Origin of the sequence: Arthrobacter antibioticus (genome assembly GCF_030063205.1) — a bacterium.
Lineage (GTDB): Bacteria > Actinomycetota > Actinomycetes > Actinomycetales > Micrococcaceae > Specibacter.
The window spans coordinates 926,840-1,101,844 of the sequence record NZ_JASISQ010000001.1 but is presented as its reverse complement, the minus strand read 5'-3'; the positions used below and the strand labels follow the sequence as shown (position 1 = coordinate 1,101,844).

Below are 175,005 nucleotides of genomic sequence, written 5' to 3'. Positions count from 1 at the left end.
CACCACAACGGGGGTGGTTCTTGGGAACTGTCACCATACATGCTTTCAAAGCATGTACAAGGCCCTGCATCCCATATGATTACTGGTCAAAAGCCACTTTGCATACACACATTATGGCCGCTAACCCAGAAATGCCGTATGCCAAAGTGGGTCAACCTGCCGGCGAAGATTTCCAGCGGCCGTCCTTAGAGAGGTCCATCTCGGGAGCCGAATTTTTACGTTGGTGCTGGCTCAAAACCGAACTTGCCGTCTTTGCGCGCAGCCATGGACTCTCAACAACAGGTGGGAAGGAGCAACTGAGCGAGGCGTTGAGCGCTGCAACGGTTGTGCCAGAAGGTCAGCGCTGGCGCCAAATCCTGCGGGCCTGGTTCACGCGCACGTGGTTTGCTGAACACCCCGATGGCACCCGCAACGAACTGCAGAAAGCGTGGCAGCTGCACCGGTCACTGCCGGTGGATCAGAGACCGTGAGAGGCGATTGCGTCCATGGCGGCCGGGTACAGCAACCCTAGGCCGGGTACAGCACCACTTCGGCAGCTTTGACAACAAAGTAAACCTCGGTTCCCGGCGCCAAACCCAGATCAACCGTGGCGGCGGGTGAGATGTCCGCAGAGAGATTCCCGGCCCTGACCCGGATCAGGGCTCCCTGCGGTTCCAGCTCGTCCACGCGGACGCTAAAACAATTGCGTGGGCTTCCCTGCGGTGGTGTTAAAAATACGGAAACAGCCGACGGCGGGAAGGCGCCAATGCCTGCCTGGTGGGGCTGATCTGTGGGCGCTGGTGCCAAACCAGCGATAGGAACGCCCGTGACCTGGTTGCCATCGGAGGTGCAAAGACTGGAACCGCTCATGGTGCCGGGCAGGACATTGAGTCCCGCGAGGGAGGCAGCGAAGGAACTGCGTGGCCGTGCAAGAATAGCGGCTGTGGGGCCAGCTTCCACGATGCGTCCTGCGTCCATGATGATAATCCTGTCCGCGAGCATGAGCGCGTCCAAGACGCTGTGGGTGACGATGATGGCGCGACGTCCGCACAAAACACGTTTCAGCAGACTGCGCAGGAACGGAGCGTTATTCACGTCCAGGGCGGACATGGGCTCATCGAGCAGCAACAGTTGGGGATCTGTTGCCAAAGCACGGGCGAGTGCCACCCGCTGAGCCTGACCACCGGAAAGTTTCGTGGGTAGCCGCTTGGCCAGAACAGAGGCATCAACTTCAGCTAACCAGTGATGGGCAGCAGCACGGCTATCTGCTTTAGATTCTCCCCGGCTCCGCGGACCAAACGCCACGTTCTCAAGGACACTCAAGTGTGGAAAGAGCAACGATTCCTGTGCCAAAAGACCGATTCCGCGTTCATGCGGTGGACGCCATGTGGTGCCGGGGGAGATCCGGAACAGATCCTCCCCATTGAGGCTGGCCTGGCCAGAATCGGGTTTCAGCAGTCCGGCAAGGATCTGGATAATAGATGACTTCCCCGCGCCATTGGGCCCCATGATAGCGACGGTCTCTGTGGCTCCCACAGACAAGGAAATATCCAGATTTCGTAGGGCGAGGATGGCATTGAGCTCAAGAGTCATGGCGAAGACACCGGATGATCTGCCCTGCGGTGCCCAGATAGTGCCCGCAACGGGGCTTTTGGCGCTCGGTAGGTCAGGGCAACAACTATGACGGCGACGGCAATCAGCAGGAAAGACAGGGCCACGGCGGCATCCGGGTCGCTCTCACGCTGGAGATATATCTCCAAAGGAAGCGTCCGGGTGACACCCTGTAAGCTGCCCGCGAAAGTCAGTGTCGCACCGAACTCACCCAAGCTGCGTGCAAAGGAGAGCACGCCCCCGGAGATAAGACCAGGGAGAACCAGCGGCAGAGTGATTCGGCGCAACACTGTGGAAGGTCGTGCGCCTAGAGTGGCGGCTACAGCCTCATACTTCTGACCAGCCGTTCGCAGCGTGCCTTCCAAGCTAAGCACTAGAAATGGCAGAGCTACAAAAGTCTGCGCCATGACGACGGCAGTGGTGGAAAAGGCCACGTTAATGCCTACTATGTTCAGGGATTTGCCAATCAAACCCTGCCGGCCAAAGGTGTACAGCAGTGCCAACCCGCCCACTACCGGTGGCACCACTAGGGGTAACAAAATAAGTGCACGCAGGATTCGTTGGCCAACGAACTGAGCCCGGGCCAGGAGCAAAGCTAGCGGAACACCGAATGTAATGCACAAGGCAGTGCTGGCCGTGGCCGTTTTTAAGCTCAGGCCCAACGCTGCAAGTGATGATTCAGAGGTAATCAACGTCAGGAACTGGCCCCAATTTACCTGGGCCACCATGCCGATCAATGGCAACAAAATAAAGGCGGCACCAAGTGCGCCCACGAAATAAATCCATCGTGGAATAGCCCTGTACTCCCACACAGTCTGGCGTTTTGCTGACATGTTAGGGTGCGCCAAACCCTGCATCCCTGAGTACTTTTTGACCGTCGTCACTTGTAACAAGGGAAATAAAAGCCTGCGCTAGCTGCGCATTCTTGGAGTCTTTAACGGAGGCAATCGGGTAGTGATTGACAGTTTGCTTCGCTAGTTCCAGCGGGATACTGCGTACTTTATCGCCAGCTTTTTTCGCATCGGTGACGTAGACCAGCCCGGCATCAGCTTCTCCGGAAATGACTTTGCCCAGAACACTAGTCACTGAGAGTTCCTCACTCACTGGAGTCAGGGATAGCCCAGCGCTGGCGGCATCTGAGACCGTGGCACTTCCACACGGCACCTGTGGAGCACAAACCACAAGTTTCACGCCGGGCTTGCTGACATCAGAAAAACTGGAAATATTTGCCGGATTGTTCGGCGGAACTACTAGTGTCAGGACATTGCTGGCAAAATCGGTAGGGGATCCACCAGTGAGGCCAGCCTCGCTAAGTTTAGTCATATTGGCGGTATCGGCTGATGCAAAAACGTCGGCCGGAGCTCCTTGAATGATCTGTGTGACCAAGGTAGAGGAGCCATCAAAGCTGACAGAAACTTTTACGTGTGGGTGCGCGGACTCAAATTCCGAGGCCAACGTCGTGAAAGTAGTTTTCAAAGAAGCGGCAGCGTAAACGTTGAGTGATCCGGAGAGCTCGTTTGGGGTAACCTCCAAAGAGCTGGGGGCAGAACCGGTCCCGGAAGCTGTATCTGCCGGTGGTGCGCAAGCGCTAACTCCCAAAGTCAAGATGGCAACGGTAGCTCCGACCCACAAGCGGTAACCCCTGACGCGGTTAGCAGTGAATAGCCTCATGATTCGCTCCTGGTGTGTGGCACTTCGATGATGACGTTAGTGGATTTAACCACAGCGGTGGCCACGGAACCTGGCGCAAGGCCCAGGTCCCGAACGGCTTCACTGCTCATGAGTGAGACAACGCGGAACGGACCACACTGCAGGTCAACCTGTGCCATAACCGTGTCCATCACAATATTGGTCACCAGCCCCACAAAGCGGTTGCGGGCTGAACTGCCAATCCCAGTTGGATCCTGCGGCAGCTGGGCTTGCTTCTGGGCAAGGGCCGCCAACTCCACACCAGGAATAACCAGGCGACCTTGCCGGTCTTTACTGCCGTGCAGCGTGCCGTTATCCAACCAGCGGCGCACAGTGTCATCACTCACACCCAAAAATCTGGCGGCTTCAGAAACTCGAATAAGGGTCATAATGGTGACTATATCCGCATATGAGGCTATTCGTTGATTTACCTGATGCAAATGCTGAAACGATCGCCAATACATACGTGGTATTTGCAGCCGTGTTTATACGTGCCGGCAGACTCTACACCCATGGCGTACAACGCCAGCGTGGCAGTGTTAGTTCGGAGGAATTTTGGCGACTTTCAATGTGCGTCAATGCTGTGATGAGCCTAGGCTAGGGGAAACCGCCCTCAACGGCGGAGCGAATGAAAGGAACCAATTTTCATGACCGAGTCCAAAACCTCACCAGCGGCAGTTCCAGAGCTGACATTGAACAATGGCGTGACCATTCCGCAGCTTGGGTTTGGCGTTTTCCAGATTCCGCCCGAAGAAACGCGTGTGGCAGTTGGGCAGGCATTGGCTGCCGGCTACCGCCATATCGACACAGCAGCTGCATATGGCAATGAATCCGGGGTGGGTGCCGCCATTGCCGAATCGGGACTGGCGCGCGAAGAAATCTTCATCACCACCAAGCTCCGTAACGGGGATCAAGGCAGCCCGCGTGCTGCCTTCGAAGCCAGCCGCAAGGCCCTCGGCGTGGACTGGATTGATTTATACTTGATCCACTGGCCGGTGCCCTCACAGGGTTTGTTCACGCAAGCGTGGAAGGAAATGGAATCGCTCTACGCACAAGGGGTGATCCGCGCGATTGGTGTTTCAAATTTCCTGCCGGAGCACTTGGATGAGCTACTGGCTAACTCCACGGTAATCCCCGCGGTGAATCAAATTGAAGCGCACCCAACATTCCACCAGAGTGAACTGGCACAAAAGTGCAGGCACCTGGACATTGCTGTGGAAGCGTATAGTCCCCTTGGCCAAGGCAAGGACCTAGAGAACCCGGTGGTGAGCGAGCTAGCGGCCACATACGGTGCCACACCCGCCCAGGTTGTGCTTGCCTGGCATTTGGGACTGGGAAATATTGTGATTCCGAAAACTGTCACGCCAGAACGCATGAGCGAGAACTTGGCGGCCACCGGAATTCAACTCAGTGCCGAAGATCTAGGCCGGATTTCTGCTCTCGAGAGCGGTGAACGCATCGGTGCCGACCCTGCCGTGGCAGCGTTCACACAGATGTAAAAACAGAACAGATGTAAGAACGAACGGGTGCGCTGCCTTCAGTAAAGGCAGTGCACCCGTTCGTTGTGGATCTTCTCTTACAAGTTCTCGAATTCGTCTTCATCCACTGTGGATGGAGCGGTAATTGCTGATTGTGATGGAGCTCCGCCTGACTTCAGGGCCGCAAGCCGGGCCTCCACCTCAGTTTGTTCGCCTAAATCCTCCAAAGAGTTGAACTGGGCGTCCAGACTAGAAGCAGCGAGCTCGTTCTGTCCGCGCACCTTGGCTTCTTCGCGACGGATCTTTTCTTCGAAGCGGCTCACCTCGCTGGTGGAGTCCATGATGTCAATGCTCTTGAGCGCATCATGGACCTGGGTCTGGGCAGCGGCAGTCTTGGAACGGGCAATGAGCTCGTTGCGCTTGCTAGCGAGCTCATTGAGCTTGACGTCCATCTGCGCAAGTCCAGTCTTGAGCTTTTCCACAACATCATTCTGGGCGGCAATGTTGGGTTCAGCGGAGCGGGCTTCATTTTCTGCTGAGATCTGACGCTGCAGGGCAACTTTGGCCAAATTGTCAAACTTCTGCGCGTCGCTTGCGTCACCGGCGTTACGGAATTCATCTGCTTTTCGGCTGGCCGCAAGAGCTTTTGAGCCCCAGTCCGAAGCTGCCTTGATGTCCTCGTTGTAGTCGTCTTCAAGCATGCGCAGGTTGCCAATGGTCTGGGCAACCGCTGATTGAGCCTCGTTGATGTTGGCTTTGTAATCCCGCACCATCTGGTCAAGCATCTTCTGCGGGTCCTCGGCCTGGTCCAATAGCGCATTGATATTGGCCTTCGCCAGCTGCGCCATCCGACCGAAAATTGATTGCTTTGCCATTCTTTACCCCTTATGTTTGCTGGTTGTATCAAATGAAAACTCAATAGCTGCTACCAAGGTGGTCCTCGTCAGGCGAGTCTAGAGCACCTGTTCCGATTCTTCCCTTTAGGCACCTCTCAGTGCAATTTGCTGTGCAATGACCTGTGCAATGACCAGTGCAATGACTAGTGCAATCTCATGACCTGCACTCCATCCTTACCGTCGGGGGCGGGTTAGAAGTTTCCGCCGCTTCCGCCGAAGCCACCGCCACCGCCGCCACCTCCACCGAAGCCACCGCCGCCACCTCCGCCAAAGCCGCCCCCGCCGAAGCCGCCTCCACCCCCGCCGCCGGAGAGCAGGCCACCGATGATGCCACCGAGGATGGCACCGCCCATGCCGCCGCCCATGGAACCGCGGCCGCCACCCATAGGACCGCCTGTGCCCCCGAAGCTATCGACATCATCTTGTGCGTAATTGATGGCTTGCTGTGCCAACTGTTGTGCCTGCTGTGCATAGTTCAGGGCATTGCTCGGATCAGTTTCGGCAATGGAAACTGCGTAGTCAAAGTTCCGCTCGGCTTCAGATAAGCGGGTTCTGGCGGCCGATCGTACCCCGCCACGACGGGCTGCGATAAAGTCCTTTGCAGTGGAAATGGTGGCCTGCGCACCAGCAATAGCTTGTTGCAATGATGCCTGGGCCCGTAGTGCCTGCTGTTGTTGGTCACGAATGCCTGTCAGTAGTTCATCCAGCTGTCCATGCGCTTGTTGCACGGCAGCTAATTCAGCGACAGGATCAGGTTTCTTTGCTGCTGCACTCATACGCACGTCATCGAGCTGCGCTTCGGCGCCTTGGACGGTTGGTGCGTAGCGGGCAAACCGATCTGAGGCCACCATGGATTTTGCCTGCGCCAAGTCAGCCAACGCGTCCGGGAGGGCCGTTGTCAACGTTGTTGCAGCCTCGCCAATGGCACTTTCAGTCTTAGTAACGGCCTCCACCAGCACCGTGCACTGCAGCAGGCTCTCCTGCGCCGCCTTCACTGACAGGGCCGCTCCTGCGGTGTCAGAAGCCGCTAGCTTGGAGTCGGCATCAGCGGCCGCGGTCTCCACAAAGTCAAGGCGCTCCTTGGCCTCAGCCACATTCTCACGGACGGGTCTCAACGCAGCATCCGAGTATTGCGAAGTCAGTGTCAGTAGCTTGTGCTCAGTTTCAGCCACGGCATTTTGTGCCGTGGCAACTTGAGCGCGGATAGCGGCCAAGACTTCCGGGGCAGTGCGCTCCAGTTCACGCAACTCATCAAAGGCAGCCTTTTCGGCTTCGAGGGCGGCGTTGGCATCTTCACTTCGCTTAATGATTTCACCAAGCCACGTGCGTTGCTCTTCGATACTGTCAGGAATTTCATCATCTAGTTGTTGTTGGAGTTTGAAGGATTCGGAGAGATGTTTTTTGGCGTCATCCAGTGCGGCTTGGAAAGGCTTGATGGCTGCAATCCCGTACGACGCCTGGGCAAAACCAATCTCATGTTCACTGGTGTTGATGGCGTCATCAGCGGCGATCAACAATGATCCGGCCTTGGAGCGTAGCTCCGAAATGCTCATGCCGGCGTTGGGATCAAGCGGGGAACCGTCAGCTCCATAACCCTTGGCTGTGGCCTCTGCCGCAGATTTCTTGCGTTTGTTGCGCAAATACAGGGCTGTTCCGGCGCCACCGGCCACAATGACTCCACCAACACCCAGAGCGATGAAACCTCCCGTCGGGTCAGGAACGTTGCCTTTTCCGCCGCCCGCTGCATCGCCCAATGCGGCCGCAGCGTCGATAGCTGCCGCGGCCCAGTTGCCTTCGGCAAGCTGGGGTTTGATCACTTTGGTTTGGATATTTTGGTTTTTGCTATCCGGGATGACTGACTTATCAGCTAGAAGTGCGTATGCCTTGTCCTGGGTGGCAACCACCAGCAGTGCATCATTGGTACCCAAGTGTTTACTCTGGGCAACCTGGGTTCCCCAATCCACACCGCTGAGGCCATCAAAGGAGTCGACATAGACCACAAAGAACGTCAACCCGTGGTCTTTGCCCAACGTGTCGATGGCTGCTTGAACATCCGCCTTTTGGCCGCCAAGAACATTGGAGTTATCAACAATGTAGGTGCCCCCGGCAATGCTCACCGGTGGTTCCGCTTGTGCAAACCCGACCGGGCCCAGCATGAGGGCCATGAGGGCCAGCACGGCCAGAATGGGGGACAACAGCTTTATTTTTGCAAACATCGCTCACCTTTGATGTGGGGCCCTGGGGAGTTCGAGCTTAATACTCCAAACGATACTATGGCCCATGCTATTGCCAAGCTTGGAGGTAGGGTCCTGAATTTTGCATTCAGCGAACAACGCCACTAGCGCCAGGTGTAGGAGATAATGGAAGCTGAGGAACCTTCACAGCTGCCTTCCAGCCAACGTTCGTCAAGGCACCAGCCACAGCCGAGATGATGAAACTCAAGAAACAATTCATCACATGAGATTTCAATGAAGGGAAAGCTGATGTCACAGAACAACGGTGAAGACACCACCCCCAGCGAGGAACAGGCCAAGCACGCGGATCACGGTCTTGGCATGTCTGCTGCCCCGGACGCTCCCCAGACATCGCATGAGTCCCAAACGGCCACGCCTCCCCTCGGACCCGCAGCTCCTTACGGAGCCACTCCCGCATTGTCGAACCCTGCAGAGACGGCGCCGATCCCCAACGATTTTACCTACCAGCACCAGCCGTATGCTGGCCAACAGGGCCAACCCGGCTATCCCAGCTATTCGGAGCAGCCGCGATATCCCGGCCAAGCCAACCACCCTGAGCAGCCCACCCAGCATCAGCAACCCGGTGGACAGGCAGGACCGGGGTACCCGGCGTCGAACGCATACCCACACACCCTGGCCCCAGCCGTCACAGCCCATCCCAAAGAACGAAAAAAAGTTGGCATGGGAATGTTTGCCGGCGGAGTCCTGGCGGCAGCCCTGATCGGCGGTCTTGTGGGTGGCGGCTCGGTGCTCTTGGTGGACCAGCAGAACAACACCACCGTGGCTGGTTCGAGCCAGCAGAGTTCACCTTTGGTGATCAATAACCCCACATCGGTGAATGAAGTTTCCGCGGCAGCGGCTAAAGCGATGCCTTCAGTGGTAACCATTTCTGCCACGAGCGGTTCCTCGGGCGGCACAGGTTCGGGCATCATTTTGGACACGGAGGGTCATATCCTCACCAACACCCACGTTGTAACCCTTGACGGGGCAGCCGCGCACGCAACTATTGAAGTTCAAATGAGCGACAACAAAGTTTATCCGGCCACCATTGTGGGCACCGACCCGCTGTCTGATCTTGCCGTGGTGAAGATTGATGCACCGAACCTTGTGCCTGCCACGCTGGGCAAGTCGAGCAAGATCAACGTTGGTGACACAGTGATCGCTATCGGTTCTCCGCTGGGCTTGAACGGCACTGTTACCGACGGTATTGTTTCTACGCTGAACCGCACCATCCAGGTGGCCTCCTCGGCTGTGCCGAAAACACCCAGCGATACCTCTAAGGACCCCTCCGACGGCGGCAATGGGTTCCGGTTCTCCCCTCCAGGGGGTGGGCAGGAGCCCGCAGCAGGCCAAGGCACAGTGAATTTGAATGTGATTCAAACGGATGCGGCCATCAACCCGGGTAACTCCGGTGGGGCCTTAGTCAACGCGCAAGGCCAGGTTGTTGGTGTGAATGTGGCTATTGCCTCAACCTCTAGCTCATCAGGATCCAGCGGCCAAAGCGGCAACATTGGGGTGGGCTTTTCCATCCCGATTGATCATGCCCAGCGGGTTGCTCAGGACATAATCAAAACGGGCGCAGCCACTCACGGCCAGCTTGGAGTTTCGGTGGGCGGGACCTCCTCTACCGGAGCAAAGAGCGCGTTCTCTACCGGCGCCACAGTGGCGGATGTGACGGCCGGAAGCGCAGCCGCCAAGGCCGGGTTGAACAAGGGCGATGTCATTACTCAATTGGGTAACCGTGCCATCAGCGACCCAGCGGACCTGACGGCCGCTGTTCGCGAACAAGCCGGTGGGGCCACAGTGAAAATGGACTTCATCCGCAACGGCAAGGCGCAGTCAGTGGACATTACCCTTGACACAATGCCGGCTAGCTAAATGCCGGCCAGCTAACGGGCCCACCGGTACTAAAGGAGCCCTCTGCACAAGGCCTAACGCTGGGTCTTGTGCAGAGGGCTCCTTAGTTGCCACCTGCGGCTAAGCCTGCCGCAGAACCTTGGTCAACACCGGTGCGGACGCTGCCAGACTCAACCACACCAACCCAATGCCAGAGGCCAGCACGGCAGCGATGATCAGCAGCGACAAGGGTGCGATGATCGCGGCCATGCCCGTCAATGGAAACAACAGCACGGCCGCCAAGACTGCCGAGCCAACAGTGACAATTCGTACAGGGGAGAGCACCGCTCGTTTACGAGCCACGTCCATGACAGTTCGGGGCATGCCAAGCCGGTCAAGGCTGACATAGAGATCGGCCCTGTCCAAGATGGCTGCCGCCTGGTTTACCCCGGCACTGCAGGCAACCAGCAAGAATGAGGCCACTACGGTAATTAACACTCCTGTGCGCATGTCATTGACCAGGTTCAGATCTGATGCGTTGCCTTCGGTATTCGCGGAGCTGAGAAGAGCCACTACCGTGCCCGCCACCACTGCTATGAAACTTGCCATCGACAGCGAGCTGACCTGCCGCCACGCGGCTTTGGGGGACTCAAGAATGATTCGGGCCGCCAAAAGTCTTGCAGGGGTAGCTGCTTTACGCAGGCTCCATCCCGCCAGCCACCTGAGCACAATGGGACCCATCAGGTTCAGCAACGCCAACCCACCGGCAAAGCTGGCGCAGATGATCAGGACCATCACGGCAACCGATCCGCTGGCTGTCATGGTGGCCATCCCCATATACAGTACGACGGCGGCGCCGGCACCCAGAGCGAATCTCACCCAGTGCACTGTGGGCGCCTTCGCCCTGGTGCGTACCCCCAGCGGAGAAATAACAACTTGGCGTAAGCCGATGGCAGCGCTGATGGCGGCAAGCCCCACCAAAGCCGCTCCCGTGGAGAGAATCACAACGGGGCTCAGCCAGAGTTGAGCAAGACCAAGGCCCTGACCGTGGAAAGGGATGAGAGCAACAGCGGGCACAACAGCGACATAAACGATGACTCCGGCACAGATACCTAGTGTGGCCACTGCCGTGGATTCAACAAGGGCCATGGCACCGACCAGTGACGGCGTTCCGCCGAGCAGGCGCAAAGTTGAGAGCCGCTCATCGCGGCGCCGGGCCGACAGGCGTGCTGCTGACCCGCCCAGGGTTAACAGCGGCAACACCAAAAGGGCCAAAGCCACCAGCGCCAATATCTGGTAGATGCCGGCTGTGTCCGCGCTGTCGCCAACTGCAGGGAATGTGAAAAAGCTCAACGCCCCGGCCAGCACTATCAACGACAGCGCCGTGACAAGAGCAAAGGCCACTGCCGGCAGGGCTACCACAGCCTTGTTTCCAGGAGCGGGTCGGGAGAGCATCCACAGAATTGAGAACGTTGTACGGATCTTTTTCACGCCTGATTCGCTGCCAGCACAGGGGTTGGGTGAGATAACGGTGTGAGGGAGAGGACGCCGTCGCGCATAAACAAGGTGCGGGCACATCGCGAGGCAACGGTGGAATCGTGGGTGACAAGAATAAGTGTGTTGCCGCGGCCGGTCGTGGCGGTCAAAAGAGCTGACATGACATCCGCGGAGGTGTGGGAGTCAAGGGCGCCGGTGGGCTCGTCAGCAAAGACAACGCGTGCCCCTGTCACCTGTGCCCGGGCGATGGCAACACGCTGGGCTTGCCCGCCTGAGAGCTCGCCAATACGCCGGGTTTCCATGCCTGCCAGACCAAGCGCAGCCAGCCATCCGGCCGCCTGCGCTTCTGCCTCGCGGCGGGAGATCCCGTTGAGCATGAGCGCCAAAGCCACATTTTCAACGGCTGTCAGTTCGGGAATGAGCAGCCCTGATTGGAAAACGAAACCAAAGGCTTCCCGGCGCAGCTGTGAGCGTTCTCTCTCACTGAGTGCTGTGACGTTTGTTCCCGCGTAGGTCACGGTGCCGGCATCGGGGGTGGTGATGCCGGCAAGGGCGTGCAGAAGAGTCGTCTTGCCGGAACCTGAGGCACCCATGATGGCCACCGACTCGCCTAAAACAATGTCAAGGTCCACATTGTTCAAGGCGATCCCGCCGCCATAGCGTTTGGATAGTGAGCGTGCGCTCAGAATGGGTGAAGAAAGTGTTGAAGTCATGTTTTAAGTTTGCGCTTAGACGCTGGCTGCTGCATCGGGCCAGGGGTGGGAAGTGTTGGCGGCTTTCTCAACCCGAGGGAGGAGGCAGGACGCCTCGAAGCCAAGTGTTAAGGGCTACTGCGGGTGAAGAATTATGCCCAAGGATTCTGGCTCTGGGCCTGTTCGAACTAAGCTGGTCAGGTAGGCCAAGGACGAACCCGCTGCATCCAACCCCGCCAAGGGGAAGAGTGCAGGGTAACCAATCGTCCATGACACAAAGGACAGCAGTGGAAAATTCAGCACTGAACATTGTCGTACTGGTCAAATATGTGCCAGATGCACAGTTTGATCGACACCTCACAGGTGAGGACCACAGCATCGACCGTGGTGAGAGCATCCTGTCAGAATTGGATGAATACGCACTTGAAGCGGCATTGGCTTTGACCGATGCCCGGGGCGGCGCCAAAGGCGGGAACACTGTCACGGCTCTGACACTTGGCCCGGCCTCTGCCGCCGTAGCCGTTAAGAAGTCGTTGCAGATTGGTGCAACGGAGGGTTTGCATGTCAGCGACGAAGCGCTCGCAGGCTCCGATGCCTCAGCCACCTCACTGGCTTTGGCTGCGGCCATCAAATCTCTTGGCCCGGTAGACCTCGTGATCACGGGTATGGCCTCAACCGACGGGGAAACCTCCATCATCCCGGCTCAGCTGGCAGCCCGTCTGGGCCTGGCCCAGATCACCTTCGCCTCGGCACTGGATGTTACGGGCAATACCGTCACAGCCCGCCGTGACGGCGATGACTTCTCAGAAGAGATCCAGGCCGTGTTGCCTGCGCTGGTTTCGGTGACCGATCAAGCCAACGAGCCGCGTTACCCCAACTTCAAGGGCATCATCGCTGCGAAGAAAAAGAAGGTGACAACAGTGTCCCTGGCTGACCTGGGGTTGGCACCATCCGCCGTCGGACATGCCGGGTCATTGACCCAGGTCACCTCGGCAGCAGAACGCCCCGCCCGCACGGCCGGCACTATCATCACTGACTCAGGCGATGCCGGTATCCAATTGGTTGACTTCCTGGCCGCTGCGAAACTGATCTAAGGAACCATTCATGACTGCAATTGTTGTTTACATTGATCAGCTCGATGTCCCGGGCAAGCTTTCAAACACTGTCGCGCAGCTTCTGACCTTGGCTCGTGGCGCCGGTGAACCAGTGGCTGTTGTGGCCGGTCCGGTTGGAGCCGAGGTGTTGGCGGAGCTGGGCGCCTATGGAGTACAGCGGGTGCTGCACTCGGAGCAAGCCGAGCTGGGCGAGTTCCTGGTTGCCCCCAAAGCAGATCTTCTAGCGCAGGCCACCGCTGCTGTCAGCGCCAGCGCCGTACTCCTTGATAACAGTGCTGCCGGAAAGGAAATCGCCGCCCGCACCGGTGTCACACTGAACGCCGGTGTCATTACCGACGCCGTGTCCCTGATGTACGACGGCGAAGCCTTCGTTGCGCACAAGTCTGTCCTTGCCGGGTCCTATAGTGTGCAGGCGCGGGCTACTTCAGCGCTCGGTGTCTTCACTGTCAAGGCGCACGCGGTTGAAGCGAACCCGGCCCCAGAGGCGAGCGTGCCCGCCGTTGAGGTGGTAGACGTGGCTTTTGCCCCGGCCAGTCTGAGTGCCCGAGTGACAGCACGGACACCGCGACCGGCTTCGGGACGGCCCGAACTTGAAGATGCCCGCATTATTGTGGCAGGTGGCCGCGGCGTTGATGGTGACTTCACCCCGATTGAAGAGCTGGCAGATGTTCTTGGAGCTGCTGTGGGTGCCTCACGTGCAGCCACTGATGCAGGCTGGATCTCACACGCCTCCCAGGTTGGTCAGACAGGCAAGAAGGTTGCTCCTGCGCTGTACATTTCTGTTGGTATTTCAGGGGCCATCCAGCAAAAGGCCGGAATGCAGACGTCCAAGCTCATCGTGGCTATTAATAAGGACTCGGAATCTCCGATTTTTGAGATTGCGGATTTCGGCATTGTGGGCGATTTGTTCCAGGTCCTGCCACAAGCCGTTGCAGAGATTAAAAAGCGCAGGGCATGAACGGTGAAGTGCGCAGTGTGTAGCTAGGTTAACTAGCCAACACCAAAACTGCCGTGGTTAGACGCTAAAACGTTTGACCACGGCAGTTTTCTTATGTGTCCAAGATTTCTTGTGTGTCCAAGATTTCTTAGCGGGGGACCGATGCCGTGGCGATCATGGCGTCGGAGTTCATTTCAATGCGCGGGCCCACTGACTGGATGAACTCGCGGCGAACCCTGGCGATCGCCTCAGGATCTCGGGGCAGGAAAGTCCGCCAGCCGCTGCCCATGACAAGGTTCCAGGCCATGGCGTCATCAACTGTCAGTGTGAGGGGATGTGTGGATACTGACACGTCTTCGAAGCCGCGCGCTCCAAGCCACGCGGTTAGTGATTCCACGGTGGCCACGCGTGCCATGTTTTGGTTTGCCAGTGGAACCACGTTGGCCAGGCGTGGACGTTCCTTGATGGCAGCTTCAAAGATGCGTGTGGCGAACGGTTCCAAGGCGCCCTCAATCCACGTGCTTGTCACGAGGCGCCCGCCGGGACGCAACATTGAAGCCAAATGCTCCACTCCTGCCTCCATGTCGGCAAAGAAGAACATGCTGTAGGAGCACAGGACAGCGTCAAAGGTGCGGTGTCCGCGCCATGCTGTGACGTCTGCTTCCGTCAAGGTTGTGTTCAGGATGCCATTCTCGGCCAGGTTGGCAGCGGCAATGCGCAGCAGACCGGTAGAAAGGTCAACGCCGTCCACACTACCTTCGGGGCCCACGGCCAACGCGGCAGGAATGGTGGCCGCACCTGTGCCGCAGCAAGCGTCCAAAACTTTCTCACCCGGCTGCAACATGGCTTCAGTAACCACGCCCCGGCCCATCGGATCCCAGAGTTTCTCTGACCACGCCTCAAATTGCAGTGCACCGTCGGTGAACGCCAAGCCAGGATCGCGAGCGGACATGCATGCCTCCAATTGATGAAATAAATTCTAATGAGCCTTGAGTTATGGCCCGAAAGCTATAGTTGCGGGCCGCCAACAAATTTCGGCTTAGCGCTGTGCGCCGGCGAAGTTGTTTTGGCGCCACGCCTCAAAAACTGCGATCGAGGCTGCATTGGCCAGGTTCAGGGAACGTAATGAGGGAAGCATGGGCAGCCGTACTCTGGCGGTGACGTGCGGATCCTGTTTCACTTCAGCTGGCAGCCCCTCGGATTCGCGGCCAAACATCAGCACATCTCCGGGCTGGTAGGCAATCTCTGTGTAGCTTCTCTCGCCATCGGCAGTGAACGCAAAGACCCGTTCGGGAGCCAGCGCGGCCCACGCCGCTTCGAGACTGGGGTGAACTCTCATCACCGCAAGATCGTGATAATCAAGTCCGGCTCTTCGCAATTTAGCGTCAGAGAAGTCAAAGCCCAAGGGTTCGACAAGGTGCAGCTCGGCACCAGTGATGGCGGCCAACCGGATGGCATTTCCGGTGTTGCCAGGGATCTCAGGGGTCAGGAAAAGGATGCGAAACACTGTTTTATCCTACCGCCAGGCACTAGCCGGTTGTAACCAGAAGGACGCGAAGGGGCTCATTTGAATTTTGGCCCGTTGCGCAGAGGCGGGCTCAGGATGCCTGCTCTAGTACATGCCGCCCAGGAGCCTGTCCAGAACGTGTAAATCAACCACGTTGGGAGAAGGCCCTGAGGCTAAGAAATGCTTGACCTCACGCACAAAACGGGCAGCGTTAGCCACATTGAGCATATTTGAACCATCGGGGTCAGTGCCCTTGGCGTAATCAATAACCGGTTCGAACAGGTTTCCCGTCTTGCTGTGCACACAGACCCAGGCTGTGACATTGCATTCGGGGAAGAGTTCTTGCATCTTGCGTGTGGCGGGGATCAGTTGTGGCGGTGCTGCAACCTTGCCGCCATGGACCAGCATGCTCCCGTCCCAGCGGAAGGCGCCGTCGGGCACCAGCATTGAACCAATGATCGCGATTCGGTACCCCGAAACCAAAACATGATCCAGATAGCCACTGCCCATGGGAGCACTGAGACCGTTGATGAGCCTTGCGGCCGGGATGCCCGGCAGGACCTGCTGCATTATGAGCTGGGCAGTGCGCGCTTCCCGGGCCAGTCGCGACGCCGCACCAAAGACGCCACGTTTTCGCGGTGCACCGTGGACAGGTTGCGCCGCAGTCATCCGTGGCATCAGCGGAGTTTGCTGCTGTGCTGAATTCTCTACTGAACCGCTTGAGGGCTTCTCGTAGGCGGGGATATAAACGGCAGGGTCACCGGCCGTGCGTCGTGTTTCAGGGGCGCGGCGGGTATTGAAAGCCCCAAAACCGTTAGCCGCACCGGCAGCAGTTCCGGCACGCGCGGAAGAGCCCTCCGTTCCTCGAGCGCCGTATGAGCCGGTTCGCGTGCTGGCACCTGCCGAAGTACCCGGGCGGCTTGGCGAACCGTAGGACCTGTCATACGCCTGTCTGCGGACAGGGTCAGAGAGAACCTCGTAGGCTTCTGCAATTTTATGAAAAAGTTCAGGGGCACCGCCCCTGTCGGGGTGGGCAGTCTTGGCTGCTTTGCGGTACGCGATCTTGATCTCTTGCTCCGTGGCAGAACGTGCAAGACCGAGAACTTGATAGTGCGTAAGGAACGTCTCGCCCACGGGTGGCCTTTCGATAGCCCTGTTTTGCCAAGAGTTCAGTCTAGCCGCCGAAGCGCTTTGTCCCCCTCCATGGTGCTGTCTCCCCGGGCCGCTATTCTGGTATCGCTGCTCTTGTGTCGCTGCTCTGGGGCGGCGGTGACTTCAGATGTGGCTGAGGACGGGGCGGGATCTGTACAGTGGATCCTGTGGATCAACCAAAGGGGCCGAAGAAGCAAACACTTGCGGCTACAGGAGTAGCCTTTCTGATGATTGCGGCGCTGACCGGGTGCAGTATTTCGGTTCCTTCCCAGTCCCCTCCCAGCATTGCGCCCTCAGCTGCACCTACCAGCTACGCTCCGCCAACTATTGTTCCCGGGCATGACGCTGCCGCTGTGGCTGGCGCGCCAATGACTTTCGAAGCAGGCAAAACGCTTGTCCCCGGCGTGCCAGTTGGTTTTAGTGACGTGCTGGGCCAGCCACCCCAGGAGTATTCGCAGACACCGGGGCCGCCTGAGTGGAATCTGGTGAAGAACAACGTGGCCGGCCAGACCCAATATACCAACGCTGCGGGCTGCCAAGTAGCGTATTGGATCGCTACCAACCAGGGCCCTCTGATCACTCACGGTGATGACAAATCATCCACACTTGAGTTAATGAAGTACCTCATTCCATCGGTGATGGGAGAATCCTTGCCGGAGGCGCAGCTGCCCTGGGTGGCCGAGGCAGGAAAAGCAGGACCGCCGATTTCCTTCTTGTCCTTCAGCACCAAAGCTGGCAAAGATGCTATGGCAAGCACTGTATGGGGGCGCATGCTCGGAAGTGCTGATACCTCTTTGTTGGTGAGCTTGGCCTGTCCAACAGATGAATTGTTGGCAGCCACCACACCCAAGGTGATGGCAAAATTATCGGTTGCCCCGCCGTCGAACTAGCCGGCGCGCCGGGGAGTTCACTGGCGGCTAAAGCTGGTTCGCCGCAGCTTGATGCTAAGAAGCCGGGGGCTGCTGCGAGTCGTGGCTTACGTAGCGCAGGAACAGCATTGAGTCAGCTTTGAGAACCCTTGTCAACGTCATATCAGCGCTTGCCACGGGTTGACTTTTAGGCACACCGCCTTCGCCGCTAGTATCAGAATCCCGGTCGGCCCCGTGCGCGATTCGCCCGGCTGACCCGCCCACCAGGAGCGGAGAGACAGTCAAGGAAAGCTCATCCACTTTTCCGGCTTTAGCGAAGGTATTGAGCAGAGTCGGTCCGCCCTCGGAGTGGATTTTTTTAAATCCTCGCTCGGCAAGTGCAGAAATGATCAGTTCCACCTCGAGGGCATCCTTGCCCACCATGACCAGATCGGCCACCTTGGACAGGGCGTTTTTGCTTTCTTGCGGGGCAGACTCAAGTGTCAAAACTAACGGGCGAACGGGTGCCCTGGTGAACACTTCAAGACCGGGATTCAAATTTAGAGAACCAGAAACAATCGCCAAGGGTGGGTGCTCCGAGAGCCAGTTCTCCGCACGCCACTTTTGTGCCGACTCGCTCAGCAATTGACCGCCATAACCTTCTACCCTGATGGTTTGAGCACCCACCAAAATAACATCCGCGGTTTGCCGTAACAATGAAAAAATACGTTGGTCCCACGCATTTCCCAGTTTCCCTGAGACGCCATCCATGGAAGCGGCACCATCAATACTGGCAATAAAGTTAAAGCTCACCCATGGTTTGCCACGCAGGCGTCCTTCCGGAGGTGGCGCTAGCAGTTCCTGCTCCAGATCTGCTCCGGAGAGAATCGAGGGGGTGGGGAAGATCCGCTCAATCATGAAAATCTCCTTAGTGACTTGGCTACTTTGCTATTTGGCTACTTGGCTACTGGGCGATCGGGCGGGCCGGCTGATTGGCCTCGCCCATATTGTGCAGAAGATACGCCGGTTCCCGCCAACCCAAAATTGTTTCGGTCATGCCGATGGCTGAGCTGGCCGCAGCAACATTGTGCATTCGCAGAATCCTTGCGCCACCTAAAATGCAAATGACGCCAGCCGCCAAGGAGCCTTCAAGGCGCTCCGTCTTTGCTTGGTTGAGACTTTCGCCGATAAAATCTTTGTTGGACACGGCGGCCAGAGCCGGAAATCCTAAAGCGGCGATTTCGTTGAAGCGGCGCGTAATCTCAAGGGTGTGCAGGGTGTTCTTATTGAGGTCATGGCCGGGGTCAATGATGATCTTCTCGGCAGGGACACCCAACGAAAGGGCAAGCTCAACCCGCTCGGCTAAGAACGCCGCAACCTCACTAACAACGTCGTTGTAGTAGGGCCGCGGGTACACGGTACGCGGCTTGGCCAGTGAATGGGTGATGACTAAATGTGCGCCAGATTCTGCCACCACCGATGCCAGCTCCGGGTTGGAGAGACCGGTGGTGTCGTTAATGACGTTGGCGCCTGCCGCAATACTGCGGGCAGCCACTTCAGGCAAAAACGTGTCAACTGAAATGATCACATCACTTGCCGCCGCCACGGCAGCAATCACCGGAACCACCCGCTCACTTTCTTCCTCAGCACTCAAAGCAGGCCCGGGAGCAAAGGGAACGCCGCCAATATCAACCCAATCGGCTCCGTCTCGCACCGCCGCAAGCGAAGCGTTAACCGCGGCATCCAACGCAAACGTGGTCCCGCCGTCGTAGAAGGAATCAGGGGTGCGGTTGATGATGGCCATCAGGGCCACCTGCCGACTGAAATCGATGGTGCGTGGTCCAAAATGATGGATGGGATGCAAGAGCTCCGGGGTATAAAACGGCGCTGCTGTTGCGGGGGCTTCCGGCGTTGCGGAGGTCCTCGTAGTTGCCATCAAATGTCCTCAATAGCAGTGTGTTCATCAGCCAGCTGGACTTTGTTCACCGTGCGCGCTGAGATGATGAGGTCCTTGATGGCATCCTGGACATCCCAAACGTTTACGTTCATGCCGGCAACAACGCGGCCTTCAAGTAGCCAGAAAGCAACAAACTCGCGCTTTTCCAAGCTCCCGCGGATGACGAGTTCGGCATCCTTGGTCAGGGCTCCAAAGCCGGAATACTCCATGCCCAAATCAAACTGATCAGTATAGAAGTAGGGGATGTCGTCAAGGACGGCGTTCTGACCCAGCATTGATTTAGCCGCAACTTTGCCACTGGCAATGGCGTTGGCCCAGTGCTCGGAGCGGGCGTAGGCTCCGGTGACCGGGTGCAGGGAGTTGGCCACATCGCCTGCGGCAAATACATCCGCTGCGGAAGTTTGCAGGCTGGCTGTGACCTCGATCCCGTTGTTGATTGTTAATCCGGCGTCCTTGGCCAACCCTGTGTTGGGGACCACGCCCACAGCCACAATGACAATGTCAGCTGGCAGCGTCACACCTGTGTTGGTCAGAACTGAGGTCACGGCACCGTCACTGCCTTGAATTTTCTCCGCGGTGGCAGGCAGTTCAAAGCGCACGCCGGCTTCCTTTTGCCTGTTGGTGAAGACAGCACCCAACGTGGAGCCAATGGCAGTTGATAGTGGAACATCTTCCAGACCAAGCAATGCCACATGGTTGCCGAGTTCTGTTGCTGTGGCGGCAATTTCCATGCCAATCCAGCCTGAGCCAATCATTACTACATTCTTGTTTCCGGCAGTGAACAGCTCCTTCATGGCAACGCTGTCTGCCTTGGTTCTGAACGTGTAAACACCCTTGAGGTCAACGCCAGGGAAGGGGATATGACGCGGTGCGGCCCCTGTTGCCAGAAGCACCTTGTCATAGGCAAGCGTGGTTCCATCGGCGAGGGTGACGGTGTGGGCTTGGGGATCCAGTGCAGTTGCTGCAGTTCCTTTCAGAAGCGTGACATTGTGTTCGGGATACCAGCTGGCGGGAAGCGGCAGCAACGAGTCAGCGTCCTCTTTGCCGGCCAGGAAACCCTTGGAAAGCGGCGGACGCTGGTAGGGGGTTTCCGGTTCGTCCGCCACGATTGTCACAGCACCGGCATAGCCTTCTTTGCGCAGCGTTTCCGCAGCGGTGGCCGCTGTGAGGCCACCGCCGATGATCACCATACCCGCATTCGGGGTGGGGGAATCGGTGGCTGAATCGGTGGGGGATGAGGTGCTGGGTGAGGTGGTCATGATCGAAACTCTTTCCGGTGGAAATTTATGTCTCTTAGATAAAACTTGGTGAAAACTAATGCTCTTAAATCAGCCCCGCATCTGCCAGTGGCCAGAAGAGCATTACTGCGGGAACTGCCCGCGCAATGGCCCGTCCTGGGATAACAAGCCAGTGAAAACCGATGTGCGGGTGGTGGTGCCGGAGGTTTGCACCCCGCGCAACGACATGCACATGTGCTCCGCCTCCATGACTACGCCTACTCCGCGGGGCGCCAAGGTGTCCTCGAGCCAGTCTGCCACCTGCTGGGTGAGTCGTTCTTGGACCTGCAGATCCCGGGAGAAGAGCTCAACACCGCGGGCCATCTTGGACAGGCCAAAAAGACGATCCCCTGGCAGGTAGCCCACGTGAGCCACACCCCGGAACGGCAGCAAGTGGTGCTGGCACAATGAATGGAAGGGAATGTCCTTCACCAGCACTAGACCTTGGTATCCGTCGTCATTGGGAAATGTGGTCCATGTTGTTTCGCGAGGGGTCAGCATTTCTGCGTAGGCGGCTGCCACCCGGCGGGGAGTGTCCAAGAGGTGAGGATCGGTTTCATCACGGCCCAGTGCCCGCAGGAATTCGGCAATGGCGGCCTGAGCACGCGGCAGATCAATGGAAGATGGGCCCACTAACGACTCGGCATCGTCGTAAGTGAGCAGATCTGGGAGGGAAGCACTGGAGATGGACATTTCCAAACCTTTCTAAAGCTTGTATTATTGACTTTAGAAGCGCAGACTCAAAGCGTCAAGTAAGTCCAAACAATACTTAACCTGCCATGCAGCGGAGCATGCACTGGCAAGAGAGCACAAGGCCAGCGGTCATGAACAACGCGGAGCAAACCCCCTCCACTCTCCTCACAGCCAAGCATCTTGGCGCCAACACCACAAGCGCCAACACCACAAGGGCCAAGCTTGACGACGCGCAGCGCCTGCAAGCCGTGGCATCACTGGGGGACCCTATTCGCAGAACAGTGTTTGAGCTGGTGCGCGATTCCGGAGAAGCTCTTAGCCGCGATGACTGCGCGGAGCAGCTGGAACTACCCAAGAGCACCATCCGTGCGCACCTTGACCGGTTGGTGGATGAGCACTTGCTACTCGTAGAGTTTCGCAAAGTGGGCGCTAAGACCGGGCCAGGTTCGGGACGGCCCACCAAGCTGTACACAGTGGCGCAGAGCGAGGTTAGCGCCTCCGTTCCACCGCGGCACTATGATCTTGCCGCAGGCGTGCTTGCTGCAGCTGTCCAGCACTGCATTGATACAGGGATCGGTATTGCTGCAGCCCTGGTAGAAGTTGCCTTCGAGGAGGGTCGCCGTTTAGGGGCTGAATCCGGGAATATCCATCAATTACTGGCCGCCACGGGATACAGCCCCGAGCCAGACGGTGCCGGCGGCACCATTATGGCCAACTGCCCGTTTCATAGCCTGTCCAAAGCTCATACCAACGTTGTCTGCTCACTCAACGGCTCGCTGCTCAGCGGCGCTCTAGAGGGATGCGCGGACACCTGTCACGACCTGGCGCCAGATGCAGAAATCTCTCACTGCTGTGCCCGGCTCGTTCCCAGGGCTTAGAGTGCGGCGGCTTAGAGTGCGGCGCCCACCACCGAGGTAATGGATGCGCTCTGGAACCATGGAATCGCCAGGGTTAGTTGAGTCCACGGGCGCCTGTAGGGTGAGCCCATGGAACAGGTTGATGGAAGCACCGGCCAGTGGATCGCTGACGCTTTGGAGCGGTACCTGAACAAGGAACGCTATGAACAGTGGATTGGCACCGTCGCGGCAACCCTTCCCGAGCATTTCCAGGCTTATGCCCGGATCCTGCACAGAGTCAACGTGGGCCAAATACCGGTTCTGCGGTGGGCTGATGTTGCTGCGGAAAAGAAAACGCTTGTTCATCCCGAGGTGCAGTTCCACTCAATGGCACGGACCGGCCTTTACAAATCGATGGTGATCAATGGGGTGGATTTGACCCTGGTGTCACCGAAGGAGTTCCTTGTGCCAAAGCTGGGAAGCTCAATGTAGCTCACGGACTGCGGCAGTATTTTGTGTTTCACGGCACGAGCGTTGATTTGGCCAACCCGCCGTGGTTCGATACGTGGCTTGACGGCGATGGTGGCTCTAACTTTCAAACCGCCAACCTGGCTTGGCCAGCGGATAGGTCCTGGTGCACGGCCACGGAGATCGACTTTGACTCCACCCTGGTGGGCGGCACAGCAGAGCTCATCGCGGCGATCATCACGTCACCGGATTTGGAGGCACTAGAGGTGGGGGCCGCTACGAGCCTGGGGTTCAAAGCAGACACCATCAACGGTTCACAGCAATAAAAGTCCACATGATTGCCCTTCGAGGAACAAAGGGTAAGGGTACAACGCCGCGGAAACTGGCATCGGCCTCGTGGCGTAGAATTGTTCTGTGCCCGTGTACCTTGATCACGCGGCGACCACGCCTATCTCGGCCCCTGCCCTCGCCGCACTCACCTCCGTTATTGCCCGTAGCGGCAATCCGTCATCACTGCATGGCTCCGGCCGCCGCGCCCGTGCAACCGTCGAAGCCGCCCGGGAAACCATCGCCAAGGCTGCCGGCGCCCACCCCACGGAGGTGATCTTCACCTCCGGTGGCACCGAGGCTGACAACCTTGCTGTCAAGGGTTTGTATTGGGCACGTAACGGCGCCGAACCGCAGCGCACTCGTATTCTTGTCTCAAGCGTGGAACATGCAGCCGTCCAGGACACCGTGGAGTGGCTAGCTGCGCATGAGGGTGCTCACGCCGTCTGGCTACCCGTGGATAGCAATGGCAGGATCCTGATGGATGCCTTGGAAAAGGAGCTGGACCGCGGCGGTGCGGACTCGGTTGCGCTGCTTACCTGCATGTGGGCCAACAATGAGGTTGGCACTGTTCAGCCGATTGCCGAGATTGTGGCGCTCGCAAAGAAATATGGCATCCCCGTTCATTCGGACGCCGTCCAGGCTTTCGGCTCCATCGCTGTGAACTTCAAGGACTCCGGCCTGGCCGCCATGTCCATCAGTGGCCACAAAATTGGTGGCCCTGTTGGTGTTGGTGCGTTGCTGCTGGGCCGTGCCGTGAAACTGACAGCTGTCCAGCACGGCGGGGGACAGGAACGCTCGGTTCGCTCCGGCACGCTGGATACGGCCGGTATAGCGGCCTTCGCGGCAGCAGCCCAGGACGTCACCAGCAACTTGGAAACAGAAAACGCGCGCATTGGCGGACTTCGCAACCGAATCATATCCGCTGTCCGTGCAGCCGTTCCGGAGGCGGTGCTCCGCGGCCCTGACCCGATGGATGACCCGGCTCAGCGGCTCCCGGGAAACGCGCATTTCACTTTCCCTGGCTGCGAGGGAGATTCGCTACTGTTCCTACTCGATATGGCTGGGATAGAATCCTCCACCGGCTCGGCCTGCACAGCCGGGGTGCCTCGACCCTCGCACGTACTCCTGGCCATGGGTTTGGATGAGAATACGGCCCGTGGGGCACAACGCTTTAGTTTGGGGCATACATCGTGCCCGGGAGACGTTGACGCCTTTGTGGCGGCTCTGCCAGACGCCCATGCGCGAGCAAAAACGGCCGGGATGGCTGGGCATCAATCCTCCATCCAAACCGCCAGCACACAGTAATTAAAACCGGTAATCACACCTGCTGCACCAACAACGGCAGCTGTACCAAATTGATTTGATTTTTTTGCGCCAATGGAAAGGTATGTAATGCGAGTATTGGCAGCCATGAGTGGCGGGGTTGACTCCGCCGTAGCCGCAGCCCGGGCCGTAGATGCCGGGCATGACGTGGTTGGCGTCCACCTGGCCCTCTCACGGATGCCGGGCACCTTGCGGACCGGCAGTCGAGGTTGTTGCACTGTGGAGGACTCCAATGATGCGTGGCGTGCCTGCGACCTGTTGGGCATTCCCTATTACGTCTGGGACTTCTCCGAGCGCTTCAAGGAGGATGTGGTTCAGGACTTCATCGACGAGTACGCCGCCGGGCGTACCCCTAATCCCTGCATGCGCTGCAATGAACGGATCAAGTTCGCTGCTCTGCTGGAAAAGGCCATAGCGCTGGGCTTCGACGCCGTTTGCACCGGCCACTATGCCAAGGTCATCACCAACGCCGACGGGAGTCCGGAACTCCACCGCGCCGCAGATTGGGCTAAGGACCAGAGCTATGTGCTCGGTGTGCTGACCCATGAGCAACTTAAACACTCCATGTTCCCGCTTGCCGATACCCCCTCCAAGGCAGAGGTGCGCGCCGAAGCCGAGGCCCGTGGTTTGTCAGTGGCGAAGAAGCCTGACAGCCATGACATTTGCTTCATTCCAGATGGGGACACCGCCGGATGGTTGGCTGAAAAAATTGAAATGAGCGACGGTGATGTTGTTGATGAAAGTGGTGCCAAGGTTGGCGGCCACACCGGCTCCAACCAGTTCACCGTAGGCCAGCGTCGCGGGCTTAAACTCGGCACCCCCGCCGCTGATGGCAAGCCTCGCTTTGTGCTTGAAATCCGGCCCAAGGAAAATAAAGTTATTGTGGGCCCGCATGCGTTGCTGGCCATTGAGGCGATCCAAGGAATCAAGGTTTCTTGGGCCGGGCTGCCCATTGCCGAGGTCGCCACTGGCGCCGAATTCGATTGTTACGCCCAGGTCCGTGCGCATGGCGACCCCGTGCCTGCCCGCGCTTTTGTCACTGAAGTGATGGACGACGGCGTGTCCCGCCAGGTCCTGGATGTCACCTTGGTCGAGCCGTTACGCGGTGTGGCGCCGGGTCAGACGATCGTGCTGTACCAGGGAACACGGGTGTTGGGGCAGGCAACTATCGACACGGCGAGGTCATTGGCACGGCCGCAATTGCCGTAGCGCTCCGGGCGCTTGTGGTGCTGGCGTAAGCTTCCCTTAAAAGGTGACTTGCCACACGGAAGGTTTACACAATGCCCCCGCATACAATTCCCAACCCGCTGCAATTTTTGGAAAGTGCGCTTAATCAGTGCGCCGAAACCATCAGCGCCATCTCCTCAAACCAGGCAGACTGGCCTACTCCATGCGTTGATTGGAGTGTTCAGGATCTCCTGCACCACCTTGTGGTGCAGGACCTGCACAAATTCACCATCATGGCTCGCGGGCACAACGTTGACCCACCAAACCCCGAAGCAATGTTCGGCGCCGATTGGTCCACGCGTTTTAGCGATGGAGCCACACTGCTAATGCGGGCTTGGTCTAGCGCCGACCTCAGCGCCCAAGTGGCTTTGCCGGGTGGCGGAGAAGCACCCTTGCGCAGCCGTATCGGCCTGCAAATATCCGAATTTACCGTCCATGCCTGGGACCTGGTGAAAGCTACAGGTGTGCCCATCATTTTAGACCCTGTCCTTGCCGATCAGTCGCTCGCGTGGGCCCAGCGGATGCTCAAACCAGAGTACCGAGACGTTGAGAGAGGAATTGGGCCGGAGGTTCGAGTCCCCGTCGCAGCCGACCCTTATGCAAGGCTCGCAGGCTGGTTTGGTCGCAGTCCGTACTTTAAAGCCGGACCGCGTGCAGCCTCGCTTAGGTAACCTTCTGGTTGCAACTTTGGATTTGATGCAATCTGGCGTAACAAAGTCTGGTAAATGTTGACTATCAAAGATATGAGCCGGGTCACACAATGACGTGTGGCCTGTTCCATGTTTGGCACAAGAGAAAGTTTGTTGATGGTTAAGAATAAATTTGGATTCAAATCGGTCATTGCCGTCGCCGGTGTTTCCGTCTTGGCGATGACGGCATGCACCGGACCCGCTGCCAATGATGGCGGCTCCGAAAGTGGGGGCTCCTCAACCGGCGCTCCGGTAGTTGTTGGTACCACCGACAAAACCACCTTCCTGGACCCGGCCGCTTCCTACGACAATGGTTCGTTTATGGTCATGAACCAGATCTACCCCTTCGTGCTGAACTCAGCCGCGGGAAGCGCGGACCCCAAGCCTGACTTGGCGGAATCGGCGTCGTTCACGTCTCCTACCGAATACACAGTGAAGCTCAAGACCGGCCTGAAGTGGGCCAACGGCTCCGAACTTGATTCCAAAGATGTGAAGTTCTCCTTCGATCGCCAGTTGAAGATCAATGACGTCAACGGGCCCGCAACGCTGCTTGCAAACCTGGACAGCGTTGAAGCCCCGGATGCCACCACAGTGGTGTTCAAGCTCAAGCTCGGCAACGATCAGACTTTCCCGCAGGTGCTGACCAGCCCGGCCGGACCCATTGTGGATGATTCTGTGTTCAGTGCTGACGCTGTCACCACGGATGAAGACATCATCAAGGGCAAGGCGTTTGGTGGCCAGTTCACCATTGACACGTTCAAGAAGAACGAGCTCATCTCCTTCAAAAAGAACCCGGACTACAAGGGTTTGCTGGGTGCAGCCAAGTCCGATTCAGTCATCATGAAGTACTTTGCCGATTCCAATAACCTCAAACTTGAAGTTGAGAAAGGTGGCATCGATGTTGCGTGGCGCTCCCTGACAGCAACGGACATCGACAGCCTCAAGACCAAGAAAAATGTCAAGGTTGATATTGGCCCCGGTGGCGAAATCCGCTACATCGTCTTTAACTTTGACACCATGCCGTTTGGTGCCAAGACGGCCAACGCCGATCCGGCCAAATCACTGGCAGTGCGCCAGGCCATGGCAGACTCGGTTGACCGTGCAGCGATCGCTGACCAGGTTTACAAGGGCACTTACCTGCCGTTGTACTCCTACGTACCGGCAGGTTTCACCGGGGCCATTGAGCCGTTGAAGGAAGTCTACGGAGACGGCAATGGCGGCCCCGATGTGGACAAGGCTACAAAGGCTCTCGCCGATGCTGGCGTGGAAACTCCTGTGACTTTGGACCTGCAGTACAACCCTGACCACTACGGTTCTTCTTCAGGAGATGAGTACGCTGCCATCAAGGCACAGCTCGAGGCAACCAAGTTGTTCAAGGTAAATCTGCAGTCCACGGAGTGGGTTTCCTATTCCAAGCAGCGTACAGCTGACGCCTATCCCATGTACCAGTTGGGTTGGTTCCCGGACTATTCCGACGCTGATAACTACTTGACGCCGTTCTTCAGCACGGATAACTTCTTGAAGAACCATTACAGCAATACCGCTGTCCAGGACATGATCACCGAACAGCTGACCACTAATGATGAAGCAAAGCGCACCAAGCTGATTGAGGATATTCAGACCGCCGAGGCCAAGGACCTTTCCACACTGCCTCTGTTGCAGGGTGCTCAGGTTGCCGTCTCCGGTGTTGATGTCAAGGGCACCAAGGACACCTTGGATGCATCGTTCAAGTTCCGTTTGGGCGTTCTGTCTAAATAATGCCAGCCATGCATTCATAGGCACTTGGCGCAAGGGCGGGGCTTTCTGCAAAGGATGCCCCGCCTTTTTCACGAACCGTTCCTGCACGGAACTACATGGAAGCCCTGGCTCTGTGCATAAAAAGAAATAGGCGTACATGACCGCAATGATTGACCTGCCGGCGGAAGAACCCGCCGCGTTGGTACCCAGAAGCAAGAAGTCAGGCGGTGGCCTGGGCAAATACCTTGCCGTCCGCTTTGTCCTGATTTTCCCCACCATTTTTATTCTCGTCACCATGGTCTTTTTCCTGATGCGGCTCACAGGTGATCCCATCACGGCCGCATTGGGTGGACGCTTACCACCTGATCAGCTGGAAGCCCGCATTCATGAGGCCGGTTATGACCGGCCACTTTTTGTGCAGTATTTCGAATACTTGGGACAAATCGCCACAGGCAACTTTGGCCGCACTATCTCTGATAATCAGGAGATCAGCCAGATGCTGGCCACTTACGGCTCGGCAACTCTTGAACTCGCCTTCAACTCTTTGATCGTGGCCCTAGCCATCGGTATCCCGTTGGGCATGCTGGCAGCGTACAAGCGTGACAAGTGGCACGACGCTATTTTGCGTGTCCTGGCTATTTCCTTCTACGCCACCCCGGTCTTCTTCGCCGGGCTGTTGCTGAAACTGCTCTTCTCCGTCTGGTTGGACTGGTTCCCTGTGGCCGGTAGAGCTAACATCTCCACCGAAATTTATATGACCCAACTTCAATCTCCTACGGGAATCTATTGGATAGATGCCCTGCGCAGCGGAAATATGGACGCTTTTTGGGATGTGGCACAGCATTCAGTACTGCCCGCTGTTGCATTGGGTTTCCTGACAGCCGGAATTTTCTTGCGCCTGGTTCGTACCAACGTCATCGGCACGCTCAGCAAGGATTACGTTGAGGCCGGACGCTCCCGCGGCGTCAGCGAATACCGTTTGCTGACCAAGCATGCTTACAAGCCGGCGTTGATCCCCATCATCACCGTCATGGGCTTGCAGATTGCACTCCTGTTGGGAGGGGCGGTGCTGACAGAAACCACTTTCGAGTGGAAGGGGCTGGGGTTCCAGCTGGCCCACTACCTCACGGCGCGTGACTTCGTGGCAGTCCAGGGCATCGTGGCCCTGCTCGCCGTCATCGTGGCCCTGACCAACTTCATTGTGGATGTCATCGCCGCGCTCATTGACCCGAGGGTGAGGTACTAAATTATGGAACGCAAACAGTCTCTTTTCTCTCGTCTGCCCATCATTTCCCAACTAAAAAAGAGTGTTGGGCTCCAACGCGGCATGCTTGTGGCGGGCATCATCATGACATTGATGTTCCTGCTCACCGCCGCTCTGGCGCCGTTGATCTCTCCCTACGGCCCCACTCAACGCTTTAATGAAGCCCAGTCTCCGCCGTCGTCCGTTCACCTTTGGGGGACAACGGCGGGAGGCTACGATGTCCTTTCCCGCACCCTGTGGGGGGCACAAACAGCCGTTTTGGTGATTGTGGTGGCGGTTTCGCTGTCCATTTTCCTGGGTGTGATTCTTGGCTTGCTCTCCGGCTACATTGGCGGCTGGCTGGACCGAATCCTGGTGGTGGTCGCGGATGCGATCTACGCTTTCCCCACACTGCTGCTGGCCATGGTCATGTCCATTGCTTTGAGCCAGGGCCGTTCGGATATGTGGTCCGGGATCTTCTCTGCGGCGATCTCCATCACTGTGGTGTTTATTCCGCAGTACTTCCGTGTGATCCGGGCGGAGACCATTCGCCTGAAAGCCGAACCCTTCGTGGAATCGGCTGTGGTTGTGGGTGCCTCAAGTGTGCGCATTATGGCCCGGCATATTTACAAAAATGCCACCCGGACGCTGCCGTTGATCTTCACACTGAATGCCTCCGAAGCCATTTTGACGTTGGCAGCCCTTGGCTTCCTGGGCTTCGGCATTGAACCCTCCACCGCTGCGGAATGGGGTTATGACCTTAACCATGCTCAGTCAGATGCCACCTCCGGTATTTGGTGGACAGGGGTGTTCCCCGGTGCTGCGATTGTGCTGACGGTACTTGGTCTGACCCTGTTGGGCGAGTCCATGAATGACTTGAACGATCCACGCCTGCGCGGGCGTAAACGGGCTGCGAAAAAGGCCCGGAGAAGCAAGCTTGCAGATCAAAAGGAGTTGGTACAGGCATGAGCGGCTCCACACAGAACAGCCCAGCGGTGGTGCCCGCAGTGGCGCCCGTACTGGAGATCTCCGATCTAAAAATCAACTTCGCCACCGATCAAGGGGACGTACACGCCGTTAAGGATGTTTCCTTCAGCGTGGCACCCGGTGAGATCGTGGCTATTGTGGGCGAATCCGGCTCGGGTAAAACTGTTACGGCCAAGGCTATTCTTGGTCTTCTACCGGAAACCGCCCACAGCAGCGGGGCGGTGATCATCAGCGGCAACGATGTCATCACGGTCAGCCCCCACCAACTGCGTCAGATCCGCGGACGTGATGTGGCCATGGTGTTCCAGGAACCATCCACAGCTCTCAACCCCGTCTATACGGTGGGGTGGCAGATCGCGGAGGGACTGCGGGCACACAGGCCACAGGGCAAACGGGTAGGGAAGAAGGAAGCCCGCAAGCTAGCCATTGAGGCTCTGGGAAAGGTGGGCATCCCGGAACCGGAAAAACGTGTTGACTATTATCCGCACCAGTTCTCTGGCGGGCAGAAACAGCGAGTCGTCATTGCTGCAGCCTTGGCCTTGAACCCGGGCCTGATTGTGGCCGATGAACCTACTACGGCACTTGATGTCACTGTTCAGGCTGAAATCCTTGAACTCCTGCGTGATTTGCGTGATAAATACGGTACTTCCATTGTGCTGATTACCCACAACATGGGCGTTGTGGCAGATTTGGCGGACCGGGTGGTGGTGATGTTTGAGGGCGACGTTGTGGAAGAAGCCAGCGCTGAGGTGCTTTTTGCCGCCCCGAAGCAGGAATACACCCAAAAGTTGCTGGCCGCCGTGCCCCATTTGGGGCGAAACTCCGCCTCAGCAGGCTTCACCGAACGTGCATTTCAGGACAACGAAGTGCTTGTGGAAGCTCGCGAGCTGGAGATTGAGTACCCGGGGCGCCTGGGTAGTCCAGCCTTCAAAGCGGTGGATAAGGTTTCCTTCACCATCAGAGCCGGCGAAGTCTTTGGGTTGGTGGGGGAGTCCGGTTCGGGGAAAACAACCATCGGCCGTGCCATTGCCGGGCTGAACCGGACAACCGGAGGCTCACTGAAGGTCCTGGGCTATGAGATGCGGAACTACAAAGAGCGCACGTTCCGTCCGCTGCGTAAGGATATTGGGTTTGTGTTCCAAGATCCGGCCGCATCCTTCAACCCACACCTGACCATTGGCGAATGTGTGGCCGAGCCACTGATCATCCATACCGATCTGTCAGGTCCGGCCATCACCAAAAAAGTCCAGGAACTGCTTGAATCGGTGCAACTACCGGCTGTTTACGCCAAACGATTCCCGCATGAACTCTCAGGTGGCCAGCGTCAGCGTGCATCCCTTGCACGCGGGCTGGCGCTTAAGCCCAAGCTGTTGGTCGCCGATGAGCCTACCTCGGCACTGGATGTTTCAGTGCAAGCCAAGGTGCTTGAACTGTTCCGGGAAATTCAAACCGAGATGGGATTCGCCGCGCTGTTTATCAGCCACGACCTCGCCGTGGTGGATATTTTGGCCGAATGGGTGGGGGTTCTTTACAAAGGCAAATTGGTGGAGCAGGGGATCGGCTCCCAGATCATGGGCAGTCCCAAGGACGACTACACAAAGCGGCTACTAGCCTCCTTGCCCGTCCCTAACCCCGCAGAGCAGGCGAGACGGCGAGTGGCACACCAGGGACTCCTGGCGGCAAAGTAGCTCGCATGTTTTTGCCCAGCGAATAACGTTTAGGCGGTGCCCTAAGTGGACAGGAGTTTTCTCCGCCCGGTGCACCGCCTAAACTGTCCCTATGACCGAACCGAGCCACACGCAGCACCTGTCCGTGGAAGATTTTGACCCAGCCGCCAGCTCACTCACGGATGCTGTGGACCCCGCCGTCATGGCAGAGCTGCTTTCTATTCGCTCGAGCATCGATAACTTTGATGCAACTCTTGTTTATCTGCTGGCTGAACGGTTCAGGGCCACCCAACGGGTGGGAATTCTCAAGGCGCGGCACCAGTTGCCCCCGGCTGACCCCAGCCGTGAGAAGGCTCAGATTCAGCGGTTGCGCGCTCTGGCGGAATCCGCCAATCTTGACCCCGCGTTCGCTGAGAAGTTCTTAAACTTCATCATCAGCGAGGTCATCCATCACCACCAGGCGATTTCGCAGAGCCACTCGGATGTGGCAGCCACCGGAGTTGTTCCCGTGGTGAGCCTTGACGGCCAAGGGTTTGTCGCCGATGCCCCCACCTCAATCACGGACGACGGCGGCGCAGCCCTTAAGTGAGTCCCTCACCTAATCAGTCCCAACAGCCTGGGATAACGCACCAGGCACCGTTCCCGGAGATCGTCACAGCTACCTCCTTGGGCCAATGGCCCGGCACGGACCCGGTGGAGGCTACTAAGGTTTCGCTGGGGCTCCTGGGCTCACCCCACCTGCCTTGCCTTGTTGACCTGCCAGCGCGCGGGGTAGGTTCTGACCCCATTGGTCGCACAGCTGCTTTGCTCGTTGAATTGGCCGTTGATATGCAACCCTACGGCTGGCGCTTCGTTGACAGGGCCGGTCATGACCACCGCCGTGCCGTTTCCGCGCTGTCCACTGATGTTAACGTGTTGGCTGACGTTGCCGGAGATAGCGGAATAACGCCTCCTGAACTTAAAGTCTGTATCAGCGGACCGGTTTCCTTGGCTGCGGCAATCCATTTGCACTATGGCGAACGGTCTCTGCGCGATTGCGGGGCAAGACGGGATATTGGTCAGTCGCTGGCCGCAGGACTAGCCATCCATGCACAGAAGGTGGGTGCCGCTGTTCCCGGGGCTGCGCTGACACTGCAAATCGACGAACCCGCTGTGGCTGCGGCTTTGGCGGGCACAATCCCCACAGCGTCCGGATACAGGACGTTGCGCTCAATCCCTGTCACGGAGCTACGGCAAAGCTGGAGTGCATTAGTAGGCGAAGCCCGCAAAGCAGGCTTCGCCAAGGTTGCCATTAACTTAGCTCCTGCCAGCGCCTCTCAGGACGGTAGCGCGGGTGTGGAGGATGCAAGTTCGGCACGAGCCGAATCAGCCAGCTGGCGCATAGCCCTTGAAACGGCTCTTGAATGCGGCATAGATGCGCTCGCTATTCCTTTGCACATTTTGGACACCGGACACTGGGAACAGCTGGCCGGGGCCATCGAATCCGGCATGGGTGTGTGGGCTGGAACTGTTCCTGGCCGATCGGGCCAAGCACCGCCGTCGTACGCTGCTTTAGTGGAGACGGTCATGCGGCCCTGGCGCGGATTGGGATTGAACAAATCGGCCTTGAATCAGCTACGTATAACCCCTGAAATCGGCCTGGGAACCATCACTGCGCCGGAGGCTCGGGCAGTGCTAAACCGGGCACTTGAGGTAGCGGAGGAATTGAGCGTAATTCGTTACCAGTAGTTGGATGAATGTTAACTTCTGTTGCATATGCTTGCCTTTCTACAGCTCGGTCAGGAAGGTTCATTCCCATGGTTCACGGCAGGTTCGCACGCGGTGCGGTTCTTCTTTTGACACTGGCCGTGTCGCTGGCGCTCAGTAGTCCAAGCTCAGCGGTGCAGGGACAAGCCCAAGCAGAGTTGCCAGTGTTGGATGCTGTAGCGGTTGAAGGTGCGGCACCGCGGGCCAAGGCTCCGGCACTTCCCGAACACAACGCCGTTGACGATGGTGGCAGGGCTACCACACCGATCATCAAGGAAGAGCAGATCACGGTGTGGGACCTGCCGCCCGGTTCCCCAGTTTTCAACCCGGTGTCGGGCCGCACTGAAGTCATAGATCCGTCGATTGCCAGAACAGCTTTACTTTTTGGAGATTCTCAGGCCGGCGGAGCCTCAGGCGTGACCGGGGCTGAGACCTGGGTGCAGAAAGGTCTGCGGAATTCCGGCTACAAGGTCCGTTTTGTGGGTGCCGGCGGGATTGGGTTTGTGGCTAAAACATCAGCCTCAGCTAATTATCCTGATTCCGTGGAGAGCGGAGCTGTGGTGCTCCCGTATGGGAATCCGGCCCTGGTCGTTGTGCAAGGCGGGGGCAACGATGCGGCGGCCAAGGTTCCTGACGCGCAGGTGCTGGCCAATGCGGAGCGTCTTCTGCGGGACTTAAAGTCCAGCTATCCGGTGTCCGAATTCTTGATCGTGGGCACGTTGGCCAAGGGAGAAGCAGGCTCCCGACGCAGTCACGTCGATGCGCTGTTGGCCAGCTTTGCCAAGCGTAACGGGGTGTTGTTTCTCAGCGCCGGGGACTGGGTGACCCGCTATGCCGTCACGAACAAAATGGCTGATGCCGTGCATCTGAACGCAAAGGGGCATGAGGTCCTGAGTAAAGTGCTTGTTTCCAAACTAGGAGCGTTGCAACTCCAGATCCCCCAACAAAGCACACAAAAACAAGGGTAGTCATTTCCACGACCTAATCTTGTGCAACGGCGGTTTTGACTGCTTAGAGTCGTCCTGCGGCTTTGAGCCTGATATACATGTCTGCCAGCTGGGGCGGAAGCTCCTGCGGAGGAGCATCAACTACTTCCACCCCGGCTTGCTTGAGGACGGCAGTGATGGCTGCTCTGCGGTTCAGCGCATGTTCGGCGGCGGCAGCACGGTAGGTTGTTGTGGTGCTGGAGCGGTCAAGCCGTGCCTGATCTACCGCAGGATCGCGAACAGCGGCAACCACCACCACATGCTTTTGAGCCAGGGCCGAGGCGAGGGGGATCAGGTTGTCCTCTGCCGCGCCGGCGTCCAAGGATGTCACCAGTACCACTAGGGCCCGGTGGGCTGTCACGTCGCGGATCTGTCCGGTGATTGCTGAGGCGTTTAGTTCAATCAGTTCAGGTTCCAGCGGGGCAAGGCTCTGCACCATGGCATTGAGCATATTGCCCTTGCCAGTGGAGGAAACCTTGGCCCGTACTCTGCGGTCGTACGCCACCAGGCTGACTCGGTCACCGCCGCGTTCAGCCAAAACCGCCAAAAGCAGTGACGCTTCGATGCCTGTGTCCAGGGCAGTCTCGTCTTCAATGCGGGTGGCTGAGGTCCGTGAGGTGTCAAGGACTATCACTACACGGCGGTCTCTTTCAGGACGCCAGGTGCGTACTACCACCTCTTGGCGTCTTGCGGTGGCGCGCCAGTCGATTGAACGCACATCATCGCCACGCACATAGTCACGCAACGAATCAAATTCAGTTCCGGCACCACGAAGCTGTACTGCGGCTTTCCCGTCGAGTTCGCGCAATTTGCGTAACTTGGAGGGCAGGTGGCGCTTTGAATTAAACGGTGGCAGCACCCGCAACCTACCCGGTGCGCTAATGGTGCTTTGCCGTGCAGCCATCCCCAAGGGGCCAAAGGAACGGATGGAAACATGGTGTGTGAGTAAGTCTCCGCGCCGAGAAGGGGATAACAATACGCTCACCGTTGCACGTTCCCCCGGCTGGATCCGGATTGAGGACAACGCGTTGGAAGCTCCAGCTGATGGTTGCCACCCGTCCTTGACCCAAGCGCGCAAAACCTTCTTTGATTCGTTGGCAAGGCGCAGCACAGAAACACTTTGATCCCCCAACCGGACCCCGGCCGGAAGGCTTCGGCGAAGAGCCACCAGACGAGGGGATGCGCTAAAAATCAGGTCAAAGAGCAAAACGAGTATCAGCACAGCCAACGACAGCAGCCAGGTGACTACCCCGGGCCACATAATGATCGGCACCAGGGCTGCCAACGCCAAGAAAAAGAACCTGCCCGAAATGGCCATTGTGTTCTTATTCCGCCGTCAGCGCGGCACTGGCACAGTGGCCAAAATCGAGAGAAGGATGTCATCCACCGCAACGCCGTCCATCTCTGCTTCAGGGCGCAAGGCAACCCTATGGCGCAGCGTGGGAAGTGCCAGGGCTTTAATGTCATCGGGGGTGATGAACCCTCGGCCCGAAAGCCAGGCGTAGGCGCGGGCTGATTTGAGAATGGCTGTTGCCCCGCGAGGGGAGACTCCCAGTTGGAAGGACGGGGCGGTGCGGGTGGCTCTGACCAGGTCAACCACGTACGCCAGCAGCTCTCTGTCAACACCCACCTGGGCTACTTCCTTGCGTGCCTGGGCCAGTTCGGCGGCGCCAGCCACGGCACGTACACCTGCGCCCTGCAAATCCTGCGGATCGAAGCCGAGACTGTGCCGGCGGATCACCTCAATTTCATCCTCACGTCCCGGCAGGTCCATGGTGAGCTTGAGCAGAAAACGGTCCAATTGAGCTTCGGGCAGCGGGTAGGTGCCCTCGTATTCAATAGGGTTTTGGGTGGCGGCAACCATGAACGGTGAAGGTAAACGCCGTGAAATACCGTCAACGGAAACTTGGTGTTCCTCCATGGCTTCCAACAGGGATGCCTGGGTTTTAGGTGGTGTCCTATTGATCTCATCGGCAAGCAGGATATTGGTAAAAACCGGACCCTCCCGGAAGGTGAAAGCAGAGGTGCTGGCGTCGTAAATCAAAGATCCCGTGACATCGCCGGGCATCAGGTCAGGAGTGAACTGAACGCGTTTGGTGTCAAGGCTCAGCGCCGCTGACAATGCCCTGACAAGCAAAGTTTTGGCCACACCCGGCACCCCCTCCAAGAGCACGTGCCCACCGGCAAGGAGGGCAATGAGCAACCCCGTGACAGTGGCATCTTGGCCTACTACGGCTTTGGCCACTTCACTGCGCACGGCCAGCAGGGACCGCGCCGCAGGGCTCATAACAAACGAACCCTGGGCGGGGGCGGCGTAGGCTTCCGGGTTTTGCTGGTGCTGGACTTCGTGGACTTCTTGGATTTCCTGGGCTGCGTGAATGGGTGCCGGAGTTGCGGACTCCTGATTGGGAAGGCTCATCTCTGTGCCACTTCTTCCTCTAATGCCGTGAGTTGCACGGCCATGGACAACATGTCTTTTTCAGTGGTTGGTGCTTCGCCTAGCAGCAGCGCATGCACTTGTTGGTGCTTGCGCCCGGTAGCGGTGGCCACCGCTTCCACCACGGCTGTTGGGTCAGCAGAAATACCGAGTCGGAGCTGGCGAGCCAACCGGGTTAGCGTGCCGTGCTGGAATGTGCGCGCGGCCGTATCGGTAGCCCTTGCGTTCTGGTAGAGCCGGGCCCTGCCGGAGAGGGTTTCGGAGGCCTTGACAATGACGGGAAGAGGCTCGCTCACCAGTGGCCCATACCTTCGCCCACGCCAGAGCATCCCAAGTGTGGCAACCAGTAGCAGCCAGGCTGACGCTGGAAAGATCCACTCGGGAGTAAATTCGGAAAGCGAAGGCTGCTGCTTCGCCACGGGAATGTCCTGCACGGAGGCTGTGTACCAGAGCAGGTTTGGTGTACTTCCCAGCAGTGTGAAAGTCAGTGCAGCGTTGCCACGATTAGCAAGATTTTGGTTAATAACGACGCCGGGATTACCCAACACGGCGATCTCACCTGAGCTGTTGGTCGCCAGGTAGCCGCCTGCAGCACTGTGTTCATCGGAACTAAAACACGTCTCGGTGCCTGTGTAGAGGCGGTGCGGAACGTTCGCTGTACTAGCTGGAGATCCAGTGGCCAAAGATCCAGTGGCAGGGGAACCTCCGTCAATGGTTCCTGCAGCCAGCGCAGCCGGGTTGGTGCAATGGGCGGCAACTGATGGCGTGCCAGCCGTTGTGCCTGTGCTGGAAAGCTCGGAACTTAACTTCTTCACGGCTAGCGGGCCCGGTGTAATTGCTACCAATTTTCCGCCCCAACTCTGCACCGATTCTGAGAGTTCGGCTGTTTTTTCGGGGGTGAGGAGATTATTCGGATCGTAGAAGAGCACTGTGCTGTTGCCATTCCCATTGGCGGCCAGTGCCAGGTTGGTTTCTGTGAGGGAAGCAGTAGAGGTGACATTGACGCCTTGGTTGCGCAGCACCGAGGCCGCGGCCTGCGCTCCTGCTGGGGCGGGATTGGTGATTGAAAGCGTTCCCAAGGAACGCTCGCCAGTGCCGGCAAGAATGACTCCAAGCAGTGAAAGGACAATGAAAACAACAGCGCAGAGCAACCAGAATTTATACTTCTTCCACCATTGGCCTGCTCGTTGAGCTGTGCTGAGACTCTCTGCACGAAACACGCTCGGATCGCTGTGGGCGGAGTCCAGCGGTGTGTCCGTTCGGTAGGTTCCTTTGGTGGCGCTCATAGCTGCGCCTCCTGGAATCCCCGGGAATATAAGGGTTTTGTCCGAGCGACGGCATGGTCAGTGCCTACTAATTCCTCATACATTTCTCGCGTGGGCGGCACATGACCGTAGCGCACGGCGTTGAACAGTTCGGCGCTGTGGCCCAGTAGGCCGCCCTGTTGTGGGAACGCCAGAATTAGTTCAGCCATGATTTCCACGGCTGTGCGGCCTGGGGCGGTGATGCTCACGTCCCGCTCCTCGGCAGCACGAACAATGGCCCGAAACTGTTCGGTGACGGCGGTGTTGAAGTCCGCTTCACGTGCCGCATGCTGTGCCAGTGTCCGGTGCTGCTCGGCGGTCAGTAAGAGCACATCGGCAAAGACAGGCTCCTGGGCAGCATTTCTTCTATTGAGCCGGGGCCTGATGATAACAATGATGGCAATAATGGCCACTATTATCAGGCCGGCCACAATGGCCAGGCCCGTGTGACCGCTGGCAACACCGACGTTGTTCAGTAGTTCCTTTAGTGCTTTGGTGATGAGCGCCGCGAGCTGTTCTGCCCACCCTGGCTTGGCATCCTGATAAACCTTTTGAGCCAGTTCATCCTGCGCCCACCGCCGAGCCTCCTCGGCATCAGGGGTCACCGGAATCTCGGCCACGCACATGGCGGTTCCAAGCAGTGTCAAGACCATAGGGGAAGCTGCCTACGATCCGTAGTTTCCGGGCTGGTATGGCGTTTCTACACCAGTAGTGCCGTTTGAATTGCCGTACGTTGTATTTCCGTAGGGGGCAGAGTTTTCGCTCACTAAAGCGCCAGGAACAGGCGAACCGGGGATTCCGCCGTCGTCCTTGCCTGTTTCCGATTCCTTGAGCAAAGCAATGTCAAAACCATCTCGGCGCATGCGCAAGTCCACGTAAATCAGCGCCATGACACCGGTTTGGAAGGCCAGGGTCACCGCTCCAACCACCGCGCTGACAATACTTGTTAGGGCCTGGGAAATGAGCAGCACCGTGATGGTTTGATCGGTGGTGGGCTCACTACCGAGCATCAGTGGCATGACAAAGCTGACCAGCATGCTCACAGGTGTGGTGATAACCCCGCCAATGATGCCGGCGATGAGAGCGGCCAGAAACGAGGTGCCAAAGGTCCGCCACCAATTTCGCTTCGTCAGCTGCCAGGAACGCTTGATGCCGGCGATGGCACCCACATTTTCAACAACAATGGCGGCCGGGGCAAGCAGGACCTTGGTGCCAATCCATACGGCCAGCACCACGAACGGCAAGCTCAGCAGTAAGGACAAGGCAATGACACCTAAAATTGCTGAACCCGAATCCTGGGGGTCCAATGCCACAATCAGTCCCACAACGATTGCTGCGTAGGCCGCAACGGCCACAACGGTGGCAACCGCATAAAGGACGGCCAGCAGAAGTAGGCTGCCCACTCGTGGTTTAGTCAGGCGCCACATTTGCCCGAAGCTGGTTTTACGGTTCAACACCGAGCGCAGCACCGGTACCACCAACGCACCCTGTAGAACCATCTGGATCAGCACGGCAAGGAAACCGGTGAGCAGCATAGAGAGCGAGAGCGTGAGCAATCCACCGCCCAGAGCTTCCATAGCCGCGGGATCGTTGCTCTGTAGGCTGGATTCCATATCGAAAATATCGGTCATGAAACGGCCGAAGATGATGAACATGACGGCCATCGTCACAGCAACCGTGGCAAGTTGGAAAATTAATGCTGAGCCAAACATGGCTTTTCCATTGCGGCGAGCGGCTTGAAACGCGCCATCCAAAATTTCGCCCAGGCCCAAGGGTCGCAAAGGAATCACACCAGGTTTTGGCGGTGGCAGATAATTGTTGAAACCGGGAGCCATACCGGGCTGGCCGTACTGGGGCTGGCCGTATTGGGGTTGGCCATACTGCGGCTGGCCCCATTGGGGTTGCTGAGGCTGAGAGTATTGGCCCCATTGAGGTTGCTGGGGTTGCTGGGGCTGTTGCCCAGGGTGCGGCGGTTGCTGACCCTGCTGGCCCCATTGGGGTTGCTGAGGCTGAGAGTATTGGCCCCATTGAGGTTGCTGGGGTTGCTGGGGCTGTTGCCCAGGGTGCGGCGGTTGCTGACCCTGCTGGCCGTATTGGGGTTGCTGGGGCTGAGAGTATTGGCCCCATTGAGGCTGCTGAGACTGCTGCGGCTGCTGCGGCGGCAGCGGGGGAGGCGGCGGTGACTGTCCCGGCTGGGGGCTCTGGCCCTCTGGCCCGCTCTCTGGCTGCTGTGGTTCCTGTGGCATCATGTTCCCCTCAAAGATTCCCCCGTTAAAACTCCGGTGGCGCGAATAACTGCTGATCTTTACCGCTTGATTGCGTGTGTCACCGCGATCACCGGCCAAGAAGCCCGTTGTTCTGCCCCGTCCATCATCAAACCCTATCGGGAACAGCCAAATATGTTCTGTGAATACCCTAGGTATTGGAAAAAATTTAGCCGTTTGGGTACTGGAGCCGAGCCGATCTGCCCTTTCAGGACCCGTTCACGGCTCAGCGCAACCGGGCCAAATCCGAAGCTGCGGCAAAGGCCTAAAAGAACATGGGCCCCACGTCTCATTGTGCTGGCAGACGTGGGTGAAAAGTTAGTGGACAGCAAGGATACGCAAGCGCTGCCAAAACCAGGAAATATGGACCCAAAAATCGAGAAGTGACACCCCCGGTGGAGCGCCGATGGGGACATTGCGAAGGTAATAGGCAAATATAGAGGTATGAAGGCACGCATTTTAGTTGTTGACGATGACGAGGCGCTATCCGAAATGATCGGGATAGTGCTCCGCAATGACGGGTTCGACCCCGTTTTTTGCGCTAACGGAACAAAAGCACTTGAGGTATTCCAAGCAAGCAACCCAGACTTGGTCTTGCTTGATTTGATGCTGCCCGGAATGGACGGCATAGAAGTGTGTCGGCTTATTCGTGCCGAATCGGATGTGCCTATAGTGATGCTGACGGCCAAATCTGACACTTCTGATGTTGTCCGCGGTCTTGAATCAGGTGCCGATGACTACGTCGCCAAACCCTTCAAGCCCGCTGAGCTGGTTGCTCGTGTCCGTGCACGGCTGCGCCCGGGGGACGTCAAGGCTCCTGAAACGCTGGTAATCGGTGAGATCACCATTGATGTGGCAGGGCACTCGATTCACCGGGCAGGTGAAAAGGTTTCGCTGACCCCTCTTGAGTTTGACCTCTTAGTTGCGCTTGCCCGCAAGCCCTGGCAGGTTTTCTCCCGTGAGCTGTTGTTGGAACAGGTGTGGGGCTACCGGCATGCAGCGGACACTCGGCTGGTCAACGTCCATGTGCAGCGTCTGCGCTCCAAGATCGAGCGTGATCCGGAAGCCCCCGAGGTAGTTCTTACCGTTCGTGGTGTGGGCTACAAGGCCGGGAATTAAGCGCTGACGCTCATGCGCCGTCGGTGAGCTAACTATGAGTCAAGACCAGGGCAGGAACGACGCCGTTATGCAGCCTCCTGTGGAAGCCCCACCCAGTGCTGAAACTGGTAGGCAAAACGATGGCACCGCAGCGCCCAAAAACTCTTCTGGAACACCCCTTGAGAATCAGCTGCACATGATTATGAGCAAAATTGGGCTTGGCCTGCGTACGGCAGGAGGGGTCCTGTGGTCCTTGGCAAAGAAGTTTCGTCGTGCCTGGTCAAAGCGTTGGCGCACATCGCTTCAGTTCCGCACAGTGATTACCACGTTGCTCATTGCCTCGGTGGCGGTGGTTGGAGTGGGAGGTTATCTTGCCGGGCAGATCTCCAATGGACTTTTCAAAGAACGCCTCACGCAGGCTCAACATGAATCCGCCCGGGGTGTCACCCAGGTGCAGCAGGAATTTTCCAATGCAAGTGTGAGCGACCAGCCCGGAGTTGCCACACTGGTCAAGGACACGTTGAAGCTGCTCGAAGTGGGTGGCGCGGATGACAACCGCAAGTACTTATTGGCTAAAATCCCTGGCCAAAACAGTAAGTTGGCTGTGGTGTCATCTGACTCCGGCGGGGTGACCACGGCCATCATTCCCAACGAGTTGCGAGCGTCGGTCCAAGCTGATCCAGATGGCCAATATTGGCAATCGATAGCACTGCCCACTGGCAGCTCCGGGGTGCATTCAGCCGTGGTTGTAGGCGGCCAGGTTGAGCTGTTAAAAACCAACTACGAGTTGTACATGATCTATGACCTGAACAGCGCACAAGTGACATTGGATTACATCCAGTCCGTGTTGTGGTTGGCAGGCGGCATCCTGCTGATACTTATTGGTGTGATCATTTGGTATGTGACTCGTACGGTGGTGAACCCGGTCAGCCAGGCCGCGGCCGTTTCTGAGAAATTGGCTGCCGGCGAGCTGGAAGAACGCCTCGTCGTCAAGGGTGAAGACGAGATGGCCAGACTGGCAACCTCTTTTAATAAGATGGCCACATCCCTACAGGATCAGATCGTGGCATTGGCAACACTCTCGGAGATGCAGCAGCGTTTTGTCTCGGATGTTTCTCATGAGTTGCGGACCCCTTTGACAACTGTCCGCATGGCGGCACAGGTGCTCTTTGATGCTCGTGATGAGTTTGAGCCCATCTACAAACGCTCGTCCGAGCTACTTTTCCATCAGGTTGAGCGCTTTGAGTTGCTCTTGGCTGACTTGCTGGAGATATCCCGCTTTGACGCCGGCGTGGCAGATCTAGACGTGGAGTCGCTGGATATTTTCTCGGTTATCCATTCTGTCATTGACGGTGCAACACCGGTGGCAGAGGCTAATTCAACGGAACTTTCCGTTGTGACTCGTCTGCGAAACCACAAGTGTGTGGTTGAAATGGACTCTCGCCGAATTGATAGGATTTTGCGGAACTTGGTGCTGAACGCCGTGGAGCATAGCGAAGGTAAACCGGTGAAGATCTTTGTTTCTGCGGATGAGAGCGCCGTCGCAATCGCCGTGCGGGACTACGGCATTGGCATGTCGCCGTCCTCACTTGAACACGTATTTTTTAGGTTCTGGCGTGCCGACGCTGCGAGAGCTCGCACCACCGGAGGGAGCGGGTTGGGTCTCTCGATCGCCATGGAGGATGCGAAATTGCATGATGGTTGGCTTGACGCGTGGGGCATACCGGGTGAAGGTTCGTGCTTCCGGCTGACGCTTCCGCGACGCAGAGGCTACGTACTGGACCATTCTCCTGTCCCCTTGCCCCCTGACGGTGGACGAGCCGGTTATTCGGTATCACTGGCCACCGGGCCGGTACTCACCGAAACCGGGGCCATGCGTGTTGTTGGAGCACTGGGTGCCTTGAAGCCGCCTTCCGGGCATGTATCCATTGGTAGTTCACAGGCACACAAGACTGAGCTGGGCCATTCTGAACGGACCGGTTCAGGGAGCTCCAACTCGGAGGCAGAAGAGCTGTGATGACCCGTTTTTTGAACTCATTCCAACCGGACCCCCGGCTAAAATCGCGCCGATACGGAGCCGTACCGAGGCGGCACTGGCTGGCTGCGGGGTGGGTGATGGCCGTCGTCGTGCTCCTGGCCATGGCGGGCTGCGCAACCATTCCCACCCACGGCCCGGTGGGCAAGAGCGATCCGTTGACGCCGCGCAATAACTCCGTTTACATTGATTTTGAACAATTTGCCCCCGGGGATGGCGCTTCCCAAGAGAGCATAGTTAGAGGCTTCATTGAATCCGGTACCGGTATCACCGATGATTTCCAGGTGGCGCGGCAGTATTTGGCACCGAAGCTTGCACAGTCCTGGGCGCCTGATAAGAGCACCCTTGTCTACAAGGACACATTCTCGGTATCCCCGGGGGCGGAGAAAGACACTTTTGTCCTAACATTTGATGTAGTTTCAACTGTGGATGCCACGGGTGTGCTGACCCCGGCTAAAGAGGGTGCCACAGAGAGTTTGAATATGAAGCTGGTGCAGGTTGATGGCCAGTGGCGCATTTCCGAGGCCCCCGACGGCGTGGGTCTGACTCAAGCGAACTTTGAAACACTTTTCAGCCCGCTGGCACTTTATTTCTACGACCCCACCTTCACTTATGGAGTGCCGGATATTCGGTGGCTGGTCAGCAGGTCTTCACGGACCACAACCACCATCGTGAAGGCCATGCTTAGCGGCCCGGCACCCTATTTGCGTGGCGCGGTTGTTAGTGCTTTTCCGAACGGAATCTCCCTTGAGCGGGATTCTGTGCCCGTGAACAACGGTCTGGCCAAGGTGGGGCTGAGCGCAAAGGCGCTACTGGACACCAGCGTGAAGCAGCGCCAACAAATGCACGAACAGCTTTTGGTGACACTGCAAAAGAGTCTGAACACAGTCACTGAGGTGCAATTCTTGGCCGATGACAGACAAGTGGACATGGGCGGTGCTACCGATGATCTCAGCGCCATGGTCATCGATAGTTCGGTATCAACCACTCAGGTGGCACTGGCCAAAAATGAGCTTGTCACTTTCAACGGCACCAAGGCAGCACCGATTCCAGGGATGGTCTCGGTGGCTGCGTTGGCGCCTGCAACGCCGGCAATTTCCTATTCGGGTAAGGAATTTGCTTTCAAGTCCAGCGCCGGAAACCAGATTTACTCGGTGGTGCCAGGTCAACAGCCCGTTGTTGCCGTTGCGGGGGTGGCGCTGACACCGCCATCCTTTGCTCCCAACGGCTGGCTTTGGTCAGCTGCCGGGGACGGCTCCGGCGATGTGATTGCCATTAACCCGAACGACGACGGGAAAATGGGTCCCCCTGTCCTACTGCGCGTTCCTTGGTTGGTTGGTCAGGAAGTGAGCACCCTGCGGATTTCACGGGACGGTACAAGAGCGCTGGTGATCTCCCAGTCGAACGGTGTAAGCCGGGTCAGTATCACGGGGATTTTCAAATCTGGAGATGTCCCGAAGGAACTAACTCCACCCCTGAACCTGCCGCACACCGGGACACCAAGCCTGGGTGTGTGGACGGGAGAGTCCAGCGTGGCTGTGATGGCGCCGTCGGCCGCTGATCCGGTGACCATCGAGATCCTCGATCTAGCCCGGGGCCCGCAAAAACTGGACGAACTGGTGGGCCTTGAATGGCTCACCGCCGGTTCAGGGTTGCGGAACATCCATGCACAATCGGCCGCCGGATACTTCGCAAATGTCTCCAGCAGCTGGGATCTGATAGCGAAGGACCTCAGGCAGGCGTCGTTTGCCGGGTAGCTGAGTAACTGAGTCGCTGAGTCGCTGAGTCGCTGAGTCGCTGAGTAGGTGGGCGGCTCTGCAGCTCGGCGGCTCGGCGGCTCGGAAGTGCAGGAATTGGAGGAGGTGACCCTGCATGCGAAGAACGCATCAGCCACCAATTCCCCCACAGCCGTGCGTGGGGAGTGAGTGGTCCACAAAGGATAGCGGGTAGCTTTCCTGAAGGCTCTGGCAGGGCCACGATGTTGTTATGGATAGTAACTACCAAGGTGCGCAAGAACTGGGCTTGGCGCCGCTTCCGGTGACACATAAGGGGCGCGCTACCTCGCGTTGGCTACGGTGCTTATTGTGGTGCGGGGTGGCATGGAGAGATTTTCTCTATCTGATTTTGCCCGCCGAGTGTGTTGTCTGTGAGCGTGAAGATCACTCCCTGTGCCCCGCCTGCGCAAGTGCGCTGCGTCGCCAAACGGCCTCACCATTCAGGGCCGAGGACGCCGCTGACGCACTTGTGAGCGTGTTGGGTGATTGCCAACTCCCCGTGGTTGCTGCCGGTGAGTACAGGGACACATTGGCGGCGGCGATCCTGGCCTACAAAAATCATGGCCGAACGGAATTGCGCGCACCATTGAGCCGGTGTCTGGCACGAGGACTCTGGTATGCGTTGGGGAACATTGCCCCGTGCCAGCCAATACTTGCCAAGGGGAATTCTCCGGGGCAGCTGTGGCTGGTTCCGATCCCCAGCACGGGAAGTGGTTGGCGGCGCCGAGGCTATAACCCTGTAGCCCTGCTACTGCAATCGATGGTGCGAGAGGGCAGAGTGCCGCCGGCAGTGGTCATTGCCCCGGTATTGGGTATTAGGGCAAAACTCCCGTGGCACCGACGGCACCAGAAAGGGCTAGGGCGGGCGGCGCGTCGGCGCAACGTCCGTAACACGATGAAAATTCGCCGCGGAGGTGGCCGCAAATTTCGGCTATCAGCGAATCCGTGGAGCCAGGGGGTGGTGCTTGTTGACGATGTGCTCACTACTGGTTCAACTCTTCGTGAAGCGGCTAGAACACTAGAACAAGCGGGCTTGAAGGTGCGTATGGCGGTAGTTTTGGCAGCGGCCCGGGCTCCGGATTACGGCTCCAAAAACGTGGGAGCGAAAGGACTCGCCGAAAATAGTTTGGTCGTAAAAGATGAATAAAACCGGACGGTGAACTAACGTAAGTAAACGGGTACCTCTTCAAGAGGAAACCGCCCGTCGGAGGTCGGTTTGCAGCACCGATTGCTAGCCGGCCGCCGTGTCACCGAAGATGTTTGGAGGGCACCATGGAGTTCATGATCACCGGCCGCAACTTGAGTGTTTCGGATCGTTTCCGCGAATACGCTAGCGAGAAGCTCGGGAAGATCGAACAGCTGGCCGACAAGGTTCAGCGCGTCGATGTGAAGGTTTCCAAGGAAAACAAAGCTGCAGATGCTCCACTCACTGTTGAAGTCACGGTTCTTGGCCGTGGCCCCGTGATCCGGGCTGAAGCCGACGCATCGGATAAGTTTGCAGCGTTTGATCTGGCCTACGGAAAATTGTTTGAGCGGCTCCGTAAGGCCAAAGACAAGAAGACGGACCACCACAGCAAGCACGGAGTTAGGTCAGTCAGCGAGGCTACTGCATCACTAGTTCCCGTGAGCAGTTCCGAACCGATCTACGCCCAAACACCTGCGGAGCCAGTCGCAGAAAAGTCGCCCTACGATATCGAAAATGATATCCCTGCAGGCGATTCACCCGTCTTGATCCGGCGCAAGGTATTCCCAGCAACGGCACTATCCCTTGATGACGCGGTGGACAACATGGAAATGGTGGGTCACGATTTCTACCTCTTCGTTGACTCCGCAACGGGCATTCCCTCTGTGGTTTACCGCCGTAAAGGCTGGACCTACGGTGTCATTTCCCTCGATGACAACGCCAAGGGTGCCGAGGAAATCTCCGCGTACCGTTCACCCGATGAGCCAGCCCGCGTCTAAGTAATTTGGTTGAAGATTTTTTGAAGAAGTGAAGCACTAAAATACAACGCCGGCACTAAAGGCGGGGTTCCACTCCCACCTTTAGTGCCGGCGTCGTACTTGCTAAGGCAGAAAACTAAACCAACTGTGGTGCGCTCAGATGCCCGCCGGTTCGTGAGCGATGAGATATTTGCGTCCTGCCACAATGACCACAGCACTGACAATCACCATGGCGGCAGCCGTGTAGAACGTGATTGAAGAGTTGGTGTATTCGGCGATCTTGGTGGACAGGAACGGTGCCAGCGCCCCACCCATCCAACGCACAAAGTTATAACCGGCGCTAGCCACAGGGCGTGGGGAGTCGGAAACGGACATGGCCATTTCTGTGAACAGGGTGTTGTTGATTCCAAGGAGGGCACCGGAAACAACTGTGAGAACTACTACTGTGTTCACCGAGTGTCCGGCTGCAAGAGCCAGGCCAAGCAAAATGATTGCCAGAGCAATCAGCGAACCCGTCAATGCGCCCACGGCCCCGAAGCGACGCTGCACAATCGGTGCTACGAAAACTGAGAACACGGCCACGGCCACGCCCCACCCAAAGAACACCGCACCAATCCCGTAGGCGTCAAAGCCTAGGATGAAGGGCACGAACGCCAGGATTGTGAAAAATCCGTAGTTGTAGAACAAGGCACTGCCGGCTGTTGTCCGTAGGCCCTTGTGGCCCAAGGCAATAAGCGGGTCGCGCAGCCTGGTTTTCAGGGCTGGTGTTGGGGTTTTGGGAAGCAGGATCATGATGAGAATGAAAGCCACGGCCATGGCCGCAGCCGTGCCAAAGAACGGTGCTCGCCACTGCCAGCCACCTAGCATGGCTCCCATCAGCGGGCCAAGTGACAGGCCCAGACCCAAGGCGGCTTCATACAAGATGATGGCGGTTGCCGCTCCGCCGGAAGCCACACCCACCATGACTGCCAGGGCTGTTGCTACGAAGAGCGCGTTTCCTAAACCCCAGCCGGCGCGGAAGCCAACCAGTGCATCGACGGTGTCAGATAACCCTGAGAGACCAGCGAAGATGACAATAATTCCCAAACCCAGTAGGAGGGTACGTTTGCCGCCTAGCCGTGAGGACACAAAGCCTGTGACCAGCATGGCGATGGCAGTAACAAGGAAGTAGCTGGTGAACAATAGCGAAACTTCGCTGGCGGTGGCCTGCAGATTTTCTGCAATGGCGGGCAGAATGGGATCAACGAGGCCAATGCCCATGAACGCGAACACCGATGCTCCGGCAACTGCCCACACCGCTTTGGGCTGATGAAGCATGGACTGCTTTTCTTTCGTGAGCGTTAATTCCTTCTCGCTGGCAGTTGTATCTGCCGTGTTCGCTTGCACTTCTACTCCTAGTTTGTTGAGGGCAATGGTGGTTTGTTAGTACTTGTTAGTACTTGTTGCTGCGGATTCGTTGTTCGCCGGTCAAGCTCCGCGGGGAGGCCACTTGCTCAGGGGGATAAAGCCTCGTTGAGTTTGGCAATGGCAGGGATAGCCCTGTCGATCGCTTGACGTTCACTGGGGAGCAGGAACGCAAATGCTGCGGCAACTTCCTTATTGCGCCGCAGGTTTGCGGCCTCTAATTTGTGCCTGCCCAAAGTGGTGAGCCGAACTTCCACTACACGGGCATCATGATCATTGGGAGTCCGCTCCACAAGACCGTTCGTGGCGAGTTTGGTGATTTGCTCCGTTGCGCTGGGAACGCGAATGCCAGCGTTCCGGGCAATATCGCTGACCCGCAGTGGCTGACCGGCAAGCATATTCAGTGTGCTGACCTGGCTTGTGCTTAAGTCCCCGTCAGCTTCTATGGCGCGCACTACGTAAACTGCCTGACGCAGTATTTCCCGGTAGCGGGCAGCTAAATCCAAAGCTTCACTATTACTCATACTTAGGTAGCCTAATAGTTAGGCTACCTAAGAGTCAAGTTTTGTGTCGCGAAACAAGCACTATCGAGTGTTGCTCGAGTTCCCGGCTTGGTGAGAAAGATGCCCAAGTTGCACGGCTGAAGGTTCCGCTGGGGGAGAAATTAGCGCCGTGCAGGATTACAAATCCACTAATTCCAGCCAACTCTGAGAGTATTGCCGAGTGCCACACAGCAAAAACTGGCAGATTAGCCTGCATCTTCTCACGTAGACTGAACACGCTACTTTTAGGCAGCAATAGATTGGGAGCAATTTCGTGCCATCACTTCTTGAGCGGGTCCTTCGCACAGGCGATCGCAAGACGCTTAAACGGCTCAATGTCCTTGCGGACGCCATTGATTCGCTGGAGGACTCTTTCCAGACCTTCACCGATGCGGAACTTCGCGAGGAAACTGACAAGCTCAAGCTCCGGCACGCAGATGGCGAGTCGTTGGATGATCTGCTTCCGGAGGCTTTCGCCACCGTGCGTGAAGCATCCTCCCGCACACTGGGCTTGCGCCATTTTCGTGTCCAGCTCATGGGTGGCGCCGCCCTGCACTTGGGGAACATTGCCGAGATGAAGACCGGTGAGGGTAAGACCCTGGTTGCAACAGCACCGGCGTATCTAAACGCGCTCACGGGCAAAGGCGTTCACGTGATTACCGTCAACGACTACCTTGCGCAGTACCAGTCAGACCTGATGGGACGAGTTTTCCGGTTCCTGGGTCAGACCAGCGGCTGTATTGTCTCCAACCAGGACCCCACCGTGCGCCGTGCCCAGTACGCTGCCGACATCACCTATGGCACCAACAATGAGTTTGGCTTTGACTACCTGCGCGACAATATGGCTTGGAGCAAGGATGAGCTGGTTCAGCGCGGGCATAACTTTGCGATCGTTGATGAAGTGGACTCCATCCTCATCGATGAGGCCCGTACACCGTTGATCATCTCCGGCCCGGCGTCCGGAGACGCCAACCGTTGGTACGGCGAGTTTGCCAAAGTTGTACTGCGCCTCAATGACGAAGAGGACTACGAGGTTGACGAGAAAAAGCGCACCGTCGGTGTTCTCGAAGACGGCATTGAAAAAGTTGAGGATTACCTTGGCATCAGCAACCTTTACGAGTCCGCCAACACCCCGTTGATTGGTTTCCTGAACAACGCCATTAAGGCTAAAGAGCTGTTCAAGCGCGACAAGGACTACGTCATCATGGATGGCGAAGTCCTCATCGTTGATGAGCACACTGGCCGTATTCTCTCTGGTCGGCGGTACAACGAAGGCATGCACCAGGCCATTGAGGCCAAAGAAGGTGTGGAGATCAAAGCTGAGAACCAGACTTTGGCCACAGTGACACTGCAGAACTACTTCCGTCTGTATGAGAAACTCGCCGGCATGACTGGCACCGCCGAGACCGAAGCCTCCGAGTTCATGGGCACGTACTCGTTGGGGGTTGTTGCAATCCCCACGAACAAGCCCATGTCGCGTGTGGACCAGGCGGATCTGGTGTACAAGAACGAGGTTGTGAAATTTGACGCGGTTGTCGCTGACATCGCTGAACGTCACGAGTTGGGCCAGCCTGTTTTGGTGGGCACCACTAGCGTTGAGAAGAGCGAGTACCTGTCCAAGAAATTGGCAGAGGCTGGCGTCAAGCACGAGGTGTTGAACGCAAAGAACCACGCCCGTGAAGCCGCAATCGTAGCGCAGGCCGGACGCCGTGGAGCTGTCACCGTCGCCACGAACATGGCGGGCCGTGGAACGGACATCATGCTCGGCGGAAACGCCGAGTTCAACGCTATTGCTGAGCTGGCTGCTCGCGGACTGGACCCGGAAGAAACTCCGGAAGAGTACGAGGCAGCCTGGCTGGACGTTTTCGAGGAAGCAAAGCTAGCCGTCAAGGACGAGCATGAGGCCGTTCTTGAGGCCGGTGGGCTGTACGTTCTGGGTACCGAACGTCACGAGTCCCGTCGTATTGATAACCAGCTTCGCGGCCGTTCCGGACGTCAGGGAGACCCTGGAGAGTCGCGATTCTACCTTTCATTGACCGATGACCTCATGCGTTTGTTCAACTCCGGTGCTGCCGAACGCCTCATGTCGCGATCGTCCATGCCCGATGATGTTGCGCTGGAGTCCAAGCTGGTATCGAAGGCGATTGCCTCCGCGCAAGGCCAGGTTGAGGGCCGCAACGCTGAGCAGCGCAAGAATGTTTTGAAGTACGACGACGTCCTGAACCGTCAGCGTGAAGCCATCTACAGTGACCGCCGCCGGATTCTGGAAGGCGGGGACCTGCATGAGAAGGTTCAACACTTCCTTGAGGACACCGTCAATGAGATTATCGACGCGGCGCTGAGCAATGGCCATCCCGGTGATTGGGACTTCTCAACTCTCTGGAGCAACCTTCGAACCGTTTACCCGGTGAGCGTGTCAGTGGATGAGATCGCTGAAGAGGTCGGTGGCGAGGGCAGGATCACAGCTGAAACTCTCAAAACTGAGCTGCTCAGTGATGCCAAGGTTGCCTACCAGGAGCGCGAAGCCGCCCTGGGCTCATCGACCATGCGTGAACTTGAACGCCGCGTAGTGCTTTCTGTGGTGGGTCGTAAATGGCAGGAACACCTCTACGAGATGGATTACCTCAAAGAAGGTATCGGGTTGCGGGCCATGGCTCAGCGTGACCCGCTTGTTGAGTACCAGCGCGAAGGGTACGAGATGTTCCTGTCCATGATGGCCGGCATCCGCGAGGAAAGCGTTGGTTTCCTGTTCAACCTTGAAGTTCAGGTGGAGAACGCTCCGGAAGCAAGCGTTGGTCTTGTTCAAGAGGCACCCTCGGCATTGATGGGTCGGGTGGGCTCCGCAGGCTCAGGCACTGCCAGTGACTCATCCGAGGCCGCTGAGGAGAGTTCGCCCCGGATCACCGCTCCTGGGCTTCAAGCACCTGAGAAGCCTGCGCAGCTGCAGTTCAGTGGCCCGGATGCGGAAGGTGAAGCCGAAACGCATATTGAGCGCCGTGGTAGCGGCTTGCCGCCGTCGGCCACGCGTCCGGCGAACAAAAACAACAACAAGAAGAAGAAAAAGCGCTAGTCCCCATCGCTTTGCCAAGAGCCAGACGCCAACGCGTCTGGCTCTTGTTTTAGGCAGGTGGTTGATGTGGGGATCTTTCCCTAGCCAATCTGCAAAGCAGTCACTTTCCACAGCCCACCCAAGAGTTCGAACCGCATGGCGATGGCTCGGAAATGCGTCTTGTCGGCGATCACCACTGTAGTTTCAAAGATCCCAGGCGAGACGGCACTGCAATGCACCGAATGGACTTGGGGCTGGTGATGGAGCATATGAACGTTCTCTGGTGCGTGGCTCTGGCGACGGCATTCAGCTTTTTGGGCTTCGGCATGCAGCCGTGCACGGGTTGCCAAGGCGTTAAGGCACAGGGCATCTAGCCACCGGGCCAGTTGCTGTACGGAGCGGGCACCGCTGAGAACTTCAAGGGCGGCTTGAGCTACCTTGCATGACATTGAGGCCACAACGGCCCGCTCTGCCCCTCCTGGATCCAGTATCCCAAGGGCGCCTGAGGTGTCACTGTCTGGGACTGCCCGTGCTCGTCTTAGACGTTCCTCCCGTCCAGGGAGTTTTATCACCTCTCCTTCGTTGAGAGCGTCGGTGCCAGGAGTGATGGTGTTGACGGGCTTAACCACTAAAAGCGTGGGGTTGGACGGTGATGAGGTTGCGGTGGTACTCACGTGGTGCTCCTTTGCGGTGGTGAGGACACTTGTGTTCAGAGGTTGGGGCTTTTCGGGATCGGCGGGATTATGGTGCGTGGAGTATTTGGCCCGGATGGATGATGTTGGGGTTTGGCCCAATAGTTGCCTCATTGGCCCTGTACCAAGCAGGCCAGGCGAGTGCCACATCGACATCATTTGAATACGGTCCCAGTGCCTTGGAAACAATGCTCCACAGGCTGTCACCACTTTTTACAACCACATCGCTGCTGTTGCTGGCCTCGTGACCTGCGCCAGGTGGTGCTTCTGACCCGGTTTCGTTGCTGTCTATCGGTGGTGATACGGGAGTTTGCCGGGTTGTTGGTCTCATGAGCAGGTCAGCACCAATCGCTGGTGCCTGGGGAGTCCACTGGGGTGCCACGGGTGGAGCGGGCGCACTCGGGGGCTGTGCAGTACTAAGTGACGGCGAGGTGGCTACAGTTTGAGCATGCCAGAGAGGATCAACTCCTGGGCCCTCGGCAGCCCCAGCCAGGGGTGCAGCCAACAAATTTAATCCCATGATGGCAATAATGAGCCGCCGCATGAAGGCTGGCGAACAGGCCGCCGTGAATGCGGCGAGTCTGGCGGCGCCCAGAACATGGGCGGCACCGCAGATGCACGCGCAGACGAAGCCAAACAACCAGCAGCAAAGTAGGAGTATCCCTGAGCCTGCACCAGCCAAACCCAACAACTCGGAGAAGTTAAGCGGGGAGGCTACCCCGCCACTGTTCCCATGCAGCCGTAAAAGCGAATGGCCACTGAAGACCAACGAGGCGCCCAGAAAGAGGGTTGCGGCGGCCATGGTTAGGTCTGCGACAGTTTCTCTTCTCATGATGCATCTCTTTAATCTACTTTGAACTCATTTGATGGTGTTTAACACTATTTGAGGGTGTGTAAGTCATTTTGACTTATTTAGAGCTCAAATGTCTATAGCTTGGGCAGGGTTTGTGGAAAGTTGCTTGCAAGCCCGCTGTCGAAGGGTTGACTGATTGGGTAGCCGCGCCTAACGTGGCGCCATGCGATGGGATTTACTCTTTGGTGATTTCGAAACCCAGATGCACGCGGCCACGGCGCAGGAAATGGAACGGCACATCAATGAACTGGCGAGAGTTGAGGCTTCACAGCTAACTTTGGCTGAGGCGTTGCGTGGTGGCATAGGCGTTCAACTGACGGTTCTGATGTGTCATGGCATAACGGTTCACGGAGTTGTGCGCAGGGTGGAGCCGCAGTGGACCCTGCTCACGGAAGGCAACCGTTCCCTTCTGGTGCCCTTGGCTAAGATTCTGCGCGTGCAGGGTGTAGGTGCCCAACGCGGTAAGGCTTCATCCAAGGTTCCGTTTACCTTGGCAGCTGCACTGCGTATTCTTGCCAGAAACCGTTCATCAGTTGTTCTTGATGTGGACAGCAGACGCCCGGTGAACTTACGCGGTGTCTTGGACCAAGTGGGTGCGGATTATGTACAGCTGATGCAATTGACCGACGGCGTGAGTCGGGAACGTGGGAACAAGCAGGGGAGTGTGGTTGTGCCCCTGGCGGCGCTGGTGACTGTGACGTCCTCAACGGAGGATCAGTTTTGAGTTCCCACTCAATGCACTCACCGGCCATGTCGTGTGGCTTGTCGTGTGGCCTGTGATACCACCGGAGAGCGCCTGACCTCGCTCGAAGAGCACACTAGCTGTGGGATTTAGCTGGTTCGTGGCGGACTATCAGCCGCCAGCATGTCACGGGCGGCGGCATGGCGATCGTCAATAAACTGCTCAAATTTTGCTTCATCCACGCGCCATTGTCCGCGGCCACCTATCTGGAAGGCCGGTAGTTCACCGCTGTGCACGAGTGCGTAGCATGCAGCGGCCGAGATTTGCAGCTGTTCGGCAACGTCGGCCAGTGTTAGGAATCGGGGCATGGAACCATTGTCCACCTTTTGACCTTATTTGACGAGGTTCGACGCTAATAGACATCAAATCAGTCGTTATGTACTTGGGGGAGGTACGGAAAAACTAGCTCCATGCCACTGCTTTATCCACAGAAGCAGAACATTTCAGCACAGGGGCTATCTACGCGAGCTGATCGGCGGTACAAATAGTAAACGGCAGTAGTGCTCACGTGGCTGCCCACATTTGATGTGAAAATGGCGGTCCTGAAATGGCGGTCTTGAACCGTCGGTCTTGAACCGGCCGGGTAGGCACAACGTGACGACGGGTTCCTCAAGTGGAGAGTCGATGGCTATGGAGACGCAGAGCTCGTCCGCTCGATTGACCAAGCCGTCCTGGAAAGATCCGCGACTGATGATCGGTATCCTGCTGGTCCTGGCCTCCGTGGTGTCAGTGGTGGCGTTGGTCACGAGCGCAGGAAAGACAGTGCCGGCTTACGTGGCCACAGACGTCCTGGTTGTGGGACAAAAAGTCACGGCAGAGTCGCTGACCATTGTGCAGGTTCAGCTCGGTGACGCAGATGGTAAGTATCTTGACCCCAACGAAGTACTTGACCAGGGCGCCGTAGCCATCCGCATGGTGCCCAAGGGCGAACTTGTTTCCCGCTCCAGCATTGGGAACACAGACGCACTTGACCGCAAGCCCGCCTCAGTCACAATCGATGAGCCATTGCCCAAGGAAGTGGTTGTTGGTTCCCGCGTGGACGTTTGGGTTGCTTTACCGGATGAAAGAAACGGCTACCAGCCGCCGGTGCTCATGCTGCCCGGTGCGGAGGTTGCCGCCCTAAACGTTTCATCTTCCTCGTTGGGATCCGGTAAGAACATGCAACTGATGGTGCTCGTCACGGATGTGCAGATGCCTAAATTTCTGGGGGCGGTAGCCAATAAAGCCAAAGTTGCAGTGGTATGGAATCCTGGGGCTGCCCCATGAGCGTGATCACCGTGGTTGCGGTGGGGGACACAGCCGGTGGCGTCATTGATGAACTGATGAAACAGCACCATGAGCTGCGGATAGTGCGGCGTTGTCCAGAGTTGGTGGAGCTTCTTGCCGCCTGCCAAAGTGGCCTGGCGCAAGTAGCGGTTGTAGCCGCGTTCTCCAGCGAACTTTCGGCAACACTTGTTGACCGGCTCACGGCAGTGGGGGTCAGTATTGTCGCTGTGGCCCTCTCATCGGAAGAGGCTCAACGCTTGCGTAGCATAGGGGCCACGGTCGTCACCGAACAGGTCACGGCCCAGGAACTGCTGACGGTTGTTCACAGTGCCCTTGAGGGACGTAAGCATCCCGGGTACTCGGGATTTTCTGTTCCGGCACAGGTAACCGCACTGGCTCCCCAACAGGATTTAGGCTCTCAGCTACCGTTCCCCACGGCCCCACCCGGAGCCGTACTTGACGCTGAACCTGCCAGCGGCGCTGTTCACCACGCCGGCGAGGTCCCAAGCGGCAGCCCGGAAAATGCCGCGGCAGAAACAAGAAAAGTAGAGAAAAAGTCTTCGGCGGCCAAGCGCCTGCGTCCTGGACATGGCGGTGCGGAGCCGCGCGGTGGAGCCACACGCGGTGGAGCCATTGTGGAGCAAGTCAGAGACGCCACCGAAGTAAAGCAACGCAAATTGAGGCGGCGGAAAGCAACAATTGTGCAAGGACCGCCGGAGCAGGGTTCCGGCCCTGGGACACTGGTGGCCGTGTGGGGTCCCATTGGATCTCCCGGCCGGACAACTATCTCCATCAACCTTGCAGCCGAACAGGCTGCTTCGGGACGGCAAGTGATGCTGATTGATGCGGACAGCTACGGGGCGAGCGTTGCAGCGGCCCTGGGACTGCTGGATGAGGCCGCGTCCTTCGCCCACGCCTGCCGCGCGGCTGACCAAGGGAGCCTGACCCTGGCAGACTTGGCTAAAACGGCAACACAGGTGGTGTTTCACGGAGGTACCTTCTCACTGCTGACGGGGCTGACCCGGGCTGATAGGTGGCCGGAATTGCGGGCAGCAGCGGTGGCTCGTGTTCTGAGGTTGGCCTGCGAACTCTGGGACCTGGTCATTGTAGATTGTGGTTTCTCGCTGGAAAATGACGAGGAGCTTAGCTATGACACTGTGGCTCCGAGGCGTAATGCGGCCACTTTGACGGTCTTGGGGCAGGCGGATCTGGTCTATGCGGTGGGCAACAGCGATCCCATTGGAATTCCGCGGCTCATCCGCGGGCTGAGCGAACTAGCGCAAAATTATCCGGCCGTTGAGGTGCGTGTTGTGGCTAATAAGGTGCGGCGCAAAGCGGTGGGTGGGAATCCAGAGAAGTCGTTGGCTCAAGCGTGGGAACGTTTTGGTCCAGCCCAGAGCATCAAGCATTTTCTGCCATGGGATCCTGAACTCACGGACAAAGCACTTCTTGAGGGCCGTCTTTTACAAGAGATCGCCGCAGAAGCGCCCTTGCGTCTCGCCATTGCCGACATGGATTGTGCAGCTGACCAACGAATGTTGAAAATTGCTGTAGCAAAAGCCACAGCAAGGGTTGAATATCAGGGCTAGGCTCAGTGGGAGGATCGCAAAGAGGCGGTCTTAACTCTTTCACGGAGGCGTTAATTCATGTCATTGCACTCACCCAGCCATCAACCTGTACGGGACCAGAGCCGTTATGGTGGCCAGTCGTTCCTGAATGACTACTTTGTGCAACTATCCGATGAGGATGCTGCTCGCTACGATCCCGAACTCCTCAGCGCACGGGCGTTTGCCCACCAGGAGCTCGCAGCCAAGCGCACGTCAGGCCAGGCTAAGGTCCTCATCCACGATGAACCGGATGCCAGCGTTGTTTATATCATCACCGATGACATGCCGTTCCTTGTTGACTCCGTCAGCGCAGAACTCTTGCGACAGAAACTTGCCATCCACCTCGTGACTCACCCTGTCTTTGTCGTTGCCCGCGATAAGGGAAGCAATGAGCTTACCTCTGTAACAAAAGTTCCTTCCCACGCGGGAGTTGCCAGCGGCGATACCTCTGCGATGCCAAACATCTCCCACCTCCTTGGAGACGGTGACAATAGTGCTTTCCTAGAATCTTGGATTGCCGTTGAAATTTCCAAGATCAGCGAGCCCGCCAAGGAGGAACTTCTTGCCGGACTCGAGAAGGTACTAGCAAACGTCCGCGCCGCCGTTGAAGACTGGCCGGCCATGCGAGAGAAGGCTCTGAGCCGAGCCGAAATTTTGGCCACCGCCTTGGCCGGAGAGTCCCTGGTGGACCTCCGTGAAGCCGAAGATCTCCTGCATTGGATGGAGGCAGATAACTTCACCTTTCTTGGTTACCGTGAATACGACCTGGATAAGCGAGACGGCGAAGACGTGTTGGTCAACCGTGAAGGAAGCGGCCTAGGGCTCCTGCGCGACGGTTCGAGTCACCCCACAGTCCAGCACCTAACAACCACTGGTCGACGCAAGGCGCGTGAGAAGCGCGTGCTGGTTATCACCAAGGCCAACTCTCGCTCCACAGTGCATCGCGGTGCCTACCTTGATTACATTGGAGTTAAGTCCTTTGACTCCCAAGGCAATGTCAATGGCGAGCAACGCTTTATTGGGCTCTTCTCCTCAGCCGTTTACACCGGTTCGGTACGCAACATCCCTGTTGTGCGAGAAAAAGTCGACGCCGTTTTGCGTCACTTTGGGTTCCCGCCCAACTCACACTCGGGCAAGGACCTGTTTGCAGTTCTTGAGACCTACCCGCGCGATGAGCTGTTCCAAATTGAGGTTGCTGACCTGATCGAGATTGCCAACGGCATCCTGCGGCTGGCCGAACGCCGTCGCACAAGGTTGTTCCTGCGTCCCGATATCTACGGGCGCTTTATGTCCGCTTTGGTGTACATTCCTCGTGACCGCTACACAACAGCTGTGCGCCACCGGATTGAGGAGGAGCTCACCCGCACCTTCAACGCCAGTTCGATCGACTTTGAAGCTCGTATGAGTGAATCGGCACTAGCCCGCTTGTTCTTCCGTATCCGTCTGTCCAAGGACTACAGGGTTCCGGCCGATCTTCACGTAGCCGAGCTGGAACAGCGCCTGGTTCGTGCAGCCCGGTCATGGCCCGAAGGCATTGCCAAGGTACTGCGTGATTCCGAGCATCTCGAGGTCGCCGAACGCTTGGTCGAGAAGTGGTCCGAAGCATTTCCGCCAAGCTACAGGGTCGATTTTGAGGTCGAGGATGCATTAGTTGACATCACTCGCTTTGAGAACTTTGACGCCCAGTACAAGAGCGCCATTGAAGCCGGCCTAGCCCCGGAAAAGTGCGCACCGGGCATGCATGTTTACCTGCCTGCCGGGACTGGTCTGGACGAGGACGCTCGAGTCAAGTTATATATGGCTCATCCGAAAAGTCTCAGCAAAATCCTGCCGTTCTTCCACAACCTTGGCATTGAAGTCCTTGAAGAGCGGCCCTTCGAAGTTGAAACCGCGGATAAACGCGATTTCTTCCTCTACGACCTGGGCCTGAAATACCCTGCCGGTGTTGATCCAATAGCCACGGCAGGACTGCTCACGCAGGCCTTCGCCGCAGCCATCACAGGACTGAGCGAGTCGGATAACTTTGACCGCCTGGTTCTCACGGAGGGGATGCACTGGCGCCAAGTCGTCATCCTGCGCGCATACGCCAAGTACCTGCGCCAAATGGGCAATACCAACTCCTATGGATTCATTGCTGACACCTTATTGCACAACGTGGCCGTCACTCGTGCGCTCGTTGAACTATTTGAGGCACGTTTCGACCCCGCTGTTGAGGACGCTGATCGCTCCGCGTTGCAGGCCGAAGTTCATGGCCGCCTGGACGAAGCGCTGGAAAGCGTTCCTACCCTGGATGCGGACAGGGTTCTGCGGACCTTTGCCAACCTTGTTGATTCAACGCTGCGGACCAACTACTACCGCGACCGCGACTACCTGAGCATCAAATTTGACCCGTCAGCCATCGAAGGACTGCCGGCACCACGGCCCATGTTTGAAATCTGGGTTTACTCACCTCGCGTGGAAGGTACACACTTGCGCTTTGGCAAGGTTGCCCGTGGCGGGCTGCGCTGGTCAGATCGTCGGGAAGACTTCCGCACGGAAGTACTGGGGCTAGTGAAAGCACAGACAGTGAAGAATGCTGTCATTGTTCCCACCGGAGCTAAGGGAGGCTTCTTTGCCAAGGCGCTCCCCAACCCAGCTGTTGATCGTGGGGCCTGGATAACAGAGGGCAAGGAAAGCTACAAGACATTCATCCGCGGGTTACTTGACGTCACCGATAACTTGGTTGTCACCGCCGAGGGCGAAGTGGTTGTTCCCCCGGAAAACGTGGTCCGCCACGACGAGGATGACATCTACATGGTGGTAGCGGCAGATAAGGGAACGGCCTCGTTCTCCGATACTGCGAACGCCATCTCTGCAGATTACAACTTCTGGCTTGGCGACGCGTTCGCCTCGGGCGGCTCCGTTGGTTATGACCATAAGGCCATGGGCATCACCGCTCGCGGTGCGTGGGAATCGGTGAAACGCCACTTTAGCGAGTTCGATCTGGACACCCAAACTCAGGAGTTCACGGCAGTTGGCGTGGGGGACATGTCAGGAGACGTGTTTGGCAACGGTCTGCTTCGCACCCGTCACGTACGCTTGGTTGCGGCCTTTGACCACAGAGACATTTTCCTTGACCCCACCCCTGCAGCGGGTGCTTCCTTTGACGAGCGTCAGCGGTTGTATAACTTGCCGCGTTCATCGTGGCAGGACTACAACAAGGACCTCATCAGTGCAGGTGGCGGCGTTTACTCACGCACGCTCAAGTCAATCCCCATTTCCCCTGAAGTGTGCGCCTCTCTTGGACTACCCGAGGGAACTGTGAAACTCAGCCCACCAGAGTTGCTTCGCGCAGTGCTCCTGGCACCCACTGATCTGCTGTACAACGGCGGCATCGGCACCTACATCAAGGCAAGCACTGAAAGCCATGTGTCAGTGGGAGATAAAACCAATGACGCTATCCGTGTTGACGGCGCCGACCTGCGTGTGAAGATCATCGGTGAAGGTGGAAACCTTGGCATGACCCAGCACGGCCGCGTAGAGGCAGCCCTTCACGGGGTCATCCTAAACACTGATGCCATCGATAACTCGGCCGGGGTTGACTGTTCAGACCATGAAGTGAACATCAAGATCTTTGTTGACCGGATGGTAGCGGCAGGAAAGCTGGATCCCGCTGAGCGCACCGAGTTCCTCATGTCCATGACCGATGAAATTGGACATCTGGTTCTGGAAGATAACATCGCGCAGAATATTTTGTTGCTCAACGACCGCCAGCGTGTTGTTGAATGGAGCCCCAGCTACGAACGATTCATGGACTGGTTGGAAGAACATGCCGACTTGAACCGTGAACTTGAGGCGCTACCAAGCAACGCAGAGTTGCAGGAGCGCTTGAGCGCCGGGCAGGGACTAACCTCCCCTGAGCTGGCAGTCCTGCTCGCCTACGCCAAGATGGAACTGGCAACGGCTCTTAGTGATAGTGACCTCGCCAATGACCCTTGGTTCAAATCAACGCTGCGTCGTTATTTCCCAGCAGCAGTAGCCGAGCGCTTTGACGCGGAGCTGGACACCCATCCGCTGCGCAAGGAGATTATTGCAACGGTAGTGGCAAACGACATGGTCAATGTTGGTGGCATCACTTTTGCCTTCCGTGTCATGGAGGAGTCCTCAGCCAATGAGCTTGTAGTAGCCAAGGCCTTTGTTGCGCTGCATGAAATCTTTGACTTCGCCTCGATGAATGCAGCGTTGCGTGAACTGCCGCCGGCCTTCCCGACTGAGCAGTGGTGCACAGTTCATCTGGATATGCGCCGCTTACTTGACCGCTCCGTGCGGTGGCTGGTGAACGAAGGCATTGGGCAGCAGAGCGTTGAAGACCTGGTCAACCGTTTCAAGCCGGTTGTGGGTGCCTTGGGCACGCACATGGGCGACTTCTTCCAAGGCGTTGACGTGGAACGGGTTGCAACGTGGACTAGCCGGGCTGCATCCTTTGAGATGCCGGATGCGTTGGGTAGCCGCTGGGCTGAACTGTTCGAGACGTACCCGCTGCTGGATGTGGCAAAGGTGAGTGAGGCGCTATCCGAACCGCAGGAAAACGTGGCCAGTGTCTACTACGCCCTGTACAACCGCTACGGAGTGGATGCCTTGCTTGAACGCATCACGGCGCTTCCGCGCAATGATAGGTGGCAAGCGCTGGCTCGTGCGGCACTGCGTGATGATCTATATGCGACAACTGCAGACATGACACGCAATGTCATGGAAAGCACCGAAAAGGGTATGTCCACGTCGGAGCGAATTGAGGTGTGGGAGAAAGCCAATGAGGAACAGTTGGCCCGTGCCGTTCGGATGTTTGCGGAGGTAAACGAGCTTGAACAAGATGATATGGCTTCTTTGTCTGTAGCATTGAGGCTCTTGCGTTCAATAGTGCGGCGCTAGAGAAGCCCTCGTTGTGGGCGGGTGCAATTGCATGGTTGCAACCGCTTGTGCGGTGCCTGTTGTCTGCAGCGGGCACCGCCACCCATCTTTAAGGAGCCAGCATGGCAGTCTTTGCCGACATGATCAGAGATAGCTCAGGGCTGGGCCCGGGTGATGCCGAATGGCTGCATTTACTGGTCGGTGATTGGCAGATGATCGCTGATTTATCCTTCGCGGACCTGGTCTTATGGTTCCCATCAAACAACCACGAAGGCTATGTGGCCTTGGCCCATGTACGCCCCTCTACCTCCCACACCATGTTTCATGCGGACTTCGTGGGGGAGCGGATCCAACCGCTGCTTGAGCCGCTGGTTCAGCTGGCATGGAAAAGCCAGAACATTGAACGCTCACATGAAACGAAGGTCTGGCACGCGGACATGGCTATGCGCGTTGAGGCCATCCCTATGGTCCGCAACGGGCGCACACTGGCTGTGATCACCACACACATGGACCTGTCCAGTTCACGTATGCCCTCAAGACTTGAATTGACCTACCGCCAATGTGCCTACGATCTACTGAAGATGGGCACTTTGGGACTGTGGCCAGATTTTGCCTCGCCCACGGGTTCCAGGCGCGGTGCTCCTCGTGTGGGTGACGGGTTGCTGCGTCTTGACGTTGATGGGATTGTTCAGTACGCAAGCCCCAATGGTGTCTCAGCCTTCCGTCGGCTAGGTGACGGGGAATCATTGGAAGGTCGTTCACTGGCGGAGGTGACCACCGGCCTGCTTAAGGACCGGCGAATGGTGGATGAAACGTTGCCGCTGGTTGTCACAGGACGAATGCCGTGGCGTACCGAGATTGAGTCGCGAGGAGTAAGTCTTTCTCTGCGCGCCATTCCGTTGCGAGATGCTACCGAGCGGTTTGGCGCCTTGGTTTTGTGCCGCGACGTTTCTGAACTTCGCCGCAGGGAACAGGAGCTGGTGTCAAAGGACGCCACCATCCGCGAAATCCACCACAGAGTCAAAAATAATCTTCAGACCGTGTCAGCTCTTTTGCGTATGCAGTCCCGGCGCATGCAAAGCGAAGAAGGCAAACAGGGCCTGGAGCAGGCCATGCGTCGAGTCTCAACGATTGCCTTGGTCCACGAAACCCTCTCTCAGGGCCTGGCTCAAAACGTTGACTTTGATGAGCTCATTGACAGGCAGTTCAGATTGTCAGCGGAGGTGGCTTCGCCGTCACAGCGTGTACGTACTGAAAAAGAGGGTGCATTTGAGGAGCTGCCCAGCGATTTCGCTACTCCGCTGGCGCTTGTCATCAATGAACTCGTGGCCAATGCTGTTGAACATGGCCTGCAGGACCGCGAAGGGACAGTGTGGCTCAACGCGCGTAGGTATAAGAACGAATCAAATGATGACGCATTGACCGTGACCATAGCTGACGACGGTGTGGGCCTACCTGAAGGAAACATTACCGAGGGGCTGGGGCTGCAGATTGTGCGGACACTTGTTACCAGTGAGTTGGGCGGCACTATTGAATGGTCGCCTCGGGAGGGAGGCGGCACGGTGGTTGAGCTACAGATGGCGCTGATCAGTCGGCATTAAACAAACAAACCCGCAGCGGAGAGGAAAAATTCGTGACTAGCACGGTTTTAATCTCTGCTGCGGGTTGGGTGAAGAAGTTAAGCTAGCTGGCGCGACGGGCGCGGGCTGCACGACGCTTCATGGCGCGGCGTTCATCCTCGCTCAAGCCACCCCAAACTCCTGCGTCTTGTCCTGATTCAATGGCCCACTTCAAGCAGGTGTCAATCACGGGACAGCGACGGCATACGCTCTTTGCTTCCTCGATTTGTAGCAAGGCCGGGCCAGTGTTTCCCACAGGGAAAAACAGCTCCGGGTCCTTGTCGAGGCAGGCTGCGCGACTACGCCAGTCCATGCTGATCACTCACTCCTTTTAGAACGGCGGGCAACTTGTGAAAAAATTCACTTTTGGCCACATAAGAAAAGGCCCGTCTTGGGCCTGTTTAGGTCATTGAGTTAATCGTGTCATGTTAACTCTGCGTAAACAAGAGGTAATGATGGAAATATTAGCTTATAACCGTGAGGGTTACATCACAACAACTCATTGCCTTCGGCCGGCGCCGAGAGTCGCTTCATAGCCCACGTCAAGCTATATCCGGTAGGGTGCTCTTGTGCCAAAAGATCCTGAAAACCCTGCCAAAATGCCCCATTTCCAAGAGCCTGAGCTGGTGGAACCCAGCGTCCCAAGTACCGAATTGTCTCGCCCAGTTGGCGTTTACGTGGTGGCAATCGTTGTTGGTATTGAAGCGCTGGCGATCGGGGCTATGGGCTTATACTCGATCTTCTCCGCGTTGACTCAGACACCACATTCCATGGCCAGTGCCGTGTTTTTAATCGTGCTGCTTCTAGCGTTGGCAGCAGGGCTTGGCGCCGTGGCCGTTAATGCGTTTAGAGGGTTTCGATGGACCCGCTCGGCGGCGTTCGTTTGGCAGTTGTTGATGGTGGCCATTGCGGTGCCGGCACTCGTTGCGGGCACCATTGGGCTGGGACTTTTGTTGTTGCTGCCGCCTGTGGCCACAGTGTATTTTCTGTTTACGCCAAAAGTGGTTGCTTTTTCACTGCGCACTGGGGCAGAAAACAACGTCATTTAATACTCCGGCCCTCCTGTTCTGGACCATTTTAGAACCTCACTTCCGGCACGCCCATTTCTGGAGACGGAAACTGGAACCAACGCCGGTGGCCGTGGTCAAGAAGCACACCTCGCCCAGGTGGTTCAGCACCCGCAGTGTCCAACCGAACACCAAAGAGGTCTCCATCACTGGGACGCTGCGGTCTGAGCACTACTCCCTGCTGAGCAGCCCTGAGTCCCCACTCCAACGGCAACGCTGAAACGGCAGGGCCGGGGTAGGTGAATGCGGCGACTATTGCCGCTCCGGACGCCAGGCTTCGAGTTGCTTGGAGCAGTTCTTGAGCGCTCAGAGAAGCAGCATCGTCCAGCCATAGAATGGAACCCGCACCTGTCTGGTCCATCGAAACATGTTTCATGGAACTCGGTCTTTTAGATGTGGTTGTGAAATCACAGCCTGAAGAACCATTAAGCAGCGTTAGCGCCTTAATAAGGCTTGTTTTTCCCGCCGAGGGTCCACCAATCACGGCCAAGACGCCACCCGGTGCCAGGACAACCTCCACCACCTGATGGCCGTCGCCGCCCAGTCCCAAAGTAATGCTCCGTCCAGAGGCAACAGGGGCAGTAGTTGCGTACTTATTACCGCCAGTCACTGCCGTCATCTGTGCCATGGAGAGAGTAGTGGGCAGGGGCTCGATGAGTAGCGTGCCGGTGGCACGACTTCGCTGTGCCAGAGCGGGAGCGTCACCACTTCCTGGGGCTTTGCCGAGTTGGGCTATCCGCATTGAGGTACCGCCGCCGGGTCTGCCTTGGGCGTTGATGGGTCCGGCAATGGCGGCCCTTCCTGGCATTGGATTGAAGCGCGGGAGTTTGGGCCAGAGCATGGTGGTTTCGGTAGTGGTGCCGCAGCTAAGAAATGCCCTATTGGGAACGGCTGCGAGAAATGCGGCAGTCAAGAGCTCACGGCCTCCGCTGACCACCACAACCAAATTTGGTTGGCTGAAGCGGACTAGTTCAGCAATGCGATCTTCAGCGTCTTGCCAAGGGCTGGATCTGAAAGCAGTCACCCACCGGCCCCAATCGGTAATACAAAGGACAAATAACTTGGTGCTTGTCTTGGCCGTCTCTGCCAGCCTGCCCACTAGATGCCAGGCTGTTCGCAAGTTTTCTGGTGTTATGCGGCTACCCACCCAAGGGCAATCGGCGAATGACGCTAGAGAACCATCGCCGTCAAGGAGATACAGCAGTGGGGTGACAGGGCGTCCCGTATCTTGAGTTTTGGTAGTGGCAACGGCATTATTGGCTAACAACTGGCTCACTACTAACGCTATGGCTGCCGATGTCTGCGATCCTGTGCCAAAAAATGCTAGGTGCGAGTGCAGTTGGGGTTGCCAGTGTAAGGACTCGAGCGACTGGCTTTGGGGAACATCGATCACGCCCAACTTCACGGAACACTCGGTGGTTTTTGCGCCCTGTTCGGTGGGGTGGTCACCTGCAATGTGGTCTACTGCAGTGAGGTCTACTGCAGTGAGGTCAACTACCGCTGGTAGCTCGGCAGCAACGATGGCAGGGGCCGCGAACAACTCCACCTCTGATGCGCAGAGTTGCTGCCAAGCGCGTGTCAAAAGTGCGCCAACGGCGCCTGCATCGCTTGAAGGAGTTTCTGAACCAGGTGATGAGGGCGGAACTGCGCGGAGCCGGTCCTCGGAGCACTGTACCAGTGGTAGCGTGCAGGTTCCTGTGACCGGGAGATACAAAGTGGCGCTTTGAAACTCCTCAGGGGTTGACGCAGCCCGGCTGATGTAGGCCCGGCCGGGGGTATTGACGCTGATGCTGGCGGCTACGCCGCTGCCAAGAACGTCGGAGGAATCGAAGGTAGATTGCACTCGAAGGCAAATGGAGCTGGTGATGTTCGCTCGAATGTCGGCATTGATCGCACCTTGGGGCCGTTGTGTTGCCAAGACCAAATGAACTCCTAGCGACCTTCCCAAGGCGGCAATGCGCATCAGCTCGATCATGGCGTCGGGGAACTGATCGACCAGGACTCTGAACTCATCAACAACGATCACAAGATGGGTCATGGCATGATGACCCGGTTCACCCGCAAGAACAGGTGGAATATGGTGGCGCACTATGGACCGGTACTGATCACTCTCTGAAGCCTCGACAGCGGCCAGCGCGGCTTCACGGTGGCTCAGCTCGGCACCCAAAGATGCCAATGTTCGGTCCATTCCCTGACCGCTCAAGTCAGTAATAAGTGAACTTGTGTGCGGCAGTTTCGTCAAAACACCCAAACCAGCCCCGCCCTTGAAATCGATAAAGATAAATTGCAGATCAGCGGGGGAGTGGGCTGCTGCCAAGCTGCCCACTAAAGTCCTCAGGAATTCTGACTTTCCTGAGCCAGTGGTCCCGGCGACCAGTAGGTGTGGGCCGTCGTGTTGGAAGTCAAACAGGGTGGGGCCGGTTCTGGACTGGCCCACGGCAATGGGGCGCAGTGGTGCAGCTGCCGAGAGCTTCCACTGCTGCTGCAAAGCTGCAATTGTGCTGTCCTCTGGCAGAGGCAGGGAGTTTGTGGATAGAGATTTCCGCACTCGTGACTCGCTCACACTGCAGGGGGTACAGCGACAGCGTGCATAGCTGTCAAAGACGGCTTCAGGAACTCCGTCAGGCACAAAATTCCGGCCAGCAAATGTTCCTATCATGGACGTTCCCTCAACCCGAAGCTGCACCAATGTGGAGGGGGAATACAGACCTGGATCAAGCCCGGCAAAGTGCAGGATACACAGCCCGGGGATAGAGAAGGCCAGTGGGTCAATCGTTTCATTGACAATGATTAGGACACCCAACAGATGCTCAGTGTCATGGCTGTCATGGCTGTCATCGCGGTGGAGGTCATTTTGACCCAGATCATCCAGCGCTTTGACGGTGGACTGCGCTGAGGTTGTAAGCACGGTGTTGGGCAGGAACCGTGCGGCCAAGGGAAGAGTGTGGGCGGGACCAACAAGCACTACGGAAATGGCGGCCGCATCCAATTGCATCAACGCGAAGCGCAGAAGAGCCATCAAGGGGGAGGGCGGGCCGCAGACGGTCACTAGCTGGTCCCCCAGCAACACACTGAATGGCAGCCCGGGAATTAGCGGGGCTGAAAATAACGGGTCTGTGGGTGACGGGGCTACAGCCGCGGGTTCGTTCGCCGTGCCAACACGCAGCGCAGCTGCCATGCAAGGTGGCCTGGCTCGTGGATGGCCGGAACCTGCCTGCACAGCAATGGTTAAAGTGCCGGCATCAGGGAAGATCTGAGAACGCCTGTCGGCATCTTGTCGGGCCGCTTGGAGCACGGCATCTTGAAGGGCTTTTCGGTGTTTTGTCCCGCTAAAGAGCGGGACTAGAACAGTTATTGCACCCATGGCGGAAAACGCGAGAAACATCCATGAGCCAGTCAACAGAGCCAGCACAATACCGATCACCAACGGTAGGCACCCGGCAATCAGCAGCGGCATTCTTCCTCGGGAGGCTCCTGAAGGGTTCTGCACAAAAATAGTTTCCAATGCCGCGGGATTCAACGGCCACGTGGTGCCTGTTGCACTCTTGGTTCTTGTGCGGCTTTGGGCAGGGACTGAAGCGGAACCAAAAAGACCTCCGTCCCGGAATCTGAGTTCTAGGCAGCTGTTGCCACAGAGAATGGAGTGACCCACTTGCAGAATCGTGGTGTCTTTGAGTGGCGTTCCCTCCGCTGTGGGGGAACCGGCAAGGCAACGAATCATAAATCCTGCTGACCCATGTGCCGTTGTCAGAGTGATGTTGTGGGCGCCAACAATCAAGGTGCCGTGATGCCGAGAAATGGCTGGATCTGCGATCCTGATCTGGCAGTGGCCACGGCCCAGGGTGTAGCTGCCACGGTGCAAGGCAAAGACAGCCCCTGCATTGGGCCCCGAACTCACCGCCAAGACAGCAGCCAGTCCCTGACCTGCAGTGAGCTTCTCTGGAGCGGCCGCGGAATCACCAGGCTTTTTTGCCTCAGCGTTGTCATTGGCGTCGCTGCAGCTGGAACCACCGGCGGTTACCACGCCGGGTGATTTAGTCCGAGAGGCTACGACAATGGCGCCGTTCACCAGCGGGGCAATTCCGGCCATTAAAGTACTTAGGAGTATGCCGTCGACGGTGAAGGAGTTGCCTGCCCAGCGTTTCGCCAAGGCCTGCTGCAGAGATAGCCCGGAACAGTCCCCCTCTTGTATGCCAGGAGGCCATGTGATGGTCAGCTCTGTAGGCGAAAAAAGTGCATTATCACTGAGGCGATCAGTTGTTTCAGCCGCGGGCACTCCGGCCACCAAGGTGAGCTCAAGCAACATGACATTTCCCTTCCCGCAGCGAACTAAAGCCGCGAACTCCTCCCGTAACCCATACGCAAGTGGGCCTTATTCACTTTGCTATTTTTGAGCCTAGGTGGGATGCCAGCGATGGCAAGATCCGGCGTCGTACAGTGTGAATAGGCAAGCTTCCGGCAGAGCCTGTGGAAGAATTAACGTGCTGGCATTCTTGGCTGAAGCTGTGAGTAAGACCACCTGAGCAGAAGCAATGGGTAACGTTCAGGTAACCTAGGGTGTTAGACCTTGGCATTGTTATGCCCATAATTTTCACCACGCTATACAGGAGAGTTTGTGAACGCTGACTTAGTCGTCGTTGGTTCGGGTTTCTTTGGCCTGACTATTGCAGAACGTGCCGCCACAGAGTTGGGACTGAAGGTGGTCGTTTTGGACCGCCGCCACCACATCGGCGGCAATGCCTACAGCGAGAACGAGGCCCAGACAGGCATTGAGGTGCACCGTTACGGTGCGCATCTGTTCCACACTTCCAATGAGCGTGTGTGGGAGTATGTGAACCGTTTTACCCAGTTCACCAACTACCAGCACAAGGTTTATACCTCCCATAAGGGTGAGGTTTACCAAATGCCCATTAACCTGGGCACGATTAACCAATTCTTCCGTTCCTCAATGGGCCCGGGTGAGGCGCGGGCGCTGATCCAGGAGCAGGCCGGGGAACTTGCCGGAACAGACCCGAGCAACTTGAATGACAAGGGCATCCAGCTGATCGGGCGCCCCTTGTATGAGGCGTTCATCAAGCATTACACCGGCAAGCAGTGGCAGACGGATCCCAAGGATCTGCCGGCGGAGATCATTTCCCGACTGCCTGTTCGTTACAACTATGACAACCGGTACTTCAGCGACACCCATGAGGGATTGCCGGTTGACGGCTACACCGCGTGGATTGAGCGGATGGCGGACCACCCGAACATTGAAGTTGTGCTGAATACTGACTTCTTTGACGACGGTCAGTACGGTCGTAAGGCTGTTACCGGCCAGGTCCCTGTCATTTACACGGGTGCAGTGGACCGTTACTTTGATTATGCCGAGGGTGATCTGTCTTGGCGGACCATTGATTTGGAGCAGGAAGTTCTCCCAATCGAGGACTTCCAGGGCTGTTCAGTCATGAACTACCCGGATGAGAATGTGCCTTACACGCGTATCCACGAGTTCCGTCACTTCCACCCAGAGCGTGCCTACACCAAGGACGCCACTGTCATCATGCGTGAGTTCTCGCGTTTCGCCGAGAAGGGCGACGAGCCTTATTACCCGGTCAACACAACAGATGACCGCAACAAACTGCTGGCCTACCGCGACCTTGCTCGCGGAGAGTCCAACGTGCTGTTTGGTGGCCGCCTCGGCACGTACAAGTACCTGGATATGCACATGGCCATCGGATCGGCCCTGAACATGTATGACAACAAGATCAAGCCACACTTCACCGGTGGTGCGAAGCTGCAAAGCGGAGGAGTTGACGCGTGAGCGTAACTGAAACGATGGAAGAAACGACGCCGACACCAGAGACTCAGCAGTGGCGCACACTTCAGCGCGTCATTCTGCCGAACAGCGATCAGATGGAGACTCTGCCGTTGTACATCGATGCAGGGCTCGCCATCAGTGCTGCCGCCGAGACGGAAGAAGCTTTCGGCTCACGACGCGAAGCTGTCATGGCGTCGGCCATGGTTTTGGCTGCGCAGACGCCAGCCCACGCCGATGACATCCTTTCCCGCGATTCCATGACCGTTCGCGCTGGAGAGCGTGTGTCTTTCGGGACCTACTTCAACGCATTTGCGGCGAGTTACTGGCGCCGCTGGACAACAGTCCGTGACGTTCGTCTTTCCGTCAGGACTTCTGGACAGGGGCTCGTGAGCGTTTACAAGTCCAATGCGCGCGGGTCTTTGCAGCATGTGGAGTCAATTCAAGTTTCCGGAAACAATGACGTCACCGACTTCGACCTTAGCTTGAATCCATTCGGCGACGGTGGGTGGTATTGGTTTGACGTTTCAGGTGGAGCTGAACAGTTCGAATTCCTAGGAGCCGAATGGCTGACGGAGGCGGAGCGAAGGATTGACGGCTCATTGACTGTGGAAATCACTACGATGAACAAGCAGTCATTCTGTATCAACAACTTGGAGTTGCTCGCATCCGATATTGAGTGCCTGAAGAATGTTCGGGAAGTTATTGTCGTTGACCAAGGATCGCAGAAGGTCACTGAAGCTGAGGGTTTTGATGATGTGGCATCTGCCTTGGCCGGAAAATTGCGGATGATCAATCAGGACAATCTTGGTGGATCGGGTGGTTTTGCCCGTGGCATGTATGAGGCTGTGGAGAACGGAAGTGACTACGTCCTGCTGCTGGACGACGATGTTGTTCTGGAAACGGAGAGCATCGAGCGTATGATCACGTTTGCGGACTTCTGCAAGAAGCCATCTATCGTGGGCGGTCACATGTTTGACCTGCACGATCGCAATATTCTGCACACTTTCGGCGAAACCATCGAACCATACTCGATCCGCCCAGTAGAACCCAACCCGGGTCAGCGTATGCGTCATGACTTTAGCCAGGGTAACTTGCGACAGACCGCATGGATGCACCGTCGCGTTGACGTGGATTACAACGGCTGGTGGATGTGCCTGATCCCCACTGAGGTCATCCGTGAAATTGGCTTGGCGCTCCCTGTTTTCATCAAATGGGACGACCAAGAATACGGTGTGCGCGCAAAGGCGGCAGGATTCCCCACTATTTCCTTGCCCGGCTCCGCTGTGTGGCATATTTCTTGGATTGACAAGGATGACTCTGTTGACTGGCAGGCATATTTCCATGCACGCAACAGATACATTTATGCTTTGCTGCACAGCCCTTACAAGCTGGCTGGCGGATTGTTCGAACACGCTTTTAAAACTGACGTCAAACACCTGATGTCCATGCAGTATTTTACAGTTCAGTCCAGAATGCAGGCTATGCAGGATCTGCTGCGGGGACCTGACGTTTTGCACGAGATCCTCGGCACCAAATTGGGTGAGATTCGCAAGTTGGGTACTGAGTACTCGGAAACACAGTTCCAGCCAGACTTGGATGATTTTCCGCAACTAAGGTCCAACAAGCTTCCGCGGCGAGGCAAGGGATTCCATCCGCCGAGCTATGCAACGTTGGCCCCATGGGCGGTTCGCAACGTTGTGCGCCAGTTGGTAAAGCCCGTCCAAGAAGTGAATCAGGAGCACCCTGAAGCTTTGATTGCCCACCAAGATAACAAATGGTGGCGGATTTCCCAGTTCGACAGCGCATTGGTATCCAAGGCTGATGGGACAAGTGTTTCTTGGTATAAGCGGGACCCGCAAAAGGTGCGCAAATCCATTGCTTCGAGCGGACGGGTATACGCAGATCTGATGAGAAATTGGAGTCGGCTCAGTGCCGAATACAGGGAGGCGCTGCCTAGAATTACCTCCATGGAGCAATGGGGTAAGACGTTTGCCGCACACAGTGGAAAAAGCGAGAACTAGTCGATTATGACCCATCAGAATGATGAGCTGGTCCGCCCTGGAGTGAGTGGCGGACTAGCAGATGTGGTTCGGGCTCGGTTCCTTCTGAAGTTGCTTGTGCGTAAGGAACTCAAAGTTCGATACCGGGGCTCTGTCTTGGGCATTCTGTGGTCATATGTGAAGCCAGGAGTGCAATTTCTTGTTTTCTACGTCGCACTAGGAGTTTTCCTAGGCCTTGAGCAAAGTCCCACCAACAAGAGCGGCTTGCCCAACTACGCAATTTACCTTTTCTCGGGCATTATTCTGATTAACTTCTTTACGGAAGCCTTGGGCAATGCCGCGCGATCGATCGTCGGCAATGGGGGGCTGATTAAGAAGATTTACCTGCCACGCCAGTTATTCCCGATTGCTTCGGTGTGGGTGTCTGCCGTGCATTTTGTGCCACAACTGCTGATACTTGTCGCAGCCTGCCTGTTCTCAGGGTGGAGACCAAGCGCTATTCAGGTGACGGCTGCAATTGCTGGCTTTGTCATTGTGGCACTGCTTGCGACTGGGTTAGGGCTGTTGTTTGGTGCGGCCAACGTTTATTTTCGAGATTCTGAAAATTTCGTGGACATGTTGCTTATGGTCGCAACCTGGGCATCTCCTGTCATGTATTCATGGACGATGGTGCAGAGTAAGCTTGGTGAGACGTGGTATACGATTTACCAGACAAACCCGATCTCGATTGCTGTAGAAACCTTTCACTTCGCCTTCTGGGCGCCGACCACAACAAACGGGGCAGCCGAAGTTCCTCTGCACCTGCTGACTTTGTGGGTTCCCGTAGGGTTGCTAATTTCTGCCGGTATCCTGTTGTGGGGCCAGTTGACCTTTAAACGGCTTGAGGGCCGTTTTGCACAGGAGCTCTAAGATGACAACAGCAATAGAAGTGCGGGCTATCAACAAGGAGTTCGTGCTCCGCCATTCCCGATCATTGAAGGAAGCCTTTGTTTGGCTAGTAAAGGGCCGCAAAGGAGAGCTCTCTGAGAAGTTCCACGCGCTCAAGGGGGTGGACCTGATCGTTAACCAGGGAGAGACTGTGGCCTTGCTGGGGTTCAACGGCTCTGGGAAGTCAACGCTGCTCAAGCATATTTCCGGGGTTATGCTCCCCGACTCGGGCACGGTTCGCACACGCGGACGTGTTGCTGGCTTGATCGAAGTTGGGGCAGGATTCCACCATGACCTTTCAGGACGGGATAACGTCTACCTCAACGGAGCCATTTTAGGCATGTCGGAAGACCAAATCAACGAGCGGTTCCAGTCTATAGTTGAGTTCGCCGAAATTGGGAAGTTCATTGACACCGAAGTGAAATTCTACTCGTCGGGTATGTACCTGCGGCTTGCTTTTTCCGTCGCGGTCCATACCGATCCCGAGGTTTTCCTTGTCGATGAGATTCTGGCGGTGGGAGACGAACCTTTCCAGAGGAAGTGCATTGCGAAGATTCAGGAATTGGCGGCCGAGGGCAAGACTCTGCTGGTTGTCAGTCATGACTTGAATCTTGTTTCGCGTATCTGCGACCGGGGAGTCCTATTAGACCATGGCGAAATTATTTTCGACGGACCAATTGATGCTGCAGTGACTAAGATACGCGGTGAATAGGGCAGCGGCATACAGAGGAACAATCTCCGCGGGATAGGCCGCTTCACATAGCGGCCCCTCATGAAAGGGACTCATGTAGCAGGAAGAGTCTGCCGTCTGCATAGGACAGAATTCCTGTTTGTCTCAGGAATTCTTACGTTAGTCGGCTGTCCCAGAGCATTTCTTCGCAACGGTGGCGCTTTTGGATTCCGAAATCCACCAAGAAGTCAGAATCATATGTAGTAGCGATTACAGCAAGAAGCAATCGAACTCCTATTCCCCCGTCCATGGCTACTCAAAGTCGATTGGAAGGATTCTCACCGTGGAAGTAAGCACCAACAAGATCGAACAGCCTGTTAGTTTCATGCGGTTTCAAGATTGCCACAGCTAACAAAGGTTGCGACTGTCAAGTAGCAGACAAATCCGTGCTGTGCCATAGGGCTGGTTTGATGACGCTGAGAGCATTTTAGGTGGGTGCAGTGCCGATGTAGGGGTTGACAGCAAAGACACTATTGTGGGGAACTATTACCGTTTTGCTTTTCATGAGAGCCAGCCCGCTGAGTGTATCTGCGGTTGCCTGGATTTCATGTGGTCAAGAAACAAGTGAGAGACGGCACGAACGCAAAGATGGGTCGTATCCCCCGCGGAGTGGATAGCACTTTGATGGCGACGATGAGAGTGAACCGAGATCAGCTCAAATCTATTACCTTGTTCCGGAGGTAGAGCTACGACCAATACTCACTGCAAGTGGGATCGGATAGAGTGAACGTTGTTCGTGCCGTTGTTACCTGTTTGGCGAACGTGCCTTGGATGACGAGTGTGTCACAGTTGGGGTCGCCAACGTCTGTTGTACAAGCGGCTTTTGGTTTCAACTGCCATGACTGACAGGTGCCCTGAAGCGTCGTGAATAAAAGGGGGTATTGGGTTGGATTCGATATTCTGTTAGATAAACCGTGGCATCATCCCATCAACTCGGTGTTATTAATGCCCATAGTTAAAGGCTACAACTCGTGAAAATTGCTGTCATTGCGCTCGGTAAGATCGGATTGCCATTGGCAGTCCAGTTCGCTTCCAAGGGCCACGATGTGGTCGGTGTAGACGTCAACCAGACAGTGGTTGACCTAGTCAATTCTGGAAATGAACCGTTTCCCGGAGAAGCGCACTTGCAGGAGAAACTCTCTGATTTGGTCTGGGCCGGTAAGCTGAGAGCGACCACGGATTACGCTCAGGCCGTACCGGGAGCAGACGCTGTGGTTTTGGTGGTTCCCTTGTTTGTTGATCGAGACGCCAAACCTGATTTTGGGGGGATGGATATTGCCACTGCCGAACTAGCCCAGTATCTGACTCCCAACACACTCGTAGCCTACGAGACGACACTGCCTGTTGGTACGACCCGTAACCGTTGGAAGCCTGCGTTGGAAACTGGCTCGGGCCTTGTCGAGGGTGTTGACTTCCATCTGGTGTTTTCCCCGGAGCGTGTGCTCACCGGCCGAATTTTTGAAGACCTGCGCAAGTACCCCAAACTGGTGGGAGGATTATCCGATGCCGGGGCTGCCGCAGCTGTTGGGTTTTATGAGATGATGCTGGACTTTGACGATCGCCCCGATCTGAACCGCCCCAATGGCGTCTGGAATCTCGGGTCCGCCGAGGGTGCCGAACTTGCGAAGTTGGCTGAGACCACTTACCGGGATGTCAACATCGGATTGGCGAATCAGTTCGCACGCTTCGCCGCCAGTTCAGGAATTGACATCTACCAAGTAATCGAGGCCTCCAATTCGCAGCCGTTTAGTCACATTCACCAGCCCGGTATTGCCGTTGGAGGGCACTGCATCCCCGTTTATCCGCGTCTTTACCTGTGGAATGATCCGGACGCCACCGTGGTTCGTGCCGCACGTGATGCCAATGCTGGCATGCCCGATTACACGATAGGTTTACTCGAAGGCGCCTACGGCGACTTGAACGGGGCTCGTGTTGTCGTTCTTGGTGCCGCCTATCGCGGAGGCGTAAAGGAAACTGCTTTCTCAGGCGTATTCGATGCTGTTGCAGCCATCACACGACGGGGCGGTACTGCGTTAGTCCACGACCCTATGTACACCGATGAAGAGCTGACTAAGCTTGGATTTATGCCTTACCATCTCGGGGAGATAGTCGAGGCCGCGGTCGTGCAGGCCGATCACTCCGAGTACCGCGAGATCAACAGGGAAGACCTGCCCGGGATCAAAGTCTTTGTTGACGGCCGGCGTGTCAGCTCTGCAGACAAATGGGATGGCGTCACATACCGTGTCATTGGCAAGTCGTAATACGTTCTCACCACCCACCGTCAGATGACTCAGTATCAATACCCTCGCACCCATCATCGATGCTGAGGGGCAGTTCATTTTGGGGTCTTTATGACACGGTAGTCCTCAAGGTTGAAGATCGTGGTGGCAGCATCAGGCTGCGGCAAAGTAAGCTCTGTCAAGGCCCGTAGTACTGTCATTGATGAATACGTCAGAACATCCATCACAACGCAGGCTACAGGCCACCTTCGTTCAAGGACACGAAACCAGATTTCACCACGAACCACGGAGAGCCGGGTAGGCTCTTCGTGGTTCGTGGGGATTCGGGTTCCCGGGTGAGTGTCATGCCGTCGTTCGGGCGGCACTTCTTAGGAGAATAACTGATTTGTAGTTGTTTCGGTTGCGGTAGCCACGTGCGGTGCGTTTGATGTTCTTGATGGTGGTGTTGTTGGCTTCGACTTTTCCGGTGGTCGCGCCGGTGACGATGAGGACTTCGATCTCTTTCCACCATCGGCAAATGGTGCGCCAGAGCCTGGTGGTTTCTGGTTGATTGGATTCCTTCACCAAGTATTCGAGGTGCTCCTTGGCCAGCTCTGCGTCCTCTAAAGAACCAGTGCGCAGCAGTGCCCGGACTTATTCCTTCACCTCCCAGGCTGCTCTGAGTTTCCCGGTCGGATCATCGGTACCGAAGACCTTCTCCAGCCTGTCTTTGGCGCTGTCCGAGAGGGTCTCGCCGGCACGCAGGAGTAGCATCCGGTGCGCCCACGCTGGGTCAACTGCCCGGCCGCGCCGGCCGTGAATCTGGTGAGAGAGCTGCTGGCAGACCTCGGTCACAGCCTGGTTCGCCAGGGAGACTAGGTGGAAGTGATCCACTGCAACGGCCGTGCGGGGCAGCCACATTCGTAGTGCCTTGCGAAAAGCGGCTGAGGGGTCGATCGCGACGATGTGAACTCGCCAGGCGCCAGCGCAACGGGCGCTGGATGAGCCAGGCCCCGATACCTGTGTGGTCTCGGCCGTCGACAACTCCGAGTACTTGGCCGGTATCAAGATCCACGATCGTGCTCATCCAGGGCTCGTAACGAGTCCACGTCTTCGATGCTGGGTCCTGGAAGTAGCGCACAGACCGGAAACGGTGTTCGTCAATACCAAGCATCCGCGGAGCCAGCTCATCGACGTTAGGCAAAGTGATGATGGCTGCTTCATTAACTGCAGCCCTGACCATCCACCACGAGACCGCGAACCTCGCTGCGGTCTCTGACATCGCCAGCCCGGAGCGGATCACCGCATCCACCAAGTGGTCCCGGAGTCTACCTGTGGAGCGTGCCCGGGATGGGACTTGGGTCGTGGATTCAAAGAACGACAGTCTCTCACAGAGAGGCTCATGGCAATACCAGCGGTACTTGCGCCACAGCACTTCAATCTTCCCAGCGACTGGGATGTCGCGGATCCTTTGGAAGCGGCGTTCCTTCCGCCTCGTGGCGACCACACCACAACTAGGACAGCCCGGTGGCTGCTCGCTTTCAACAATCACTTGGCGGCAACCATCAGTAGTGATGGTCGTTGAGATGACACGGTAGTCAGGCAGATTGAAAAGGGTGGTGGCAGCGTCAACTGCCATGACGGTAGGCTCGTTCAAGGCTCGTGGTCCTGTTCCAGGTTGAATGCTTAGACACACTCATCCCAACAGGGCCACGGGCCCTTTGCATAGCTAAATCAAGAACTCAAACCCCCACCAACCACCAAGAGCCCTCAAAGCCTCAAATACTCATGTAAAAGATGCAGGCGTCTGAACTCTCAGCATCGGAGGGCTACGGTCACATTCGTGCAACAACACGAAGTTAGGGTTCTTCACGAAATACTGGCGCTCCGTTTAGCAAGCAATAAGTTTGTAAAGCTTGGCTTCGCCAACCTGACTGACTAGTTCGAACGCGCTGGAGTTCTCCAAGTTGTCTAATCCGGCGAAGACATGCCTTCCACCATGAACTTCTCTGGCTCCGAAGTCAAGAACATATCGCACACGCGTGGCCTTAACAGCAAGACAAACTTCGGGATCTGTTGCTGCATCTCTCAGGTGGGCATTTATGATTTCCACGTTGTGTGAATAAGTACTCAGCGTGTGCATGGACGTTGTCCAGCGATCGCCTAAGGCGAAAGCCATAGCCGCTCCTGTCCAAGGACTCACGGCTATAACATCGTCGGCGGGCACTAGGCGGTCGAGTTTAGTTATCAGGGCAAGCTCATCAATAGACACGAGCGCTGCGTCCTCGGATTCTTCGTAGGTCATAGCTGCCGACCTGTTTGCAAACTTCATGGCCGAGCCCTGCAAGCCGATGGCTAAGAAAACCAAGACTAAGACCCCCGCTACTGTTCGCAGACCGAAATGTACCTTTGGAGAGACGCGATCAACTACATTCCCTGCGAGGGTGCTGGTCTCAGTTTTGACTTTTACTAACTGATGAATCCAATCAAATCCCAAGGCTGCTAGTGGGAGCGCAGTGACGGGGAGGATAGCAGCCAGCCTGAAACTGTCGTTGTACCAGACTCCCGTTATAGCAGACCGAAAGTCAGCCTGAGGGAAACTGCTGACGATTACAAAAAGTGCCGACGTGACCATGAAGCATCCAAGAAGCCAGCCGTTGTTACCAGCTCGAATGGCAGCATAGATTCCAACTACCATTAGGATACTGACAATCCATGCGGCGGGTCGGCCCATAGCTGAGTTAGTAAGGATTTCGCCGATTGAGCTCGCAGGCAAGTTCCTTGGTGCCCAAGTGGATGCTTCAGCAGGTGGCCGAACCGAATCCCAGACTCTAGCAAGAACTACGGAAGCTATGATCAGTGACGAAATGATCACAACAGTTTCTCCCTTGTGTGCTCGCCAAAACCTGGTCTTGAAGTATCGTCGCCAGAACGCCACCAGAATTATGGGGAGACTCAGGGCAAGTAAAGTCATGAACCCATTGGGGTGGGCTATGGCCAGAGCAATTGCGGACACAGGCGCTGCCGCATATCGGGCTGCTCGAACCCATTTGAAGTCAGTGCTAAGGCCGAAGAATATTGCGACGGTAGCTAACGCGAAAGGAAGCATGGCTATCGCTAAAAAATTCGGATATAGGACACCAAAATCGAGAAGCAGGATTGGAAATGATGAGAAACTTGCTGCCAAAACACCGGCGAAAGCCACAGCCCAAGGCTTTTGGCCCACAATGACACGCGTGAGAAACATACATCCCAATGTCCAAACCAGCGCTGCGATAGTGAGGTTGAGAACGTTTACACTAACACTCAGCGGTGATCCGGTCAGCTGGATTAAGAGGGCAGCTAGACCATGCCAAGCAGCGGGGTAGAAAGTTGGTGGCAGATCGCCGGAGTTGATGGCTGCAACAGTCATCGAAGAAGCATTGCCGGTTTCCAAAATGTAACGAACGGCATTTAGGTGGAAAATATTATCGAAGCTCTGGGAAATATTCATTGGAGCGCCAAACACGCGGGTTAATTGGCGAGCGATGGTCAGGGAGCCAATTACAAAACCTGCGCTTTGAATGGCGCCGGCATGGCTAAAGTGCATCTTATGTTTAGTGAACGTAACGCTTCGTGTTCTATTTACACACCACTTGAGGAACCAAACAACCAAAGAGGCTGCTAGGACCGTAATGACGACGGGGACGACGGACCATCGAATACCGACGGCGCCACACAGAATGGCGGTGACTGAAGTGAAAGCAACCGTAATTACTGGAGATGATGCCAATAGAGACAAACCGCGCAAGCCCAAAATAGTACCGAAAACTAGTCCAGGTGCGAACAAGAGTATGACGCACGCAACAATAGTCGGTAACGTTGCTAGCCAGGTCATTCAGATTCCATTCGGTAAACATAATAGGGCTAGAGAGAGGTTGTTGAGGAAGTGAGGTTGGCTCGTAAACTTGCAAGTCACTAGGGTGTCAAGGTGTGTGGCTATACATTCTCGGACCCAAGTAGACCAAGAAGATAGGAGCCGTATCCGCTCTTGACTAGGGGTTCCGCCCGCTCCCTCAATTCGTCATTAGTGAGGAACCCAACACGCCAAGCAACTTCTTCCGGCGACCCAATCTTGAGATCTTGTCGATTTTCAACGGTGCGAACAAAATTTGAGGCATCGTTGAGATCAGAGAACGTCCCCGTATCCAACCAGGCGGTGCCTCGGGGTAATATTTCTACCCTGAGCTTGCCGCGTTCCAAGTAGTTTTTATTGATATCTGTTATTTCCAATTCCCCGCGAGAGGAGGGTTTGAGGCTCCGAGCGATCTCAACTACCTCATTATCGTAAAAGTACAATCCTGGTACCGCGTAGTTACTCCTAGGCTTTTCCGGCTTTTCTTCCAGCGAGATGGCACGCCCATCGCCGTCAAACTCGACAACCCCGTAGGCACTTGGGTTCCGGACCCAATAGCCAAAAATCGATCCTCCGTCGATGTTGGAATGGCGTCTGAGTTGCGTGCCCATACCCGGCCCGTAGAAGATGTTGTCACCAAGCGCGAGAGCCACTGAGCCGTGACCAATGTGTTTTGAGCCCAATACGAAGGCCTGAGCGAGGCCGTCGGGTGATGGTTGTTGTTTGTAGGTCAGGTTTACACCAAATTTTGATCCATCGCCGAGGAGCCGGTGGAATTGGTCAGCATCTTGAGGTGTTGTGATGATTAAGATGTCCTGTATCCCAGCAAGAATAAGCGTAGACAGCGGGTAATAGATCATTGGTTTGTCGTAAACAGGCACCAGCTGCTTGCTGATACCAAGTGTGATTGGGTGAAGCCTTGAGCCCGTGCCACCGGCTAATATGATTCCTCGCATTCGTAAATCATCCCGCACAAGGGTATTAACAGCAAAATAAGGTTCCGGCATGGCCTCGATTCAGGCAGTTAAGTGAGTTTTGCGTAGTTGGGCTGGCTAAGTACGGCGACCTACCGATGGATTTTGGGGTCAACGAGCCGGATTGTCTGATGACTGCTACTGCTGTCCAAGGTTTGGCTACTAGTGAGCTTCACACCGCAGCTGGAAGTCAGGAGAGACTATTTGTGTTTTTTGGCAGGCCGCACTAGGTTCCAAACACATGACGAGTCAAAGCCTTCGTGGCGACCATATTGCGAGTGACGATTGCCTGGGGGAGAAGGGCAAGGGCATGAGCGCGTGATGTCAAGCGCCACTTAGAGGCGCGCACCGTGCGCGTCCAGCCCAAACGTTGGGCGAGGTCCGCTGCAAGATTAAAATACTCGCGTTCACCCGAGAATCTCGATCCATCAACAAGTTTGAGGGAAGAAGCGCTGGAGGAGTGGCGGCGGTAGCGGAAGCATACTGTTGGATCGACAAGCAGCTGAGCTCCGCCGAAGACCATGTCCATGGTCAGTGCTACATCTTGGATGATTGGGAAGGCGTCACGGAAGTCGACTTCTTGAATCTTCTGTGTACGAAAAGCTAAAGATGGCCAATAGAGCCAGACCCCGAGCATGAGATTGGAGGCAAGGCTTTCACCCGAGAGGAGCTGCCGACCGTCGCTGCGGGGGCGGATGAGACGTTGCTTTATAGTGTCCACAAGTGTATGGACTCTGTTTCCATTTTCGTCGATAACTTGGACGCCGGGCTGGATAATTGAAGCATCTGGGAAGGCTCGATGGGCGGCCAAAATAGTGGAAACATAGTTTGGCATAAGTAGATCATCACAGCCTAAAACAACAAGCAGGTCACGTTGTGCCAATGATACGCACGTTCGAAAATTTGCAGTAATTCCCTCATTCAGTTCTTTGCGAATGAAGGTAATCTGAGAGTGATTGAGGTTCTTCAGATATTCCTGAACTGTGAAATCTTGGTAGGCGTCATCTACAACGGTCAGGTGCCAATCGTTCGTGTCTTGATTCAGAACGCTCTGGATAGTGGCTTTCATGTATTCAGGTTCGCCCCAGTAAGGGATAAAGATATCGAGGGACACTTATTCACCGTGTTCTTTCTTCAGCGAGAGGGACTGCAGCTGCTGGTTTGTAGCCTCCAACTGTGTTCTGAGAATTGCAACCTCTTCAGCTAGAGTGCGTGTCTCGTCCTCAACTGAAGAAATTTCCCATGACAGGTGGAGACAGACGCCCAACAGCAGAAGGATGCTGAGCATGAATAGAAGGTTGGATGGAATTTCGATCCCTACCAAGTCTGATGCAATGCTCAGAGCGTGCGGGAACGCCGCCAAGATTATAGTGAGAGCACCTACGACCAGCCAAAGAACCGCGTACTTTTCCCGCAACTTTTTTCGCCGAAGCATCTCAAAAACTAGGACAACGATGGCGACGGCCAGGATGAACGGGGCGAGATTGATCATGGTTTATTTTCCGCCGCCTTGGCTTTGATCTGGAGTGTGGATGGCTATTGTTGATCGTTGTCGAGTAAAAGCGAATATCAAGGCAAAAGCTGAGCGCCCAAGGTATAGGGCCGCTTTCAGTGGATTGTGGCTGGGTGTGCCACCCTGCCTGGGGCGCATTTCAACGGACACTTGAGTTACCTTGCATCCAGAACGGAGAGCTACGACCAACGAATCAATCGTGTCGCCTAAGTACTCTGCCGGGTAGTGATCGAGGTACTGGTCGATAGCCCGGGAGTTGGCGGCCCGGAAGCCACTGGTTACGTCTGTAAGGCGGGTCTTTGCAAGCCTAGAAATAACCTGCGCTAGGACAACCATGGCCCATTTACGGGGCCCGCTTACTGTGTAGTCGCCTCGATCGGCGAAACGAGCTCCAATGGAAATATCAGCAGTATCGAGGCCGGAAAGCACTACTGCAATATCGTTTGGGTTATGTTGGCCATCGGCGTCAACCTGGATTACTCGAGAATAACCAGTTCGGTGTGCGTACTTGAAGCCTGCTCGCATGGCCCCGCCAACACCTAGGTTGAAAGGCAGGTTGAGCAGAGTGGCGCCAGCTGCCGTAGCCACGGAGGCTGTCGAATCACTCGAGCCATCATTTACAACCAGTACGTCGTAAGAGTCATCTGCCGCCAGAACTTCACGCACCGTGTCGCCAACGGCTTCCTCTTCATTCCATGCGGGCATGATGATTAGAACGCGTTGGGGAGACATAGGTTTCATATCCTACAAACTATAGCAAGAGGATGCGCGCTGAAGAATTGGATGAGGCGGTGCTCCTAGGGTTCAGTCGTTGTCGATGGTGAATTTTTCGTTGGATATTCTCCCTTGAGAAGTCGGATCGCTGGGGCAAACAGAGCGATGAACAGGACGAATTCGCTGGCAGCCATACTCAATGCGATCCCTTCAGTATGCCCAGTGACCCCGGCGGCAATCATACCGCTTATACCTACTGCGGCAGCGGCAACTGTGCCAGTGAGTACCAGCCTGCTCTTACCAGCAGGTATGAGTAAATTTCTCACGAGAGGTTGACTGGCGGAGATAAAGGCAAAAGCTATGCCGTAGTAGAAACAAATGACTCTGTCCGCCCGTACCTGACCCGCGAAAACGATCTCGCTGACTGCGGGACCCAGCAACGTTAAAATTACTGCCCCTAACACTCCGAGTAGAAAATGTGAGTACATTGCTAGTAATTGTCTGTGGCGGCTGTTCGGTGCGTTGCGTTCGAGGACCCAGGCTTGGAGTGCATTACCGAGCGAAATTACACTAAACAGTCCAAACCTGTAGAGAGTGTCGGCAGTTGCTAGCGACCCTGAAGCTGCAGCTGTGGTTGTTGCAGTTGCTATGGGGACAGCAGTAAAAGCGTAACTGCTGTTGGCGACGTTGATTCCAGCCGTGTCTGTTTGGCTCCGTATTTCCTTAAAGGTTCGCCTAAAATTTGACGGAAACCAATTTCCTGCTGGCGAGTATTTACGGTGAAATACGCACAGAGAAATGGCTGTAGCCACTCCTAGCAGGCAGGTGTATGTCCATAACTGACTGGTCCAGAGTAGGAGCGGTATGGACATCATTGTTGCCAAAAATCTGGGTATGGTGTCGTATATAGCCAAGAGCCGTGGCTGCCCCAGTCCGATACAAAACCAAGCTGGTGACATGCCGATAAATGCTGATGCAAGAGCCATGCTGATAGCTTCCGAACGGAACTCAGCTCGAGCTGCTAAGCCGGTCACTACGATAGTGATAGGAATTACTGCTGCCATCAATGTCAACCGGGTACGAATGCTTGAAAGGTAGATCAGGCTCCGTTCCTGCAAGTGTTCTGTTCGAGCGATGGCCACGGGCCCGTCAACGTTCCATCCCCACATAATTACGGTGGTGGCAAATGTTCCGATGGCCTGACCGGTCATCACGCTGGAAACGCCCTGACCGCCTACGAAACCGGAGATAACAGGTAGCAGTAGGAGGGGGGTTACCAGCGACAGAAGAGGCAGGATCGTGAATCCCGATAGTCGCAGCAGAACAGTTTTCATATGATGGTGTGGATCCTCTAAAGGCGGGTACTTGTGTCGATCCTACGGGAACGAAAGTGTTAGGTGTGACGGTGCACTAGAATTATCCGTAAATCGTGGGCGCTTGATCAGGGGGCTTTCCTCTTCTGAAACTTGGTGGGTCTAAGTTGGTGCTTCCCGATGAGCGGACCGATGTAGTCCAGTGGGTCTTGGGCCCACAGTGGGTTGTTGAACTCTACCCTGCGCGTGAACCAGAATGGCCTCTGTAGAGCACCGATTCACCTAAGGTTTCACACGGCACGATTTTGGTGATTATGCGGGTCATGGACGATCTTGACGAAGGCGAATGCTTCGCGAGGTATCTACCCGTGGAGGGTCCTGATGACCACTTATACACTTCACCTGTTGCTGTTCGCTTTCAGCTATTCCTGTGCAGTGAGATCCCATGGAAGTCCTGGGTAAACGAAGAGGCCGAGAGTCGCGTTGGGATGCATGTTTCTATCGCGGCCAGGGCGTCATTTCTCAGGTCTTTGGGTTGGGAAATCGACTGTAGTCAGTCCATAGAAAGCACCTAGTGAGGCCTGATTTTTGATTTGTTCAGAGCTTATCCGGTGACAATAACCAAAGCTCCGGCGCCGTCGCGACGGATCTGACTAAGTATGGGGCGCAACAAAACGCGTCAGCCTCAGCCTCAGCCTCGGGTCGGCTTGGCACCGCCGTCGTCTGTTTAATGGACATACTCTCACATAGGAATCTCGATGGGACTGATTCATGCCGGGGACCATCATCAATTCTCTATGAACGCCTTGAGTCAACAACCAACGTGCGTAAGCTATTGGTCAAGTGCCACGTTCCAGACCGCTCAATTCCCACGGTCGTCTCCCCATTACCATTCCAGTCACCCGTGGTTGGTGTGTCAGAACGTATCCCGTATGCAAATACGGTGTTGGCAATAGGAGGGGAGAGGGTATCCGTCAGGTAGAAAAATCCGTTCCGCCAGACTCCGGTTGTGTCCTTCCCATCGCCATTCCAGTCCCCGACGAGGGGAGTATCTGCCCGGTTACCAAAATGGGTGACAATGTTGGCCTCAGGCCAAGTGGAGTGCGAATTAGTCATGTACCAACTACCCGCACGGAATACGCCAATGGATGTTCGTCCGTCGGCGTTCCAGTCACCCACAATGGGGATGTCGGTAGCGTTTCCATAATATTGAACTACATCGACGGAAAGCTTATTTAAATTGTTGTTCAAAAACCAACTGTTTCCTCGAACAACGCCAACGGTTTCGTGACCATCTCCGTTCCAATCACCGACGATGGGCTGATCGCCGGTGTCGCCGTAGTAGAAGCACCTGCTGGTATCCCGAGGCATTCCCATGCACCATTTGCCATTCTTGAACCACCCGATATAGCTCTTGTTGTCCCCCGCCCACTTTCCGCTGACGGAAGTTGCTCCTTTGGGCATACCGATGACGCTGGCCTTGACGCCACTGGCAAGCTCCCGGAGTTGTTCGATAGTCCCGTTGAAGACATTCTGGTCTCCGGGAAAGGTTGCTGGCTTGGTTTGTGCCTGATCTGCATAGTCGTTCGCATACTGCCAGAAGGTGTGTTTAGCCCATTTGCCTGGCATCCAAGGACTGGAGGCATAATATGCTGCAATCCAGAGCGGATTAGCGCTAGCAAAAGCTTGGCTCCCGCCAAGACACTGCTGCCAAAAATAGTAGCTTGTGTAGATCACGGCGTCGCGGCCTGTGGCAGCCCTGATAGTTTGCGTGAAATCTGATATCCAACCAACCAAGGCCGTTGGTGATAGTCCGTAGCACAAGTTTGTTTTGTCCGTTTTAACGTAGGGATTATCCTCTATGTCCAGGGCTGGTGGCAGAGTCATTCCGTCTGACGTCCATCCACCACCTGATTCAAGCATTACCTTTGCTTGAGATGAGCCGCTTGAGAGATTTGGCCTGGCGAAATGGTATCCGCCGCGGATTATTCCTACACCAGCAGCGCCATTATATTGCTGAGCGAAATAGTCGTTGAGGGTCCAGGGCCCTTCGGATGTTTTGACGTACGCGAAACGCGCACCGGCATTCTTCACCGCCACCCAGTTGACATTCCCTTGCCAACCGCTAACATCCAGCCCCAAAGGAAGGCCGTCGGTTCCTGGGGGCTGCTCGTTAACGGTCGGCTCCTTGAAAGTCGAAAAGGGCGAAGCCGCGTACAAGCCTGGTGAGTTGGGAATATTTTTTCCAGCTTGTCCCATCACCGCACCCCCGTCAACGGGGCGAAGTGCTACTTCCGGAGCCATAGTCGACGGGGGGCTGGGCACCAGAGATTGTTCTGGAACATTCGTGGGGGTAGAAGAGGGCTCTGCGACCGGAGCGTCTGATGCGGTGGTGTTTTGCTCGGGCTTGTTCTGAGTGGTTGCTGATTCGTCGGCAACAGCTGGAGGTACAGGTTGGACAGTGCCAGTAGGCGATGATTCCTGCGATTCCAAGGGTGCTTCATCTGCTGCAGGAGTCGCTGTAGCTGTTACTGGCGCCGCATTGGCGCCAGGTACGACCCCAAAACTCAACGCAGCTGCCAAGAGACATGCTGCAACTCTAACGAATTTCATGGATTCCTTATTTTGTTGGGATATAAGGGTTTTACTGTGGATCAATGTCCCAATGGCAACAGTCCACACTTTAGCTCAGATCCAAAATTGCGGCGCTCGGTTAGGCGCCTGTTACAAAGCCAGATACAGACAGAACTGAGAATTTGCCATCATTACTAGCGGCATCTCGTGAAGATACCAAAAAACGACGGTGAGATTCCCGATAAATCTGCGCTACCGGAAGGGCTAGGTAATCTAGCCAGAGGCTGGAGACTGTTCCCATATGATGTACGTATGCGAAATCTCCTTGTGACCGGTGGTGCCGGGTTCATTGGCTCCAATTTTGTCCATTACGTCCTTGAAAACACTGATTTGCACGTGACGGTGTTGGATAAGCTCACATATGCCGGTAATTTGGCGTCGTTGAAGGGGCTGCCGGAGGATCGGTATGTTTTTGTTCGTGGCGATATTTGTGACGCGGAACTTGTTGATGGGTTGGTGGCTAACGCGGATGCTGTGGTGCATTATGCGGCTGAATCGCATAACGATAACTCGCTCCATGACCCGCGCCCGTTTCTAGAGACGAACATTATTGGCACGTACACGTTGATTGAGGCTGCTCGGAAGCACAACACGAGGTTCCATCACATCTCAACTGATGAGGTGTACGGGGATCTTGAATTGGATGAGCCTCAGCGGTTCACTGAAGACACTGCGTATGCGCCCTCGAGCCCGTATTCCTCCACGAAGGCCGGCTCTGACATGCTGGTGCGTGCTTGGGTGCGTTCCTTTGGTTTGAAGGCGACCATCAGCAATTGCTCGAATAACTATGGCCCGTATCAGCACGTAGAGAAGTTCATTCCTCGCCAGATCACTAACGTCATTGACGGGATCCGGCCGAAGTTATACGGCAAGGGTGAGAACGTGCGTGACTGGATCCATGCCAATGACCATTCCTCGGCGGTGCTTGCCATCCTGGAAAAGGGCCGTATTGGTGAGACTTATCTAATAGGGGCAGATGGTGAGAAGAATAACAAGGATGTTATTGAGTTGATCCTCTCTCTTATGGGCCAGGCACCGGATGCTTATGATCATGTGGTGGACCGCCCCGGTCATGACCTGCGCTACGCGATAGAGTCACAGAAGCTACGCACGGAACTGGGGTGGAGTCCCTCGTTTGCTAACTTTGAAGCCGGGCTGCTGGACACCATCAAGTGGTACCAAGAAAGTCAGAGTTGGTGGCGTCCCCAGAAAGCCCAGACCGAGGCGAAGTACAAAGAACAGGGCCAGTAGTTAATGAGCATTGAATTTTCTAAACAACTCACAGCCACACAGACACCCATCCCCGGGGTAATCCTTTACGAACTGCCCGTCCATGGTGATAACCGCGGTTGGTTCAAGGAAAACTGGCAGCGCGGAAAAATGATGGCCTTGGGGCTGCCTGACTTCGCCCCTGTGCAGAACAACATTTCCTTCAATGAGAAGGCCGGAACCACTCGAGGCATCCACGCAGAGCCGTGGGACAAGTTCATTTCCGTGGCTACCGGGAAGATCTTCGGGGCCTGGGTTGACCTGCGTGAGGGGCCCTCTTTCGGTACGGTTTTCACCGCCGAGCTGGACCCCTCCCACGCCATTTTTATTCCGCGAGGAGTGGGCAACGCGTTCCAAACTTTGGAAGACACCACCGCTTACACTTACCTTGTTAATGACCATTGGTCTGCTGATGCACAGGGTCAATACACTTTTCTGAATCTGGCGGACGAGAGCTCAGCGATCGCGTGGCCGATCCCGCTGGGGCAGGCAGAGCTGTCCGAGAAAGACAAAGCGCATCCGCGTCTGGCTGACGTGACACCGATGGCCGCGAAGAAGATCTTGGTGTTGGGTGCCGATGGGCAACTGGGTAAGGCGCTGCGTGCACTGTACGACGGCGAGAGTAACGTTGAGTTTGCGGCGAGGACTGATTTTGACCTCACCGCAGCCTCGTCGTATTCGGGGTGGAACTGGAAGAGCTACTCCACCATTATTAACGCGGCGGCCTACACGGCCGTGGATGCGGCCGAAAGCGCCCAGGGGCGTGCCGCAGCCTGGGCTATCAACGGTACTGCCGTGGCCCAGCTGGCCAAAGTTGCTACAGCTAACGGGATCACCCTGGTTCATGTATCCAGTGACTATGTCTTTGATGGCACAGCCAAACTTCATGGCGAGGATGAAGCCCTGAGCCCCTTGGGCGTCTACGGCCAGAGCAAGGCTGCTGGGGACGCCGTCGTCAATACCGTCCCGCGTCACTACATTCTGCGCACTAGCTGGGTGATCGGGGAGGGGAATAACTTTGTTGCCACTATGGCATCCCTGGCGGCTCGTGGCATTGAACCCAGTGTGGTTAACGATCAGGTTGGACGATTGAGTTTCACCCAGGACATCGCCGCAGGTATTAGACACCTCTTGAATACGGGTGCGGAGTTCGGCACTTATAACCTCACTAATGACGGCGATCCCCAGACGTGGGCGGATATCGCGGCAGAGGTCTTTGAACTCAGCGGTCATAGCCGCAGCTCCGTCACAGGGATCAGCACGGAAGAGTACTTCAAGGGCAAAGCGGCAGCACCGCGGCCCATGAACAGCACACTGGACCTGCGCAAGATCAAAGCGGCAGGATTCACCCCGGCACCTGCTGCCCAGCGACTCACCGAATATTTGGATAGGTAGAAATGAAAGCCATGAAAGTTCTGGTTACAGGCGGTGCTGGCTACATCGGCTCGCACATGGTGCTTTGTCTGCTGGAAGCCGGGCACGACGTCGTCGTCCTTGACAACCTAGCGAACTCTTCGGACGCTTCATTAAACAGGGTTGAAGAACTTAGCGGCAGGCATCCCGAATTCGTTGAACTCGACTTGCTCAACGCCGACGGTGTGGATGCACTTTTCGCTTCCGCAGACTTTGACTCTGTCATACACTTTGCAGGCCTAAAAGCGGTGGGGGAGTCAGTGGCCGAGCCGCTGAGGTACTACCAAAACAATATTGTAGGTACGCTGAATTTATTGTCGTCCATGGACAAACACGGCGTCCGATCACTTGTTTTCAGCTCCTCGGCCACGGTGTATGGTGCCAGCGAAGAAGTGCCACTGATCGAAAAAATGCCCCTGGATGCCACAAACCCCTACGGGCGAACCAAAGAGCAGATTGAAGACATCCTCACTGACCTTGGGGCGGCTGACCCCACATGGCGGGTGGCCTTGTTGCGATACTTCAACCCAGTGGGTGCACATGAATCCGGCCGCATCGGGGAGGACCCCACAGGTATTCCTAACAACCTGCTGCCGTTCGTGGCGCAGGTGGCCGTTGGCCGTCGCGAAAAAGTCATGGTTTTTGGCAATGACTATTCGACGCCGGATGGAACCGGAGTGCGCGATTACATCCACGTGATGGACCTCGCGGCCGGCCATCTGGCTGCTCTTGACTACCTGACAAGCCACCAAGGAGTGTTCACTTGGAACCTGGGTACAGGTAATGGCTCCTCTGTTCTGGAGGTTATCCAAGCGTTTGGTGAAGCAGCCGGGAAGCCGATCCCCTTTGAGTTTGCTCCGCGGCGTCCTGGCGATGCAGCTGTCAGCTATGCCGATCCGTCTGCGGCCCTAGCTGACTTGGGCTGGTCGGCGCATCGCAATCTTGCGCAAATGTGTGCTGACCACTGGCGTTGGCAGGAAAATAATCCGAACGGATACAACGGCTAGGAATCAAAAGGTGCGGCACTCGGCAATAACGGTGCGGGGCCGTTGTTTGTGGGACAGTATTCCTATAATTCTGTGTCGTCAGAGCCCGTCTTGGGTTTATTGCCAGGGGAGAGGTTGGTGCTTCCTTCAGCATATGAACGTCGTGCTTTAGGTAAACAGCTGGCAACGGCAAATCACGGTGAGTTGATGTTGTTTGTTTGGCCGCGAAACGGTCGAAGTTGCCAATCCATGAATCTAAGCGCTACAAAGCGGTGCCACGAAGTGTTTGAAGCGCAGTTTCATGAGAGCCTTCCGAATAACTATCTCTGCATGGGCTATACCGCCCGGAAGGACAGGTCCCGAAAGCTCCGTAGTGCTTTTCTCAGGTGTACACGCCAAAGTCCTGGTGCGGCGCGAGGGATATGTGTCAAGTCCTTGGCACAGTTACCTCGGACGAGTTGTTGCTATTATCGGCTTCTCCGGGGTTAGGGGTGAATTCCATTGATGTAATGGATGCTTCACCGCCGCTCGTGCGGCATTCCTGAACATAATACGAGTCGTGTAGTGGGTGCTATTGACTAAGCTACGACCGGTGCGCTTGATGATGATGATGGTCGCTTCTACTTACTCTTTGGTGGCGCCGGTGCTATCACCGGAAAGTCGAGGCGAACAGCACCTCTATCAAGCACATCAAACGAACGGCACGTGGCTACCGCAACCCCCAACAACTACACATCAGTTCTCCTTTTGAGAAGTGTCACCCGGACGACGGCATGACACTCATCCGGGAATCCAAATCCCCACGAGCCACCAAGAGCCCTTTATCCGATCCGCCACAGTGTTGGAGAGCACCTCACCGTAGAGTCGGCAGTGTCGCCGCTACTTGGAATTTGGCAGGATCGTAACTGGAAGCTCACTACCAAAACTACAGATATCGCTCGCAGACCCTGCCAATCGGTTTGGGGGCTTGCCTTGGCCGCATCTTCGCGCTAACAGCACGGCCGGGTTTTACAAACCAGATTCTAGGACGGACATTAACAAAAAAAATGTCTTACAGACTGACCCAAAAGTACGACGACATGTTAATGCCGGTACAACCTACTTGACTTGCCACCCAGTTGCAGCGCCAATTCGCTGACCCAGCACAGGTGCCATCGTGCGGACGTAATCCCATGTTAAATGGTTGTGATCCAGATAGACCAACACATTTCCTACCACAGCATAGCAAGTTTCCTGTTTGCAATACTGGTCGGTAAGGTCCAGCATATACGCTCCATCCATTCGGTTTAGTGAAGCAGCGGGGTCTGCAGATGCCAGATACTTACTCTGTTCAAACTCACACGCTTCGGCTCCAGATTTTGCTACACAAGCGGATCTGCTGTCATTGAAGCGTGGATTATCCCTAACCCCGATAACGTCGATGCCAGCATCAACAAATGTGTGAACTGCGAGCTCATATCCGGGGATAATTGTCTCTGCTGGTGAATCCGGAACGGCGTCGGTAGATATCGTGAAAATGGCGTCCGGTCTAAGCTTCAGCACGTAATCCGTGGCAGCAGTGTTAAATTGTTGGCATTCTTTGCTTCTACCTGACGGTACCGACTCGCTGCCGAAGTCGCATCCTCCCAAAAATAGGGATACTAGCTGCCAATCGTTGGCTTCGGCAACCGGGACTAAAGCTCCTGCCATCTGCTCTGCGTGGGAATCACCGACAATCACAATGGTCTTCTTGGGTTTCGCGACTGGAGCTGTTTGCCCGCACTTATCGGCGAGCACCTTTTGACTTGGCAGAAACTGTTCCTGACAGTTCTCGCTGAGACTCACCCATTGTTTGTCCAATGCAGTTAAAGCAGGTTTCATTGGCAATCCCGGATCCCCCGCGTCTACAAACCCGGGTTGGATTGCAGTGGCACCTGGGTAGTTCCTCATGACTTCAGCTTGGGCAGCTTTCTGTTGGTTCTCTAACGCCACTTCTTTAGCATGAACCTGAAGCTGCCAGACAGTGAGTGGTGCAGCCACTAGCAGCACGCAGATGCCGATGGTCATCACTGCACGACGACGCTTCTGCTCTATCCACTTGCTTCGGCGGATGGGAGTGTCGATCAGCTTTGTGATCATGACTGCGGCAACAACTGACACTATGATTAGCGCTGTTCCTGCCTTTGGCCCTGCGTGGTCTCGACCTGAAAATGCTAAGAAAAAGACCAATAAGGGCCAGTGAAAAAGATACAACGCGTAGGAACTGTCCCCGAGCTTAACAAGTGGTTTCCAGCTCAGGAATCTGTCTGCACCAAAGCTGCTGCCTGTGAAGCCTGCGACGATGACAAATGCGGCAGCCAATGTGGGCCACAGAGCCATATAGCCAGGGAACTTTTGGTCAATTTGTAGTATGAGCCCGCAGGAAAGCATGGCAACCACTCCAATCCACCCCATCACGACCCGGGTGGACCGCTTGAACGACAGATAAGGAAGAAGTAGTGCGAGCAGGGATCCAAGCGCAAATTCCCAAAGCCTGGTCCGAGTGTCGAAATATGCAAAGCTTTGGTTGGTATAAGTCGTAATGATGGAGAACGTCAACGAGATAATAAATATGCCGCCGAACAGCCAGATCAGAAGAGGACGAACCTTGAGCCGGCCGATTCGTGACATAGCTGCTGCCAGAGCAAAGAGCAGTGGCCAGACTATGAAGATCTGTCCCTGAATAGACAGTGACCAAAAATGCTGCAGTGGACTGGCCAAACTGTGATCTGTAGCGTAGTAGTCCACAGACTCGCTGGCCAAGAACCAGTTTTGGTAGTAAAAAAGTGACGCCCATGTTTGTCCAAACATGCTAGTCCAAGCAGTCTCGGGTAGAAGCAGATACACACCGAGCAGAGTTCCCAAAAGTGTTAGTACAATCATCGGCAACAACCGTTTGAAAAGGTGCGCCCAATATTTGAGTAGCTCCAGTGGCCGTCCACTCTCTAACTTGCGTGCGAACTGTCCAGTGAGCAGAAATGCGGAAACTAACAGGAAGATGTCCACACCGCCGGAGATGCGACCGAACCATACGTGGTATGCGACCACCATGAGAACCGCAATGGCTCGTAGGCCTTGAACTTCAGGTAGGAACTTTCGTGAGTCGTTCCTGCGGGAGTCATTTGGGATAGCCTCCCCACGCCGCAGGCTGTGCGCCTTAGCTTCTCCACGCGTGACAATCGACATTCTAGTTAACACCTCAAAGTTGGTAACGTCCAGATACGAATTCCTTGGTTGCCCCTTAAGAAGTTTACCCGGTGTCTACTAGATGTTCATAGTTGAGGCATTGACTCATGGATGGAGCTCGCGTAGTGGATGCTTAAGAACTATTTGCAGTGTCATTGAAGCGACGGTTCTCTCGTTCGGATAGTTGCTGGCGGGGTGGTGTGAGTTATGGAGTTTGCGAAGCGCAAACGCCAGATGTCACCGAAAGAATCTTCCAGACGATATGTCGGTTCGAGCTGTGCTCTGGCGCAGTGACAGCAGATGCATATGCCAAGAGTCCGAGGCTACCGAGAGATTAGGGGTTAGTTGCCCCAGGTTTTTAAGTTCCTGATTCGCTGCTGGAAGGACACTCAGCATGCATCGAGTTGTTCTACGAATCTACGAAGAGTTACGCCTGAGCATGGCGGCGGTGGCCCGTTGGGACAAATCGAGTATTACCCAGATCGTGAGTGACACGGGTGTTTGTCCAGCCCCCTTATATCGGTGGCTGAAGGACTGGGACCTCTTGGGGGAATGGTCTTCGGTGCAGCCATGGACGAAACTGTTGTTTTTCGCGGGGCGCTGCAACGCAACCTTCTTCTGGGGCAGAATACGGGCGCTATATACCCAACGACCGTTTGCCATTCATGACGATCATCTCAGGTTTGCGCATTGGTTGGTGATCTATGATGAGCTACTGCACGAACAGCGGAGGATCCCTTCACAGACCGGTTCGGTCAGCTGTGAAATGAGGGCAAGTTTGACTAGCCCATCCGACGTCAGCTGGCCGTCGGGAAGAGAGCAGACTAGCCTGCTCATAATTAAGCATCTGCGGCCGGGCTCACAGCCACAGCCGGCAATAAGTCAGGGCTGGCTGATGTTGTTGTGCAGAAGCACCAGCGGGAGCCTCGAATACGCGATGCATGGATTGTTCCAAGAAACATCCAGGGCTACTTCAGCGGTTTACCGATGAATATCGGATTGACCGGTGACGCGCTGAAATCCGCGATCAGTCGCTGGGACCTGCAAGCAACACTGATACACGATGATAGAGGATCGGTTGCAGATCAAAGAAATATGAACGCGTGCTAATGCCCGCCACTCTGTAAACTCCTTGAGACGGACCGGACCATGTGTGGTTAATGCTGCCATGAAAAGTTTCTTCTAACTGCATTTACTGCAAAAAAGGAAATTACTGAACCAAAAGACTGGAAAAACACCAAGGAATCTACCTGATCAGCGTGGTCTGTACCGAGAAAATCTACCAGCGCTTAAGCCTCCAATAATGACTCGGCAAGTGATACACCATCGAGTTTGAGACAATCAATAGGATTACTCAACCCATACACGGACTATCAGCCCAAACTCTCGACTGAGCTCGTCCCACCCAAAGGAACCCACACAATGGTTACTATCGCACCCAGCGCCGATGTTGCAGAGAAGGCAGTTCTTGGGGAGGGAACTAAAATTTGGCATCTGGCCCAAGTTCGCGAAGATGCGATCCTTGGGGAGAACTGCATCGTGGGTCGCGGAGCTTACGTTGGCAACGGAGTTCGAATCGGTGACAACACAAAAATTCAAAACTACGCACTGGTGTATGAGCCCGCAGTGTTGGGCAACGGGGTCTTCATTGGACCTGCAGTAGTGTTGACCAACGATACTTACCCTCGCGCAGTGAGCCCGGACGGGACGCTGAAGAGTGCCCACGACTGGACACCTGTCGGCGTCACCATTGAAGACGGCGCCTCGGTGGGCGCCCGGGCAGTGTGCATCGCACCACTGACCATCGGTCGTTGGGCCACCATTGCGGCAGGGTCTGTCGTGACAAAAGACGTGCCTGCTTTTGCTTTGATGGCCGGGGTTCCGGCACGCCGCTTGGGTTGGGTGGGAAAAGCCGGCTTCCCACTGACTCTCGATGAAGGTTTCTGGGTTTGTCCTGAAACTGGCGCAAAATACATTGAAGATGAAAATCTCCTGAAAGAGGCAGAGGACAAAGCATGAACCACGACTTCATTCCCGCAGCAAAACCGATCATTGGCGCCGAGGAACGGGCAGCGGTCGACGCCGTCATGACCTCAGGCATGTTGGCGCAGGGCCAGCAGGTGGCCGATTTTGAAACGGAATTCTCCCAGATTCTCCTTGACGGCCGGGTCAGTGTGGCGGTTAACTCCGGTACCTCCGGGCTGCATTTAGGCCTACTTGCGTCCGGAGTGGGTCCGGGAGATGAAGTTATTGTTCCTTCCTTCACCTTTGCTGCAACCGGCAATTCTGTGGCTTTGACCGGCGCAACACCGGTTTTTGCAGACATTGAACTTGACTATTACGCACTGGATATTGCTCATGTGGAGTCACTCATCACGGACAAGACCAAAGGCATCATGCCCGTGCATCTGTACGGGCACCCTTTTGCCGCAGAAGCATTTGCAGCTCTTGCCGATAAGCATGGCATTGATTTGTATGAAGACGCCGCGCAGGCCCACGGCGCGGCCCTGAACGGAAAGAAAGTTGGCACGTTCGGTAAGTTTGGGATGTTCAGCCTGTACCCCACGAAGAACATGACTTCCGGTGAGGGAGGCATGGTCTCAACCGCAGACCCAACGGTGGAACGGAACCTGCGTCTGCTTCGTAACCAAGGTATGGAGACGCAGTATGAAAACGAGCTGGTCGGTTTCAACAATCGCATGACCGACTTGCACGCTGCTATTGGTCGCGTGCAGCTGAAAAAAGTCACGGACTGGACTAAGCAACGGCAGAACAATGCCGCTTTTCTCACCGCGAATCTAGAAGGTGTGGGAACACCGAAGGTGGCGCAGGGAGCAGAGCACGTTTACCACCAGTACACGATCCGTGTTCCACAAGGCCGCGATGATTTGCATACGCGTTTGCGGAGCGAATTCAACATTGGCTCCGGTGTGTACTATCCGGTTCCCAACCACCGGCTTCCCTCGTTCAACAGTGGAGAAGACCTGCCCAACACCGAGATAGCGGCCAAGGAAGTGCTGTCCCTGCCGGTGCACCCTTCACTGAGCCAGGATGATTTGGCCCGCATTGTCGCTGCTGTGAACACCATCGTGAAGGCGGGTGCGTGAACATGGCGAATCTGCGACTAGGACTGATCGGTCTGGGGATGATGGGTCGCCACCATGCCAGAGTAATCCGTGAAGTCGACGGTATTGATCTTGTTGCTGTGGCTGACGCCTATGGGGACCCGCATGGCGTAACCAAAGAACTCCCCGTATTGCACACTGTTGAGGAACTCATAGCCGTCGGTCTCGATATGGCCGTGGTGGCTGTTCCCACCGGCATGCACGAAGAAGTGGGACTAGCGCTGGCCGACGCCGGAATCCACACACTGGTTGAAAAGCCGATTGCAGCCAGTGCCCCCGCAGGTCAACGACTGGTAGAGGCTTTCGCAGCGAAAGGGCTTGTGGGTGCTGTGGGGCACATCGAACGTTTCAACCCTGCACTGCAGTCATTACGTAAGCGTATCGCCGACGGCGAACTGGGGGAGGTCTATCAGATTGCCACCCGCCGACAAGGACCTTTCCCTTCACGCATCGCTGATGTTGGTGTAGTGAAAGATCTGGGTACGCACGACATCGACCTCACAGCATGGCTTGCCCAGAGCCGCTTTGAATCAATATTTGCCCAGACCACAACACGCAGTGGCCGCCCCCACGAGGACATGGTTGCCGCAACAGGCAAGCTCGCCAATGGAGTGATCACCAACCATCTTGTCAACTGGCTTTCCCCCATGAAAGAACGCCTAACGATTGTCACGGGCGAAAAAGGTGCATTCGTCGCGGACACTGTCACTGCTGATCTGACGTTCTTCGAAAACGGTACTGTGGCAACCGAATGGGAGTCCATGGCAGCATTCCGGGGTGTGTCTGAGGGCAATGTGACCCGCCTGGCCATCGCCAAGCCGGAGCCATTGCGCACCGAACACGAAGCCTTCCGTGATGCCGTGCTTGGACTACGTAATGACGTCGTCACCATGGCCGAAGGACAAGACACTCTCGTTGTTGCAGAAGCAGTACTGGAATCCTCCATTTCCGGGCAAAGTGTAAGAATTCCTTCATAATGAGTACACAAAACCGAATGAAAGTTGTTGTTACCACCAGGCTTTATGCACCGGAGGTAGGGGCAGCAGCATTCCGTTTAAAAGCCCTCGTTGACGGGCTCGTTGCTCAGGGTGCCGAGGTGAAGGTGCTGACCACCCAGCTTCCGCTGGGGGCGCCGGTGTTCAAGCCGTCCTACAAACTCAGCCGGTGGCCAGTGTTGCGGGACTCAGGAGGATATGTTCGCGGCTATCTGCAGTATCTCAGTTTTGATATTCCTGCGTTTTTTCGTCTGCTGGTGACCAAAGCCGACGTAGTGGTCTGTGAACCACCGCCCACCACGGGTGTTGTTGTAGCAATCTCCTCACTCATCCGCCGTCGCCCGTATGTTTACTATGCGGCTGACATCTGGAGTGAGGCGCTATCCGCGATGGACGTTGCACCCATCGTTAAAAAGGTACTGGGTAGGGCAGAGGGCTTTGTGCTCCGCCGCGCCGCACAAGTCATCGCTGTATCGGAACCTGTGGCAGAACAGGTTGCCAAATTCAATGTTCCGGCTGATCGCATTGTCGTTGTGGGCAACGGTGTGGATACCAATATTTTTACTCCCAAGGGAAACACGGCGTCAGCTGAACGCCCGTATTTTATTTATACGGGGACCATGAGTGAGTGGCAGGGAGCTGACATTTTTGTTCAGGCGCTGCCGATTGTTCGCGAACACTTTCCGGATGCTGAGATTATATTTTTTGGTCAAGGTACTGATGAAGAGCATCTGAAGGAAGTCTCGAACGAGCTGGCCCCTGGTGGCGTCAGGTTCGGCGGTGTTGTCCAGCCGGGCGCAGTTGCCGAATGGATCCGTGGTGCGGCAGGGGCGCTGGTGAGCATCAAGCCAGGCCAAGGATACGACTTTGCCAAACCAACGAAAATTTACGCTGCAGCCGGGTGTGGAGTCCCAGTGGTCTTTGCGGGGCAGGGTGCTGGGGCGGCAATCGTGGAGGAAGGTGGGCTGGGCATTGTTGCCCCATACAATGTTGGCAGTGTTGCCGCTGCGATGGTCAAGATGCTGGAAGAAGCCCCCACAGGAGCGAGAAGTATTAGTGCCATCAAGGTTGAGTGGGTTCGGGAAAACGCCTCCTTGATCGCATCAGGGAAAACTGCAGCGAGTTTAGTCCTGGGACTTCACAAGTAAGTATTGACGCCTTCCTTCTTTGTAATGCCTACTTAGCGAAGCGTGCCAACAATGCGTCTGCGGTGCGTGTGGCAGCGTGGCCGTCGCCATAGGGTGCAGCGTCGGTTGGGGCTGGCACAGGGCGCTCAACAGCTGCGCCAAGCTGGGTGAGGTCGTCATTGACAAGTATGTTCCAGCCGAGCTGGACAGTCTCTACCCACTCGGTTTCGGGACGGAGCGTGGTGCACGGCACGCGCAGCAGGAAGGCCTCTTTTTGCAAACCGCCCGAGTCCGTGACCACCCCCGAGCTGTGCATTACTGCGTTAACTAACTGTGGGTAGGCAAGCGGGTCATGAAGGACAATGGAGCCTACGGACAGATCAATGTCGTGTTTTGCGGCTAGGGCTTGTAGCCGAGGGTGAGCCAGTAGCAGCACCGGTTTGCTGAGTCCGGAAAGCGAATCAATGATGGCGCACAAGCGTTCCGGGGAGTCAGTATTGTCTGGACGGTGGATGGTGCATACATAATAGTTGCCCGCTTCCATCCGGGAGGGGAGAGCTTGGGTATTTCTGCGCAACCCCTCACGCACTGTGAACAGAACATCTGTCATAACATCCCCAACCATGACGGACCTATCCGCCAGTCCTTCGTTTGCTAGATGCCCCATGCCAACCTTGGTGGGGGACAGCAGCAGATCGGAGGCGTGGTCCGTCAGCACACGGTTGTGTTCTTCAGGCATACGGCGGTTAAAAGAGCGCAGCCCGGCTTCAAGGTGTGCCACAGGAATATGCATTTTTACTGCCGCTAGGGCTGCTGCCAAGGTGGAATTAGTGTCACCGTAAACCAGCACAACGTCAGGTTGTGCCTCCTCAAACACCGTTTCCAGGCCAGCCAACATGGCACCGGTTTGTTCGCCGTGCTGCCCGGACCCAATACCGAGGTTGTAATTCGGGGCGGGGATACCAAGATCCTGAAAGAAAACATCGGACATGAGCTCGTCATAGTGCTGTCCAGTGTGGACAATCACGTGTTCGGCCCGGTCCATTAACGCCTTCGCTATCGGGGCTAATTTTACAAACTGGGGACGCGCGCCAACAACACTCAAGATTCGCATGATTCAAGCCTAGCGGAGGTCGAACAGTGCGGAATTCGTTCGAAGCCGCTCATTGACGTAGTGTCGGAGCACAGAATCTGGTGACAGCACTGCCAGCGGAGAGTTAGGTAGGAGCTCGGCAAGGCGGCCTGCTTGAGAATGCCGTGCAACAGCGGCGCGCATCTGGTCGTCATTCTGGGCCTTTGCTGCTGCCAGAGCCAGGGCTGCATCCCGGTGGCTTAGAGCCGGAAGTGCGCCACCAGCAAGAGCCAGCAGCTGGCTGCGGATGGTAGCCCACGAGTCTTGTTCGCTAGGCGACCACAAACCACTGATAGCCCCGTTAGTGCCTGCGCCTCGACGCAGAAGTGCGCCGATGCCGTGGACTCGCATGAGCTTCAAAGCGATACTGCGGCGCTCGGCAAGTGTCGCATCAAGTAGCCAGGGTGCATGAACCAAAGCTCCTAGCCAGCGGAACTCGTCAGCCAACGGCCGAACACTGCTGGTCACCCTATCCGAACCGGAATCATCAGTCTGATGGTAAGCCGGGGCCCCATACGGATAGACGATCGGTCCGCCCCTGAACCATAATTTAAGTGTTGTTTCCAAGTCTTCCCCGATTGATATGCCGTCGGCATAACGAAACCCGCAATCATGCAACGCTGACAGTCGCAACAAACCATAAGGAACGCTCCGATACGCCAAACCATCCTTCAGCGGGTCAAGCATCGCAGGCTTGTTCGGGCGGATCCTCGGTGAACGTAAGATCAGGCCTTCTGGAGTTCGTAGTGGGGCGATGACAGCTGCAGCGTGGTGTTCTTGTGCCACCTTCCACCATCCCGACAGTGAACGTTGTTCCAAATAGTCGTCCGAGTCAAGGAAACATAGATACGTTGCACTGCTGGCCTCGAGTGCTGCGTTGCGCGGCCCGGCAGGAGACTTGGTGCCGTCAGTGCACTGAAGCCAGGTGACGGCGTCGTCCATAACCAACAACGGAGGGAGCGTTCCGGAAATTTCCTGTATGGCAATGTTGTGGCACACCACCGTGACACGCAGTTCGACGCCGAGCTCAGTCAGTTCCGTACGTTGCGCCAAGACGGATCGAAGTGCACGATCCAAGGGGCGCACCGGGTCATGCACGGGGATGATGACTTCGATGGTCTGGGTCATGGTGGTGGGCTCCTGCACAGGGTTGGTTCCAAGGTTCCGCGATAACCTTACTGGGTGGAGAACGATATTCAGGATTCAGTGCTCGTTGACGTTGTCATTGCTGTGCACACGCCAGACCGGCCCATTGAACGTGCTGTAGCGTCACTGCTGGCCGGCGGGTTGCCCACGAGCCCCGAGTCCCCTCACGGGCTGCGAGTCACTGTGGTTTGTCACAATACGGCGGTGGCTCCCATCATGGCGCGAGTGGGAACCGAACATCAAAATCATGTCCGCTTTATCCGGTACGAAGACGGTATTACGAGCCCGGCCGGACCTTTTAACCATGGAATCGCCCTCGCCACCGGCACTTGGGTGTCCATCATGGGCAGCGACGATGCGGTGGAGCCGGGAGCTTTGGCGCGTTGGGTTCAGGCTGCTGAGGACGATAACGCCGACGTTTTGATTGCACCGATGGCCCATGCTGGTGGCGGCCCGATCCGAACGCCTGTGGTTCGGCGCAACAGAAGCGCCAGACTGGATCCAGTGGCAGACCGTCTCACCTACCGAACTGCGCCCTTGGGGCTCTTGCGACTTTCAACTGTTCGCTCGCTCGAGCTGGGTTTCCCTACGAAGTACGCAACTGGGGAAGACCAATTATTTTCGGCGAAACTCTGGTTCTCCGGCGTACCTATCAGCTACGGGCGCGGATTACCTCGCTATCTGGTCCACGATGATGCTGTGGGGCGAGTCACTGCAACACCTCGCTCCATTACCGAGGACTTGGCGTTTGCCACTGACCTTGTGGAGTCCGATTGGTTTACCGGGCTGTCCCTTAAAGAACGCACCGCGGTAGTGACCAAACTTGTCCGTATCCACGTGTTCAGCCATGTCATGCTTCGCGCCAATACCGGAACCTGGTGTGCCCAAGATGCCGCCGAGATGGCCGTAGTGGCACAGCTGCTGCTTTTCGCGGCACCCCAAGCCGTGCGGCCCTTGTCGGTGGCCGATCGCAGGCTCCTTGATGCTGTGGTGAAGAAGGTGTCCGACCCAGCCTCTATGGAGATGCTCGCTACCGGCCGGAGAACGTTTTCAAGTCCTCTTACCTGGTTTCCCCGAGACATCTCTGCGCTATTGCATCCCGAGGCGCCGCTGCGTTTCATGAGCGCTTCCGCTTTCCTGCACTGATCCTCCAACCACGGCTCCATAGAAGGAAACCATGAAGATTTTGGTCATTGCCACGTGGTATCCCCACGAGGAACGCCCGGCTGAAGCCCCGTTCAATGCTGAACACGTTAAAGCCATCCGTGGACAAGGCCATGAGGTGCGGGTGGTGCACGTCCGTTTAGGATCTTCCCTTGCCATGCCTTCGCGGACCAATGACCGGTGGGAAGGAGTTCCGGTACATCGCCTTCCTGCAGATCCCAAACGTCCTGTGACCCTACTGGCTTGCCAGCGGCAACTCATACGCGAGATGGCGTGGGCAGATGTGGTTCACTCAATGGCTTTCTCTGCGGCCCTTCTTACGTCGCCTGCCTGGATTAGCCGCACGGCCTTGGGCCGGGGGAGGCCTTGGGTGCACACCGAACATTGGAATGGGGTGGTGAATCCTGCAAGCGTCTCACCCACGTGGGAAAGGCTCTCGGGGCTACGCCATGTGCTGCGTTTGCCCCATGTTGTGACGGGTGTGACCGGTCAGCTGACCCAAGAGATGCAACGTTTCGCTCGGCCAGCCGCGGCGCGAGTAGTGCCATGCGTGGTCAAGGGAGGTGGCCCAGTGCAACCGAGCAACTTCGGAACTCCTTTGCGATTGGTGGCGGTGGGTGCTCTCATCCCGCGAAAACGACCACTGGCAAGCATCGAGACAGTGGCCTGGCTACGCGAGCAGGGTACGCAAACACACCTGACCTGGGTGGGTGACGGGCCTCAGCGTGCTGACTGCGAGGCGCTGATCACCGAACTTGGCCTGTCTTCACAGGTCACCCTGGCGGGATTGGTGAGACCCGCTGAGGTGGCAGCACACTTGTCCGCCGCGGACTTGTTTTTCCTGCCCACGGCTCAGGAGAACTTCTTTACTTCTGCTGCCGAGGCACTGGCTGCAGGTCGTGCTGTGGTGGCAACCCGCGTGGGTGGCTTCAGCGACTATGCCGATGACTCCAACAGCAGAATGGTTGACGAGGTCAGCCCCGCAAAGCTGGGGGCAGCAGTGCTCAGCGCAGTAGAGGCCTTCCATGATGTTCGCGCTGAAAGTATTGCTGCTCCGATCCGGTCTCGTTTCTCACCGACAGCTGTCGGTGCACTCTTTGATAACGCGTACCTAACCGCTGTGGCCCGATCATGACCGGCCCAACCGCCACGAAGGAAGTAAATATGACTCTGCGTCGACTTGTTCTGCTGGCAAACCAGTATCCGTTCAGGAATGGGGACCATGTCTTTATTGCCTCCGAGATGCCGGCACTGGCCGCCAAATTCGACGAGGTGGTTGTATTCAATTATGCTCCGGGACTGTCAGCAGAAATGGTTGACCTGCCCTCCAACGTGAGGTTTGGGGGGAGCCTGTATGGAATTTCGCGTGCGGAGAAGATTAAGGCACTGCTCTCACCTGCAAATTTGAGTCGGCTGGCCACTGTCACCTTCGTTGAAGCCCGGACAGGACGTTTATCCGGACACTTTCGCACCTTCGTGGCCGGGACTATCGCTGGGATGGGATTGGCTAACGACGCCCGACTCAAAGACTCGCTGTACGAAGATGGGGTTCAAACCACTGTTTACAGCTTCTGGGGGATGGGTATCGGAATGCTCGTTCCTTGGATTCGGGGACATGTTGGCTCCGTTAACCTGCGACTTCACCGTTATGACCTCTATGAAGAAGAACCCGTTTATCTCCCGTTCCGGCCGGCCCTTTTTAGACGGGCTGACAGGATCCTGGCGATTTCCGAGTCATCACGCCAGTACCTTTTGGATAAGTATCCGCACCAAAGCCTCGCTGAGAAGATTACTGTCCGACGGTTGGGGAGTGCCGCACCCCTGACATCGGATGAACCCATGCGGCAAACAGTGGAAGTAAACACTGAGAGTTCTGATGACGCTGCCTGGACAGTCGTGAGCTGCTCGTACGTGATTCCTGTGAAGCGGGTTGCTCGAATTCTGGATGCACTGGAGCAACTACCGATGGAGACATCACTGAAGTGGATCCATTTCGGTGGTGGCGCGTTGGAGGCAGAGCTCCGAGAGCGTGCGGCTGCTCTTGAATTGGCACGTCCCGAGCTGAAGGTTGAGGTCCGGGGGAACACGCCCCATGAGGAAATTATGGACTACTACAGAACCCATAAAATTGCGGCATTTATCAATGTCAGCAACTCTGAAGGCGTACCGGTGAGCATCATGGAAGCCATTTCATACGGCATTCCCGTGGTCGCAACGGATGTGGGTGGTACGGCTGAAATTGTTGGAGAAGCCCTTGAAACCGGCGAACTGATAGCGGCAGATTTCACCGACGAGGAACTGGCTGAAAAACTGCTACAAGTAATGTCTGCAGCCCCTGGAGCCTATGCGCCGCAGGAACTCTGGGCTCGGCGGTACAACGCTGAAGTCAACGCTGAAGCGACGGCCAGCTTGTTGGCACAACGGTGCTAGCTGAACCAACACGGCTGGCGAGTTCAGGAAAACGAGTGCGTCCGCCAGATCAAATAGCTGGGGTTAGGGCTCCTGATCCGGCACTGCCGCCAAGATCGTCAGTCCGGCAAGGGCTGCTTGCTGGGCAAAGCTTGGATTCGCGGCCACGACCTCGTCAAAGCTTCCCCGGGTCTCAATAGTCCCTTCGCTCATGAAGAACACTTGGGAGCAGTCACGGATCGTGGACAAGCGGTGGGCAACGGAGATCACTGTTACTTCCCCGTCGAGTTCACGAATGGCAGTGGCAACGGCGGCTTCGGTAGCGGTGTCCAAGGCGCTGGTAGCTTCGTCCAGCACTAAGACTAGGGGATCCATGTAAAGCGCCCGTGCGATGCCAAGACGTTGCCGCTGTCCACCTGAGAGCGAGCCTCCCCGTTCCCCCACACGGCCGTGGATTCCATTCGGTCTGGCCTCTACTGTCTCTAGCAACTGAGCCTTGGCGAGGGAGGTGCGGACACGATCCTCATCCAGCTCTCCGCCCCAGGACAAGGCCACGTTTTGGGCAACGCTGCCATCAAAAATAGCGACTTCCTGTGGAACATAACCAACGCGCTTTCGCCAGTCAGCCAATACGTCTTCCAGCGGGACGCCGTCGAGGGTCATGGAGCCGCTAGATGGCACCAGCAGGCCAAGGAAGATATCAATCAACGTGGACTTTCCAGCTCCCGATTGACCCACCACACCAATTGAAGAGCCCAAGGGAAGTGTGAGATTGATATTGGTTAGTGCGGGAGTTTTTACACCTGGATAGGTGAATTCAACATTGCGAAGTTCCAATATTTTCGGGTCGCCGCTAATGGGCGTCTTACCCAATTTCTCAGCATTATTACGGAAATCCTCAGCCTCCCGGATGTCCGCCATGACAAGTTCGGTATAGGGCAACGTGGATTGAACGAGGGTCACTTGTGACTGGATGGTGGTTAGTGCCGGTACCATCTTGAATCCTGCCAAGGCGAATATCGCCACAGAGGACATGGCCGTGCCAATACCACCGGTGAGGAATCCTACGGTGCCGATCAGTACGAATCCGCCGATCAAAGCCATGTCAATCACAAATTTTGGCACTGTGGCCAAAAAACGAATATTGGAGCGGGAGCGTGCAGCCCTCTCCCGACTGATATACACCACCTCGCCAACCTCATCGGCTTTATCCCGGAGGGTGATCTCCTTGAGCGCCGCCAGCATCTCCGCGACGAGAGTCGACATGCGCATGGCTGCATCCCTGTTGACGCGTCCAGCTTCGTATGACTTTTTGGAGAGATACAAATAAAGAAACGCCGCAATGATGCCCAGATAGATCACTGTAATAATGGCAGTTTGCCAAGAGGCCACAACCAAAATAACGAACACGGACAAGAACGTGAGTGCTTGTGCTGGCAGCACCACGGCGGGAAATAGCACCCCGGCGATTGTGTTCGCAATCCCAACATCGATCATCCTGACAAGTTCACTCGTTGACCTGTTTTGGCGGGATATCCAGGGTGCTTTTATATAGCTCTGGAACAGAACTGTGCCGATCTGAAGCTCGTAATCCGCGAATTTCCTTGTTGAGACCCATTGCAGCCAGATGTTCAAAAATGACTTCAGAATCATCACCGCTGCCGACGATATCAAGATGATCAAACCTGTATTTTCGGAGATCGCACCGATGAGAGGCAACGTCATGGTGCCCCCGGCCGACTGTGTCTGCATGATCTGGTTGAGTACCAGCGCGAACACGCCTAATGCTGCGGCATCCAAAAGAACGAGCACAGAGGATAGGGATGCAAAGAGGAACAGAAAATTTCTCGCATTGGAGGGAAGCAAAGGCAACAGCTGGCCAAGGGTGCGGCGCAGATTTTTCAAATTTACTCCAGAAATGCAGCGGAAGAATCACTCCAATACTACGGGCGATCTCAGAAGCCCGCCCGCTGCCTGTCTCGCACAGCGAGAACTAGAACGATCGTTTATAAAGAGTCTTGGTATCAGGGGCACCGATTCCTTATAGGCTTGACAGTTACGTCAGCGTCTCTGGCCAGTTGCGGACCTGTAGAAGTAATGAAAGCTGCACTGTCGATGATTGTCGTTAGCAGTTCATGAGCCCGCTAGTGCTGGAACCACACTTTGCAATCGTGTTCTTGGCACCAAAACCCTTCAGGACATCGACGAGCGACCTTACAGAATCGGAGCAAGAAGTATGAAACGACGGCATCTGCTCTACATTGCGTTTGCGTTCCCTCCCAGCTCTGCGTCGTCGGTTTACCGCTGCACGGCAGTCGCCAACGAGTTTGTTGACGCTGGATGGGACGTCACAGTCCTCACGGTAGATGGGAGTATTTGGGCAGAAGTTACAGGAACTGACAGCGGTTTAGTGAAATCGATTGATCCCCGAATCAAGGTAGTTCACGTAGTAGACGGTGGCTCGGAGGAACCGAACCGGCGTGATCTTCGGCGTTATTCTAGGCTTCGCATCGAGGCGCCCTATATCTGGAAGGAACTGTTCCGTCGGCGCAGCCGCAGAGATTTTCCGGAAAATTTCCATGGTTTGTGGTTTACCCCTGCAAGCAGTGAAGCGCGACGGATACATCTAGAGCATCGTGTTGATCTTGTCATGGCTTCTGCCAGCCCCTATGTGTCCTTCAAGATCGCGAAAGAATTGACGGGAGTCCCTTATGTTTTGGATTATCGGGATGCTTGGTCATTCAGCACCTTCACTGGAGCGGAGATTTTCAGCACCACCTCTGAACGCGGACTTATGGAACATCAATTTTTGCAGCAAGCGCTACAAACGTGGTTCGTCAACGATCCAATCGCTCATGAATATGCTCGTAGGTACCCAGACACACGGGCAACTATGCGGGTAGTGCCCAACGGATTTGATCCACAGCCAGGTCACGCACAGGCTGCTGTTAAGGTGACTACCATTGCACGCTTTGGCTATCTGGGAACCCTGCAATACACGGCGGTCCCTTTGAAAGAATTCCTGGATGGGTGGGATCTTGCTTTTGGTGCGGACAATGCACCAGCCGCACAGGCAGTCTTCCGCGGGAAGCTCAGCCCTACAGGGCTCGTTCCGGCGCCTGTCGTGGACATATTTAATTCAGGTGTGCACCGCGGACTGGCTTATGCTGGCCCCATCTCTAAACGCGACGTAGCCAGCTTTTATCAGAGCGTCGATGCACTCCTGCTGATTCTTCCACCAGGAAAGTATGTGACGGGCGGGAAAACATCGGAGTACGTTGCCACAGGTCTACCCATTGTTTCAATCCATGCCACGGACAGTGCCGCCGCCTCTATGCTCAAGGACTATCCGCTTTGGTTCGAAGCTAAGGATCTTTCGCCGCAGGGTATTGCGACGGCACTCGAGGCCTGCGCCCAGGAACTTGCTGCCCCAGACCCGGAACGCTGGGCTGCCGCATGGGAGTTTGGGCAACAGTTTGAGCGTTCCACTCGTCTGCGGGCAGCCATTGGTGAGCTTGGCACGGAGCTTGACCAGCAGAGCCGTGCTAATGAGAACAGCAGCGCTGCCAAGCAGAAAAATGAAGGGACACACTCATGACACCCACTATTCAACTGGCTATTTTGCTGGGTCGGACAGATCGTGCTGGCACAGCCATCGAGGAGCTGTGGCGACACGCACAAACGTCAGTGGCTGGGACTGATGCCCAAATTCGTTGCATAGCTGTTCATGCAGTTCAGGGCGACTCTTCAGAAATGCTGAGCCATGCAGAAGTGAAAGTTGTGGCACTGAAAGTTCCGATGGACGGCAAGGTTACCGGCCTGGTGAAGTCATGGGCTGCAAAAGAAGGAGTGTTGGGTATTGCAGGCAGGCTGGCACAACATAACTTTGCGTCACGACGAGTGGCTAGGGCATTAATGAAAGATTCCTTGTTGATGCAGACATTTTGCGAATCTAATGTCATTGTTTCAGCCGATCCAGAGGCCGACCGTGCCGTATGGCGGCTGCGTGGACGAACCGCAGCACATTTGATGCATGGTCCCTTCGCGATGGCGCATGCGCTGAGTGAGGTAGCCCAAGAATGAAGCCGCTGCGGCAGAACCAGAGCCAACCGGACGTTACAGTACATGGGAGACTTATCCAGTGAGTCGAACTTGGATAGTTATCCCGATGTACAACGAGGCGCCCGTGGTGGCCACCGTTATCAAAGGGCTACGAACGGTGTTCCCCTATGTTGTTTGCGTCGATGACGGCAGCACCGACGGCTCTCAACAGGTAGCTAGGGACGCGGGCGCCGTCGTGATTCAACATCCTGTGAACCTGGGGCAGGGAGCCTCCTTGCAGACAGGTATTGAGTATGCGCTGAACGATCCCAAGCTGGATTGCATAGTCACCTTTGACGCCGATGGTCAGCACCGGGTGGTTGATGCACAGGCCATGGCGGAGCGGATAAAATCCGGAGAGGCTGAAATTGTGCTCGGGTCAAGATTCCTTGACAGACGCACCAAATTGTCTCATGTAAAGCGCTTGATTCTTCGAACCGCGGCCATTCACTCACGCATAGTCACCGGCATGGCATTAACGGATGCCCACAACGGGCTGCGCGCTTTTAGCCCCCGCGTGGCGGGCCGTGTGAACCTGACGCAGAACCGAATGGCTCATGCCTCTGAGCTAGTCCATCAATTTGCCGAAATGAAGACGAAATGGGTTGAACAGCCTGTGGAGATCATCTATACAGATTATTCAAAGGCCAAGGGTCAATCCCTGCTAAATTCCGTCAACATACTCGCAGATCTATTCCTGAGGTGAAATCGTGCAAATAGTCGTACAGATTGCTCTCGTCCTTGCTGTTATCACCGTTTCGTTAGCACTCATGCGGGGCGGATCCAATGCCCGGCATATGGCTATACGTCGGATTTTACTTGTGGTTTTTGCTGGTGTTGCCGTACTGTCCATCTTTCTCCCCGGCCTCCTTAGCCATGTGGCTCGGTTCTTTGGCATCGGTCGCGGTACAGACCTGGTGCTTTATGGTTTAATCGTTAGCTTTTTGGTGTTTATGGCCACCACCTATCAGCGGTTCCGCCACATGGAAACAACACTGACCAAGTTGGCCCGTCGGATCGCTATTGATGATGCCAATAGAGCTGAATCGCCGGTGGCCGTGGCAACCGGAATTTCTGACGGGACCTGGGGCTACACCGAGCCCGAGCCTGGCAATTAACTTCTGGATGAGTGAGCCACTGGAGTCAGCAGACACGAACAAAACCAAACCATCGCCACGAACTGTAGTCAATCCGCGCAACTATGGCCTAGATATTTTACGTATCGTGAGTATTTGCGGCGTGGTAGCCATCCATGTGTTTGGGCTTCGAGTAGGGGCAGATCCGAAAAAAGGACTTGGTTGGTGGACCGCGGTAGCCATCGACATATCATTTATTTGGGTAGTGCCAGTGTTTGTGATGATCTCCGGCGCACTAATCCTCAGTTCTCGTCTCGTGGTGAACTCACCAGTGTCTTTTTATAGAAAACGAGCCATAAGACTCATTCCGGCGTTGATATTTTGGAATGCGGTGTACCTGATTGGCGTCCGCGTTTGGATGCGCCAGGAGAGCCTATCTGGCACGCGGATTCTGCAGCTAGTATATGACAGCTCTATCTTCACTCAGTTGTACTTTCTATGGCTTATTTTGGGCCTTTACGCGATGGCGCCTGTACTGGCGCTATTTATTGTTGGTAAAGGCAGATCTCGCGCCCTAATCACCGCAATTTTGCTGCTATCAGTGACTACTCTGGCGTTCATGGGTTCGGGAGTGATGGGATTTTTTGGTGTTTCCCGACCCATCTCACTGAATATTTTTACCTATTGGATACCTTATCTGGGCTATTTTGCGGCAGGGTATGCCTTGCGCAATCTCCGGATCAGGGGCCTTGCTCTCCTTGCCTCGGCCGCGAGCACAGCCGCGCTGCTGATCTTCACTGTCTGGCACTACGGGCATCGGGGTATATTTCCACTCCTGGATTCCCTTCTTCCCGTCTCCTATCTTGGTGCAGGCGTTGCCTTGTCAGCCCTTGGCATGTTCGTCGTCGGACTCTCAGTGTGTGAGTTCATCACTATCCCGCCGCGCTTTGGAAACGCGCTGGTCTCTCTGTCAAACGCTTCTTTTGGTGTGTTTTTGGTTCATCTCGTTATTTTTGAGGCAATTCGGTTGAATGTGCCGACAGTTCTAGGTGCAACATCGCTTCCGGCGATTGCTGGAGCCTACGGGGTGACTCTGGTGGGAAGCTTCGCGATTTCGCTAGTTGCGGCAAGGACGCCCGTGCTCCATCGGGTCTTTTGATCTGTTCCAGACGCCCTTTGCATCCTCCGCTTAGTGAAGATCGGCGATAATGGGAGGCATGACGCAACTTCCCTCGCTGCTTATCCTGACTTTTTCACCGATTCGATCGGACCCTCGGGTGTTGAAACAAGTGGAATTGTTCAAGGATAGATATCGTGTGAGCACCTGTGCCTACGGGGCTGCTCCCGACGGTGTGGAAGATCACTTTGCCCTACCTGATGATTCACGGGCGTGGCCCTCTGACAAATTAGGGCTGATAAGTCACCAGTATGGCAAAGTCTATTCGGGGTTGCCAGCTGTGCAATCAGCACGTGCCATGCTGCCCAGCGGTCGGTTTGACATTATTTTGGCCAACGATCTGAACACGCTTCCGCTGGCCTTGGAATTGGAGCCCAAACTCGGCGTACACGCTGACCTGCACGAATTCGCCCCCCGCGAAAAGGAAGACAACCTCAAATGGAGGTTGTTCATTGCACCGTTTATGCGGTGGCTTTGCTCACGCTACCTAGCGAAGGCTGAATCGGTGACAACAGTGTCGCAGGGGATCGCAGATGAGTACCTCAAAGACTATGGAACCCCGACAGGAGTGGTCACCAACGCTGCACCCTACGCCGAAGGTGCAGTGAGGGCTGTTGGAACAAAGGTGCGTCTGATCCACAGTGCCGCTGGCCAGAGATATCGGAAACTGGAAAACTTTGTCGAGGCCATGAAAGACGCCCCGGCTTGGCTGTCTCTGGATATGATCGTTATGCCAAATGAGCCGGACTATGTTGCGGAGCTTAAAGCATTGGCTGCGGCGGTGCCATCCATTACGTTCCGGGATCCGGTTCCGTATCAGGAGCTTGTTGCCACATTGAGCGAGTATGACGTGTCAGTTGTCTTCTTGCCACCCACCAACTTTAATCTCAAGAACGCCCTGCCGAACAAGTTCTTCGAAGCAGTTCAGGCACGCATCGGGCTAATCGTAGGACCTTCCCCGGCCATGGTTGACTTAGTCCGAGAATACGGTTTGGGTGCCATTACGGAAGACTTTTCGGCAGCGTCTCTTCGCGAAACCCTCCTATCTCTAACACCTGAGCTCATCAACGGGTGGAAGAGTGCTGCTGATGCCGCGGCCCGCCCGCTTTCAGCTGAATCCCAGGTAGCCGTGTGGCGGGATGCCATCGCCAGCATCGCATGTGCCGGTGGGAAGACACCAGCCGTCTAAGCCAGTGCAGGTTGGCAGTAGTACTCCCGCTGCAGCCGAGGGTATTGGCGTTGCGCGGCACAGCCTCCGTTCGGTAAATCAAGATCGGTTCTATCGGCTGCAGTGTTACATCAAGATTGGCTGCATTGAACCCTCGACAAGCTAACGCTCGGGGAGCAGGGGTAGACCTCCTACACGCCAGAAGACTACTCGGGCTATGGCGATGCCGTACACAAAGCGGCTGCATGATTCCGGGGATCGTTAGGTGCCCCTGTGCTTGATGTTAAAGACCGTCTCCGCTTTGACACGTACTTGTGGTCCTTCCCACCAGCATTCAGCACAAACTTATCCACAGAATAACTTTTGCCTGTGGTGCACAGATCATATGGGGTCTAGGCTCCAGAGAAAAGGGTGTGTTCTTACCGCAAAGGGGCGGGCGTGGTCTGAGTGGATGCAGTGGCGTTGCTGGAGGATGAAGTTAGAGAGCTCATCCGTCGAAGAGGTCTTGACCCGCTGAGGCAGGGTCCTGAAGTTCATGCACTGATTGATGCAGCCTTCAATGACTATGGTGAAAGAGCCCTTCTCGGAGCAGTGCCAGCACCTAACTCAACCGAAGATACCAAGCGGCACGTCTTCAACGCCGTCGCCGGTTTTGGTGCTCTGCAGCCCTTCCTAGACGATCCGGACATCGAAGAAGTATGGCTTAATGCTCCTGACAAGGTGTTTGTGGCCCGGCATGGCGAGTCCGAACTGACCGGCATGGTTTTTACTGCTCAACAAGTGCGGGACCTTGTTGAGCGCATGCTGAAAAGTTCCGGTAGGCGTTTGGATCTGAGCTCACCTTTCGTGGATGCCGCACTGCCGGATGGAAGCCGTCTGCACGTGGTCATTCCGGATATCACCCAAAACCACTGGGCGCTAAATATAAGGAAATTCACCGCCCGGGCCAGCCGACTTGATCACCTGGTGGAGTTGGGCTCGCTCACCCCACAAGCCGCCCGCTTTCTGGGTGCAGCGGTCAGTAGTGGGTTAAACATCCTTGTCTCCGGTGCCACCCAAGCAGGAAAAACCACCATGCTGAACTGTTTAGCTGCAGGAATCGGCTCACGCGAACGCGTAGTAACGGTAGAGGAAATCTTTGAACTGAAGATCCCCTTGCGCGATGTTGTTGGCCTGCAGTGCCGCCAGCCAAACCTTGAAGGCATGGGCGAGATCCCGTTGCGGCGTCTGGTTAAGGAAGCCCTCAGGATGCGCCCCGACAGGCTCATAGTTGGCGAAGTTCGTGAAGCCGAAAGCCTTGACATGCTAATAGCCCTAAATAGTGGTTTGCCTGGGATGGCGAGTGTGCACGCCAACTCGGCCCATGACGCCGTCGTGAAGATCTGCACGCTGCCGCTGCTTGCGGGTGAAAATATCACCGCAGCATTCGTAGTTCCCACGGTGGCGGCATGCATAGATTTGGTGGTGCACTGTGTCAGGGCGCCCAACGGAAAACGTTCTGTGGGGGAAATTTTGGCGCTAGGGCGCCGCGTGGAGAACGGCATCATTGAGTCTGGGCTCGTTTTCAGCACAGTTAACGGCAAGCTGCAGGCATCGCCAACAGCAATGCCGCCGCCGGAAAAATTCGCTGCGGCTGGTTTTAACGTGGCTACACTTCTGGGCGATTCCTGATGTCAGCTGTCATTGGATTGCTTGGTGGCATGGGGCTCCTATTGATCTGGACCGCGTGCTGGGACGTGCCAGCGCGTCTGACTCGGCCCGGGCGCCGCAGCAGGCTCGAGGTCCTGCTCCAACGTGCAGGCGTCTCTCACGTCACCCCGGCATCCCTGTCTTTTAGTGCAGTTGGCCTGGCGCTGTTGATGGCGCTCCTTGTCTTTGCATTCAGCGGGGTCCCTGCCATAGCACTGTGTTTTGGCCTGTTTAGTGGTTATGTTCCGTTTGCTTTCCTGAATATGAGGGCACGACGCCGAAGCGCAGTCATGCGTGAACTCTGGCCTGACGTGGTGGACCACTTGCGCTCAGCCATTAGGGCGGGGCTATCCCTTCCGGAGGCGCTCGCCCAGCTAGGCAGCAAGGGCCCCATTCAGCTGCGCACGGAGTTCACGGCCTTTGGCGCCGACTACAGGGCAACTGGCCATTTTGAGGGTGCCTTGCAAAAGCTCAAGGCCACGTTGGCAGATCCAGTCTCAGACAGGATTATTGAGGCGCTTCGGCTCACTCGCGATGTTGGCGGGTCAGATTTAGGCAAACTTCTGGGTACCCTCTCGGAGTTTTTACGCGACCATGCCCGCACACGCAGCGAACTTGAAGCAAGGCAGTCCTGGACGGTCAATGCCGCCCGCCTGGCCATCGCCGCGCCGTGGATCGTGCTGATGCTCATGGCAACCAGACCCGAAGCTGTTGGAGCCTATAATTCCCCGGCAGGTGTGGCAGTTCTGGGTGGAGGGCTGCTGATCTCGGTTCTCTGCTACCGCGTGATGCTACGTATTGGTGCGCTACCGGAAGAACAGCGAGTCCTGCAATGAACACACAGGCGGTGCTGGTTCTTTGCGTTGGTCTAGCCTTGGGCACAGGATTGTGGCTGACCTTGGTCAGGCTGCCTGTCATGCGAAAAACGAGTTTTGCCCAACGTGTTGAACCTCAGCTGCGCTCCGTGGCCACCCGATCCAAGCTTCTGGACACCGATGACTCCACCGCACTGTTTGGGCCGTTGGAGAGAATCTTCCGCCTTGTGATCTCCGACGCTGTCCACCGCCTTGGAAAGTTCAACGTCAGTGTTCAGGGGCTCAATGATCGCCTTGAACAGGCAGGCCGCAGCGAGACCGCCCTAGAGTTCAGGGCCGTGCAGCTTCTGTGCGCTGGAACAGCGCTGTTAGCCGGTGCGCTGCTTTCGCTCTTTTTACTCTGGCAGGGAAGCATTAACCTCATGGGTGCCGTTGCACTGGCCTTGGGTCCCATGCTGTGCGGGTACCTACTCTACGACTACCTTCTGGTCGTCAGGATTAAAAACAGGCAAGCCCACATGCTTACCGAATTTCCGGCTCTTGCAGAACTTATGGCTCTGGCTGTCAGTGCGGGAGAGAGCGCCACAAGTGCGCTTGATAGGGTGGCGCGCTCATCTAACGGCGTACTGTCCACCGAATTTAGCAAGGTCTTGGCACAAACGCGGGCGGGGACGCCGCTGGTGGAGGCTTTGAACCAGTTCTCGGCGCGCGTAAATGTCCCGGCCCTGGCACGATTCGTTGATGGCATCAGTGTTGCTGTCAATAGGGGCACACCTCTGGCGGAAGTCCTTCGGGCCCAAGCCCAGGATGTTCGGGACGTGGCGAAACGGGAGCTGATGGAATCAGCGGGGCGCAAAGAAATTGCCATGATGGTCCCGCTCATTTTTGGCGTCTTGCCCTTGACAGTAGTCTTCGCAGTTTTCCCGGGCATTGCCTTACTACAGTTTGGCTTTTAAATGGCGTCTCTCCAAGGTTGCAACACATCGCAGGAACCCATGCACCATCACTGGAAATCACTCGAAGGAAAAAATCATGCAAGGAAAAAGCAAAATTATTTGGCTGGGAGTGGCTGTGTTTGTTGCAGCACAACGCTGGCTGGACACCTTTCGCCAGTTACTGACCAGCCGAAGCCATGGCAGATTCATGCGCCCGGCCACGGGCCGATCTCGCGGCGACGTGCCCGGGTGGGTGCTGATCACCTTGATGAGTGCCGTGCTTGTGGCCGGACTTTTGGCCATCGCTGGACCCGCTCTGGAAAGACTCTTCAACCAGGCAATGGAACAAGTTCAGCCATAGCGCCCGTCACTCGGGGCAGGGCAAGACGCCCACACCCCAGCCGGTTGGGTTCCCGGTTCGGGCTACGCCGCACCGATCAGCCCGCGCGTACCTGGGAGGCAGGTGCTGCCGTGGTGGACTTCGTTTTGGTGGGTGCGTTGGTGACAGTGATCTTTGTGGCCTTGATTCAGTTGGCCTTGGTACTGCATGTACGCAACACAGTGGCAGATGCTGCCTCTTCAGCGGCCCGCTATGGTGCACTGGGTGACAGGACGGCCGCCGACGCGCAGGAACGGGCTGCCCTGTTGGTTGGTTCGGCACTGGGGTCTAACTATGTTCAAGACGTCTCTGCCTCTGTGCAATCAATCAATGGGCTGAACGTACTGAGTGTTTCTATCAGCGCGCCTTTACCGGTGTTGGGACTCTTTGGCCCATCGCGCACCCTGGAGATGACAGGTCATGCAGTCATTATCAAGTGAGGGGCCAAGGCACGCACCTTGGATAAACCACGGGGCACCGGCTCAGGGAGAAACACCCCAGAAACCGGACATCGAATCGGGCAGTGCCATTGTCGAGTTCATTTTCCTTGCCGTCCTGCTGATGGTGCCGGTGGCATACCTGATTCTCACGGTGGGCCAGGTCCAGGGGGGCGCCTATGCCGTGGTGGGAGCCGCCGATCAAGCCGCCAAAGTCTATGTTCTGCACACCGGGGAACCAGCTGCCCGCCAGGCGGCCGGACAAGCCGTGAAAATGGCCATTGAGGACATGGGCTTTGATCCGGCAACTGCGGAACTAACAATCAGTTGCGACGGCGGTTGCCTGACATCAGGAACAACTGTCAGCGCCCACGTGGTGTTGCACATTGAGCTGCCAGTGGTTGGTTCATTGCCCGGGGTCAACGCCACAGCGGCCACAGTAGATTCAATCTCCACTCAAAAAGTGGGCAGATTCAAATGAGCTTGCGCCGTACCCATAAAGTACCTGCCGCAGCAACCCACTGTGGCGGCGACGCCGAGCAATTACCCGAGCAAAATAGCAGTCGGGAAAATGGGCATGTCATGGTTCTGCTGATCGGTTATGTGCTGCTTACCTTGCTGTTAGTGACAGTGGTGGCGGCAGCCGGCAGTCTCTACATTGGTCACAAAAAGCTGCTGTCCATTGCTGATAGTGCCGCGCTCGCGGCTGCCGATACTTTTGAACTAAGCGGTGGTGATGCAGGGCGTGATCCAGGCACGCTGCTCACTGACCATGGTGTTCTTGCGGCTGCCCAGAGCTACCTTTCGGGCCTGGAAACACCGCAAGGACTGGGCGGTATTGTGTTGGATTCGGATACCGGGGCAGGGGACGGGCACAGTGCGCACGTGGGGATGAGCGCCGTGGTACATCCACTGTTCATTAACTTTTTGGTGCCCGAAGGCATCAGTATCAGTGTCACTAGCACCGCTCGCGCGCACCTTGTTCTGTAGGTGAGGGGCAGGACTTCGCGGAAACCATTGCTGGACATGCCGTAGGCTTGAATATCATGGCAGAGATCGACTTTCCCGCAGAACTCCGGGCACTACGCGCAACCTACACCTCAATTGAGCAAGTCTCCGAGGTGGAGAAGCTCATGGAGGATATTGAGGACTTATCCGATCAGGCAGGCTCGCCCAACTTGTGGGATGACCCGGCCGCCGCTCAAAAGGTGACCTCCAAGCTCAGCCACGCACAGTCAAAGCTGGAAAAGCTCCGCAAACTGGAGTCCCGGATTGATGATCTTGAAGTTCTGGTAGAGCTGGCTCAGGAAGAGGGCGACGCCGATTCCCTCGCCGAAGCGGCCAAGGAGCTCCCGGCGTTGCAGAAATCGTTGGAAGACTTAGAAATCGTGACATTGCTGGCCGGTGAATACGACGAGCGCGAAGCCGTGGTCACGATCCGCTCCGGCGCTGGGGGAGTAGATGCCGCCGATTTTGCCCAAATGCTGCTGCGGATGTACCTGCGCTGGGCCGAACGCCACGGGTATCCAACGGCGGTACTGGACACCTCCTACGCCGAAGAAGCCGGGTTAAAATCAGCCACCTTCGAGGTCAAGGCCCCCTACGCCTTCGGTACGCTGAGCGTTGAAGCCGGCACACACCGCCTTGTGCGGATCAGTCCCTTCGATAACCAGGGCCGGCGCCAGACCTCGTTCGCGGCGGTTGAAGTTATCCCGCTTATTGAATCCACTGACAGCATTGAAATACCGGATAATGACATGCGCGTTGACGTTTTCCGCTCGTCAGGTCCAGGCGGACAATCTGTGAACACCACAGATTCCGCCGTGCGCTTGACGCATATTCCCACCGGCACTGTGGTGTCAATGCAGAACGAGAAGTCGCAGATCCAGAACCGTGCGGCAGCTCTGCGTGTGCTCCAGTCGCGTTTGCTACTGCTGAAAAAGGCAGAAGAGGATGCCACGAAGAAGGCCATGGCCGGGGATATCAAGGCATCGTGGGGAGACCAAATGCGCTCTTACGTGCTGAACCCATACCAAATGGTTAAGGACCTGCGCACCGAGCATGAAGTGGGTAACGCCGCTTCAGTGCTGGACGGTGAGATCGATGATTTCATTGACGCCGGTATTCGCTGGCGCGCGGACAACCGGAATGCAGCCAAAGACTCATAGTTTGGCAATGTGAGTGCGGTTCCAGCACGGAATCGATCAGATGGTTCCTGTATTAAGGCCAAAGCACGGTCAGAATAATGCTGAATTACCGAAAATGCTCAAGCCTCGACACACCGGTAAGGAACCAGCAATCGCACCATCCGGCGCCTATAGTCATTATGCTGGCGGTTTCTTCCCCCAATCCACTGCCCGGCCGTCAGCATGCCAGCAATCTTCGCTGGACGGGCAATGAAAAAGTCATGATTCGTTTTGAAAATGTGAGCATTGCCTACGACCGCAAATCCAAACCTGCGCTCGATGATGTTTCCTTTGATGTCCAACGCGGCGAGTTCGTGTTCCTGGTGGGTTCCTCCGGATCCGGTAAGTCAACCTTGCTGCGTCTTGTTCTGCGCGAGCAAAAGACTGCGCACGGACAGATTTATGTCGCCGGACAAAATGTGGCCACTGTACCCAGCTGGCGCGTGCCCAAGTTCCGGCGTGGCATTGGGGTAGTTTTTCAGGATTTCCGGCTGATTCAAACCAAGACCGTTTTCGCCAACGTCGCCTACGCCATGCAGGTCCTTGGCAGGTCCCGCTCGGCAATCCGCTCTGAGGTGCCGCGCGTCCTGGAACTCGTTGGGTTGGAGGACAAAGGTCACCGCAAGCCCACCGAACTTTCCGGTGGTGAACAGCAACGCGTTGCCATTGCCCGGGCAATTGTCAATCAACCCGGCATCTTGTTGGCCGATGAGCCTACGGGAAACCTTGACCCCGTTACCAGCGCCGGCATTATGGATATTTTGGACAAAATTAATCAAAATGGCACCACAGTGGTCATGGCCACCCACGACGATGACATCGTGAACTCCATGCGCAGACGAGTCATTGAGCTGCGCCATGGCAAGGTCCTGCGCGATGAGAACAAGGCCCAGTACACGTCGATGATCCCGATCGTTATGACTGCCGATGGTGGCTACGCTGCCGCCCCTGCTGTGAAGCACGACGCCGAACCTCAGACCCGCCGCCAGCGTGCAGTCAGTGCCGCGGCAGCAAGTAACGGAGGCGATGGTGGCCAGTCAATGCCACCGCGGCTGGAACGAAGGCGCGGGCTGTCCCCGGACGGTGAACCGGGAGCAGATAACGAAAAGACCCGCAACGGGGCAAACGGTACCGAGAATTTGATGAATGAGGACCAACAGTGAGACTTGCTTTCATTATGAGTGAGTTGGGAAGCGGCCTGCGCCGCAACCTGACGATGGTCATTTCCGTAATCCTTGTGACCTTTGTGTCGTTGACATTTGTGGGCGCGGCTGGCTTGCTGCAGATGCAGATTGGCCAACTCAAGGGGTTTTGGTATGACAAGGTGCAGGTCACGATCTACCTCTGCACGGACGTGCCAGCGAACAGTAACTGTGTTTCCGGACCGGTCACTGATGATCAGAAAACAACCATAGAGGGCCTGCTGGAATCAGAGGCTGTCAAGCCCTACATTGAGAAATGGTCCTTCGAAAGCCAGGAAGAGGCACTTTCGCATTTCCAGGAACAGTTCGCGAACTCTCCCATGGTTGATTCGGTCGAGGCAGCCAACCTGCCGTCATCGTTTCGGATCAAGCTGACGGATCCGGAAAAATACCAAATCATCAACGAAACCTTCTCTGCAACCCCCGGGGTGGACTCCGTGGTTGATCAGCGCAAGGTGCTTGAAAAACTCTTTTCATGGATGAATATTGCCACATACGTTGCGATAGGCGTTGCCGGTTTAATGACGGTTTGTGCAGCCTTGCTCATAGCCACAACCATCAGACTTTCGGCGCAGTCCCGAACCCGTGAGATTGAAATCATGCGCTTAGTAGGCGCATCCAGAACAGTAATTCAATTGCCATTTGTGCTCGAAGGCGTGATAGCGGCAACCATTGGTGCTGTTTTGGCCTCGGGGGCGGTGTGGTCCATTGTGCAGTTCTTTATGGGTGGCTATTTGGCCGAATCAAACTCCGGGACACCGTTCATTTCTACCAGCGAAGCGTTCAAGATCTACCCTGTGTTGATCTTGCTTGGCGTGGTCCTGGCCGGTGTCGCTTCGGCAGTGTCCTTGCGTAAAAATCTTAAAGTGTAAGGTAGGTGGGGGTGCTGTTACTCATGGTGCCTCTGTTACTGGTGTTATCAATGTGTTTAGGTAGCGATTCTTGAAGGAGCCACAAGGCATGATTTCCACATCAAACGGGGGAAAAGGATCGCTCCGTTCCCCCCGCCTTGGGCGCACCACGCCTAGCTCCCGATTCTCGCACCCGGTCTCCCGAGGCGTCGCGGGCGCAGTAACAGCTCTTTTAGCTGTGGGGTTGCTGGGCTTGGTGGCACCAGCTCAGGCCGATGACCTCAACGACAAGGCCGCTGCCTTGGACCAGCAAGCTCATGACGTGCAGTCATCGTTGGAGTTTGTAGATGCCGGCATTGCCAAATCCGCCTCAGATCTTGTGAGCTACCAGGGACAGCTTCCTGGTGCACAAGCAGCCTTGAGTGAAGCTCAAACTCGCGTCAGTGTTGCCACCGGAACGGTCAGCTCACTCACTGCCCGGATCGATCTGGCGCAGCAAAGCAAAGACAAGATCACCGCTCAAATTGCCAACGACGCGCAGAAAGCAACTGAAACTAAGGCAATGATTGGGCAGATTGCGGCCCAGTCCTATAAAGCCGGCGGATTACCGGCGAACCTGACGTTGATTTTGGGTGCGGGTTCCACCAGCGATCTGGCGAACTCCATTGACCTGGCCGAACAGGCACTGCGGAGCCAAACCGCAGCACTTGAGGCACTGACAGCACAAAAGGCCACCAATCAAAACGCGCAAGCGCGTTTGGTCGCTGTTGAGAGTGAAATTAAGGATTTGAAGCAACAGGCTGAAGCCGCATTGGCTGCCGAACAGGTCGCCAGGGATCAGGCAGCCACGCAAAAAGCCACGGTGGATAAGCTCATCACCGATTCAGCCGCATTGAACGCCAAACTTGAGGCAGAGAAGCCTCGAATTCAGGCGCAGCTAAAAGAAGTTCAGGTACAAAAAGATGCGGTGGCAGCTCAGATCGCAGAGATACAGCGCCAAGAACGCGAAGCCGCTGCTGCGGCTGCAAAAGCAGAAGCTGAGCGTCTAGCGCGCGAACAGGCAGCGGCGGCGGCGGCCGCTGCCAAAGCTGCTGCCGAGGCAGCGAACAATAATGGTGGAGGATACGTACCTCCGGCTTTTGTTCCCCCGCCCTACGTACCGCCGGCTCCGGGCAATGTCTCGGCCTTTGGCCTCAGGCATCCCTTTGCCGCCAACATCCCGATTACCTCAGGGTTTGGCTGGCGTCAGACTCCTGCCGGAACCATTGACTTCAATGGCACCGGCTCGTATCTACACTCGGGTATTGATTTTGGCGCCCAGTGCGGCACCCCTGTTTATGCCCCCGCTGATGGAACAGTGAAGATCGCAGGTCAGACCAATGTTGTTTATGGTGGCGGCAATGTGCTCTACATCAGCCATGGCGTTATGCAAGGCAATGCTTTGATGACAGTTTTCTACCACAACTCCGCTGTGGTTGTCTCTGCCGGACAGTCTGTCAGAGCGGGCCAGCTGGTGGCGTACTCGGGAAATACCGGAAACTCCACAGGCTGCCACGCGCACTTTGAAACATGGGTCAATGGAGCCCCGGTAGACCCCATGGGTTTGCTGTAAGCACCAACCGCACGTGAGTTGCTAAACTAAGGGTTCGTGCCGGAAAAGCAGCAATGCTGGCCGGCACGGACCCGCTCTCATTTCATAAAACTAAGGAGTCAGCTGTGCCTAAGGAAAGTGGCCGTAAGGTGGTGGCCACCAATCGCAAGGCCCGGCATGATTACCACATCATGGATACCTACGAGGCCGGCATGGTCTTGATGGGCACTGAGGTGAAGTCGCTGCGTGAGGGCCGCGCCTCACTGGTAGATGGCTTCGCCACGTTCTATAACGATGAGCTGTGGCTAGAGGCTGTTTACATTCCGGAGTACCTGAACGGAAGCTGGACAAACCACACTGCCCGGCGCCGGCGCAAACTGCTTTTGCACCGCGAAGAACTGGAAAAGATTTCCGCAAAAACGCGTGAATCCGGTTTCACCATTGTGCCGTTGCAGCTGTACTTTTTGGATAGCCGGGTCAAAGTTGAAATCGCCATTGCACGCGGTAAGAAGGACTACGACAAGCGTCACTCATTGCGTGAAAAGCAGGACAATCGTGAGGCGCTGCGTGCCATGCGGGCCAAAAACCGCGGTGGTACGGGAGAGTAACTTTCCGTGCAGGCAAAGCGGCGCAAGCCAGTACTTTGACCTACGCTGGCAAGAACAGCATCTGTAGCAGAAAGGCAGATCATGTTTGCAGCTGGAGGTAGAAGAGGCTGGATCATCGGTACGGCCCTTGTGGCTGCGGCCCTGGTGGCAACCTTCATTTTGCTGGCCGTCAATTCTCAGGGTTCTGGACGGAATAATGCTGCAAGTAGCACATCCTCCCAATCACCTATGGCAAGCCGCAGTCCCAAGCCGTCCCTGCCCACACCCATAACTGCACCCAGCTCAACCCCTGCCTACACGAGCCCGGCAAGTCCGAGCTCGGAGCGCCCAACCCAGGCACCGGCGTCGTCCTCTCCGGCACGGGTGCTCGCGAGCAAAAAGCTGGCCGCAATGTCACTGGAACAAAAAGTGGGGCAGCTGCTGATGGTTTCCACACCGGTGACAGGAGCAGATGCCAACTCGCTCTACGCAGTGGACACTTTATATGTTGGCAATGTGTTCATGAAGGGCCGCAGCGAGGCAGGACAAGCTGGGATCGGCGCGCAGGTCGCCGCCATTTCGGGTCATGTATCCGGCTCCCGCACTCAGGGTGTGCGGGCATTCGTGGCAACTGACCAGGAAGGCGGCTTTGTGCAAATCATGCGCGGGGCCGGGTTTGCCCAAATACCCCAAGCCATTGAACAGGGCCAGTTGCCTGCCAAGACACTGTTGGCTGATGCCACCTTGTGGGGCCAGCAACTGGCATCTGTGGGCGTCAATGTGAACCTGGCACCCGTTATGGACACCGTGCCCAGCGCAGCCTTTGCACCGCAGAACGCCCCCATAGGAGCGTTTGGCCGAGAATACGGCTTCACGCCGGGTGCTGTTTCGAGCTCCGGAGTTGCGTTTGCCAAAGGGATGCTGGCTGCCGGCATCGATCCCACAATCAAACATTTTCCTGGACTGGGCCGAGTCATCCTCAACACTGATGTTTCCGCCGGTGTGGTCGATAACATCACAACCCGCAATGACGCATTTATAGGCCCGTTTCAAGACGCCGTGAATGCAGGAGTGCCGTGGCTGATGATCTCCAACGCCTCATACCCGCTGATTGACCCTGACGCCATGGCACCTTTCTCCTCGGTCATTGTTCATGACATGGTCCGTGGAGACCTCGGGTTTAAGGGCATCATAGTTAGCGATGATATTTGTGACGCTGTGCAAGTATCAGCTGTGCCGGTGCGCGCACGTGGGGTGGGGTTCATTCGCGCCGGCGGCACCATGGCGTTGTGCACAAACCAGACCTTGTTGCCCCCAATGTACGCCGGAATGATGGAAACTGCCCGAGCCGATCCGGGGTTTGCCAAGCAGATCGATGCGGCTACGCTGCTGGTGCTCCAAGCCAAGGCTGCCAAAGGCCTGATCGACTAGTGCTGCTGCCAGCCCCAAAGGAATAAATTCTCGTCACTATGCGCTAACATGGATAGACCACGATGGGTTCTGTTGGTCTTTACCTAAGGAACCAAGCGTGGGTTTGAAAAAACAATAGGGGATGATCGGTTTCGACGGTGTTAGTCGAGACAGGTGAAGCGGGTCGAGGATACAGGGTTATCTCGTTAACGATCTCTGTAAAACAATAAGTGCTGAATCAAATCGCACTGACTTCGCTCTTGCTGCCTAAGCAGTAAGACAGTCCGTCAGCCCGGGAATGCTCTCGTCCCGGATCCTGGCGTCATTTAGAGGGCCACTGCTCTAAGTTCTTGTTGTAGGCGCTTAGGGGACTCTTATACAACTGGGCCTGGCAGCTACTTGTTTGTGAGATAGCTGGGGCCGAGAAAAACCGTATGCAAACTGCACCCGGAGAAGACCTGACAACACAACATCGGACGGGAGTTCAATTCTCCCCATCTCCACATCCCTATTGGGACCTGTTTCCCACCCTTGCAGTGGGGGACAGGTCCTTTTTTGTTACCCCCAGGTTTGCTACCCCCAAGCTCGCGGGTGCTGTGGATTTTCGCGGGTGGTCTGCCACCCGCGAAAATCCACAGCACCCGCGAATGGCGGGGCAACGGGCAGAAAAACAATTGAGTGGTGGGTCGGTTAGTCAACCGATCCACCACTCACCCCCAAAGCGACGTCCTGCTCCAGGACGTACTGTGTTCACACATTCATTAGTATGTCAGAATCTAATGGATCCGTGTACATTTTTCCAGAGAGATTACTAAACGTTAACCTTATGCAACCACCGTTTGTTGGGCGCGGCGCCGGATATAGGACACCCAGACCAGAGCCAGACCCGATGTTATACACAGAATTGATGAGAAAGAGACGACTTTTACCAGTGCGTCCACATAAATTACCGAAATTTGCAGCGGAACATCAACGCAGACCAAAATGAATCCTAGGCACATCAAAGCTGCTGCAGCCCGGTCTAAGAACTCCCGGGGGGAAAATACCGCCTTGGCTGTGGGAACAATGAGGCAGCCTGCTGCGTACCCCATGTAGAGGAAGCCAAGCCACCCATAAACGGTCAAAGATGTCTGCGCAGGGATCCCAGAGAGCCCTGTGCTGGATCCTTGCGTATCAGCGATGAAGTACGTGATCCAGATGCCCGCTGAACAGCCAAGAAGCACGGCCACGCCAATGGGGCCGCGAACCAGGTAGTAAGCAGACTGTGAGTTGTAGGCGGCGGCGACCTTGCCAGCGAGTAGGAAGAAGGAGCCAAACAAGCTCAATCGAAGGATGACGTTGGCAATGTTGGCGCCGCCCAAGAGACCGTCGATGGGCAAGTAGATGGCCGGCAAGCTCAGTGCCACAGCCGTGGACATCAAAAGGAACACCCAAAACAAAGTACGGTTGCGGCCCTTGAGCATAGCCGGGAAACGCCACATTGTGCAGGCGATACATGCTGCCAGAGCTGACCACTGCAAAATACTAATCATCCGAGGTTCTCCCAAACAATTTGAACCGCCGCTTTATCCTCTTCCGTGCGCCGTAGCACGCGGCTCAACGATTCCAGCCGCGCAGACGCCAGGGACAGCAATGCACTATTGGCCGTTCTGCGCAACGCTTCTTCACGGGAGCCAGGTAACCAACCAGCCTCCGCGGGGGTCAGAAATCCTGTGGCGACAAGTCCGTTGGTAAATCCCACCCCGGCGATTCGAGCGCTCGCGATGGCAAGTTGGACTGTGAGTCGATTCGCGCTGATTTGCGCCGACAAATTCTGGGGTGCAATACCGGCTTCGCTGGCAATTCTCTGGCGCAGTTCAGCCCTGCCTATAGCGTCAAACCAATTGCGGACAGATGAGCTCGGTGGTGCCGGCGACAACTGCAAGGGGCTGGGACTGGATAAACTGGCTGCGGCCGTATTCCGGTTCAAAATTTCCTGAAGAAGGTCTGTATCGGAGATTTGACTGAGCAGTTCGGCACTGGTGGGAGGCTTCATTCCGGATGACAGGTCATTGAACGCAGGGAATGCTGCCAGTGCACTCACCACCGGCAGGTCAAGCGACCGGCTAATAGCAGCCACCGTGGCCGTGGATACACGCCCGCGCACTAGTTGTTGGGCAAGAGTGGAGCGCTTTATGCCTGCTGCCCGGCACACGGCAGCATGGCTGGTGGAGCCGGCTACAGCGCCCAGCCATTGTTGGAAGAGTCTCGCAGGCACAGTCACGGCCTGAACTCTACCCGATCAAGACGTGACCTTTAGTGGTCAAGACAGAAAGTAGCGGCTTAGTGCATGGAAAAGCTCCCACATCGCAGACACGTTCTCTACTTAGGGGTCTTGGGAGTCGACGATCCCGCGGAATCTACTGCCCACGCCGTCGTACTCGCTACGTCTCCAACCGGCAGGGACAGCAGGAAGCTCATCGTTCTCATGGAAGTCGCAAATGACGTAGGTGAAATCCGGCCACCACTTTTTTGGCCGCGCAACTTCAAGGAAGTCGCAGAGGTAGCAGCGCAAATCCACCCAGATTGGCCGCTTCCCCGTAGCATTAGCGCGGGATTGTGCCAGCCAGGCAGGGGGATCCGCGTCAATGGCTGCCACATCAGCGGAGCTCATCCGTGAGGGAATACCGTTGCGAGCAGCCATTTCCGGTGGAATGTTCAATGCTTGTGCCACTTGGCGCCGATTCAGCGAGGAGTGGGAAGAATAGTTGTTTGCCATGTCCTTCAAGGATAAGGCGAAGCTTGCCAAGAGGCGATTCACAAGCCCTGTCAAGAGGCGCAAGAGTGGTGCAAAGTGCGTGCATTGAGGGTGATAATCACCACTAGTGAGGAAATATATGCGCAACATTCTACAAAAATTCGCCGAGAATACACTAAATATTCAAGCCGTCCCCTATGCTGTGGGAAAACAACAGGTAATTAAGAGCGCAATTTCAGCTTTCAGGGGCTAGTATGAGGCGCTGAAACACACAGCCGATACCACGAGTACTCAGGAGTTTGAAAACCGCATGGCAACGGATTACGACGCACCCCGCAACAAAGACGAAGACCACGAGACAGAGTCGCTTCAGGCGCTCCAGGTACAGCGTGGCGGTGCTCAGACGGCGCACATCGACGTCGAAGATTCAGACACGGCCGAAGGCACAGACCTGCCCGGGGCAGACCTCTCCAATGAGGAACTGATCATCCAGGTCATTCCGGCCCAGGATGATGAGTTCACTTGTTCCTCCTGCTTCCTGGTCCGCCACCGCACCCAGGTGGCACGCGAGAAGAATGGTCTGCTCTACTGCAAAGACTGCGAAGGCTAAACAGCGTTTAACGAGGCGGCGGGGCTTTTACAACACCGCGCCCTGTGGTGGTGAATCGAGGCGGGGATGCAGATCATGAGCGTACGTGTGCAAGAGCTTTTAGATACTTTCGCGGTGCCAGGGGCCAATGCGGCCGAGCTGCTCTGCGACAGGCACCCCGCCACCGACACGGCGTTCACGGTCATAGCCGCCGATCTTGAGTTTAAAGACATCAGCTACGGCGAACTGCGCCAGAAATCTACGCAGTTCGCCGCTGCCTTGCGGGACCTCGGTGTCAAACGTGGTGACCATATTGCCACGCTCATGGCCAAGTCCGCTGAACTTGTTATTGCGCTGCTGGGCATTTGGCGCCTGGGCGCGGTGAACGTACCTCTCTTTACCGCTTTCGCTCACGACGCCATCGAATTCCGGCTTCAGGCCAGCGGTGCCTCTCTTGTGATTACCGATTCTGACCAGCGCAACAAGCTTCTCCCTCCGGGTGAAGTTCCCACCGATGCTTCACGTCCTGTAGTTGTTGCCCGTGGCGAAGCTTTCGGGTACGACCATGCTTTCACTGAGATGGTCTCGGGAACGGGCGCTTTCACAGGTTCCGGATCGACTCGTGAGACCGGACGGGCCTCCCAGGAGGAAAGTCACGACGTCGAATCCGTTGCCGTTGGTGGGGATGGCTCGCTGGTGCAGCTGTTTACCTCCGGCACAACAGGGTCACCCAAAGGTGTTTCCATTCCGCTCAACGCTGTGGCGTCCTTTGTTGGCTACCACAGGTTTGGTTTGGATGTTCGCGACGATGATGTTTTCTGGAACGTCGCCGACCCGGGCTGGGCCTATGGGCTGTACTTTGCGCTGTTGGCACCTATGGCCGCCGGTCACCGCTCACTCCTGCTCAGTGCAGGCTTCAGTCCGGAACTCATGTGGTCCGTCCTGGAAAAATTCGAGGTGAGCAACTTTGCGGCAGCCCCCACCGTCTACCGTTCCTTGCGTGCTGGATCAACGCCAGAGAGAAGCCACCTGCTACGCCGGGCCTCAAGCGCCGGAGAGCCGCTGACCCCTGATGTCATAGCGTGGGGCCGTGATGCTTTCGGTGTAGAAGTCAGGGACCACTACGGTCAAACGGAGCTTGGCATGGTTGCTGGAAATGCTTGGGCAGAGGGACTGCGTCAGGAACTGCGTCCCGGTTCCATGGGGGAGGCGCTGCCCGGGTGGAGCGTGAACGTGCTTGGCGACGACAGCGCTGAACTCGCTGCCGATGGTGAACCCGGACGGATAGCCATCAACGTCAAGAAGAGCCCTTTCATGTGGTTTACCGGCTATGTGCAAGCCCCGGAAAAAACAGCCGAACGTTTCAGCGCCGACGGTACCTGGTACCTCACAGGTGATGCAGGGCGTCGAGACGGCGACGGCTATATATACTTTTCTGCCCGTGATGATGATGTTGTCATCATGGCCGGTTACCGCATTGGCCCCTTTGATGTTGAATCGGTGTTGGCAACCCACCAGGCCGTTTCCGAAGTGGCCGTCCTTGGCGCCCCTGATGAGATCCGTGGCGAAGTCCTTGAAGCCTTTGTTGTATTGGTGAATCCGGCGCAGGCATCGGATCTCTTGGCCAAAGAATTGCAGCAACTAGTCAAAACTGGTTTTGCTGCTCACGCTTACCCGCGGCGGATCCATTTCGTTGATCAGCTTCCAAAAACACCCAGCGGTAAAGTCCAGCGCTTTATCTTGCGTCAGCAACGTGCTGCAATGTCAGAGAGCGTGGCGACACAGAATGTGGCCGCTGATAATGGCTAGGAACGTGGAGGGATAGTGGGACGTCGCAAAGGGTCTGAGGTGAAACGGGCGCGCATTGATGTAGCTGCCCTCACTCCTGTGCTGGAAGTTGCCCTCGGAGTATTGGGTTTCGTCCTTGAAGTGGCGATGGTTGCGGCATTCTTGTTTTGGGGTTTCAAACAGGACAGCCCCTGGAACCTGATTCTCGGCTTGGGGATTCCGGCCGTGATTGTGGTGGGGTGGGGAGTCTTTTTAGTTCCCCGCAGCGAGAAGTATGTTGGCGAGCGCATTGGCAGTTGGGTATCGCTTGGGCTGTTCTTCACGGCAGCGGTGGCGCTGTTCAGTGCGGGTTCAACGGTCCTGGGCATTCTCATGCTTGCCCTGACGGCAGCACACTTTGCCGCAGGGACGTTCCTGGCAAAGCAGCGCTGAGGCCAACTTCTAAAAAGTGGCCACGGACCCTTGTGTAGGACCTGCTTTAGTGAGAAGCCGCATGGTTACTCATCAATGAGCCGCCAGTTAGATCCTGAACCGTGCACGTTGAATGGGATCCTACAGAAGTTAGCCACAGCGAGGCCGCAACCTCGTCCCCAAGAGTCAAGTTTGCGGCGTCGTCCGTGGAATCCAGAAGGTGCACGCTAAAACCCGAGCCGAAGGGAAGCCGGCCCAGAACCCGAAGTTGGGTGTCGAGGCCGATGGACAGCTTTTCCAGGTGACGCAGAAGCTCGGGGTCGTGGTCACTGATGCGACTAATGCGCCCGGTATGTCCGGGATCCAGCTCGTCAAGGCGATGCGATGGGGCCATGGTGATGCGGCCTTCGGCATCAGGGATGGGATCCCCGTGCGGGTCTCTTACGGGGTGGCCAAGTTTGGCGCTCATGCGCTCTATGAAATGATCCGAAACGGCGTGCTCAAGTTGTTCGGCCTCGTCATGGACCTCGTCCCAAGTGTAGCCAAGCTCGCGTACCAAGTACGTTTCCAGAAGCCTGTGCCTGCGGACCATGGATAACGCCAGCGCCAAGCCCTGTTCCGTGAGGTGAATGGGGCTATACGGTTGGTGGTCCACCAGGCCTTGGTCTTTTAGCTTGCGAACCATCTCCGAGACGGAGGAGTTCGCGACGCCTAGCCGGTTCGCCAGAGCCGTGGAAGTAATGGGTTTATCCTGCCACTCCGTGTAGGCATAAATGACTTTGACATAGTCTTCGATGCTTGAGGAGGTCAAAGTTTGTTTCACACTCCCAGCCTACCCGCTAGAGATGGCCGCTGAAGGTCAGCCACAGCAGGAGGGCATTCAACGCCACGATCAGTACAACGCTAACCAGCGCCGATAGGCGTAGTACCAACGAGTCCCTGTGCTCTCCCATGATTCTTTTGCTGGCGGTTAGGCGCAGGAGCGGGACGAGTGCAAACGGGATACCAAAACTGAGAACGATTTGGCTAACGATCAGGGCCCAGGTGGGGTCAATCCCCACAGAGAGCAAAATGATCGCCGGTATGAGACTGACGAGCCGGCGGGTCTGCAGAGGAATGCGGACTTTCAGGAGTCCATTCATGATTGTTGCCCCGGCGTAGGCGCCCACTGAGGTGGAGGCAAGCCCCGAGGCGAGCAAGCCGACGGCGAATACCACGCCGATCACTGGCCCCAAGCTGTTCACGATCGCGGTGTGGGCACCTTCAATGGTGTCAGTGCCAGAGGTTCCGCTCAATGTTGAGGCGGCTAGTAGGAGCATGCCAATATTCACTGCTCCGGCGAGGATCAGTGCCACCACCACGTCAAGCTGGGTGGCCTTGACGATTTGCCGGAGCCGGGCAGGGGTACTTCGGGCATCCGGATGCCTGTCCTTGGCCAACTGCGAGTGGAGGTAGATGGCATGTGGCATAACAGTTGCGCCAAGCATCCCAGCCGCTAACATAACGCTGCCGGCCCCCTCAAAACGCGGCACAAGGCCGCTGATCACACCTGCCGGGTCCGGGGGGCTGAGTACCAGACCGGCCAGGAACCCAATAGTGATGACCACGAGCAAGAAGATAATGACGCTCTCAAAGGGGCGCTGTCCGTGGCGGTTCTGGACTGTCAGAAGACCCATGGACGCTAAGCCCACAAGTAGGCCGCCTACGGGAAGCGGCAGCTGGAAAAGAAGGTGCAGTGCAATTGCCCCGCCCACCACCTCAGCTAAATCCGTGGCCATCGCAACAAGCTCGGCCTGCGCCCAGAACAGGCGGCGGCTACGGGTTTTTAGTCTTTCCCCCAAGTGTTCAGGAAGTGATTTACCGGTGACTACACCGAGCTTTGCTGACTGGTATTGGACCAGCATAGCCATGATATTGGCGGCTACCAGGACCCAAACCAGAAGATAGCCGTAACGTGCCCCGGAGGTGAGGTTCGCCGCAACATTGCCTGGGTCAACGTAGGCAATGGCTGCCACGAAGGCAGGACCCAGCAGCAGAAAGAGTCCTCCGCCTGGCTTGCGCAGTGGCTTGCGCAGTGGCTTGTTCTGGGTGTTGAGCGTCTCGGGGACCATTCTTTCCTTCGCACGTCCTAAATCGATCACTTAGGCCTGCCGAAATCATAGTCATATTTTCGGGTTGTTGTCGAGCTAACGCCGGGTATGGCCCTGGGCTGTAGTGCATACGGAGCTGCGTTGCACTGAAGTGAGGTCTACGCTTTCTGGGTGCGCCAGGTCTGGGTCAGGTAGGGCAGGGCCAGTTCCTCCCCAGGGGCATGGCCCAAATGGTCAAATAAATACCACCGCAGATTCGCCATGACCTTGGCCCGGATCTGCTCTGAGGCTTTAAGGTAGTAGCTACGCGATGTGGCAAGTTCCATAATCTCCTCGGGCGTTTGTGGTTGGACCCACCGTGTGGTGTGGCGCAACGGCGTGGCGAACTCCGGGCCCAGGGTGGGGCGGAAATCCGGCTTGAGCACATCCCCTGCGTGCATGATCCGGGCCAACCTGTGAACCCACGGCTGCCCTACGTCAAGCTGATTCCACACCAGCCCCAAGGTGCCTTCGGGGCGCAGCACGCGGGCAATCTCCTTGCTGGCGGCAAAGGGTTCGCACCAGTGCCACGCCTGGGCCACGACCACCAGATCCATGGCCGAGCCGGGCAGTTCAAGGTGTTCGGCAGTGCCTACCATCGCGGTGGCTTGCGGGAAGTCGAGGATAAGCTGCGCCAGCATATCCGCTGAAGGGTCGACCGCGGACAGCGACCAGCCGTGCTCTGCCAACAGCTGTGTGTATTTCCCCGTTCCGGAACCAACATCCAACACATCATGGATATGGGTGGCAGTTTCCGTAAGCCACGCGAGGGATTCCGGCGGGTAACCGGGCCGGACCTTGTGATACCTGCCACCGCCCTCCAGGAATGCCGCTGCCATACTCTGGCGCCGTTCGGCGTCAAAAACGGGTCCGCCGATCCCTGCCATAACCGCTCCTGAAATGTTGTGCTGTGTGGCGTATAACTTTACCGCGTCCGGCTCAGAGCCGGACGCTACCGGGCTAGTCGGTCAGGCAGGGAGCCGCACCTGCTGTGCCGGGGGTGTTGGGCGCCCAGTCAGGATAGCTACGGTTATCGTTTGCCGGGACCCACCGGCCGGAATCGATCACGTAGTCCCAGGACATGCCATCACGCAGGAGGGTCGTGATGCCGTCAAGGAGTCGCTGAGAGTCCTCCACACGTGAGCCCACCCCAAAACTGGCCCGGAGCGAGCCTGATGGAAGTCCCAGCCTGTTGAGCAGCGGATGTGCACAGAATTTACCGTCACGGACACCCACACCGTGTTCTGCCGATAAGTACGCGGCGACCAATCCGGCGTCGTACCCGGTAATGGAGAAGTTGACGACGCCGATGCTGCCGCAGTCTGGGTGCGAGTGCGCATCACTGAACAGGGAGTGAACATTAACACCCGCTATGTTGTTCAGGCCAGTGACAAGGTGCTTGCGCAGGAGTTGTTCGTGGTTGTGCCAGTCCAAGGGGTCAAGGGAGCCCAAAATAGCCGCGGCTTTGGCCAGTGTGGCGGCGCCCAAAACATTGGGGGAGCCGGCCTCATGCCGGGCAGGGCCATCGGTCCAGGTGACGGATTCAAGCCGAACCTCTTTCACGGCACCCCCGCCGGCCAGGTGGGGCGTGCCGGCATCGAGCCAGTCGCGGCGTCCTACCAGCACTCCAGCTCCAAAAGGTGCGTAGAGTTTATGCCCGGAGAAAGCCAAGTAATCGATTCCGCTAGCGGACAGATCAATGCGGCGGTGCGGTGCCAGCTGAGCGGCGTCCACAACAATGCGCGCCCCGTACCGGTGTGCCAAGGCGGCCAGCTCGTTCACGGGAAGGACTTCCCCGGTGACGTTGGAGGCGCCAGCAACCGCCAGCAGAAGCACATTACCTGCACGCAATTGTGTTTCTACCCGGGCCAAGGTCGAGGCGATGCTGTCGGCCGCCACAACGGAACGGTGTGGCAGGCCCTGCCATGGCAGCAGGTTGGCATGGTGTTCGATGTCCAGGTAAAGCACCTCACCGTGAAGGTTGGAGCGGCCATCGGCATACCCGAGGCGCTTCAAGACGCTTTCCACACACGTTGCCAAAAGGTTTAACGAATCTGTGGTGTTTCGGGTGAAAATAACCAAATCATCAGAGCGTGCACCCACAAAATCCGCCACAATCCTCCGCGCGTTCTCATAAGCTGAGGTGCTGACCTGGGAGGCGAAGCCGGCTCCTCGGTGCACGCTGGCGTAATAGGGCAGCACCTCGTTCAAGTGGGCCGCTACCTCGTTGATGGCCGGTGCGGAGGCTGCGTAGTCAAGGTTGGCGTAGCGCACATGCCCGCCGTGGATCAGGGGAGCCTGCAATTCATCACCCACAACGGGCAACAACGGCGATTCTATGAGGGAGTTTTTTTCCAACAGGGCGTTGCTCATCAAGGATTCCTTCGACGGAAGGACGCCTGGGGGGTGCCAAGCAGTCCGCGCTTGCCAAAACCGTTCCGGTCTGGCCAGGTCGTCACCCGGGGCACCCCGCCGCGAAAGGAGGGTTGCCGGCCAGCAAACCGGGGTTTAGCGCTGGCACTCGTGACCTATGCACAAGAGATTAGCCCAAGAAATCAGATAGTGCATTTGTTACGTTACATAAAGCGCCGCACTCACCTGCGCAACCTCGAAAAGTTAACCCAGCAAGTCATCCCAATTGGGATTCAAGCGTCGCAGCACCTCGGTGTGCAAAATGGAGTTGGTCGCCAGGGCATTGCCGCCAAAGGGGCCGTCTGCGCCCTCTAAAGAGGTGAAGCGGCCACCGGCCTCTGTGACGATAGGAACCAGTGCGGCCATATCGTATAGGTTCAGTTCGGGCTCACAGGCAATGTCCACACTGCCTTCGGCCACCATGCAGTAAGACCAAAAATCGCCGTAGGCCCGGGTACGCCAGACGTCGTCGGTAAGTGAGATGAACTCGTCGCGGTTGCCGCGCTCCGCCCAGCCTGTCAGAGACGAGTAGGACAAGGAGGCGTCCTTGAGCTCCGCGACGTTGGAGACCCGGATGCGTGTTGCAGCGGCAAGGGATTTGCCCATGTAAGCTCCTGTGCCCTGAGCCGCCCACCAACGTTTACCCAGTGCCGGGGCGCTGACAAGGCCCACAACCGGGACGCCTTCCTCAACCAGGGCAATCAGTGTGGCCCAGACCGGGACGCCGCGCATAAAGTTCTTGGTGCCGTCGATGGGGTCAATAATCCAGCGTCGTGACCCATGCCCGCTGCTGCCAAATTCCTCGCCCAACACGGCATCGCGTGGGCGCACTCTGGAGAGCTGGCTCCGGATGGACTCCTCGGCAGCCTTGTCCGCATCGGTCACAGGTGTCAGGTCAGGCTTGGTTTCAACTCTCAGATCGAGGGCCTTGAAACGGGACATGGTCAGCGAATCCACGCTGTCTGCAAGAACATGCGCCAGGCGAAGGTCATCGTTATACGTTTGGGGTGCGATCGTCATACGCTTCACGCTATCTGTAGTGAGAGAAAAATCCGGGATGACGCGTAGTGGCAGCGACCCCAAAAGCAGAGGCAGCCAAAGAGTTACTCTATGCTGCCCAGTTCTTTCGCCTCGGCACGGCCTTCAGTTCTATCGCTTGTCCCTAGCAGGCGGCGCAAGGAAGCAAGGCGGGCGCCTCCGGCGTCACCGGCAAACCCTGCAGCCACATAGGGGTCCAAGCCGCAATTGACGGCTACGCTGTTGTGCTTGCAGCCCCGTTCGCAGTTGTCGGTGCCGGGTTGTAAGTCAGGGAAGGCGGCCAAAATTCTGTCCGGATTCACATGGGCTAAACCAAAGGACCGGATGCCTGGGGTATCAATGATCCATGACCCTGGTACGCCGCCTTGGAGCTGCAGTGCCAAGGCTGAGGAGGATGTGTGCCGTCCACGGCCCGTGACGGCATTCACGCCACCGGTGGCTCGTTGTGAACCGGTCAGTGCATTGACCATGGTCGATTTTCCGACGCCTGAGTGACCCACCATCACGCTGACCTTGCCGTCAAGGTAGCCATGCAGCTGGGCAACAGCACCGCCGGCAAGCAGAGCGGAGTCGCCGTCGTCGCTGCGGGCGTCAATACCCGAGGCGCCATCGGCAGCTGTTCGGCTGATAATGACAGTCATTTCCAAGTGCTCGTAGTTGGCCAGCAGCTCGGCTGGATCCTTGATGTCGGTTTTGGTGATCAGGAGCAGGGGAGAGATGCCTGAGTCATAGGCGGCAACCAGCGCCCTGTCGATAAATCCGGTGCGGGGTTCGGGGTTGGCCGCTGCCACAACAATCACAAGCTGATCGGCGTTGGCCACCACCACCCGCTCCACGGGGTCGGTGTCATCGGCACTTCGACGCAGCAGGGTGCGGCGTTCCTCCACACGGACCAGCCGGGCCAGCGTGTCAGGTTTGCCCGTCACATCGCCTACCAGCGCAACAAAGTCACCGGCCACCACTGGATTGCGGCGAAGTTCCCTTGCCCGCGCGGCAATGAGGATGCGTTCAGTGGGTAAATCTTCGTCCACAATGGCCGTGTATCTGCCACGGTCAACCGTCACGATCCGGCCAATGACTGCATCCTCGTGGGCGGGTCTGTCCTTGGTTCTTGGCCGGCTGCCCTTCTTATTTGCCCTGACCCGGACATCAGATTCATCCCAGTTGCTGTAATCCCGTGCCATGTTCTATGCCTTTGTTTCAACCGCCGCGGCGACTCCAACAGCGGTCTGCGACACCATGGCCGCCCACATATTTGGAAACTCGGGCATGGTCTTGGCAGTTGTGGCAATATTCTCAACCTCGACGCCGGGAACGGCAAGCCCGATGATGGCGCCGGCCGTGGCCATACGGTGATCATGGTAACTGTGGAACACCCCGCCATGGAGAGCTGCCGGGTTGATGATCAGTCCGTCTTCGGTCTCCACCGCATTGCCACCCAGAGCGTTGATTTCAGCTACCAGGGCGGCCAGGCGATCGGTCTCATGTCCGCGCAGGTGTGAGATGCCGCGCAGGCGTGAGGGTGTGGAAGCCAGAGCACAGATCGCGGCTGTGGAAGGTGCCAACTCACTAGTGTCGGAGATATCCACACCCTTGATTTCCGGGCCACCTGTGACTGTCAGGACGCCGTCTTCAAGGCTGACAGTGGCACCGAACTGGGGCAGGATTTCACGCCACTTATCGCCAACCTGAGTCGTTTGAGTGGGCCAGTTCGGGATACGGACTGTGCCACGTGTTGCTAGGGCTGCTGCCAGAAACGGGCCGGCGTTTGAGAGGTCCTGTTCCAACGCCACGTCAAAGGCGGCAATAGCTCCAGGGAGCACAACCCAGTGGTTGGGGGTGGAGTCATCAACTGCGACACCCATTGAACGCAGAATTTCCACTGTCATGGAAATATGGTCCACGCTGGGGACAGACTCACCGATGTGCTCAAGGTGCAGACCGTTGGTGAATCGGGGAGCGACCAGCAAAATAGCTGAGATGAACTGCGAGGAGTCACCCGCATCAACCTGTACGTGGCCACCGGCAACAGCACCTGTACCCTGCACTGTGAATGGCAGGAAACCGTCCTCGCCATCCTCCACCCGAACGCCAAGTCCTTCCAGTGCCGCCACAATGGGCGCCATGGGACGGCGATGTGCGGCGGGGTCCCCGGTGAACTTCACCTGGCCGGCAACGAGGGCCGCTAACGGCGGGACGAAGCGCATGACAGTACCTGCAAGGCCACAGTGAACCTCTGTGGTCTCTGTGGGTTCTGTGGCCTCTGTGGTGGGGGTCAAATCCGTGGGAATAGGCGTGACCACCAGATCGGGTACCTCCTGCGCTCCGGGAACTTCTTTGATGATCGCTCCCAAGGCACGTAGTGCCCCGATCATGAGATCAGAGTCCCGGGATTGCAAAGGCGCACGCAAACGGCATTCACCCTCGGCAATGGCGGCCAGCACCAAATACCGATTGGTCAGCGATTTAGAGGCCGGAATGGTGACTGTGGCATCAAGGGGTGCGGTGGAGAAAGGTGCGGGCCAGTGGGAGCTGGTCATGGATAGTTACTGTCCTGTCACTTCGTGCGCCAGTGTGCGGACCGACTTATCCGCAGATTTAAGCTTGGATTTAGCGGTCTTTTTGCCACTCTGAAGCAGCTTCTCGGTACGCCACGCCAGTCCGGGACGCCCAGCCGTATCAACACTTGCCAGAAGCGCGCCGCCAATCAAACCAATGTTCTTGGTCAGTTGGTTGCGCCGGTGGGAGCGGTTTTCTTTGGTGCTTGTCTCAGCATTGCGGTACTCAACCACTGTGCCCAAACCAGCTGTCAAGGCCAAAGCAACGGCAGCGGGCCGCGAAAATTTCCCAAACGCCAGCAAAATCCCTGCACCTACTTGGGTGCCAGCAAGCACTCGGGCCAGGTTCTTTTCGCTGACCTCAACAGGCAGGGCCGCGCTGAGCGGGCGCAGCACCGGCGCCAACTGCGCCGTTGTCTGGTCTGCGTGACGCAGACGGTCAAGGCCGGACAAGATAAACGAAGACGCCAGCATGGGGCGGGCGAGTACGCGAACAATGGACAAGTGAGCCTCCTTATTGATGCTTTTAGCCTCCCTGAGTCACGGCCGGGGCCGCTTTGCGGAAGGCTAATGCTGTGTCTAAGTCTCCCACGACTCTTTCGCTGATGCGGTGTTTGCGGAATATACGACGCCGTTGCCCTGTTTACATCTGTAATGGCGGCCTGAGTTGAGGCTGGCCAAGAAACATTTGAAGCGAGGGAAGGCCGTAGTGCAAACACTGATCCAAGCTGCACCCGTGAAGCAGGGTCTGAGCATAGACTCAGGAGTGATGAACATTTCCGAGCCTGAGCAAACCACTAACTCCGAGCCCGCATCCACCACTCTAAGTGCCGTGGGTAGTACAGATGTGGCTGAAGTTGATGTTGCCAACGAGAGCGCTGATGCCAGGCGGGCGCGCTTTGAACGCGATGCCATGGTGTACGTGGACCAACTGTATTCAGCCGCCATGCGTATGGCCCGCAACCCCAGTGATGCTGAGGATCTGGTCCAAGAGGCGTACACGAAAGCATTTTCTGCTTTTCACCAGTACAAACCGGGTACAAACCTAAAAGCATGGCTGTACAGGATCCTCACCAACACCTACATCAACCTGTACCGCAAGCGGCAGCGCGAGCCGCTGCAATCGAATTCGGACAGTGTTGAAGATTGGCAATTGGCACGAGCCGAGTCACACACTTCGCGGGGGCTCCGTTCGGCAGAGGCCGATGCGCTGGATCATCTGCCGGACTCGGACGTGAAAAAAGCCTTACAGGCGATCCCTGAGGAATTCCGGCTGGCAGTTTATTTTGCCGATGTTGAAGGCTTCGCCTACAAGGAAATCTCAGAAATCATGAACACCCCCATCGGTACAGTGATGTCTCGCTTGCACAGGGGGCGGAAACTTTTGCGTGAAATGTTGGCCGACTATGCCGTGGAACGCGGATATGTCAAAGGAACCAACCAAATGACTGAAACGGAGAATTAACCATGGGCGACTGCCAAAGCCTGGGCGATTGCGACGACGAACGCATCGTGCGGATTTATGAATACCTTGACGGAGCGTTGTCCTGTGATGACCTCAGCGAGATCAAAGACCATCTTGACGGGTGTTCTGACTGCTCGCAGGAGTATGACCTTGAGTGCGTCATTCGCTCAGTTGTGAAGCGCTCCTGTAAAGAAGCTGCCCCTGAGACTCTTAAAGCTGCAATCCTTGCCCGCCTGCACGAAGGCAAGCTGCACGAAGGTAGGCCGCACGAAGGTAAGCCGGCCCAGGTTTAGCTAATACCGGCGGAAGGTTCCTGAATGTCTAGTTTGGGCTCTGCCGGGGGCATGGAAATCGTACTGTATTGACTTGCGGACCTGCCCGTCACACGACGGTGCAGGGAACCGCCAATCAGGTGCGCCTGGACCTTTGCCATCTCAGCCTTTTCGCCAATGAAGAGATCATCCACCGTGTTGGTCCACAATTGCAGCCACCGGTTGAAATGTTCAAGTGTGAGCGGTTCTTTGGCATGAATGTCAAAGTGGATTGCCAGTGCATTGCGCTTGTAAAGGCCCGCTTTGAACAGCACTGTTGTCCAGAAGTCGGCCATGATGGGCATATGCCGGGCTAGATCCATGTGAACAACATCCGTGAAGATGTAACCTATCAGCTCATCTGAGAAAGCTCTGGTGTAGAAGGTCTCTACAAGGAGCAAGGCGTCGGCCCTGTCCGTGATATCTCTGCGGGTATGGCCCAGTCCCGGATTGTTAGAGGGTTTTGGGTGCGCCGGGTTGTAAGCGTCGAGGTTTGAGGCCGTTCGGCCTGTATTCAAAGCAGGGTTATTCATGGTTTTCTAGCCCGCCACGGCCAAGATAATCAGTATCCCGGCCATGGGTAGGGAAACCGTTTTGAGGAATTCCAAGCCAATGTACGCAATGTGTGTCAGGGTAGCAACTTTGGCCTTTACGGCTGTAGTTCCCGTATGTGTCAAAGCCGTATCTGCCAGTGCACTTGTGCGCTTGTTCATGGCTGGCCGGAGAACTAACACCTGCAAAGTCAGGGCCAGTACCGCCAGAATAATGAAAATACCGGCAGGAACGCTCACGAGCTCTTGTTCTTGTGTCCAGGCACATAATAAAACAACCATCAGAGCCACCTCGATGAGATTCAGCACCTTAAACACCAACCGGCCAATGCCTACGCCTAAGGCATGAGTCATCCCAGGTGCCCGGAATTTAAGCGGTGTTTCAATGAAGGATATGCCGGTGATCAGGCCAAACCAGACGAATGGCACCATAGCGAGTAAAACGAGGGCGAGCATTTCTGAGCTTTCTACCGGCTGGGACTTTTCTGACAAGTCCACCTTATCTTTGAATCAGTTTTTTCCTTGTTTAATAAACTGCTTGTTTGCTCACATCACAATTGCCGGCCCTTCCGGGCAGACTAGTGGGCGCACTGCCGAGAGGCCAAACAAAAAGCCCGCTCCACCAAGTAGTGGAACGAGCATTTGTTTTTTTAGTCAAGAATTAAGCGTTGGGACGCTTACCGTGGTTAGCGGCGCTACCCTTACGATCCCGACGCTTACGTGAACGCTTGGACATAGTAGTCTCCAATCATCTAGAAGATCTTTAAAAACGATCCTCACCAAGTTTCGCATATGTGGCGCAGACACACCTAACCGAGAAGGTAGTTGATGGTGAGCGCTACAGCCGGTTTGGCACTTTAAACCGCTTCAGGCAGATCAAGCCACTGGTACCAGCCACGGTGCAGTACCAGCCAGGCCATGAGCCCGTAGCCGGCCTGGCCGGGGGAGCCGGCGTTGGCCGCTACATCGTTACGCCACTGTTCGTGATTTTGCAAAGGAGCAAAAGTGTCAACGTAGTGGTGCTTGCGCCGCGTTGTGACGTCGGCAAAGGCGGCGTTGAGGTCTGCCAGCTTGCGGTTCAACACAGGATCAAGTGAGGGTGGCGGGCCCACCACAAACACAGGGATGTTCAGCTGCGTAGCTCCGTCAAGAATGTTCGCCAAGTTCAGCCGGGACCGTGCCGTGGACAAGCCGTACTCAATGTCCCGTCCGGACAGACCTATGACAAGACGGTTCTCATGGAAGTCATCAAAACGTCTGCCTGCTTCATGCAGCCACCGGCCAGCCAACGCTTCGGTGCCCTCCCGCGGGGCCGCCAACACAAAGGATTCGATCAAGACTGAGTCGGCAGGGGTTCTGGCAAGGACACGTCCAAGCCAGCCCAGGGCGCGGGGATCGCCCACACCTGCAACCAACTCATCCCCTACAGCCACTATTCGCAGTTCCCGCTTCTCCACGGCGCCCCTCTTCTTATTGCATAAATTTGGAATACAAATAACTGATGCCCGGTCTGATCGCGCAGACCGGGCATCACTATTGTTTTAGCTACGTTCAAACGCCTGTTTGACAAGCATCGTCAACTCGACTGCGTGGTTCTTAGCCGAACCCGTTGCAGTTGCGGCCGAAGCCGGACGCGAGACAAGGCTTAGCTTCTTCTCTAGCATGGGAGCCAAGTTCAAACCCATGAACGGCCACGGACCCTGGTTGGCTGGCTCATCCTGAGCCCAAACAACGTCAGCGTTGGGGTACTTGGCAAGTTCTGCCTTGATTTCTTCCAAGGGCAACGGGTACAGCTGCTCTACGCGGATGATGGCAAGCTTGTCATCCCCTGCCTTATCCCGTGCCGCCAGCAGGTCGTAATACAAACGTCCCGAGACCAGAAGAACACGGTCCACTGCGTTGTTATCCAACGCGGCGTGCTCACCTATCACCGTGCGGAAGCCGCCCTGGGTGAAGTCTTCAACCGAGGAAGCTGCTGCCTTCAGACGCAACAGTTGCTTGGGCGTGAAAATAATCAACGGCTTGTGTGGGCGGCGGTATGCTTGACGCCGCAGCAAGTGGAAGTGCGATGCCGGCGTGGTTGGGTTGGCCACGATCATGTTCTCTTCGGCGCACATTTGCATGAAGCGTTCAATACGGGCGGAGGAGTGGTCCGGGCCTTGGCCTTCATAGCCGTGCGGCAACATCAAGACCAAGGACGAACGCTGTCCCCATTTCTGCTCGGCTGAGGAGATGAACTCGTCAATAACGGTTTGGGCGCCATTGACAAAGTCACCAAACTGGGCTTCCCATACGACAAGCGCATCCGGTCGTTCAACCGAGTAACCGTATTCGAACGCCATGGCGGCATATTCGCTGAGCAATGAATCATAGATCCACAGTTTGCCCTGATCCTCGGAGAGATCCCTGAGTGGGGTCCACACCTTGCCGGTGGCGCGGTCGTGGAACACTGCGTGGCGCTGCACGAAGGTGCCGCGGCGGGAATCCTGTCCGGCCATGCGGACAGGGACACCCTCCATGAGGAGGGAGCCAAACGCTGCGAGTTCACCAAAGCCCCAGTCAATGTTGCCCTCGCGGGACATGGTTTCCCGCTTTTCCAGCAGTGGTTTGAGCTTGTTGTGGATCTCGAAACCTTCAGGAACAGCAAGGTGCACTGCTCCGATTCGGGCCAGCGTGTCCTTACTGATGGCGGTGACCGCCGGATCGTTCGCTGCCGTATCGGCTTGCTGGGCGGAGGGACGTTCCAGATCAGAAATGGACTGTGAATCCTTGGTGATGATCGGGATCGGAGAAGTTTGGGCGGCGTGGGTTTCAGCGAACACGCGTTCAAGGCGTTCCTGGTAGTCACGCAGTAACTGTGTGGCTTCCTCTTCGGTGATGTCACCGCGGCCAATCAAGGCTTCGGTGTACAGGCGGCGCACTGAGCGCTTAGCTTCGATGAGGTTGTACATCAGCGGCTGAGTCATGGAAGGATCATCACCTTCGTTGTGCCCGCGGCGGCGGTAGCAAACCATGTCAATGACAACGTCCTTGCGGAAGCGTTGCTGGAATTGGTAGGCCAACTGGGCTGCGCGAACCACAGCCTCAGGGTCGTCGCCGTTGACGTGGAAAACAGGTGCCTGGATCATCTTTGCCACATCGGTTGAGTACACCGAAGAGCGTGATGATGACGGCGCGGTGGTGAAACCGACTTGGTTATTCACAACTACGTGAATGGTTCCGCCTGTGCGGTAACCGCGCAGTTGGGACAGGTTCAGTGTCTCAGCAACTACACCCTGACCGGCGAAGGCAGCGTCGCCGTGGATCATGATGGGCAGAACCGGGAAACTCTCACCCTGATCCAGGCGATCCTGTTTTGCCCGAACAATACCTTCCAGGACACCATCTACGGCTTCCAGATGTGAAGGGTTTGCGGCCAAGTAAACCTTGGTCTCATTGCCGGCGTCGGAGGTGAATGTTCCTTCAGTACCCAAGTGGTACTTGACGTCACCGGAGCCTTGAACGCTGCGAGAATCTTGTGTGCCTTCGAACTCACGGAAAACCTGTGCATAGGTCTTTCCTGCGATGTTGGTCAGCACGTTTAAACGGCCACGGTGCGCCATACCTATGGCGACTTCATCCATTCCGTCATCAGCAGCATCGGAAATGATGGAGTCCAGAAGCGGAATCAATGACTCGCCGCCCTCCAGGGAAAAACGCTTCTGACCCACAAACTTCGTCTGCAGGAACGTCTCAAACGCTTCGGCTGAGTTCAGCTTGGAGACAATGCGCAATTGCTCTTCGCGGCTGGGCTTGGAGTAGGGGTGCTCAAGCTCATTCTGGAACCACTCGCGCTGCTCCGGCTCCTGGATGTGCATGTATTCAACACCTGTGGTGCGGCAGTAAGCGTCACGAAGGACTCCGAGGATGTCTCGCAGCAACAATTTTGCTTTGCCGCCGAATCCACCGGTGGGCCATTCGCGGTCTAGGTCCCAGAGTGTCAAACCGTAGCTGAGTACGTCGAGGTCGTGGTGCTTGCGCTGAACGTATTCCAACGGGTCGGTATCAGCCATCAAGTGGCCACGCACGCGGTAAGAGTGGATCAGCTGCTGGATGCGGGCAACCTTGTTGATCTGGTCTGCGGGGTCAACCTGCAGGTCAACGCTCCAACGAACAGGCTCGTAAGGGATGCGCAGTGATTCAAAGATCTCATCATAGAAGTTCTCGGCACCGAGCAGGAGCTGGTGTATCTTCTTGAGGAACTCACCGGACCCGGCACCCTGGATGACGCGGTGGTCATACGTGGAGGTCAGCGTCAGAATTTTTGAAACAGCGTTCCGAGCAATGATTTTGGCGCTGGAGCCCTGGTACTCGGCAGGGTAGTCAAGGGATCCGACGCCGATGATGGCTGCCTGGCCCTTGGATAGCCGAGGCACTGAGTGAACAGTACCGATGCCACCGGGGTTGGTGAGCGAGACGGTGGTGCCTGAGTGGTCATCAGCTGTGAGTTTTCCGGCGCGGGCGCGCTTGATCAGATCCTCATAAGTGTGCCAGAAACCAGCAAAGCTCAATGTCTCAGCTTTTTTGATATTCGGGACAATCAAAGAACGTGTGCCGTCCGGCTTTGGCATATCGATTGCAATACCAAAGTTCACATGCGGAGGTTGGACAGCTACGGGCTTGCCATCAATCTCATCGTAAGAAACGTTCATTGACGGGAACGCAGCCAATGCCTTGATGACAGCGAAGCCGATCAAGTGTGTAAAGGAGACCTTGCCGCCGCGAGAGCGGCCCAGGTTGGAGTTAATGACAACCCGGTTGTCGATCAAGAGCTTCGCCGGAATGGCGCGCACGCTTGTGGCTGTGGGTACTTCCAAACTGGTGACCATGTTGGCCGCGATGGCCTTAGCTGCACCACGCAAAACAGTCTTAACAGACTCTTCCGGGACGGACTTGTCCTTGGCGGTCTTGGGCAACTGAGCCGGGATGGGTGTGCTGCCAGTGCGTGCGGCATCCTTGGCAGGTGCCGGTGGACGCGAAGCCGTGGGTGCCTTGGGTGGGGACGGCGGTGCTGCCGGTGCGGCGGGAGTTGGCGCCGGGGTGGTACTGGGAATTGGAGTGCTTGGAGCCGAGGCGCTTGAAACCGGTGTACCGGTAGCGCCAGCAGGTGCGTCCGGGGCAGTCTTTGCGCCGACTACCGGAATTTGGGCCGTTACCGGGGTGGAACTCTTGGCGGTGTGGCGCCCGTTGCCGGCTGCGTCATCAGCGGCGAAACCTTCAAAAAGTGGCCACCACTTTGTGTCCACGGAATTCTTATCGCTCTTGTAGCGCTCATACAGTTCATCGACGAGCCACTCGTTGCCGCCAAATTCTTCGGGTAGACGGTGGATGGATTGCTCTGGCACGTGTATTACGCCTCTTCCATGAGTTCTTTTTGCCCGCTGAACAAGGTTGCAAAAAACTAGCGACACCCGAATCTGGCGGATGCTGACTGCGCAACCCTGCGTAGCCTATTCGAAAGTGGGTGGGGTCCAACAAACCCTATCCGCGTGTAAGTCTAGTAAGCATGGTGGCCTGTAGGCCAATCTACGCCGCGGCGCGTCTCTTAGATAAGAAAAAAGGTGCAAATTTTTGCGGTGAACGGTATCGCTTCGTGGCTAGACTCTTACGCGGGCGCCCTGTTTGCGCCCCGTCAGCCGCTGCCAGCACACAGCAGGGGCCCTTTTTCCCAGGGAGTGTCATGCGTTTTCTTAACCAGCCTGCAACAGAGTTGACCTATTCAGACGTGTTTTTGATTCCGTCGCGTTCCACCGTAACCTCGCGTTTGGATGTTGACCTTGCCAGTGGCGATGGTACTGGCACCACTATTCCGTTGGTGGTGGCTAACATGACTGCTGTCGCTGGGAAGCGGATGGCTGAGACCATTGCCCGGCGTGGCGGGATGGCCATTTTGCCCCAGGACGTTCCCTTGGAAGTGCTTAAAAGTGTTAGTGCTTGGGTGAAGACGCGAGACGCTTTATTTGAAACGCCGCTGGTCATGACAGCCGGAGACATTGTTATTGATGCCGTGCACCTGATGAGTAAACGGGCCCACAATGCGGTGGTGGTTGTTGATGGTCTTGATTTTGTTGGTGTTGTGCGTGGCGTTGACTGCGAGGGTGTGGACAGGTTCTCCTCTCTGTCTTCGGTGATGCGTTCAAACGTACTGACGCTGGACGCTGCACCGTTCGATGAGATCCGGGCGCATGCGGATGCCGGCGATCTTGATTTCGCTGCCGCGAAATCGCTCACTGATGAGGCGTTGCGTGAAGCATTTGCTGTGTTGGATGCGGCGGGAACAGACTACGCGCCAGTTTTGCGCGCGTCGCAGGTTGTTGGTGTGCTGACCCGAAGCGGTGCCCTGCGCTCAACCATCTATCAACCGGCACTGGACGCATCAGGGAGGTTGCGGTTGGGCATGGCCGTGGGTATCAACGGTGACGTTTCAGCAAAAGCCGCTGCCCTGCTCGAATATGGGGTCGATGCGCTGGTTGTGGACACGGCCCACGGGCATCAGGAAAAGATGATGGACGCTGTGCGCGCCGTGCGTGCGCTCTCACCTGCTGTGCCCGTGGCGGCTGGCAACGTGGTGAGCGCCGCCGGGGTACGCGATCTGGTCGAGGCGGGAGCGGACATCATCAAAGTAGGTGTTGGGCCCGGTGCCATGTGCACCACGCGGATGATGACGGCGGTTGGTCGGCCCCAGTTTTCGGCTGTGCTGGAATGCTCCACGGCGGCTGCCGGGCTGGGGGCTCACGTCTGGGCCGACGGCGGCGTACGGTATCCGCGGGACGTTGCCCTGGCGTTGGCTGCGGGGGCCAGCCAAGTCATGATCGGGTCTTGGTTTGCCGGTACCTATGAGAGTCCTGGTGACCTGCAGGTAGATGCGGGTGGCCGCCAGTACAAGGAGAGCTTTGGTATGGCTTCTGCACGGGCCGTGCAAAACAGAACATCCCGTGAAGGGGCGTTTGAGCGGGCCCGCAAGGGATTGTTTGAGGAAGGCATCTCCACTTCGAAAATGTATCTGGACCCCGCCCGTCCCGGCGTGGAGGATTTGTTGGATATGATCACCGCCGGTCTGCGCAGCTCCTTTACTTACGCAGGAGCCGCCTCGCTGGCGCAGTTTAGGGAGCGTGCCATTGTGGGGGTGCAGTCCGCCGCCGGTTATGAAGAAGGACGGCCGCTGCCACAGAGCTGGTAGACGCGCCGGCCGTTAGTGCCGGTGCAATCTCAACCCGTGGCGGCGCAGTGACAGCCAGGCATTCCGGCAAGAGCCGGGGTTAACGTGATCTGCATCAACATTTGATATACAAGTGACTATGGATACCTCGGAGTCTGCTGTTAAAACTGTTGCCGTAAAGCCCCAAGTTGTTGTCATGGGAGTCTCCGGCTCCGGCAAAAGTACGATTGGCGCCTTGGTTGCGGACGCCATGAACATTCCCTTCCTAGATGGCGACTCGCTGCACCCCATCGCCAACATTAAAAAGATGGCCGACGGGGCCGCTCTGACCGATGAAGATCGGTGGCCGTGGCTGGAAATTGTCGGGGACGAATTGGCGCAGGCTTCTGCCAAAGGAGTGGTGATCGCTTGCTCTGCCTTGAAGCGCCGGTACCGCGACGTGATCCGCGCCAAGGCGCCAGAAACAATTTTCCTGCATTTAAATGGCTCCTTGGACGTCTTAAGCTCCAGGCTCGAGGGCCGCTCAGGCCACTTCATGCCACCGGCCCTGCTGGTTTCCCAACTCGCTGCGCTTGAACCGTTGGAAGCAGATGAAAATTCTGTTGTCATTGACATTTCCGCCAGCGTCACGGCGATTCTTGCGCAGGCGCAGGCGGATATCAGGCAAGTTTTGGCCCAGTGATTCGGAGGTATCTCTTGTGGTGAAGGCTAGCTCCGCATGGTGAAGGACGACGACGAGCATGCCGTCAGTACTGACGAGGAGTTAAGCGTGGGTCAAGTTGCCCAACGTGGCGCAGTTAGTGTGTCTGCCTTGCACTTCTATGAGCGGCAAGGACTGATCTTCAGCACAAGAACGACCGGAAATCAACGTCGCTTTCGACGATCGGTGCTGCGACGTGTCGCAGTCATCAGGGCCGCCCAGCGGGCAGGCATCCCCCTTTCCTTAGTTGCGGCCGTTTTTGAAGAATTACCGCATCAAGGAGTACCTTCTCAGGCTGATTGGCAGCGCCTGTCCGAGCACTGGCAAGGCGAACTTGATGCCCGCATTGCCGCCTTGGAAAAATTGCGTGGAAGTTTGGGTGGCTGCATAGGGTGTGGCTGCCTGTCATTAGCGGAATGCCGTTTCGTGAACCCGGAAGACCACGTTGCGCAGAAGGGACCAGGCGCCCGCGCCTTCGATCCCACGTTCGGCCATGAAACACCAGAGCCGCCTCGACTCTAGCGTCCGGCTGCGCGTCCAGACCGGCTGCGCGTTCAGACCCACTGCGGCCAGACCCACCGAGCGGCCAGATCCACTGCGGGCCAGTATGGGTGTGATGGGCGTCATGGCAACCCGGCTTGACCTTAACTAAGGTTGAGGTTCTATCCTCGAATGAGGATCTTGCCTTTTCGGCTGGACACGGTGAGAGGATTTTAATCAATCATGACTGTGCAAGCACAGAGAGTCCCTGCAGTAGCCACGCTTGTGGAGAGCGTGGACTCCACGGTTCTTACACACACCCGAGATTTGGCACATGATTTCAAAGCTGCTTTTGGCGGGCACCCTGCCGGAGTTTCTATTATCACGGCCGATTCTCTGACCGGCCCCGTAGGGATCACTGCTTCATCGGTGGCCTCGGTGTCCGCAGAACCTCCGCTGCTGGCCTTCTCCCTCGCTGCCGCCAAAGGTTCCGCGGCTGCTCTTGCCGTAGCGGACACAGTGGTGGTCCACCTCTTAACATCCGATGACTTGGAACTCGCGAAAACCTTTGCAAATTCAGCTGCCGAGCGGTTCGGCGAAGCAATGGCGTGGTCCACTCTGGCAACCGGAGAGCCCTTGCTCCTGCACGGCGGATACGCGCTGCGCTGTAAAGTTCTGAGCCGCACACCTGCCGGAGGATCATTATTGTTGGCGGCGGAAGTGGTGGAAATCATCGCACCGGAAAACACTGGCACACCCATTGTTTACCACAGTCGCACCTTCCATGCGTTGGGTCAGCACAGCCTCCTGCCTGGGTACTAACGCCTGGCACCTGTCAACGGATAGGCAAGATGGTCACGGCAGGTAAGTAATAGTCAAGGCAGGCAAGATAGTCACGGCGAGTAAGTACGGCTAAGAAGAAGTACCCCGCATCCTCACTGCAATTTCCCAGCTGCTGTTCATGCACGCTTCATGCCAGCTTTTGCTGAGGAGGCGGGGTGCTGAGGTAGACTTGAAATCCTATGAAAAGTAAATCTAGGGGCCGGCGCAACGGCTTACAGAGCATCGAAATTGCTTCCTGCAACCGCGTTGACAATGCCGGCACCCCCCGCACCAGTGACCACAGTTCAGAGACGCCGGCAGCAACTCCGGCCGCGGTTGGCCCCAGTGCCGACCACCCTCCGCCGGCGGCCAACCCCCGCCTTCGCGCAGTAGCGCAGCTCGCGTTGGGCAACGCGAGCTCTCGGGGGGAGCTGTAAATGGAATGGATACTTTTGGCAGCAGGTCTGCTGCTGATTCTTGGCACCGGATTCTTCGTTGCCGTTGAATTTTCCCTTGTGGCCCTTGATCAATCAACAGTCCAGCGCGCCGTCAATAGCGGTGATAAGGCAGCCCAGCCTCTTCTGCACTGTTTGAAATCGCTGTCCACGCAACTTTCCAGCTGCCAGCTGGGTATTACCTTGACCACCCTGCTGACTGGTTTCCTCATGGAACCCTCCCTGGGTGTCTTGTTGGCTGGACCTTTGGGCACAGTTGGCGTTCCGGAGCCGGCAATTACTGGCGTTGCCCTTGCCCTTGCCATGCTGATTGCCACGCTTTTGTCGATGCTCATTGGCGAGCTTGTGCCAAAGAACATGGCCATTGCCAAGTCTCTTGAAATTGGCAAGCTAGTTGCCAGGCCTCAGCTGGTTTTCACTGCCATCTTCAAACCGGCAATCGTGGTTTTGAATGGTTTCTCCAACAAGGTCTTGAACCTCTTTGGAATGGAGGCCAAGGAAGAAATTTCAGGCGCGCGATCTCCTGCGGAACTTGCCTCCTTGGTCCGCCGCTCGGCAGCTATGGGAACACTGGATGTGGGAACGGCAACTTTCATTGCCCGTACCTTGAGCTTTTCCCAGCGCACAGCCGCTGACGTCATGACCCCTCGCATGCGGGTTGAAACTATTGAAAGCACCAAATCAGTTGATGAGATCATTGACGTCGCCAGGCGCACCGGATACTCCAGATTTCCCGTCATCGGGGAGTCAGCTGATCAGATCCTCGGTGTTGTGCACCTGAAAAAGGCTGTCTCGATTCCATTCCACAAAAGATCAGACATTGAAGTGGGCGCCATCATGACTGATGTTTTGCGCGTCCCCGAAACCGTGCATCTTGACGCACTGATCCTTGAACTGCGTGAAGGAAACCTGCAGATGGCTGTTGTGCAGGATGAATACGGCGGCACGGCCGGGGTAACCACACTTGAGGATCTAGTGGAGGAGATTGTTGGGGAAGTTTCCGATGAACACGACAGGGTCAAACCCGGGATTCTTTTAGCGGCCGACGGCACGTGGTTCTTCCCAGGGCTAATGCGTCCGGATGAGGTCTCCGAACGTATTGGCCCGCTCACCGTCCCTGATGAGGCCGGCTATGAAACTGTTGCCGGCTTCATGATGGCTGAGCTGGGCCGCATCGCCACTGTTGGTGACACCGTGGCAGTAGAAGGTGGACTGTTGGTGGTTGACAGGGTGGAACGACGCCGGATAGATAGGATCCGTTTTATTGCGGCGCCTTCCCCCGATGCGAACGAAGTAGACGGCTCGGCCGGAGCAGGTGATTCCCTGTGAACCCCTGGGTAGGAATTCTCTGGCTCATAGTGCTGTTGTTCGGCAATGCTTTCTTTGTGGCAGCTGAATTTGCTGTCATGACAGCCCGGCGCAGCCAGATTGAGCCGCTGGCGGATGCCGGCTCCAAACGTGCCAAAGTCACTCTGGGTGCTATGGAAAACGTCTCCCTCATGTTGGCCTGTTCACAATTGGGTATCACTGTGTGTTCCCTCTTGATTCTGAACGTCTCCGAGCCTGCCATTCATCACCTGTTGGCTGCTCCACTGCATGCAGTGGGCGTGGCGGATAATGTGGCCAGCCCCGTCGCTTTTGTCATCACGTTGGCTTTGGTGACCTTTTTGCACGTGACCTTTGGGGAGATGGTTCCCAAAAATATGAGCGTGTCAGCGGCGGACAAGGCAGCACTTTTGTTGGCTCCACCACTGGTGCTTATCAGCAAGGTGGTGCGCCCCGTTATTGTGGCTTTGAACTGGACCGCGAACCATATAGTGCGGTTGTTCGGCATTGTTCCCCAAGATGAGGTCTCCTCCAGCTTTACTTTGGAAGAGGTGCAGTCAATTGTGCAAGAATCGACGCGAACCGGGCTGGTAGATGACCAGACGGGGCTCATCACAGGCGCCCTTGAGTTCTCATCTCAAACTGCGCGCGGCATCATGGTTCCACTGACAGATTTAGTGACCCTGCCTGCCGCCGCCACCCCCGTCGATTTTGAGCACAAGGTTGGCAAGACCGGGTTCTCGCGGTTCGTCTTTACGGATGCAGAAGGGGCCTTGCTGGGATACCTGCACTTGAAAGACGTGCTGCGGATTCCGGTTGAACGGTATCAAATGCCGATCGGCGAAGCCCGCGTACGCTCCATGGTGAACTTGCAATCCAATGAAGAAATTGAGGATGTGCTTGCAACCATGCAGCGCACCGGTTCTCATATGGCACGGGTTATTGACGAGCACGAGCAAACCATGGGTGTCTTGTTCCTGGAGGACGTCATTGAGCAGCTGGTCGGTGAGATCCGTGATGCCACACAGACTCATATTCAGGAGCGTAGAAAAGCTTGATGCGAATGATTCCTAATATGCGCTATGCTAATTGTTATTAGTAACAGTTCTCATTAGCGCTCTTTGAAGGAATCTTATGCTCCACAACCGCCGCACACTGCTTCTGCTGAGCGCCTCCCTGGCCCTGACCCTGACTGTGGGGGCTTGCAGTGGCGGCGGAGGTGGAGGCGGGGCAGGTGGAGTCGGCGCTGACCAAACTACTGATGGCACTGTCTCGGTGGTGGCTACAACCAGTGTGTACGCAGATGTGGCCCAGGCCATCGGTGGTGAGCACGTGCGCGTCCATGCCATCATTTCCAGCGCCAATGCTGATCCGCACGGATACGAGGCCAACGCACAAGACAAACTAGCTGTCTCCAAAGCTCAGATTGGCATTGAGAACGGTGGCGGTTATGACGATTTCTTCCCCCAGCTAGCCAAAGGGCAGCTGGATGCGGAAAAGATCATCAACGTCAGCGAGCTTTCCGGATTGGATAGTGGAGCAGACTTTAATGAACATGTTTGGTACTCACTTCCCACCATGTCCAAACTCGCCGATCAGCTGGTGCAACGCTTTTCCGCTGTTCTACCCGCAGAGGCAGCCAGCTTCGCCATGCGCGCTGATGAGTTCAAAGCACAGTTGAAAGAGCTTCAAACACGTCTCATCGATGTGAAAAAGACGTACAACGGAACCCCTGTTGCCATCACTGAGCCTGTGCCCATGTATCTGCTCGAGGAGGCCGGTTTGGTCAACACGACCCCGGCTAAATTTACCGAAGCAGTTGAGAATGGCGCGGACGTTCCTGCAGCGACAGTAGCGGAAGTCCTCTCGCTGATCGCGTCTGGAAAAATCGCGTTGTTGGCTTACAACCAGCAAACCGAGGGTCCGCAAACCACCCAGATCAAGACGGCATGCGAGGCCGCCGGAATACCTGTCGTGAATTTTGCCGAGACCCTCCCGGAAAACACCCACTACGTAAACTGGATGCTCGCCAACGTCTCACATTTGGAGCAGGGACTGAAAACCATGGACGCCAAATGAGCGCACCGGTCCCAGCCGTGATCACGCTCAAACGTGGCACCTTGAATTACGGGACGCGTACCCTCTGGCAGGACCTGAACCTAGAGGTACGCCCCGGTGAATTTCTTGCCGTTCTAGGCGCTAATGGGAGCGGTAAAACCAGTTTCCTCAAAATCCTTCTGGGACTAACTCCGCTAAGTTCCGGGCTGCTAACAGTGGATGGGGCGCCCGCCAAACGTGGCAATCGCAGTATTGGTTACGTTCCCCAGCAAAGAAATTTTGCGCTCGATACTGCACTGCGAGCCCGTGACCTTGTAGGGCTTGGCGTGGACGGTGATAAGTGGGGTTTTCGCATCCGCGGCAAGGCGTACCGCAAACGTGTGGATGAGTTGCTTCAAAAAGTGGGTGCAACCAGCTACGCACATATCCCTGTGGGAATGCTTTCAGGCGGTGAACAGCAGAGGCTGCGAATCGCCCAGGCCATGGCAGCTAATCCCAAAGTCTTGCTGTGCGATGAACCGCTGCTCTCCCTTGACATGCATCATCAAAAGGCAGTCAGCGCTTTGGTGGGTAAACAAGCCAAGGACAACGGAACTGCCGTGGTCTTTGTCACCCATGAGATCAACCCGATCTTAGAACACGTGGACAGGGTGCTGTACCTGGCCGGTGGCCGGTTTACGCTGGGCACCCCCGAAGAAGTTATGCGCTCCGAGGTGCTCTCAAAGCTGTATGGCACTCAAGTGGAGGTACTTAATGTGGGGGGCCGGCTGGTTGTTGTGGGCCGGCCCGACTCAGTCATTGATGGACATACCCAAGGCCAACACGTGGAGCATGCGCATCGAGAAGCTAGCCATATCGCAAGCACTTCACCCGACGCGGGCAGCCCTGACGGCTTAGCACGGGTAGAACGCATGCATAGGCAGGAAAATTCATGAATTGGCTGGATTTTAGCGACGCAGTTTTTAACTTCACCAACTACGGCGAACTCCTTCCCCTGTTCAGGGACACTTTGCTCGCCGGTGCCATTCTGGGCGTTGTAGGCGGGCTCATTGGCACATTCGTCATGATGCGCGACCTTGCTTTTGCCGTTCACGGGATAGCAGAACTTTCTTTTGCCGGAGCAGCTTTTGCGCTGTTGATCGGCGCGGATGTCATCTTTGGATCCCTTGTTGGCTCAATCCTTGCGGCTTTATTGCTGGGAGTGATGGGGGTCCGGGCTCGTGAAAAGAACTCGGTCATTGGCGTCATAATGCCTTTTGGGCTGGGACTTGGAATCCTGTTTTTATCCCTTTATGAGGGCCGCGCCGCCAATAAATTTGGTTTGCTGACAGGTCAGATTGTCTCGGTTGACACCACCGCGCTCTCCGTTCTGGCTGGCACGGCGCTTGTGGTTGTGGCAGGGCTGGCGCTGATCTGGCGGCCGCTGACCTTCGCTAGCGCAGACCCAGACATTGCTACAGCGCGTGGGGTTCCCGTACGGAGCCTTTCGCTGGCCTTCATGTTCTTGCTGGGCATCGCCGTTGCACTTTCGATTCAAGTGGTTGGGGCGTTGCTTGTACTGGCGTTGTTAATTACCCCTGCTGCTGCCGCCCTGCAGGTCACGGCGGCGCCGCGTATGGTGGTGCTGCTGAGCGTGGCTTTTGCCATGATCTCAACTGTTGGCGGCATCATGCTGGCACTGGGTGGCAGTATCCCCATCAGTCCCTACGTGACAACGCTGTCCTTTGTGATTTACCTGATCTGTAAAGTGGCCGGTGCCTGGCGCAGGCGTCGTGGTTGGGCAACGCGAGCGGTTAGCGCTTAGCCCGGGCTGGTATCACCACTTCACGAATGATCAAGATGATCCCGGCTGAGATCGGGATCGCCACCAGGGCCCCGGCCAGGCCAAGAAGTGTACCGCCGGCCAATGCAGAGATCAGTACGATTGAGCCGGGCACATGAACGGCTTTACTCATGACTTTTGGCGTAAATACATACGCTTCAAGCTGCATGTAGACAAGCATCGCAATCAAAACGATCAGGGCAGCAGTGGGTGAGGTGAACAAAGCCACCATTGTCATCAACGCGGTGGTCAGCACCGTTCCCACTAAAGGAATCAAGGTAACGAAGAGGGCCAGGGTTGCAATGATGACGGCATAGGGGGAGCCCACCACAGTAAGCAGAATAAAACTATAGACGGCGTTGATCGCGGCAAGAACCGCCATGCCGCTAAGGTAGCGGCCAATCGAGTCCATGATCCGCTCGGCATAGCTGATCACTGTTTCGCGCTTGGATGCGTCGATGAGCGAGTAGCCGGCTTTCTTCATGGTATCCAGCGTTGCCACAAAGTAGATCGTTAAGATAAAGATGAATAGACCCGTAGAGAAACCACTGGCAAGCGCTACGCCTACGGCAAGCGCACCTCCACCAACCTGAGCCCAAATCTTCGGGTCAGTCAACAAGGAGTTGACCCAAACAAGGGCCTGCTGAGCCATTCCGTTGGTTTTCTTATTAAGGTCATCGAACCACCCATCCGTTTGCATCGCCTGAACCTGTCCCGGCAGGGTAGCGACTAGATGGTTTGACTGTTCAACAATGAGAGGGGTGATCAAGGCAACAAGGCCCACAACAACGAGTATGAAGAGCAGGATCACTGTCAGCAGCGACATGGCCCGGCTCAAACCCTTGCGTTGAAACCAGCGGACAAGCGGGTCCAAACCGAGGCTAATGAACAGGGCAGCAAAGACTGCAAAAAGCACATTGGTGAGGTTGCTGATTGTGAACGCCAGCAGCAGAGCTACTAGCACCCCAAGAGTCACTGTGAAACCCCAACGGAAAGGGCTGCTGGCAAACATCGACGGCGCTAGGGTGCGCGCTCCTTTGAGCTCGGTAGCCGAGGTTTTGTGGGAACGTTCATTGCGGTTCATGGCATTAGTATGCCAGTTCACATCAACGCCTAGCGAGTCTATCTCTTGGCCGAGCACTCCGGGCAGAGACCGTAGATTTCCACTGTGTGCTGAACTTGGGTGAAACCGTTTTCTTGGGCGATCCTGGCCGCCCAGCTTTCCACCGCCGGCGCCTCAACCTCTACGGTTTTGCCACAGTTTCTACACAGCAGATGGTGGTGGTGGTTTGTGGCGTTGCAGCGACGGTAAACGGCCTCACCGTCACCGTTGCGCAGGGTATCCAGTAGTCCCTCTTCGGCCATGGACGCCAAGATCCTGTAGGTTGTGGCCAGGGAAACCCGGGTACCTTGCCCATGCAGTTTACGGTGCAGTTCCTGCGTGCTGACAAAGTCATCCAAGGTGTCCATGGCGGCGCTGATAGCGATGCGCTGCTTGGTGACGCGCTGCTCCTTCACCGGGACATCTGACATTGTGCCAACTCATTTCCTCGTTGCGGGATTCAATCAACCAGCCTAGCGCACCTGCAGGGGAACATTTGTGCGTGCATTCCATGGTGGGGCGGGGGAGTCAGGCATATGCTGGCAGCATGTTGCTCACAAAGTACACCCACGCTTGCGTTCGCCTTGAGCAGGATGGCCGTGTGTTGGTCCTGGACCCGGGTGTTTTCTCCGAGTCGGCCACAGCCCTTGAAGGCGCCGACGCTGCGCTCATTACCCACGAACACGCCGATCATTACGACGGCGAGGTGCTGGCTCACGCTCTGGCCAACGCACCAGCGTTACTGGTTTACGCCCCGGCTGGTGTGGCTCGGGACCTGAGGATACGGGCCTCTGGCTATGAAGGACGGATCCTTGACGCCGCTGCCGGTGATACTTTTGCTGTTGCAGGATTCGCCGTGCAATGTTTTGGCGGTCAACACGCAGTAATCCATCCCTCGATTCCGGTTGTGGCCAACGTGGGGTACTTAATCGACGATGACCTCTACCACCCCGGAGATTCGCTGATAGTCCCCCACGGGGTGAGTGTGGGTACGCTTTTGGTGCCGGTTCACGCGCCCTGGTCAAAAGTCTGTGAAGTGGTTGACTTTGTTGTCTCGGTCCGGGCCCCGCACGCCTTTCAGATCCACGACGGGCTGCTTAACGAGCAGGGATTGGCGTTCACGGAGTCCCATATCGCCAGGATTGGCGGACTTCATGGAGTGAAGTTCCGGCACCTGCACGCCGGGCAATCGGTGGAAATCTAGCCTGAACACTTCAGGAAAGCACGCCGAGGAGCCGTGAGCGGGAGTGGCTTAGCTGTGCCAAAGACCACTGGCAAAAAAGTCCTCGATGGCCTGCAGATGGGGTGCCGGATCCAGCCCCTTCTCACCCAGCCATTGCGCGTTGTTGTAGCTGCCACCGTAGCGTTCGCCGCCGTCGCACATCAATGTCACAATGCTGCCACCTTCACCCTTGGCAATCATCTGCGCCACCAGCTGCCATACGCCCCACAAATTTGTGCCGGTGGAGGGTCCTGCATGCAACCCGGTCAGGTGTTCAAAGTGCATCATGGCTGCCACGGATGCGGCGTCAGGAATTTCCATCATGGTATCAATCACGCCAGGGACAAAACTGGGCTCCACTCGCGGGCGCCCAATGCCTTCGATCCGGGAAGAGTTTCCTGTGACAATGGAAAGATCCCCAGATTTCCACGCCGGATAAAACGCTGAACCCTCGGGATCAACCACGGCAAGCTGGGTGCTGTGGCCGTGGTAACGAATGTAACGGCCAATCGTGGCCGAAGTACCGCCAGTGCCGGCACCAACAACCACCCAGCTGGGATCAGGGAACCGCTCATGCTCCAACTGATTGAAAATGGATTCGGCGATGTTGTTATTGCCACGCCAATCGGTGGCCCGTTCGGCATAGGTGAATTGATCCATGTAGTGGCCGTTGTGTTCGGTGGCAATGGCTGTGGCTGCCGAATACACCTCATCGGCCTGATCAACCAAGTGGCAGCGCCCACCAAACTGCTCAATTAAGGCAATCTTTTCCGGGCTTGTGGAACGGGTCATCACGGCAACGAAGTCCAGGCCAAGCAGTTGCGCAAAATAAGCTTCAGAAACCGCTGTGCTGCCGGAGCTCGCTTCCACCACTGTGGTGCCCTCATTAATCTGCCCATTTACCAGTGCAAACAGGAACAGGGACCTGGCCAAGCGATGCTTTAAGCTGCCGGTCCTATGGCACGACTCATCCTTCACATACAGGTCAACGCCCCACAGCGCAGGCAGCTCGATCTTGTACAGATGGGTGTCAGCTGAGCGGTTGTTCTCGGCCTGCACTTTACCAATCGCGGTACGGGTCCACACCCTATCCGCGTGCGCTGTGGACACGGCGGAAGTGTTCGATGCTGTTGGGTTCATAAAACCAAGTGTATGCACTGGCGTAGATTTGTTCGTGGAGTCCGTTTCCTCAACGACCAAGGAGCCGCAAATGTCAGTTCTGATCAGTGTTGCAAACCTCAACGACCGGTTGAGTCAAAACAAACGAACAGTGCTGCTGGATGTGCGGTGGGCGCTGGGGGACCCGCACGGCCATGAGCATTACCTGGCCGGGCACATTCCCGGTGCCGTCTTCGGGGACATGAATTCTCAACTGGCATCCCACGGGGTTCCCCAGGATGGCCGCCACCCTTTGCCCGCCGAGGCCGACTTTGCCCACACAGTCCGCATGTGGGGCATCAATGAAAATGACACAGTCGTGGTTTACGACGACTCCGGCGCCACCGCGGCTGCCCGTGCCTGGTGGCTCTTGCGCCACGCGGGCTTGGCGAATGTTTACTTGCTCGACGGCGGGCTGGCAGCTTGGCGTTTGGCTAAACTGCCGCTCGAAGACGGTGAGGTACAGCCGGAGCCGGGCAACGCCGTCGTACATTTTGGGGCGATGGAAACCATCGATAGTGATGGTGCAGCTAACTTCGACGGGGTGTTGTTGGATGCCAGGGCAGGGGAGCGGTACCGGGGCGAAGTGGAGCCGATTGACCCGAGAGCCGGGCATATTCCCGGCGCTGTCAGTGCGCCAACAGCCGAAAATTTGGCGCCGGATGCCTCATTTTTAGCGGCGGATAAGCTGCATGCCAGATTTACGGCATTGGGAGTAGCCCCTGGAAGTTCCGTGGCTGTTTATTGCGGTTCTGGCGTCACCGCCGCGCATCAGATCGCTGCCCTTGAAATAGCCGGCTTCAAGGCGGCACTTTATCCGGGGTCGTGGTCTGCCTGGTCAAACCAGGGCGAGCGGGCGGTAGAAACTGTTCCCACTGTTGGGATGGACACCAACGGCGATAGGCTTGGTCCATGACCCCCGTAAAAGCATATGCAGCTCAATCACCCACCTCCGGGCTCACGCCCAGCACCATCGAACGCCGTGAACCAGGTGCCCACGATGTTGAAATTGCTATTGAATTCTGTGGACTGTGCCACTCTGATGTGCACAGCATCCGCTCGGAATGGGGAACCACAAAGTACCCGCTGGTACCCGGGCATGAAATTGTTGGCATTGTTAGCCGCGTTGGCGATTCCGTGGAGGGCTTCACTGTGGGCCAGCGCGTTGGTGTTGGCTGCATGGTTGATTCCTGCCGGGAATGCGACTCATGCTTGGAAGGCTTTGAGCAGTACTGTGAAGTTGGCATGGTTGGTACCTACGGTGCACCGGATAAACGCAATGGTTCAGTCATCACCCAAGGCGGCTATTCACAAGCCATTGTTGTGGATGAAAACTATGTTTTGCACATTCCCGAAGGCATGGACCCGGCAGCTGCAGCACCTCTGCTATGTGCCGGCGTCACCACGTACTCACCACTGCGCTACCTGGATGTTCAGGACGGAGACAGTGTGGGTGTGATTGGTTTGGGCGGTCTTGGCCACATGGGTGTGAAGATCGCCAAGGCACTCGGGGCCAAGGTTACTGTTTTTACAACCTCTCCGGCGAAGGTTGATGCCGCTCTGGCCCTTGGTGCAGATAACGTGGTGATCTCCACCGACAGCGATTCAATGGCCGGGGCAAAGCATACATTGAACGCCATTTTGGACACTGTGGCTGCGGTTCACGATCTTAACCCTTACCTGCGAACCCTGGCCCGTGACGGTGCGTTGATCCAGTTGGGTCTGCCGTCGGAAGAGATGCCGGCTGTGGAACCGGGGCTGCTGATTCGCAAGCGTCTCGCTTACGGCGGTTCCTTGATTGGCGGGATTGCTGAGACCCAGGAAATGCTTGACTTCTGTGCCGAACACGGTGTTGTCTGCGATATTGAAATGGTGTCAGCCAGCGAATTGGACAAGGCCTACGACCGGATGGTTGCCGGTGACGTCAAATACCGATTCGTGCTTGATGCAAGCACTCTTTAACTCTTCTTTTTTACCTTCTTTAGGGAGTAATTCTTGAGTACTTTGTTCAGTAAAATTATCAATGGCGAGATTCCCGGCCGATTCGTCTGGAAGGACGCGGACTGCGTGTCATTTCTGACCATTGGTCCTTTGACTGATGGACACGTGCTGGTTGTGCCCCGGTTGGAAGTGGACAAGTGGACGGATGCAGCACCGGAGCTTGTGAGCAAGCTAATGCTGGTTGCTCACACGATTGGCCAGGCCCAACTAGCCGCCTTCGATGCTCCTCGCTCAGGACTGACCATCGCCGGCTTTGAAGTTGAGCACCTGCACGTGCACGTCTTCCCGGCCTACGGGATGGAGAACTTCGATTTCGAAACAGTTGATAACGCTCCGGAGCCAGCGGTTATGGACGCCAACGCTGAGAAGATTCGTGTTGCGCTGCGCGCGGCCGGTCACGAGAAGTTCGTTCCAGCTTCCTAGGTGAGGTGAAACGGCTCACTTGAGGGAGAAAGAAATCCCGTCATGGCGGTGGTGTGAGTATTTCTCCTTGTTTTAAACTTGGTATGGCTGAAACAAATTCGCTTATGCTGGAAAAATGTCAGAAACAAAATCTAAGCCTCGGGTCCATCGCTGGGTCTTTTGGCCCACAGCCGTGATCGTCATATTTTTCACGCTGTTTGCCATCATCACCCCCAACGCCGCAGAGACACTGTTTTCTGGGATCCAAAGCACAATTGTCGGCTACTTTAACTGGTACTACGTGCTGCTGGCCACCGCTTTGGTGATCTTCTGCCTCTGGGTGGGTTTCGGTAAGTTTGGCGATATTAAGCTCGGCAAGGACGACGACGAACCGGAGTTCTCGGTTGGTTCCTGGTTTGCCCTGCTCTTCGCCGCCGGAATGGGAATTGGTTTGGTGTTCTACGGGGTCAGCGAACCCTTAAGTCACTATGCCTCCCCCAAGCCGGGCACCACCGGTTCCCCCGGCGAGCTGGCTCAGCACGCTCTCTCGCAGACCTTCCTGCACTGGGGAGTACACGCCTGGTCCATCTACGTAGTCATCGGGCTTGCCTTGGCTTACGCCATCCATCGACGCGGACGGCCAATATCGATCCGCTGGACGCTGGAGCCTCTGCTCGGAAGCAGAGTCCGCGGAGGGCTGGGCAACGTGATTGACGTTATCGCTCTAGTCGGTACGATCTTTGGTGTGGCCACTTCACTGGGCCTTGGCGTGCTGCAAATCAGCGCGGGATTGGAAAGCGCCGGGCTGATCACTTCTTCAATGTTCATTGACCTTGTCATCATTGCGGTGGTGACCTGCCTGGTGTTGTTCTCGGTTCTCTCGGGTGTGGGCAAAGGTATGAAATGGCTCTCGAACACCAACCTCATCCTGGCCGGTGTTTTTGTAGTCTTCCTGCTGGTGGTTGGACCCACACAGTTCCTGCTGCGCAACTTTGTGCAGTCCACGGGCAACTACCTGCAGAATTTTGTGGGGATGGCTTTCAACGTTAGTGCTTTCACCGGCGCGGAGGGCGAAGCCTGGCAGTCAACGTGGACCACGTTCTACTGGGGCTGGTGGATATCCTGGGCGCCTTTTGTGGGTATCTTCATTGCCCGGATTTCCAAGGGTCGCACGGTGCGCCAATTCGTGGCCGGAGTGATTCTGGTACCGACCTTGCTCACAATGCTGTGGTTCAGCGTTCTCGGTGGAACGGCGCTGTATTCTGAGCTCTCCGGCAAGGGCGGGTTGGTGGGCCCTGACGGAACAGTTGATGCCGCTGGTGCACTGTTTGCCATGCTGGCTGAGGTACCTGCAGGAGGGGTGCTTACCATCGGAGCGATCCTGATGATCGTAATCTTCTTCGTGACCTCAGCCGACTCCGGCGCCTTGGTGATGGGCATGATCGCCAGCGGTGGGGAAGTGGAACCAAAGCCGTGGATCCGTATTTTCTTCACCTTGGCCACATCGCTGCTGGCCAGTGCATTGCTGCTGTCCGGTGGACTGAACGCCTTGAAAACGGCGGCGATCATCATCGCCTTGCCTTTCAGCTTGGTGCTGATCCTGATTTGTTGGTCAACCTACCGGGCGTTCTCCCGTGAGTCCCGCGCTTACGAGAAGGCTAGGCGCATGGCCTTCCTTGAGCACATCGGAGATTTCTATGGCCTGGAAGTTGAAGGCCCTAACCAGGATTCGCCACTACTGAACTTGCGTTCGCTCACCACCCGGATTCGTGGACGTCTTCAACCAGAACGGCGGCCGCGCATGGACCCGTTTGGTCATCAGTCTCAGGACTTGAAACCCACCGATGCAGTGGAAGCTGACGCTGGGGCCCTTAGCGGGGACGTTTCTGAACAGGAACAGTAGCGCCACCGTTCGGCACTGATCCACTGATGCACTGAAGGATTCAGGGATGCACTGAAGGATAAGGGCTGGCGCTTCGCGGAAAGCGAAGTGCCAGCCCTTTTGGCTGCCTCAAAGGTCTATCCACTCTGGCTCAGGACTTGGGTGGCTGCGCAGCACACGTGAAACTAGGCCATTGCTTTGCCCAGTGCCACCCTGATTCGTTTCTCGGAAACCGAATACGCTGTTCCAAGCTCCACGGCGAACAAACTAACCCGCAACTCCTCGATCATCCACCGCACGTGTTCCAGCCCGGCTGTTGAACGCTGCCCGGGCAGCAAAGCTGCCATGGCGTCGTCGTACTCGTCTTCAAGACGTTGCACGGCAGCCATTGAGGCCGTGTCGCGAGAAACGTTGCTGGGTAGTCGCTCCAATCGGCGCTCAATCGCTGTCAGATAACGCGGCAGCTGGCTGAGTTGGGAAAAACCTGTCTTTGCCACAAAGCCGGGATAAACCAGCAGATCAAGCTGTTCGTTGATGTCATTCAGGGCGCTGATGAGGGGCAAACTGGTGGAATCCCGGAGCACCTTGCGAATGCGTAGATTGGCCGCCAAAACCCTTTCCACCACGGCAGTCACCGAGAACACCGAGTCGAAAAGCTCCGCCCGGATCACTTCATACAGGGCGTTGAATTCCTTGTCCGTCCACGGTAGCTGTGCAGGGGTGAGCTTATCTATGGTGGCCAACGTGCAATCGGCAATCAGCTCTGTGACGGAGCCGTGTGGATTTTGGCTGAAGGTGAGTTTTTCCGTGTTGCTAAGGTGGTCCAGCACATAGCGGTCAGGAGAAGTCACACGCAGTGCCAACAGTCTGATGACGCCGCCGCGCATGGCAGATTCCTGCACGTCCTGACGCTGGAAAACGCGCAGTCCCGCTGTTGCCCCCTCGTCTACCAAAGCTGGATAACCCGTTACGGTATGCCCGGCCACCAAACGCCTGACTTCGCGTGGCAAGCTTCCAACACTCCACTCGGTGAGCCCGGAACGTTCCTGGATACCCGTGCTTTCTGACCCAGGTTTATCTGACCCAAAGCCACCTGGTACCGTGCCCCCTGCTACCGTACCCGCTGGCACCGCTGGCAGATTAGCCGCACCGTTCTTTCCGGCGCTGGCAGCGCTGCCTGAAGTGTTCAGCGGAGCCCGCCCAGCCTGCGTGGTCTTGGGCGTGGCACCCAATGATTCGGCGATGGCCCGACGTGTGGCTCCTGCCAGGGTTGACGCCAATGCTGAGAGGTCCTGGCCCTCCTCCAAGATTCGATTATTTTTATCCACCACGGAAAAGGTCATGCGCAAGTGCGTGGGCACGGCATCCCAGTTCCACGACCCCGGCGGAATAACATGACCCTTGATGCGCCGCAGTGCTAATTCCAGCGAGGGCTCAAGAGCGTCCACCGACGGATCGAAGTCAGCTGCCAGAGCGGCCGCTGCCTGCCGGGCCACATCAGGGGCGGGGATGAAGTTCTTCCGAACCGCCTTGGGTAAGGATTTGATTAACGCCGTCACAAGTTCGGCGCGCAACCCCGGAATCTGCCACCTAAACGGCGCCTCAGGGAGTTGGTTAAGGAACAACAGCGGCACCTGGACGGTCACCCCGTCGGACGGATTCGGGGCTGAGCCTGGCGCCGTAGGGTGAAATTCATAGGACAGCGGCAGCTCAAACCCGTCCTGGTTCCATAACTTGGGGAATGCCGCTTCATCAAGTTCGGGTTCCTCCGCCATGACCAAATGGGAGTCAAGGTCTAATAGCGCGGGGGACTCATGCCGGGCCCCTTTCCACCACTTGTCAAAGTGCCGCTCGGAAACCACCTCCGAACCCACACGCTCGTCATAGAAATCAAAGAGCGTCTCATCATCCACACGTAGATCACGCCGGCGCATGCGGGTTTCCATTTCTTCAACCTCAGCCAGCACAGCCTGGTTGCGGTGGAAGAACTTATGATTGGTGTGCCAATCGCCCTCCACCAGTGCATGCCGGATGAACAGCTCACGGCTGAGTTCGGGATCGATCCGGCCATAGTGAATGCGCCGGTCGGGGACAATGGGCACCCCATATAGCGTGACCTTTTCATGCGCCATGACAGAGCCCATTTTCTTGGACCAATGTGGCTCACTGTACGTATGCTTGACCAGATCCGGAGCTACCTGCTCAGCCCACAGCGGATCAAATTTTGCTGCTACACGAGCCCAGAGTCGGGAAGTTTCCACCAGTTCTGCAGCCATGACCCAGTCTGGGGATTTCTTGAACAGGGCAGAGCCCGGAAACACCACGAACTTTGTCCCGCGAGCGCCGGCATATTCGCGTTTACGCTGATCATAAAGACCAATATGGCTCAGTAAACCTGTCAGCAGACTCATATGGATAGCGTCATGGTTGGCCACCGGGTCAATGTCATTGCCTGATACTTTGATCTCCAACGACTTCGCCATTTGCTTAAGCTGTGTGAACAAATCTTGCCACTCACGAACCCGCAAGTAGTTAATAAATTCGGCCTTGCACAGGCGCCGGAACGCGCTTGAGGAAAGCTCTTTCTGCTTTTCCTTGATGTAGCGCCACAGGTTCAGGAAACCGGTGAAATCAGAATTCTCATCCTGGAAGCGTTTGTGTTTCTCGGTGGCCAGTTGCTGTTTGTCTGTGGGACGCTCGCGGGGGTCCTGGATGGTGAGGGCTGCTGCAAGGACCATGACCTCGGCAGCCACGCCCCGTTTGGCGGCTTCAACAATCATCCTGCCCAACCGTGGATCCACAGGCAGTTGGGAGAGTTGCCGGCCCACGGCGGTGATGGAACCTTGCGCGTTGACGGCACCGAGTTCGCGCAGCAACGTTACACCGTCAGTGATGGCACGGGAGTCTGGCGGTTGTACGAACGGGAACTTTGCCACATCCTTGGGTCCTTGCGCCACACCCATGGACGTCATTTGTAAGATCACGGCAGCCAAGTTGGTGCGCAGGATTTCAGGATCCGTAAACTCACTGCGCGCGTTGTAATCTTCTTCGGAATACAGGCGGATGCAGATACCATCCGAGACGCGGCCGCAACGCCCTGAGCGCTGGTTGGCGGAGGCCTGCGATACGCGTTCAATAGGAAGGCGCTGAACCTTTGTTCTGTGCGAATATCTGGAGATGCGGGCCGTACCCGTGTCAATGACGTATTTGATTCCAGGCACTGTCAGTGAGGTCTCGGCAACGTTGGTGGCCAACACAATTCGCCGACGGCTGCCCGGGGTGAACACAGCATGCTGTTCGGCCAGTGACAGGCGTGCAAAAAGTGGCAGAATTTCAGTGTTGCGTAGCCTTGGGTTTGTTTTCACCCGTGCCGAGAGCGCATCTGCGGCATCACGGATTTCGCGCTCGCCGGAGAAGAAGATCAAAACATCCCCGGGCGCCTCTTTGGCTAATTCATCCACCGCATCGCAGACGGCATCCAACGGATCCCGGTCTTCCTCACTGTTGCCGCCGTCCAACTGGGGGTCGGTACGCGAGTCCTCCCCGTCGAGGTCCTCCCCGGTGAGGTCCTCCCCGGTGGCAGAGCCACTCAGCGGCCGGTAGCGGATGTCAACCGGGAAAGTACGCCCGGAGACCTCGATGATGGGTGCCGGAGCTGTGGGGGAGGCGAAGTGGGTGGCGAAGCGCTCCGGGTCAATCGTGGCGGAGGTGATAATAATTTTCAAATCCGGGCGCTTGGGCAGAATCTGGCGTAAATAGCCAAGAATGAAGTCAATGTTAAGTGAGCGCTCATGAGCTTCGTCAATGATGATGACGGAGTATTTGCGCAGAAGGCGGTCGCGCTGGATCTCTGCCAACAAAATGCCGTCGGTCATGAGTTTGATTTTGGTTTTGGGGCCAACATGGCCGGTGAAACGAACCTGGAAGCCCACTTCCTCGCCGATCTCGACGCCAAGTTCGCTGGCAATGCGTTCCGCCACCGTGCGGGCGGCGAGACGGCGAGGCTGCGTATGGCCAATCAAGCCCTGCTCCGCGAGCCCTAGTTCCACACACATTTTGGGGATCTGGGTGGTCTTTCCGGAACCCGTTTCCCCGGCGATGATGGTGACCTGGTTGGCGGCGATGGCAGCCATGATGTCCTCGCGGCGCTCAGAGACAGGCAGCGCGGGAGGATAGGTAATAGTGAAAGTCATGGTGCCATCCAGTTTATGCCGATTGTGTTCCCGGAGCCGCTTCCAGGGTTTTGGCACGGATACTCAACCCGTCCTTGGCCGCCAACCCCAGTTGCACAGCCCCCGCAAGTGCGAAGGCCCCGCCGCCACCAACGCAGGCGATTCCCCACCAGGTGGAGGTGGGTGTGAACAGGTCTTGACCGGAGAAGATTAACGTTCCACCTAAGTAGGCAAGCAGTGAGCCGCTGGTGAATCTGGCCGTGATCGTAGCGGATATTGCCCGCCAGCGAAGGTCGAAGGCAGCCATCCGGGGATCTGGCAGCGAAAGGGTGGTGGAGAGCCTGCGTAGCGCCAAGAGCATTGAGCCCAGCAACGCCAACCCGGCCAGCCCCAGCGCAATGCTGTTGCTCCACGTGGGAAACGTGGATGAGGCAAGAGGATGGAGCACCAGGTACGCGATGAAGAGAATAAGTGCCGCGATAGGCAAGAGCAGTATGTGCCCGGCGGCTAATGGTTGTCCAGGAGTTTCCGGGAGCTTTCCGGCAGGTAAGGCGGAATACATCAGGAGCCCGCCGCTGGCAGACAATCCGGCAGTGAGGGCGATTGTTAAACCCGCTTGGCCACTCAAACCGACAGAGACACGGACCAGGGCTGCAAACATGACCAAGGCAAAGATGATGGCGGCTACAGCACGCAATTGTGCACGCTGCATGGCCTTATTTAGCTGTACAGCCGAAACGGGTGTTGCTGCCCGGCCTGCGGCGATGGCTAAGGGGGCCTTCTTTGTGGAAATCCACGAGGCGGTGGCAGTGACTGCCCATGCCAACACAGCGAGAATGGCCAGCGCCGCGATCAATTTGGTCATGGCGAAAGTCTTTCACGAATATTTCCCGCCCCCAGGCACGCTCGCTCACTCCACGTTGTGTTGTGGCGCACGCTCGCTCACTCCACGTTGTGTTGTGGCGCACGCTCCTTCTTCCAGGAGCTGCAGCAGCGCAGCAAGCTGTGCCTGCTCGGACTTTGTCAGTGAGCCAATGATGGCGTGTTCAGTAGCCAGATGATCCGGCAAGCTTGCTTCGATGAGGGTGTGTCCGGCGGCAGTCAGCGTCACCAGTGTGCCGCGCCCATCGTCAGGGTTGGCGGCTCTGGTGAGAAGTCCTCGGGTTTCCAGCTTATTGAGCCGTTGGGCAACGGCGCTGGAGGAAATCATGGCATCTCGTGAAAGTGCCCCAGGTGCCAGGCTGTATGGCGGTCCGCTGCGCAGGAGCGTGGCAAGTACGTCAAACGTTGAAGCGTCCATGTCATGCTCGGCGAACGTGGCGCCAAGACGGGCATCTACGGCAGCCGAGGCGCGGCCAAGCCTGCCAATGACAGCCATGGGTGAAACGTCCAAATGCGGTTTCTCTGCACGCCATTGGGCGAGGATGCGTTCTAGTTGCTCTGGCATAGACCCATCTTAGCAATTCGCTAAGCACTTAGCTAAGATAGCTAAGTGCTTAGTAAAAATTTGGGACTTGTCATCGTCACTTCACTGGCTCCGATCCTTTGGGGGACCACCTACCTGACCACCACGCTGCTACTACCCGAGGGCCGACCGTTACTGGCGGGCGTCTTACGTGCTTTGCCCGCGGGACTGTTGCTCCTTGCGCTGGCTCGCCGGTTGCCACAGGGATCCTGGTGGTGGAAATCGTGGATTCTGGGAATGCTTAACATTGGTATGTTCTTCGCGCTGTTGTTTGTTGCCGCGTATCGTCTTCCCGGGGGAGTGGCTGCCATTGTTGGTGGCATTCAGCCGTTGCTCGTTGCATTGCTTGCCAGCAGGGTGCTCCACGAGAAGCTCACGCCTAGACGCCTTGTAGCGGGTGCCACAGGAGTTTTTGGCGTGGCATTGATCGTCCTGCAATCTCAGGTGCGCCTGGATGGGCTCGGACTGGCAGCAGCAGTTGGGGGCACAGCGTCCATGGCTGCCGGAACTGTACTTGCCAAGAAGTGGGGCCAACCCAGCTCACGCTCGGGTCAACCGGAATCTGCGCTCACCACCACGGCTTGGCAACTACTTGCCGGGGGAATCTCGTTGACTTTGCTGATGCTCGCCTACGAGGGCTTGCCTACCCAACCGTTAAGCGTGCCAAATATGATTGGCTACCTTTACCTGACACTTATGGGCACGGCGTTGGCCTACTTTTGTTGGTTCCGGGGATTATCTAAACTTCCAGCCGGATCGGCTGCGTTCTTGGGTCTGCTCAGCCCGGTGGTAGCAATTGTGCTGGGCTGGCTGCTAGTTGGTCAAAGTCTGAATCTGTGGCAGATCCTAGGTATCCTCGTGGTGTTGGTGTCCATTGTTGCTGGCATCAGCCGGAAAGGATCACAGCATGTCACTAGCAAGTTTCGCGCTCGCAGACAGGAATTTTCGGCTGCGCAGGGCGGTAGAGGACGACGTCGGTCCGATCGTTGAGCTGTTGGCCCAAGACTCGCTGCGGGCAGCTGTTGATTCAGCCGAACCGGAGCGGCGAGCTTCATATGTGGCGGCTTTTCACGCCATAGATGCCGATCCGGCCCATGTGCTGTGCGTGGTGGATGATGCCAACTCTCACGTGGTGGCGACTATGCAGCTGACCTTTTTGCCAGGGCTGGCTCGAGGTGGGGCAACCCGGCTGCAGATTGAAGCAGTTCGGGTGGATCAAGGGCTTCGTGGAGCGGGTCTGGGCAGCGCCATGATTCGCTGGGCCGTGGCCGAAGCAAGCCATAGAGGCGCCACTTTGGTGCAACTAACGAGCGATCATTCCCGTGCCGAAGCGCACCGCTTTTACGAGCGGCTGGGTTTCACTCGATCCCACGCGGGTTTCAAAATGTTTCTGAACTAGATGGCATCGCAAGTACGGGCTTTGGCGACGGGCCGCCATGGATCATGCAGGGAACATCATTGACAGTGAAACGTACGTTCTCTAGCGTGATGAAAGGATGCGTGCACTGCCGTTGCGCACTTCGTCAGGAAGGAATCTCAGCATGGGTTACATCACTGTTGGAAAAGAAAACAGCACCACCATCGAGCTTTACTATGAAGACCAAGGCACAGGCCAGCCAGTTGTGTTGATCCATGGGTACCCACTGGATGGGCACAGTTGGGAACGGCAAACACGTGAGTTATTGGATGCGGGCTACCGGGTCATCACCTACGACCGCAGAGGATTCGGGCAATCCAGCAAGGTTGCCACGGGATATGACTATGACACCTTCGCCGCAGATTTAAATACCGTCCTTGAAACCCTTGATCTGAAGGATGTTATCCTGGTGGGCTTTTCCATGGGCACAGGTGAGCTTGCACGGTACGTAGCCAAGTATGGACACGCACGAGTTAAAAAGCTTGCGTTCCTATCCTCTTTGGAGCCGTTCCTGCTAGCCGGAGATGACAACACCGGGGGTGTTCCCCAGGAGGTCTTCGACGATATTGTGGCCCAGGCCAAGGGCGACCGATTCGCTTGGTACACCAATTTCTTCTCCGGTTTCTATAATCTTGAGGAAAATCTGGGTTCAAGGATTAGCCAAGAGATGGTGACTGCCAGCTGGAACACAGCTGTTTTGAGCGCTCCAGTTGCGGCGTACGCCGTAGTGCCAGCGTGGCTGGAAGATTTCCGCGGCGATGTTGAAGTTGTTCGAACCAGCGGAAAACCAGCGTTGATTCTGCACGGCACCAAGGACAACATTCTTCCGATCGAGGCAACAGCACGGCGTTTCCGCAAGGCACTGCCAGAAGCAGACTACGTTGAAGTGGAAGGTGCACCCCACGGTTTGCTGTGGACGCATGCAGAGGAAGTAAACACCGCATTGCTGGCATTCTTCGGCAAATAATTCTTCGGCAAATAATACAGCCAGCTGCTTCCCGGAATCCGGGATCAACTGCGGGAAGTAGCTGGCGCAAAACTAGATGCCGTTGGCCTTGGAATGCCGGATTAACTGCTGATACCAGTAGTAGGAGTCTTTTGGTGTGCGTCGCTGTGTTTGGTAGTCGATGTGAACAAGCCCAAACCGTTGGGAAAAACCCGCAGCCCATTCGAAGTTGTCTATAAGTGACCAGTGGAAGTATCCACGCACATCAACTCCTGCCTCCATTGCGGCTGCCAATGCCTGTAGGTGGGCGTCTGTGTAATCGATCCTGCGTTGATCCGCTACCCGGCCCTGTCGATCTGGACCGTCGTTGATGGCAGCCCCGTTCTCCGTTATGTAAATTGGTGGTAGTTTCTCGCCATAACGGGCTTTGAACCCGAGTAGTAATTCGGTGAATGCCGCCGGCACCACGGGCCAGTCAAAATCTGTCCGAGGGTAACCCTCCAATTCCCTGAGTGAGAATGGCAGTGACTGATCGATCCTGTGCCCGTCAACCAGCGCGGATTGACCTGAAGTGGGTGCGCCCACCAGGGTGGGATTGTAGGAATTGATGCCATACCAATCCAGGGGTGCGCAGATGATGGCCAAATCGCCATCGGGAATGGCCGGCAGGAATGGCGCCAAAACCTCCGGATAGGCTCCTGCGAGAATGGGATCGGCAAAGATCCAGTTGGCAATGTTGTCATACAGGCCAGCTGCCTGAACGTCCTCCTCCGCCATGCTCGCTGGCCAGGTGACGCCGTGATTGTTGGCGATGCCAATGTTCCCGGCCCCGGCAGAACGCAATGCCGCCACCCCGAGTCCGTGGGCCAGCAGCAGATGATGAGCTGCAGGCAAGGCATCGAAGCCTAGCGCGAGCCCTGGTGCATGAATACCTGCCCCATAGCCCATAAGTGTCAAGGCTGCGGGCTCATTGATGGTGATCCAGCGGGAGACCCGGTCAGAAAAACGCTCACCAACTATTTGTGCATAATCAGCAAATCGCTCTGCCGTGTCTCGGTTCATCCAGCCGCCGTCCTGTTCCAGCTCCAGTGGGGTATCCCAGTGGAAAAGAGTGGGGCTTGGCTCAATACCTGCTTCTAGGAGTCCATCAACCAACCTGTCATAAAATTCCAACCCCAATGGGTTCGATGCGCCTTTGCCTTCTGGCTGAATGCGGGACCAGGAGAAACTGAAACGGTAGGCGTCAACACCTAGCCCCTTCATGATCTTGATGTCCTCGGGGTACCGGTGGTAGTGATCGCAGGCAACCTCACCCGTGTCGCCATTTGAGATCCTGCCCGGCTGGGCCACGAATGCATCCCAACTGGAAGGTCCTCGCCCGTCCTCCCTGGTGGCACCCTCGATTTGGTATGAGGCGGTGGAAACGCCCCAGAGAAAGTCGCTCGGAAACGTGGGAAATTCCTGTTGGCTCATGTTAACCCTTCAGCGTCGTCGATGCGGATGAGCCTCCCGGATACCGGGCCGGAAGTCAAGGGTGAGCGCACGTTCAAAGATGAAAAAAATGGTGTCCGGTCCTGTGAAATATTTCACAGGACCGGACACCATTAAAATGTGCCCTCGATAGGATTCGAACCTACGACCTTCCGCTCCGGAGGCGGACGCTCTATCCCCTGAGCTACGAAGGCGCGGCAACCGTGGCTGCCAAAGGGAACGAGAAAGAGCTTAGCAGGTGTGAGGGGTTGGAGGTAAACCGGGAAGGCTAGTACTTTCTTCGAATCCGGTGGGTGAGCCAGGGCACCCCGATTTCCCGGCTTGAGCCCGGCAACTAAGGGTAACGTTGGGGCAATGGTGAGAATATGAACGCGAAAAAACAGCAAAAAATGTGGCTTTTCGCAGCCGGCATTATTCTCACAGCTTTGACCCTGCGCGGTGCCGTCACGGTGGTGCCGCCGCTGATCTCAACCATTGACACCGATTTACCGCTGAGCCCGGCAACGATCGGCATCCTGGGCATGCTCCCCACCGCGGCGTTTGGGCTTTTCGGTTTCCTCACACCCTATGTCATCCGGCTTGCATCATTGGAAAAGCTCATCGTGGCCTCCATATTGCTGGGAATCGTTGGCCAAGTTGCCCGTGTCATGGTCCCCGGCACGCCACTTTTTCTGGTCTTTTCGGTTGTGGCTTTCGGTGGCCTCGGCGCCGGAAATGTGCTCCTGCCACCTCTGGTAAAGAAGCACTTCCCCACCAAGATCGGCCTCATGACAGCCGTTTACGTCACGGCAATTTCCATCGGCACAGCACTGCCCGCGCAGCTCGCCGTGCCAATGGCTGATGCCACCAACTGGCAGTTCTCGTTGGCCTCATGGGCGGGCATCAGCACCATTGCCCTTATCCCTTGGCTTATGGCCCTCTTTTCTCAACGCACCACTCCGGTGCCACCCCACCCGGGTCAACCGCCTTCCGCCGTGGATCAGCCGGACGCGCCCGTACAGGGTCCGGAGCTGGAAGTGTACTCAGCCGTTATTGCCCCGGCGCCAAAGATGAACTTGTGGCGCTCACCTACGGCGTGGGGCTTGACGTTCATGTTTGGCTGCACGTCACTGAATACATATGCGATGTTTGCGTGGTTGCCGGAAATTCTCTCCCAAGCAGGACTCGATAGAGCCCATGCAGGGTCGATGCTTGCGCTCTTTGGCGCGCTGGGCCTGCCTTTGAGCCTGTGCATACCGATTATTGCGGCCAAGATGCGTAACCCATTTCCGGCCGTAGTGGTGATGCTTGGCTGCTTCGTTATTGGCTACCTGGGTTTGTTGCTTTCTCCAGCCACCGGAACCTGGATCTGGGTGGCGTTCACTGGTTTGGGGCCGGGGACGTTCCCG

The 175,005-nt window shown here is 56.5% G+C and carries 149 protein-coding genes, 1 tRNA gene, 1 other RNA gene, 3 pseudogenes and 1 riboswitch (1 of these 155 running past the window's edge); of the genes and pseudogenes, 90 read left to right on the top strand and 64 right to left on the bottom strand.

The genetic code is table 11. The features are described from left to right. Nucleotides 1–113: 113 nt before the first annotated feature. A complete protein-coding gene (locus QMG40_RS05030; RefSeq protein ID WP_283528526.1) occupies nucleotides 114–470 on the top strand; it encodes an SAP domain-containing protein in 357 nt (118 codons plus the stop codon). 37 nt (nucleotides 471–507) lie between these two features. Here QMG40_RS05030 and QMG40_RS05025 read toward each other — a convergent pair whose 3' ends face one another. Genes QMG40_RS05025 through QMG40_RS05010 form a run of 4 tightly spaced genes read right to left on the bottom strand, consistent with a single transcriptional unit; the run spans nucleotide 508 to nucleotide 3,668 of the window. After that, nucleotides 508–1,572 carry a sulfate/molybdate ABC transporter ATP-binding protein gene (locus QMG40_RS05025; RefSeq protein WP_283528524.1) on the bottom strand — a complete coding sequence of 355 codons (1,065 nt, stop codon included), beginning with the start codon at nucleotides 1,570–1,572 and terminating at the stop codon, nucleotides 508–510. Beyond that, nucleotides 1,569–2,423 (bottom strand): ABC transporter permease, encoded by an 855-nt coding sequence (locus QMG40_RS05020; protein ID WP_283528522.1) that lies wholly within the window; start codon nucleotides 2,421–2,423, stop codon nucleotides 1,569–1,571. The genes QMG40_RS05025 and QMG40_RS05020 overlap by 4 nt, the downstream gene beginning before the upstream one ends. Nucleotide 2,424: 1 nt before the next feature. Then, nucleotides 2,425–3,261 (bottom strand): molybdate ABC transporter substrate-binding protein, encoded by an 837-nt coding sequence (gene modA, locus QMG40_RS05015; protein ID WP_283528520.1) that lies wholly within the window; start codon nucleotides 3,259–3,261, stop codon nucleotides 2,425–2,427. After that, nucleotides 3,258–3,668 carry a TOBE domain-containing protein gene (locus QMG40_RS05010; protein WP_283528518.1) on the bottom strand — a complete coding sequence of 137 codons (411 nt, stop codon included), beginning with the start codon at nucleotides 3,666–3,668 and terminating at the stop codon, nucleotides 3,258–3,260. Before QMG40_RS05010 ends, modA begins: the two co-directional genes overlap by 4 nt. Before the next feature lie 258 nt (nucleotides 3,669–3,926). Between QMG40_RS05010 and QMG40_RS05005 the strand changes: the two genes are divergently transcribed. After that, nucleotides 3,927–4,778, top strand: a complete 852-nt coding sequence (locus QMG40_RS05005; RefSeq protein ID WP_283528516.1) for an aldo/keto reductase — start codon at nucleotides 3,927–3,929, stop codon at nucleotides 4,776–4,778. 77 nt (nucleotides 4,779–4,855) lie between these two features. Here the strand turns inward: QMG40_RS05005 and QMG40_RS05000 are convergent, their stop codons facing one another. Both QMG40_RS05000 and QMG40_RS04995 read right to left on the bottom strand, forming a co-directional pair. Further along, entirely contained in the window at nucleotides 4,856–5,632 is a 777-nt protein-coding gene (locus tag QMG40_RS05000) for a PspA/IM30 family protein (protein WP_283528514.1), read from the bottom strand. Between the two features lie 212 nt (nucleotides 5,633–5,844). After that, nucleotides 5,845–7,869, bottom strand: a complete 2,025-nt coding sequence (locus tag QMG40_RS04995) for a TPM domain-containing protein (protein WP_283528512.1) — start codon at nucleotides 7,867–7,869, stop codon at nucleotides 5,845–5,847. A 267-nt stretch (nucleotides 7,870–8,136) separates the two neighbouring features. Between QMG40_RS04995 and QMG40_RS04990 the strand changes: the two genes are divergently transcribed. Continuing rightward, on the top strand, nucleotides 8,137–9,765 hold the full coding sequence (locus QMG40_RS04990; RefSeq protein ID WP_283528510.1) for a S1C family serine protease: 1,629 nt from the start codon (nucleotides 8,137–8,139) through the stop codon (nucleotides 9,763–9,765). Between the two features lie 99 nt (nucleotides 9,766–9,864). Here QMG40_RS04990 and QMG40_RS04985 read toward each other — a convergent pair whose 3' ends face one another. Both QMG40_RS04985 and QMG40_RS04980 read right to left on the bottom strand, forming a co-directional pair. Continuing rightward, entirely contained in the window at nucleotides 9,865–11,214 is a 1,350-nt protein-coding gene (locus QMG40_RS04985) for an ABC transporter permease family protein (protein WP_283528508.1), read from the bottom strand. Then, a complete protein-coding gene (locus QMG40_RS04980) occupies nucleotides 11,211–11,933 on the bottom strand; it encodes an ABC transporter ATP-binding protein (RefSeq protein ID WP_283528505.1) in 723 nt (240 codons plus the stop codon). Before QMG40_RS04980 ends, QMG40_RS04985 begins: the two co-directional genes overlap by 4 nt. A 248-nt stretch (nucleotides 11,934–12,181) precedes the next feature. Between QMG40_RS04980 and QMG40_RS04975 the strand changes: the two genes are divergently transcribed. Together QMG40_RS04975 and QMG40_RS04970 are read left to right on the top strand one after the other, a co-directional pair. Further along, nucleotides 12,182–13,006 carry an electron transfer flavoprotein subunit beta/FixA family protein gene (locus QMG40_RS04975; RefSeq protein WP_283528503.1) on the top strand — a complete coding sequence of 275 codons (825 nt, stop codon included), beginning with the start codon at nucleotides 12,182–12,184 and terminating at the stop codon, nucleotides 13,004–13,006. Between the two features lie 10 nt (nucleotides 13,007–13,016). After that, nucleotides 13,017–13,985, top strand: coding sequence for an electron transfer flavoprotein subunit alpha/FixB family protein (locus QMG40_RS04970; protein WP_283528500.1), 969 nt, complete (start codon nucleotides 13,017–13,019; stop codon nucleotides 13,983–13,985). 127 nt (nucleotides 13,986–14,112) lie between these two features. Here the strand turns inward: QMG40_RS04970 and QMG40_RS04965 are convergent, their stop codons facing one another. From QMG40_RS04965 to QMG40_RS04955, 3 genes are all read right to left on the bottom strand, one after another. Next, the gene (locus QMG40_RS04965; RefSeq protein WP_283528498.1) at nucleotides 14,113–14,916 is read right to left on the bottom strand and encodes a class I SAM-dependent methyltransferase; all 804 of its coding nucleotides are present in this window, start codon (nucleotides 14,914–14,916) and stop codon (nucleotides 14,113–14,115) included. 87 nt (nucleotides 14,917–15,003) lie between these two features. Further along, nucleotides 15,004–15,471 (bottom strand): tRNA (cytidine(34)-2'-O)-methyltransferase, encoded by a 468-nt coding sequence (locus QMG40_RS04960; protein ID WP_283528496.1) that lies wholly within the window; start codon nucleotides 15,469–15,471, stop codon nucleotides 15,004–15,006. A 105-nt stretch (nucleotides 15,472–15,576) separates the two neighbouring features. Continuing rightward, nucleotides 15,577–16,605 (bottom strand): J domain-containing protein, encoded by a 1,029-nt coding sequence (locus tag QMG40_RS04955; RefSeq protein WP_283528493.1) that lies wholly within the window; start codon nucleotides 16,603–16,605, stop codon nucleotides 15,577–15,579. Between the two features lie 185 nt (nucleotides 16,606–16,790). On the opposite strand from QMG40_RS04955, the gene QMG40_RS04950 reads away from it, so the two are divergent. Continuing rightward, a complete protein-coding gene (locus tag QMG40_RS04950) occupies nucleotides 16,791–17,513 on the top strand; it encodes a hypothetical protein (protein WP_283528491.1) in 723 nt (240 codons plus the stop codon). Nucleotides 17,514–17,567: 54 nt separating this feature from the next. Here the strand turns inward: QMG40_RS04950 and QMG40_RS04945 are convergent, their stop codons facing one another. The 4 genes from QMG40_RS04945 to folE form a co-directional block, all read right to left on the bottom strand. After that, complete coding sequence (locus QMG40_RS04945) at nucleotides 17,568–18,389, bottom strand: pyrimidine reductase family protein (RefSeq protein ID WP_283528489.1); 822 nt, start codon at nucleotides 18,387–18,389, stop codon at nucleotides 17,568–17,570. Between the two features lie 46 nt (nucleotides 18,390–18,435). Next, complete coding sequence (gene folP / locus QMG40_RS04940) at nucleotides 18,436–19,407, bottom strand: dihydropteroate synthase (protein WP_283528487.1); 972 nt, start codon at nucleotides 19,405–19,407, stop codon at nucleotides 18,436–18,438. Beyond that, nucleotides 19,407–20,687, bottom strand: coding sequence for an NAD(P)/FAD-dependent oxidoreductase (locus QMG40_RS04935; RefSeq protein WP_283528484.1), 1,281 nt, complete (start codon nucleotides 20,685–20,687; stop codon nucleotides 19,407–19,409). Before QMG40_RS04935 ends, folP begins: the two co-directional genes overlap by 1 nt. A gap of 102 nt (nucleotides 20,688–20,789) precedes the next feature. After that, nucleotides 20,790–21,398: a GTP cyclohydrolase I gene (folE, locus tag QMG40_RS04930; RefSeq protein WP_283528482.1), complete on the bottom strand. Its 609-nt coding sequence runs from the start codon at nucleotides 21,396–21,398 to the stop codon at nucleotides 20,790–20,792. Between the two features lie 131 nt (nucleotides 21,399–21,529). Between folE and QMG40_RS04925 the strand changes: the two genes are divergently transcribed. The 13 genes from QMG40_RS04925 (at nucleotide 21,530) to QMG40_RS04865 (ending at nucleotide 34,619) form a co-directional block, all read left to right on the top strand. Next, the gene (locus QMG40_RS04925; RefSeq protein WP_283528479.1) at nucleotides 21,530–22,276 is read left to right on the top strand and encodes a helix-turn-helix transcriptional regulator; all 747 of its coding nucleotides are present in this window, start codon (nucleotides 21,530–21,532) and stop codon (nucleotides 22,274–22,276) included. A 108-nt stretch (nucleotides 22,277–22,384) separates the two neighbouring features. Beyond that, nucleotides 22,385–22,726 carry a hypothetical protein gene (locus tag QMG40_RS04920; RefSeq protein ID WP_283528478.1) on the top strand — a complete coding sequence of 114 codons (342 nt, stop codon included), beginning with the start codon at nucleotides 22,385–22,387 and terminating at the stop codon, nucleotides 22,724–22,726. 23 nt (nucleotides 22,727–22,749) lie between these two features. Further along, nucleotides 22,750–23,028 carry a hypothetical protein gene (locus tag QMG40_RS04915; RefSeq protein ID WP_283528476.1) on the top strand — a complete coding sequence of 93 codons (279 nt, stop codon included), beginning with the start codon at nucleotides 22,750–22,752 and terminating at the stop codon, nucleotides 23,026–23,028. Between the two features lie 88 nt (nucleotides 23,029–23,116). After that, the gene (locus QMG40_RS04910; protein ID WP_283528474.1) at nucleotides 23,117–24,337 is read left to right on the top strand and encodes a cysteine desulfurase family protein; all 1,221 of its coding nucleotides are present in this window, start codon (nucleotides 23,117–23,119) and stop codon (nucleotides 24,335–24,337) included. 87 nt (nucleotides 24,338–24,424) lie between these two features. After that, a complete protein-coding gene (mnmA, locus tag QMG40_RS04905; RefSeq protein ID WP_283528472.1) occupies nucleotides 24,425–25,564 on the top strand; it encodes a tRNA 2-thiouridine(34) synthase MnmA in 1,140 nt (379 codons plus the stop codon). A gap of 71 nt (nucleotides 25,565–25,635) precedes the next feature. After that, on the top strand, nucleotides 25,636–26,253 hold the full coding sequence (locus QMG40_RS04900) for a TIGR03086 family metal-binding protein (RefSeq protein ID WP_283528470.1): 618 nt from the start codon (nucleotides 25,636–25,638) through the stop codon (nucleotides 26,251–26,253). Between the two features lie 135 nt (nucleotides 26,254–26,388). After that, a complete protein-coding gene (locus QMG40_RS04895) occupies nucleotides 26,389–28,029 on the top strand; it encodes an ABC transporter substrate-binding protein (protein WP_283528468.1) in 1,641 nt (546 codons plus the stop codon). 136 nt (nucleotides 28,030–28,165) lie between these two features. Then, the gene (locus tag QMG40_RS04890) at nucleotides 28,166–29,254 is read left to right on the top strand and encodes an ABC transporter permease (RefSeq protein ID WP_283528466.1); all 1,089 of its coding nucleotides are present in this window, start codon (nucleotides 28,166–28,168) and stop codon (nucleotides 29,252–29,254) included. 3 nt (nucleotides 29,255–29,257) lie between these two features. Further along, nucleotides 29,258–30,220: an ABC transporter permease gene (locus QMG40_RS04885; protein WP_283528464.1), complete on the top strand. Its 963-nt coding sequence runs from the start codon at nucleotides 29,258–29,260 to the stop codon at nucleotides 30,218–30,220. Further along, complete coding sequence (locus QMG40_RS04880) at nucleotides 30,217–31,926, top strand: dipeptide ABC transporter ATP-binding protein (protein WP_283528462.1); 1,710 nt, start codon at nucleotides 30,217–30,219, stop codon at nucleotides 31,924–31,926. Before QMG40_RS04885 ends, QMG40_RS04880 begins: the two co-directional genes overlap by 4 nt. Before the next feature lie 91 nt (nucleotides 31,927–32,017). Further along, nucleotides 32,018–32,494: a chorismate mutase gene (locus QMG40_RS04875; RefSeq protein WP_283528459.1), complete on the top strand. Its 477-nt coding sequence runs from the start codon at nucleotides 32,018–32,020 to the stop codon at nucleotides 32,492–32,494. Beyond that, entirely contained in the window at nucleotides 32,491–33,633 is a 1,143-nt protein-coding gene (locus tag QMG40_RS04870; RefSeq protein ID WP_283528457.1) for a uroporphyrinogen decarboxylase/cobalamine-independent methonine synthase family protein, read from the top strand. Before QMG40_RS04875 ends, QMG40_RS04870 begins: the two co-directional genes overlap by 4 nt. A 68-nt stretch (nucleotides 33,634–33,701) precedes the next feature. Continuing rightward, nucleotides 33,702–34,619, top strand: coding sequence for an SGNH/GDSL hydrolase family protein (locus tag QMG40_RS04865; protein ID WP_283528455.1), 918 nt, complete (start codon nucleotides 33,702–33,704; stop codon nucleotides 34,617–34,619). Nucleotides 34,620–34,662: 43 nt separating this feature from the next. Here QMG40_RS04865 and QMG40_RS04860 read toward each other — a convergent pair whose 3' ends face one another. From QMG40_RS04860 to QMG40_RS04840, 5 genes are all read right to left on the bottom strand, one after another. Continuing rightward, nucleotides 34,663–35,955, bottom strand: coding sequence for a DUF58 domain-containing protein (locus QMG40_RS04860; protein ID WP_283528453.1), 1,293 nt, complete (start codon nucleotides 35,953–35,955; stop codon nucleotides 34,663–34,665). An 18-nt stretch (nucleotides 35,956–35,973) separates the two neighbouring features. Further along, nucleotides 35,974–36,924, bottom strand: coding sequence for an AAA family ATPase (locus QMG40_RS04855; protein WP_283528656.1), 951 nt, complete (start codon nucleotides 36,922–36,924; stop codon nucleotides 35,974–35,976). Between the two features lie 128 nt (nucleotides 36,925–37,052). Further along, complete coding sequence (locus tag QMG40_RS04850; RefSeq protein WP_283528451.1) at nucleotides 37,053–38,360, bottom strand: DUF4350 domain-containing protein; 1,308 nt, start codon at nucleotides 38,358–38,360, stop codon at nucleotides 37,053–37,055. After that, entirely contained in the window at nucleotides 38,357–39,031 is a 675-nt protein-coding gene (locus tag QMG40_RS04845) for a DUF4129 domain-containing protein (RefSeq protein ID WP_283528449.1), read from the bottom strand. The genes QMG40_RS04850 and QMG40_RS04845 overlap by 4 nt, the downstream gene beginning before the upstream one ends. A 12-nt stretch (nucleotides 39,032–39,043) precedes the next feature. Then, a complete protein-coding gene (locus QMG40_RS04840; protein WP_283528446.1) occupies nucleotides 39,044–40,213 on the bottom strand; it encodes a DUF7847 domain-containing protein in 1,170 nt (389 codons plus the stop codon). 873 nt (nucleotides 40,214–41,086) lie between these two features. Here QMG40_RS04840 and mtrA point away from each other — a divergent pair. From mtrA to hpf, 5 genes are all read left to right on the top strand, one after another. Continuing rightward, nucleotides 41,087–41,761, top strand: coding sequence for an MtrAB system response regulator MtrA (gene mtrA / locus QMG40_RS04835; RefSeq protein WP_283528444.1), 675 nt, complete (start codon nucleotides 41,087–41,089; stop codon nucleotides 41,759–41,761). Nucleotides 41,762–41,795: 34 nt separating this feature from the next. After that, entirely contained in the window at nucleotides 41,796–43,757 is a 1,962-nt protein-coding gene (gene mtrB / locus QMG40_RS04830) for an MtrAB system histidine kinase MtrB (protein ID WP_283528442.1), read from the top strand. After that, nucleotides 43,757–45,532, top strand: a complete 1,776-nt coding sequence (locus QMG40_RS04825; RefSeq protein WP_283528440.1) for an LpqB family beta-propeller domain-containing protein — start codon at nucleotides 43,757–43,759, stop codon at nucleotides 45,530–45,532. The genes mtrB and QMG40_RS04825 overlap by 1 nt, the downstream gene beginning before the upstream one ends. Nucleotides 45,533–45,761: 229 nt before the next feature. After that, entirely contained in the window at nucleotides 45,762–46,697 is a 936-nt protein-coding gene (locus QMG40_RS04820) for a ComF family protein (RefSeq protein ID WP_283528437.1), read from the top strand. Between the two features lie 125 nt (nucleotides 46,698–46,822). Next, nucleotides 46,823–47,512, top strand: coding sequence for a ribosome hibernation-promoting factor, HPF/YfiA family (hpf, locus tag QMG40_RS04815; RefSeq protein ID WP_283528435.1), 690 nt, complete (start codon nucleotides 46,823–46,825; stop codon nucleotides 47,510–47,512). Nucleotides 47,513–47,647: 135 nt separating this feature from the next. Here the strand turns inward: hpf and QMG40_RS04810 are convergent, their stop codons facing one another. Both QMG40_RS04810 and QMG40_RS04805 read right to left on the bottom strand, forming a co-directional pair. Continuing rightward, nucleotides 47,648–48,877: an MFS transporter gene (locus QMG40_RS04810; protein WP_283528433.1), complete on the bottom strand. Its 1,230-nt coding sequence runs from the start codon at nucleotides 48,875–48,877 to the stop codon at nucleotides 47,648–47,650. A 107-nt stretch (nucleotides 48,878–48,984) separates the two neighbouring features. Then, entirely contained in the window at nucleotides 48,985–49,419 is a 435-nt protein-coding gene (locus tag QMG40_RS04805; protein WP_283528431.1) for a MarR family winged helix-turn-helix transcriptional regulator, read from the bottom strand. Between the two features lie 292 nt (nucleotides 49,420–49,711). On the opposite strand from QMG40_RS04805, the gene secA reads away from it, so the two are divergent. Further along, entirely contained in the window at nucleotides 49,712–52,507 is a 2,796-nt protein-coding gene (gene secA, locus QMG40_RS04800) for a preprotein translocase subunit SecA (protein ID WP_283528429.1), read from the top strand. 80 nt (nucleotides 52,508–52,587) lie between these two features. Here the strand turns inward: secA and QMG40_RS04795 are convergent, their stop codons facing one another. Then, a complete protein-coding gene (locus QMG40_RS04795; RefSeq protein WP_283528427.1) occupies nucleotides 52,588–53,160 on the bottom strand; it encodes an Rv3235 family protein in 573 nt (190 codons plus the stop codon). Nucleotides 53,161–53,227: 67 nt separating this feature from the next. Then, nucleotides 53,228–54,010 carry a LysM peptidoglycan-binding domain-containing protein gene (locus QMG40_RS04790; RefSeq protein ID WP_283528425.1) on the bottom strand — a complete coding sequence of 261 codons (783 nt, stop codon included), beginning with the start codon at nucleotides 54,008–54,010 and terminating at the stop codon, nucleotides 53,228–53,230. A 184-nt stretch (nucleotides 54,011–54,194) separates the two neighbouring features. Here QMG40_RS04790 and QMG40_RS04785 point away from each other — a divergent pair, with 184 nt between their 5' ends. Next, the gene (locus QMG40_RS04785) at nucleotides 54,195–54,755 is read left to right on the top strand and encodes a hypothetical protein (protein ID WP_283528422.1); all 561 of its coding nucleotides are present in this window, start codon (nucleotides 54,195–54,197) and stop codon (nucleotides 54,753–54,755) included. A 107-nt stretch (nucleotides 54,756–54,862) separates the two neighbouring features. Here the strand turns inward: QMG40_RS04785 and QMG40_RS04780 are convergent, their stop codons facing one another. Next, nucleotides 54,863–55,081, bottom strand: coding sequence for a helix-turn-helix domain-containing protein (locus tag QMG40_RS04780; protein WP_283528420.1), 219 nt, complete (start codon nucleotides 55,079–55,081; stop codon nucleotides 54,863–54,865). Nucleotides 55,082–55,397: 316 nt separating this feature from the next. Between QMG40_RS04780 and QMG40_RS04775 the strand changes: the two genes are divergently transcribed. The 4 genes from QMG40_RS04775 to QMG40_RS04760 all read left to right on the top strand — a co-directional run bounded on the left by QMG40_RS04775 (nucleotide 55,398) and on the right by QMG40_RS04760 (nucleotide 64,134). Then, nucleotides 55,398–56,039, top strand: coding sequence for an SAF domain-containing protein (locus tag QMG40_RS04775; RefSeq protein ID WP_283528419.1), 642 nt, complete (start codon nucleotides 55,398–55,400; stop codon nucleotides 56,037–56,039). Next, a complete protein-coding gene (locus QMG40_RS04770; protein ID WP_283528417.1) occupies nucleotides 56,036–57,628 on the top strand; it encodes an AAA family ATPase in 1,593 nt (530 codons plus the stop codon). Before QMG40_RS04775 ends, QMG40_RS04770 begins: the two co-directional genes overlap by 4 nt. 57 nt (nucleotides 57,629–57,685) lie before the next feature. Continuing rightward, nucleotides 57,686–62,554 (top strand): NAD-glutamate dehydrogenase, encoded by a 4,869-nt coding sequence (locus QMG40_RS04765; RefSeq protein ID WP_283528416.1) that lies wholly within the window; start codon nucleotides 57,686–57,688, stop codon nucleotides 62,552–62,554. A gap of 101 nt (nucleotides 62,555–62,655) precedes the next feature. Further along, nucleotides 62,656–64,134 (top strand): sensor histidine kinase, encoded by a 1,479-nt coding sequence (locus QMG40_RS04760; protein WP_283528414.1) that lies wholly within the window; start codon nucleotides 62,656–62,658, stop codon nucleotides 64,132–64,134. 82 nt (nucleotides 64,135–64,216) lie between these two features. Here QMG40_RS04760 and QMG40_RS04755 read toward each other — a convergent pair whose 3' ends face one another. After that, complete coding sequence (locus tag QMG40_RS04755; protein ID WP_038469266.1) at nucleotides 64,217–64,465, bottom strand: WhiB family transcriptional regulator; 249 nt, start codon at nucleotides 64,463–64,465, stop codon at nucleotides 64,217–64,219. 286 nt (nucleotides 64,466–64,751) lie between these two features. Between QMG40_RS04755 and QMG40_RS04750 the strand changes: the two genes are divergently transcribed. Then, nucleotides 64,752–65,201, top strand: coding sequence for a hypothetical protein (locus QMG40_RS04750; RefSeq protein WP_283528412.1), 450 nt, complete (start codon nucleotides 64,752–64,754; stop codon nucleotides 65,199–65,201). Between the two features lie 28 nt (nucleotides 65,202–65,229). Here QMG40_RS04750 and QMG40_RS04745 read toward each other — a convergent pair whose 3' ends face one another. After that, nucleotides 65,230–69,525: an FtsK/SpoIIIE domain-containing protein gene (locus tag QMG40_RS04745; protein ID WP_283528410.1), complete on the bottom strand. Its 4,296-nt coding sequence runs from the start codon at nucleotides 69,523–69,525 to the stop codon at nucleotides 65,230–65,232. Between the two features lie 309 nt (nucleotides 69,526–69,834). On the opposite strand from QMG40_RS04745, the gene glf reads away from it, so the two are divergent. The 5 genes from glf to QMG40_RS04720 all read left to right on the top strand — a co-directional run bounded on the left by glf (nucleotide 69,835) and on the right by QMG40_RS04720 (nucleotide 76,934). Then, nucleotides 69,835–71,019, top strand: a complete 1,185-nt coding sequence (glf, locus tag QMG40_RS04740; RefSeq protein ID WP_283528408.1) for a UDP-galactopyranose mutase — start codon at nucleotides 69,835–69,837, stop codon at nucleotides 71,017–71,019. Beyond that, nucleotides 71,016–73,037 carry a glycosyltransferase gene (locus QMG40_RS04735; RefSeq protein ID WP_349361592.1) on the top strand — a complete coding sequence of 674 codons (2,022 nt, stop codon included), beginning with the start codon at nucleotides 71,016–71,018 and terminating at the stop codon, nucleotides 73,035–73,037. Before glf ends, QMG40_RS04735 begins: the two co-directional genes overlap by 4 nt. Before the next feature lie 6 nt (nucleotides 73,038–73,043). Next, nucleotides 73,044–73,925 (top strand): ABC transporter permease, encoded by an 882-nt coding sequence (locus QMG40_RS04730; RefSeq protein WP_283528406.1) that lies wholly within the window; start codon nucleotides 73,044–73,046, stop codon nucleotides 73,923–73,925. A gap of 1 nt (nucleotide 73,926) precedes the next feature. Beyond that, on the top strand, nucleotides 73,927–74,655 hold the full coding sequence (locus QMG40_RS04725) for an ABC transporter ATP-binding protein (RefSeq protein ID WP_283528404.1): 729 nt from the start codon (nucleotides 73,927–73,929) through the stop codon (nucleotides 74,653–74,655). A gap of 989 nt (nucleotides 74,656–75,644) precedes the next feature. Further along, nucleotides 75,645–76,934: a nucleotide sugar dehydrogenase gene (locus QMG40_RS04720; RefSeq protein WP_283528401.1), complete on the top strand. Its 1,290-nt coding sequence runs from the start codon at nucleotides 75,645–75,647 to the stop codon at nucleotides 76,932–76,934. A gap of 321 nt (nucleotides 76,935–77,255) precedes the next feature. Here the strand turns inward: QMG40_RS04720 and QMG40_RS04715 are convergent. From QMG40_RS04715 to QMG40_RS04675, 9 genes and pseudogenes are all read right to left on the bottom strand, one after another. Beyond that, a pseudogene (locus tag QMG40_RS04715) lies at nucleotides 77,256–77,813 on the bottom strand (ISL3 family transposase). Between the two features lie 538 nt (nucleotides 77,814–78,351). Beyond that, nucleotides 78,352–78,531: pseudogene (locus QMG40_RS04710) on the bottom strand (ISL3 family transposase); the annotation flags it as partial. Between the two features lie 252 nt (nucleotides 78,532–78,783). Beyond that, entirely contained in the window at nucleotides 78,784–80,769 is a 1,986-nt protein-coding gene (locus tag QMG40_RS04705) for a DUF6541 family protein (RefSeq protein ID WP_283528399.1), read from the bottom strand. A 101-nt stretch (nucleotides 80,770–80,870) separates the two neighbouring features. Next, nucleotides 80,871–81,743 (bottom strand): glucose-1-phosphate thymidylyltransferase RfbA, encoded by an 873-nt coding sequence (rfbA, locus tag QMG40_RS04700; RefSeq protein WP_283528652.1) that lies wholly within the window; start codon nucleotides 81,741–81,743, stop codon nucleotides 80,871–80,873. A gap of 244 nt (nucleotides 81,744–81,987) precedes the next feature. Further along, nucleotides 81,988–82,875 (bottom strand): glycosyltransferase family 2 protein, encoded by an 888-nt coding sequence (locus tag QMG40_RS04695; RefSeq protein ID WP_283528397.1) that lies wholly within the window; start codon nucleotides 82,873–82,875, stop codon nucleotides 81,988–81,990. Beyond that, a complete protein-coding gene (locus QMG40_RS04690) occupies nucleotides 82,876–83,253 on the bottom strand; it encodes a DUF2304 domain-containing protein (RefSeq protein ID WP_283528394.1) in 378 nt (125 codons plus the stop codon). 3 nt (nucleotides 83,254–83,256) lie between these two features. Beyond that, nucleotides 83,257–84,006 (bottom strand): glycosyltransferase family 2 protein, encoded by a 750-nt coding sequence (locus tag QMG40_RS04685; protein WP_283528392.1) that lies wholly within the window; start codon nucleotides 84,004–84,006, stop codon nucleotides 83,257–83,259. 65 nt (nucleotides 84,007–84,071) lie between these two features. Continuing rightward, nucleotides 84,072–85,322, bottom strand: a complete 1,251-nt coding sequence (locus QMG40_RS04680; RefSeq protein WP_283528390.1) for a polysaccharide biosynthesis protein — start codon at nucleotides 85,320–85,322, stop codon at nucleotides 84,072–84,074. 774 nt (nucleotides 85,323–86,096) lie between these two features. Further along, complete coding sequence (locus QMG40_RS04675) at nucleotides 86,097–87,560, bottom strand: GH25 family lysozyme (RefSeq protein ID WP_283528388.1); 1,464 nt, start codon at nucleotides 87,558–87,560, stop codon at nucleotides 86,097–86,099. A gap of 627 nt (nucleotides 87,561–88,187) precedes the next feature. On the opposite strand from QMG40_RS04675, the gene rfbB reads away from it, so the two are divergent. The 3 genes from rfbB to galE are packed head-to-tail and all read left to right on the top strand — an operon-like array spanning nucleotide 88,188 to nucleotide 91,624. After that, complete coding sequence (rfbB, locus tag QMG40_RS04670; protein ID WP_283528386.1) at nucleotides 88,188–89,186, top strand: dTDP-glucose 4,6-dehydratase; 999 nt, start codon at nucleotides 88,188–88,190, stop codon at nucleotides 89,184–89,186. 3 nt (nucleotides 89,187–89,189) lie between these two features. Beyond that, nucleotides 89,190–90,599 carry a bifunctional dTDP-4-dehydrorhamnose 3,5-epimerase family protein/NAD(P)-dependent oxidoreductase gene (locus tag QMG40_RS04665; RefSeq protein ID WP_283528384.1) on the top strand — a complete coding sequence of 470 codons (1,410 nt, stop codon included), beginning with the start codon at nucleotides 89,190–89,192 and terminating at the stop codon, nucleotides 90,597–90,599. An 11-nt stretch (nucleotides 90,600–90,610) separates the two neighbouring features. After that, nucleotides 90,611–91,624: a UDP-glucose 4-epimerase GalE gene (gene galE, locus QMG40_RS04660; RefSeq protein WP_283528650.1), complete on the top strand. Its 1,014-nt coding sequence runs from the start codon at nucleotides 90,611–90,613 to the stop codon at nucleotides 91,622–91,624. 1,077 nt (nucleotides 91,625–92,701) lie between these two features. On the opposite strand, the gene QMG40_RS04655 is transcribed toward galE, so the two are convergent. Continuing rightward, complete coding sequence (locus QMG40_RS04655; RefSeq protein WP_459252947.1) at nucleotides 92,702–94,807, bottom strand: acyltransferase family protein; 2,106 nt, start codon at nucleotides 94,805–94,807, stop codon at nucleotides 92,702–92,704. A 1,422-nt stretch (nucleotides 94,808–96,229) separates the two neighbouring features. Between QMG40_RS04655 and QMG40_RS04650 the strand changes: the two genes are divergently transcribed. From QMG40_RS04650 to QMG40_RS04635, 4 genes are read left to right on the top strand one after another with little or no spacing between them, the layout of a single operon-like run. After that, on the top strand, nucleotides 96,230–96,826 hold the full coding sequence (locus QMG40_RS04650; protein WP_283528382.1) for an acyltransferase: 597 nt from the start codon (nucleotides 96,230–96,232) through the stop codon (nucleotides 96,824–96,826). Further along, complete coding sequence (locus tag QMG40_RS04645; protein WP_283528380.1) at nucleotides 96,823–97,914, top strand: DegT/DnrJ/EryC1/StrS family aminotransferase; 1,092 nt, start codon at nucleotides 96,823–96,825, stop codon at nucleotides 97,912–97,914. Before QMG40_RS04650 ends, QMG40_RS04645 begins: the two co-directional genes overlap by 4 nt. Nucleotides 97,915–97,916: 2 nt before the next feature. Continuing rightward, complete coding sequence (locus QMG40_RS04640) at nucleotides 97,917–98,909, top strand: Gfo/Idh/MocA family protein (protein WP_283528646.1); 993 nt, start codon at nucleotides 97,917–97,919, stop codon at nucleotides 98,907–98,909. A 17-nt stretch (nucleotides 98,910–98,926) separates the two neighbouring features. Further along, nucleotides 98,927–100,075, top strand: a complete 1,149-nt coding sequence (locus tag QMG40_RS04635) for a glycosyltransferase family 4 protein (protein ID WP_283528378.1) — start codon at nucleotides 98,927–98,929, stop codon at nucleotides 100,073–100,075. A 28-nt stretch (nucleotides 100,076–100,103) separates the two neighbouring features. On the opposite strand, the gene wecB is transcribed toward QMG40_RS04635, so the two are convergent. Both wecB and QMG40_RS04625 read right to left on the bottom strand, forming a co-directional pair. After that, nucleotides 100,104–101,168, bottom strand: coding sequence for a non-hydrolyzing UDP-N-acetylglucosamine 2-epimerase (gene wecB / locus QMG40_RS04630; RefSeq protein WP_283528376.1), 1,065 nt, complete (start codon nucleotides 101,166–101,168; stop codon nucleotides 100,104–100,106). Nucleotides 101,169–101,177: 9 nt separating this feature from the next. Then, nucleotides 101,178–102,314: a glycosyltransferase family A protein gene (locus QMG40_RS04625; RefSeq protein WP_283528374.1), complete on the bottom strand. Its 1,137-nt coding sequence runs from the start codon at nucleotides 102,312–102,314 to the stop codon at nucleotides 101,178–101,180. 54 nt (nucleotides 102,315–102,368) lie between these two features. Here QMG40_RS04625 and QMG40_RS04620 point away from each other — a divergent pair, with 54 nt between their 5' ends. The 3 genes from QMG40_RS04620 to QMG40_RS04610 are packed head-to-tail and all read left to right on the top strand — an operon-like array spanning nucleotide 102,369 to nucleotide 105,926. Beyond that, nucleotides 102,369–103,478, top strand: a complete 1,110-nt coding sequence (locus tag QMG40_RS04620) for a glycosyltransferase family 2 protein (protein ID WP_283528372.1) — start codon at nucleotides 102,369–102,371, stop codon at nucleotides 103,476–103,478. A gap of 31 nt (nucleotides 103,479–103,509) precedes the next feature. Further along, the gene (locus QMG40_RS04615) at nucleotides 103,510–104,631 is read left to right on the top strand and encodes a glycosyltransferase (RefSeq protein WP_283528370.1); all 1,122 of its coding nucleotides are present in this window, start codon (nucleotides 103,510–103,512) and stop codon (nucleotides 104,629–104,631) included. Between the two features lie 29 nt (nucleotides 104,632–104,660). Further along, complete coding sequence (locus tag QMG40_RS04610) at nucleotides 104,661–105,926, top strand: glycosyltransferase (protein ID WP_283528368.1); 1,266 nt, start codon at nucleotides 104,661–104,663, stop codon at nucleotides 105,924–105,926. Between the two features lie 63 nt (nucleotides 105,927–105,989). Here the strand turns inward: QMG40_RS04610 and QMG40_RS04605 are convergent, their stop codons facing one another. After that, nucleotides 105,990–107,810, bottom strand: coding sequence for an ABC transporter ATP-binding protein (locus QMG40_RS04605; RefSeq protein ID WP_283528366.1), 1,821 nt, complete (start codon nucleotides 107,808–107,810; stop codon nucleotides 105,990–105,992). 331 nt (nucleotides 107,811–108,141) lie between these two features. Here QMG40_RS04605 and QMG40_RS04600 point away from each other — a divergent pair, with 331 nt between their 5' ends. The 20 genes and pseudogenes from QMG40_RS04600 (at nucleotide 108,142) to ssrA (ending at nucleotide 126,015) form a co-directional block, all read left to right on the top strand. Further along, nucleotides 108,142–109,503: a glycosyltransferase gene (locus QMG40_RS04600; protein ID WP_283528364.1), complete on the top strand. Its 1,362-nt coding sequence runs from the start codon at nucleotides 108,142–108,144 to the stop codon at nucleotides 109,501–109,503. Further along, nucleotides 109,500–109,988: a hypothetical protein gene (locus QMG40_RS04595; protein ID WP_283528362.1), complete on the top strand. Its 489-nt coding sequence runs from the start codon at nucleotides 109,500–109,502 to the stop codon at nucleotides 109,986–109,988. The genes QMG40_RS04600 and QMG40_RS04595 overlap by 4 nt, the downstream gene beginning before the upstream one ends. 58 nt (nucleotides 109,989–110,046) lie before the next feature. Next, complete coding sequence (locus QMG40_RS04590) at nucleotides 110,047–110,712, top strand: glycosyltransferase family 2 protein (RefSeq protein ID WP_283528360.1); 666 nt, start codon at nucleotides 110,047–110,049, stop codon at nucleotides 110,710–110,712. A gap of 4 nt (nucleotides 110,713–110,716) precedes the next feature. Then, nucleotides 110,717–111,124: a DUF2304 domain-containing protein gene (locus tag QMG40_RS04585; RefSeq protein WP_283528358.1), complete on the top strand. Its 408-nt coding sequence runs from the start codon at nucleotides 110,717–110,719 to the stop codon at nucleotides 111,122–111,124. Nucleotides 111,125–111,131: 7 nt separating this feature from the next. After that, nucleotides 111,132–112,241, top strand: a complete 1,110-nt coding sequence (locus QMG40_RS04580; protein ID WP_283528356.1) for an acyltransferase — start codon at nucleotides 111,132–111,134, stop codon at nucleotides 112,239–112,241. A gap of 157 nt (nucleotides 112,242–112,398) precedes the next feature. After that, nucleotides 112,399–113,448 carry a glycosyltransferase family protein gene (locus QMG40_RS04575; protein WP_283528354.1) on the top strand — a complete coding sequence of 350 codons (1,050 nt, stop codon included), beginning with the start codon at nucleotides 112,399–112,401 and terminating at the stop codon, nucleotides 113,446–113,448. 426 nt (nucleotides 113,449–113,874) lie between these two features. Then, nucleotides 113,875–115,098 carry a CpaF family protein gene (locus QMG40_RS04570; protein ID WP_283528352.1) on the top strand — a complete coding sequence of 408 codons (1,224 nt, stop codon included), beginning with the start codon at nucleotides 113,875–113,877 and terminating at the stop codon, nucleotides 115,096–115,098. Beyond that, nucleotides 115,098–115,952 carry a type II secretion system F family protein gene (locus tag QMG40_RS04565; protein ID WP_283528350.1) on the top strand — a complete coding sequence of 285 codons (855 nt, stop codon included), beginning with the start codon at nucleotides 115,098–115,100 and terminating at the stop codon, nucleotides 115,950–115,952. Before QMG40_RS04570 ends, QMG40_RS04565 begins: the two co-directional genes overlap by 1 nt. Beyond that, nucleotides 115,949–116,887: a type II secretion system F family protein gene (locus QMG40_RS04560; protein ID WP_283528347.1), complete on the top strand. Its 939-nt coding sequence runs from the start codon at nucleotides 115,949–115,951 to the stop codon at nucleotides 116,885–116,887. The genes QMG40_RS04565 and QMG40_RS04560 overlap by 4 nt, the downstream gene beginning before the upstream one ends. A gap of 76 nt (nucleotides 116,888–116,963) precedes the next feature. Continuing rightward, the gene (locus QMG40_RS04555) at nucleotides 116,964–117,227 is read left to right on the top strand and encodes a hypothetical protein (protein WP_283528658.1); all 264 of its coding nucleotides are present in this window, start codon (nucleotides 116,964–116,966) and stop codon (nucleotides 117,225–117,227) included. A gap of 44 nt (nucleotides 117,228–117,271) precedes the next feature. Next, on the top strand, nucleotides 117,272–117,685 hold the full coding sequence (locus QMG40_RS04550) for a TadE/TadG family type IV pilus assembly protein (RefSeq protein ID WP_283528345.1): 414 nt from the start codon (nucleotides 117,272–117,274) through the stop codon (nucleotides 117,683–117,685). After that, nucleotides 117,666–118,163 (top strand): hypothetical protein, encoded by a 498-nt coding sequence (locus tag QMG40_RS04545; protein ID WP_283528343.1) that lies wholly within the window; start codon nucleotides 117,666–117,668, stop codon nucleotides 118,161–118,163. Before QMG40_RS04550 ends, QMG40_RS04545 begins: the two co-directional genes overlap by 20 nt. Continuing rightward, nucleotides 118,160–118,672: a pilus assembly protein TadG-related protein gene (locus QMG40_RS04540; protein WP_283528341.1), complete on the top strand. Its 513-nt coding sequence runs from the start codon at nucleotides 118,160–118,162 to the stop codon at nucleotides 118,670–118,672. The genes QMG40_RS04545 and QMG40_RS04540 overlap by 4 nt, the downstream gene beginning before the upstream one ends. Nucleotides 118,673–118,728: 56 nt before the next feature. After that, nucleotides 118,729–119,850: a peptide chain release factor 2 gene (gene prfB, locus QMG40_RS04535; protein WP_283528339.1), complete on the top strand. Its 1,122-nt coding sequence runs from the start codon at nucleotides 118,729–118,731 to the stop codon at nucleotides 119,848–119,850. Between the two features lie 239 nt (nucleotides 119,851–120,089). After that, nucleotides 120,090–120,785 (top strand): annotated as a pseudogene (ftsE, locus tag QMG40_RS04530) (cell division ATP-binding protein FtsE); the annotation flags it as partial. A gap of 242 nt (nucleotides 120,786–121,027) precedes the next feature. Then, nucleotides 121,028–121,942 (top strand): permease-like cell division protein FtsX, encoded by a 915-nt coding sequence (gene ftsX / locus QMG40_RS04525; protein ID WP_283528337.1) that lies wholly within the window; start codon nucleotides 121,028–121,030, stop codon nucleotides 121,940–121,942. A gap of 88 nt (nucleotides 121,943–122,030) precedes the next feature. Beyond that, on the top strand, nucleotides 122,031–123,533 hold the full coding sequence (locus QMG40_RS04520) for a M23 family metallopeptidase (RefSeq protein WP_283528334.1): 1,503 nt from the start codon (nucleotides 122,031–122,033) through the stop codon (nucleotides 123,531–123,533). 104 nt (nucleotides 123,534–123,637) lie between these two features. Next, nucleotides 123,638–124,120: an SsrA-binding protein SmpB gene (gene smpB / locus QMG40_RS04515; RefSeq protein ID WP_283528332.1), complete on the top strand. Its 483-nt coding sequence runs from the start codon at nucleotides 123,638–123,640 to the stop codon at nucleotides 124,118–124,120. Between the two features lie 81 nt (nucleotides 124,121–124,201). Further along, nucleotides 124,202–125,530, top strand: coding sequence for a glycoside hydrolase family 3 N-terminal domain-containing protein (locus tag QMG40_RS04510; protein ID WP_283528329.1), 1,329 nt, complete (start codon nucleotides 124,202–124,204; stop codon nucleotides 125,528–125,530). 117 nt (nucleotides 125,531–125,647) lie between these two features. After that, nucleotides 125,648–126,015, top strand: a transfer-messenger RNA (tmRNA) gene (gene ssrA, locus QMG40_RS04505). A gap of 318 nt (nucleotides 126,016–126,333) precedes the next feature. On the opposite strand, the gene QMG40_RS04500 is transcribed toward ssrA, so the two are convergent. The 3 genes from QMG40_RS04500 to QMG40_RS04490 form a co-directional block, all read right to left on the bottom strand. Continuing rightward, complete coding sequence (locus tag QMG40_RS04500; RefSeq protein ID WP_283528327.1) at nucleotides 126,334–127,041, bottom strand: hypothetical protein; 708 nt, start codon at nucleotides 127,039–127,041, stop codon at nucleotides 126,334–126,336. Then, a complete protein-coding gene (locus QMG40_RS04495) occupies nucleotides 127,038–127,772 on the bottom strand; it encodes a hypothetical protein (protein WP_283528325.1) in 735 nt (244 codons plus the stop codon). The genes QMG40_RS04500 and QMG40_RS04495 overlap by 4 nt, the downstream gene beginning before the upstream one ends. Before the next feature lie 102 nt (nucleotides 127,773–127,874). After that, nucleotides 127,875–128,267, bottom strand: coding sequence for a hypothetical protein (locus tag QMG40_RS04490; protein ID WP_283528323.1), 393 nt, complete (start codon nucleotides 128,265–128,267; stop codon nucleotides 127,875–127,877). Nucleotides 128,268–128,556: 289 nt separating this feature from the next. On the opposite strand from QMG40_RS04490, the gene QMG40_RS04485 reads away from it, so the two are divergent. The 3 genes from QMG40_RS04485 (at nucleotide 128,557) to QMG40_RS04475 (ending at nucleotide 131,055) form a co-directional block, all read left to right on the top strand. Continuing rightward, on the top strand, nucleotides 128,557–128,856 hold the full coding sequence (locus QMG40_RS04485) for a DUF4193 domain-containing protein (protein WP_283528321.1): 300 nt from the start codon (nucleotides 128,557–128,559) through the stop codon (nucleotides 128,854–128,856). Nucleotides 128,857–128,931: 75 nt separating this feature from the next. Next, nucleotides 128,932–130,644 (top strand): AMP-binding protein, encoded by a 1,713-nt coding sequence (locus QMG40_RS04480; RefSeq protein WP_283528319.1) that lies wholly within the window; start codon nucleotides 128,932–128,934, stop codon nucleotides 130,642–130,644. Between the two features lie 15 nt (nucleotides 130,645–130,659). After that, nucleotides 130,660–131,055 (top strand): YrdB family protein, encoded by a 396-nt coding sequence (locus QMG40_RS04475; protein ID WP_283528317.1) that lies wholly within the window; start codon nucleotides 130,660–130,662, stop codon nucleotides 131,053–131,055. A gap of 46 nt (nucleotides 131,056–131,101) precedes the next feature. Here QMG40_RS04475 and QMG40_RS04470 read toward each other — a convergent pair whose 3' ends face one another. From QMG40_RS04470 to QMG40_RS04435, 8 genes are all read right to left on the bottom strand, one after another. Further along, nucleotides 131,102–131,857, bottom strand: a complete 756-nt coding sequence (locus tag QMG40_RS04470) for a metal-dependent transcriptional regulator (protein WP_283528315.1) — start codon at nucleotides 131,855–131,857, stop codon at nucleotides 131,102–131,104. Between the two features lie 16 nt (nucleotides 131,858–131,873). Then, a complete protein-coding gene (locus tag QMG40_RS04465) occupies nucleotides 131,874–133,145 on the bottom strand; it encodes an Nramp family divalent metal transporter (RefSeq protein WP_283528312.1) in 1,272 nt (423 codons plus the stop codon). Between the two features lie 137 nt (nucleotides 133,146–133,282). After that, nucleotides 133,283–134,050, bottom strand: coding sequence for a class I SAM-dependent methyltransferase (locus QMG40_RS04460; protein WP_283528310.1), 768 nt, complete (start codon nucleotides 134,048–134,050; stop codon nucleotides 133,283–133,285). A gap of 73 nt (nucleotides 134,051–134,123) precedes the next feature. After that, nucleotides 134,124–135,536 (bottom strand): aminotransferase class V-fold PLP-dependent enzyme, encoded by a 1,413-nt coding sequence (locus tag QMG40_RS04455; protein WP_283528308.1) that lies wholly within the window; start codon nucleotides 135,534–135,536, stop codon nucleotides 134,124–134,126. A gap of 42 nt (nucleotides 135,537–135,578) precedes the next feature. Then, nucleotides 135,579–135,692, bottom strand: a riboswitch (SAM riboswitch). Between the two features lie 87 nt (nucleotides 135,693–135,779). Continuing rightward, nucleotides 135,780–136,595 carry a histidinol-phosphatase gene (gene hisN, locus QMG40_RS04450; RefSeq protein ID WP_283528306.1) on the bottom strand — a complete coding sequence of 272 codons (816 nt, stop codon included), beginning with the start codon at nucleotides 136,593–136,595 and terminating at the stop codon, nucleotides 135,780–135,782. Between the two features lie 83 nt (nucleotides 136,596–136,678). After that, on the bottom strand, nucleotides 136,679–137,797 hold the full coding sequence (gene rsgA, locus QMG40_RS04445) for a ribosome small subunit-dependent GTPase A (RefSeq protein WP_283528304.1): 1,119 nt from the start codon (nucleotides 137,795–137,797) through the stop codon (nucleotides 136,679–136,681). A 3-nt stretch (nucleotides 137,798–137,800) separates the two neighbouring features. Further along, a complete protein-coding gene (gene aroA / locus QMG40_RS04440) occupies nucleotides 137,801–139,153 on the bottom strand; it encodes a 3-phosphoshikimate 1-carboxyvinyltransferase (protein WP_283528302.1) in 1,353 nt (450 codons plus the stop codon). A 6-nt stretch (nucleotides 139,154–139,159) separates the two neighbouring features. Next, a complete protein-coding gene (locus QMG40_RS04435) occupies nucleotides 139,160–139,675 on the bottom strand; it encodes a DoxX family protein (RefSeq protein ID WP_283528300.1) in 516 nt (171 codons plus the stop codon). A gap of 265 nt (nucleotides 139,676–139,940) precedes the next feature. On the opposite strand from QMG40_RS04435, the gene QMG40_RS04430 reads away from it, so the two are divergent. Both QMG40_RS04430 and rsrA read left to right on the top strand, forming a co-directional pair. After that, complete coding sequence (locus QMG40_RS04430; protein WP_283528298.1) at nucleotides 139,941–140,636, top strand: sigma-70 family RNA polymerase sigma factor; 696 nt, start codon at nucleotides 139,941–139,943, stop codon at nucleotides 140,634–140,636. Nucleotides 140,637–140,638: 2 nt separating this feature from the next. After that, nucleotides 140,639–140,929, top strand: coding sequence for a mycothiol system anti-sigma-R factor (gene rsrA / locus QMG40_RS04425; RefSeq protein ID WP_283528296.1), 291 nt, complete (start codon nucleotides 140,639–140,641; stop codon nucleotides 140,927–140,929). On the opposite strand, the gene QMG40_RS04420 is transcribed toward rsrA, so the two are convergent. From QMG40_RS04420 to QMG40_RS04405, 5 genes are all read right to left on the bottom strand, one after another. Further along, a complete protein-coding gene (locus QMG40_RS04420) occupies nucleotides 140,926–141,480 on the bottom strand; it encodes a group III truncated hemoglobin (protein WP_283528293.1) in 555 nt (184 codons plus the stop codon). The genes rsrA and QMG40_RS04420 overlap by 4 nt on opposite strands. A gap of 6 nt (nucleotides 141,481–141,486) precedes the next feature. Further along, nucleotides 141,487–141,990 (bottom strand): hypothetical protein, encoded by a 504-nt coding sequence (locus tag QMG40_RS04415; protein ID WP_283528292.1) that lies wholly within the window; start codon nucleotides 141,988–141,990, stop codon nucleotides 141,487–141,489. Nucleotides 141,991–142,159: 169 nt separating this feature from the next. Then, a complete protein-coding gene (locus QMG40_RS17385; RefSeq protein ID WP_459252958.1) occupies nucleotides 142,160–142,234 on the bottom strand; it encodes a 50S ribosomal protein bL37 in 75 nt (24 codons plus the stop codon). Nucleotides 142,235–142,355: 121 nt separating this feature from the next. Beyond that, nucleotides 142,356–142,955: a GDSL-type esterase/lipase family protein gene (locus QMG40_RS04410; RefSeq protein ID WP_283528290.1), complete on the bottom strand. Its 600-nt coding sequence runs from the start codon at nucleotides 142,953–142,955 to the stop codon at nucleotides 142,356–142,358. Between the two features lie 84 nt (nucleotides 142,956–143,039). Next, entirely contained in the window at nucleotides 143,040–146,882 is a 3,843-nt protein-coding gene (locus QMG40_RS04405; RefSeq protein ID WP_283528288.1) for a multifunctional oxoglutarate decarboxylase/oxoglutarate dehydrogenase thiamine pyrophosphate-binding subunit/dihydrolipoyllysine-residue succinyltransferase subunit, read from the bottom strand. A gap of 335 nt (nucleotides 146,883–147,217) precedes the next feature. On the opposite strand from QMG40_RS04405, the gene guaB1 reads away from it, so the two are divergent. The 10 genes from guaB1 (at nucleotide 147,218) to QMG40_RS04355 (ending at nucleotide 156,341) form a co-directional block, all read left to right on the top strand. Then, complete coding sequence (gene guaB1, locus QMG40_RS04400) at nucleotides 147,218–148,717, top strand: GMP reductase (RefSeq protein WP_283528286.1); 1,500 nt, start codon at nucleotides 147,218–147,220, stop codon at nucleotides 148,715–148,717. 118 nt (nucleotides 148,718–148,835) lie between these two features. Then, nucleotides 148,836–149,378 (top strand): gluconokinase, encoded by a 543-nt coding sequence (locus QMG40_RS04395; protein ID WP_283528284.1) that lies wholly within the window; start codon nucleotides 148,836–148,838, stop codon nucleotides 149,376–149,378. A gap of 36 nt (nucleotides 149,379–149,414) precedes the next feature. Next, the gene (gene soxR, locus QMG40_RS04390) at nucleotides 149,415–149,918 is read left to right on the top strand and encodes a redox-sensitive transcriptional activator SoxR (protein ID WP_283528282.1); all 504 of its coding nucleotides are present in this window, start codon (nucleotides 149,415–149,417) and stop codon (nucleotides 149,916–149,918) included. A gap of 201 nt (nucleotides 149,919–150,119) precedes the next feature. Beyond that, nucleotides 150,120–150,698 carry a flavin reductase family protein gene (locus QMG40_RS04385; protein WP_283528280.1) on the top strand — a complete coding sequence of 193 codons (579 nt, stop codon included), beginning with the start codon at nucleotides 150,120–150,122 and terminating at the stop codon, nucleotides 150,696–150,698. 200 nt (nucleotides 150,699–150,898) lie between these two features. Further along, a complete protein-coding gene (locus tag QMG40_RS04380) occupies nucleotides 150,899–151,135 on the top strand; it encodes a hypothetical protein (protein ID WP_283528278.1) in 237 nt (78 codons plus the stop codon). Continuing rightward, nucleotides 151,136–152,482: a hemolysin family protein gene (locus QMG40_RS04375; RefSeq protein WP_283528276.1), complete on the top strand. Its 1,347-nt coding sequence runs from the start codon at nucleotides 151,136–151,138 to the stop codon at nucleotides 152,480–152,482. After that, a complete protein-coding gene (locus QMG40_RS04370; RefSeq protein WP_283528274.1) occupies nucleotides 152,479–153,537 on the top strand; it encodes a hemolysin family protein in 1,059 nt (352 codons plus the stop codon). The genes QMG40_RS04375 and QMG40_RS04370 overlap by 4 nt, the downstream gene beginning before the upstream one ends. Before the next feature lie 76 nt (nucleotides 153,538–153,613). Next, on the top strand, nucleotides 153,614–154,558 hold the full coding sequence (locus QMG40_RS04365; protein ID WP_283528272.1) for a metal ABC transporter solute-binding protein, Zn/Mn family: 945 nt from the start codon (nucleotides 153,614–153,616) through the stop codon (nucleotides 154,556–154,558). Further along, on the top strand, nucleotides 154,555–155,472 hold the full coding sequence (locus QMG40_RS04360) for a metal ABC transporter ATP-binding protein (protein WP_283528270.1): 918 nt from the start codon (nucleotides 154,555–154,557) through the stop codon (nucleotides 155,470–155,472). Before QMG40_RS04365 ends, QMG40_RS04360 begins: the two co-directional genes overlap by 4 nt. Further along, nucleotides 155,469–156,341 (top strand): metal ABC transporter permease, encoded by an 873-nt coding sequence (locus QMG40_RS04355; protein ID WP_283528268.1) that lies wholly within the window; start codon nucleotides 155,469–155,471, stop codon nucleotides 156,339–156,341. Before QMG40_RS04360 ends, QMG40_RS04355 begins: the two co-directional genes overlap by 4 nt. Here QMG40_RS04355 and QMG40_RS04350 read toward each other — a convergent pair. Then, nucleotides 156,331–157,443 carry an AI-2E family transporter gene (locus QMG40_RS04350; protein ID WP_283528266.1) on the bottom strand — a complete coding sequence of 371 codons (1,113 nt, stop codon included), beginning with the start codon at nucleotides 157,441–157,443 and terminating at the stop codon, nucleotides 156,331–156,333. The genes QMG40_RS04355 and QMG40_RS04350 overlap by 11 nt on opposite strands. 38 nt (nucleotides 157,444–157,481) lie before the next feature. Next, nucleotides 157,482–157,892, bottom strand: a complete 411-nt coding sequence (locus tag QMG40_RS04345; RefSeq protein ID WP_283528264.1) for a Fur family transcriptional regulator — start codon at nucleotides 157,890–157,892, stop codon at nucleotides 157,482–157,484. A gap of 116 nt (nucleotides 157,893–158,008) precedes the next feature. On the opposite strand from QMG40_RS04345, the gene QMG40_RS04340 reads away from it, so the two are divergent. Beyond that, nucleotides 158,009–158,665 (top strand): MBL fold metallo-hydrolase, encoded by a 657-nt coding sequence (locus QMG40_RS04340; protein ID WP_283528262.1) that lies wholly within the window; start codon nucleotides 158,009–158,011, stop codon nucleotides 158,663–158,665. A 48-nt stretch (nucleotides 158,666–158,713) separates the two neighbouring features. Here QMG40_RS04340 and QMG40_RS04335 read toward each other — a convergent pair whose 3' ends face one another. Next, nucleotides 158,714–159,823, bottom strand: coding sequence for a PLP-dependent cysteine synthase family protein (locus QMG40_RS04335; protein WP_283528261.1), 1,110 nt, complete (start codon nucleotides 159,821–159,823; stop codon nucleotides 158,714–158,716). A gap of 70 nt (nucleotides 159,824–159,893) precedes the next feature. Here QMG40_RS04335 and QMG40_RS04330 point away from each other — a divergent pair, with 70 nt between their 5' ends. The 4 genes from QMG40_RS04330 to QMG40_RS04315 all read left to right on the top strand — a co-directional run bounded on the left by QMG40_RS04330 (nucleotide 159,894) and on the right by QMG40_RS04315 (nucleotide 164,147). Further along, nucleotides 159,894–160,757: a sulfurtransferase gene (locus tag QMG40_RS04330; protein WP_283528259.1), complete on the top strand. Its 864-nt coding sequence runs from the start codon at nucleotides 159,894–159,896 to the stop codon at nucleotides 160,755–160,757. Beyond that, nucleotides 160,754–161,803 carry an NAD(P)-dependent alcohol dehydrogenase gene (locus QMG40_RS04325; protein ID WP_283528257.1) on the top strand — a complete coding sequence of 350 codons (1,050 nt, stop codon included), beginning with the start codon at nucleotides 160,754–160,756 and terminating at the stop codon, nucleotides 161,801–161,803. The genes QMG40_RS04330 and QMG40_RS04325 overlap by 4 nt, the downstream gene beginning before the upstream one ends. Nucleotides 161,804–161,836: 33 nt before the next feature. Beyond that, nucleotides 161,837–162,265, top strand: a complete 429-nt coding sequence (locus QMG40_RS04320) for an HIT family protein (RefSeq protein ID WP_283528253.1) — start codon at nucleotides 161,837–161,839, stop codon at nucleotides 162,263–162,265. A gap of 115 nt (nucleotides 162,266–162,380) precedes the next feature. Beyond that, nucleotides 162,381–164,147, top strand: a complete 1,767-nt coding sequence (locus QMG40_RS04315; RefSeq protein ID WP_283528251.1) for a BCCT family transporter — start codon at nucleotides 162,381–162,383, stop codon at nucleotides 164,145–164,147. A gap of 164 nt (nucleotides 164,148–164,311) precedes the next feature. On the opposite strand, the gene hrpA is transcribed toward QMG40_RS04315, so the two are convergent. From hrpA to QMG40_RS04300, 3 genes are read right to left on the bottom strand one after another with little or no spacing between them, the layout of a single operon-like run. Continuing rightward, a complete protein-coding gene (gene hrpA / locus QMG40_RS04310; RefSeq protein WP_283528249.1) occupies nucleotides 164,312–168,319 on the bottom strand; it encodes an ATP-dependent RNA helicase HrpA in 4,008 nt (1,335 codons plus the stop codon). 13 nt (nucleotides 168,320–168,332) lie between these two features. Further along, complete coding sequence (locus QMG40_RS04305; protein WP_283528247.1) at nucleotides 168,333–169,163, bottom strand: hypothetical protein; 831 nt, start codon at nucleotides 169,161–169,163, stop codon at nucleotides 168,333–168,335. A gap of 45 nt (nucleotides 169,164–169,208) precedes the next feature. Next, on the bottom strand, nucleotides 169,209–169,745 hold the full coding sequence (locus tag QMG40_RS04300; RefSeq protein ID WP_283528245.1) for a MarR family winged helix-turn-helix transcriptional regulator: 537 nt from the start codon (nucleotides 169,743–169,745) through the stop codon (nucleotides 169,209–169,211). A 45-nt stretch (nucleotides 169,746–169,790) separates the two neighbouring features. On the opposite strand from QMG40_RS04300, the gene QMG40_RS04295 reads away from it, so the two are divergent. The 3 genes from QMG40_RS04295 (at nucleotide 169,791) to QMG40_RS04285 (ending at nucleotide 172,147) form a co-directional block, all read left to right on the top strand. After that, the gene (locus QMG40_RS04295) at nucleotides 169,791–170,753 is read left to right on the top strand and encodes an EamA family transporter (RefSeq protein WP_283528243.1); all 963 of its coding nucleotides are present in this window, start codon (nucleotides 169,791–169,793) and stop codon (nucleotides 170,751–170,753) included. Further along, a complete protein-coding gene (locus QMG40_RS04290) occupies nucleotides 170,671–171,162 on the top strand; it encodes a GNAT family N-acetyltransferase (protein ID WP_283528241.1) in 492 nt (163 codons plus the stop codon). Before QMG40_RS04295 ends, QMG40_RS04290 begins: the two co-directional genes overlap by 83 nt. A gap of 142 nt (nucleotides 171,163–171,304) precedes the next feature. Continuing rightward, nucleotides 171,305–172,147, top strand: a complete 843-nt coding sequence (locus QMG40_RS04285; protein WP_283528239.1) for an alpha/beta fold hydrolase — start codon at nucleotides 171,305–171,307, stop codon at nucleotides 172,145–172,147. Nucleotides 172,148–172,219: 72 nt separating this feature from the next. Here QMG40_RS04285 and QMG40_RS04280 read toward each other — a convergent pair whose 3' ends face one another. Together QMG40_RS04280 and QMG40_RS04275 are read right to left on the bottom strand one after the other, a co-directional pair. Beyond that, nucleotides 172,220–173,599 (bottom strand): GH1 family beta-glucosidase, encoded by a 1,380-nt coding sequence (locus QMG40_RS04280; RefSeq protein ID WP_283528237.1) that lies wholly within the window; start codon nucleotides 173,597–173,599, stop codon nucleotides 172,220–172,222. 139 nt (nucleotides 173,600–173,738) lie between these two features. After that, nucleotides 173,739–173,811 (bottom strand) — tRNA-Arg (locus tag QMG40_RS04275). Nucleotides 173,812–173,982: 171 nt separating this feature from the next. Between QMG40_RS04275 and QMG40_RS04270 the strand changes: the two genes are divergently transcribed. Continuing rightward, nucleotides 173,983–175,005, top strand: partial view of an MFS transporter gene (locus QMG40_RS04270; RefSeq protein WP_283528235.1) — the 5' portion only. 261 nt of this gene lie beyond the right edge of the window; only the first 1,023 of its 1,284 coding nucleotides appear in the window; it begins with the start codon at nucleotides 173,983–173,985; its stop codon lies beyond the right edge, outside the window.

Coding starts and splice junctions, on each gene's coding strand:
- QMG40_RS05030 (WP_283528526.1), top strand. CDS start 114: ATGGCCGCTAACCCAGAAATGCCGTATGCCAAAGTGGGTCAACCTGCC.
- QMG40_RS05025 (WP_283528524.1), bottom strand. CDS start 1,572: ATGACTCTTGAGCTCAATGCCATCCTCGCCCTACGAAATCTGGATATT.
- QMG40_RS05020 (WP_283528522.1), bottom strand. CDS start 2,423: ATGTCAGCAAAACGCCAGACTGTGTGGGAGTACAGGGCTATTCCACGA.
- modA (WP_283528520.1), bottom strand. CDS start 3,261: ATGAGGCTATTCACTGCTAACCGCGTCAGGGGTTACCGCTTGTGGGTC.
- QMG40_RS05010 (WP_283528518.1), bottom strand. CDS start 3,668: ATGACCCTTATTCGAGTTTCTGAAGCCGCCAGATTTTTGGGTGTGAGT.
- QMG40_RS05005 (WP_283528516.1), top strand. CDS start 3,927: ATGACCGAGTCCAAAACCTCACCAGCGGCAGTTCCAGAGCTGACATTG.
- QMG40_RS05000 (WP_283528514.1), bottom strand. CDS start 5,632: ATGGCAAAGCAATCAATTTTCGGTCGGATGGCGCAGCTGGCGAAGGCC.
- QMG40_RS04995 (WP_283528512.1), bottom strand. CDS start 7,869: ATGTTTGCAAAAATAAAGCTGTTGTCCCCCATTCTGGCCGTGCTGGCC.
- QMG40_RS04990 (WP_283528510.1), top strand. CDS start 8,137: ATGTCACAGAACAACGGTGAAGACACCACCCCCAGCGAGGAACAGGCC.
- QMG40_RS04980 (WP_283528505.1), bottom strand. CDS start 11,933: ATGACTTCAACACTTTCTTCACCCATTCTGAGCGCACGCTCACTATCC.
- QMG40_RS04975 (WP_283528503.1), top strand. CDS start 12,182: ATGACACAAAGGACAGCAGTGGAAAATTCAGCACTGAACATTGTCGTA.
- QMG40_RS04970 (WP_283528500.1), top strand. CDS start 13,017: ATGACTGCAATTGTTGTTTACATTGATCAGCTCGATGTCCCGGGCAAG.
- QMG40_RS04965 (WP_283528498.1), bottom strand. CDS start 14,916: ATGTCCGCTCGCGATCCTGGCTTGGCGTTCACCGACGGTGCACTGCAA.
- QMG40_RS04945 (WP_283528489.1), bottom strand. CDS start 18,389: ATGATTGAGCGGATCTTCCCCACCCCCTCGATTCTCTCCGGAGCAGAT.
- folP (WP_283528487.1), bottom strand. CDS start 19,407: ATGGCAACTACGAGGACCTCCGCAACGCCGGAAGCCCCCGCAACAGCA.
- QMG40_RS04935 (WP_283528484.1), bottom strand. CDS start 20,687: ATGACCACCTCACCCAGCACCTCATCCCCCACCGATTCAGCCACCGAT.
- folE (WP_283528482.1), bottom strand. CDS start 21,398: ATGTCCATCTCCAGTGCTTCCCTCCCAGATCTGCTCACTTACGACGAT.
- QMG40_RS04925 (WP_283528479.1), top strand. CDS start 21,530: ATGAACAACGCGGAGCAAACCCCCTCCACTCTCCTCACAGCCAAGCAT.
- QMG40_RS04920 (WP_283528478.1), top strand. CDS start 22,385: ATGGAACAGGTTGATGGAAGCACCGGCCAGTGGATCGCTGACGCTTTG.
- mnmA (WP_283528472.1), top strand. CDS start 24,425: ATGCGAGTATTGGCAGCCATGAGTGGCGGGGTTGACTCCGCCGTAGCC.
- QMG40_RS04900 (WP_283528470.1), top strand. CDS start 25,636: ATGCCCCCGCATACAATTCCCAACCCGCTGCAATTTTTGGAAAGTGCG.
- QMG40_RS04895 (WP_283528468.1), top strand. CDS start 26,389: ATGGTTAAGAATAAATTTGGATTCAAATCGGTCATTGCCGTCGCCGGT.
- QMG40_RS04890 (WP_283528466.1), top strand. CDS start 28,166: ATGACCGCAATGATTGACCTGCCGGCGGAAGAACCCGCCGCGTTGGTA.
- QMG40_RS04885 (WP_283528464.1), top strand. CDS start 29,258: ATGGAACGCAAACAGTCTCTTTTCTCTCGTCTGCCCATCATTTCCCAA.
- QMG40_RS04880 (WP_283528462.1), top strand. CDS start 30,217: ATGAGCGGCTCCACACAGAACAGCCCAGCGGTGGTGCCCGCAGTGGCG.
- QMG40_RS04875 (WP_283528459.1), top strand. CDS start 32,018: ATGACCGAACCGAGCCACACGCAGCACCTGTCCGTGGAAGATTTTGAC.
- QMG40_RS04865 (WP_283528455.1), top strand. CDS start 33,702: ATGGTTCACGGCAGGTTCGCACGCGGTGCGGTTCTTCTTTTGACACTG.
- QMG40_RS04860 (WP_283528453.1), bottom strand. CDS start 35,955: ATGGCCATTTCGGGCAGGTTCTTTTTCTTGGCGTTGGCAGCCCTGGTG.
- QMG40_RS04855 (WP_283528656.1), bottom strand. CDS start 36,924: ATGAGCCCTGCGGCGCGGTCCCTGCTGGCCGTGCGCAGTGAAGTGGCC.
- QMG40_RS04850 (WP_283528451.1), bottom strand. CDS start 38,360: ATGAGCGCCACCAAAGGAACCTACCGAACGGACACACCGCTGGACTCC.
- QMG40_RS04845 (WP_283528449.1), bottom strand. CDS start 39,031: ATGGTCTTGACACTGCTTGGAACCGCCATGTGCGTGGCCGAGATTCCG.
- QMG40_RS04840 (WP_283528446.1), bottom strand. CDS start 40,213: ATGGCTCCCGGTTTCAACAATTATCTGCCACCGCCAAAACCTGGTGTG.
- mtrA (WP_283528444.1), top strand. CDS start 41,087: ATGAAGGCACGCATTTTAGTTGTTGACGATGACGAGGCGCTATCCGAA.
- mtrB (WP_283528442.1), top strand. CDS start 41,796: ATGAGTCAAGACCAGGGCAGGAACGACGCCGTTATGCAGCCTCCTGTG.
- QMG40_RS04825 (WP_283528440.1), top strand. CDS start 43,757: ATGACCCGTTTTTTGAACTCATTCCAACCGGACCCCCGGCTAAAATCG.
- QMG40_RS04820 (WP_283528437.1), top strand. CDS start 45,762: ATGGATAGTAACTACCAAGGTGCGCAAGAACTGGGCTTGGCGCCGCTT.
- hpf (WP_283528435.1), top strand. CDS start 46,823: ATGGAGTTCATGATCACCGGCCGCAACTTGAGTGTTTCGGATCGTTTC.
- QMG40_RS04805 (WP_283528431.1), bottom strand. CDS start 49,419: ATGAGTAATAGTGAAGCTTTGGATTTAGCTGCCCGCTACCGGGAAATA.
- QMG40_RS04790 (WP_283528425.1), bottom strand. CDS start 54,010: ATGAGAAGAGAAACTGTCGCAGACCTAACCATGGCCGCCGCAACCCTC.
- QMG40_RS04785 (WP_283528422.1), top strand. CDS start 54,195: ATGCGATGGGATTTACTCTTTGGTGATTTCGAAACCCAGATGCACGCG.
- QMG40_RS04780 (WP_283528420.1), bottom strand. CDS start 55,081: ATGCCCCGATTCCTAACACTGGCCGACGTTGCCGAACAGCTGCAAATC.
- QMG40_RS04775 (WP_283528419.1), top strand. CDS start 55,398: ATGGCTATGGAGACGCAGAGCTCGTCCGCTCGATTGACCAAGCCGTCC.
- QMG40_RS04770 (WP_283528417.1), top strand. CDS start 56,036: ATGAGCGTGATCACCGTGGTTGCGGTGGGGGACACAGCCGGTGGCGTC.
- QMG40_RS04765 (WP_283528416.1), top strand. CDS start 57,686: ATGTCATTGCACTCACCCAGCCATCAACCTGTACGGGACCAGAGCCGT.
- QMG40_RS04760 (WP_283528414.1), top strand. CDS start 62,656: ATGGCAGTCTTTGCCGACATGATCAGAGATAGCTCAGGGCTGGGCCCG.
- QMG40_RS04755 (WP_038469266.1), bottom strand. CDS start 64,465: ATGGACTGGCGTAGTCGCGCAGCCTGCCTCGACAAGGACCCGGAGCTG.
- QMG40_RS04750 (WP_283528412.1), top strand. CDS start 64,752: ATGCCCCATTTCCAAGAGCCTGAGCTGGTGGAACCCAGCGTCCCAAGT.
- QMG40_RS04745 (WP_283528410.1), bottom strand. CDS start 69,525: ATGTTGCTTGAGCTCACCTTGGTGGCCGGAGTGCCCGCGGCTGAAACA.
- QMG40_RS04730 (WP_283528406.1), top strand. CDS start 73,044: ATGACCCATCAGAATGATGAGCTGGTCCGCCCTGGAGTGAGTGGCGGA.
- QMG40_RS04725 (WP_283528404.1), top strand. CDS start 73,927: ATGACAACAGCAATAGAAGTGCGGGCTATCAACAAGGAGTTCGTGCTC.
- QMG40_RS04705 (WP_283528399.1), bottom strand. CDS start 80,769: ATGACCTGGCTAGCAACGTTACCGACTATTGTTGCGTGCGTCATACTC.
- rfbA (WP_283528652.1), bottom strand. CDS start 81,743: ATGCGAGGAATCATATTAGCCGGTGGCACGGGCTCAAGGCTTCACCCA.
- QMG40_RS04690 (WP_283528394.1), bottom strand. CDS start 83,253: ATGATCAATCTCGCCCCGTTCATCCTGGCCGTCGCCATCGTTGTCCTA.
- QMG40_RS04685 (WP_283528392.1), bottom strand. CDS start 84,006: ATGTCTCCCCAACGCGTTCTAATCATCATGCCCGCATGGAATGAAGAG.
- QMG40_RS04680 (WP_283528390.1), bottom strand. CDS start 85,322: ATGAAAACTGTTCTGCTGCGACTATCGGGATTCACGATCCTGCCTCTT.
- QMG40_RS04675 (WP_283528388.1), bottom strand. CDS start 87,560: ATGGGACAAGCTGGAAAAAATATTCCCAACTCACCAGGCTTGTACGCG.
- rfbB (WP_283528386.1), top strand. CDS start 88,188: ATGCGAAATCTCCTTGTGACCGGTGGTGCCGGGTTCATTGGCTCCAAT.
- QMG40_RS04665 (WP_283528384.1), top strand. CDS start 89,190: ATGAGCATTGAATTTTCTAAACAACTCACAGCCACACAGACACCCATC.
- galE (WP_283528650.1), top strand. CDS start 90,611: ATGAAAGTTCTGGTTACAGGCGGTGCTGGCTACATCGGCTCGCACATG.
- QMG40_RS04655 (WP_459252947.1), bottom strand. CDS start 94,807: ATGTCGATTGTCACGCGTGGAGAAGCTAAGGCGCACAGCCTGCGGCGT.
- QMG40_RS04650 (WP_283528382.1), top strand. CDS start 96,230: ATGGTTACTATCGCACCCAGCGCCGATGTTGCAGAGAAGGCAGTTCTT.
- QMG40_RS04645 (WP_283528380.1), top strand. CDS start 96,823: ATGAACCACGACTTCATTCCCGCAGCAAAACCGATCATTGGCGCCGAG.
- QMG40_RS04640 (WP_283528646.1), top strand. CDS start 97,917: ATGGCGAATCTGCGACTAGGACTGATCGGTCTGGGGATGATGGGTCGC.
- QMG40_RS04635 (WP_283528378.1), top strand. CDS start 98,927: ATGAAAGTTGTTGTTACCACCAGGCTTTATGCACCGGAGGTAGGGGCA.
- wecB (WP_283528376.1), bottom strand. CDS start 101,168: ATGCGAATCTTGAGTGTTGTTGGCGCGCGTCCCCAGTTTGTAAAATTA.
- QMG40_RS04625 (WP_283528374.1), bottom strand. CDS start 102,314: ATGACCCAGACCATCGAAGTCATCATCCCCGTGCATGACCCGGTGCGC.
- QMG40_RS04615 (WP_283528370.1), top strand. CDS start 103,510: ATGAAGATTTTGGTCATTGCCACGTGGTATCCCCACGAGGAACGCCCG.
- QMG40_RS04610 (WP_283528368.1), top strand. CDS start 104,661: ATGACTCTGCGTCGACTTGTTCTGCTGGCAAACCAGTATCCGTTCAGG.
- QMG40_RS04600 (WP_283528364.1), top strand. CDS start 108,142: ATGAAACGACGGCATCTGCTCTACATTGCGTTTGCGTTCCCTCCCAGC.
- QMG40_RS04595 (WP_283528362.1), top strand. CDS start 109,500: ATGACACCCACTATTCAACTGGCTATTTTGCTGGGTCGGACAGATCGT.
- QMG40_RS04580 (WP_283528356.1), top strand. CDS start 111,132: ATGAGTGAGCCACTGGAGTCAGCAGACACGAACAAAACCAAACCATCG.
- QMG40_RS04565 (WP_283528350.1), top strand. CDS start 115,098: ATGTCAGCTGTCATTGGATTGCTTGGTGGCATGGGGCTCCTATTGATC.
- QMG40_RS04560 (WP_283528347.1), top strand. CDS start 115,949: ATGAACACACAGGCGGTGCTGGTTCTTTGCGTTGGTCTAGCCTTGGGC.
- QMG40_RS04555 (WP_283528658.1), top strand. CDS start 116,964: ATGCAAGGAAAAAGCAAAATTATTTGGCTGGGAGTGGCTGTGTTTGTT.
- QMG40_RS04545 (WP_283528343.1), top strand. CDS start 117,666: ATGCAGTCATTATCAAGTGAGGGGCCAAGGCACGCACCTTGGATAAAC.
- QMG40_RS04540 (WP_283528341.1), top strand. CDS start 118,160: ATGAGCTTGCGCCGTACCCATAAAGTACCTGCCGCAGCAACCCACTGT.
- prfB (WP_283528339.1), top strand. CDS start 118,729: ATGGCAGAGATCGACTTTCCCGCAGAACTCCGGGCACTACGCGCAACC.
- QMG40_RS04520 (WP_283528334.1), top strand. CDS start 122,031: ATGATTTCCACATCAAACGGGGGAAAAGGATCGCTCCGTTCCCCCCGC.
- QMG40_RS04510 (WP_283528329.1), top strand. CDS start 124,202: ATGTTTGCAGCTGGAGGTAGAAGAGGCTGGATCATCGGTACGGCCCTT.
- QMG40_RS04500 (WP_283528327.1), bottom strand. CDS start 127,041: ATGATTAGTATTTTGCAGTGGTCAGCTCTGGCAGCATGTATCGCCTGC.
- QMG40_RS04490 (WP_283528323.1), bottom strand. CDS start 128,267: ATGGCAAACAACTATTCTTCCCACTCCTCGCTGAATCGGCGCCAAGTG.
- QMG40_RS04485 (WP_283528321.1), top strand. CDS start 128,557: ATGGCAACGGATTACGACGCACCCCGCAACAAAGACGAAGACCACGAG.
- QMG40_RS04480 (WP_283528319.1), top strand. CDS start 128,932: ATGAGCGTACGTGTGCAAGAGCTTTTAGATACTTTCGCGGTGCCAGGG.
- QMG40_RS04465 (WP_283528312.1), bottom strand. CDS start 133,145: ATGGTCCCCGAGACGCTCAACACCCAGAACAAGCCACTGCGCAAGCCA.
- QMG40_RS04460 (WP_283528310.1), bottom strand. CDS start 134,050: ATGGCAGGGATCGGCGGACCCGTTTTTGACGCCGAACGGCGCCAGAGT.
- QMG40_RS04455 (WP_283528308.1), bottom strand. CDS start 135,536: ATGAGCAACGCCCTGTTGGAAAAAAACTCCCTCATAGAATCGCCGTTG.
- hisN (WP_283528306.1), bottom strand. CDS start 136,595: ATGACGATCGCACCCCAAACGTATAACGATGACCTTCGCCTGGCGCAT.
- rsgA (WP_283528304.1), bottom strand. CDS start 137,797: ATGGCACGGGATTACAGCAACTGGGATGAATCTGATGTCCGGGTCAGG.
- aroA (WP_283528302.1), bottom strand. CDS start 139,153: ATGACCAGCTCCCACTGGCCCGCACCTTTCTCCACCGCACCCCTTGAT.
- QMG40_RS04430 (WP_283528298.1), top strand. CDS start 139,941: ATGAACATTTCCGAGCCTGAGCAAACCACTAACTCCGAGCCCGCATCC.
- rsrA (WP_283528296.1), top strand. CDS start 140,639: ATGGGCGACTGCCAAAGCCTGGGCGATTGCGACGACGAACGCATCGTG.
- QMG40_RS04420 (WP_283528293.1), bottom strand. CDS start 141,480: ATGAATAACCCTGCTTTGAATACAGGCCGAACGGCCTCAAACCTCGAC.
- guaB1 (WP_283528286.1), top strand. CDS start 147,218: ATGCGTTTTCTTAACCAGCCTGCAACAGAGTTGACCTATTCAGACGTG.
- QMG40_RS04395 (WP_283528284.1), top strand. CDS start 148,836: ATGGATACCTCGGAGTCTGCTGTTAAAACTGTTGCCGTAAAGCCCCAA.
- soxR (WP_283528282.1), top strand. CDS start 149,415: ATGGTGAAGGACGACGACGAGCATGCCGTCAGTACTGACGAGGAGTTA.
- QMG40_RS04385 (WP_283528280.1), top strand. CDS start 150,120: ATGACTGTGCAAGCACAGAGAGTCCCTGCAGTAGCCACGCTTGTGGAG.
- QMG40_RS04380 (WP_283528278.1), top strand. CDS start 150,899: ATGAAAAGTAAATCTAGGGGCCGGCGCAACGGCTTACAGAGCATCGAA.
- QMG40_RS04375 (WP_283528276.1), top strand. CDS start 151,136: ATGGAATGGATACTTTTGGCAGCAGGTCTGCTGCTGATTCTTGGCACC.
- QMG40_RS04365 (WP_283528272.1), top strand. CDS start 153,614: ATGCTCCACAACCGCCGCACACTGCTTCTGCTGAGCGCCTCCCTGGCC.
- QMG40_RS04360 (WP_283528270.1), top strand. CDS start 154,555: ATGAGCGCACCGGTCCCAGCCGTGATCACGCTCAAACGTGGCACCTTG.
- QMG40_RS04355 (WP_283528268.1), top strand. CDS start 155,469: ATGAATTGGCTGGATTTTAGCGACGCAGTTTTTAACTTCACCAACTAC.
- QMG40_RS04350 (WP_283528266.1), bottom strand. CDS start 157,443: ATGAACCGCAATGAACGTTCCCACAAAACCTCGGCTACCGAGCTCAAA.
- QMG40_RS04345 (WP_283528264.1), bottom strand. CDS start 157,892: ATGTCAGATGTCCCGGTGAAGGAGCAGCGCGTCACCAAGCAGCGCATC.
- QMG40_RS04340 (WP_283528262.1), top strand. CDS start 158,009: ATGTTGCTCACAAAGTACACCCACGCTTGCGTTCGCCTTGAGCAGGAT.
- QMG40_RS04335 (WP_283528261.1), bottom strand. CDS start 159,823: ATGAACCCAACAGCATCGAACACTTCCGCCGTGTCCACAGCGCACGCG.
- QMG40_RS04330 (WP_283528259.1), top strand. CDS start 159,894: ATGTCAGTTCTGATCAGTGTTGCAAACCTCAACGACCGGTTGAGTCAA.
- QMG40_RS04325 (WP_283528257.1), top strand. CDS start 160,754: ATGACCCCCGTAAAAGCATATGCAGCTCAATCACCCACCTCCGGGCTC.
- QMG40_RS04315 (WP_283528251.1), top strand. CDS start 162,381: ATGTCAGAAACAAAATCTAAGCCTCGGGTCCATCGCTGGGTCTTTTGG.
- hrpA (WP_283528249.1), bottom strand. CDS start 168,319: ATGACTTTCACTATTACCTATCCTCCCGCGCTGCCTGTCTCTGAGCGC.
- QMG40_RS04305 (WP_283528247.1), bottom strand. CDS start 169,163: ATGACCAAATTGATCGCGGCGCTGGCCATTCTCGCTGTGTTGGCATGG.
- QMG40_RS04300 (WP_283528245.1), bottom strand. CDS start 169,745: ATGCCAGAGCAACTAGAACGCATCCTCGCCCAATGGCGTGCAGAGAAA.
- QMG40_RS04290 (WP_283528241.1), top strand. CDS start 170,671: ATGTCACTAGCAAGTTTCGCGCTCGCAGACAGGAATTTTCGGCTGCGC.
- QMG40_RS04285 (WP_283528239.1), top strand. CDS start 171,305: ATGGGTTACATCACTGTTGGAAAAGAAAACAGCACCACCATCGAGCTT.
- QMG40_RS04280 (WP_283528237.1), bottom strand. CDS start 173,599: ATGAGCCAACAGGAATTTCCCACGTTTCCGAGCGACTTTCTCTGGGGC.